The sequence below is a fragment of the Nocardioides sp. S5-5 genome (genome assembly GCF_054954065.1).
In genome coordinates, this window is the sequence record NZ_CP199913.1 from 1,405,758 (window position 1) to 1,634,534 (window position 228,777).

General features: G+C 72.4%; 206 protein-coding genes, 2 tRNA genes, 1 pseudogene and 1 riboswitch (2 of these 210 running past the window's edge). Of the genes and pseudogenes, 135 read left to right on the forward strand and 74 right to left on the reverse strand.

The genetic code is table 11. From position 1 onward, the window contains the following. The 3 genes in view from ACUP6Y_RS06680 to ACUP6Y_RS06690 are tightly spaced (each overlapping or abutting the next) and all read left to right on the forward strand, a layout consistent with a single transcriptional unit that may run on beyond the window. A protein-coding gene (locus tag ACUP6Y_RS06680; protein WP_462554956.1) for an AAA family ATPase crosses the window boundary here: on the forward strand, positions 1–288 show its final stretch. The gene continues 1,578 nt to the left of window position 1, outside the view; 288 of the gene's 1,866 nt are visible here — the last part of the coding sequence; its start codon lies off the left edge, out of view; it ends in the stop codon at positions 286–288. Next, positions 281–3,250 carry an eCIS core domain-containing protein gene (locus ACUP6Y_RS06685; RefSeq protein WP_462554960.1) on the forward strand — a complete coding sequence of 990 codons (2,970 nt, stop codon included), beginning with the start codon at positions 281–283 and terminating at the stop codon, positions 3,248–3,250. The genes ACUP6Y_RS06680 and ACUP6Y_RS06685 overlap by 8 nt, the downstream gene beginning before the upstream one ends. Continuing rightward, on the forward strand, positions 3,247–3,765 hold the full coding sequence (locus tag ACUP6Y_RS06690) for a YbjN domain-containing protein (RefSeq protein ID WP_462554964.1): 519 nt from the start codon (positions 3,247–3,249) through the stop codon (positions 3,763–3,765). The genes ACUP6Y_RS06685 and ACUP6Y_RS06690 overlap by 4 nt, the downstream gene beginning before the upstream one ends. A gap of 7 nt (positions 3,766–3,772) precedes the next feature. On the opposite strand, the gene ACUP6Y_RS06695 is transcribed toward ACUP6Y_RS06690, so the two are convergent. The 15 genes from ACUP6Y_RS06695 to ACUP6Y_RS06765 form a co-directional block, all read right to left on the reverse strand. Continuing rightward, a complete protein-coding gene (locus tag ACUP6Y_RS06695) occupies positions 3,773–4,237 on the reverse strand; it encodes a hypothetical protein (RefSeq protein ID WP_462554966.1) in 465 nt (154 codons plus the stop codon). After that, entirely contained in the window at positions 4,234–4,827 is a 594-nt protein-coding gene (locus ACUP6Y_RS06700) for a phage tail protein (RefSeq protein WP_462554967.1), read from the reverse strand. Before ACUP6Y_RS06700 ends, ACUP6Y_RS06695 begins: the two co-directional genes overlap by 4 nt. Next, positions 4,824–6,770, reverse strand: coding sequence for a putative baseplate assembly protein (locus ACUP6Y_RS06705; RefSeq protein WP_462554968.1), 1,947 nt, complete (start codon positions 6,768–6,770; stop codon positions 4,824–4,826). Before ACUP6Y_RS06705 ends, ACUP6Y_RS06700 begins: the two co-directional genes overlap by 4 nt. A 16-nt stretch (positions 6,771–6,786) precedes the next feature. After that, positions 6,787–7,224 carry a GPW/gp25 family protein gene (locus ACUP6Y_RS06710; RefSeq protein WP_462554970.1) on the reverse strand — a complete coding sequence of 146 codons (438 nt, stop codon included), beginning with the start codon at positions 7,222–7,224 and terminating at the stop codon, positions 6,787–6,789. After that, positions 7,224–9,026 (reverse strand): phage baseplate assembly protein V, encoded by a 1,803-nt coding sequence (locus tag ACUP6Y_RS06715; protein WP_462554973.1) that lies wholly within the window; start codon positions 9,024–9,026, stop codon positions 7,224–7,226. Before ACUP6Y_RS06715 ends, ACUP6Y_RS06710 begins: the two co-directional genes overlap by 1 nt. Further along, complete coding sequence (locus ACUP6Y_RS06720; RefSeq protein ID WP_462554974.1) at positions 9,026–9,679, reverse strand: CIS tube protein; 654 nt, start codon at positions 9,677–9,679, stop codon at positions 9,026–9,028. The genes ACUP6Y_RS06715 and ACUP6Y_RS06720 overlap by 1 nt, the downstream gene beginning before the upstream one ends. Position 9,680: 1 nt before the next feature. Further along, on the reverse strand, positions 9,681–12,293 hold the full coding sequence (locus ACUP6Y_RS06725; protein WP_462554975.1) for a hypothetical protein: 2,613 nt from the start codon (positions 12,291–12,293) through the stop codon (positions 9,681–9,683). Beyond that, positions 12,290–12,766, reverse strand: coding sequence for a phage tail protein (locus tag ACUP6Y_RS06730; protein WP_462554976.1), 477 nt, complete (start codon positions 12,764–12,766; stop codon positions 12,290–12,292). The genes ACUP6Y_RS06725 and ACUP6Y_RS06730 overlap by 4 nt, the downstream gene beginning before the upstream one ends. Next, positions 12,756–12,932, reverse strand: coding sequence for a DUF6760 family protein (locus ACUP6Y_RS06735; RefSeq protein ID WP_462554977.1), 177 nt, complete (start codon positions 12,930–12,932; stop codon positions 12,756–12,758). Before ACUP6Y_RS06735 ends, ACUP6Y_RS06730 begins: the two co-directional genes overlap by 11 nt. A gap of 10 nt (positions 12,933–12,942) precedes the next feature. Then, a complete protein-coding gene (locus tag ACUP6Y_RS06740; protein ID WP_462554979.1) occupies positions 12,943–13,455 on the reverse strand; it encodes a hypothetical protein in 513 nt (170 codons plus the stop codon). Further along, the gene (locus tag ACUP6Y_RS06745; protein ID WP_462554980.1) at positions 13,452–13,934 is read right to left on the reverse strand and encodes a phage tail protein; all 483 of its coding nucleotides are present in this window, start codon (positions 13,932–13,934) and stop codon (positions 13,452–13,454) included. Before ACUP6Y_RS06745 ends, ACUP6Y_RS06740 begins: the two co-directional genes overlap by 4 nt. A gap of 49 nt (positions 13,935–13,983) precedes the next feature. Further along, entirely contained in the window at positions 13,984–15,555 is a 1,572-nt protein-coding gene (locus tag ACUP6Y_RS06750) for a phage tail sheath family protein (RefSeq protein WP_462554981.1), read from the reverse strand. A 167-nt stretch (positions 15,556–15,722) separates the two neighbouring features. Then, on the reverse strand, positions 15,723–16,112 hold the full coding sequence (locus ACUP6Y_RS06755; protein WP_462554983.1) for a DUF4280 domain-containing protein: 390 nt from the start codon (positions 16,110–16,112) through the stop codon (positions 15,723–15,725). Between the two features lie 70 nt (positions 16,113–16,182). Beyond that, a complete protein-coding gene (locus ACUP6Y_RS06760; RefSeq protein ID WP_462554984.1) occupies positions 16,183–16,647 on the reverse strand; it encodes a septum formation family protein in 465 nt (154 codons plus the stop codon). Continuing rightward, complete coding sequence (locus tag ACUP6Y_RS06765; RefSeq protein ID WP_462554985.1) at positions 16,644–17,198, reverse strand: Pvc16 family protein; 555 nt, start codon at positions 17,196–17,198, stop codon at positions 16,644–16,646. The genes ACUP6Y_RS06760 and ACUP6Y_RS06765 overlap by 4 nt, the downstream gene beginning before the upstream one ends. A 250-nt stretch (positions 17,199–17,448) precedes the next feature. Between ACUP6Y_RS06765 and ACUP6Y_RS06770 the strand changes: the two genes are divergently transcribed. From ACUP6Y_RS06770 to ACUP6Y_RS06785, 4 genes are all read left to right on the forward strand, one after another. Continuing rightward, complete coding sequence (locus ACUP6Y_RS06770) at positions 17,449–19,788, forward strand: carboxypeptidase regulatory-like domain-containing protein (protein ID WP_462554987.1); 2,340 nt, start codon at positions 17,449–17,451, stop codon at positions 19,786–19,788. A gap of 1 nt (position 19,789) precedes the next feature. Then, entirely contained in the window at positions 19,790–22,351 is a 2,562-nt protein-coding gene (locus tag ACUP6Y_RS06775) for a carboxypeptidase regulatory-like domain-containing protein (protein ID WP_462554988.1), read from the forward strand. Beyond that, a complete protein-coding gene (locus tag ACUP6Y_RS06780) occupies positions 22,348–28,137 on the forward strand; it encodes a carboxypeptidase regulatory-like domain-containing protein (protein ID WP_462554989.1) in 5,790 nt (1,929 codons plus the stop codon). The genes ACUP6Y_RS06775 and ACUP6Y_RS06780 overlap by 4 nt, the downstream gene beginning before the upstream one ends. Before the next feature lie 236 nt (positions 28,138–28,373). Further along, a complete protein-coding gene (locus tag ACUP6Y_RS06785; RefSeq protein ID WP_462554990.1) occupies positions 28,374–30,479 on the forward strand; it encodes an N-acetylmuramoyl-L-alanine amidase in 2,106 nt (701 codons plus the stop codon). 69 nt (positions 30,480–30,548) lie between these two features. On the opposite strand, the gene ACUP6Y_RS06790 is transcribed toward ACUP6Y_RS06785, so the two are convergent. Beyond that, a complete protein-coding gene (locus tag ACUP6Y_RS06790; RefSeq protein WP_462554991.1) occupies positions 30,549–31,277 on the reverse strand; it encodes a TIGR03089 family protein in 729 nt (242 codons plus the stop codon). A gap of 51 nt (positions 31,278–31,328) precedes the next feature. Between ACUP6Y_RS06790 and ACUP6Y_RS06795 the strand changes: the two genes are divergently transcribed. Next, complete coding sequence (locus ACUP6Y_RS06795) at positions 31,329–32,408, forward strand: mannose-1-phosphate guanylyltransferase (RefSeq protein WP_462554992.1); 1,080 nt, start codon at positions 31,329–31,331, stop codon at positions 32,406–32,408. Between the two features lie 453 nt (positions 32,409–32,861). On the opposite strand, the gene ACUP6Y_RS06800 is transcribed toward ACUP6Y_RS06795, so the two are convergent. From ACUP6Y_RS06800 to cofD, 3 genes are all read right to left on the reverse strand, one after another. Then, complete coding sequence (locus ACUP6Y_RS06800; RefSeq protein ID WP_462554994.1) at positions 32,862–33,623, reverse strand: DUF3105 domain-containing protein; 762 nt, start codon at positions 33,621–33,623, stop codon at positions 32,862–32,864. Between the two features lie 70 nt (positions 33,624–33,693). Continuing rightward, positions 33,694–34,647, reverse strand: coding sequence for a coenzyme F420-0:L-glutamate ligase (locus tag ACUP6Y_RS06805; RefSeq protein ID WP_462554995.1), 954 nt, complete (start codon positions 34,645–34,647; stop codon positions 33,694–33,696). Continuing rightward, the gene (cofD, locus tag ACUP6Y_RS06810; RefSeq protein WP_462554996.1) at positions 34,647–35,705 is read right to left on the reverse strand and encodes a 2-phospho-L-lactate transferase; all 1,059 of its coding nucleotides are present in this window, start codon (positions 35,703–35,705) and stop codon (positions 34,647–34,649) included. The genes ACUP6Y_RS06805 and cofD overlap by 1 nt, the downstream gene beginning before the upstream one ends. 144 nt (positions 35,706–35,849) lie before the next feature. Here cofD and ACUP6Y_RS06815 point away from each other — a divergent pair, with 144 nt between their 5' ends. From ACUP6Y_RS06815 to ACUP6Y_RS06825, 3 genes are all read left to right on the forward strand, one after another. Then, positions 35,850–36,104 (forward strand): WhiB family transcriptional regulator, encoded by a 255-nt coding sequence (locus ACUP6Y_RS06815; RefSeq protein ID WP_282428505.1) that lies wholly within the window; start codon positions 35,850–35,852, stop codon positions 36,102–36,104. Between the two features lie 90 nt (positions 36,105–36,194). Continuing rightward, positions 36,195–39,038, forward strand: a complete 2,844-nt coding sequence (locus tag ACUP6Y_RS06820; protein WP_462554997.1) for a glycosyltransferase family 2 protein — start codon at positions 36,195–36,197, stop codon at positions 39,036–39,038. Further along, entirely contained in the window at positions 39,031–40,464 is a 1,434-nt protein-coding gene (locus tag ACUP6Y_RS06825) for a DUF5719 family protein (protein ID WP_462554998.1), read from the forward strand. The genes ACUP6Y_RS06820 and ACUP6Y_RS06825 overlap by 8 nt, the downstream gene beginning before the upstream one ends. 41 nt (positions 40,465–40,505) lie before the next feature. On the opposite strand, the gene ACUP6Y_RS06830 is transcribed toward ACUP6Y_RS06825, so the two are convergent. After that, complete coding sequence (locus ACUP6Y_RS06830) at positions 40,506–40,964, reverse strand: metallopeptidase family protein (protein ID WP_462555000.1); 459 nt, start codon at positions 40,962–40,964, stop codon at positions 40,506–40,508. A 49-nt stretch (positions 40,965–41,013) separates the two neighbouring features. Here ACUP6Y_RS06830 and ACUP6Y_RS06835 point away from each other — a divergent pair, with 49 nt between their 5' ends. From ACUP6Y_RS06835 to ACUP6Y_RS06860, 6 genes are all read left to right on the forward strand, one after another. Continuing rightward, complete coding sequence (locus tag ACUP6Y_RS06835) at positions 41,014–41,397, forward strand: DUF3499 domain-containing protein (RefSeq protein WP_462555002.1); 384 nt, start codon at positions 41,014–41,016, stop codon at positions 41,395–41,397. 26 nt (positions 41,398–41,423) lie between these two features. After that, positions 41,424–42,797 carry a phosphomannomutase/phosphoglucomutase gene (locus ACUP6Y_RS06840; protein ID WP_462555004.1) on the forward strand — a complete coding sequence of 458 codons (1,374 nt, stop codon included), beginning with the start codon at positions 41,424–41,426 and terminating at the stop codon, positions 42,795–42,797. Further along, positions 42,794–42,985 carry a Trm112 family protein gene (locus tag ACUP6Y_RS06845; RefSeq protein WP_462555006.1) on the forward strand — a complete coding sequence of 64 codons (192 nt, stop codon included), beginning with the start codon at positions 42,794–42,796 and terminating at the stop codon, positions 42,983–42,985. Before ACUP6Y_RS06840 ends, ACUP6Y_RS06845 begins: the two co-directional genes overlap by 4 nt. A 1-nt stretch (position 42,986) precedes the next feature. Continuing rightward, on the forward strand, positions 42,987–44,012 hold the full coding sequence (locus tag ACUP6Y_RS06850; RefSeq protein ID WP_462555007.1) for an SIS domain-containing protein: 1,026 nt from the start codon (positions 42,987–42,989) through the stop codon (positions 44,010–44,012). A 64-nt stretch (positions 44,013–44,076) separates the two neighbouring features. Beyond that, positions 44,077–45,156: an acyltransferase family protein gene (locus ACUP6Y_RS06855; protein WP_462555008.1), complete on the forward strand. Its 1,080-nt coding sequence runs from the start codon at positions 44,077–44,079 to the stop codon at positions 45,154–45,156. 36 nt (positions 45,157–45,192) lie between these two features. After that, the gene (locus ACUP6Y_RS06860; protein ID WP_462555009.1) at positions 45,193–46,173 is read left to right on the forward strand and encodes a DUF808 domain-containing protein; all 981 of its coding nucleotides are present in this window, start codon (positions 45,193–45,195) and stop codon (positions 46,171–46,173) included. Positions 46,174–46,194: 21 nt separating this feature from the next. On the opposite strand, the gene ACUP6Y_RS06865 is transcribed toward ACUP6Y_RS06860, so the two are convergent. Next, positions 46,195–46,644: a 6,7-dimethyl-8-ribityllumazine synthase gene (locus ACUP6Y_RS06865; RefSeq protein ID WP_462555010.1), complete on the reverse strand. Its 450-nt coding sequence runs from the start codon at positions 46,642–46,644 to the stop codon at positions 46,195–46,197. A gap of 282 nt (positions 46,645–46,926) precedes the next feature. On the opposite strand from ACUP6Y_RS06865, the gene ahcY reads away from it, so the two are divergent. From ahcY to ACUP6Y_RS06955, 18 genes are all read left to right on the forward strand, one after another. Continuing rightward, complete coding sequence (gene ahcY, locus ACUP6Y_RS06870; protein WP_462555011.1) at positions 46,927–48,378, forward strand: adenosylhomocysteinase; 1,452 nt, start codon at positions 46,927–46,929, stop codon at positions 48,376–48,378. Between the two features lie 138 nt (positions 48,379–48,516). Next, on the forward strand, positions 48,517–49,224 hold the full coding sequence (gene mtrA / locus ACUP6Y_RS06875; RefSeq protein ID WP_462555012.1) for an MtrAB system response regulator MtrA: 708 nt from the start codon (positions 48,517–48,519) through the stop codon (positions 49,222–49,224). A gap of 73 nt (positions 49,225–49,297) precedes the next feature. Next, the gene (gene mtrB, locus ACUP6Y_RS06880; protein WP_462555013.1) at positions 49,298–50,944 is read left to right on the forward strand and encodes an MtrAB system histidine kinase MtrB; all 1,647 of its coding nucleotides are present in this window, start codon (positions 49,298–49,300) and stop codon (positions 50,942–50,944) included. Further along, positions 50,941–52,680 (forward strand): LpqB family beta-propeller domain-containing protein, encoded by a 1,740-nt coding sequence (locus ACUP6Y_RS06885; RefSeq protein ID WP_462555014.1) that lies wholly within the window; start codon positions 50,941–50,943, stop codon positions 52,678–52,680. Before mtrB ends, ACUP6Y_RS06885 begins: the two co-directional genes overlap by 4 nt. A gap of 63 nt (positions 52,681–52,743) precedes the next feature. Then, positions 52,744–53,457: a ComF family protein gene (locus tag ACUP6Y_RS06890; RefSeq protein ID WP_462555015.1), complete on the forward strand. Its 714-nt coding sequence runs from the start codon at positions 52,744–52,746 to the stop codon at positions 53,455–53,457. A 570-nt stretch (positions 53,458–54,027) separates the two neighbouring features. Then, the gene (hpf, locus tag ACUP6Y_RS06895) at positions 54,028–54,651 is read left to right on the forward strand and encodes a ribosome hibernation-promoting factor, HPF/YfiA family (RefSeq protein WP_462555016.1); all 624 of its coding nucleotides are present in this window, start codon (positions 54,028–54,030) and stop codon (positions 54,649–54,651) included. A 98-nt stretch (positions 54,652–54,749) separates the two neighbouring features. Continuing rightward, complete coding sequence (locus ACUP6Y_RS06900; protein WP_462555017.1) at positions 54,750–55,409, forward strand: response regulator; 660 nt, start codon at positions 54,750–54,752, stop codon at positions 55,407–55,409. Between the two features lie 109 nt (positions 55,410–55,518). Further along, positions 55,519–56,718 (forward strand): winged helix-turn-helix domain-containing protein, encoded by a 1,200-nt coding sequence (locus ACUP6Y_RS06905; protein WP_462555018.1) that lies wholly within the window; start codon positions 55,519–55,521, stop codon positions 56,716–56,718. Positions 56,719–56,720: 2 nt separating this feature from the next. Beyond that, positions 56,721–56,867 carry a hypothetical protein gene (locus ACUP6Y_RS06910; protein WP_462555019.1) on the forward strand — a complete coding sequence of 49 codons (147 nt, stop codon included), beginning with the start codon at positions 56,721–56,723 and terminating at the stop codon, positions 56,865–56,867. Positions 56,868–56,877: 10 nt separating this feature from the next. After that, positions 56,878–57,288, forward strand: coding sequence for a nucleoside-diphosphate kinase (gene ndk / locus ACUP6Y_RS06915; protein WP_462555020.1), 411 nt, complete (start codon positions 56,878–56,880; stop codon positions 57,286–57,288). Positions 57,289–57,582: 294 nt separating this feature from the next. Beyond that, entirely contained in the window at positions 57,583–58,614 is a 1,032-nt protein-coding gene (locus ACUP6Y_RS06920) for a rod shape-determining protein (RefSeq protein WP_462555021.1), read from the forward strand. Further along, entirely contained in the window at positions 58,614–59,558 is a 945-nt protein-coding gene (gene mreC, locus ACUP6Y_RS06925) for a rod shape-determining protein MreC (RefSeq protein ID WP_462555022.1), read from the forward strand. The genes ACUP6Y_RS06920 and mreC overlap by 1 nt, the downstream gene beginning before the upstream one ends. After that, a complete protein-coding gene (gene mreD / locus ACUP6Y_RS06930) occupies positions 59,555–60,166 on the forward strand; it encodes a rod shape-determining protein MreD (RefSeq protein ID WP_462555023.1) in 612 nt (203 codons plus the stop codon). The genes mreC and mreD overlap by 4 nt, the downstream gene beginning before the upstream one ends. Continuing rightward, complete coding sequence (gene mrdA / locus ACUP6Y_RS06935) at positions 60,163–62,292, forward strand: penicillin-binding protein 2 (RefSeq protein WP_462555024.1); 2,130 nt, start codon at positions 60,163–60,165, stop codon at positions 62,290–62,292. The genes mreD and mrdA overlap by 4 nt, the downstream gene beginning before the upstream one ends. 4 nt (positions 62,293–62,296) lie before the next feature. Next, positions 62,297–63,514 (forward strand): rod shape-determining protein RodA, encoded by a 1,218-nt coding sequence (gene rodA / locus ACUP6Y_RS06940; RefSeq protein WP_462555025.1) that lies wholly within the window; start codon positions 62,297–62,299, stop codon positions 63,512–63,514. Positions 63,515–63,598: 84 nt separating this feature from the next. After that, the gene (locus ACUP6Y_RS06945) at positions 63,599–64,144 is read left to right on the forward strand and encodes a hypothetical protein (RefSeq protein WP_462555026.1); all 546 of its coding nucleotides are present in this window, start codon (positions 63,599–63,601) and stop codon (positions 64,142–64,144) included. A 67-nt stretch (positions 64,145–64,211) separates the two neighbouring features. Next, positions 64,212–64,952, forward strand: a complete 741-nt coding sequence (locus ACUP6Y_RS06950) for a YcnI family copper-binding membrane protein (RefSeq protein WP_462555027.1) — start codon at positions 64,212–64,214, stop codon at positions 64,950–64,952. Positions 64,953–64,959: 7 nt separating this feature from the next. Beyond that, on the forward strand, positions 64,960–66,606 hold the full coding sequence (locus ACUP6Y_RS06955; protein ID WP_462555028.1) for a copper resistance CopC/CopD family protein: 1,647 nt from the start codon (positions 64,960–64,962) through the stop codon (positions 66,604–66,606). 64 nt (positions 66,607–66,670) lie between these two features. Here the strand turns inward: ACUP6Y_RS06955 and ACUP6Y_RS06960 are convergent, their stop codons facing one another. Further along, positions 66,671–67,558, reverse strand: a complete 888-nt coding sequence (locus ACUP6Y_RS06960) for a hypothetical protein (RefSeq protein ID WP_462555029.1) — start codon at positions 67,556–67,558, stop codon at positions 66,671–66,673. Beyond that, the gene (locus tag ACUP6Y_RS06965; RefSeq protein ID WP_462555030.1) at positions 67,555–68,673 is read right to left on the reverse strand and encodes a calcium:cation antiporter; all 1,119 of its coding nucleotides are present in this window, start codon (positions 68,671–68,673) and stop codon (positions 67,555–67,557) included. Before ACUP6Y_RS06965 ends, ACUP6Y_RS06960 begins: the two co-directional genes overlap by 4 nt. 80 nt (positions 68,674–68,753) lie before the next feature. Here ACUP6Y_RS06965 and ACUP6Y_RS06970 point away from each other — a divergent pair, with 80 nt between their 5' ends. Further along, the gene (locus ACUP6Y_RS06970) at positions 68,754–70,694 is read left to right on the forward strand and encodes a TIGR03960 family B12-binding radical SAM protein (RefSeq protein ID WP_462555031.1); all 1,941 of its coding nucleotides are present in this window, start codon (positions 68,754–68,756) and stop codon (positions 70,692–70,694) included. Between the two features lie 12 nt (positions 70,695–70,706). Here ACUP6Y_RS06970 and ACUP6Y_RS06975 read toward each other — a convergent pair whose 3' ends face one another. Both ACUP6Y_RS06975 and ACUP6Y_RS06980 read right to left on the reverse strand, forming a co-directional pair. Then, positions 70,707–71,360 (reverse strand): hypothetical protein, encoded by a 654-nt coding sequence (locus ACUP6Y_RS06975; protein WP_462555032.1) that lies wholly within the window; start codon positions 71,358–71,360, stop codon positions 70,707–70,709. Between the two features lie 18 nt (positions 71,361–71,378). Next, entirely contained in the window at positions 71,379–72,083 is a 705-nt protein-coding gene (locus ACUP6Y_RS06980; protein ID WP_462555033.1) for a DUF4190 domain-containing protein, read from the reverse strand. 111 nt (positions 72,084–72,194) lie between these two features. Here ACUP6Y_RS06980 and ACUP6Y_RS06985 point away from each other — a divergent pair, with 111 nt between their 5' ends. The 5 genes from ACUP6Y_RS06985 (at position 72,195) to ACUP6Y_RS07005 (ending at position 78,757) form a co-directional block, all read left to right on the forward strand. Beyond that, a complete protein-coding gene (locus tag ACUP6Y_RS06985; protein WP_462555034.1) occupies positions 72,195–73,778 on the forward strand; it encodes a glycosyltransferase family 2 protein in 1,584 nt (527 codons plus the stop codon). 74 nt (positions 73,779–73,852) lie between these two features. Continuing rightward, entirely contained in the window at positions 73,853–74,848 is a 996-nt protein-coding gene (locus ACUP6Y_RS06990) for a methyltransferase domain-containing protein (RefSeq protein WP_462555035.1), read from the forward strand. After that, on the forward strand, positions 74,845–76,503 hold the full coding sequence (locus tag ACUP6Y_RS06995) for a glycosyltransferase family 2 protein (RefSeq protein ID WP_462555036.1): 1,659 nt from the start codon (positions 74,845–74,847) through the stop codon (positions 76,501–76,503). Before ACUP6Y_RS06990 ends, ACUP6Y_RS06995 begins: the two co-directional genes overlap by 4 nt. 7 nt (positions 76,504–76,510) lie before the next feature. After that, positions 76,511–77,713 carry an L-2-hydroxyglutarate oxidase gene (gene lhgO, locus ACUP6Y_RS07000; RefSeq protein WP_462555037.1) on the forward strand — a complete coding sequence of 401 codons (1,203 nt, stop codon included), beginning with the start codon at positions 76,511–76,513 and terminating at the stop codon, positions 77,711–77,713. Positions 77,714–77,797: 84 nt separating this feature from the next. Further along, positions 77,798–78,757, forward strand: coding sequence for a Gfo/Idh/MocA family protein (locus ACUP6Y_RS07005; RefSeq protein ID WP_462555038.1), 960 nt, complete (start codon positions 77,798–77,800; stop codon positions 78,755–78,757). Between the two features lie 6 nt (positions 78,758–78,763). Here the strand turns inward: ACUP6Y_RS07005 and ACUP6Y_RS07010 are convergent, their stop codons facing one another. The 3 genes from ACUP6Y_RS07010 to ACUP6Y_RS07020 form a co-directional block, all read right to left on the reverse strand. Continuing rightward, positions 78,764–79,195 carry an acyltransferase gene (locus ACUP6Y_RS07010; RefSeq protein WP_462555039.1) on the reverse strand — a complete coding sequence of 144 codons (432 nt, stop codon included), beginning with the start codon at positions 79,193–79,195 and terminating at the stop codon, positions 78,764–78,766. Positions 79,196–79,199: 4 nt separating this feature from the next. Further along, the gene (locus ACUP6Y_RS07015; protein ID WP_462555040.1) at positions 79,200–80,120 is read right to left on the reverse strand and encodes an NAD-dependent epimerase/dehydratase family protein; all 921 of its coding nucleotides are present in this window, start codon (positions 80,118–80,120) and stop codon (positions 79,200–79,202) included. Between the two features lie 77 nt (positions 80,121–80,197). Further along, the gene (locus ACUP6Y_RS07020; RefSeq protein WP_462555041.1) at positions 80,198–81,391 is read right to left on the reverse strand and encodes a glycosyltransferase family 4 protein; all 1,194 of its coding nucleotides are present in this window, start codon (positions 81,389–81,391) and stop codon (positions 80,198–80,200) included. Between the two features lie 179 nt (positions 81,392–81,570). On the opposite strand from ACUP6Y_RS07020, the gene ACUP6Y_RS07025 reads away from it, so the two are divergent. Next, positions 81,571–83,604: a DUF7657 domain-containing protein gene (locus ACUP6Y_RS07025; RefSeq protein WP_462555042.1), complete on the forward strand. Its 2,034-nt coding sequence runs from the start codon at positions 81,571–81,573 to the stop codon at positions 83,602–83,604. Between the two features lie 45 nt (positions 83,605–83,649). On the opposite strand, the gene ACUP6Y_RS07030 is transcribed toward ACUP6Y_RS07025, so the two are convergent. Genes ACUP6Y_RS07030 through ACUP6Y_RS07040 form a run of 3 tightly spaced genes read right to left on the reverse strand, consistent with a single transcriptional unit; the run spans position 83,650 to position 86,644 of the window. Further along, positions 83,650–84,753 carry a DegT/DnrJ/EryC1/StrS family aminotransferase gene (locus ACUP6Y_RS07030; protein WP_462555043.1) on the reverse strand — a complete coding sequence of 368 codons (1,104 nt, stop codon included), beginning with the start codon at positions 84,751–84,753 and terminating at the stop codon, positions 83,650–83,652. A 32-nt stretch (positions 84,754–84,785) separates the two neighbouring features. Further along, entirely contained in the window at positions 84,786–85,481 is a 696-nt protein-coding gene (locus ACUP6Y_RS07035) for a hypothetical protein (RefSeq protein WP_462555045.1), read from the reverse strand. 17 nt (positions 85,482–85,498) lie between these two features. Then, a complete protein-coding gene (locus ACUP6Y_RS07040; protein ID WP_462555046.1) occupies positions 85,499–86,644 on the reverse strand; it encodes a DegT/DnrJ/EryC1/StrS family aminotransferase in 1,146 nt (381 codons plus the stop codon). Positions 86,645–86,751: 107 nt separating this feature from the next. On the opposite strand from ACUP6Y_RS07040, the gene ACUP6Y_RS07045 reads away from it, so the two are divergent. The 8 genes from ACUP6Y_RS07045 to ACUP6Y_RS07080 all read left to right on the forward strand — a co-directional run bounded on the left by ACUP6Y_RS07045 (position 86,752) and on the right by ACUP6Y_RS07080 (position 95,565). Further along, entirely contained in the window at positions 86,752–87,834 is a 1,083-nt protein-coding gene (locus ACUP6Y_RS07045; protein WP_462555047.1) for a class I SAM-dependent methyltransferase, read from the forward strand. A 24-nt stretch (positions 87,835–87,858) separates the two neighbouring features. Further along, the gene (locus tag ACUP6Y_RS07050) at positions 87,859–88,578 is read left to right on the forward strand and encodes a TIGR03936 family radical SAM-associated protein (protein WP_462555048.1); all 720 of its coding nucleotides are present in this window, start codon (positions 87,859–87,861) and stop codon (positions 88,576–88,578) included. Positions 88,579–88,888: 310 nt separating this feature from the next. Further along, positions 88,889–91,726, forward strand: coding sequence for an Rne/Rng family ribonuclease (locus ACUP6Y_RS07055; RefSeq protein WP_462555049.1), 2,838 nt, complete (start codon positions 88,889–88,891; stop codon positions 91,724–91,726). Between the two features lie 187 nt (positions 91,727–91,913). Further along, positions 91,914–92,216 carry a 50S ribosomal protein L21 gene (gene rplU / locus ACUP6Y_RS07060; protein ID WP_141799750.1) on the forward strand — a complete coding sequence of 101 codons (303 nt, stop codon included), beginning with the start codon at positions 91,914–91,916 and terminating at the stop codon, positions 92,214–92,216. Positions 92,217–92,249: 33 nt separating this feature from the next. Next, complete coding sequence (rpmA, locus tag ACUP6Y_RS07065) at positions 92,250–92,504, forward strand: 50S ribosomal protein L27 (RefSeq protein ID WP_462555050.1); 255 nt, start codon at positions 92,250–92,252, stop codon at positions 92,502–92,504. A gap of 84 nt (positions 92,505–92,588) precedes the next feature. Continuing rightward, on the forward strand, positions 92,589–94,151 hold the full coding sequence (gene obgE, locus ACUP6Y_RS07070) for a GTPase ObgE (RefSeq protein WP_462555051.1): 1,563 nt from the start codon (positions 92,589–92,591) through the stop codon (positions 94,149–94,151). Beyond that, complete coding sequence (gene proB, locus ACUP6Y_RS07075) at positions 94,144–95,262, forward strand: glutamate 5-kinase (protein WP_462555053.1); 1,119 nt, start codon at positions 94,144–94,146, stop codon at positions 95,260–95,262. Before obgE ends, proB begins: the two co-directional genes overlap by 8 nt. 63 nt (positions 95,263–95,325) lie before the next feature. Continuing rightward, on the forward strand, positions 95,326–95,565 hold the full coding sequence (locus ACUP6Y_RS07080) for a hypothetical protein (protein ID WP_462555054.1): 240 nt from the start codon (positions 95,326–95,328) through the stop codon (positions 95,563–95,565). Positions 95,566–95,571: 6 nt separating this feature from the next. Here the strand turns inward: ACUP6Y_RS07080 and ACUP6Y_RS07085 are convergent, their stop codons facing one another. Both ACUP6Y_RS07085 and ppk2 read right to left on the reverse strand, forming a co-directional pair. Beyond that, positions 95,572–96,648 carry an FAD-dependent monooxygenase gene (locus ACUP6Y_RS07085; RefSeq protein WP_462555055.1) on the reverse strand — a complete coding sequence of 359 codons (1,077 nt, stop codon included), beginning with the start codon at positions 96,646–96,648 and terminating at the stop codon, positions 95,572–95,574. Between the two features lie 27 nt (positions 96,649–96,675). Beyond that, positions 96,676–97,566, reverse strand: a complete 891-nt coding sequence (gene ppk2 / locus ACUP6Y_RS07090; protein WP_462555056.1) for a polyphosphate kinase 2 — start codon at positions 97,564–97,566, stop codon at positions 96,676–96,678. Between the two features lie 98 nt (positions 97,567–97,664). On the opposite strand from ppk2, the gene ACUP6Y_RS07095 reads away from it, so the two are divergent. The 3 genes from ACUP6Y_RS07095 to ACUP6Y_RS07105 are packed head-to-tail and all read left to right on the forward strand — an operon-like array spanning position 97,665 to position 100,972. Next, positions 97,665–98,840, forward strand: coding sequence for a cysteine desulfurase family protein (locus ACUP6Y_RS07095; protein WP_462555058.1), 1,176 nt, complete (start codon positions 97,665–97,667; stop codon positions 98,838–98,840). Positions 98,841–98,855: 15 nt separating this feature from the next. Continuing rightward, positions 98,856–99,971 carry a tRNA 2-thiouridine(34) synthase MnmA gene (gene mnmA / locus ACUP6Y_RS07100; RefSeq protein ID WP_462555059.1) on the forward strand — a complete coding sequence of 372 codons (1,116 nt, stop codon included), beginning with the start codon at positions 98,856–98,858 and terminating at the stop codon, positions 99,969–99,971. Further along, positions 99,968–100,972, forward strand: a complete 1,005-nt coding sequence (locus tag ACUP6Y_RS07105; protein ID WP_462555060.1) for a uroporphyrinogen decarboxylase/cobalamine-independent methonine synthase family protein — start codon at positions 99,968–99,970, stop codon at positions 100,970–100,972. The genes mnmA and ACUP6Y_RS07105 overlap by 4 nt, the downstream gene beginning before the upstream one ends. Before the next feature lie 147 nt (positions 100,973–101,119). Here ACUP6Y_RS07105 and ACUP6Y_RS07110 read toward each other — a convergent pair whose 3' ends face one another. Both ACUP6Y_RS07110 and ACUP6Y_RS07115 read right to left on the reverse strand, forming a co-directional pair. After that, positions 101,120–102,667, reverse strand: coding sequence for an MFS transporter (locus tag ACUP6Y_RS07110; RefSeq protein ID WP_462556647.1), 1,548 nt, complete (start codon positions 102,665–102,667; stop codon positions 101,120–101,122). A gap of 48 nt (positions 102,668–102,715) precedes the next feature. After that, entirely contained in the window at positions 102,716–103,318 is a 603-nt protein-coding gene (locus ACUP6Y_RS07115; RefSeq protein WP_462555061.1) for a TetR/AcrR family transcriptional regulator, read from the reverse strand. A gap of 106 nt (positions 103,319–103,424) precedes the next feature. On the opposite strand from ACUP6Y_RS07115, the gene ligA reads away from it, so the two are divergent. Both ligA and ACUP6Y_RS07125 read left to right on the forward strand, forming a co-directional pair. Continuing rightward, positions 103,425–105,572, forward strand: a complete 2,148-nt coding sequence (ligA, locus tag ACUP6Y_RS07120) for an NAD-dependent DNA ligase LigA (protein WP_462555063.1) — start codon at positions 103,425–103,427, stop codon at positions 105,570–105,572. Positions 105,573–105,619: 47 nt separating this feature from the next. Beyond that, positions 105,620–106,654 carry an alpha/beta hydrolase family protein gene (locus ACUP6Y_RS07125; protein ID WP_462555065.1) on the forward strand — a complete coding sequence of 345 codons (1,035 nt, stop codon included), beginning with the start codon at positions 105,620–105,622 and terminating at the stop codon, positions 106,652–106,654. A gap of 3 nt (positions 106,655–106,657) precedes the next feature. Here ACUP6Y_RS07125 and ACUP6Y_RS07130 read toward each other — a convergent pair whose 3' ends face one another. Continuing rightward, on the reverse strand, positions 106,658–107,089 hold the full coding sequence (locus ACUP6Y_RS07130) for a hypothetical protein (protein WP_462555066.1): 432 nt from the start codon (positions 107,087–107,089) through the stop codon (positions 106,658–106,660). Between the two features lie 43 nt (positions 107,090–107,132). Here ACUP6Y_RS07130 and gatC point away from each other — a divergent pair, with 43 nt between their 5' ends. The 10 genes and pseudogenes from gatC to ACUP6Y_RS07180 all read left to right on the forward strand — a co-directional run. Beyond that, positions 107,133–107,432, forward strand: a complete 300-nt coding sequence (gene gatC, locus ACUP6Y_RS07135) for an Asp-tRNA(Asn)/Glu-tRNA(Gln) amidotransferase subunit GatC (protein ID WP_141799735.1) — start codon at positions 107,133–107,135, stop codon at positions 107,430–107,432. Continuing rightward, the gene (gene gatA / locus ACUP6Y_RS07140) at positions 107,429–108,964 is read left to right on the forward strand and encodes an Asp-tRNA(Asn)/Glu-tRNA(Gln) amidotransferase subunit GatA (protein WP_462555067.1); all 1,536 of its coding nucleotides are present in this window, start codon (positions 107,429–107,431) and stop codon (positions 108,962–108,964) included. Before gatC ends, gatA begins: the two co-directional genes overlap by 4 nt. Beyond that, a complete protein-coding gene (gene gatB / locus ACUP6Y_RS07145; protein ID WP_462556649.1) occupies positions 108,961–110,454 on the forward strand; it encodes an Asp-tRNA(Asn)/Glu-tRNA(Gln) amidotransferase subunit GatB in 1,494 nt (497 codons plus the stop codon). The genes gatA and gatB overlap by 4 nt, the downstream gene beginning before the upstream one ends. Positions 110,455–110,506: 52 nt before the next feature. Then, the gene (locus tag ACUP6Y_RS07150; protein ID WP_462555068.1) at positions 110,507–110,776 is read left to right on the forward strand and encodes a hypothetical protein; all 270 of its coding nucleotides are present in this window, start codon (positions 110,507–110,509) and stop codon (positions 110,774–110,776) included. Further along, positions 110,773–111,183, forward strand: coding sequence for a type II toxin-antitoxin system VapC family toxin (locus ACUP6Y_RS07155; RefSeq protein WP_462555069.1), 411 nt, complete (start codon positions 110,773–110,775; stop codon positions 111,181–111,183). Before ACUP6Y_RS07150 ends, ACUP6Y_RS07155 begins: the two co-directional genes overlap by 4 nt. Before the next feature lies 1 nt (position 111,184). Beyond that, positions 111,185–111,313: riboswitch (cobalamin riboswitch) on the forward strand. Between the two features lie 78 nt (positions 111,314–111,391). Beyond that, entirely contained in the window at positions 111,392–112,924 is a 1,533-nt protein-coding gene (locus ACUP6Y_RS07160) for a prenyltransferase/squalene oxidase repeat-containing protein (RefSeq protein ID WP_462555071.1), read from the forward strand. 28 nt (positions 112,925–112,952) lie between these two features. Next, entirely contained in the window at positions 112,953–113,798 is an 846-nt protein-coding gene (locus ACUP6Y_RS07165; protein WP_462555074.1) for a hypothetical protein, read from the forward strand. After that, positions 113,795–114,892 carry an energy-coupling factor transporter transmembrane component T gene (locus ACUP6Y_RS07170; protein WP_462555076.1) on the forward strand — a complete coding sequence of 366 codons (1,098 nt, stop codon included), beginning with the start codon at positions 113,795–113,797 and terminating at the stop codon, positions 114,890–114,892. Before ACUP6Y_RS07165 ends, ACUP6Y_RS07170 begins: the two co-directional genes overlap by 4 nt. Beyond that, complete coding sequence (locus ACUP6Y_RS07175; RefSeq protein WP_462555079.1) at positions 114,892–116,535, forward strand: ABC transporter ATP-binding protein; 1,644 nt, start codon at positions 114,892–114,894, stop codon at positions 116,533–116,535. Before ACUP6Y_RS07170 ends, ACUP6Y_RS07175 begins: the two co-directional genes overlap by 1 nt. Positions 116,536–116,549: 14 nt before the next feature. Further along, positions 116,550–117,341 (forward strand): annotated as a pseudogene (locus ACUP6Y_RS07180) (ECF transporter S component); the annotation flags it as partial. 16 nt (positions 117,342–117,357) lie between these two features. Here ACUP6Y_RS07180 and ACUP6Y_RS07185 read toward each other — a convergent pair. From ACUP6Y_RS07185 to ACUP6Y_RS07205, 5 genes are all read right to left on the reverse strand, one after another. After that, positions 117,358–118,524, reverse strand: a complete 1,167-nt coding sequence (locus tag ACUP6Y_RS07185; protein ID WP_462555082.1) for a PQQ-dependent sugar dehydrogenase — start codon at positions 118,522–118,524, stop codon at positions 117,358–117,360. Further along, positions 118,521–119,456, reverse strand: a complete 936-nt coding sequence (locus ACUP6Y_RS07190; RefSeq protein ID WP_462555086.1) for an alpha/beta fold hydrolase — start codon at positions 119,454–119,456, stop codon at positions 118,521–118,523. Before ACUP6Y_RS07190 ends, ACUP6Y_RS07185 begins: the two co-directional genes overlap by 4 nt. 41 nt (positions 119,457–119,497) lie before the next feature. Further along, positions 119,498–119,701, reverse strand: coding sequence for a hypothetical protein (locus ACUP6Y_RS07195; RefSeq protein WP_462555088.1), 204 nt, complete (start codon positions 119,699–119,701; stop codon positions 119,498–119,500). A gap of 84 nt (positions 119,702–119,785) precedes the next feature. Next, entirely contained in the window at positions 119,786–120,664 is an 879-nt protein-coding gene (locus tag ACUP6Y_RS07200; RefSeq protein WP_462555091.1) for an EamA family transporter, read from the reverse strand. An 85-nt stretch (positions 120,665–120,749) separates the two neighbouring features. Continuing rightward, the gene (locus ACUP6Y_RS07205) at positions 120,750–122,666 is read right to left on the reverse strand and encodes a hypothetical protein (RefSeq protein WP_462555093.1); all 1,917 of its coding nucleotides are present in this window, start codon (positions 122,664–122,666) and stop codon (positions 120,750–120,752) included. Between the two features lie 153 nt (positions 122,667–122,819). On the opposite strand from ACUP6Y_RS07205, the gene ACUP6Y_RS07210 reads away from it, so the two are divergent. From ACUP6Y_RS07210 to ilvC, 10 genes are all read left to right on the forward strand, one after another. Beyond that, complete coding sequence (locus ACUP6Y_RS07210) at positions 122,820–123,899, forward strand: WD40/YVTN/BNR-like repeat-containing protein (RefSeq protein ID WP_462555094.1); 1,080 nt, start codon at positions 122,820–122,822, stop codon at positions 123,897–123,899. A 9-nt stretch (positions 123,900–123,908) separates the two neighbouring features. Continuing rightward, the gene (locus tag ACUP6Y_RS07215) at positions 123,909–124,355 is read left to right on the forward strand and encodes an SRPBCC family protein (RefSeq protein WP_462555095.1); all 447 of its coding nucleotides are present in this window, start codon (positions 123,909–123,911) and stop codon (positions 124,353–124,355) included. Between the two features lie 80 nt (positions 124,356–124,435). Next, positions 124,436–126,283, forward strand: a complete 1,848-nt coding sequence (ilvD, locus tag ACUP6Y_RS07220; RefSeq protein ID WP_462555096.1) for a dihydroxy-acid dehydratase — start codon at positions 124,436–124,438, stop codon at positions 126,281–126,283. 14 nt (positions 126,284–126,297) lie between these two features. Then, positions 126,298–127,263, forward strand: coding sequence for a pyridoxamine 5'-phosphate oxidase family protein (locus tag ACUP6Y_RS07225; RefSeq protein WP_462555097.1), 966 nt, complete (start codon positions 126,298–126,300; stop codon positions 127,261–127,263). Beyond that, positions 127,260–128,231: a hypothetical protein gene (locus ACUP6Y_RS07230; RefSeq protein ID WP_462555100.1), complete on the forward strand. Its 972-nt coding sequence runs from the start codon at positions 127,260–127,262 to the stop codon at positions 128,229–128,231. The genes ACUP6Y_RS07225 and ACUP6Y_RS07230 overlap by 4 nt, the downstream gene beginning before the upstream one ends. Positions 128,232–128,245: 14 nt before the next feature. Next, entirely contained in the window at positions 128,246–128,944 is a 699-nt protein-coding gene (locus ACUP6Y_RS07235; protein WP_462555103.1) for a GNAT family N-acetyltransferase, read from the forward strand. Positions 128,945–129,004: 60 nt separating this feature from the next. Then, positions 129,005–129,421: a VOC family protein gene (locus tag ACUP6Y_RS07240; protein WP_462555106.1), complete on the forward strand. Its 417-nt coding sequence runs from the start codon at positions 129,005–129,007 to the stop codon at positions 129,419–129,421. Positions 129,422–129,894: 473 nt separating this feature from the next. Then, positions 129,895–131,679, forward strand: a complete 1,785-nt coding sequence (locus ACUP6Y_RS07245) for an acetolactate synthase large subunit (protein ID WP_462555109.1) — start codon at positions 129,895–129,897, stop codon at positions 131,677–131,679. Between the two features lie 108 nt (positions 131,680–131,787). Further along, entirely contained in the window at positions 131,788–132,327 is a 540-nt protein-coding gene (ilvN, locus tag ACUP6Y_RS07250; protein ID WP_462555111.1) for an acetolactate synthase small subunit, read from the forward strand. 37 nt (positions 132,328–132,364) lie between these two features. Further along, positions 132,365–133,390, forward strand: a complete 1,026-nt coding sequence (gene ilvC / locus ACUP6Y_RS07255) for a ketol-acid reductoisomerase (RefSeq protein ID WP_462555114.1) — start codon at positions 132,365–132,367, stop codon at positions 133,388–133,390. Positions 133,391–133,445: 55 nt separating this feature from the next. Here the strand turns inward: ilvC and ACUP6Y_RS07260 are convergent, their stop codons facing one another. The 4 genes from ACUP6Y_RS07260 to ACUP6Y_RS07275 all read right to left on the reverse strand — a co-directional run bounded on the left by ACUP6Y_RS07260 (position 133,446) and on the right by ACUP6Y_RS07275 (position 138,782). Then, positions 133,446–133,880, reverse strand: a complete 435-nt coding sequence (locus ACUP6Y_RS07260) for an EamA family transporter (RefSeq protein ID WP_462555116.1) — start codon at positions 133,878–133,880, stop codon at positions 133,446–133,448. A 71-nt stretch (positions 133,881–133,951) separates the two neighbouring features. Continuing rightward, the gene (locus ACUP6Y_RS07265; RefSeq protein ID WP_462555119.1) at positions 133,952–136,831 is read right to left on the reverse strand and encodes a PKD domain-containing protein; all 2,880 of its coding nucleotides are present in this window, start codon (positions 136,829–136,831) and stop codon (positions 133,952–133,954) included. 203 nt (positions 136,832–137,034) lie between these two features. Continuing rightward, complete coding sequence (locus ACUP6Y_RS07270) at positions 137,035–137,859, reverse strand: ABC-2 transporter permease (RefSeq protein ID WP_462555123.1); 825 nt, start codon at positions 137,857–137,859, stop codon at positions 137,035–137,037. After that, a complete protein-coding gene (locus tag ACUP6Y_RS07275) occupies positions 137,856–138,782 on the reverse strand; it encodes an ABC transporter ATP-binding protein (protein ID WP_462555125.1) in 927 nt (308 codons plus the stop codon). The genes ACUP6Y_RS07270 and ACUP6Y_RS07275 overlap by 4 nt, the downstream gene beginning before the upstream one ends. A 131-nt stretch (positions 138,783–138,913) precedes the next feature. Between ACUP6Y_RS07275 and ACUP6Y_RS07280 the strand changes: the two genes are divergently transcribed. Continuing rightward, entirely contained in the window at positions 138,914–139,552 is a 639-nt protein-coding gene (locus ACUP6Y_RS07280; RefSeq protein WP_462555127.1) for a DsbA family oxidoreductase, read from the forward strand. 93 nt (positions 139,553–139,645) lie between these two features. Here ACUP6Y_RS07280 and ACUP6Y_RS07285 read toward each other — a convergent pair whose 3' ends face one another. Then, positions 139,646–140,098 carry a MaoC family dehydratase gene (locus ACUP6Y_RS07285; protein ID WP_462555131.1) on the reverse strand — a complete coding sequence of 151 codons (453 nt, stop codon included), beginning with the start codon at positions 140,096–140,098 and terminating at the stop codon, positions 139,646–139,648. 153 nt (positions 140,099–140,251) lie between these two features. On the opposite strand from ACUP6Y_RS07285, the gene efeU reads away from it, so the two are divergent. The 4 genes from efeU to serA all read left to right on the forward strand — a co-directional run bounded on the left by efeU (position 140,252) and on the right by serA (position 145,283). Then, positions 140,252–141,106 (forward strand): iron uptake transporter permease EfeU, encoded by an 855-nt coding sequence (efeU, locus tag ACUP6Y_RS07290; RefSeq protein WP_462555132.1) that lies wholly within the window; start codon positions 140,252–140,254, stop codon positions 141,104–141,106. A 3-nt stretch (positions 141,107–141,109) separates the two neighbouring features. Next, positions 141,110–142,306, forward strand: a complete 1,197-nt coding sequence (gene efeO, locus ACUP6Y_RS07295) for an iron uptake system protein EfeO (protein ID WP_462555133.1) — start codon at positions 141,110–141,112, stop codon at positions 142,304–142,306. Next, positions 142,303–143,571 (forward strand): iron uptake transporter deferrochelatase/peroxidase subunit, encoded by a 1,269-nt coding sequence (gene efeB / locus ACUP6Y_RS07300; RefSeq protein WP_462556652.1) that lies wholly within the window; start codon positions 142,303–142,305, stop codon positions 143,569–143,571. Before efeO ends, efeB begins: the two co-directional genes overlap by 4 nt. Positions 143,572–143,684: 113 nt before the next feature. Continuing rightward, a complete protein-coding gene (serA, locus tag ACUP6Y_RS07305; protein WP_462555134.1) occupies positions 143,685–145,283 on the forward strand; it encodes a phosphoglycerate dehydrogenase in 1,599 nt (532 codons plus the stop codon). 34 nt (positions 145,284–145,317) lie between these two features. Here serA and ACUP6Y_RS07310 read toward each other — a convergent pair whose 3' ends face one another. Both ACUP6Y_RS07310 and yczR read right to left on the reverse strand, forming a co-directional pair. Beyond that, positions 145,318–146,934 carry a fibronectin type III domain-containing protein gene (locus ACUP6Y_RS07310; protein ID WP_462555135.1) on the reverse strand — a complete coding sequence of 539 codons (1,617 nt, stop codon included), beginning with the start codon at positions 146,932–146,934 and terminating at the stop codon, positions 145,318–145,320. Between the two features lie 53 nt (positions 146,935–146,987). Beyond that, positions 146,988–148,442: a MocR-like transcription factor YczR gene (gene yczR, locus ACUP6Y_RS07315; RefSeq protein ID WP_462555136.1), complete on the reverse strand. Its 1,455-nt coding sequence runs from the start codon at positions 148,440–148,442 to the stop codon at positions 146,988–146,990. A 61-nt stretch (positions 148,443–148,503) separates the two neighbouring features. Between yczR and yczE the strand changes: the two genes are divergently transcribed. The 12 genes from yczE to ACUP6Y_RS07375 all read left to right on the forward strand — a co-directional run bounded on the left by yczE (position 148,504) and on the right by ACUP6Y_RS07375 (position 162,504). Then, on the forward strand, positions 148,504–149,166 hold the full coding sequence (yczE, locus tag ACUP6Y_RS07320) for a membrane protein YczE (protein WP_462555137.1): 663 nt from the start codon (positions 148,504–148,506) through the stop codon (positions 149,164–149,166). 103 nt (positions 149,167–149,269) lie between these two features. Continuing rightward, positions 149,270–150,499, forward strand: a complete 1,230-nt coding sequence (locus ACUP6Y_RS07325; protein WP_462555138.1) for a toxic anion resistance protein — start codon at positions 149,270–149,272, stop codon at positions 150,497–150,499. A gap of 33 nt (positions 150,500–150,532) precedes the next feature. After that, positions 150,533–151,048, forward strand: coding sequence for a hypothetical protein (locus tag ACUP6Y_RS07330; RefSeq protein WP_462555139.1), 516 nt, complete (start codon positions 150,533–150,535; stop codon positions 151,046–151,048). Further along, positions 151,045–152,637, forward strand: coding sequence for an AAA family ATPase (locus ACUP6Y_RS07335; protein WP_462555140.1), 1,593 nt, complete (start codon positions 151,045–151,047; stop codon positions 152,635–152,637). Before ACUP6Y_RS07330 ends, ACUP6Y_RS07335 begins: the two co-directional genes overlap by 4 nt. Beyond that, entirely contained in the window at positions 152,634–153,896 is a 1,263-nt protein-coding gene (locus tag ACUP6Y_RS07340) for a hypothetical protein (protein ID WP_462555141.1), read from the forward strand. The genes ACUP6Y_RS07335 and ACUP6Y_RS07340 overlap by 4 nt, the downstream gene beginning before the upstream one ends. Beyond that, the gene (locus ACUP6Y_RS07345) at positions 153,893–154,816 is read left to right on the forward strand and encodes a glutamate ABC transporter substrate-binding protein (RefSeq protein WP_462555142.1); all 924 of its coding nucleotides are present in this window, start codon (positions 153,893–153,895) and stop codon (positions 154,814–154,816) included. Before ACUP6Y_RS07340 ends, ACUP6Y_RS07345 begins: the two co-directional genes overlap by 4 nt. Continuing rightward, the gene (locus ACUP6Y_RS07350; RefSeq protein WP_462555143.1) at positions 154,813–155,946 is read left to right on the forward strand and encodes a hypothetical protein; all 1,134 of its coding nucleotides are present in this window, start codon (positions 154,813–154,815) and stop codon (positions 155,944–155,946) included. The genes ACUP6Y_RS07345 and ACUP6Y_RS07350 overlap by 4 nt, the downstream gene beginning before the upstream one ends. Beyond that, complete coding sequence (locus tag ACUP6Y_RS07355) at positions 155,943–158,351, forward strand: serine/threonine-protein kinase (protein WP_462555144.1); 2,409 nt, start codon at positions 155,943–155,945, stop codon at positions 158,349–158,351. Before ACUP6Y_RS07350 ends, ACUP6Y_RS07355 begins: the two co-directional genes overlap by 4 nt. Next, a complete protein-coding gene (locus ACUP6Y_RS07360) occupies positions 158,348–159,478 on the forward strand; it encodes a protein phosphatase 2C domain-containing protein (protein WP_462555145.1) in 1,131 nt (376 codons plus the stop codon). Before ACUP6Y_RS07355 ends, ACUP6Y_RS07360 begins: the two co-directional genes overlap by 4 nt. Beyond that, on the forward strand, positions 159,471–160,760 hold the full coding sequence (locus ACUP6Y_RS07365; protein ID WP_462555146.1) for a vWA domain-containing protein: 1,290 nt from the start codon (positions 159,471–159,473) through the stop codon (positions 160,758–160,760). Before ACUP6Y_RS07360 ends, ACUP6Y_RS07365 begins: the two co-directional genes overlap by 8 nt. A 67-nt stretch (positions 160,761–160,827) precedes the next feature. After that, the gene (locus ACUP6Y_RS07370; RefSeq protein ID WP_462555147.1) at positions 160,828–161,595 is read left to right on the forward strand and encodes an FHA domain-containing protein; all 768 of its coding nucleotides are present in this window, start codon (positions 160,828–160,830) and stop codon (positions 161,593–161,595) included. Positions 161,596–161,607: 12 nt separating this feature from the next. Next, on the forward strand, positions 161,608–162,504 hold the full coding sequence (locus ACUP6Y_RS07375; RefSeq protein WP_462555148.1) for an SDR family oxidoreductase: 897 nt from the start codon (positions 161,608–161,610) through the stop codon (positions 162,502–162,504). A gap of 3 nt (positions 162,505–162,507) precedes the next feature. Here ACUP6Y_RS07375 and ACUP6Y_RS07380 read toward each other — a convergent pair whose 3' ends face one another. Then, on the reverse strand, positions 162,508–163,077 hold the full coding sequence (locus tag ACUP6Y_RS07380; RefSeq protein WP_462555149.1) for an O-methyltransferase: 570 nt from the start codon (positions 163,075–163,077) through the stop codon (positions 162,508–162,510). A 513-nt stretch (positions 163,078–163,590) separates the two neighbouring features. On the opposite strand from ACUP6Y_RS07380, the gene ACUP6Y_RS07385 reads away from it, so the two are divergent. The 7 genes from ACUP6Y_RS07385 to cimA all read left to right on the forward strand — a co-directional run bounded on the left by ACUP6Y_RS07385 (position 163,591) and on the right by cimA (position 170,787). Continuing rightward, positions 163,591–163,755 (forward strand): hypothetical protein, encoded by a 165-nt coding sequence (locus ACUP6Y_RS07385; protein WP_462555150.1) that lies wholly within the window; start codon positions 163,591–163,593, stop codon positions 163,753–163,755. Between the two features lie 10 nt (positions 163,756–163,765). Continuing rightward, complete coding sequence (locus ACUP6Y_RS07390; protein WP_462555151.1) at positions 163,766–164,863, forward strand: 3-isopropylmalate dehydrogenase; 1,098 nt, start codon at positions 163,766–163,768, stop codon at positions 164,861–164,863. 140 nt (positions 164,864–165,003) lie between these two features. After that, complete coding sequence (locus ACUP6Y_RS07395; RefSeq protein ID WP_462556654.1) at positions 165,004–166,083, forward strand: branched-chain amino acid aminotransferase; 1,080 nt, start codon at positions 165,004–165,006, stop codon at positions 166,081–166,083. 112 nt (positions 166,084–166,195) lie between these two features. Beyond that, the gene (locus ACUP6Y_RS07400; RefSeq protein WP_462555152.1) at positions 166,196–166,768 is read left to right on the forward strand and encodes a Uma2 family endonuclease; all 573 of its coding nucleotides are present in this window, start codon (positions 166,196–166,198) and stop codon (positions 166,766–166,768) included. A gap of 12 nt (positions 166,769–166,780) precedes the next feature. After that, the gene (locus ACUP6Y_RS07405; RefSeq protein ID WP_462555153.1) at positions 166,781–167,185 is read left to right on the forward strand and encodes an MmcQ/YjbR family DNA-binding protein; all 405 of its coding nucleotides are present in this window, start codon (positions 166,781–166,783) and stop codon (positions 167,183–167,185) included. Positions 167,186–167,273: 88 nt separating this feature from the next. Beyond that, positions 167,274–168,983: a protein kinase domain-containing protein gene (locus tag ACUP6Y_RS07410; protein ID WP_462555154.1), complete on the forward strand. Its 1,710-nt coding sequence runs from the start codon at positions 167,274–167,276 to the stop codon at positions 168,981–168,983. A gap of 196 nt (positions 168,984–169,179) precedes the next feature. Next, complete coding sequence (gene cimA / locus ACUP6Y_RS07415; protein ID WP_462555155.1) at positions 169,180–170,787, forward strand: citramalate synthase; 1,608 nt, start codon at positions 169,180–169,182, stop codon at positions 170,785–170,787. Here cimA and ACUP6Y_RS07420 read toward each other — a convergent pair. After that, on the reverse strand, positions 170,753–171,373 hold the full coding sequence (locus tag ACUP6Y_RS07420) for a TetR/AcrR family transcriptional regulator (protein ID WP_462555156.1): 621 nt from the start codon (positions 171,371–171,373) through the stop codon (positions 170,753–170,755). The two genes, cimA and ACUP6Y_RS07420, sit on opposite strands and share 35 nt — an antisense overlap. Positions 171,374–171,633: 260 nt before the next feature. Here ACUP6Y_RS07420 and ACUP6Y_RS07425 point away from each other — a divergent pair, with 260 nt between their 5' ends. Both ACUP6Y_RS07425 and ACUP6Y_RS07430 read left to right on the forward strand, forming a co-directional pair. Continuing rightward, positions 171,634–172,191 (forward strand): NAD(P)H-dependent oxidoreductase, encoded by a 558-nt coding sequence (locus tag ACUP6Y_RS07425; protein WP_462555157.1) that lies wholly within the window; start codon positions 171,634–171,636, stop codon positions 172,189–172,191. Between the two features lie 20 nt (positions 172,192–172,211). Beyond that, positions 172,212–173,636, forward strand: coding sequence for an amidase (locus tag ACUP6Y_RS07430; protein WP_462555158.1), 1,425 nt, complete (start codon positions 172,212–172,214; stop codon positions 173,634–173,636). Between the two features lie 3 nt (positions 173,637–173,639). Here the strand turns inward: ACUP6Y_RS07430 and bioD are convergent, their stop codons facing one another. From bioD to ACUP6Y_RS07465, 7 genes are all read right to left on the reverse strand, one after another. After that, entirely contained in the window at positions 173,640–174,338 is a 699-nt protein-coding gene (gene bioD / locus ACUP6Y_RS07435; protein WP_462555159.1) for a dethiobiotin synthase, read from the reverse strand. After that, positions 174,335–175,462 (reverse strand): 8-amino-7-oxononanoate synthase, encoded by a 1,128-nt coding sequence (locus ACUP6Y_RS07440; protein ID WP_462555160.1) that lies wholly within the window; start codon positions 175,460–175,462, stop codon positions 174,335–174,337. Before ACUP6Y_RS07440 ends, bioD begins: the two co-directional genes overlap by 4 nt. Then, positions 175,459–176,742 (reverse strand): adenosylmethionine--8-amino-7-oxononanoate transaminase, encoded by a 1,284-nt coding sequence (locus tag ACUP6Y_RS07445; protein WP_462555161.1) that lies wholly within the window; start codon positions 176,740–176,742, stop codon positions 175,459–175,461. Before ACUP6Y_RS07445 ends, ACUP6Y_RS07440 begins: the two co-directional genes overlap by 4 nt. Before the next feature lie 2 nt (positions 176,743–176,744). Continuing rightward, positions 176,745–177,881, reverse strand: coding sequence for a biotin synthase BioB (gene bioB / locus ACUP6Y_RS07450; RefSeq protein WP_462555162.1), 1,137 nt, complete (start codon positions 177,879–177,881; stop codon positions 176,745–176,747). A 174-nt stretch (positions 177,882–178,055) separates the two neighbouring features. Beyond that, positions 178,056–178,697, reverse strand: a complete 642-nt coding sequence (locus ACUP6Y_RS07455; RefSeq protein ID WP_462555163.1) for an energy-coupling factor transporter transmembrane component T family protein — start codon at positions 178,695–178,697, stop codon at positions 178,056–178,058. Continuing rightward, positions 178,694–179,395, reverse strand: coding sequence for an energy-coupling factor ABC transporter ATP-binding protein (locus tag ACUP6Y_RS07460; RefSeq protein ID WP_462555164.1), 702 nt, complete (start codon positions 179,393–179,395; stop codon positions 178,694–178,696). The genes ACUP6Y_RS07455 and ACUP6Y_RS07460 overlap by 4 nt, the downstream gene beginning before the upstream one ends. After that, positions 179,392–179,988: a biotin transporter BioY gene (locus ACUP6Y_RS07465; RefSeq protein WP_462555165.1), complete on the reverse strand. Its 597-nt coding sequence runs from the start codon at positions 179,986–179,988 to the stop codon at positions 179,392–179,394. Before ACUP6Y_RS07465 ends, ACUP6Y_RS07460 begins: the two co-directional genes overlap by 4 nt. A gap of 123 nt (positions 179,989–180,111) precedes the next feature. Between ACUP6Y_RS07465 and ACUP6Y_RS07470 the strand changes: the two genes are divergently transcribed. Together ACUP6Y_RS07470 and zwf are read left to right on the forward strand one after the other, a co-directional pair. Beyond that, positions 180,112–180,603: a TetR family transcriptional regulator gene (locus ACUP6Y_RS07470; RefSeq protein ID WP_462555166.1), complete on the forward strand. Its 492-nt coding sequence runs from the start codon at positions 180,112–180,114 to the stop codon at positions 180,601–180,603. A gap of 214 nt (positions 180,604–180,817) precedes the next feature. Further along, the gene (gene zwf / locus ACUP6Y_RS07475; protein ID WP_462555167.1) at positions 180,818–182,266 is read left to right on the forward strand and encodes a glucose-6-phosphate dehydrogenase; all 1,449 of its coding nucleotides are present in this window, start codon (positions 180,818–180,820) and stop codon (positions 182,264–182,266) included. A 5-nt stretch (positions 182,267–182,271) separates the two neighbouring features. Here the strand turns inward: zwf and ACUP6Y_RS07480 are convergent, their stop codons facing one another. From ACUP6Y_RS07480 to ACUP6Y_RS07495, 4 genes are read right to left on the reverse strand one after another with little or no spacing between them, the layout of a single operon-like run. After that, complete coding sequence (locus tag ACUP6Y_RS07480; RefSeq protein ID WP_462555168.1) at positions 182,272–183,123, reverse strand: helix-turn-helix transcriptional regulator; 852 nt, start codon at positions 183,121–183,123, stop codon at positions 182,272–182,274. A 24-nt stretch (positions 183,124–183,147) separates the two neighbouring features. Beyond that, entirely contained in the window at positions 183,148–184,671 is a 1,524-nt protein-coding gene (locus tag ACUP6Y_RS07485) for a flavin-containing monooxygenase (protein ID WP_462555169.1), read from the reverse strand. Further along, positions 184,668–185,516, reverse strand: coding sequence for an SDR family oxidoreductase (locus ACUP6Y_RS07490; RefSeq protein ID WP_462555170.1), 849 nt, complete (start codon positions 185,514–185,516; stop codon positions 184,668–184,670). The genes ACUP6Y_RS07485 and ACUP6Y_RS07490 overlap by 4 nt, the downstream gene beginning before the upstream one ends. Beyond that, entirely contained in the window at positions 185,513–186,442 is a 930-nt protein-coding gene (locus tag ACUP6Y_RS07495; protein WP_462555171.1) for a patatin-like phospholipase family protein, read from the reverse strand. Before ACUP6Y_RS07495 ends, ACUP6Y_RS07490 begins: the two co-directional genes overlap by 4 nt. An 82-nt stretch (positions 186,443–186,524) precedes the next feature. Here ACUP6Y_RS07495 and ACUP6Y_RS07500 point away from each other — a divergent pair, with 82 nt between their 5' ends. After that, positions 186,525–187,154, forward strand: a complete 630-nt coding sequence (locus tag ACUP6Y_RS07500) for a TetR/AcrR family transcriptional regulator (RefSeq protein ID WP_462555172.1) — start codon at positions 186,525–186,527, stop codon at positions 187,152–187,154. A 53-nt stretch (positions 187,155–187,207) separates the two neighbouring features. Here the strand turns inward: ACUP6Y_RS07500 and ACUP6Y_RS07505 are convergent, their stop codons facing one another. After that, entirely contained in the window at positions 187,208–188,044 is an 837-nt protein-coding gene (locus ACUP6Y_RS07505) for a 3-methyladenine DNA glycosylase (RefSeq protein ID WP_462555173.1), read from the reverse strand. Positions 188,045–188,076: 32 nt separating this feature from the next. On the opposite strand from ACUP6Y_RS07505, the gene ACUP6Y_RS07510 reads away from it, so the two are divergent. The 5 genes from ACUP6Y_RS07510 to ACUP6Y_RS07530 all read left to right on the forward strand — a co-directional run bounded on the left by ACUP6Y_RS07510 (position 188,077) and on the right by ACUP6Y_RS07530 (position 191,785). Next, positions 188,077–188,904 (forward strand): fumarylacetoacetate hydrolase family protein, encoded by an 828-nt coding sequence (locus ACUP6Y_RS07510; protein WP_462555174.1) that lies wholly within the window; start codon positions 188,077–188,079, stop codon positions 188,902–188,904. Further along, positions 188,901–190,364 carry a glutamate--tRNA ligase gene (gene gltX, locus ACUP6Y_RS07515; protein WP_462555175.1) on the forward strand — a complete coding sequence of 488 codons (1,464 nt, stop codon included), beginning with the start codon at positions 188,901–188,903 and terminating at the stop codon, positions 190,362–190,364. Before ACUP6Y_RS07510 ends, gltX begins: the two co-directional genes overlap by 4 nt. Positions 190,365–190,499: 135 nt before the next feature. Next, a complete protein-coding gene (locus ACUP6Y_RS07520; RefSeq protein WP_462555176.1) occupies positions 190,500–191,492 on the forward strand; it encodes a lysostaphin resistance A-like protein in 993 nt (330 codons plus the stop codon). Positions 191,493–191,536: 44 nt separating this feature from the next. Continuing rightward, positions 191,537–191,608, forward strand: a tRNA-Gln gene (locus ACUP6Y_RS07525). Between the two features lie 104 nt (positions 191,609–191,712). Further along, positions 191,713–191,785 (forward strand) — tRNA-Glu (locus ACUP6Y_RS07530). A gap of 51 nt (positions 191,786–191,836) precedes the next feature. On the opposite strand, the gene ACUP6Y_RS07535 is transcribed toward ACUP6Y_RS07530, so the two are convergent. Then, positions 191,837–192,292 carry a hypothetical protein gene (locus ACUP6Y_RS07535; RefSeq protein ID WP_462555177.1) on the reverse strand — a complete coding sequence of 152 codons (456 nt, stop codon included), beginning with the start codon at positions 192,290–192,292 and terminating at the stop codon, positions 191,837–191,839. Positions 192,293–192,383: 91 nt separating this feature from the next. Between ACUP6Y_RS07535 and ACUP6Y_RS07540 the strand changes: the two genes are divergently transcribed. Further along, positions 192,384–193,862, forward strand: coding sequence for an AlkA N-terminal domain-containing protein (locus tag ACUP6Y_RS07540; protein WP_462555178.1), 1,479 nt, complete (start codon positions 192,384–192,386; stop codon positions 193,860–193,862). Next, positions 193,859–194,353 carry a methylated-DNA--[protein]-cysteine S-methyltransferase gene (locus ACUP6Y_RS07545; protein ID WP_462555179.1) on the forward strand — a complete coding sequence of 165 codons (495 nt, stop codon included), beginning with the start codon at positions 193,859–193,861 and terminating at the stop codon, positions 194,351–194,353. Before ACUP6Y_RS07540 ends, ACUP6Y_RS07545 begins: the two co-directional genes overlap by 4 nt. A 66-nt stretch (positions 194,354–194,419) precedes the next feature. Here ACUP6Y_RS07545 and ACUP6Y_RS07550 read toward each other — a convergent pair whose 3' ends face one another. Together ACUP6Y_RS07550 and ACUP6Y_RS07555 are read right to left on the reverse strand one after the other, a co-directional pair. After that, complete coding sequence (locus ACUP6Y_RS07550; protein ID WP_462555180.1) at positions 194,420–195,295, reverse strand: hypothetical protein; 876 nt, start codon at positions 195,293–195,295, stop codon at positions 194,420–194,422. A gap of 72 nt (positions 195,296–195,367) precedes the next feature. After that, positions 195,368–196,090: an IclR family transcriptional regulator gene (locus ACUP6Y_RS07555; RefSeq protein WP_139622247.1), complete on the reverse strand. Its 723-nt coding sequence runs from the start codon at positions 196,088–196,090 to the stop codon at positions 195,368–195,370. A 100-nt stretch (positions 196,091–196,190) separates the two neighbouring features. Here ACUP6Y_RS07555 and leuC point away from each other — a divergent pair, with 100 nt between their 5' ends. The 3 genes from leuC to ACUP6Y_RS07570 all read left to right on the forward strand — a co-directional run bounded on the left by leuC (position 196,191) and on the right by ACUP6Y_RS07570 (position 199,059). After that, positions 196,191–197,603, forward strand: coding sequence for a 3-isopropylmalate dehydratase large subunit (gene leuC / locus ACUP6Y_RS07560; protein ID WP_462555181.1), 1,413 nt, complete (start codon positions 196,191–196,193; stop codon positions 197,601–197,603). A gap of 15 nt (positions 197,604–197,618) precedes the next feature. After that, the gene (gene leuD / locus ACUP6Y_RS07565; protein ID WP_462555182.1) at positions 197,619–198,212 is read left to right on the forward strand and encodes a 3-isopropylmalate dehydratase small subunit; all 594 of its coding nucleotides are present in this window, start codon (positions 197,619–197,621) and stop codon (positions 198,210–198,212) included. 286 nt (positions 198,213–198,498) lie between these two features. Continuing rightward, a complete protein-coding gene (locus tag ACUP6Y_RS07570) occupies positions 198,499–199,059 on the forward strand; it encodes an HU family DNA-binding protein (protein WP_462555183.1) in 561 nt (186 codons plus the stop codon). A gap of 65 nt (positions 199,060–199,124) precedes the next feature. On the opposite strand, the gene cofC is transcribed toward ACUP6Y_RS07570, so the two are convergent. Beyond that, positions 199,125–199,775, reverse strand: coding sequence for a 2-phospho-L-lactate guanylyltransferase (gene cofC / locus ACUP6Y_RS07575; protein WP_462555184.1), 651 nt, complete (start codon positions 199,773–199,775; stop codon positions 199,125–199,127). A gap of 72 nt (positions 199,776–199,847) precedes the next feature. Here cofC and ACUP6Y_RS07580 point away from each other — a divergent pair, with 72 nt between their 5' ends. From ACUP6Y_RS07580 to ACUP6Y_RS07590, 3 genes are all read left to right on the forward strand, one after another. Continuing rightward, positions 199,848–200,600, forward strand: coding sequence for a lysophospholipid acyltransferase family protein (locus ACUP6Y_RS07580; protein WP_462555185.1), 753 nt, complete (start codon positions 199,848–199,850; stop codon positions 200,598–200,600). Then, on the forward strand, positions 200,600–201,604 hold the full coding sequence (locus ACUP6Y_RS07585) for an NAD(P)H-dependent glycerol-3-phosphate dehydrogenase (RefSeq protein ID WP_462555186.1): 1,005 nt from the start codon (positions 200,600–200,602) through the stop codon (positions 201,602–201,604). The genes ACUP6Y_RS07580 and ACUP6Y_RS07585 overlap by 1 nt, the downstream gene beginning before the upstream one ends. Positions 201,605–201,707: 103 nt before the next feature. Continuing rightward, positions 201,708–202,790, forward strand: coding sequence for an IS630 family transposase (locus ACUP6Y_RS07590; RefSeq protein WP_462553247.1), 1,083 nt, complete (start codon positions 201,708–201,710; stop codon positions 202,788–202,790). A 24-nt stretch (positions 202,791–202,814) separates the two neighbouring features. Here ACUP6Y_RS07590 and ACUP6Y_RS07595 read toward each other — a convergent pair whose 3' ends face one another. Then, on the reverse strand, positions 202,815–203,918 hold the full coding sequence (locus ACUP6Y_RS07595) for a trans-sulfuration enzyme family protein (RefSeq protein WP_462555187.1): 1,104 nt from the start codon (positions 203,916–203,918) through the stop codon (positions 202,815–202,817). Positions 203,919–203,942: 24 nt separating this feature from the next. On the opposite strand from ACUP6Y_RS07595, the gene ACUP6Y_RS07600 reads away from it, so the two are divergent. Next, the gene (locus tag ACUP6Y_RS07600; protein ID WP_462555188.1) at positions 203,943–205,067 is read left to right on the forward strand and encodes a D-alanine--D-alanine ligase family protein; all 1,125 of its coding nucleotides are present in this window, start codon (positions 203,943–203,945) and stop codon (positions 205,065–205,067) included. Between the two features lie 9 nt (positions 205,068–205,076). Here the strand turns inward: ACUP6Y_RS07600 and ACUP6Y_RS07605 are convergent, their stop codons facing one another. Both ACUP6Y_RS07605 and ACUP6Y_RS07610 read right to left on the reverse strand, forming a co-directional pair. Beyond that, entirely contained in the window at positions 205,077–205,565 is a 489-nt protein-coding gene (locus tag ACUP6Y_RS07605; RefSeq protein WP_462555189.1) for a DUF3515 domain-containing protein, read from the reverse strand. Then, positions 205,544–205,780, reverse strand: coding sequence for an Lrp/AsnC family transcriptional regulator (locus ACUP6Y_RS07610; RefSeq protein ID WP_204839081.1), 237 nt, complete (start codon positions 205,778–205,780; stop codon positions 205,544–205,546). The genes ACUP6Y_RS07605 and ACUP6Y_RS07610 overlap by 22 nt, the downstream gene beginning before the upstream one ends. 132 nt (positions 205,781–205,912) lie before the next feature. Between ACUP6Y_RS07610 and ACUP6Y_RS07615 the strand changes: the two genes are divergently transcribed. After that, positions 205,913–206,872 carry a thiamine-phosphate kinase gene (locus tag ACUP6Y_RS07615; protein WP_462556657.1) on the forward strand — a complete coding sequence of 320 codons (960 nt, stop codon included), beginning with the start codon at positions 205,913–205,915 and terminating at the stop codon, positions 206,870–206,872. A 145-nt stretch (positions 206,873–207,017) separates the two neighbouring features. Here ACUP6Y_RS07615 and rpmB read toward each other — a convergent pair whose 3' ends face one another. After that, a complete protein-coding gene (rpmB, locus tag ACUP6Y_RS07620) occupies positions 207,018–207,203 on the reverse strand; it encodes a 50S ribosomal protein L28 (RefSeq protein WP_462555190.1) in 186 nt (61 codons plus the stop codon). 137 nt (positions 207,204–207,340) lie between these two features. On the opposite strand from rpmB, the gene ACUP6Y_RS07625 reads away from it, so the two are divergent. The 8 genes from ACUP6Y_RS07625 to mutM all read left to right on the forward strand — a co-directional run bounded on the left by ACUP6Y_RS07625 (position 207,341) and on the right by mutM (position 214,884). Then, the gene (locus tag ACUP6Y_RS07625; protein WP_462555191.1) at positions 207,341–209,047 is read left to right on the forward strand and encodes a DAK2 domain-containing protein; all 1,707 of its coding nucleotides are present in this window, start codon (positions 207,341–207,343) and stop codon (positions 209,045–209,047) included. Between the two features lie 10 nt (positions 209,048–209,057). Then, positions 209,058–211,301 (forward strand): ATP-dependent DNA helicase RecG, encoded by a 2,244-nt coding sequence (locus tag ACUP6Y_RS07630; RefSeq protein ID WP_462555192.1) that lies wholly within the window; start codon positions 209,058–209,060, stop codon positions 211,299–211,301. A gap of 10 nt (positions 211,302–211,311) precedes the next feature. Beyond that, complete coding sequence (gene rsmD / locus ACUP6Y_RS07635; protein ID WP_462555193.1) at positions 211,312–211,899, forward strand: 16S rRNA (guanine(966)-N(2))-methyltransferase RsmD; 588 nt, start codon at positions 211,312–211,314, stop codon at positions 211,897–211,899. Next, positions 211,896–212,381, forward strand: a complete 486-nt coding sequence (gene coaD, locus ACUP6Y_RS07640) for a pantetheine-phosphate adenylyltransferase (RefSeq protein WP_462555194.1) — start codon at positions 211,896–211,898, stop codon at positions 212,379–212,381. The genes rsmD and coaD overlap by 4 nt, the downstream gene beginning before the upstream one ends. A 99-nt stretch (positions 212,382–212,480) precedes the next feature. Then, on the forward strand, positions 212,481–213,017 hold the full coding sequence (locus tag ACUP6Y_RS07645; RefSeq protein WP_462555195.1) for a YceD family protein: 537 nt from the start codon (positions 212,481–212,483) through the stop codon (positions 213,015–213,017). Positions 213,018–213,060: 43 nt separating this feature from the next. Continuing rightward, positions 213,061–213,246 carry a 50S ribosomal protein L32 gene (rpmF, locus tag ACUP6Y_RS07650; RefSeq protein WP_038680298.1) on the forward strand — a complete coding sequence of 62 codons (186 nt, stop codon included), beginning with the start codon at positions 213,061–213,063 and terminating at the stop codon, positions 213,244–213,246. A gap of 113 nt (positions 213,247–213,359) precedes the next feature. Beyond that, on the forward strand, positions 213,360–214,007 hold the full coding sequence (gene rnc / locus ACUP6Y_RS07655; RefSeq protein WP_462555196.1) for a ribonuclease III: 648 nt from the start codon (positions 213,360–213,362) through the stop codon (positions 214,005–214,007). 10 nt (positions 214,008–214,017) lie between these two features. Beyond that, the gene (mutM, locus tag ACUP6Y_RS07660) at positions 214,018–214,884 is read left to right on the forward strand and encodes a bifunctional DNA-formamidopyrimidine glycosylase/DNA-(apurinic or apyrimidinic site) lyase (RefSeq protein ID WP_462555197.1); all 867 of its coding nucleotides are present in this window, start codon (positions 214,018–214,020) and stop codon (positions 214,882–214,884) included. Here mutM and ACUP6Y_RS07665 read toward each other — a convergent pair. Further along, positions 214,814–216,115 carry a hypothetical protein gene (locus ACUP6Y_RS07665; protein WP_462555198.1) on the reverse strand — a complete coding sequence of 434 codons (1,302 nt, stop codon included), beginning with the start codon at positions 216,113–216,115 and terminating at the stop codon, positions 214,814–214,816. The genes mutM and ACUP6Y_RS07665 overlap by 71 nt on opposite strands. Next, positions 216,112–216,678 carry an RNA polymerase sigma factor gene (locus tag ACUP6Y_RS07670; protein WP_462555199.1) on the reverse strand — a complete coding sequence of 189 codons (567 nt, stop codon included), beginning with the start codon at positions 216,676–216,678 and terminating at the stop codon, positions 216,112–216,114. Before ACUP6Y_RS07670 ends, ACUP6Y_RS07665 begins: the two co-directional genes overlap by 4 nt. 225 nt (positions 216,679–216,903) lie before the next feature. Between ACUP6Y_RS07670 and ACUP6Y_RS07675 the strand changes: the two genes are divergently transcribed. The 4 genes from ACUP6Y_RS07675 to ACUP6Y_RS07690 all read left to right on the forward strand — a co-directional run bounded on the left by ACUP6Y_RS07675 (position 216,904) and on the right by ACUP6Y_RS07690 (position 222,642). Further along, the gene (locus ACUP6Y_RS07675) at positions 216,904–217,971 is read left to right on the forward strand and encodes a calcium-binding protein (RefSeq protein ID WP_462555200.1); all 1,068 of its coding nucleotides are present in this window, start codon (positions 216,904–216,906) and stop codon (positions 217,969–217,971) included. Positions 217,972–218,180: 209 nt separating this feature from the next. Further along, positions 218,181–218,375, forward strand: a complete 195-nt coding sequence (locus ACUP6Y_RS07680; protein WP_141799620.1) for a hypothetical protein — start codon at positions 218,181–218,183, stop codon at positions 218,373–218,375. Between the two features lie 213 nt (positions 218,376–218,588). Then, positions 218,589–222,155 carry a chromosome segregation protein SMC gene (smc, locus tag ACUP6Y_RS07685; protein WP_462555201.1) on the forward strand — a complete coding sequence of 1,189 codons (3,567 nt, stop codon included), beginning with the start codon at positions 218,589–218,591 and terminating at the stop codon, positions 222,153–222,155. Positions 222,156–222,177: 22 nt separating this feature from the next. Beyond that, positions 222,178–222,642 carry an acyl-CoA thioesterase gene (locus ACUP6Y_RS07690; RefSeq protein WP_462555202.1) on the forward strand — a complete coding sequence of 155 codons (465 nt, stop codon included), beginning with the start codon at positions 222,178–222,180 and terminating at the stop codon, positions 222,640–222,642. On the opposite strand, the gene ACUP6Y_RS07695 is transcribed toward ACUP6Y_RS07690, so the two are convergent. Beyond that, complete coding sequence (locus ACUP6Y_RS07695) at positions 222,602–225,136, reverse strand: rhamnan synthesis F family protein (RefSeq protein ID WP_462555203.1); 2,535 nt, start codon at positions 225,134–225,136, stop codon at positions 222,602–222,604. The two genes, ACUP6Y_RS07690 and ACUP6Y_RS07695, sit on opposite strands and share 41 nt — an antisense overlap. After that, a complete protein-coding gene (locus tag ACUP6Y_RS07700; RefSeq protein WP_462555204.1) occupies positions 225,133–225,645 on the reverse strand; it encodes a hypothetical protein in 513 nt (170 codons plus the stop codon). Before ACUP6Y_RS07700 ends, ACUP6Y_RS07695 begins: the two co-directional genes overlap by 4 nt. Positions 225,646–225,814: 169 nt before the next feature. Between ACUP6Y_RS07700 and ACUP6Y_RS07705 the strand changes: the two genes are divergently transcribed. From ACUP6Y_RS07705 to ACUP6Y_RS07720, 4 genes are all read left to right on the forward strand, one after another. Continuing rightward, positions 225,815–226,003 carry a hypothetical protein gene (locus ACUP6Y_RS07705; RefSeq protein ID WP_462555205.1) on the forward strand — a complete coding sequence of 63 codons (189 nt, stop codon included), beginning with the start codon at positions 225,815–225,817 and terminating at the stop codon, positions 226,001–226,003. A 61-nt stretch (positions 226,004–226,064) separates the two neighbouring features. Further along, entirely contained in the window at positions 226,065–227,246 is a 1,182-nt protein-coding gene (ftsY, locus tag ACUP6Y_RS07710; RefSeq protein ID WP_462555206.1) for a signal recognition particle-docking protein FtsY, read from the forward strand. Positions 227,247–227,355: 109 nt separating this feature from the next. After that, positions 227,356–228,696 carry an ammonium transporter gene (locus tag ACUP6Y_RS07715; protein ID WP_462555207.1) on the forward strand — a complete coding sequence of 447 codons (1,341 nt, stop codon included), beginning with the start codon at positions 227,356–227,358 and terminating at the stop codon, positions 228,694–228,696. After that, on the forward strand, positions 228,693–228,777 hold the 5' portion of the coding sequence (locus ACUP6Y_RS07720; RefSeq protein ID WP_141799615.1) for a P-II family nitrogen regulator. The gene runs 254 nt beyond the window's last position; the window shows 85 of its 339 coding nt (coding positions 1–85); its start codon is at positions 228,693–228,695; its stop codon lies off the right edge, out of view. Before ACUP6Y_RS07715 ends, ACUP6Y_RS07720 begins: the two co-directional genes overlap by 4 nt.

Consider the following 228,777-nt stretch of genomic DNA (forward strand, 5'->3'; position numbering starts at 1 on the left):
CGGATCCACGAGGTCGTCCACTTCACCGAGCCGAGCGTCGACGAGCGGCGGGCCATCTGGCAGCGCCACCTCGCCGACGGTCGGATGCCGGTGGAGGAGCTCGACGTCGCGGCGCTCGCGGCGCGGTTCGACCTCACCGGCGGGCAGATCCGCAATATCGTCCTCGCGGCGGCGTTCCGGGCCGTCGAGGAGGGGACCGGTGTGTCCTTGACGCACGTCAACGCGGCGATCGCCGGCGAGCTGCGCAAGCTCGGCCGGATGGTGAAGACGGAGGATTTCGATGAGTGAGCACCACGACCGGACCCAGGCCGGCCACGAGCACGACGCTCCGGCGCCGCTGACCGAGCAGCCGATGCGGGTGGGCGCGGCCGACGACCATGCCGAGCACGAGGCGGAGTCGCGTGCCCAGGCGGCCCTGGCCCGGCTCGCGGCGCGCGGAGGGACACTGGCGCTGAGCGGTGCCCGCGCCGGTGGCGACGGCGCGGTCGGCGACGAGGGCCGGATCCGGCGCGCCCCGAGCGCGGCGGCGCCAGGGCGGATCGGGCTCGCCGGGGGCGACCTCGACCCCGGCGCCCGGCAGGAGATCCGCGCGCGCCGCGGCGGCGGGGAGCCGTTGCCCGACCCGGTCAGGTCGTCGATGGAGTCCGCCTTCGGCCAGTCCTTCGGGGACGTCCGGATCCACCGCGACGCCACCGCGGCCCGGTTGTCCCGCTCGATCTCGGCCGACGCCTTCACCACCGGCAAGGACATCTACTTCGGTGAGGGGATGTTCGACGCCGGCTCGGAGCATGGTCGGCACGTCTTGGCCCACGAGCTCGGTCACGTCGTGTCCGGCGAGTCCGGCGTCCACCGGTGGAACCCCTTCAAGAGGAAGGAGAAGTCGCCGGAGGAGCTGAAGAAGGCCGAGGACGCGAAGAAGCGCAAGGAGGAGCTGATCAAGGCTCGCGCCGAGCTCAAGGCCAAGGACAAGGCCACGCGGCACAAGGCCAAGGAGGTCAACGCCAAGAACAAGGAGGTCTCGGCGAAGATCAAGGGCGAGTACGCCGGCAGCACCGACCCGCGGTTCAAGCCGCAGGCGCTCAAGGACCTCGAGATGAAGCTCAAGGACCAGCTCGACCTGGAGCGCTACGTCCGCTCGAAGGCGCGCTACGAGGTGATCCAGGGACAGCCGGAGACCGAGGAGCTCCGGGCCCAGGCCGACCTCGCGGAGGAGCAGGCCGTCGACGAGCTGTGGGCCAAGGCGCCCGAGGACCTGCGGGCGTTCCGGCCGCTGCGCTACGACGAGTTCGACAAGGCGCTCAACGAGGTCCGCGAGGCGATCTCGGAGGCCCGGGCCCTGGAGCAGAGCGACATCTCCAAGAAGCTGGAGGACAACGAGGCGTCCTTCGGCGCCCCGATGTCCCCCAAGGGCGCCGCCAAGAAGGTCGCCGAGCAGCGCGAGCTCGAGCGTCGGCGGGCCCGCAACGTCCAGAGCAAGGGCGAGACCCTCGAGCAGCGCGGCCAGGAGGACGGGCAGCGCGCGCGCAAGAAGGGCATGGACAAGGTCGCCGAGATCGCCGAGGAGCGCCCCGTCAGCAAGGGCGAGGAGCAGCAGATCAAGAAGGACTCCGCGCGCAAGGGGTTCGAGGAGCGCTACGGGCACGACCAGGACCTGCTCGACGCCCAGGGCGGCATGAAGACCGCGAAGACGGTCACCGGCCTGGTAGGCAAGGGCGACAAGCAGCTCAACAAGCAGCTGATCAGCCGCGGCTACCTCGACAAGGAGGGCGTGCCGGGCGAGGCCAACGAGCTCGCCGCCAAGAGCGTCGGCGGCCTCGCCGAGATCTTCAACCTGCTCTCGCAGCTGCTCGGGCTGGCCGACCAGATCCGCGACATCAAGAAGGGGATGGCCGATCCGGGTGCCCGGCTGAAGGCCACCCAGACGGCCGTCGGCGCCTTCAGCTCGGGCGCGAAGATCACCAAGATCACGCTGCGCTCGGCGCGCGAGGGCGTGGAGAAGTTCGGCGGCTCGACGCAGGTGATCAGCGACGTGGGCACCGCCCTCCCGATCGTCGGGCTGATCACCGCCTCCCTCGGCACCATCGACAAGGCCATCGAGCTGGTTCCCCTGGGACAGCGGCTCGGCGAGGGCCTGGTCACCGTCGACGAGGCCGTCATCGCACGGAAGGGGCCACTGGCGGCCTCGCTGCAGCGGGTCAACTCCCGCAACGCGCAGCTGGTCGAGAAGGCCACCTTCGGGCTGGCCAAGAACATCACGATGCTCGGCCTCCACGTCGCCGAGATCGCGAGCGCGGGCGGGTTCGGCATCCCCGCGGCCGCGAAGCTCACGCTGACCATCACCGACTACGCCCACCAGCTCGGCCACAAGATCTACGACACCGTCAACGAGAGCCAGTCCTCCACCGCCAAGAAGGACTTCGGGGTCAAGCACAAGGAGGGCGCGTCCCGCGACGTCTTGAAGTACGACATCGGCACCTCGATCGACGTGATCATCGTCTCGGCGCAGAAGCACAAGCTGGACTACGCCCGCAAGCTGCTCAAGGGCTACGGCATCCGCGACAACGAGATCGACGGCATGCGTCACTACGAGATCCGGGACAAGGTGCTCGACGGTCTCGACGCCGAGGGCGACCCCAAGACGGTGACCGAGAAGATCGAGTCCGCCAAGAACGCGGTCAAGGAGAAGCTCGGCCTCGACGACGGGCCCGGCGGCGGCAAGAAGGAGGAGAAGGGCACCCTCGACAAGATCAAGGAGCTGCCCTCCAAGGTCGCCGGCGCCATCACGGGCCTGCCGGACAAGATCAGCAAGAAGATCGCCGAGCTCAAGACGAAGCACGCCGACGCGAAGGCGTTGGTCGACGAGAAGAACAAGCTCGGCTACCACGGCAAGAAGGACCGCGGCAAGGGATCGGTCCTGCTCAACTTCCTGCGCGGGGAGGACAAGACGGAGAAGTCCTTCGCCAAGGTCCGTGGCGAGCAGCACGCCAACGGCGTCGCCCCCGACCAGCTGTCCCGGACCAGCTCCGACCGCGACAAGCGGGCCAAGCTCGACGGGCAGAAGCAGGCCGCCAAGCAGGTCGCCCCGGTGCATCAGTTCGACCCGGCGTTCGCCGCCAAGGTCGCGAAGGCGAACATGGCCGAGCTCTACCAGCTCGTCGGCAGCCTGCCGAGGACCGACCCGTTCTACGAGGGCAACCTCGAGTACGTCGACTTCGAGGTGGCGCGCCGCGTCCAGGAGGGCATCGCGTGAGCACCGATCCGGCCGAGGCCGTGCGCCACGGACCCGTCCAGCGCGCGGCCGCCCGCGTCTACGACAAGGGCGGCTGGCCGGTGACCGCGCTCGAGGACGGCACCGGGTTCACGATGGAGGTGGAGGGCACCGACGGCGCCTGGTCGGCCCTCGCCATCACCGACGACGACGCGGACCGGTTCGTCTTCTACTCGCTCTCGCCGGTCGACCCGGCACCGGAGCGGTGGCCCGCGATGGCCGAGCTGCTGCACCGGATCAACCACGGCCTGGTGGCGGCGGCCTTCGAGTTCGACCACGACACGGGCGAGGCGCGGCTGCGCACCGGCATCGAGCTGATCACCCTGCCGCGGCAGATCCTCGAGGACGACGACCTGCTCGACGCGATCGTCAACGACCTCTCCGCCGCGAACGTGGAGATCTTCGACCGCTACCTGACGGGCCTGGTCGCGGTGTCCCTGGGCGCCGAGCCGGCGCAGGTCGTCGCGGAGATCGAGGCCGACCCCGACGCCGGCTGAGAGCCGGTCAGGACGCCAGCCACCACACGAGCAGGGCGACCAGCAGCAGCGTGGTCACGCCCAGCAGCGTCCACAGCCACCACAGCGAGCGCGGCTCGGGCGGCGGCGGGGCCGGCGGAGGTACGACGACCACGGGCTCCGGCTCCGGCTCGGGCTCCGGCAGGGGGGCGAGCACCATCGGCAGGCCGCACCGGGTGCAGGTCTGGGCCGCGAGTGGGTTGACCTCGCCGCAGTGCGGGCACGGCACCGACGCCACGGTGACCTGGCCCGCGGTGCCGGGCAGGCGGCGCAGCGTGGCTCCGTCGGTGTCCCGGTCGCCGAGCTGGATGTCCTGCGGCGTCCAGAACAGCGGGTAGTCGCAGCGGGCGCAGAAGTCCGCCGCGTCGCGCTGGCTCAGCGCGACGTTGGCCTGGGTGCCGCACTCGGGACAGGTCACGGGTGATCCGCTCAAGGTCTGCTCTCCGGCCGTCATCGGCCGGCCTCCTTCTCGTCGTCCGCCGAGGACCACAGCAGCCGGCCGGCCACGTGGAGCTCGCTGCGTGCATGGGCGGGGACCTCGTCGCGTACGACCTCGACCAGCTCCGCCTCGGACATCATGCCGGTCGACTCCAGCCGCAGGCGCACCCAGGCCGTGTCCGCCGGCGCCTCGCCGGCCGCCCAGATCCCGCCGCCCTCCTCGATGGTGACGGCGGCGCCGGTCACCAGCTCGAGATAGGTGCGCAGCCCGTGGCTGGTGCCGCGCCAGGCCAGGGTCTGGGCTGCGCTGGACACGATCCGGCGCTGCAGGCCCTCCGGCAGCGAGGCGTCGAGCGCGCCGAGCCCGATCCAGGAGCCCAGCCAGCGCACCATCTCCGGGGGCGCGACGCTGAGGTCGAGGAGGTGCTCGATGGTGTCGGCGTCCTCCAGCAGCGTGGTCCCGACGTGCTGGAAGATCGACACGAACCGGACGAAGAAGTCCTCGCCGGTCATCGACACCGGGAGCTGCTGCAGCATCCAGTCGGGGTCGCGGCGAGGCCGGACGCGGCCGGCCGGCACCCGGGTGACGATGGGGGACAGGGTCATCGCACGATCACCTGCGGGGCGGCGGCGAGGAACAGCGAGCGCCGGTCCAGCCGGATGACCTCCTTGGCCGCGCCGAGTCGGCGCCCGGTGCGCAGGTCGTACTCGTAGAGCAGGGTCTCCTCCACCCGGGCGATGCCCTCGACGGACTCGAGCAGCTGGGTCACCGCGGCGCCGTTGAGGTCGCTGTCGAAGGGCCAGCCCGCCCCGTCGGTGCCGCCGACGAGCGGGTTGACGAAGCGGCTGATCGCCTCCACGGCGCGCTGCTGGACCAGCGCGGGCGGCCGGCCGGGCTCACCATGCACGAGGGCGACCACGGAGACGCCCTGGTAGTAGGGGGTCCCGATCTCGACGGCGGTGCCGACGATCCGGTGCCGGTCCAGGTGCCGGGAGACGGTCTCGGTCAGGGTGGGCGTCAGCGCGTAGTCGTCGAGGGTGTGCTGGGCGACCTCCCCGCGGACGCGGGGCACGATGAGCAGCTGGACCGCGCCGTTGCCGCGCTGGGCGCTCTGGCAGCGGGCGCGGGCCACCTCGGTGGAGGACTCCAGGGTGAGCCGTTCGTAGTCGTCGACCGTGACCGCGCGCTGGCCGGTGCGCAGCGTCAGCGGGGCCCGCTCCTTGGCCTCGGCCACCGACTCGGCCTCGACTCCGCCCCGCGCGGGGGCGAGGTTCACGACGCCCGAGACGTAGGGCACCGAGGAGCGCATGACCGTGAGGGTGCGGACCCCGACGTTGGCGGCGCGGCCGCCGCCGGAGCGGTAGCCGGACACCCGGATCCACGTGCCGTCGCGCGGGATGGCGCCGTGCTGGCGGGTGGAGCCGTCGGGGTAGCGGATCCGGGGACCGAACCGCACCGTCCCGGTGCTGTCGTCCCACACCACGTGCCGGTCCTCGGGCCCGGACGCGGAGAAGTCGGGCACCTCCGTCCAGCGCACCGTCTCCTCGCCGTCGACCACCTCGACGACCTCGTCCGGGCGGCGCGGCAGCACCGGGGCGTGCCCGGCCGCGAACGCCTGGCCGGGTGAGCCGTCGCTGCGGCCCAACTGCTCGGCGGGGAAGCGCTCGGCGTGCTCTGCGGTCACCGTGCCGCCCATCGCCGCGGCGCTGACGGCGCGCACCCGGGGGGACGCGCGGTAGGTCGGCTCGCCGGCCGACGGGGCCAGGAGCCGGGCCCGCAGCCAGTACGCCGCGAGGTTGCCCACCGCATGGGGAGCGTGCTCGATCGGCACCAGGAGGGAGATCGCGCCGGCCCGGTTGAGGCCGCCGGTCGTGTCCTCGAAGACCCGGCAGCCGATCCACCCCTCGCCGTTCCAGATCTCCCAGGCCAGGGGCGGGTTGGTGGGGTCGACGCCGATGCCCTCCGCCTCGGCGTCGATGTCGAGGCGCAGCACGACCCCGGCCAGGCTGTCGCGGAAGCCGAGGCAGAAGGTGTCGCCCGGCGACAGGTCGGGGGAGGCGAAGCAGCGCACGCCGGCGGCGTCGAAGCGGACGTCGTCCCAGACGTCGACCACGCTCCGACCGCCGTCGCTGACCGTCATCGCGGCGTCCAGGCGCGGGGGAGCGATGCTCAGGTCCTGCAGGGTGCTGAACACGACCCGGTCCGCCTCGCCCGAGGCGAGGGTGGAGACCTCGGTGGCGGCGGGCACGACGACGGGGACGTCGAGGGCGGTCGAGAGCCAGAAGGTCAGGTCGGTGCGGGCGACCGACGGCGCGAACGGCTCGATGCCGACCAGGTTGAGGAAGTGGGAGTAGAGCCGGTCGGGGACCTGGTTGACCCGGTAGAGGATCATCTCGCTCATCCACGCGAACAGCTCGATGAGCGCGACCCCGGGGTCGGAGACGTTGTGGTTGGTCCACTCGGGGCAGTAGAGCGGGATCAGGCGCTTGGCCTCGTCGACGATGTCCTGGAAGGTCCGGTCGTCGAGGCTGGGGGTGGGCAGCGGCATGGGTCGGGTCCTCGGCTCACTCGGCGTCGTGCGGGATGACGTAGAACGGGTAGACCAGGTTGCGGCGGTCGTTGGTCGCCCGCACCCGGTAGCTGATGGCGACCCGGACCAGCGACGGCTGAGCCGGGTCGGGCGTGGCCACGACGTCCTCGACGTCGACCCGCGGCTCCCAGCGGGCCAGCGCCTCGCGGACGTACTGCGCGATCAGACCGAGCAGGTTGCCGGTCACCGGCTCGAAGAGCAGCTCGGCGATCCGGCAGCCGAACTCCGGTCGCATCAGCCGCTCGCCGGGCGCGGTCGTCAGCACCAGCGTGATCGCCCGGTCGAGCGAGGCCGGTCCGTCGGCGAGGCGGATGGTCCCGGTCTGGTCGACGCCGAGCGGCCAGCTGAATCCCCGCCCGACGAACGAGGAGTCGTCCTCGGCCGGGCGGCCGGTTCCAGGCACGATGCTCATCAGTTGATCAACACCGTCCCGCCCTTGATCGTCGTCATCCCGCCCTCGAAGGTGGCACTGCCCGTGCCCTTGACGGTGGTGCTGCTGCCCTCGATGTTGAGGGTCGCCGGGGTCTTCAGGCTGGTCGCGCCGGTGGCCTCCACGGACAGGTTGCCCTTGGCCTTGATCTTGACGGCGGTGCCGTCGATGGTGATGTCGCCGTTGCGGGCGAGGGTGACGGTGGCCTGCCCGTTGGTGAGCTTGAGGTCCCCGCCCTTGGCCTCGATGGTCAAGCTGTTGGAGGCCTCGTCGAGCTTGATCGACATCTCCTTGCGGCCGTGCTTGAGGAGCACGGCCTCCTTGCCCGCCTCGTCGACCATCTCGAGCGCGTGCCCGGTGCGTGAGGTGAGCCGCCGGGTGTTCACCTTGCCCTGCCCGAGCAGGCGTCCCAGCTCGGGCTGCTTGTTCTTGCCGCCGAAGACCGAGCCGAGCACCACCGGGCGGCGCAGACTGCCCTCCTCGAAGCCGACGAGCACCTCGTCGTCGACCTCCGGCAAGAAGGTGGCCCCGCGTCCGTTGCCGGCGTCGAAGGTCGACACCCGTGCCCATGCCGACTCGACGTCGTCGCCGAGCAGGGACGGGAGCTTGACCCGGACCCGGCCGAGGTTCTCGGGGTCGCTGATATTGGTCACGATGCCGACCTGGATCCCCTCGGCCCGTGCCTCGGCCCGGACCCCGCCGAGGGTGTCGACCAGGCCGCGCGGCCGGTGGCTGCCGGTGTGGAAGGTGGTGTGGAAGCCGCGCCGGTCGTATACGTGCTCGACCCGGGTCACCAGGTAGGTGCCCGACGAGGGCCCCACGTCGGTGATCTCGACCGCCACGCCCGGGCGGATCCGCGGGTCGGCGAGGGCGGTGCCCCGGCCGATCAGGGCGTCGGAGTCCATCGAGGTCTGGATCGACCTGGCAAGGGTCAGCGCCTCGGCCTGGATCTGGGGCGTCCCGGCGTTGGTGCGCAGAGCCCGGTCGCTGGGGCCGCCCACCGGGCGGCGGGTGAGCTGCGCGAAGTGATGCTGCTCGGCGGGCTCCGCCCGGGCGGTGCCCGCGATCGACTGCTTGGTCTTGGGGTCCCAGCCCGTCACCTCGGTCTCCCGCGGCGCACCCGCCGTGGCCTTGACCGAGAAGGTGAGCAGGCGCTGGTCGGGGGTCGCATTGCCGTCGTTGCGGGGGAAGCCGAGCCGCACCGAGGCCGGGACGACCGCGCCGACCGGGTCGACATGCACCTTGTCGGGTGCCTCGAACCACCACATCGCGTTGTGGGCGCGCACCGTCTCGTCGAGATGGGCGAGCGAGGACCCGATCTTCGCCGTGTACTCGGGCCGGTGGCTCGTGAGGGCGGGCGCCTTATTGGCCAGCCGGAGACCGGCCGCCCGGAGCAGGGCGTTGATCACGTCGGCGGCCGACATCTGCTCGTACGTCGCGATCGTCGTGTCCCGCGCGAGACGCCAGGTGGGCTCCTCGGCGACGACCACCAGCTCGGGCACCTGCCCGGCCGAGTGGTCGAGGGCGATGCTCCTCACGGTGCCGTGGAAGAGCACCTGCTGCGCGCCGGGCACGATCACCCGCAGCGCCGCGTCGATGCCGAAGACCTCGCCGGACGACAGCTGGTAGCCCACGTCGGCGAAGCGCAGGGTCAGCCGGCCGACCAGGTTGACCGCCGTCTCCACCCGCAGCGAGGTCAGCAGCTCCAGGCGCTGCGCGCTGAGCGGCGCCCCCGCGACCTCCAAGGCCGCGGGCACGGGCATCGCCGACGTCGAGGTGGGCATCAGCCCTCCCGCGGGATGTCGAGCAGGTCGCCGGGGCGCAGCGCGAGCGGGTCCTCGACGTTGTTGGCCCGCGCCAGCCGGCGCCACCGGGTCGCGTCGCCGTAGTAGCGCGCGCTGATCCGGTCCAGGGTCTCGCCGGGCTGGACCCGATGCACGCGACTCGGCTTCGGGGTCCCCGAGGTCGGGTTCTGGGGGCCGAGCGCGTCCGAGCTCTCGTACTGCCGCAGCTCGAGCTGGATCTCGGCGCGCAGCGGTACGCCGCCGGAGGAGAAGTAGGTGAAGCTGAGCCGGATGTCGGACACCACCGCTCGGAACGAGTGCAGGTCCCCCCAGTGGAAGGTCACGGTCGGCGGCCGGGCGTTGTTGCGCTCCAGGTCGGTGCCGGGGAGGTTCGGGTCCACCTCCATCAGCTTCAGGATCTTGCCGGTGTGCTTGGTGACCGGCGTGCCGTCGGCCGTCGTGTCGAAGCGCAGGTCCATCCGCATCCAGCCGCCGCCCGCGCCGGCGTACTGCAGGGTCGGCACGCCCTTGCCCGGCATCGGGTTGGACACCCAGTTGTTGCGGCGCCCGACGCTGAGCGTCTCGGGGTTGTAGAGGCAGGGCAGCCGCTCGCCGCCCTCGAGCTCCAGGAACGCCTTCTCCAGCTCCGGCATCTCAGACCACCCGCCACTCGTGGCGGCCGCGGCGCTCGAGCTCGTCGATCACGCGGTCCTCGATCCGCTCGACGACCGCATCCACGATCCGGTCGAGGGTGGCGCCGGTCGGCTCGGCCTCGTCGGGCGCCTCGGTCATCTCGGTCCAGGGGTCGGGTACGCCGCCCCGCCACGGGTCGGGACGGGAGGCCGACGCGTGGCTGTCGGTGCTGGTCGGATGGAACACGGCAGGACCTCCCGGGCTGCGGTCGGGCTCCCACCCGGGCGCTGGGCTCGATGCTGGGTGGGACGGGCTGACGGCGGATCCGGCGGCCGGCGTCGCGGCGAGGGGTGCCGCGGCGAGGGGTGCCGCGGCGAAGAGGTCGGCCGTGCGCTCCAGGAGCGAGCCGGCGCCGCTGCGGATCCGCTCGATGTCGGCAGCGGTGAACGTGGCCGGGACACCGGGTGCGCCGAGCGGCGCCGGGAGTGCGGGGCGCGCCGGGGATGCTGACGGGGGCGCTGTCGTGGCTGCCGGCGCCGTCGGGGTGCCGGCGGGGTCGCGGGTCACCGGCCCGGTCCGCGGCGGGGCGACCGGGAGGCTGCGCAGCAGGGCGGTCGAGGCGGGCCCGGCCGCGCCGGCGGGAGCCGGGTCGGGCTGGGCCGGGTCGGGCCGGGCCGGGCCGGCCGCCGAGAGAGCCGGCGCCATCGTGGGGAACGCCGGACCGCGCCGGCCGATGGCCATGCGGACCGGCGCCGCGAGCGCGGCGGTGCCCGTCTCCAGGATGCCTGCCTCGGCGCGCGGCTGGTCGCCCGGCGCGGGTGCCCAGGCCCCGCCGAACGCGGGTGCGGTTGCCGGTGCGGGCGTCGCGACCGGGCCGGCCGCTGCGGCCGTGTCGTCCGGTGCGGTCGCCACCTCGGGTGGGGCGGGCGAGGCCGGCTGGTCGGGAGCAGTGACGCCGGCCGGGCGCGATGCGGGGCTCCAGGGCGTCGGTGCCGGTGCCGGTGCCGGTGCGGCGGCTGGGGGAGCGGGAGCGGTCGTCGGCGGGGCTGGTCGCCGGCCGATCAGCGGCGCGCCGCCCGCCGTCTTCGGCGCGCGGGACGCCGCGGCGGCGACCCAGGGCGCGGTCGTGAAGGCGGCGGGCTGCGACGCCGGGCCACCGGCGGGTGCGGGAGGCGTCGCGGGCGCGGCGGCGGCGCCACCGGCGGGCGGCGCCGCGGTACGCAGGGCGCCGGCCGTCGCCGGACGGATCGGTGCGTCGGCGCCGAACCCGGTCGCCAGCGCGGTGTTCCTGCGGCCGTGCCGGGTCCAGCGGCGGATCACGAGCTGGTCCGGCATCGCCACGGCCGGCTCCGGTGCCGGCGAGCTCGGCACCGTGCCTCGGCGGGCGTGGCGGCGCACGGTCGGGCCGGCCGTGGGTCCCGAGGTGGTCGGCGTGGTCGGCGTGGTCGGCGTGGTCGGCGCGGTCGGCGGCGGCACGGTCGATGCCCCCGTGGCCGGCGCGGTCGCGGGGGGAGCGATTGTCGGGGGAGCTGCCGTGGGGGGAGCTGCCGCACCTCGCGTCGCGAGCAGCAGGGGACCGGGCAGGGCGGGCGCGCGATCGAGCAGCCCGACCGCGGCGGCGCGGATCGGGGTCGTCGGGGCCAGCGCCGTCGGAGTCGGGCCGGCGGCGGAGCCGGGCTGGGGCATCGCAGCCGTGGGGGCGCTCAGGGGCCGGGTGCGCAGCGGCCGGGACGCCAGGCTCCGGGAGAACCGCGTCGGCGTGGCCGCCAGGCTCCACGGCGCCCGCGGGCCCGGCGCGGCGGCCCGCTCAGCGGCGCCGGCAGGCACGGCCGCCGCGACGGAGGAGGGCACGGATGCGGCCGACGCGGGCGTGGCTGCGGCGGTCGGGGTCACCGGAGCCGTCGGGGTCGTGGCCGCCGAGGCACTCGGGGTGGCTGCCGGAGCGCTCGGGGTGGCTGCCGGAGCGCTCGGGGCGGCTGCCGGAGCACTCGGCGCGGCCGACGCGGACGCAGCCGGACGGCTGGGGGAGCGGCGGATCGTGGGTGCCGGGGCGGCGGGCCCCTCGACCGGGGGGCGCCGTACGGCGGTGAGCTTGTGGCGGTCGACCTGGGTGAGCATCGGCCCGGAGGCGGTGACCTCGGAGTGGCGGCGTACCCGGGCCTCGACCGAGGTGAGGTTGGTGAGCATGCCGCCGGGCGTGTAGCTCTGCTCGTCCTCGACCGTCCGCGCCGCGCGCGGCAGACCACGGCCGGGCAGGGTGCCGGCGCCCACCGACCGGGTGCCGCGCAGCCAGGGTGCGGGCCCGCCGGCCGGCGCACTTCCGGCGGGTCGGACGGCAGCCCCGTCCCCAGCCCGGTCTCCAGCCTGAGCCACCGGTCCGTCCGCCCCGTCCTGCGGCATCGGCGTCCACCAGCGCGGCGGGCGCATGTCGCCGGCCGAGAGCCCGGGGCCGCGCAGGGCGACGCGGACGTCGACGGGACGGGAGACGCCGTTGGCGAAGCGGCCGACCGAGCGGGCCAGGATGCCGACCTGGCGCTGGCCGGGGCGGACCGCCGCGCCGGGCAGCCGGAGCCGGCCGGCGGCGGCCCGGCCGAGCCGGGTCGCGTCGGTGGCCGGTGCGGCGTCCTCGGTCACGTCACGGTCCTGGCCCGGAACCCGTGGTGGGCGACCTCCAGCTCCTCCTCGAGCGGCGTCGGGCTGCCGATCGAGAAGTCCGGGCCGCGCCAGCGCACCGGGAAGACGTCGAGGAACTCCCACGAGCGCAGCCGGGCCCCGGTGGTGTCGATCGCGGTGACGGCGCCGGTGGACCGGGTCAGCTTGCTGCCCGCGGCGGCGAAGCCCTCGCCGGAGCTGCGCTCCAACCACTCGAACAGGGCGTTGCTGTCGGTCAGCCCCCGCTTGAAGAGCAGGTTCGGCCAGGTCATGCGCCCCGGCATCCGATGGGCGTAGGCGTTCTGCCCGCCCTCGGCGAACTCGTGGACCGCGACGGTCACCTGGAGGCCGTGGACCTCCCGGAAGACGCCGATCTCGGTGCCGTCGAGCTCGAAGACGAACCGGTTCGCCGCGGGGAGGTCGCCCCCCAGCGGGGTGACACTGCTACTGCCCATGCTCGCGCACCGCCTCCCAGGCTCGTTCGTTCAGGGCCACGACCGCCCGCACCATCCGGACCCGGTCCATGTGCTCGAGGTCCAGCAGCTCGCCCATCGACCAGTGCAGGTGGTAGGCCAGGTAGGCGATCTCCTGCCACAGGGCGTCGGTGGGGTAGCGCAACATGCCGTGGGCCTCAACCGTTCTTCCGCGGAAGCTCCTCGACGGCGTGCCGCAGGGTGGGACGGGACTCGGCGCCGACCTGGGCGGTGACCTGTGCGTCGGCGGACCGCTCAGCGGCGGGCTCGGCGGGCGCCGCCGGCTCCGGGGCGGCGGTCTGCCCCGGAACCGGCTGGTCGACCACCAGCTGGGTGCCCTGCTGGGCCTGCACGAGCGCGTCGAACTCGGCCTGGTTGCCGAAGTTGATCACGCCGTAGAAGTCCTGCAGGTAGGCCAGGTCCACCGCGAACAGACCCTCGATCTCGTGCATCGTCACCTGGGGCAGGCTGCCGAGCTCGCTGATCACGCGGGCGAGCACCAGCACGGTCAGCCGCGGGTCGTCCGGGCCGGTGACGCGCGGGTCCCGCAGCGGCTCCAACTCGTCGCGAGCCGTCGCCAGCCGCATGGTGCCGGTCCGATGCACCTGCCCGTCGTCGTCCACGTACCCCCGCGGGAGCGTGAACTCGTAGGTCGTCCGCAGGCCGCTCACTTGACGCGCGACAGGCTCTCGACGGTCAGCGTGATGGTCTCCTTGACCGGGTCGTTGGAGTCGATGCTGAGCTGGTCGGTCGAGATCTTGCTCGGCCACCCGTTGGTGAAGTTGAACCGGGCGATCTCCGCGTTGGTCGAGTCGTACATGACGATCGAGCCGTTCTTGCGGTTGTTGGACCGGTCGCTGAGCAGGATGCCCTTGTCCCGGATGTCGTTGAACCAGCCCCACATCTTGTCCTGGGTCGAGTCCGGGGGCGCCATCCGGACCAGGCTGATGTCGGGCGCCTTGGTGGCCTTGCCGAGCGTCTTGACCACCTGCACCTTCCCGTTCGGGCCGGCCTGCTCCATGCTCACGACGTCGACCTCGACGTCGAGGCCGGACACGCTGCTGAGGATGGAGACGACCGAGCCGTCGATCTCGAGGAAGAAGTTGCTGGAGACGATGGGGTCGTTGTTGATGAGTGCGTCGTTGGGCATGTCAGATCCTTGGTTCTCGTCTGCGCGTTGGGGTTAGGAGAGCGGCCGCTCAGGAGGCCGACTGCTTCTTCTGGCTGATCCGGAACACCACGAACTCCGCGGGCTTCACGGGCGCGATGCCGACCTCGACGACGAGCAGGCCGGCGTCGATCGACTCGGGCGGGTTCGTCTCGGCGTCGCACTTGACGTAGAACGCCTCGTCGGCGTTGGCGCCGAAGAGCGCGCCCGCCGACCACAGCCCGCGCAGGAAGGCGTTGAGGGTGCGCTTGACGCCCTCCCACAGGGTGATGTCGTTGGGCTCGAACACCGCCCACTGGGTGCCGGTCAGGATCGAGGCCTCGACCATGTTGAACAGCCGGCGCACGTTGATGTACTGCCAGTCGGTGTCGGAGGCCAGGGTCCGCGCACCCCAGACCCGGATGCCGCGGGTGCCGAACGGGCGGATGCAGTTGATGCCGATCGGGTTGAGCAGCGACTGCTCGTTCTGGGTGACATTGCGCTCGATGTCGAGGACGCCGCGCATGGTGTCGTTGGCGGGGGCCTTCCACACGCCGCGGGTCTCGTCGGTGCGGGCCCACACGCCGGCGATGTGGCCGGACGGCGGGATCAGCACCTCCCGGTCGCCGTTGACGCCGATCGGGTTGTCGACCTTGATCCAGGGGTAGTACAGCGCGGCGTACGCCGAGTCGTACATGGCGACGTCGCTGCGCCACTCCTTGATCTGCTGCGGGGTCATGCCCGGAGGCGCGTCCAGCACCGCCATCCGGTTGCCGTGCTGCTCGCAGTGGGAGATCAGCGCGGTCTGCACCGACTTCCACAGCGAGAGGTCGATCGTCCCGTCCTCCTGCGTGGCCGCGGTGACGAGGTCGGGCACCAGCACCATGGTGACGTCCTCGGCGACGGCGAGGCCGTTGATGCCGGCCCGCGCGGACTCGGAGCCGGCGAACTTGCGGCCGTTGACGGGCACCGGGACCGGGGCGGCCTTGACCAGGTCGTAGACGCCCGGGCGGATCAGCTCGAGCTGCCCGGAGAGGTCGACGTCCTTCTCGACCAGCAGGTCGACCTTGATCTTGGTCGAGGTGCCGTTGACCGCGGTCGCGACGCCGGTCGCGCCGCCGGAGAGGTCGAGGCCGGGGAAGGACTCGACAGGCTCGCCGCCCTCGAGGATGGTCATCGTGAACGTGGCGGCCGCGTCGTCGTCGGCGCCGGCGTCGTCGGTGCTGATCTGCACGGTGATGTCGGCGTCCGGCTCGAGGCTCTCGACCGCGACGGGCAGGCCGAGCGCCCGGTCGCTGGCGGGCAGCTCGACGCGGGAGGGCTCACCGGCCGGCTCGGCGTTGGGGACCCGGCAGATGTAGGCGATGCTGCCGCCGTTGGCGAAGTAGCCGTAGACCGACAGGGGGAGCATGCAGCCCGGGGTGAACCCGCCGTACAGCGCCTCGAACTGGTTCCAGCTGGTGACCAGGCGCGGGGCCAGGCCCTGGGGGTCGTTGGGGTCGTCGAGCGGCGCCCGCTCGGTGAACCCGACGAACGCGGCGACGGCTGTCGGTGCGGCCGAGAGCACCTTCTGTGACGAGACGACTTCTTCGACGTACACGCCGGGGGCGGTGTAGGTGGGCATGGCAACGGACTCGCTCTCGGGACGGTGGTGCTCGGGTGCTGGGGGGCCGAAAGAGCCGACCAGATCAATCGTGCTGCATGTCGAGGCGCGAAAAGTGCAAAACGACGAAACTGCTGCCGAGACACGCCGCGCTGTCGGTGATCTCGCACTCCCGAGCTGTGCGGGCGTCAGCCGGTCTGGGTGGTGAACTGCCCCGGTGCGATCACCTGGATCACGCCGCCCCAGGCGCAGTTGAGGGTGCAGCTGTTCTGCACGACCGGCAGCGAGCCGACCAGGGGCGACGGCGCGCCGCCCACCCAGGTGCCGACCGGCGCGGGCACGCACGGCATGGGCGTCAGGACGCCGAGTGCCGCGGAGGTCGCGGCCGCGACCTGAGGGTTGGCCAGCGAGCTGCACATCGCGAACGAGCCGATGTTGGCGAGGGGCAGGACGTCGGTGATGACGGCCACCGGCTGCTTGCCGATCATGGTCCGCTTCGTCGGCGGCACCGTCAGCGGTGCGGGGGAGACCCCGAAGCTGCACATCATCTGCGCGCCGTTCACGACGGGGAGGGGCATCGCGGGCTCCTGTCGGCATCGGTGGGGCGGGTCGGTGGGCGGGTCGGTGCTGTGGGTCGGTGGGGCGGGCTCAGCGCTCGCTGCCCTTGACGGAGGCGGTGAGCGGCTCGCCGGCGGTGGTGACGACGCAGAGCACGTCGCGGTCGTCCTCCTCCCAGCTGCGGGGCGAGGGCAGCAGGTAGGTGAAGAACAGGTCGGAGTCGAGGTAGTCCACCCCGACGTAGTCGCGGAACGCCTGGGCGCAGTGGCCGTCGGCGAAGGAGGTCAGGTCGTCCTCGCCCGGGAAGGTGCTGCCCTCCTTGTCGTAGGGCACCACGGCGTAGGCCTCGAGGGTGTGGGCGTCGGAGCAGGAGACCTGGTCGAGGTCGCCGACCTGGGCCTTGACCTGCTCCAGCGAGCGGAAGCACATCCCCGGCTCGACGTCGAACACCGAGGTGCCCTCGGTGTCGTCGTCGCCGAACCACCCGCAGCCCGCGAGCAGCAGGGCCGCCGCCGCGAGCAGCGCGGGTACGGCGGGCCTGGGACTCGACGTCATCGCCGGATCCGATCGGCCATGGCGGCGATCCGCTCGACGGCGGGCGCCTGGTCCTCCCACGAGAACGTGTCGGCCGCCACGGTGGCCCTGACCTGGACCGCCGGCCGCAGCGTCCCGCCCAGCGCCTGCCAGATCTCCCGTGGGGCGTGCCGGTCGTCGCCGAGGGAGATCCGCACCGTCGAGGACAGCCCCGGAGGGGTGATCGCGGCGGGGAGCATCTCGGTGCCGGCCAGCACGCTGACCAGGTCGCTGAGCAGCTGGTGCTCGTCACGGGGCCCGCCGGCCCAGGTGCTGATCAGGTAGCTGAGCTGGATCATCGGCTGCGGGCGGCGGAAGCGCCGGGCCTCGCCTTCCTCGGGCCGGGTCGCCGAGCGCGACGGGTCGGCGCTGCGCTGCACGTCGTACAGGAACAGGTTGACGGTGATCCGGGTCTGCTTGGCCGCCCACTCCCGGTCGGGGGTGGCGAAGGAGACCTCGCCGACGTCCTCGGTGAGGGAGAGCCGGTCGCGCACGAGCTGCTCGAGCGCGGCGTCGACGTTGCTGATGAACACGATGGGGGGAGGCCTCTGCTTCGACCGGTGCGAGGTCGTCCGACCTCTGGTGCCGGCCGCGGCCGGCATGGACGGCCAATGTAGTGCCGGGCCGCGACGATCCGCAGGCGGTCGGGCAGATCCGGGACGTTTTGACGATTCTCCTGCAGGATCGCGCCGTCGTTCCTAGGATGCGAGGCGCCCCCAACGCATGCTCACCGGCAGAGTCTCTCGCCGGGCCTCAAGCGTGCCTGAAATCAGGTGGAAGCCGATGCAGCTGTCGACCCCGCAGCGCGAGCTCGCCGCGGACCCCGGATCCGTCTCCCGGATCCAGGTGAAGGTCGTCAACACCGGCACCATCATCGACGGGCTGTCGGCCCGGCTGATCGGCGCGGACGGCGCGGAGGTGCATGCCGAGCCGGCCATGCTGCCGCTCTTCCCGGAGGCGGAGGGCGAGTTCGAGCTGACCGTGCGCCTGCCCGAGGCACAGCCGGCGGGCCGCCACCCGTTGACCGTGGAGGTGGTGTCCCACACCACCGGCGCCGTGCAGCACGCCGACGTCGACCTGGACGTGGCCGCGCGGCCGCTGCTCGGCGTGGTCCGGGAGCCGCGGATGGTGCGGGCACGCCGGTCCGGTCGCTTCGTGATCGCGCTGACCAACCACGGCAACGTCCCCCTGGACGTGGCCCTCTCCAGCACTCCCGGTGACGCCGGCACCAGCCTGCGCCTCTCGCCAGGGTCGCTGCGCCTGGAGGCGGGCACCACCACGTCGGTGATGGCAGTGGTCCGCGGGCCGCGGATGATCACCGGCTCGGAGATCGACCGGAGTGCCGGGATCGAGATCGTCGGCACCCCGGTCGGCGAGCACGTCGTGGAGGAGGACCCCTCCCTCAGTCACAGCACCACGGTGCAGCTGCGCCAACGACCGCTGATCAGCCGCGGCCTGCTCACCTTCTTGATCCTGGCGTCCGTGGTCGCGCTGTGGGCGGCGATCTTCCTCTTCGGTCTGATCAACGTCTTCGCGGGCGACCCGCTGACCAAGACGGCGCCGGCCTCCTTCTTCGCCGCGTCCGCACAGGGCGCCGAGGGGGCCGACGGGGCGGGCGGCGCGGGCGGCCCGGCCGACGCCCTGCCGAAGAGCGGCCTGCTGCCGCCGGGCGTCGGCGGTCAGATCGGCGGCACGGTCACCGCGCGCAGCGACGACAGCCCGGTCGGCCGGATCCTGGTGGAGGCCTACCGCACCGGCCGGGACGGCCGGATGGTCAAGGTCAGCTCGGGCGCGACCCAGAGCGACGGCAGCTACACGCTGGCCGGGCTCTTCCCGACGTCGTACCGGCTCAAGTTCTCGGCCAAGGGCTACGACACGGTCTGGTACGGCAGCCCGGCCGGTGGCCCGGCCGGTGGCCCGGTCGGCGGCCCGGTCGGCGGCGGGGGGCAGTCGGCGCCCGGCAGCGGCCGCGCCGAGGCGCAGGAGATCCTGGCCGCGGCGCAGGGCACCGTCGACGGCATCGACGTGGTCATCGGCGGCCGCGACGGCTCGATCTCGGGCAAGGTCGACCCCGGCGACTCGCTGGTCCCGGTCGCCACCACGGTGTCGGCCCGGCTGCTCAGCAGCGCCGCCGACGCTCCGCCGGCCGCGACCACGACGACCGACGGCGCGGGCGGCTACGTGCTGACCGGGCTGCAGGCGCCCGGCACCTACGAGCTCAGCTTCGTGGCGGCGGGCTATCGCCCCACGACGGTGACCCAGCGGCTCGCGGGCGGGGAGAACCGGATCCAGCCGACCGTGCTGCTCAGTGCCGGCGGCGGCCAGATCGCCGGCGTCGTCCGGGACGGAGCCGGACCGCTCGGCGGCGTCACCGTGACGACGACCGTCGACGGCGAGGCGGTCTCGGTGATGACTCCGACCGTGGGGGGCGTGGGCACCTATGCCCTCCAGAACCTGCCGACGCCCGGCACCTACGTCCTCACCTTCACCGCGGCGGGGCACGGCAGCCGCACCGAGACCGTCGCACTCGATCCGGGAGAGAGCCGCACCGGCTTCGACCAGGTGCTGACCGCCGGCACCGGGAGCGTGAGCGGCGTGGTCCGTGGCGCCTCCGGAGGCATCGGTGGCGTCACCGTCGTCGTCGGCGGCGCCGTGACCACCGACGGGAAGCCGCCGTCCACGACGACGCTGACCACGGGCAAGGTGGGCGGCTTCGCGTTCAGCGACCTGCCCGCGCCGGGTGACTACACGCTGACCGTCACCGCCCCGGGGTACGCCCCGGAGACCCGTCCGTTCAGCCTGTCGGCGGACGGCCCGGCCGCGACCGTGGACCTCCAGCTCACCACGCAGCTCGGCGACCTGCGGGGGAAGGTCACCCGCTCGGGCGGCGGGCTGCTCGACGGCGTCACGGTGACGGTGAGCAGCGGCACCGAGACCTTCCGGACCACGTCGAGCGGTCGCGGCGGCGCGCTGCCCAACGGCGGCTTCCTGGTCGCGGGACTCAAGCCCGGCTGGTACAGCGTCACCGCCACGATGCCGGGCTGGACCCAGCAGACCGGTCTGGTGCGGATCCGCGCCGGCAAGGACGCCGAGCTGGATCTCGTGCTCGAGGAGTCGAGCTGAGATGAGGGTCTCCGTCAGTCCGGCGCGGGTCGAGGTCTCGGCCGGGATCCCGCAGCCGCTCACGATCACGATCACCAACCCGGGCACCGTCATCGGCGGCTACTCCATCCGGCTGCTCGGCGCCGACCCGTCCTGGGTCGAGCTCGGCGAGGACCGGATCTCGCTGTTCCCCGACGAGACCCGGACCCTGGTCGCGACCGTGACCGTGCCGCCGGGTCTGGCGGCGGGCGAGCGCCGGATGGCCGTCCAGGTGCGGGAGCTGACCCCTCCCGAGCGCAGCACGGTCGAGGAGTTCGTGCTGCTCGTCCCGGAGGCGCCGAGCACCCAGGTCCGGATCGACCCGGTCACCCTGACGGCCGGCCGCACCGGCCGGTTCAGCCTGCTGATCGACAACAACGGCAACACGCCGGCGCGCGGCTGGCTGGCCGGGCTCGACGCCGAGAGCAAGATGCGCTACCGGTTCGACCCGCCGGTGGTCGACCTGGCGCCCGGCGAGCACGCCGTCGTCGACGTACGTGCGCGCGGCCGGCGTCCGCTGATCGGGCAGCCGGTGGTGCGCGTCCTCGACGTCCACCTGGTCGAGGGCACGCCACCTCCCGTCACCGGCCGCGGCCAGGACGCGCCCAAGCCGCCCGACCCCGAGCAGCGGCCCGCGACCACGGCCTCGATGGTGCAGACCGCGGTGCTGTCCCGCGGCCCGATCGGCCTGCTCGGCCTGCTCGCCGCGCTGACCGTGTTCGCGCTCGTGCTGACGATCGCGCTGTCCCGCCTGGTCGGCCAGTCGGCGGCCGACCGCAACCTGGCCCTCGAGATCGCCGCCGCCGACGGCTCCGGTACGTCGAGCGGCAACTCCGGCGTGGCCGGGACGGTGCGGCTGCTGACGACCGGGCTCCCCGTCTCCGGCGTCGCGGTCAACGTCTACAGCGCCGAGGACCTCGTGACGCCGCTGGCGTCCGACGCGACCGATGCCGAGGGCGGCTACCGGATCGACGGCCTGGCCGCCGGCGACTACAAGCTGGTCTTCCGCGGGGCCGGGTTCGAGCCGCTGTGGTACCCGCAGTCGCTGGGCGTCGAGAACGCCGAGACGATCACCGTCGAGGCCGACCACCGGATCGCGGGGCTCGACGTGGCGCTCGGCGGCACCCCCGCCACGATCAGCGGGACGGTGCTGGGCGAGGACGTCGCGGACGCGACGGTCTCGCTGCGCACTCCCGACACGACGACGAGCGTCACGTCCGGCGTCCCCGCGACGGGAGCACCGGCCGGCACCGGCGGCGCGACCGTCGACACCGTCCCGGTCGCCGGGGACGGCACCTTCACCTTCGCGAACGTGCCGTCGCCGAGCATCTACGACCTGGTGGTCACCAAGAAGGGGTACGCCACCTCGACCCAGCGCGTCGACGTCGCGGCCGGCGAGGCGCGCGACGGCGTCGAGATCAACCTGGTCCGCGGCAACGGGATCATCAGCGGCAGCGTCACCTCGAACGGCAAGCGGATCGACGGGGTGACGATCACGGCGACGTCGGGGGAGTCGTCCTCCTCGACGGTGTCGCTGAGCAGCGGCGACGTCGGCGGGTTCACGCTGCGCCGCCTGCCGACCCCGGGCGTCTACACGCTGGCCGCCAGCAAGGAGGGCTACGCGTCGCAGACGCTGAGCCTCACCCTCGCGGACGGCCAGGAGCTGACCGGCGTGGCGCTCAGTCTCGGCGCGTCGTCCGGCGCCCTGAGCGGGCGCGCCCTGCTCAGCGGCGGCGGCCCGGCCGCCGGGGTGACGGTGAGGGTCACCGACGGGGTGCGGAGCGTGGAGACCGCCACCCAGAGCTCGGGGCAGGTCGGCAGCTGGAAGGTGTCCGGTCTCGACCTGCCCGGCACCTACACCGTGACCTTCTCGCGCTCCGACCTGGCCGCGCAGACCGTGTCGGTCACCCTCGACCAGGTCGGCTCCATCACCCCGTCCTCGATCGGCGCCACGGTCACCTCCAACGGCATCGAGACGGTGATGAAGTCGTCCACGACGGTGCTCGAGGGCCGGGTCACCCAGCCGGGCAACGACGACGTCGTGCGGCCGGTGGGCGAGGTGACGGTCGAGCTGAGCTCCGGCTCCTCGACGTACCGAGTCACCACGGCGTCGGTCCCGTCCGACCAGCGCGGCCGCTACCGGGTGGAGGGCCTGCCGCCGGGCACCTACACCGTCAGCGTCAGCCGCGCCGGTGTACGCCCCACCTCGACGATCCTGCAGCTCGCCGCCGGCGACTCCCACGACTACAGTCCCGAGCTCGCCAAGGCGGCGTCGGTGCGGGGCGCGGTCACCCTCGCCGACTCCGGACTCCCGGTCGGCGGCGGCTATCTCGTCGAGCTCTATCGTGCCGGCAGCTACCCCGGTGCGGTCTACCGCACCACCCGCACCGCCGCCGACGGCAGCTATGTGTTCCCGGACGTCGACGCCCCCGAGGTGTACGTCGTCCAGGTCCGCCGGACCCAGGGCTCCGCACCGATCGGCTCGGGCAACGCGACCGTCGCCGCCAGCCAACAGGCCACCAGGAACGTGAGTGTGACGCCATGAGCATGCCGCCGACCGAGCCCGCGCCGCCGCCGGGGATCCGGGTCCCGCAGCTGGTCCGGACCGCTGCCGGCACTCCCGCCGTGCTCACGGCGGTCGTGACCAACACCGCCGCCGAGCCGCGCAGCTACACGCTGCTGACGGTGGGCGTGGACCCGTCCTGGCTGCCCGGGCCGATCCGCAGCGGCGTGGTGGCGCCAGGCGCCTCGGAGGAGATCGAGGTCCGGCTCACGCCGACGGCCGGCACGCTGCCGGCCCGCTACCCGGTCGCGGTGACCGTCCAGGCCCTCGTCCCCGGGACGAACCGGCCCGCCCCCGAGCCGACGGCGATCGGGGAGGCGACCCTCGTCGTCAACCCCCGGGCGCAGTTCCAGCTCGAGGTCACCCCCGAGCGCTCGTCGCTGATCCGCCGACGGCGACTCAGCGTGGTGCTCCGCAACGGCGGCTCCGTCGACACCACGACGGAGCTGCAGGGCAGCGCCACGCCGGGACTCGAGGTGCGCCTCAAGCGGCACAGCGTCACCATCGCCGCGGGCGCGGAGGTGCAGGTGCCGGGCCGGCTCGTCGTGACCCGGCCGCGACCGTTCGGCAGCACCAGCCAGCACTCGTGGACCGTCACGGCCACCACGGCCGAGGTGGTCCGCCGGGCCCGGGGCATCGCCCAGCAGCGGGCCATCGTCGGCACCGGCTGGCTGCGTGCCGCCGCGCTGCTGGCGGTCGTCGGCGTCTGGATCACCGCGGCGGTCGTGTTCATCCCGCCGCTCGCCGACCGCTTCGGCTCGGGAACCGACGACGGCGTCGTCGCCGGCTCCACGGGCGACGGCCACCACAGCGGCGGCTCCGGCAAGGACGGCGGCGACGCGGGCAGCGGCAAGGGCGGCGATGCCGGCGGCAAGGGCCGGGTCAAGGTGATCCGGGCGGAGTCGCCAGCCACGCCCAAGGGCCTGCAGCTCAACGGCACGGTCAGCGCCGAGGACCCGTCGGGAGTGACGGTCACCCTCGCGCCGACGTCGCTGGTCGACGAGGACGCCGTGGGCGCGTCCTCCGACGTGGTGCGGCCCGCCGCCTACGGCAAGACCCCGCAGTCGGCGGTGCTGCTGCGCCTGCCGGGCGAGGTGCCGCGCACCCGGACCGCCACGACGACCGCCGACGGCACCTGGTCGTTCCCCGACGTGACCGCGCCGGGCTACTACCTCGTCACCTTCGCCAAGCCGGGCTACGACCCGCAGAGCTTCGTCGTCGACGCGGCCACCGCTGACCCGACCAAGCCGATGGAGGTCGACCTCCAGCCCGGCAACGGCAGTCTGTCCGGCATGGTCCGCGGGCCGAGCGGCCCGGTCGGTGCCGCGACGGTCACCATCAGCGACGGCACCAGCACGCTGACCACGAGCAGCGCGTCGCGCAAGAAGGTCGGCAGCTGGTCGGTCTCCGGCCTGCACACCCCGGGCAGCTACCTCGTGCAGATCACCAGCTTCGGGCTGGGCACCGAGTCCCGGCTCGTGAGGCTGGACGCGGGCGGCACCGCCACGGCCGACGTACGCCTCGTCCCCGGCGTGGCCGCCCTGACCGGCACCGTCGAGGGCCTCGAGCCGGGCGGCGACTTCGGCGGGATCGGCGGCGTGAGCGTCACCGCGACCGACGAGAAGGGCGAGCAGCGGGTCGCCACCACGGTGACCACCAAGGAGCTGGCCGGCCGCTACCAGCTGCCCGACCTGCCCGCGCCGGGCACCTACATCGTCACGTTCTCCGCCGACGGCTACCAGGACCAGACCAGCCGGGTCGACCTGAAGCGGGGTCAGTCCCGCGCCAAGCTCGACGCGGAGCTGGTCGCCAGCAGCGGCGTGGTCGCCGGCGTCGTCAGCGAGAGTCCCGGCGGCGACCGGGTCGTGGGCGCCGGGATGACGCTGAGCAACGACGAGAACACCTACAAGACGACCACGACGGCCGACAACGCCGCACCCGGCCAGCAGGCCGGCGCCTTCCGCTTCAACGGCGTCGAGCCGGGCACCTACCAGCTGACCACCACGTACTTCGAGTTCGAGACCGACGTCCTGACGGTCCAGGTGGGCGCCGGCCAGGCGGTCACGGTGAACCCCGAGATCGAGCGTCTCGGCGGCGGCGTCCTGCCGGCGACGTCCACGATCCGCGGCGCGGCCGTCGACCTCTACAGCGGCGACCCGATCGACTGCACGGACGCCGACCCGTGCCATGCCACCACCACGGACCAGAACGGCGACGAGATCACCGTGCCCTTCGCGGGCGACGAGGAGTACATCCTCCCGGCCCCCGGAGGCACGGGCCTCGAGCCGGGCCTCTACTCGGTACTGGTCTCCGCGCCCGGGTACGAGAGCGCGATCGTCCGGGTCCAGCTGCCCCTGGGCACCACCGCGATCGCCCCGACGGCCGAGCTGACCAAGCTCCCCGTCATCTCCGGGACCCTGCGGGTGGCCAGCGGCGTGCCCGCGGACGACAACCGCACCTGCATCTGGGCGAGTCCCGACGGCGACCCGCAGCCGACCGCGAGCTGCGCGGCCGCGATCGCCGACGGCAGCTGCCTGGCCCCCGGCGAGCCCCGGGGGATCCTGGACCAGGCCACCACGGTCTGCGAGTGGGTCGAGGACCTCGATCCGTACGAGCTCGAGGTGCCCCGCGCGGGGCCGTGGGTGATGACCGCCCGGATGACCGACGGCACCTACGCCCCGCTGACCGGCGTACGCGTCAACCTCGCGCCCGGCTCGACCACGATCCAGAACCTGGAGTTCATCCGGCTGGCCGAGATCCAGGTGATCCCGCAGGCCCTCGACAGCACGGGGGCGATCCAGCCCTTCGCCGGCGCCGATGTCACGATCGCGCCGATCCTGACCGGCGGCGCCACCGGCACCGCCACCAGCGGGACCTACGGTGCCGACGGGCGGGTCCACTTCACCTCGCTGGCGCCGGGCGGCTACCGGCTCACCGCCTCCGCGGCGGGGCGGCGCACGGACACCGGCGACGTCTACGTCCTCGACAACCAGGTCGCGGTCGTCTACCTCACCTTGGGCCGCAGCCCGGGCCTGTTCACCGCGCAGGTGGTCTCGGACGGCAACCAGCAGGTGGGCGGCGCCCTCGTCGAGGTGACCGCGCCCGGCAGCTACGACGGCAGCACGCCCGAGCACATCACCGCGACGGCCACCAGCGACACCGGGGACGGGTGCGTCGCCTTCCGCGACTCGGCGACCGCGATCGTCGCGCAGGGCGACTGCGACGCGACCTACGGCAGCTCCGCGCAGAGCGTGGTCGACTTCGCCTCCGACTACGCCCAGCGGATCCGGGTCACCAAGCCCGGCTACGACGAGCTGGTGCTCACCGACAAGAAGATGCAGTCGGTGCTGACGTTGAACCTCGCCCCGTCCCCGGTCTCGTTCAGCTCCCGGATCACGACCGAGGGGACCGCGCCGTCGTACCCGGACGTGACCTTCGCGGTGACCTCGACCACGACGCCGGTCGGGACCGTGACGGTGACCGCCGACAGCGCCGGCGACCTGCAGTGGCAGGACTCCCGCTATGCCGCCGGCAGGATCCGCCCCGGCACCTACACGCTGACCGCGACCAAGGGCGAGTACGTCAGCGATCCGGTGACCTTCACCTGCCAGGTGGCGACGCCGTGCGCCCCCGACGGCCCGGTCCTGCGCCAGCTCGGCACGTTGCGGGTCGAGGCGCTGGGGCTCGACGACACGGGGAGCCCGGACCCGGTCGACAACGTCATCGTCACGCTGCTGCGCGGCACCCAGCCGGTGAGCACCCAGACCTCGGCCACCGACGGCAACGTGGTCACCTTCACCGGGCTGCGGCCCGGTCCCACCGACTACACCGTGCGGGTGCAGGCGGCGGGCTACGCCTTCGGGGCCGGGACCCTGAGCTGCACGGTCGGGACCGCGCCGGCGACCTCGGCGCAGATCTCGATCGTCCCCGGCGCGCAGACCACCTGTGACGCGACCCTCGACCCGATGGCCCGGATCGACGGCACGGTCCAGGGCGTCCTCGCCGCCGCCCCGGTGACGGACCCGGACGTCGACGTACGCAGCCTGGCCGGCGCGGGGATCACCGCGACCCGCTGCACCGCCTGGCTGCCGGCGGGTCCGGCCGCGCAGGCGGACTACTGCACCGAGCTCGGGTCGATCCGCTTCCCGGCGACGACCGGCCCCGACGGCCGGTTCGCCCTGTCCGGCACCAACCAGGTCGAGGGCATCGCCGACGGCGTCTGGCTGTTGACCGCGCAACAGCCCGGCTGGCGCACGGTCAAGCCGTCCGGCGCTCCGGCCACGGCGCTCGCCGGCACCGTGGTGCGGGTCGTCGACGGGAACGACGTGACGACGACCGTGCGGCTGCACGTGATCCCGGTCGACTTCACGGTCGACGTGAAGGACCAGAACCAGACGCCGCTGACCGGCGCCACCGTCCAGCTGCTGCGGGGGACGACCACCGTCGCCACGGCCGCCGCGGTCGGCGGCACCGCCGGCCGGTACCTGTTCGCCGACGCGATCCCCGGCAACTACACCCTCCAGGTCTCCGGCAGCGGCGTCGTGGTGTCGACGGCCCAGGTCGAGATCAAGACCGGCATCAGCGGCCAGGCCTTCGCCATGGCGGTGAGTCGCGCGACCAACAGCCTGAGCGGCACGGTGACCTCGGTGGACGCGCAGAGCGGCCTGTCCGGCGTCGCGGTGAGCCTGCACGCCTGCACCGACGGCGCCTGCGCGTCGGGGGTCGCGAACGGCACCGACGGCCAGCCGCTGGAGACGACGAGCGCGGCCAACGGCACCTTCGTGCTGAGGACCGTGCCCAACGGCAGCTACCAGGTCCGGTTCCAGAAGCGGACGTACGAGGACTCGGTCGGCGGCCCCTACTCCTTCGACCACACCGTCGGCGCCCTCCCGACGCTCCAGGTGACGATGGTCCGGATCCTGCGGGCGGCGCGCGTCGACCTCGTGACGTCCCCGGCCGGCACCGCCCTGACCGGCGCGACGGTGCTGCTGCGGTCGACGGAGTCCGGGGTGACGCCGCTGGGCCCCCAGACGGTCAGCGGGAGCTCGGTGTCCTTCGCCCAGGTGCCCTACGGCTGCTGGAACATCGAGGTGACCCTCCCGAGCGGTCACTTCGGACAGGTGAGCCTGCCGAGCAAGGGATCCCTGGCCGGCGAGTGCCAGGGCCACGTCGTGGTCGGCAGCAACGGCGCCGAGCTCGCCGCGTCGGTCACCGTGGTCGAGACGCCGGTGACCATCAAGGTGGCCGGCACCCCGATCAGCGGCCACAGTGCGCCGACCTCGGCGACCGTCGCGGTCTCGGGGATCACCCTTCCCGACGACCAGGTCGTGGTCGGCAGCACCGGGGGACTGGTGGTCTACCTGCCGCCCGGGACCCACACGGTCAGCGCCGCCGCGCAGCCGTCGACGTTCTGGCCCTCGGTCAGCCAGAGCGTGACCGTCACCGCCGGCGACGCCGCGAAGGCGGTCAACCTGACCCTGGCCGAGAGCACCGGCGCGCTCACCGTCCGCACCCGCCTGGTCGGCACGTCGACCGCCGTCGCGGGCACGGTCACGATCGCGCCCGGAACCGGACAGACCGCCGGCGTGCCCGCGGCGTACGCCACCGGGGTGGCCACGACGGGATCGGTCGACCTCGCCCTGCCGGCGGGCGCCTGGCACGTCACCGCCACCACGAGCGACGGCCGCACGGTGACCGAGCAGGACGTCGCCGTCTCCGCGGCGACCCAGAGCGTGACGCTCGACCTGCCCGCCCCGCCCACCCCCTGACCCGGCGCGAACGGGCACGGGATTCGCGTCGACCCGGCGCAGAAGAACCCCGTCGCGGGGCCGAGACGCCTCGGATACCCCTGCCCGGAGCCGATCTACAAATTTGCGCGCGCTCGGCGTGTCGAGTGGAAATTACACGTTTGTAGTTACTCACGATCTCTTCCCAGGCGCTGTGACGCATGTGAAAGTTGCTACTCGTGTGACACCTTCCCCGCACACACGTCTGGAGCAGAAGCATGTCGCCGTACCCCACGGAGATCCCTGAGCACACCCGGCGGAGCCGGTTCGTGACGCTGTGCCAGCAGGCCCTGGCCCTGGCCGTCGTCGTCGCCGTCCTCACGCCCGCTGCCCGCACCGTGACCATGGAGGTCCGCCCGGCCGAGCCGGGCGGCACGTCCGTTCCCGGCACGGTCAGCCTGCAGGCCGCGACCACCCCGGTGACGGTGCCGACCGGCGCCGTCGACCCGACCGTCACGTCGTACCCCCTGACCGCGTCGCCGCAGGGCGTCAGCGGCCGGGTCACGCTGCGCGGCAGCGTCAAGGAGCTGGCCGACGGCGGCGACAAGGTCACCAGCGACGCGCTGCCGGTCGAGGGCTACGGCACCGTCGGAGTGACCTGGGCGCACGGCAGCGACGTCCCCGAGGACGGCATCACCGTCGACGTCCGCACCCGCACCGGCGACACCTGGAGCGAGTGGACCGCCGCCGAGTACCACGACGAGCACGCCCCCGACCCCGACAGCGCCGAGGGCCAGCGCTCCCGCCCCGGCACCGAGGCGGTCCTCGTCGGCGACGTCGACCAGGTCCAGGTCAAGGTCGAGACGACCGACGCCGCGCCGGCCGACCTCCAGGTCGCCGTCATCGACCCGGGTACGCCGAGCGCCACCGCGCAGGAGCAGCCGTCGATCGACACGGCGGCCACCGCAGCCACGGCCCGGGGCACCACGGGGAGCACCGAGGGCACCGACGGCGCGATCGCGCTCCAGGCGGCCCCGACCGGGGTGGCGCAGCCGCAGATCTACTCGCGGGCCCAATGGGGCGCCGACGAGAAGCTGCGCGACAGGGGCTCGCTGCGCTACGGCACGATCAACGCCGGCTTCGTCCACCACACGGTGAACGCGAACGACTACCAGCCGGCCGACGTGCCGGGCATCATCCGCGGCATCTACGCCTACCACGTGAAGACGCGGGGCTGGAGCGACATCGGCTACAACTTCCTCGTCGACCGGTTCGGTCGGATCTGGGAGGGCCGGGCCGGTGGCGTCGACAAGCCCGTCGTCGGCGCCCACACCCTCGGCTACAACGACTACGCCTTCGCCATGTCGGCGATCGGCAACTACGAGACCGCGCAGCCCACGCCCGAGATGCTCAACGCGTACGGCGCCCTGTTCGCCTGGAAGCTCTCGCTGGCCGGCGTCGACGCCTCCTCGATGAGCCAGAAGGTCGGCAAGAGCACCTTCGCCGCGATCAGCGGGCACCGCGACGCCGGCAAGACGGCCTGCCCCGGCAAGTACCTGTACGCGCAGCTCCCGACGATCCGGGCGCTCGCCGCGCAGGTGCAGCAGGGCGCGTCGCTCGGCCAGCTCAACGGCAACTACATCGGCTCGGCCAACCCGGACATCGTCGTACGCAAGGCGGCGAGCGGGCGGCTGATCCTCCACGACCTCGACAAGTCCGGCGGCCGGTGGACGATCGCCGGCACGGTGAAGACCAACGTCTGGGCGCCGTGGGCCAAGCAGGTGCTGCGCGTCGGCGACTGGGACGGCGACGGGCTCAACGACCTGATCGCGATCCGCAAGAGCGACAAGGCCGCCGTGCTGTTCCGTGGCGCGGGGGGCGGGATGTTCCAACCGGAGCAGGTGCTGCCGAGCAGCTTCGCGGGCGTGAAGATGCTCGCCGCCGTCGGTGACGTGACCGGCGACCAGGTGCCGGACCTGATGGGCCAGCCGAAGGGCGGGCAGATGCAGGTCTACCCGGGCAACGGCGTCAACGGCTTCCTGCCGGCGGTCGCGGCCGCGGGCCAGGTGCCCGGGAAGCGATTCGTGCCGATGGGCCGCTGGAACAAGGACGGCGTCCCGGACGCGCTCGTCCGCGCCGGTGCGACGCTCTCGCTCTACCCCGGCATCCTGCCGGGCGGGTGGGCGCCGGCGAAGACGATGAAGACCGGCCTCAGCGGCTACGACTGGGTCATCGGCCTCGGCCCGATGGCCAGCGGTGGCAAGGTCGTCGTCGTCCGCAGCAAGGCCACCGGCTCGCTGTACGCCGTGGAGAAGGCGAAGGCCAAGAAGCTCGGTGCGCCGCTGTTCTTGAAGAAGCGCAAGAAGTTCGATCTCGCGGGCTAGACGGTATGACCTAACCCAAGTGGGTCACGTCATACCGTCTAGTCCCGCGGACCGATCCGTCCTGGTCGTTCAGGCGGGGAAGCGGGCCGTGGCGTGCTCGGCGACGTACGTCGCCTCGAGCCGCTCCGGCTCGGCCCGGGCGACCAGGACGAGCGAACCGCCCGCCAGGAGCGGTTCGCAGAGGATCGCCGGCTCCGCGACGGGGTCGGCGACCGCGAGCAGGCGGCCGTCGCCGACCAGACCGGCGACGGCCGCCTCGCTCCACAGCCCGGCCTGGCTCAGCGTCCGGCCGCCCGCGTCGAGGGCGAGGTCGTCGGCCTGCGGCGGGTCCCAGGCCTGGAAGGCGTCGGGCTGGGACCAGATGTCGACGCCGACGTCGCTCACGCCGGACGGGACCGGCTCCGCGAACCGGACGCCGAGCGGCAGCAGCGCACAGGCCAAGACAGCCAGCTCACTGCTCCGTTCGGCCCACGGGGCGAGCGTGTCCGGGCCGCACACGACCGCGGCAAGGGCGTCGGCGTCGGCGTCGGCGACGGTCAGGCCGCAGTTCCAGGCGGCGCCGAGGAAGACCGTGCCGAGCCAGTGCGGCGGCAGGTCGACGGCGATCCGGTCGCCCCGCTCCAGGCCCAGCTCGTCGATCAGCAGCGAGCTCGCCTTGGCCACCCAGTTCGCCCAGGTGGTGACCGACAGCTCGACCCGCTCACCGCTCGCGTGGTCGTAGAAGGTCACCAGCGGTTGACCGGGGTCGGTGCGTAGGCGGGCGGCCAGGACGGCAGGGAAGGTGGTCGGCGTCGTCACGGCCCGAGCCTAGGCGTGGGTGGCGTGACCGGGGGCCGTAGGGTTCGGCCCATGGTCCTCGACGAGATCCCCGGCTTCTGGGCCGTGGTCCCCGCCGGCGGCGCCGGGACGCGACTGTGGCCGCTGTCGCGCTCGCACGCGCCCAAGTTCCTCCACGATCTGACTGGCACCGGCCGCACGCTCCTCGAGCAGACCCACGACCGCCTCGCACCACTGGCCGGAGGGCGAGTGCTCGTCGTCACCGGCGACGCCCACCGCGCCGCGGTCCGCGACCAGCTCCCCCTGCTCCCCGACGACGCCGTCGTCGCCGAGCCCTCCGGACGCGACTCGATGGCGGCGATCGGCCTCGCCGCCGCCCTCCTCGAACAGCGCGGAGCCGAGGTGATGGGCTCCTTCGCAGCCGACCACGTGATCCCCGAGCCCGAGCGGTTCGGCGCCTCGGTCGCCGAGGCCGTCGCCGCCGCCCGCGAGGGCTGGCTGGTCACCATCGGCATCGAGCCGACCTTCGCCTCCTCCGCGTTCGGCTACATCCGCCAGGGCGAGCAGCTTCCCGGCCACCCGTCGGCGCGCCGCGTGGTCGAGTTCGTGGAGAAGCCGTCGGTGTCGGTGGCCGAGGAGTACCTCGCGACCGGTCGCTACCGGTGGAACGCCGGCATGTTCGTCGTACGGCCGACGGTGCTGCTCGACCTCCTCGCCGAGCAGGACCCCGGCTTCACCGCCACCCTGCGCACCATCGCCGCCTCGCCGGACCGCCTCGTCGAGCTCTGGGAGACCCTCCCGAAGGTCGCCATCGACCACGCCGTCGCCGAGCCCGCGGCTGCCGCCGGTCGGGTCGTCACCATCCCCGGCGGGTTCGCGTGGGACGACATCGGCGACTTCGACTCGCTCGCCACCCTGCTCGGCGACGACGACGCCTGCAGCGTCCTCGGCGACGCCGCACTCACCCGGCTGCTCGACGCCAGCGGCATCGTCGTACCCGGCTCGGGGCGGACCGTCGCGGTCATCGGACTCGACGACGTCGTCGTCGTCGACACGCCCGATGCGCTCCTCGTCACCACGCGGGCCCGGGCACAGGAGGTCAAGAGGGTGGTCGCTGCGCTGAGGGAGCAGGGCCGCACGGATCTGGTGTGAGGGGTGCGGTCACGCAGGGGTGACGCGCTGCGTGAACGACTCACGGTGTTGGTTTGGCTCGCTTCGCTCGCATGTCGGGCGCCCTTTGGCGCGTGATCTTCCCTCGCTGCGCTCGGTACGGATCTGGTGGGAGGGGTGCGGTCATGCAGGGGTGACGCGCTGCGTGAACGACTCACGGTGTTGGTTTGGCTCGCTTCGCTCGCATGTCGGGCGCGCTTGTGCGCGTTGCCTTCCTCCGCTGCGCTCGCTGGCGCTCGCTCCGCTCCGTCCAGGCAACGCGGCGCGCCCGACGACATCCAGCCGCACGTGATGCGTGCATGCATCACATGCGGCTGATTCTCGTCGCGCCGCCCGCCGTTTCTGGACGGAGGAGCGAGCGAGGAACGAGCGAGCGGGGGAGGAAGAAACGGCGTCAAAGGCGGCGCGACATGCCGGAGCGAAGCGAAGGCGAAATCAATACGCGTAGGGCTCGGGGGCGTCGGTGAACGGGTACTTGTCCATGAACTTCTTCAGCGCGGCGCCGCTGACCTCGGAGCAGTACTGCCAGGCGCCGTACTGCTTCTGGGTGTCGGGGTCGACGCGCCAGTGGGTGAAGGCGATGTGCTGGCCCTTCGGGAAGGACTTGCCGATCTCCTTCTCGTCCGCCTTGGTCCACGGGGCGACCTTGAACTTCAGCCGCTGGTTGGTGTCGTTGGCGTCCATGATCTTGGCGATGGCACGCATCGCGGAGACCTCGGCGGAGTCGTCGTTCGCGGTGGTGTCGTACCAGAGGATCGTGTAGCCGTGCTCGCTGTTGTGGATCAGCTGCTCGAGCTCGGGCCGGGAGTCCTCGGAGTAGAAGCGGTCGCCGATCGGGGTGGGGGCGACGCCGGCGACGTTCCAGTGCGCGCCGAAGGCGGGCGGGGCGTCGGTGTAGTCGACCTGCTGGCCCTCGGGGACGTGCTCGCCGCTGCCCGTGGCCTCCTTCTCGGTGATCTCGCCGCACACGCTGGCGGCGGCGCCGATCTCGGCGACGCTCTTGCCCTTCCACTTCTGGTCGTTGACCATGTCGCGGACCTTCGGGTAGAGCGCGGCGCCGACGATGACGAGTGCGACCACGACGCAGACGCCGACGATGGCCATGCCCTGGCGCTTGTCGGCACGCTTCTGCTTGCGCCGGATGTCGTCGATGACTTGGCGGCGCTCCGACTTCTCGGACTTGCTGGACTTGGCCACGTGCGGGGTACCTCGTCTTGGTCGTGATGGGCAGGCCGACAGGCGCGCCCGTGCGGCGAACGCGGTGAGTCTACGGAGTCACCGGTCGAAACCGCAGGTCGGTGTCGACATCGTCGGTCTCGGCGCGGTGCCAGCCGTGGGCGAAGGCGACGATGTCGGCGGCGGCGCGCCGCTCCCTCGTCACGAGTACGACGTCCGCCGCCGTCGCGCGGGCGGCGATCCCGGCGCGGGCGAGCGCCGAGACGAGCTCGTCGGCGTCGACCGGGCTGCCGAACGGGGTGCGCGCGGCGGGGTCGGCGGCGACCGCCTGGATGACGGCCTCGCGGGCGCCGTACCCGAACAGGTCGGCCCCGTCGGCCCGGATGAGGGCGCGGGCGCCGGGGCCGTCCTCGCCGGGGGCGAGGACCAGGTCGGCGCGCCCGCGCAGCACGGCGCAGGGCCGGGCACCGAGCTTGCCCTGGGCGAGCTCGACGGCGGAGGCGATCTCGTCGGCGACGGCGGGTGCGGTGACGGCGAGCTGGTTGCCGTGGGCGTCGACCCGGCCGGCGAACGACTCGAGCACGGCCAGGCCGGCGGCACCGATGGCGATGTCGGTCTGGCCCTCGCGCCAGGCGCGGCCGGCGGTGTCGGTGACGACGACGCCGACGTTGACGCCGCGGCGCTCGGCCACCGCGGCCCGCAGCCGCCGGGCGGAGGCGTCGGGGTCGAGCGGGAGGAGCACGACGGACCCGGCGGTGACATTGGACGCGTCGACGCCGGCCGCGGCCATGGTCAGGCCGAGACGGTTGCGCACGATGCGGGTCGGGCCGCGGCGGGCGACGAGGCGCTCGGTCTCGGCGTCGATCCACGCCTCGCGGTCGCCGTCCTCGATGCGGCCCTCGGCCTTGCTGACCACCTTGCTGGTCACGACGAGCACGTCGCCGTCGCGCAGGTCGTCGGGACCGAGCGCGGCGAGCAGCGCGGTGGCGAGGTCGTCGCCCGGACGGATCTCGGGTACGCCGTCGGGGGCGGTCACGCCCAGCATCAGCGCACCAGCCCGATCGCGGCCGCGGCCATCGCGGCGGTGGCGTCGTGGTCGGTCATCATCAGCGGTACGGCGGCCGCCCGGATCCCCGCCGCCTCGAGCCGCGCCACCTGGGCGGCGTCGCGCTCGTCGACCAGCCAGCCGTCGAGCACCCCGCCGGCCGCGCGGGCGCCGTAGTTGAGGCCGACGCCGGCCGCGCTGACCTCGACGCCGATGGAGGTGAGCATCTGCTCGGCCATGCCGCGCACGTGGCTGGAGCCGACGATGGGGGACAGGCCGACCACCTTCGCCTCGGTCGACCGCACGGCCTCGCGCAGGCCGGGGACGCCGAGGATGGTGCCGACCGACACGACCGGGTTCGACGGCGGCAGGACGACCAGGTCGGCGCCGGCGATGGCGTCGACCACGCCCGGCGCGGGCGTCGACTGGTCGAGGCCGACGAACACGACCTGCTCGGCGGGGACCTCGGCGCGCAGCCGGACCCAGTACTCCTGGAAGTGGACGACCCGCTTCCCGCTGGCGCTCTCGGCGTCGGCGACGGCGACGTGGGTCTCCACGCGGTCGTCGGTCATCGGCAGCAGGCTCAGTCGGTCGCCGTACGTCGGCGTCAGCCACCGACGGCACAGCGCCTCGGTCACCTGGGAGAGCGGGTAGCCGGCCTCGAGCATCTGGGTGCGCACCAGGTGCGTGGCGATGTCGCGGTCGCCGAGGCCGAACCAGGTCGGCTCGACGCCGTACGCCGCCAGCTCCTCCTTGGCGCTCCAGGTCTCGGCCCGGCGGCCCCAGCCGCGCTCGAGGTCGATGCCGTCGCCGAGGGTGTACATCACGGTGTCGAGGTCGGGGCAGACCTTGAGGCCGTGGATCCACCAGTCGTCGGCGTTGTTGGCGACCACCGTCACGTGGGCGTCCGGGGCGACACCGGGTAGGGTTCCGGCCGCGATGCCGTGGAGCAGGCCCTGCAGGAACCGGGCCCCGCCCATGCCGCCCGAGAGGACGGTCAGCCGCCGAGCAGGTCGGCCCGGGGATCCATTGGCTGTCGCGTGAGGTGTCGAGTCCACGGGGGACAACTGTGCCGTGCCCGGAAAAGGCTGCGAGCACGGGGCTCCCCATAGCAGACTCAACCTTGACTGTTTGGGTATGACACGTATGTAATTACAGAGATGTCGTTCGGGGCATCGGGTCGAGACGTAAGGGGCGAAATCGTGAGGGAACTGTTCCTGGTCGAAGCAGAAACCGATGAGCTGGGGTGGCAGGAGCGCGCGCTGTGCGCGCAGACCGACCCCGAGGCGTTCTTCCCGGAGAAGGGAGGATCGACGCGTGAGGCCAAGAAGGTCTGCCAGACCTGCGAGGTGCGCATCGAGTGCCTGGAAGCCGCGTTGGGCAACGACGAGCGCTTCGGGATCTGGGGTGGCATGTCGGAGCGTGAGCGCCGCAAGCTGAAGAAGCGCGCCGTCTGAGGCGTACGACGCGCGGTCGGTCCACCCTGACGGTTCGCCCCCTTCGGGCCGTCGGTCGTAGGGTCTGACCTCGTGTCGCAACAACCCGAGGTGGCTGTCCTCCTGGTCAGCCACGACGGCAGCTCCTGGCTGCCGGCGGTCCTCGACGGCCTGCTCGCGCAGACCGCGCCCCCCATGCGCGTGGTGGCCGTCGACACCGGCAGCAAGGACGGCAGTGCCGACCTGGTCCGGGCGGCACTGGCCGGCCGGCTGCCCCTCGAGCAGCGGTCCCTGGCCGGCGACACCGGGTTCCCCGATGCGGTCGCCGAGGGGCTCCTCGTGCTGGCCGAGACCGGCACCCGTCCCGCGTGGGTCTGGCTGCTCCACGACGACGCGAACCCCGCGCCCGACGCGCTGGCCGCGCTGCTCGCCGTCGCCGCGCAGCGTCCCGACGCGGACATCCTCGGCCCCAAGCTGCGGGAGTGGCCCTCGCTGCGCCGGCTCCTCGAGCTCGGCGTCACGATCAGCGGCACCGGCCGGCGCGAGACCGGCCTGGAGCGCGGCGAGTACGACCAGGGCCAGCACGACGAGGTCCGCGAGGTGCTCGCGGTCAACTCGGCCGGCATGCTGGTACGTCGCGAGGTGCTCGAGGAGCTCGGCGGCTTCGACAGCGCGCTGCCGATCTTCGGCAACGACATCGACCTGGGCTGGCGCGCGGCCGCGGCCGGGCGCACCACGCTGATCGTTCCCGACGCCGTGGTCTTCCATGCCGAGGCCGCGCACCGCGGGATCCGCCGTACGCCGCTGACCGGGCGGCACACCCACTTCCAGGAGCGTCGCGCCGCGCTCTTCACGCTGCTCGCCAACGGCCGCGGCGCGACGCTCCCGCTGCAGGTGCTGCGGCTGACCCTCGGCTCGCTGCTGCGCGTCCTCGGCCTGCTCGGCGTCCGGGCGGTCGGCGAGGCGCTCGACGAGCTCGCGGCCCTGCTCTCCGTGCTGCGCCACCCGGGGAGGATCCGGGCCGCGCGCCGGTCCCGGGCCGGCACCGACCGCGCGCGGGCACGCCGTCTGCTCGCCCCGTGGTGGCTGCCCTACCGCCACGGCCTCGACTTCGCCTCCGACCTCGTGGCCGCCGCGACCAACCAGGCCGCCGACGTCGCCGACCGCCGCCGGATCGCCGCCGCCGAGCGCGACGCCGCGGCCGGCCCGCCGCCGGCGCGTCACCGCGACGAGGACGAGGACTTCGCCGACACCGGCATCGTGGTCCGCTTCCTCACCAACCCGGTCGCCGTCGCGACCGCGATCACGGTGCTGGCGCTGTTGATCGGTGTGCGCGACGTGGTCGGCGGAGTGGCCGGCGGCGCGCTGTCGCCCGCACCCGACGGCGTCGGCGCGTGGTGGGCGCTGCACCTCGAGGGGTGGCATCCGATCGGCTTCGGCAGCAGCGTCCCGGCGCCGCCGTACGTCCTCCCGCTCGCCGTCCTCGGCCTCCCGTTCGGGCCGTCGCTGCTGATGTCCCTGCTGATGGCGCTGTCCGCGCCGATCGGACTGTGGGGCGCCTGGCGGTTCCTGCGGGTGGTGGGTCGCCTGGTCACGCCGTACGGCGCGCCGCGCTGGCTGCTGCTGTGGGGCTCGGTCACCTGGGCGCTGGTGCCGCTGGTCGCCGGCGCCTGGGGCGGCGGTCGCTGGGGAGTCGTCGTCGCATCGGCCGTGCTGCCGTGGATGGCGCATGCCGCGCTCGGCTTCGCCGACCCCGACGCCGGCCACCGCTGGCGGGCCGGCTGGCGCACCGGACTGGCCCTCGCCCTGCTCACCGCCGTCGCACCGCCGGCGTGGCTCGTGGTCGCGGTGCTCGTCGCCGTGCTGCTCGGCTGTGCGGTGCGGCTGCTGCCCAGCGAGCTCGGGGAGCGCTCGGTGTGGGGACCGCCGGTGCTGGCGCTCGCGGTCCCGCTGCTGGTGCTGCTGCCGTGGTGGCTGCCGGCCCTGCTCGAGGGTGGGCTCGCCGGCACCGTGCTCGACATCGGTCGCTGGCCGACCACCGCCACCTCGGGGTGGGACCTGTTCGCCGGCCGCCTCGGCGGTCTCGGTGCGCCGGCCGCGATCGGGCTCGTGCTGCCGGTGCTGGCGCTGCTCGCGCTGATCCCGCGGGCCACCCGGATCCCCGTGGTCGTGTGCTGGCTGGTCGCCGCCATCGCCGCCGTGGTCGCCGTCCCCTTGGCGATCACGACCGTCGACATCGCCGGTCCCGTCGGGCAGCAGCCCGGCCTCGGCGCCGTGCTGCTGGTGCTGCAGGGCGCCTGGATCACCGCGATCCTGCTCGGCGGCCTCTCCCTGCATCACCTCGGCGACCAGGCGAAGCCGGCCCAGGCGATCCTGGCGCTGGCCGGCGTCGCCGGGCTGGTCGCGCCGCTGGTCGGCCTGGTCTGGTTCGCGGGCTGGGGTGCCGAGGAGCTGCGCGACCCGCCGGCGTCCGACGTCCCCGTCTACATGGCCCAGCGCGCAGAGCAGGCCGAGCAGAACGGCGTGCTGGTGCTGCGGGGCAGCAAGGACACCGGCCTGAGGTACGACGTCCACCGCGGCGACGGCCCGACCGTCGGCGAGGACGAGATCGCCGCGCTGAGCCCCGAGGACGAGAAGGTCACCGCGACCATCCGCTCCCTGGTCACCTCACCCGATCCCGACGCCGTGGCCCGGCTCGCGGACCTCGGCATCCGCTATATCGTCCAGGCCGCGCCCGCCGACGGCTCGGTCGCCGCCGGCCTCGACGCCACCACGGGTCTCGTGCAGGCCAGCTCCGAGCGCGGCACCCGCGCCTGGCAGGTCAGCCCGGAGCCCGGCCCGCTGCCCGGCCACCACGCCTGGCTGCGCTGGCTCCTGCTGCTGGTCCAGGCGGTCGCGATCCCGGTGCTGATCGTGCTCGCCCTCCCGCCGCTGCGAAGGAACCGCGATGAGTGATCCCCGGCAGGACCCGCCGAGGTCGGGTGGCCGCCGCGCGGCCGTGGCCCGCCGCCGGCGAGTCGACATCCTCGTGGCGCTCGCCGTCGTGCTGCCCGTGGTCGTGACGCTCGCGCTGGCCGCGATCGGCCATGAGCAGAACCCGGTCGCCGGGCCGCAGCCGCCGAGCACCTCGGAGCTCACCTCCGCCACGGTGGTCTGCCCGAGCGGCACCCGCGCGACGAGCGCGACCCGGGTCGGTCGCACCCCCGGGGTCGCGGGCGGCGAGCTCTCGGTCCTGGTCGCCCCCCGAGACGGGGCCGAGGTGGTCGCCGGCGCGCCGGTCAGCGCCTCGGCGGGCGGCACGGGCGTCGTGGTGGACGGGTCCGGGTCGGTCGTCCTCGACGGCAGCGGCGCTGCCGCGCCCGGTCTCATCGCCGGCCGCGACGACCCGCTGGCCGTGCCGGAGTGCCGAGCCCCGGCGTACGACGAGTGGCTGGTCGGCCTCGGCGCCACGGCCCGCTACGCCACCACCCTCGAGCTGGTGAACCCCGACGACGGCGAGGCGGTCCTCGACGTGGCGCTGCTCGGTCCCGACGGACCGGTCGAGGAGCCCGCTCTGCGCGGGATCCAGGTGCCCGCGCACGGCGTCCAGCGCATCGACCTGGCCGCCTCGGCGCCGCGTCGCGAGCTCACCGCCGCCCACGTCACCGTGACCCGGGGCCGGGTCGCGGTGACCGCCCGGACCACGCGCGACCAGCTCGGCCGCGGCCGGGTGAGCACCGACTTCCTGCCGACCCAGGCCGCCCCCGACACCGACAACCTGATCCTCGGCATACCCGGGGGCGCGCGCGGCGCGACGCTGACGGTCGCCAACCCGGGGGAGAGCGAGGTCCGCGCGCAGGTCCGGCTGGTGACCGCCGACGCGACCTTCACGCCGACCGACGCACCCGAGGTCACGGTCGGACCGCACGCCCTGCGGGAGGTCGCTCTCGGCCCGCTGCTGTCCGGCGAGAGCGGGGCCGGCGTGGTCGGCGTCGTCGTCGAGTCCGCCGACCCGGTCGTCGCGTCGGTGCGCCTGGTCTCGCGCAGGGACCTGGTCCTGCTCGCCCCCGCGATCGAGGTGCGCGAGCCCACCGCCGCCGTCGTGCCCGCGGGCGAGAAGACCCTGCTGCTCGGGCACGCGATCCGCACGGGTGTCGTCCACGTGACGTCGTACGGCGCGGACGGGGCGGCGCTGCGCGAGGACCAGGTCGAGATCGCCCCCGGCCGGACCGCCTCGCTGGCGCTCCCGCCGGAGGCGGTACTGGTCGCCGTCGAGCCGCGCAACACCCGGATCGCGGGCGTGATCTCGCTGCCCACGACGAGCGGGCAGCGGGGGCTCGCGACGCTGCGGCTGCGGCCCGCCGAGACCCACGCCCGGATCCCGGTGGTCTCACCGGAGTAGCGCGGCGCGCGGCAGCGGGAGGTCGGTGCCTACAGGCCGGCTCAGTCGTCGTCGAGGTCGGACGGGTAGCGGGGGTCGACCTCGTGCGGCTCGATGCCGAGCAGCTCGGCCACCTGCTCGACCACGATCGCCAGCACGATCGCCTCGAGGTCGGCACGGTCGGCGGCCCGGTGCTCCAGCGGCCGGCGGAAGACGACCAGCCGGGTGGGTGTCGTACCCGACCCGCGCACCAGCGACGACAGCGGCACCCGCCCCGAGTCCCAGTCGTCGGGGAGCTGCGGCGCGTCCTCGACGGCGTACTCCACCAGGCCGAGGTGCTCCGACCAGCGCTGGTCGATGTCGGTGACCACGTCGAGCATGATCTTGTCGAACACCTCGCGGCGGCTGCGCGGCAGCGGTGGCCGGTGCCCGGTCGCCGTGAGCGGCTGCACGGCCGGTCCGCGCATCCCGCGCCCACGCCGGTCGCGGCGTCGGCGGGGGACCAGCTCGTCGTGCTCCATGCCGCGAGCCTATCCGCGGCTCGCCCGGGGGAGCGGTAGCGTCTGCGCCGTGAGTGTGACGGCCAACGCGGGACCGCGGAGCCTGCGAACCTGCTCGCGCACGGCCTGCGGCCGTCGCGCGGTCGCCACCTTGACCTATGTGTACGCCGACTCGACCGCTGTCCTCGGGCCGCTGGCGACCTACGCCGAGCCGCACGCCTACGACCTGTGCGACATCCACGGCGAGCGGCTCTCGGCGCCCCGCGGCTGGGAGGTGGTCCGGCTCGCGCTCGGCACCCAGCAGCCCGGCCCGAGCAACGACGACCTGCTCGCCCTCGCCGACGCGGTCCGCGAGGCGGCGCGTCCGGTGCGGCGCGAGCCGGTCGAGGCGCCGCGTGAGCCCGGTCGCGAGGTGGCCCGCAAGGGGCACCTGCGGATGCTCACCACCGACTGAGTGCGACGGGCTACTAAGGTCGGGGCATGGTCACGACCAGTCCTGACAACCTCGGCAAGGTCTTCAAGGCCTACGACGTGCGCGGCCTCGTGGGTGAGCAGCTCGACGAGGAGCTGGCCCGGGCGACCGGTGCGGCGTACGTCGAGGTGCTCGGTGTCGAGGCGATGGTGATCGGCTACGACATGCGGCCCAGCTCGCCCTCCCTCGCCGGGGCGTTCGCCGACGGCGCGACCGCGGCCGGAGCCGACGTGACGATGATCGGCCTGGCCTCGACCGACCAGCTCTACTTCGCCTCGGGCCACCTGAGCCTGCCGGGCGCCATGTTCACCGCGAGCCACAACCCCGCGGCCTACAACGGGATCAAGATGTGCCGCGCGCTGGCGCAGCCGGTCGGCATGGAGAGCGGCCTGGCCGAGATCCGCGACCGGGTCGCGGCCGGCGACCCGCCGGCCGCCGGGGGACGCACCGGCTCGATCAGCTCCCACGACGTGCTCCAGGCCTACGCCGCCCACCTGCTCGCCCTGGCCCCGGTCGCCGGTCGCCGGCTGAAGGTCGTCGTCGACGCCGGCAACGGCATGGCCGGCCACACCGCGCCGGCCGTCTTCGGCCGCCTCGCCGACCAGGTCGAGATGGTGCCGCTCTACTTCGAGCTCGACGGCACCTTCCCCCACCACGAGGCGAACCCGATCGAGCCGGCCAACCTGGTCGACCTGCAGAAGGCGGTCATCGCCGAGCGGGCCGACATCGGCCTGGCCTTCGACGGCGACGCCGACCGCTGCTTCCTCGTCGACGAGCGCGGCGCACTGGTCTCGCCGTCCACGCTGACCGCCCTGATCGCCGCGCGCGAGCTCGCCAAGGAGCCGGGCGCCACGGTGATCCACAACCTGATCACGTCGCGCGCGGTGCCCGAGATCGTCACCGAGCTGGGCGGCAAGCCGGTCCGCACCCGCGTCGGGCACTCCTACATCAAGGCCACGATGGCCGAGACCGAGGCGATCTTCGGTGGGGAGCACAGCGGACACTTCTACTTCCGCGACTTCTGGCGTGCCGACTCCGGCATGCTCGCCGCGCTGCACGCGATGGCCGCACTGGCCGAGGCCGACCGGCCGCTCTCCGAGCTGCTCGCCGGGTACGCCCGCTACCCGCTGAGCGGCGAGATCAACAGCACGGTCGCCGACCAGGGCGCGGTGCTCGCCGCGCTGGAGTCGGCGTACGGCGACCGGGACGGGGTCGCCGTCGACAGGCTCGACGGGCTGAGCGTGGCCCATGCCGACTGGGCGTTCAATGTGCGCGCCTCCAACACCGAGCCGCTGCTGCGGCTCAACGTCGAAGGGAAGGACGAGCCCACCATGGCCCGAGTGCGCGACGAGGTCCTCGCGATCATCCGGAGCGGCAAGTGAGCGCCGAGCAGGGCGGGATCGCGGCCGAGCTGCTGGCGATCATCGTCTGTCCCTCGTGCAAGGGCGAGCTCGCGGTGACGCCCGCGGGGGAGTCGGTGGAGCTGGTGTGCCAGGGCTGCGGCCTCGCCTACCCGGTGCGCGACGGCATCCCGGTCCTGCTGGTCGACGAGGCACGTAAGCCGGCCTGACATGGTCTGGTTCGACGAGTCCCGGCTGGACGACGAGGCGGCGCTCACCGCCGCCGACCTCCGGCTGCGCACGCTGGCCGAGTCCGGCTCCCGGGTACGCCGGGAGGTGGACGGGTGCGCCGAGGCGATCGCCGAGGCGGTGGCCCGCTCGATCGAGACCCGCCCACGGGCGGTGATCGCGGCGGGACCCGACTCCCGCCTGCTGCGGGCGGTCCTCGAGCCGTTCTGCCCGGTGCCCTTCGTCGCCTGGCCGTCGCCGGCGCTGCCCGGCTGGGCCGGCAGCCTCGACCTCGTCGTGGTGCTCGCCCCCGAGGGCGGGGACGCCGGCACCGCGCTGGCCGTCGCCGAGGCCGCGCGCCGCGGCTGCCAGCTCGTCGTGGCCGCGCCGCCCGGGTCGATGGTCGCCGAGCACGCGACCGGGCGCTGGACCACGCTGCTGCCGACCAGGACCGGCGACCAGCTCGCGACCGCCGTCGCGATGCTGTCCTTCCTGGACCAGGTCCACCTCGGTCCGAGCGCCGGGCCCGAGGCGGTCTCCGAGGCGCTCGACACGGTCGCCATCGCCTGCTCGCCGCACCGCGACATCTCGATCAACCCGGCCAAGATGCTGGCGATCTCCCTGGCCGACGCCGCTCCGCTGGTCTGGGGCGGCTCGGTGCTCGCCGCCCGGGCCGCGCGCCGGATCGCGGAGTCGATCCGCCGTACCTCCGGACGCACCGCCCTCGCCGGCGACGCCGAGCACCTGCTCCCCGTCGTCGAGGCCGCCCGGCCGCGCAACGTGTTCGCCGACCCGGTCGCCGACGGCACCGGCGATCGCCGTCCGGTGCTGGTCATGCTCGACGACGGCGTCGACGACCCGGTCGTCCGCGACCAGCGCCAGCGTCTCGAGGACGCCGCCCGCAGCCAGGACGTCCGGATCGAGCACGTCTCCTCCGAGGCGACCGGCGAGGTGGCCCGGTACGCCTCGCTGCTGCTCAGCGGCACCTATGCCGCGGAGTACCTGCGCCTCGGGCTCGTGGAGGACTGACCCGCCCGGACTCGGGTTGTCTGACACTTGGTCTCCCCACAGGGAGTTCGGGTACCAAGGAGAGATGGCCTCAACTCCTCGGGACCCGTGGCTCGACAACGCGAAGATGGGCCTGGTCACGCTCGTCGTGATCGGGCATCTGCTCGCTCTGCTGCCGGCCGACGGCCCGGGCGGGCGGCTGTACGACTTCGTCTACCTGTGGCACATGCCGGCGTTCGTGTTCCTCTCCGGCTACCTGTCGCGCGGCTTCCGGTACTCGCCGGCGCGGGTGTGGCAGCTGGTGACCACCCTGCTGGTGCCCTACGTCCTCTTCGAGGGCGCACTGGCCTGGTTCCGGACCAACGTCGGCGACGAGCGTCTCTCGGACCTGTGGACCGATCCGCACTTCCCGCTCTGGTACCTGCTCGCCATGGTCGTCTGGCGCCTCGCGACCCCGCTGTTCCGGCCGCTGCGGGGCGGCGTGCTGGTCGCGGTCGGCGTCAGCGTCGCCGGTGGTCTCCTTCTCGCGGGGGACTGGACCCGGTGGCTGGACGCGCCGCGGATCGTGGGCTTCCTGCCCTTCTTCGTGCTCGGCCTGAAGACCACTCCCGAGGCACTGGCGTGGCTGCGCGGCCGCTTCCCCGCCCTGCTCGGCGTCGCGACCTTCGTCGCGCTGTGGGTCGCCGCCGGCTCGCTCGACGCCTGGGCCGGCCGTGACTATCTCTACCAGCGCCCCGTCGCCCTGCTCGACGACCCGACGTCGACGGTGGTCCTCACCCGCCTGCTGATCCTGCTCGCCGGGGTGGCCGGCGCGCTCGCCTGGCTGAGCGTCGTACCTCGGATGGGGGGCTGGTTCAGCCGGATGGGCTCGGCGACGCTGGTCGTCTACCTCTGCCACGGGTTCGTGGTGAAGGAGCTGGAGTACCTCGGCTTCGTCGAGTGGGCCCACGATCGCACCTGGCTCGGCCTGCTCGCCGCCGTCGGCGTCGGCATCGCCGTCGCGCTCACCCTGGCCGCCCCGCCCGTACGCCGGGTGCTCGAGCGGGTCGTCGACCCCTTCGACGTCGCCCACCGCCGGGTGCGGGAGGCGGTCCAGCTGACCGGGGTCGTCCACGAGCAGGAGCGGGACGCCGCGGAGGCGGGGCTGGTCGCCACGGGCCGGTAATCTTCGGGCCATGTCTCTCCCCACGGACCGCGCCTGATGAGCGCCGGCCTGTTCGGTCTGCTCGACGACGTCGCCGCCATCGCCAAGATGGCTGCCGCGTCGATGGACGACGTGAGTGCCGCGGCCGGCAAGGCGACCGCCAAGGCCGCCGGGGTGGTCATCGACGACACGGCGGTGACGCCGCAGTACGTCCAGGGGGTGGCGGCCGCGCGCGAGCTGCCGATCGTGAAGAAGATCGCGATCGGCTCGATCCGCAACAAGCTGCTGATCATCCTCCCCGCGTCGCTGCTGCTCAGCGAGTTCCTGCCGGGTCTGCTGCCGATCATCTTGATGGTCGGCGGCACCTTCCTCGCCTACGAGGGCGCCCACAAGATCTGGCACCTGCTCGGCGGGCACGACGACCACGAGACCCCCGTCGCCGAGATCAGCCCCGAGGCCGAGAAGGAGCTGGTCTCGGGAGCGATCCGCACCGACCTGATCCTGTCGGCCGAGATCATGGTGATCGCGCTGGCCTCGGTCGAGGACGAGGGCTTCTGGACCAAGCTCGCCACGCTGCTCGTCGTCGCCGTGGTCATCACCATCGCCGTCTACGGCGTCGTCGCGCTGATCGTGAAGATGGACGACGCCGGCCTCAGCCTCGCCCAGCGCTCCTCGGCCCTCGCCCAGAAGGTCGGGCGCGGCCTGGTCGCCTCCATGCCGCGACTGCTGGCGATCATCTCGGTCGTCGGCACCGTCGCCATGCTCTGGGTCGGCGGCCACATCCTGCTGGTCAACGTCCACGAGGTGGGCTGGTGGGATGCGCCGTACACCTGGGTCCACGACCTCGAGCACGACATCGAGCACGCCGTCCACGGCTTCCTCGGCAGCGCCCTGGCCTGGCTGGCCAACACCGGCGTCTCCGCGGTGATCGGCCTGGTCGTCGGCTCGATCGTCGTCGGGATCGTGCGGGTGCTGCCGTTCTCCGGCGACAAGGACCCGATCGAGCGGTACGACGGCGGCGAGCCCGCCGCGCACTGACGCGGGCCCGCCGTCGGTCGCTCAGACCGCCGGCAGCTGGAGAGTCGCGTCGACCGCGGCCGCGAGCTCGCGGCCCTTGGTCTCGAAGTGGCGGCGGAAGTAGCCCGTGTGCTCGTCGTGCTCGTGGAAGTGGTGCGGCGTGAGCACCGCCGAGAACACCGGGACGTCGGTCTCGAGCTGGATCCGCATCAGCGCGTCGACCACGCTGGAGGCTACGAAGTCGTGGCGGTAGATGCCGCCGTCCACGACCAGGGCCGCCGCCGCGACCCCGGCGTACCGGCCGGACCGGGCCAGGCGGCGCACCTGCAGCGGGATCTCGAACGCGCCCGGCACGTGGACCACCTCCACGGCGTACCCGCGCGGCGCGAGCTCGGTGCGGAAGGTCTCGACGGCCACGTCGACGATGTCGGAGTGCCAGCGGGCCGCGACGATGGCGACGGTGCCGGTGCCGGTGGGAGCAGTGGGTGACATGGGTTCTCCTGTTCGCGTGTCACCCAGGGCGTGACGACGCGCGGTGGGGGGTTCCACCCCGCCCTGAGAACGTGTGGGAGCAGCGTACTGGTCGCCCGCAGGAGGCCGAGTCCGGGCCGGGCCGGAGCGGGCCCGTGGAGGGACGAGGGACCCGTCGATGATTGCCGGGGGCCGAGTGAGCGCTTGTAAGGTGTCTCACGTCATGCGCGGGAGATCCCGACGATGCGCAGATGCGCCGCAGGACCCAGCTGTCACACGACACTCGAACCTCGAGGATCACTCATGGACTACAAGGTTGCTGACCTGAGCCTGGCCGAGTTCGGCCGCAAGGAGATCGAGCTCGCCGAGCACGAGATGCCCGGCCTGATGGCGATGCGCGCCCGCTACGGCGTCGACCAGCCGCTCAAGGGCGCCCGGATCGCCGGCTCGCTGCACATGACCATCCAGACCGCCGTGCTGATCGAGACGCTCACCGCGCTCGGCGCCGACGTCCGCTGGGCCACCTGCAACATCTTCTCGACGCAGGACCACGCCGCCGCCGCGGTCGTCGTCGGCCCCAAGAGCACCGGCGGCACCGTCGACGATCCTCAAGGCACGCCCGTCTTCGCCTGGAAGGGCGAGACCCTGGCGGAGTACTGGGACGAGGCCGAGAAGGTCTTCGACTTCACCGACGCCGACGGCACCAAGGTCGGCCCCAACATGCTCCTCGACGACGGTGGTGACATCACCCTGCTCGTCCACAAGGGCGTGGAGTTCGAGAAGGCCGGCGCCGTGCCGGGCCAGGACTCGACCGACAACGAGGAGTTCAAGGAGGTCCTCCGGGTCCTCGCGCGCTCGCTCGACAACGACCCGCAGCGCTGGACCAACATCGCCAACGGCATCAAGGGCGTCACCGAGGAGACCACCACCGGTGTCCTGCGCCTCTACGACCGCTTCAAGGAGGGCTCGCTCCTCTTCCCGGCGATCAACGTCAACGACTCGGTCACCAAGTCCAAGTTCGACAACAAGTACGGCTGCCGCCACTCGCTGATCGACGGCATCAACCGCGGCACCGACGTGATGATCGCCGGCAAGACCGCGGTCGTCTGCGGCTACGGCGACGTGGGCAAGGGCTCCGCCGAGTCGCTGCGCGGCCAGGGCGCTCGCGTCATCATCACCGAGATCGACCCGATCTGCGCGCTGCAGGCGGCGATGGACGGCTACGAGGTCAAGCGCCTCGAGTCGGTCGTCGACTTCGCCGACATCTTCATCACCACGACGGGCAACTTCGACATCATCCGGGTCGAGCACTTCGAGCGGATGAAGAACCAGGCCATCGTCGGCAACATCGGCCACTTCGACAACGAGATCGACATGGCCGGTCTCGCGAAGATCCCCGGCATCGTCAAGGACGAGATCAAGCCCCAGGTCCACCAGTGGATCTTCCCCGATGGCAAGAAGGTCATCGTCCTCTCCGAGGGCCGCCTGCTGAACCTCGGCAACGCGACCGGCCACCCGTCGTTCGTCATGTCGAACTCGTTCACCAACCAGGTGCTCGCGCAGATCGAGATCTTCACCAAGACCGACGAGTACCCGATCGGCGTCTACGTGCTCCCCAAGCACCTCGACGAGGAGGTCGCCCGCCTCCACCTCGACGCCATCGGCGTCGAGCTCACCGAGCTCAACCAGGCGCAGGCCGACTACCTCGGCGTCCCCGTCGAGGGCCCGTACAAGTCGGAGCACTACCGCTACTGAGTCGTCTGGCGCGAGCGCGTCGCCGCCGGTCGGGGCTTCCGCTCCTGGCGGCGCCGCGCTGTCGCGCGCTGGTGTCGAGGAGGCCCGGCACCGTGGTGGTGCCGGGCCTTCGTCGCGCTCCCGCCTAATATTGCGGGCGTGACCCCGTCCACCAGCGCGCCGTACCCCACGAAGGGGCGTGTCCTCGTCGTCGACGACGACGCCCCGCTCGCGGAGATGCTCGGCATCGTGCTGGGGCAGGAGGGCTTCGAGAGCCGGGTCTGCCCGCGCGGGGACCTGGCGCTGGCGGCGTTCCGCGAGTACCGCCCCGACCTGGTGCTGCTCGACCTGATGCTGCCGGGCAAGGACGGCATCGACGTGTGCAAGGAGATCCGCGCCGAGTCCGGCGTGCCGATCGTGATGCTGACCGCCAAGGGCGACACCGTCGACGTCGTGGTCGGGCTGGAGTCGGGGGCCGACGACTACGTCGTCAAGCCGTTCAAGCCCAAGGAGCTGGTCGCGCGGATCCGGGCCCGGGTCCGACGTACCGACGCGGTCGCGCCGGAGACGCTCACCATCCGCGACGTCGAGATCGACGTGGCAGGACATGCCGTGACCCGGGGCGGTGTCGAGGTCTCGCTGACGCCGCTCGAGTTCGACCTGCTGCTGTGCCTGGCCCGCAAGCCGGGTCAGGTCTTCACCCGGCAGGTGCTGCTGGAGGAGGTCTGGGGCTACCAGCATGCCGCGGACACCCGCCTGGTCAACGTGCATGTGCAGCGGCTGCGCTCCAAGGTCGAGCACGATCCCGAGCACCCCGAGATCGTGCTGACGGTGCGTGGTGTCGGCTACAAGGCCGGCTCCGCGTAGGCCCGCGGCGGCCGGGCCGGGCCGCCGCGCGCTCGACGGACTGCGCCGGTGCTGGGGGTGGCTGGCGCCACGGTTGCGGCGGGCGCTGACCTTCTGGCGGCGCTCGATCCAGGCGCGAGTCGTGGCGAGCACGGTCGTGCTGTCCGCGGTCGTGGTCAGCGGCGTCGGCTGGCTCCTGCTCCAGCAGACCCGCGACGGGCTGCTGCGGCACCGGGCCGAGGTGGTGCTCGGCGAGGTGGACGCGGAGGTCGCCGACGCCCAGGACCGGCTGGAGGCGGCCTCGGGCCGCGAGGTCAACGCCAGTCAGCAGCAGCGCGACCTGGTCGACCCGATCATCGAGCGCGGCGACAGCCGTGGGTACGCCGTGGTGCTGGCCGGCCCCGAGGGGGAGGCGCCGGCCCTGCGGACCGGGGGCGGCGAGTACACCAGCGGCCTCGACCTGGTCAGCGTCCCGGCCGCGCTCGAGGAGCACTTCGACGGCCCGCGCCGCGCGACCGCCTGGACCTACACCGAGATCGTGCGCACGGCCGGCACCGGCTCCGACGCCCCGACCGCCCGCGTGCCCGGGATCGTGGTCGGCTCGCAGGTGCAGCTGCCGTCGGACGGCAAGACCTACACGCTCTACTTCCTGTTCCCGCTCACCGAGGAGCAGGAGACGCTGAACCTGGTGACCCGGGCTCTGCTGACCGCCGCCGGGCTGCTGCTGGCGCTCGTCGCGGGCCTGACCTGGCTGGTGACCCGGCAGGTGGTCACCCCGATCCGGCTGGCCCGCCGGGTCGCCGAGCGGCTCGCCGCCGGCCGGCTGCAGGAGCGGCTGCAGGTCACCGGCGAGGACGACATCGCCCGGCTGGCGTACTCCTTCAACCAGATGGCCACCAGCCTCCAGCGCCAGATCCGCCAGCTCGAGGAGCTCAGCTGGGTGCAGCGGCGGTTCGTCTCCGACGTCTCCCACGAGCTGCGCACCCCGCTGACGACCGTGCGGATGGCCTCCGACGTCCTCCACGACGCCCGCGAGAGCTTCGACCCGGCCACGGCCCGCTCCGCGGAGCTGATGCAGGCCGAGCTCGACCGCTTCGAGAACCTGCTCGTCGACCTGCTCGAGATCAGCCGCTTCGACGCCGGCGCCGCCGTCCTCGCGACCGAGAACGTCAACCTCGGCGACCTGGTCCGACGCGTGGTCGAGGCCGCGCAGCCGCTGGCCGACCAGCGGGGGATCCGGGTGGAGGTCAAGGAGCCGCCGCATCCGGTGCAGGCCGACGTCGACGTACGCCGGATCGAGCGGATCGTGCGCAACCTGGTCACCAATGCCATCGACCACGCCCTGGCCGACGACCCGACCGAGGCCGTGATCGTGCGGCTGGAGTCCGACGAGGAGTCGGCGGCGATCACGGTGCGCGACCACGGTGTCGGCCTGGCGCCCGGCGAGGCGTCGATGGTGTTCAACCGGTTCTGGCGCTCCGACCCGGCCCGGACCCGCACCAGCGGCGGCACCGGCCTCGGCCTGGCCATCGCGCAGGAGGACGCGCACCTGCACGGCGGCTGGCTGCAGGCATGGGGCAAGACCGGACAGGGCGCGCAGTTCCGGCTGACCGTGCCGCGGCACGCCGGAGGGACACTGCGGCACAGCCCGCTGCCCCTGGTGCCCGTGGACGCCATGTCGAGCGACGCCGCGGTCGTGGTCGGGCCTGCCGGCGTCGTACCGGAGGAGGGGGAGCGATGATCCGCTCACGAGCTCTCGCGGCGCTGGGCCTGGCCCTGACCGTGCTGGCGGGATGCAGCTCCCTCCCGACGTCGGGACCGGTCGTCCAGAGCCCCGGCACCGACCGCACCGACACCCGCCGCGCCAGCGACATCGATGCCCGGCCGCCGCTCGCCGGCGCGTCCCGCACCGAGGTCGTCACCGGGTTCCTCGACGCGATGACCGCGTGGCCGGTACAGACCAGCGTCGCGAAGCAGTACCTCACCGACGAGGCCGCCGCCGGATGGAACCCGGAGCAGGAGACGGTCATCTACAGCGACTCCCTGCCCGTGCGCGAGAGCGGCGGCACGGTGTCGGTGCAGCTGACCGGCGCCGACCGGCTCGACGCCGTCGGAGCCTGGCGCGGTGCCATGTCCGCCGACGAGCTGACCCTCGGCTTCCGGGTGGCGGTGCAGGACGGGGAGTACCGGATCACCGACCCACCGGACGCGCTCGTCGTACCCGCCTCCTGGTTCCGTCAGCGCTACCACCAGGTCTCGCTCTACTACTTCGACCCGGTCGCGAAGATCCTCGTGCCCGAGCCGGTGTTCGTCCCCGAGGGGGATCAGCTCGCCACCAGCCTCGTCTCGGGCCTGCTGGCCGGGCCGCCGCCGCTGGCACAGGGAGTGGTGCGCTCCTTCCTGCCGGCCGGGCTGAGCGTCGGGCTGTCCGTGCCGGTCAGCGACGCCGGCGTCGCCGACATCTCCCTGGTGGGGGAGGCACAGTCGGTCACCTCCGAGCAGGCCGAGCTGATGCTCGCCCAACTCGCCTGGACCCTGCGCCAGGACCCGTCGGTCACCGCGCTGCGAGTCAGCGTCGACGGCACGCCGCTGCCGCTGCCGGGCGGCGTCGCGCAGTACTCCGTCGACGCCGCCGCCGCCTTCGGCCCCGCCGGACCCGGCGGCGGCAAGACGCTCTACGGCATCAGCCAGGGCCGCCTCGTCTCCGGCGGCAAGGACACCGCGCTCGCCCCGGTGAGCGGCACGCTCGGCGACCAGGGAGCCGGCCTGATCGCGGTCGCCGTCAGCCCCGACAACGAGGAGGCCGCCGGGATCGACGCCGACGGGGGCCGGGTGCGGCTGGCCCACGTCCAGCAGTCGACGTCCGAGCCCGCGGCGCAGGTGCTGCTCGACGGCGGCACCTACGCCCGCCCGAGCTGGGACCACGCCGACCGGCTGTGGATGCTCGAGCGGCGCCCGAGCGGCGCGGTCGTGTGGCTCTACGACGGCGCCGAGGTGCGCACCGTCCGGGTCCCCGGCATCACCGGAACCCGCGCCCGTCGCCTCGTCGTCAGCCGCGACGGCACCCGTCTGGTCGCCGTCGTCCGGGTCCCCGGCGAGGGTGACCAGGTCGTCGGTGCCCGGGTGTTCCTCAACGGCCGCGGCCAGGTCGCCCGCGCGGGCCGGCCGTTCGTCGTCCGCCCTCCCGAGGGCAGCCCGATCACCGACCTCGCCTGGGCCGGCCCGATCCGGGTCGCGCTGCTCACCGCCACCGTCCCCGGCAGCCTCTACGAGGTCGACGTCGTCGCCGCCGACGGCGCCACGGTCGGCGTCGACGTCCTGTCCACCATCGTCACCGGCGAGGTCCTCGGCCTCGCCGCGTCGCCGGTCGAGGACGCGCCCATGTACGCCGTGTACGCCGACCGGTTCGTCGACCTGATCCGCCAGGAGAAGCACGCCGCACCCGACGGGCTCTCCCAGCTCGACTACGCCGGCTGACCCCTCTCCACAGCCCGGGCCGGACCGGTTGCCCGCGTGGGACGGGCCTGCTGGGGTGGTCCGATGGCCACGGCGCAGCTGCTCGTCGACGGATTCGTCGACCTGGTGCTCGGCTCACGGTGTGTCGGGTGCGACCGCCCGGGACGCCCGCTGTGCCCGCCCTGCCGCGCCGCCTGCCTGCTCCGGGCGCAGGACGCCGGCCCGCACTGGCCCACACCGAGCCCGGCGGGCCTGGTGCCGCCCCACGCCGTGGGCGAGTACGCCGGCGTGCTCCGGGCCCTCGTCCTGGCCCACAAGGAGCGCCGGGTCCACGCCCTCGCCCGGCCCCTCGGCGAGCTGCTCGCCGGCGCGGTCGCCGCGGCAGCGCCGCCCGGACCGCTGGTGCTGGTGCCGGTGCCCTCGCGCGCGGCGAGCGTGCGCCAGCGCGGCCACGACCCCACCCTGACCATGACCCGCGCGGCCGCGCGGTGCCTGGGGCCCCGGGCACACGTCGCCCGGCTGCTGCGCCTGCGACCCGGCGTCGTCGACCAGGCCGGGCTCGACGCCGCGGCCCGTGCCGCCAACCTCGCCGGCTCGATGACCGCGCCCACGGCCGCCGTACGACGGCTGGCCCGGCGCCGTCCCCGCGCCCACGTCGTGGTCTGCGACGACGTCCTCACCACCGGCGCCACCCTGCGCGAGGCACAGCGTGCCCTGGAGGCCGTCGGCGTACCCGTCCACGCCGCCGCCGTGGTCGCCGCGACCCGGCGCAGGACGAAGGGGCTGAACTTCGGATGAAGGCTTTCGTCGTCACCAGCGACGGACTAACGTCTGGTCATGGAGTCCGCCCGGGTCCGTGGTTGCGTCGCCCAGGCCGGGCGCGAGCCCAGCCAGGTGCGGCAAGCCGATGCCAGTCGCAGGCGAAACGGTCCACGTAAGCCGGCCCCCGGGCCGGTGATCACGGTGCGGCTTAGTCGTCAGTCCTGCCTCGGACCGGACGTCAGATGCGTCCGGACCCGGGAGAGGGCCGGTAGTGGCAACAAGCTGCGGAAGCCCCAGCAGGCGGGTGTGGGGACGAAGACCAGGTCGGCCGGGCGGACTCCACTGTCTGGCGCTCGCTTCGCTCGCGCATGTCGGGCGCGCTTGTGCGCGTTGCCTTCCTCCGCTCCGCTCGCTCGTTCCTCGCTCGCTGCGCTGCGTCCAGGCAACGCGGCGCGCCCGACGGTGGCGCCCCGCAGCTCGCTTCGCTCGCGCAGGGCGCCGCGTTCCCCCAGTTCTGGTGCCGGTCGAGCAACTGGCCAGCACCTCTCGCTTCCTGCCTGGGCGGCAGGAGAACCCATCACGCCGAAATCCCCTTGGAGGTAACTGATGGATGTTGTGGTCACCGGACGGCACTGCGAGATCTCGGACCGGTTCCGAGAGCATGCCGCGGAGAAGCTCACCAAGCTGGAGAAGCACGATCACCGGATCATCCGGGTGCATGTGGAGGTGGACTGCGAACCCAACCCGCGCCAGCACGACCAGGCGGTGCATGTCGAGCTCACGGCCTTCTCCAAGGGGCCCGTCATCCGGGCCGAGGCCGCCGCGGACGACAAGATGGGGGCGCTCGACCTGGCCCTCGACAAGATGGCCGCGCAGATGCGCAAGGCCGCTGACCGCCGGCGGGTCCACCGCGGGCGTCGTACGCCGGTCTCGGTCGGCAAGGCGCTGTCCGACGTACCCACCACCGTGGTCGAGGAGGACGACGAGGTCGCCATCGACCGGCAGGTCGGCCCGATCACGGTGACCGGCGACGGGCCGCTCGTGGTCCGCGAGAAGACCCACCCGGCGAGCCCGATGACGCTCGACCAGGCGCTCTACGAGATGGAGCTCGTGGGTCACGACTTCTACCTGTACGTCGACAAGGAGAGCGAGCGCCCCGCCGTGGTCTACCGTCGCCGCGGCTACGACTACGGAGTCATCTCGCTCGACGTCGGCACCGACGAGGGCTGACGCCTGGATCCGGACGGTACCGGCAGGCAAGCGGGAGGTCGTGTCATGATGCCGCTGTGGCGGATGGTACTTCGCCGGCCGCAGCACCGGGACAGCCCGTGAGCGAGCCGGTACGAGTCGTGGTGGTCGACGATCAGGAGCTGTTCCGACGTGGGCTGACCATGCTCTTGGGCATCGAGGACGGCATCGAGGTCGTCGGCGAGGCCAGCAACGGCATCGACGGCGTCAGCCTCGTGGTCGGCAGCGTGCCCGACGTGGTGCTGCTGGACGTCCGGATGCCCAAGCAGTCCGGCATCGAGGCATGCGTCGCGATCAAGGAGGCGGTCCCGATGACGAAGATCATCATGCTCACCGTCTCCGACGACGAGGCCGACCTCTACGAGGCCGTCAAGAGCGGTGCCTCGGGCTACCTCCTCAAGGACTCGTCCATCGAGGAGGTAGCCCAGGGCATCCGCGTCGTGGCCGACGGCCAGTCGCTGATCAGCCCGTCGATGGCCGCCAAGCTGATCGACGAGTTCAAGACGATGTCGAAGCCCGATCGCACCGCCGGCACCGCCCTCAAGCTCACCGAGCGGGAGCTCGAGGTGCTGCGGTTCGTCGCCCGGGGGCTGAGCAACCGGGATGTGGCCGCGCAGCTCGCGATCAGCGAGAACACGGTCAAGAACCACGTACGCAACATCCTCGAGAAGCTGCAGCTGCACTCACGGATGGAGGCGGTCATGTACGCCGTACGGGCCAAGCTGGTCGAGCTGGAGTAGGTCGGCGCCGGCCGTCCTCGCCTGCTGCATGAACCCCATCCCGGCTGTGACGGCAGAGGCAGGTGGGGCGCAACCACCAGCTGTCGGCGGCTGCTCCTAGGGTGGCCCCGTGCTCACCACGCAGTCGCTGTCGCTCGCGCAGGCCCGTCGGATCGCCCTGGCCGCGCAGGGCTTCCTCGACCCGGCCCACGCCACGCCGACGCTGCGCACCTTCGACCGCACCCTGACCCGCACCGGCGTGCTCCAGGTCGACAGCGTCAACGTGCTGCAGCGCGCCCACTTCATGCCGCTCTACTCCCGGATGGGCGGGTACGACGTCGGGCTGCTCCAGCGTGCGGCGAGCGGGCGTGACCGGCGGGTCGTGGAGTACTGGGCGCACGTGCAGGCGTTCATGCCGGTGGAGCTGTGGCCGGCGATGAGGCACCGGATGGACGACTACCGCGCGCGGCGCGGCAAGTGGTTCACCGTCGAGGAGGGCGACGACCTGGAGAGGGCGCTGCTCGCCGAGATCACCGATCGGGGCGCCAGCACGGCGCGAGAGCTCGACGACGGGCTGCCGCGCACGAAGGACCACTGGGGCTGGAACTGGTCGCGGACCCGCCGGATGCTCGACCACCTCTACATGACCGGCGAGCTGGCCATCGCCGGACGCAACAGTCAGTTCGAGATCCGCTACGACCTGCCCGAGCGGGTCCTGCCGGCCGCGGTCCTGGCCGCGCCGGCGATGACGGCCGCCGAGGCCCACCTCGAGCTCGTACGACGAGCGGCCCGGTCCCACGGTGTGGCCTCGGCCAACTGCCTGGCCGACTACTACCGGATCCGGGTCGGGGAGGCCCGGGTCGCCATCGACGAGCTCGTGGCGGCCGGCGAGCTGGAGCCGGTGGCGGTGCAGGGCTGGAAGCGTCCGGCCTACCTGCACCGGGAGGCGCGTGTGCCGCGCCGGATCGGGGCGCGGGCGCTGCTGAGCCCGTTCGACCCGGTGGTGTGGGAGCGGGACCGGGCCGAGGCGCTGTTCGACTTCCGCTACCGGATCGAGATCTACACGCCGGCCGCGCAGCGGGTGCATGGCTACTACGTGCTGCCCTTCCTGCTCGGCGAGCGGATCGTGGGGCGGGTCGACCTCAAGGCCGACCGGGTCACGGGGCGGCTGCTGGTGCAGTCGGCGTGGTCGGAGCCGCACGCCCCCGCCGAGACCGCGGGTGAGCTGGCCGCCGAGCTGGACCGGCTGGCCGGGTGGCTGGGCCTGGCCGGGATCGAGGCCGCCGCGAAGGGGGACCTGGCGCCCGCACTCGTCGCCGCGCTCGCCTGACCGTGCGGACCACCCGGTACTACGCCAGCGACCGCCACTCCCGCGAGGACGCCGAACAGCTCGAGGCCACCATCAGCACCCTGCGCCGGCTCACGCTCGACGCGTTCGTGCGCGGGTCCCACGCTCGGCCCACCGGGGCAACGTACTAAGGTCACCGCCGTGACCCAACGCACTCTCGTCCTGCTCAAGCCCGACACGGTCCGCCGCGGCCTGGTCGGCGACGTGCTGGCCCGGTTCGAGGCCAAGGGGCTGAGCATCGTCGCCATGGAGCACCGCCACATCGACGCGGCGATGGCCGACGCCCACTACGCCGAGCACGTCGAGCGCGACTTCTACCCGCCGCTGCGCACGTTCGTCACGAGCGGTCCGCTGGTGGCGCTGGTGCTCGAGGGCGACGAGGCGATCGAGGTGGTCCGCGCGCTCAACGGCGCCACCGACGGCCGCAAGGCCGCCCCCGGCACGATCAGGGGCGACCTGTCGCTGTCGAACCGGGAGAACCTGGTGCATGGCTCGGACTCGCCGGAGTCGGCCGCGCGTGAGATCGGGCTCTGGTTCCCGGGGTTGGGCTGAGCCGCGGCTGCAGGAATCACCGCTTCAGCGGGGATTCCCGCGCTCCCTGCCCGTTGCAACGGGCAAGAACCGCAAGAACACGTCAGTGGCTGTGACGGCTGTGACTCCTGAGACGCGGCGCGCCCGTACGGCGTGCCTGCGCGGCTGAGCCGTCGACGTTCCTTACGCTCGCAGGCGGAGGCCGCCGGATCGTGCGCTCGGCAGCCTCCCCGGCGCACGGCGGGCCGGCTTCCCCGACGCGCGCGGACGGATCTGCCCGACGAGGGCCGGTTCGGTGACGTCTTGCGAGGAAGCGTGAGGGCGAACTCCATCATCGGCCGCGACATGGCCGTGGACCTCGGTACCGCCAACACGCTCGTCTACGTCCGCGGCCGGGGCGTCCTGCTCGACGAGCCGAGCGTCGTGGCGCTCAACGACGGCACCGGCGAGGTGATCGCGGTGGGGCACCAGGCCAAGCAGATGCTGGGTCGTACGCCGGACAGCATCACCGCGCTGCGTCCGCTGCGCGACGGGGTGATCGCCGACTTCGAGGCGACCGAGCAGATGCTGCGCCACTTCATCGCGCGCGTCCACCGGCGCCGGTACTTCGCCAAGCCGCGCATGGTCATCTGCGTGCCGAGCTCGATCACGCCGGTCGAGCAGCGCGCGGTCAAGGAGGCCGGGTACCAGGCCGGTGCCCGCCGCGTGTACGTCGTCGAGGAGCCGATGGCCGCCGCGATCGGCGCCGGGCTGCCGGTGCACGAGGCGACGGGGAACATGATCGTCGACGTCGGCGGCGGTACGACGGAGGTCGCCGTCATCTCGCTCGGCGGCATCGTCACGTCGCTGTCGATCCGCACCGCCGGCGACGACCTCGACGCCGCGATCATCGCGTGGATGAAGAAGGAGCACGGCGTGATGCTCGGCGAGCGCACCGCTGAGGACGTCAAGATCACGCTCGGCTCGGCGTTCCCGCGCCCCGGCGAGCCGCGGGGCGAGGTCCGTGGCCGTGACCTGGTCACCGGCCTGCCGCGCACCGTGGAGGCGACCAGCGCCGACATCCGGCAGGCGCTCGAGGAGCCGCTGCACGCCATCGTCGACGCGGTCCGGGTCACCCTCGACCAGACGCCGCCCGAGCTCGCCGGCGACATCATGGACCGCGGCATCGTGCTCACGGGCGGGGGAGCGCTGCTGCGCGGCCTCGACGAGCGGATCCGCCACGAGACCGGCATGCCCGTCCACGTCGCCGAGGACCCGCTGGTCTCGGTCGCGATGGGCGCGGGCCGCTGCGTCGAGGAGTTCGAGGCCCTCCAACAGGTGCTGGTCACCAACCAGCGGCGGTTCTGATGGCGATCGACACCCGCCCACCCACCCCCACCCGAGCACCGGTACGCCGTACCGGCGCCTCCCGCGACCCCGAGCGCGACGCGGGGCGCCCGGCCCGCTCGCTGGTCGTCGCCCTGGTGCTGGCCTGCGCCGCCCTGATGGTGGTCGACAAGGCCGACAGCTCGCCGCTCGACGCGGTGCGCCGCGTGGTGGGGGAGGTCGTCGGCCCGGTCCAGGCCGGCGTCTCGACCGTGGTCCGACCGCTCGTCGACCTGCCCGGGGCGCTGCGGAGCAACGGGTCGCTGCGCGACGACGTGAGCAGGCTCGAGGCCGAGAACGCCGGCCTGCGCAACCAGCTCGTCAAGGCCGGGTACGACGACCAGCGGCTCGCCGACCTCGAGGGCCTGCGCGCCATCGCCCGTGACGTCGGCTACGCCCTCGTGCCGGCCCGGGTGATCGCGATCGGCTCCGCCCAGTCGTTCTCCAGCACGCTCACCCTCGACGCCGGGGCCGACGCGGGCCTGCATCCCGACATGACCGTGGTCGCGGCGCGGGGCCTGGTCGGCCGGATCACCTCGGTGACCGCCCACACCGCCACCGTGCTGCTCATCGTCGACGACAGCTCGCGGGTGGGCGGCCGGATCGGCGACAACGGCGAGCTCGGCTTCGTCAGCGGGCACGGCACGCTCGGCACCGACGACCGCCTGGAGCTGGAGCTCGCCGACCACAACGTGGTCCCGAAACTGGGCCAGCCGATCCTCACCTGGGGCAGCGAGGGCGGCTCGCCGTACGTCGCCGGCGTGCCGATCGGCACGGTCGGCAAGGTCTACGAGTCCCTGCGCGAGACGTCCTACCGCGCCGTCATCACCCCGGCCGTCGACTTCACCGCGCTCGACCTGGTCGGCGTCGTCGTGCCGTCCGGCACGTCCACCGCCACCATCGAGGCCGACGGGAGCCTCCGTTGAACCGCCGCGGCCGCCTGGCCGCCACCCTCCTCGCGGTGTTCGCCGCCCTGCTGCTGCAGGTGACGGTGCTCCCGCACTTCGCCTGGGACCTCGGCGGCCTCGGCGTCGTGCCCGACCTGGTGCTGCTCGTCGTGGTCGCGACCGCCATCGCCACCGACACCCGCTTCGCCACGCTGACCGGCTTCTGGGCCGGCCTGCTGCTCGACGTCGCACCGCCCGCCGACCACCTGGCCGGCCGCTGGGCGCTGGCCCTGATGGTCGTCGGGTACGTCGTGGGCCGGCTGGTCCACGACAACGCCGGCGATGCCCAGGACGCAGCGCTGGGGAGCCGCTTCGCCCCTTTCAGCACGCGCCGCCCGCCGCTGCCGCTCGCCCTGGCCGCCGCCGCGGGCGGATCCTTCGTCGGCACCTCGGTGTTCGCGCTCACCGGCCTCCTGCTGCGCGACTCGGCCGCCGCGATCGGCGACCTGCTGCCGGTCGCGCTGGTCGCGCTGCTGCTCGACGTCGTGGCCGCGCTGGTCGTCGTACCGGCCACGCGGTGGCTGCTGGACCGCGCCACCCGCGACGGCCTGCCGCGGGCCTCCCGGCGGATCCGGGTTCGAGCGTGAGCGCAGCCGCCTCCCACCGCAGCCGGCTGCGGCTGATCGTCATCCAGACGCTGGTCTTCTCGCTGCTCGCGACCCTCGGCGCGCGGCTCTACTACCTCCAGGTGATCTCGGGGGAGAGCTACCAGGGCAAGGCCGCCTCGCAGTCGGTCCGCGAGATCGTGGTGCAGCCGCAGCGCGGCCTGATCGTCGACGCGATGGGTCGCCCGCTCGTGACCAACCGGCTGATCTGGGCGGTGTCGATCGATCGGACCCTGATCGGCAAGATGTCGGCGGCCGACCGCGCCGAGCTGCTGGCCCGCACGTCCGAGGCGATCGGCATGAAGGTCGACAGGATCGAGGCCAAGCTGCTGCTCTGCGGCGACAGCGGGGCGGTGGCCGGTCAGTGCTGGAACGGCTCGCCGTACCAGCCGGTGCCCGTCGCCCAGGACGTCAAGGAGGGCGCGGCGCTGCGGATCCTCGAGCAGCCCGAGGACTTCCCGGGCGTGGTCGTCGACCGGCAGAGCGTGCGCGAGTACCCCTCGCCGTACGGCATCAACGCAGCCCACATGCTCGGCTACCTCAGCCCGATCACCAAGGACGAGCTCGAGTCCGCCGAGGACGCCGGCGACAGCTCGGTGAACGGCGCGTCGGTGGTGGGCCGGGCCGGCGTCGAGAAGGAGTACGACGAGTGGCTGCGCGGGCAGCCCGGCTATCAGCAGGTCGCGGTCGACTCCAGGGGCCGGGTCCGTCAGGACGTCTCGGACCTCGAGGCCCAGCCCGGCGACACCCTGGTCACCTCGATCGACGCGAAGGTGCAAAGCGTCGTCGAGGAGCAGCTCGCCGCGATGATCGCGAAGCAGCGCCAGACCCGCGACCCCGTCACCAAGCGCGACTTCGAGGCCGACTCGGGCGCCGCCGTGGTGCTGGAGGCGAAGACCGGCCGGATCGTGGCGATGGCCAGCCAGCCGACGTACGACCCCTCGGTGTGGGTCGGCGGCATCACCGACAAGCAGCTCAAGAAGCTCTACTCCGAGGCCGCCGGCACGCCGCTGCTGGCCCGCTCGTTCCAGGGCCAGTTCGCGCCCGGCTCGACGTGGAAGCCGTTCATGACCGTCGGCGCGCTCACCCACGGGTACTCGCCGTCCACCGTCTTGCCGTGCTCCTCGGCGGTGCAGATCGGCAACCGCGCCTTCCACAACCACGAGTCGGCGGCGTACGGCCCGATCACCTTCGCCCGCGCGCTCGAGGTCTCCTGCAACACCTTCTTCTTCCAGGTCGGCATGCACTTCTGGCAGACGCTCGGCTCCGACCCCGACGACGAGAACGCCAAGGACCCGTTGGTCGAGCAGGCCGAGAGGTTCGGCTTCGGCGAGCGCACCGGCGTCGACCTGCCGGGCGAGGCGTCCGGCCGGGTCGCGGACCGCAAGTGGAAGCGCAAGTACTACGAGTCGATGAAGGGCTACTACTGCGGCATCGCCGACAAGCCACAGGACGCGGGACCGAAGGGGACCTCCGACTTCGTCTACAAGTTCGCCCGCGAGTTCTGCGTGGAGGGCTGGAAGTACAAGATCTCCGACTCCGCGAACTTCGCGATCGGCCAGGGCGACACCATCGTGACGCCGCTGCAGCTGGCCCGGGGGTACGCCGCGATCGCCAACGGCGGCACGCTGTGGGAGCCGCGGGTCGGCAAGGCGATCGTGTCGCCGGATGGGAAGGTGATCCGCGAGATCGAGCCGGAGAAGGAGCGCAAGCTCAAGGTCCCGGCGTCGGTGCTGAGCTACCTCGACGAGGCACTGCAGGGCGTCGCCACCCGCGGCACGATGAGCTGGAAGCTGCAGGGCTTCCCGCTCGACCAGGTCGAGATCCGCGCCAAGACCGGCTCCGCCGAGGTCTACGGCAAGCAGTCGACAGGCTGGGTGGCGTCGTACACCAAGGACTATGTCGTCGTGATGATGATGAGCCAGGGCGGCACCGGCTCCGGGTCGACCGGTGAGGGCGTCCGCGCGATCTGGGAGGCGCTGTACGGCGTCGACGGCGACCAGGTGCGCCCCGATCAGGCGGCCATCGCGGGCGTCACCCCGCCGGCCCGGCTGCCGAGCTTCGGCGACGACGGGTCGATCCTGCCGCCGTCTCGGGACAAGGACTGACGCGATGGGCAACCGGATCCAGGCCAGCACCCGCCGTACGACGGCCTCCCGGCGGGTCGGGCGCCTCCAGTGGGCCGACCTCGACCTGGTTCTGCTCGGTGCCGTGCTGGTGCTCTCCCTGCTCGGCTGCCTGCTGATCTGGTCGGCCACGCTCGAGCGCGACGACCTCACCGGCGGCGACACGCGGGCGTTCCTGGTCAAGCAGGTCGTCAACGTCGTGATCGGGATCGGGCTGATGCTGCTGGTGGTCGTCACCGACCACCGGTGGGTGCGGATCCTCGCCCCGATCGGCTACCTGCTCGCCGTCGGGGGACTGCTGCTCGTGCTCGTGCTGGGCTCGACCATCAACGGCTCCCGCTCGTGGCTGATCCTGGGCGGGATGTCCTTCCAGCCCTCCGAGCTGGCCAAGCTGGCGGTCGTGGTCGGCATGGCGCTGGTGGTGGCCGAGCGCAGCGAGGGCCGTTGGCGTGACCGGGTCGGCACCTTCGACGTGCTGCTCATGCTGCTCGTCGCCGGCGTACCGGCCGCGCTGATCCTCGCGCAGCCGGACCTCGGCACCATGCTGGTGCTCACCGCCACCGTCTTCGGCGTGGTCGCCGCCTCCGGCGCCCACCGCCGCTGGCTGGCGCTGCTGGCCGGGGGCGGCGTGCTGGCGGCCGTCGTGGCCGTGTCGAGCGGGATGCTCAAGGAGTACCAGGTCGACCGGTTCCTGGCCTTCACCAACCCCGCCCTCGACCCCAAGGGCGCCGGCTACAACGTCGAGCAGGCCCGGATCGCGGTCGGCAACGGCGGCCTGCTCGGGCAGGGCCTGTTCCACGGCTCGCAGACCCAGTCCGGCTTCGTCCCCGAGCAGCACACCGACTTCGTCTTCACCGTCGCCGGCGAGGAGCTCGGCCTCCTCGGCGCCGCCGTGATCGTGGCCCTGCTCGGCGTCGTGCTGTGGCGCGCTCTGCGCATCGCCACCCGCACCGACGACGTCTTCGGCAGGATCGCCGCGGCCGGCATCGCCTGCTGGTTCGGCTTCCAGGCGTTCCAGAACATCGGCATGTGCCTCGGCATCATGCCCGTCACCGGCGTCCCGCTGCCGTTCGTGTCGTACGGCGGCTCCTCGATGTTCGCGGGCATGCTCGCCGTCGGGCTGCTCCAGAACATCCACCTGCGCACCCTCTCCGCCCCCGCCTCGCGACTCACGCCCCAGCAGCGGGTACACGTCCGGGGCTGAAGGTCGTCGACGTCCATCGGCACCAAGACGATCTCGACGTGGCTGGTCGCTGATCCCGACCACGCCTCCGGCACAATGGGGGCCGTGCTGACCGTCCGCCGTGCGCCGCGCTCCCGCGTGCGTCTCTCGGCGACGCTCGGCAGCGTCGAGAGCGTGACCGCGCTGGTGCTGGCCCACCTGGCGGCCGGGGGCGAGCTGCCGTCGGCCTGGTGGCTGGCGAGCTTCGCGGCTCTCGTGTACGCCGCCAGCGGCGTCGTGCTGCGTGAGCGAGCGCGGATCCGACTGGTCCTGCCCGCGCTCCTCGGCGCCCAGGTCCTCGGTCACGCGTGGCTGGTGGCCCTCGCCCCCCACGCTCATGGCGGTCACGGTCACGCGATGTCGGCCTTCCTCGGCCTGACCCCGGAGATGCTCGGCGCCCACCTGCTGGCGGCGGCGGTCACGGGAGCGATGTGGGTGCTGCGCCGCCGGGCGGTGGAGGTGCTGATGCGCTGGACCCGGCCGGGCGTCGTACCGCTGCCGAGGCTCCGGCGCCCGGCCGCGCCCGCCCCACGACGCGCCCGGACCGCGCGCTGCTACCGCGCGCTGGCGCCGACCCGCGGCCCTCCGGCACGCGCCGTCGCGATCGCCTGACTCCGCGTGTCGGGGCAGGCCGTTCGCCGCGCCCTCCGTACACCCGAGTCAACCGAAAGAGACATCCATGCAGATCCGACGCTTCACCCTGCCCACCCTCGGCGCCACCGGGGCGCTGGGGATCGTCGCGCTCACCGCCGCCGCGGCGAGCGCGCACGTCACCGTCACACCCGACACGACCGCCGCCGGCGCCTACTCCGTGCTGACCTTCAGCGTGCCTCACGGCTGCGAGGGCTCGGCCACGACCAAGGTCGCCATCCAGATGCCCGAGGACATCACCTCGGTCACGCCGACGGTCAACCCGAACTGGAACGTGGACAAGGTGATGGAGAAGCTGGCCACGCCGGTCACCGACGCCCACGGCAACGAGCTGACCGAGCGCGTGGGCCAGGTGGTCTACACGGCCAAGACGCCGCTGCCCGACGGCTACCGCGACACCATGGAGCTCTCGCTCCAGCTGCCGGAGAAGGAGGGCGAGACGCTGACCTTCCCCGTTGTCCAGACCTGCGAGAAGGGCGAGACCGCCTGGAACGAGATCCCGGCCGAGGGCCAAGACGAGGAGGAGCTGGCGAACCCGGCGCCCGCCGTGACCATCACCGAGGCCGGCGCCGCGGACCATCACGGTGGCGCTGCCGCGTCCGACGAGACCGGATCGGACGAGAAGGCCGCCACCGAGGCGGACACCAAGGCGGACACCAAGGACGACGACGGTGACGGCAACGGCCCCGCGATCGGTGGCCTGGTGGCCGGGATCGGCGGCCTGGCCCTCGGCGGCCTGGCGCTGGCGCGCTCGGGCAAGAAGGCCTGACACCGCCATGACACGGCGTGTGCCGGCGTACCTGCTCGCCGTCCTGGTCGCCGTCCTGACGGTGGTCGGGGCGGCCGGGCCGGCGTCGGCACACGCCACCCTCGTCTCCACCGACCCGGCCGAGGGCGCGGTGCTGCCCGAGGCGCCGAGCCAGGTCGGCTTCACCTTCGACGAGCCGGTCCAGCTGGTCCCCAACGGGCTGCTCGCCTTCGACGCGGAGGGCAAGCGGATCGACCTCGAGCCCTCCGCCAAGGGCGCCGAGGTCACCGGCCGGCTGCCGGGCGAGCTCGCCGACGGGACCTACGTGGTCACCTGGCGCGTGGTCTCCGCCGACGGCCACCCGATCGCGGGCTCGCTGACCTTCCACGTCGGCGCGCCCAGCCCGAAGGTGGTGGCGCCGCAGACCGGGCCGGTCGATCCCGGCGCGGTGCCGACGGTGCAGGCGATCGTGCATGGTCTCGACTACGCCGCGCTGCTGCTCGCGGGCGGGCTGGCGATCTTCCTGAGCTGGACGGCGCGCGGCGTCCGCCTGCCCGATGAGGTACGACGGCGCCTGGTGCGCGTCCTGCGGGGCAGCGCGCTCGTGGCGGTGGTCGCGGCCGCGGTCGCCGTGCCGCTCGCGGGCGCCTACCAGCTCGGCTCCGGGCTCGGCGGCGCCTTCGACCCGGCGTCGTTCGATCCCGGGCTGGTGCAGGACGACCTCCAGGTACTGGCCCTCCAGCTCGCCGGGCTCGGCGTCGCGGCCTGGGCCGCCGGTCAGGCGCGGTCCTCGCTGGTCGTCGACCTGGTCACCGCGCTGGCGGTCTGGTCACCCGCGCTCGTCGGGCATACCCGCGCCTACGAGCCCACACTGCTCCTCGTGCTCACCGACGCGCTGCACCTCAGCGCCGGCGCGGTCTGGCTCGGCGGGCTGGCCGGCCTCGCCCTCGCCCTGCCGGCCGTCGCCGGGCGGCCGAAGGACGCCGCCCGGCTGATCACCCGGTTCTCGACGGTCGCCGCGGGACTGCTCGCCGCACTCGCCGTGAGCGGCGTGCTGATGGGCTGGCGGATCGTCGGCGCCTGGGCGCCGCTGGTCGAGGAGACCTGGGGTCGGCTGCTGCTGGTGAAGGTCGCCCTGGTGCTGGTGGTCGTGGCGATCGCGGCACACAACCGGTTCCGCCTGGTGCCGCGGGTGGCGGGCGACGGCGGGCACGACCAGCGCCGGGTCGCCGCCGGCCTGGTGCGGCGTACCGTCCTCGCCGAGGCGGCCCTGCTCGTCGCGGTCCTCGGCGTGACCGGCTTCCTCACCCAGAAGCCACCGGGCGGGGAGGCACCGGCCCAGGCGCGGACGGCCGACACCGGCGTCGTGACCGGCGTCGCGAGCGACGACCTCAAGGTGCTCGCGGTCCTCGACCCCGGACCGGGCCTGCAGCGCACGCTGATGGTCCAGGTGCAGAACCTCGCCGGCGACCCGCTCGACCTGGCCGCGGCTCCGGCGGTGGCCCTGCGCTCCGACAGTGTCGACCTGGGCACCGTCCCGGTCGTGCCGAGCGGTGCCGGGACCTACACCGCCGACGTGGTCTTCCCGCACACCGGCACGTGGCAGCTGCAGGTCAGCATCCGGGTCGACACCTTCACCAGCCCGGTGACGACGATGGACCTCAGGGTGCGCTGAGGTCGTGGTCGAGGGGCCCGGGCGATCGGCGCGGTGTCGTTCGACGATGAGCTCGCGCGCCGGCTCACGACGCCTCCTCGGCGAGGGTGACGGGTGCGGTCACCGCGAGCTGGTGGAGCAGCCCGTCGACCCGCACCTGCAGGAACAGCCGGTAGTCGCCGGGCTGGGTGAAGACGGTGTGGAAGGTGAGCACGGTGCCGTCGTCAGTGACCTCGGGGGCGCCGTAGGGATGGACGTGGACGAACCCGCGCGAGTCGACCGCGAAGCCGGTCAGGTGGGCGCTGGTGCCGAGGTAGCTGCCGAGCGCGACCGGCTCGCCGTCGGCGTCGGTCACCCGCAGCCGCAGCCGCCCGTTGGGGCCGACCTCGCCGGCCGCCTGCAGCCTGGCCCTCAGCACGCCGTCGTCGCCGGTCTCGGCGGCCTCGCCGCGCGGGACGTCGACCGGCGTCCACTCGCCGGCGACCCGCAGCGTCGTACCGAGGACGATCGGGTTGGCCGCGCCCTGCGGGATGAACTCCGCCACCACGCGCCACCTGCCGGGTGAGCCGAGGTCGACTCGCGCCGTCCAGGTGCCGTCGTCGGCGAGGGTGGGGTGGAGGTGCCGGAACTCGGAGAGGTCGTCGCGCACGACGTACAGGTGGAGCAGCTTGGTCTGCTCCTCGGTGTAGGTCAGCAGGGGAGCGCCGGACGGGTCGAGGATCCTGAACGCGACGTCGCCCGTCCCGTCGGGGCCGGGCAACCGGACCTCGGTCATCCGGTAGCCCTCGACGTCGGCGCTGGTCCCGTCGCCGACCGGGTTGCCGACCGGCTGGACGCCGGAGCCGCCGTCCTTGGCGGGCGTGAGCACGATCCGGTCGGCGTCGCCCGACGGCTCGTCGGAGGAGCAGGCCGCCAGCCCGAGCGCGAGAAGGCTCGCCGCGGCGGCGAGCAGGGGCGTCGTACGGCGGCTCACGGCGCCACCGTCAGCAGCAGGAAGGCCGCGAGCAGCACCAGGTGGACGATGCCGTTGAGCGGCTTGGCCCGGCCCGGTACGACGGTGAGGATGCCCACCAGGGCCGAGAGGATCAGCAGGACCAGCTGCATCGGCTCGAGTCCGAGCGCGAGATCGCCCTCCAGCCAGATCGACGCGATGGCGATCGCCGGGATGGTCAGGCCGATCGACGCCATGGCCGAGCCGTAGGCGAGATTGAGGCTGATCTGCACCCGCTGGAGGAGCGCGGCGCGCACCGCGGCGATGGTCTCCGGAGCGAGCACCAGCATGGCGATCACGACGCCGACGACGGCGTGCGGGAAGCCGAACCAGGCCACCGCGTCCTCGATCGAGTACGACTCCACCTTCGCCAGGCCCACGACGGTGACCAGCGCGACGATGAGCAGGACCAGGCTCACCCGCGTCTCACGAGCGGTCGGCGGGTCGGCGTGGGTGTCGGCATCGCTGTCGTCCTGTGCCGTCCAGCCGCCTGGCACGGACGTCGTGCCGGGGAGGAAGAAGTCGCGGTGTCGCACCGTCTGGGTGAAGACGAACGACCCGTAGAGCATCAGCGACGCGAGCGCCGCGAAGGTCAGCTGCTCGCCGGTCAGCACCGGGCCGGACTCGCTGGTCGTGAAGGTCGGCACGACGAGGGTCAGACCGGCCAGCGTGATCACGGTCGCGAACGCGGACCCGGTGCCCTCCGGGTTGAACACGGCGAGGTGGTGGCGCAGCGCCCCGACCACGAGGGCGAGGCCGACGATCCCGTTGACCGTGATCATCACCGCCGCGAAGACGGTGTCTCGCGCGAGCGTGGAGGTCTCGCCGCTGCCGGAGACCATCAGCATCACGATCAGCCCGACCTCGATCACCGTGACCGCCACCGCCAGCAGCAGCGAGCCGAAGGGCTCGCCGACCTTGTGGGCGACGACCTCGGCGTGGTGGACGGCCGCGAGCACCGCGCCGATGAGGGCGACGCCGATGAGGCTGGCCGCGAGCGGACCGGGGTGCGTGCCCCAGCTCACGGCGAGCACGATGGCCGCGAGAGGCGGTGCGAGCACCGTCCACCCGAGTCGTCCGGAGGTGGAGGCACTCATGGTGCTCGATCCTACGGGTGCCTGCCTCGCCGCCCGCGACGATGCCGCTCGCGCTCCCGAGCACTCGTAGAATCGGGGTCATGTCCGTCGAGTCCGTCTTCCCCCGGCTGGAGCCCCACCTGCTCTCGGTCTCCAAGCCGATCCAGTACGTCGGCGGCGAGCTCAACATGGTCTCGAAGGACTGGGACGCCGCCGAGGTGCGCTGGGTGCTGATGTACCCCGACGCCTACGAGGTCGGTTTGCCCAACCAGGGCGTCCAGATCCTCTACGAGGTGCTCAACGAGCGGGAGTGGATCCTCGCCGAGCGCACCTACGCCGTGTGGCCCGACATGGAGAAGGTGCTGCGCGAGCAGCAGATCCCGCAGTTCACCGTCGACAGCCACCGTCCCGTCGGCGCCTTCGACCTGTTCGGCATCTCGTTCTCCACCGAGCTCGGCTACACCAACCTGCTCACGGCGCTCGACCTGGCCGGCATCCCGCTGCACGCCACCGACCGCACCGAGGCCCACCCGGTGGTGATCGCCGGCGGGCACGCCGCCTTCAACCCCGAGCCGATCGCCGACTTCGTCGACGCGGCGGTCCTCGGCGACGGCGAGGAGGTCGTGCTCAAGATCTCCGAGCTGGTGCGGGAGTTCAAGGCGGAGGGCGCCCCGGGCGGGCGCGAGGAGCTGCTGCGCCGGCTCGCCGTGTCCGGGACGGTCTACGTGCCGCGGCTCTACGACGTCACGTACGACGAGAGCGGCGCGATCGCGGCCGTCGTACCCAACCATCCGGAGGCCCCGGACAGGGTTCGCAAGCACACCTTGATGGACCTCGACCAGTGGCCCTACCCGCGCAACCCGCTGGTGCCGCTCGCCGAGACCGTGCATGAGCGGTTCTCGGTGGAGATCTTCCGTGGCTGCACCCGCGGCTGCCGGTTCTGCCAGGCCGGCATGATCACCCGCCCGGTGCGCGAGCGGTCGATCGAGACGATCGGCGCGATGGTCGACAACGGCATCAAGAAGACCGGCTTCGAGGAGGTCGGGCTGCTCTCCCTGTCGAGCGCCGACCACACCGAGATCGGTGAGGTCGCCACCGGCCTCGCCGACCGCTACGAGGGCTCGAACGTCTCGCTCTCGCTGCCCTCCACCCGCGTCGACGCGTTCAACATCACCCTCGCCAACGAGTTCTCCCGCAACGGCCGCCGCTCCGGCCTGACCTTCGCGCCCGAGGGTGGCAGCGAGCGGATGCGCAAGGTGATCAACAAGATGGTCACCGAGGACGACCTGATCCGCACCGTCGCCACGGCGTACTCCCACGGCTGGCGGCAGGTGAAGCTCTACTTCATGTGCGGCCTGCCCACCGAGACCGACGAGGACGTCCTCCAGATCGCCGAGCTCGCCAAGCGGGTGATCGCCACCGGCCGCGAGGTCTCCGGGCGCAACGACATCCGCTGCACCGTCTCCATCGGCGGCTTCGTGCCCAAGCCGCACACGCCCTTCCAGTGGGCCGCCCAGCTCGACGCCGAGACCACCGACCACCGGCTGCAGGTGCTGCGCGACACCGTCCGCGCCGACAAGCGCTTCGGCCGCGCCATCGGCTTCCGCTACCACGACGGGGAGCCCGGCCTGATCGAGGGACTGCTCTCCCGCGGCGACCGCCGTGTCGGCGCGATCATCGAGCAGGTCTGGCGCGACGGCGGCCGCTTCGACGGCTGGTCCGAGCACTTCTCCTTCGCCCGCTGGGCCGCTGCGGCGGAGATGGCGCTGTCCGGCACCGGTGTGGACCTCGACTGGTTCACCACCCGGGAGCGGGAGTACGACGAGGTGCTGCCCTGGGACCACCTCGACTCCGGCCTCGACAAGGACTGGCTGTGGGCCGACTGGGAGGACGCCCTCGCCGTCGGGTCGGGCGACTCCGACGTCGAGGTCGAGGACTGTCGATGGACGCCGTGCTACGACTGCGGCGTGTGCCCGGAGATGGGCACGGAGATCCAGATCGGGCCCACCGGGCAGAAGCTGCTGCCGCTCAGCGTCGTCTGATCCGGACGGGTCTCAGGCACCGACCCGCTGACCCTCGTCGCGCACCCGCCCGGTGATCTTCTCGCCGTCGCCGCGCTCGACGTAGCAGAAGAAGGCGTCCCCGCTCTCCGGCTCCTCGTCGTCGGCCTCCACCTCGACGCGCGGGACGTAGTCGCTCCTGAGCGCATCGAGGTAGGCCTGGTCCAGACCGGGTAGGTCGCCGCAGAACTCGTGCCACGACAGCTCGTCGTAGCGTGTGACCAGTGCGTCGTCGAACCGCCCGACCCAGATCACCTCACCGGCATGGGGCTCCGCGCAGGTGGCCTTGATCGGGTCGCCGACGAAGTCGAGGTCGATGCACTGGCCGACCCGGGCCTCGTCCGCCCAGACGGTGCGGCTCTCCACGATCGCGGCGAAGACGACGAACCCGATCCCCACGACGAGCGCGAGCGCGCCGACGATCACGCCGGTCAGCGCCGCCCAGCGCCCCGAGCGGCGGCCGCCGCGGGTGCGGACGAGACCCGCGATGCCGAGCCCGATCCCGACGGGTGCGGCGCAGCAGGTGAGCGAGCACACCAGCGCCGCGATCGACAGGCCGTCGTAGGGAGCCCGGGACCCGTACGCACGCCCGTCGTACGGGTTCGAGCCCGGCTCGTAGGACGGGTAGCCGCCGTACGGATCGGTCATCCGAGAGGATCGCTCAGGTCACAGGATTGGCTTGGTCAGCTCGTCGTCCGGCTCGACGTAGCAGACCAGGTGGTCGCCGACCGAGACGTCCTTCGGATCCTCGATGACCGCGTGGAGGTCCTGGAGGTACGGCGCCAGCTTGGCCAGGTCGTCGGAGTCGATCGCCGTGGCGCAGTAGCCGACCATCCCGTTCTCGACGTCGTCGAGGTTGTCGGAGGTGACCTTCGCGACGCCGACGATCTCGGCGTCGTGCTCCTCGGTGCACTTCTTCTCGCGCAGGAGGACGGTGCCGTCGTCCTCGTCGATGTCGACGCACTGCCCGACCTCGGCGTTGCCCGGGGTCACGATGGAGTCGGCGAAGATGAAGAGGGCGGCACCCGCGACGGCGGAGCCGATCGACATCAGCAGGCCGATCACGATGCCGGCGATGGCGAGCCCGCGGCCCTTGCGCTGGCCGCCCTTGGTCCGCGAGAGGCCCACGAACCCGAGGACCACGCCCACCGGCGCGAGGCAGCACAGCAGGCTGGTCACCAGCGCGGCGATGGAGATGCCGTCGGTCTTCGGCGGCATCTCCCCGGAGCCGCCGGGGAACGACCCGGGCGCGCCGTACCCACCACCTGACCCGGAGGCGTAGGGCGCGGGCGGCGGGGGCGGCGCCGGCTGGCCGTAGGGGTTCTGCGGCTGGTTCTGGCCGTAGGGGCTCTGGCCGTAGGGGTCGCTCACGGGCGACACCCTAGTGTCGGTTGCGGTCGAGTAGGGTCGATTCATGCCGAATGGCCGCGAGTGCAGCAACTCCACCCGGACGTCCACACGTCGGACGGTGGCGGTCTGACCGTGGGAGCCCGCCCCCTCTTCTCGATCGTCACGCCCGTCTACGCGCCGCCGCTCGACGTGCTGGAGGACACCCTCAAGTCCGTCCTGGCGCAGACCTTCGACGACTGGGAGCTCATCCTCGTCGACGACCTCTCACCCGACGAGGGGGTGCGCACGCTGCTCCGCCGCTACGCCGCGCTCGACGCGCGGATCCGGGTCATCGAGCGAGAGACCAACGGCCACATCGTGGCCGCCTCCAACGACGGCATCACCGCGGCGCGGGGCGAGTTCATCGCGCTCCTCGACCACGACGACCTGCTGGTTCCGCACGCCCTGCAGGCCAACGCCGACGTGCTGCGCGCGGACCCGCAGATCGACTACGTCTACTCCGACGAGGACAAGACCGAGGACGGCGTCGCCTACTACGACGCCTTCGCGAAGCCGGACTGGTCGCCGGAGCGGCTGCGTGCCCAGAACTACTGCTGCCACTTCTCGGTGCTGCGCACCAGTCTGGTGCGCGAGGTCGGTGGCTTCCGTGCGGGCTACGACGGCTCGCAGGACCACGACCTCATCCTCCGGGTCACCGAACGGGCCCGCGCCATCCACCACATCCGTGAGGTGCTCTACCACTGGCGGGTCGTGGCCGGGTCCGCGGCGGGGGAGTCCACGGCCAAGCCGTACGCCGTCGAGGCCGGCCGGCGGGCGGTCGCCGACCAGCTCGAGCGACTCGGCCTCGAGGCCAGGGTCGAGGCGATCTGGCCCGGGATGTACCGCGTCTCGCGCCCGCTCCCGGCGGAGGTCTCGGTGAGCGTCGTGATCACGACCAGCGGTACGGACGCGATGGTGCGGGGCCGGCGCCGGCTCCACGTCGTCGAGGCCGTGCGCAGCGCGCTGGCCCATACCGAGCACGAGAACGTCGAGATCGTCGTCGTCCACGACGCCGCGATGCGGGACTCGGTGGTGGCCCAGCTGCGCGAGCTCGTCGGCGACCGGCTGGTGCTGGTGCCGGTCGACGAGCCGCCGTACCCCAGCCGGTGGGTCAACCTCGGAGTGCTGGCATCGTCCGGCGACCGGATCGTGCTGCTCGACGAGTTGGTCGAGATGAGCGGCGAGAGGTGGCTCGAGGCACTCGTGGCGCCGTTGGCCGACCTGACGGTCGGCGTGACCGGTGCCAAGCTGCTCCACAGCGACGGAACCATCGCGCATGCCGGGATCACGGGCGCCAACCGCCGGTTCGCCCCGGCCTACCGGTTCGAGCCCGGCCCCTCCGCGGGGCCGTTCGGAGATCTGTGGGTCTCGCGCGAGGTGAGCGCGGTCGCGGGCGTGTGCCTGGCCGTGCGGCGCGATGCCTATCTCGCCGTCGGCGGCATGACCGAGACCATGCGCAACGAGCTCTACGACGTGGACCTCTGCTTGAAGGTTCGCGCGGCGGGACACTCCGTTCTCTGGGTGCCGGAGGCCGAGGGCCTGCACTTCCCGCCGCTCGACGAGGAGACGACCGGAGCCGCCGGCGAGCACGCCGTGCTGTGCGCGCGGTGGGGCGAGCCGAGGCGCGACGACTACACGGACGTGCCCGATGTCACGGCGGGCAAGGCGCGTCGCTGAGAGCCGGAGTCGGCAGGCTCATCAAGTAGGGTGCCAGGCGAACCAGCAACCCCGACGAAGACGGATCGACACCCATGACTTCCGACAGTGACCTGGCCACGAGTCTCTCGACGGGCTCCTCGGACTACGGCAGTGGCTACTACCGGGCACATCTCGGAGGTGAGGGGGACTACCGCTGGGAGAACGACGAGTGGCGCGCGTTCGTCACCGGGATCGCGCAGCGGGTCGTCGGTCTGGTCGAGCCCGCGACCAGCCTCGACGTCGGGTGCGCGCGGGGGCTGCTGGTCCAGGCGCTGGCCCAGGAGGGTGTCGACGCCCGGGGCTTCGACATCTCGGAGCACGCCGTCTCCACGGCCCACGAGGACGTGCGGGCACGACTCTCGGTGCAGTCGGCGGCCGAGCCGATCGAGGGCCGCTACGACCTGATCAGCTGCATCGAGTGCCTCGAGCACATGTCCCTCGACGAGGCCCAGAAGGCCATCGACAACATCTGCGCGGCGACGGACACGGTCCTGTTCAGCTCCAGCCCCGCTGACTTCTCCGAGGCGACCCACATCAACGTCCATCCGAGCTCGGAGTGGGCCGCCTGGTTCGCCGAGCGCGGCTTCTACCGCCGCCTCGACGCCGATGTCACCTTCGTGGCGCCCTGGGCGATGCTGTTCGAGCGCGCCGACCTCAGCAAGCGCAGCATCGTCGAGCGCTACGAGTCGCGTCTCGGAAGGGCCCTCGTCGAGGCCGCCGAGAAGAAGAGCGCCCTGCTCGCCGCGAGCCGGCGGCTGACGGAGGTCGAGAGCTCGATGAGTGCGCGCCGCGTCGCCGACGACGCCGAGGTCCTCGCGCTGCACTCCGACCTGACCGCCCTCGACCACGTGCTCGGGCTGGAGGCCACCGTGGCCCGCCAGCAGCGGGAGCTGAAGAACCTGCGCCGCCGGCTCAAGGCCAACCGAGAGAAGCTCGACGACGCTCGTACGGCGTCGGCGAAGTCCCGTGCCGAGGTCAAGGCGATGCACTCCTCGAGGACCTGGAGGGTCGGTCGCTTCCTGACCGGCCTGGGCGGCCTTCGTCGATGACCGGTGGCGCACCGCTCTTCTCGCTCGTCGTACCGCTCACCGACGCGCTGATCGGCCCTCTGGTCACGACGGTCGACGCGGTGCTCGCGCAGACCCTCGGCGACTGGGAGCTGCTTCTCGTGGACGACGGCTCGACTCCCGAGCTCACCGCCGTCCTGGACCGTCAGGCCGATCGGGATCGCCGGATCCGGGTCGTCGAGAGGACCGAGCGCGGCAACGTGGCCGAGGCGTCGAACGCCGGCATCGATGCGGCGAGTGGTGAGTTCCTCGTCTTTCTCGCTCCCGGCGGCGTCCTGGCACGCAAGGCGCTCGCCGCCAACGCGGAGGAGATCGAGGAGGCCGAGGACGTCGACTTCCTCTACTCCGACGAGTCGCGGCGCACCGCCGAGGACGACGGCGACGAGGACGTCATCAAGCCGGTGTGGTCCCCGGAGCGGCTGCGCGCCCAGAACTACTGCGGTCAGCTTGCCGTGCTGCGGACCGAGCTGGTACGCGCAGTGGGCCGGTTCCGGCCGGAGGTCGGCGCCGCCTACGACCACGACCTGGTGCTGCGGGTCACCGAGCAGGCGCGGAGCATCGTCCACCTGCCCGAGATCCTGTACCGCTCGCAGGACCCGCGGCCCCGGCCCGACACGTCGCCGGCCGTGCTCGCGACCGGCGCCCGCGTCGTCCAGGAGCACCTCGACCGCGTCGGCATCGTCGGTGTCGCGCAGGCGGTCGGGGCCGACCACGTCCGCATCGTCCGCGACTTCCCCGCGGAGCGCACCGTCAGCGTGGTCATCCCGACGCGCGGCTCGTCCGCGCAGGTCTGGGGCCGGCGCCGGGTGCTGGTCGTCGACGCGGTCCGGTCGGCGCTGGAGAACGCGCAGCACCCCCGGATGGAGATCGTCGTCGTCTACGACAGCGACACCCCCTCGGCGGTGCTCCGGGAACTGCGCGAGGTCGCGGGCGAGCGTCTGGTCCTGGTCCACTTCACGGAGTCGTTCAACTACAGCCGCAAGATCAACACCGGCGTTCTCGCGTCCACCGGTGAGCGGCTGATCCTGCTCAACGACGACATCCAGGTCCGCAGCCCGGGCTGGGTGGGTGAGCTGCTGGCGCCGTTGGAGGAGCCGGGTGTGGGCGCGACCGGCGCCAAGCTCTACTTCGAGGACACCAGCATCCAGCACGCCGGCCTGGCCTGGCTCAACGCGAACTGGGACCACCCCTACCGCCTCTTCCCGGGAGACACGCCAGGACGAGGCCGGATGAATGTCGTCAATCGCGAGGTCAGTGGTGTCACCGGCGCATGCACCGGCATCCGGCGCGACACCTACCTCGAGGTGGGCGGCCTCACCGAGCAGCTGCCGCTGAACTTCAACGACGTGGACTTCTGCTGCAAGATCACCGCCCTCGGCTACCGGATCCTCCTCATGGCGCACTGCGAGCTCTTCCACTTCGAGTCTCGCACCCGTGAGCCACGCGTCCACAGGTACGAGCGGGACTTCATCGTCTCGAGGTGGGGCACGCCGGAGCGGGATCCGTACTCACCCGACTACCCCGAGCAGCCGCTCAGCCCCGGCGAGCTCCGCCGACGCGCCAAAGAGCTCGAGTCGAAGGCGGCGCGGCGCCCGGCCGCGAGACGTCGCGACATCTCATCTCGCGGTGCGCGATGATCGCCGCATGAGTCGTCACGACTATGTGGTGGTCGGCGGAGGGATCGTCGGAGCCGCGACCGCACGGGCCCTGACCCTGCGCTTCCCCGGCAAGCGCGTGCTGCTCCTCGACAAGGAGCGGGAGTTCGGCCGGCACCAGACCGGCCACAACTCGGGCGTCATCCACTCCGGCATCTACTACGAGCCGGGCAGCCTGAAGGCCGAGCTATGCCGCGCGGGAGCGGCGGCGACCGAGCGCTTCGCCGACGAGCACGACGTGCCGTGGAGTCGCATCGGCAAGCTCCTGGTCGCGACCACACCGGCCGAGGTCGTCGGCATGCGGGCGCTCGCGGAGCGGGCAGAGGTCAACAAGATCCCGGCGACGCTCCTCGGCGCCGCAGAGCTGCGTGAGCGCGAGCCGCACATCGCCGGGCTCGGTGCGCTGCACCTGACCTCCACGGGAATCACCGACTACCGCCGGATCAACACGGTGCTCGCCGGGCTGGTGGAGCAGGCGGGCGGCACGTTGCTGACCCGGACCGCCCTCACCGGCGTGCGTGAGACCGCGTCGGAGGTCGTCCTCTCCACGACGTCCGGGGAGGTGGTGGCCGACTATGTCATCTACTGCGCGGGCATCCAGGCCGACCGGGTCGCCGCGATGGCGGGCATCGACGTCGACTTCGCCATGATCCCGTTCCGGGGCGAGTACTACGACGTCCGGCCCGAGCGTGCCGACCTCGCGCGGACCCTGATCTACCCGATCCCCGACCCGGAGCTGCCGTTCCTCGGCGTCCACCTGACACCGACCGTCGACGGTGGGCTCAACGTCGGTCCCAACGCGGTCCTCGGGCTCGCGCGCGAGGGCTATCCCAAGCTCTCCTTCGACCGGCGCGACGCCGCCGACATCGTGACGTTCCCCGGGATCTGGCACGTCGCGCGCAACAACGTCCGCACCGGCGCACGGGAGCTGTGGAACTCGGTGTCGAAGCGCGGCTATCTCAAGCTGTGCCAGAAGTACTGCCCCGACCTGCGGCTGGACGACCTCACTCCCCGCGAGGCCGGCATCCGCGCGCAGGCCGTGATGCGCGACGGCTCGTTCGTCCACGACTTCCTGCTGCGCCAGACCGCGCGCGGACTCCACGTCGTCAACGCGCCGTCGCCGGCCGCCACCTCGGCGCTGCCCATCGCCGACGAGATCGTCCGCCGGGTCGCGCAGGCCCAGGCAGCCTGAGCACCCGGGGTCCGTGGATCCCGGGCCCCCTCGGCGTCTCCGGTACAGTTCCCGCGTCCTGACGTCCAGTGCTAGGTCTCTTGCATGTCTGCACCGCTCCGTGTCGCTCTCGTCGGTTCCGGCTCGATGGGGCGCAACCACGCCCGGGTGATCGCCGCCAGCGAGCGGACCGACCTGGCCGTGGTGGTCGATCCCCACGAGGAGGCCGGGCGCGCTGTCGCCGAGCAGCACGGGTCCACCTGGGTGCCTTCCCTCGACGCCCTGGGCAACGTCGACGCCGCCGTGATCGCGGCACCCACCGAGCACCACTTCGACCTCGCCCGCGGTGTCATCGCCAGCGGGCTTCCCCTGCTCGTCGAGAAGCCGCTGTGCCCCTCGCTCGCCCAGACCCAGGAGCTCGTCGACGCCTCGACCGCGGCCGGCACGCCGCTCATGTGCGGTCTGCTCGAGCGGTTCAACCCGGCGGTGATGGTGGCCCTGCGCATGGTCGAGGAGCCGCTCTACGTCCGGGCGACGCGCCACTCGCCGTACGCACCCCGGATCAAGACGGGGGTGGCGTGGGACCTGCTCGTCCACGACATCGACCTGGTCGTGCGCGTCTTCGGCGGTGACCACCCGGACAAGTTCGACGTCGAGGTCGGGCAGTACCACCCGCAGTCGGTCCCGGGGGCCGAGGACATCGTCGAGGCCTCCCTGCGGTTCACGTCGGGCGGCATGGCCTCGGTGTCGGCCAGTCGGATGGGGCAGACCAAGGTGCGCACCATGGTGATCCAGGAGCTCGACCGGATGATCGAGGTCGACCTGCTGCGCCGCGGACTGACCAGCTACCGCCACGCGACGGTCGCCGAGGACGAGGGCCAGAGCGGGTTCCGCCAGTTCACCGAGATGGAGATCCCCGACATCGCCGGCGTCGAGCCGCTCGTCGGACAGCTCAACCACTTCGTCGATCTCGTCGCCGGCAAGGTCGACATCGACGAGGAGCGGGACTCGATCCTGCCGGCGCACCGGGTCGTCGACCAGGTGCTGGCGCTGCGCTCCGCCTGACTTGACCTACGCGGGTGGGAAGGACGGCCGGGTCGGGTCGCTGAGGTCGACGGTCGCCACGACCCGCGCCGGCACCCCGGCGACCACCGTGCGCGCCGGCACGTCCGCGGTGACCACGGCCCCGGCGCCCACGACGGCCTCGTCGCCGATCTCGACGCCCATGTTGACGACGGCGCCGGCGCCGATGAAGACGCGGTCGCCGATGCGCACCGGACGGCGCTCGACCTCGGGGAACTGACGGCCGCTGACGCAGCGCTTCGCCGACGAGTGCGTGTAGATGTGCACCCCCGAGGAGATGTCGCAGCCGGTGCCGATCACCAGTCCGCCGGATCCGTCGATGACGGTGAAGGCGCCGATCCAGGTGCCCTCGCCGATCTCCGGGTCACCGACGATCCAGGCGTGCTCGTTCCACGGGTTGGGGGGCAGCGAGGCGCCCATGGGCTCAGTCGGCCCGGATGAGATCGGTCATCCCCTTCACCACGTCGATCGTCGGCTCGAAGCCGAGGACCTCCTTGGCTCGGGTCACGTCGGCCGCACGGCGAGCGACGAGGACGTCGCGCGGGTTGAAGATCGGCTCGACCTCGGCACCCACGGCGTCGATCAGGATACGCGCGAGGTCGGCGATGGAGGTGTCGATGCCGGTGCCGACGTTGACGGGCACGTTCGCCTGCTCCGACTCCAGAGCCAAGACGACGGAGCGCGCGATGTCGTGGACGTGGATGAAGTCCATCGACTGCTCGCCCTTGCCGTCGATGACCGGCGGCTCGCCGTTGCGGATCCGGTTGACGAAGTGGTTGATCACCGAGGTGTAGTAGGCCGTGGTCTTCTGGCCCGGTCCGTAGACGTTGAAGAAGCGCAGCGCCACCCAGGACAGGTTGCTGCGGCGCTCGTAGAAGCCGAGCAGGTCCTCGCCAGCACGCTTGGCGATGCAGTACGGCGTCAGCGGGTTGAGTACGTCGTCCTCGTGCATCGGCAGCTTCTCGGGGTCGCCGTAGACCGACGCCGACGAGCAGTAGACCAGGCGCTCCACGCCGTGGTCGGCTGCGGCCGCGAACACGTTGTGGTTGCCGATCATGTTGATGTCCATGGACTCGTACGGGTCGGCCTGGCTCTTGTTGATCGACACCGCGGCGGCGTGGATGACCTTGGAGCATCCCTTCATCGCGGCATGCACGGCCCCGCCGTAGCGCACGTCCTGGTCGATCAGCTCGACATCGTCGCCAAAGGCGGCGATGGCGTCGCGGTCGCCGCGGAACATGTTGTCGAAGATCCGGACCTTGTAGTCCTTCTCCAGCAGCATCGGGACGACGTGCAGGCCGATGAAGCCCGCGCCTCCGGTGAAGAAGACGGTCTCGGAAGTCATGTTCGCTGGGGCTCCTCAAGCGCGGTTCGGATGGGTCGGGCGGGCAGCCGACATCGGGAAGGCTACCAACGGGGGAGTCAGACGGTGGTGCGGGACGAGACCAGCTCGCCGAGCACGTCGAGGTGCTGGTCGAGCACCCGCTCGAGGGCGAAGTGGCGGTCGACGACGGCGCGGGCCCGGGCGCCGACCTGGCGCGTCGTCTCCGGGTCGTCGAGGGCCCGGACGATGCGCTCGCCGAGGCCGCCCACGTCGCCGACCTCGCACATGAAGATCTCCTGGCCATCGACCATCGGGACGCCGGGGAAGTTGTCGATACGGCCCCACGCCACGACGGGGACGCCGGCGGCCATCGACTCGAGGGTCGCCGTACCGAGGCCGAGGCCCTGCTCGTGCGACTCGACGCGGGCTGCCGCCAGCAGGTGGGGGATGTCGGACTTGGGGACCGCGCCGAGCGCGCGCACCGCGTGGTCGACGTCGAGCTCCTTCGCGCGCTGCAGGAAGAGGTCGTAGTAGACCCGTCCGACGACGGCGAGGACGGCGTCCGGGTGCTTCTCGAGGATCGTCGGCATCGCCTCGACGAGACCGACCCGGTCGCGGAGGGGGATGACGTGGCCGACCGACAAGATCACGGGCGTGTCGGCGTCGACGCCGATCAGCTCGCGACCCCGTGCGGCGTCGCCGGCGCGGACCCAGTCCGGGTCGACGCCGACCGGGATGGCGACGAGCTCGCGATATCCGCCCCGGTATCGCTCCTCGATGTAGTCCTGCATGGAGCTGTCCATCACGACCAGCGCCGGCTTGTTGAGGCGCAGGCGGGGAGCCACGAGACTCGCGTCGAGGAAGCGAAATGCGTGCCGGTACCGGGCGACCGGGTTCTCCAGACGGGTGTGGATGCTGAGCAGTGTCGGGATTCCGCGGCGCCGGGCGTAGGCACCGGTCGACCAGGTCAGGTCCATGAACTGACCGTGCTGGTGGATCACGTCCGGGCGGAAGTCGTCGAGCAGGGCGGCCAGCCGGCGCCGGATGCTGGGCCGGGTGGCGAAGGAGAGGTCGAAGGAGACCGCGAGCCGGCTCTCGGGCAGGGTGACAGCGGGAAAGCGCACGATCCGGACGCCGTCGCGCACCTCTTCGGACGGGGCGTCCTGATAGGCGGCCGTCACGACGAGGACCTCGTGGCCGCGCCGGGCGTACCCCCGGGCGAGGGCGTCGCTGAGGTGGGCGCTGCCACCGACGCGGGGTGGGAAGAAGTTGTTGACGACGACGATGCGCACGCTGTGCTGCCTCCGATCCGGGCCGGGCGCTGGTCGGACCCTCCGGCTCACGCCCGCAGGCCAGCGCGCCATGGTAGTCGTCCGACGTGGTAGGCCAGCAATCGTCGTAGTGCGACCAGCGGGTACGGTTGCCTCCGTTTGGCCGCGCTCGACCGGCCAGGTCGAGGAGGGACCACCCGATGACGTTGTCGTCTGCCGAGGCTCCCGGGGACGTGCCCGAGCAGGCGCCGAGCCGTCGTACCGGGCTCCGGTCCTGGGGGTCGGGTTGGCGCATCCGCGGGACTCTGGCGGACCGGTTCGAGGTCGTGCTCGCATGGCTCGGCTACCTCGTCCTGGTCGTCTCGGGTGCGACGACGTCCTCCCTCGGCCTGCTGAACCGAGCGGGCGGCCAGGCGACGGCCGGCCAGTGGGGGGAGTCGCTGCCGGTGCGCAGCGACGAGTGGCTCACCGCGGCGCCGCTGGAGTTGGCGACGCTGGCGAACGGCTCGTCGATGCGGTCGCCGCTCTCGAACGGCCCCGATCTGATCTACCAGATGTCCTCGGGCAGCCCGTTCGAGACCTTGCTGTTCCTCGAGGGCAACATGCTGCGACTCGGGGCGTGGCTCCCGGACGGGATGCTCTTCGCCGCATTCCGGGGCTGGTCCTGGCTGCTGCTCGCGCTCACCCTGCCGCCGCTGCTGCGGCGTCTCGGCGCCAACCGGCCGATGTCGTGGCTCGCCGTCCCCCTGTCCATCGCGGCTCCGGCTGCTGTGTGGTGGTCCTTCATGCCGATCCGGGTGCTCGGGATCGCCGCCGCGGGCTGCTACCTGCTCGTGCTGGCCGTCGAGCGGGCCGAGCGTGGCCACTGGTGGCGCGGAATCGGCCTGGCCGCGGCCGCGGGCCTGTTCCTGCCGCGGTTGGTCACCTACTACGTCCCGTGGTCGCTGACGATCGGCGTCCCCCTCGTCCTCGCCACGGGGATCTACCTCATCTGGCGCCGGGAGCATCGCCGGACGGCGCTGCTGGTGATCGGCGCGGGTGCGGGCGTCGGCCTCGTCCTCCTCGTCGGCACGCTCTGGGAGAACTGGGCCGCCCTCCATGCTGAGCTGAACACGATCTATCCCGGCCTGCGCAGGAGCACCGGCACGGCATTGGAGCCGTTCCAGCTGTTCGGCGGACCCGGCCTCTTCGACCTCCAGAACCAGGTCGTGGGCGACACGTTCAACCAGAGCGAGATCAGCAGCGCGTTCCTGGTCTGCGCTCTGGTCGCGCTCCTCATCTGGCCGGTGGCCTGGACGCGCACGCAGAGTCGGGAGCGCGCGGCGCAGGTCGCGCTCGGCTCGTTCGTCCTGCTCGAGCTGTCCTGGATCACGCTGAGCTGGGGCAGCGTCGGGGAGCACGTTCCCGGTCTGAGCTCGGTCCCCCCGGCCAGGGTCGCGCAGACCATCGGGTTCCCGGCCAGCATGCTGATGTGCCTGGTCCTCTCGGGGTGGGCCCGGGGACGGGCCGAGGCCGGTCCGTCCCGGATGTCGCCCGAACTGCGTCGCACCCTCCTCGTCGGCGCTGTCGTCACGCTCGTGACCGGCTACGGTACGAGCCGCCTGCTGGGTGCGATGGAGGACATGCCGGTGTGGCAGGCGGCGGTCGCGGCCATCGTGACCGGGACTCTCGCGGGGCTGCTCACCTGGCGCCCTGCCAGCTGGTTGCCGGTCGCCGTGACCTCACTGGTCGTTGTCCTCGCCGGGATCGGCGCGAACCCGGTCACGTTCGGCCTCGGGGAGGTGCGCAGCGGTCCGGCGGCCGACCGGGCGAGGGCACTGCGCGTCCACAGCCTGGCCGAGCACAGCCGGGTCGTGTCGGACTCGATGGTGACCAACGCCCTCCTCGTCGCCAATGGCGTGCCGACCCTCGGCGGGTACCAGGTCACCGGGCCGGTCACCGAGGCCTGGGACGAGGTGGATCCGGCCGGACGCTACGAGGCGATCTGGAACCGGGGTGCCAGCTATGTGTTCTTCTCCTTCGACGGCAGCCCCGGAGCGGACCCGACGGTGGTCAAGGTGCAGAACGACGTGATCCAGGTGCGGACCGACGCCTGCTGGCTGGCGGACAGCTCGTTCGGCGTCGATCGCCTGGTCTCGCCCGTGCCGATCGACAGCCCCTGCGCCGAGCGGATCGGCCGTCCCCTGGTGTGGAGCGGGATGAAGCAGTTCGTCTACGTCGTCCGTCCGGGCTGATTCCGGGCTGATTCCGGCCCGTTCGGCGCGGAGACCGGGCCCGGCTCAGGCGCCGGCGCGGGCTGTCGCGTTGACCGCAGCGACGATCCGCTCGAGGTCGGCCTGGGACAGCGACGGGTGGACCGGGAGCGAGATGACCTCGCGAGCGGCGATCTCGGTCTCCGGCAGGTCCAGGCCGGCGGCGAACCGGCTCAGTGAGGCCAGCCGGTGGTTGGGGATCGGGTAGTAGACGCCGGTCCCGACCTGGTGCTCCTCGCGCAGGGCGGTGACGATCCGGTCGCGCTCGGCGCCGTCCACGCGGATCGTGTACTGGTGGTAGACGTGCGTGGCTCCCGGCGCCACGGGCGGGATCACGACGCCTTCGAGGTGCGCGTCGAAGAAGGCGGCATTGGCCTGACGGGTCGCCGTCCACGCCTCGATCCTGGTGAGCTGGACGCGGCCGATCGCGGCGTGCAGGTCGGTCATCCGGGCGTTGAAGCCGACGACCTCGTTGGCGTACTGCCGCTCCATGCCCTGGTTGCGCAGCAGGCGGACCTGGCGGGCCAGCTCGTCGTCGGCGACGGCGACCATGCCGCCCTCGCCGGAGGTCATGTTCTTGGTGGGGTACAGGCTGAACATGGCGAAGTCGCCGAACGTCCCCACCTGCCTGCCTTGCCAGGTGGCGAGGTGCGCCTGCGCCGCGTCCTCGAACATCCGCAGGCCGTGCTCCGCGGCCACCGCGCCCAGGCCGTCGACGTCGGCGGGGTGCCCGTAGAGATGTACCGGCATGATCGCCGCGGTGCGCTCGGTGATCGCCGCGCGCACCGCATCGGCAGCGAGACAGAAGTGGGCGGGCTCGATGTCGGCGAACACCGGGGTCGCGCCGGTGAGGGCGACCGAGTTGGCCGTGGCGGCGAACGTGAACGACGGCACGATGACCTCGTCACCCGGTCCGATGCCGGCCGCGAGCAGGCCCAGGTGGAGACCGGAGGTCCCCGAGTTGACGGCCACGCAGGTACGACGCCCCGCGACCGTCTCGGCGAACTCGGACTCGAAGGCCGCCACCTCCGGGCCCTGCGCGATCATGCCCGAGCGGAGCACCCGGTCCACGGCCGCGCGCTCCTCGTCGCCGATGATCGGCTTGGCGGGAGGGATGAACTCGTCGGACATCGTTGGCCTTTCGGTGGGTATCGACAGGGGGCTCAGGACCGGCCCACGCGCTCCTGCCACGCAGTGATCGACGGCAGGAGGAGGGCGGGGAGGCCGGCGAGATCGCGCGACCCGTTCAGCAGGACCGCCGCGAGCTGGTCGTGGCAGTCCTGGGACACCCCCAGCTTGTCGAGCCGGTGGGTGTTGAGGCGGTGGGAGCGGGCCGGGACGCCCATGCTGACGACGTACGGCGGCAGATCGGTGGTGACCGCGGCCTGCATGCCGATCATGCTGCCCGCGGCCACCACGCGACGCTGGTGGACGACGACGCCGAGGCCGAGGTTCGCGCCGTCCTCGACCACCACGTGGCCGGCGGCGGTCACCATCGCGGAGATGGTCACCTCGTCGCCGATGCGGCAGTCGTGGTTGACGTGCGCCTTCGTCATGAAGAAGCCGTCGTCGCCGATCGAGGTCTCGTGGGCCCAGCCACCGCTGACGGTCACGTGCTCCTTCAACACGTTGCGCGAGCCGATGCGCACCGCCTGGCCGCCGACCTCGTCGTCCCATGCGGCCTCGAAGTCGTAGCCGCGCACCTCGGGAAGCCCTCCGATGCACACGAAGGCGGCGACGTAGTTGTCGTCGCCGAGGACGACGGGGCCCTGGAGGACGGCGTACGGACCGATCACGTTGCGCGTGCCGAGTACGACCTGCGGGCCGACGATCGCCGTCGGGTGGATCCGGTTGGCCATGGCCGCTCTTGCCGCGCTCACCGGGCGACGGCGGCGCCGCCGACGACCTCGCGCACCACGGTCGCGACGTAGGCGACGTCGTCCTCGGTGAGGTTCGCATGCATGGGCAGCGCCAGCTGGGTGCGGAAGAGCCGAGCCGCGACCGGGCACGCGTCCCGGGCGTCGTAGACGGGCTGCACGTGACTGGAGTAGGTGCCGAAGTTGCTGCCCACCCCGCGCTCGCGCAGCGCCATCACGACGGCGTCACGGTCGATGTCATCGCCGACGGTCACCAGGTACGACTGCCACGGGTGGGTGCGGTCCTCGAGGACGACGGGCACGCTGAGCTGCTCGAGGTCGCCGAGCAGCGCGGTGTACTGGTCGGCGGCACGGCCGCGCGCCGCGACGAGATCGCCCATCCGCCGCAGCTGGACCCGCATGATCGCGGCCTGGACGTCGGACATCCGGTAGTTGTAGCCGGCCATGTCGAACGACGGCACGGCGAGCGTGTTGCTCCCCTCACGGCTGACCGCGGGCGCGATGCCGTAGGTGTGCAGCTTACGGGCGAGCCCCATCCTGGCAGCGTCGTCGCCGACGAGCGCGCCGCCCTCGCCGCTCGTGATGCCCTTGCGTCCGTGGAAGCTGAAGGCGGCGAGATCGGCGAGCGACCCGGCCGGACGGCCCTTGTAGGTGGCTCCGGCGCTGCACGCGGCGTCCTCGAGGAGCCACAGGCCGTGCTTGTCGGCGAGTGCTCGCAGCTCGTCGTAGTCCGCGGGCTGGCCGACGACGTCGACCGCGATGATGCCGACGGTCCGGTCGGTGATCAGGGCGGCGGCTGCCTCGGGATCGATGGTCCCGATGTCGGGCCGCACGTCGGCGAACACCGGAGTGGCGCCGGTCCACAGCACCGCGTGCCCGGTAGCGGGGAAGGTGTAGTCCGCCACGATGACCTCGTCACCCGGCCCGGCACCGAGGACCTGGAGCGCAAGGTGGAGCGCGGCGCCACAGTTCGAGGTCGCCAGCGCGTGTGCCGTGCCGGCCGCGACGGCGAACTCCTCCTCGAACGCCACGCAGGTCGGACCGGCGCCGGAGACCCAGCCGCTGGCGAAGACCTCACGAAGGGCATCGATCTCCTCCTCGCCGAGGGTGGGCGCGCCCAGCGCGACGCTCCGAGTGGGGATCATGGTGTTCGTCTGCCTTCCAGAGGGGGGCGGTCGGCGCACAATCTATATGGACCAGGGCACGGGATCGTCGTTGCCGGTGGGTCGCCGGGCTGGCCTATGCTCGCGACATGTCGATCGAGAGCCGTTCCCGACCGCAGACGAAGCGCGAAGCAGGTGTCGAAGCACAGCGCGACGTACTCGCGACCCGGCGCAGCCGCTTCCTCGAGTACTTCGACTTCTCGCAGGGCAAGGGCCTCGAGATCGGGCCGCTGGACTCGGGGATCGCGGATGCCGGGCTGCACGACGTCCGCTATGTCGACGTGTTCGACACGGCCGGCACGCGCAAGCACTACGCGGAGGATCCCAACGTGATCCTCGAGCTGATCCCCGAGGTCGACTTCCCGCTCCATGCCGACGGCCGGTTCCGCACCCTGGTCGAGGCGACCGCCCCCGGCGCGCCGTTCGACTGGGTGATCGCCTCTCATGTCATCGAGCACGTCCCGGACGTGATCGGCTGGCTGCAGCAGATCGGCGAGATCACCAACGACGACGGCCGGCTGATCCTGGCGGTACCCGACCGCCGCTACTCCTTCGACCGGCACCGGCCGCCCACCACCACCGGGCAGGCCCTGGAGGCGCACGAGCAGCAGGTCACCCGACCGGGGACCCGCGCGGTCTACGACTTCTTCCGCGCGGCCGTACACGTCGACAGCCGCGCGCTGTGGAAGGGCGCCCGTCCGCCGGGTCGCGACGCCCGGATGCACGACCTGCCGACGACGCTCGAGGTCCTCGAGCTCGCCCGCGCCGGCGAGTACGTCGACTGCCACGTGTGGACCTTCACGCCCCAGTCCTTCCTGGAGCAGGTGCAGGAGTGGCGCGAGCTCGGGCTGGCGCCCTGGTACGTCGAGCGCATCGACGAGGTGCGGGGCAGCGTCGAGTTCCACGCCGTCCTGCGCCGGGCGCCCCGCGGCCCGGACGGCACCGCGGTCGCGCCGTTCGACGAGCCGGAGCTGACCTCGGACCTGCCGGACTGGCTCGACGCCGAGCATCGGCTCCGGGCCGAGGCCAAGGCCCTGCGCGACGAGGTGCGACAGCTGCGTCGCGAGAACAAGCGGCTCACCGGCCGGCTGCGCGAGGCCGAGGTGTCCGTCCCGACCAGGATCCGTCGCGGCGCGCTCCGGCGGGTGCGCGCCCTGAGATCGTCGAGCTGAGCTCCTGATCGGTAGCCTCTCCCGGTGGCTCGACAGCTTCCCGAACAACAGGCACCGCCGGTCCAGCGGATCCGGATCCGGTACGCCAAGCGCGGCCGGCTGCGCTTCACCAGCCACCGCGACGTCAGCCGCGCCATCGAGCGCGCCGTCGTGCGGGCCGGCATCCCCATGGCGTACTCGTCGGGGTTCCACCCCCACCCGCGGATCTCGTACGCCGGCGCCTCGCCGACCGGCGCGGCCAGCGAGTCGGAGTACGTCGAGCTCGGGCTCGCCGAGGCCCGGGACCCGCGCGAGGTGGGGGAGGCGCTGGACGCCGTGCTGCCCGACGGGCTCGACGTCGTGGTGGCCGTCGACGCGGCCACGACGACGGCCGGGTCGCTCGCGGACCTGCTCAGTGCCAGCCACTGGCTGATCGACCTCGGAGGAGCGGCGCCGGAGCGCGCACAGGCCGCGGTCGACGCCTTCTTGGCGACCGAGTCGGTCATGGTCGAGCGGATGACCAAGAAGGGGTTGCGCTCCTTCGACTGCCGCGCGGCGGTCGTGCGGCTGCTGGTGACCCCCGAGGGTGACCTGGACCTGCTGCTCGAGCACGCCGTGCCCGCCGTACGCCCGGACGACGTGCTCACCGGGCTGCGCGAGGTCAGCGGCCTCGAGGTGGCCGCGACCGGGCTGCTCACCCGGGTCGCGCAGGGCGTGCTGGAGCGGGCCACGGAGTCGATCGGCGACCCGCTCGCGACCCGCTGAGGAACCAGTGATGCCGCCTGAGTGAGGGCCGTGTGCGATACTCGCCACAGATCTCCACCCGCGCGCGTCCCACAGGACAGCGAGCGGAGGGATCGACGACGTTCTCGCCGGACGGCAGGTGACTGACCGCCCGGCACGGTGGAGACGGACCACCGCCCGACGCGACGCATACGGCGACCGCGGCAGGCGAGCGGCCCGCTTCCGGCGACGCATGACCGCGGAGGGTGTCGTCCCACGCAGGCTTGTGGCGCCGCCCGTGCGAGCGCCGATGACACCCCGGGCGCGAGCGCCCGGGTGGAGGAGTAGCGCAATGACCGACGCGCCCACCGACACCCCGACCGAGACTCCCGCAGAGGCGCCCGCGCCCGTGGAGCAGGCGGACCGGACGGAGAAGCCGGAGAAGCCCGCCAAGAAGGCCGCGGCCAAGAAGACGGCCGCGAAGAAGACCGCGGCGAAGAAGACCGCGGCCAAGAAGACCGCCGCGAAGAAGACCTCGGCGAAGAAGACCGCGGCCAAGAAGACCGCCGCGAAGAAGACGGCGGCCAAGAAGGCCGCGGCCAAGGCCGCCCCCCCGCCGACCTCCGAGCAGCTCGAGCTCACCCCGGAGGTCGAGGAGGTCGAGGAGACCGCCACCGAGGCCGTGCTGGCCGCTCCCGAGGCCGAGGCTGCCGAGGCGCCCGCGACCGCCGTGCTGTTCCAGGCCCCGGTCGCACGCGCCGAGGAGCCGGTGGCCGAGGAGGAGCCGGCTGCCGAGGAGCCTGATGTCGAGGAGCCTGCGGCCGAGGAGGAGTCGGTCGTCGAGGAGCCTGCGGCCGAGGAGTCCGAGGACGCCGATGAGGACACCGACGAGGACGGCGAGGGCGCCGGCGGCGGTGCCGCGCGCCGCCGCCGCCGGCGGGGTGGCCGGCGCCGCCGCAAGCCGGCCGCGAGTGCCGAGAGCGAGGATGTCGAGGGCGACGACGCCGAGGGCGCCGAGCCCGACAAGGCCAAGGACGCCGAGTCGGCCGAGGGCGGCGAGAGCACGGCCGAGGGCGAGGAGTCCGAGGACGGGGAGGGCGCCACGTCCGGCGGCTCCCCCTCGTCGCGCCGGCGCCGCCGGCGCCGCCGGGCCGGTGAGGGCGGGGGTGACGACGGCGACGACCCGGAGAACACCGTCACCCGGGTCCGCAAGCCGCGCTCGTCCGAGGACGAGATCACCTCGATCTCCGGCTCGACCCGCCTCGAGGCCAAGAAGCAGCGCCGCCGCGAGGGCCGCGAGGCCGGCCGTCGCCGGGCTCCGATCGTGAGCGAGGCCGAGTTCCTGGCCCGTCGTGAGTCCGTCGAGCGCGTGATGGCGATCCGCCAGCGCAAGGACCTGACCCAGATCGCCGTACTCGAGGACAAGGTCCTCGTCGAGCACTACGTGGCGCGGGAGTCCCAGACCTCGCTGATCGGCAACGTCTACCTCGGCCGGGTCCAGAACGTGCTGCCCTCCATGGAGGCGGCGTTCATCGACATCGGCAAGGGCCGCAACGCCGTGCTGTACGCCGGCGAGGTCAACTGGAGCGCGCTGGGCCACAAGGACGGCGAGCCGCGCAAGATCGAGTCGGTCCTGCAGTCCGGCCAGACCGTGCTGGTCCAGGTCACCAAGGACCCGATCGGCCACAAGGGCGCCCGGCTCACCAGCCAGGTCAGCCTCGCCGGCCGGTTCCTGGTCTACGTCCCCGACGGCACCACCTCCGGCATCTCCCGCAAGCTGCCCGACACCGAGCGCTCGCGCCTGAAGACCCTCCTCAAGGAGATCGTCCCGGACACGGCCGGCGTGATCGTGCGCACCGCCGCCGAGGGCGCCTCGGAGGAGGAGCTGACCCACGACGTCGAGCGGCTCAAGGCGCGCTGGGAGGACATCGAGGGCAAGGTCGCGAAGGGCAGCGCCCCCCAGCTGCTGTACGGCGAGCCGGACCTCACCCTCAAGGTGGTCCGCGACCTGTTCACCGAGGACTTCGCCAAGCTCGTCGTCCAGGGCGACGAGGCCTGGACGACGGTCAAGGAGTACGTCGAGCAGGTCGCCCCCGACCTCGTCGAGCGGCTCGAGCACCACGAGTCGGGCGAGGGCGTGCCGGACCTGTTCTCGACGTACCGCATCGACGAGCAGATCGCCAAGGGCCTCGACCGCAAGGTCTGGCTGCCCTCCGGCGGCTCGCTGATCATCGACCGCACCGAGGCGATGACCGTCGTCGACGTCAACACCGGCAAGTTCACCGGCTCGGGCGGCAACCTCGAGGAGACGGTCACCAAGAACAACCTCGAGGCCGCCGAGGAGATCGTGCGCCAGCTCCGGCTGCGCGACATCGGTGGCATCATCGTCGTCGACTTCATCGACATGGTGCTCGAGTCCAACCGCGATCTCGTGCTGCGCCGCCTCGTCGAGTGCCTGGGGCGCGACCGGACCCGGCACCAGGTCGCCGAGGTCACCTCGCTCGGCCTGGTCCAGATGACCCGCAAGCGGATCGGCACCGGCTTGGTCGAGGCGTTCAGCGAGACCTGCACGCACTGCCAGGGCCGCGGCATCGTGGTCCACGACCTCCCGGTCGAGGCCAAGCGTGGGGGAGGCGAGCAGGAGGAGTCCCGCCGCGGCAGCCGCCGCCGCAAGGGCAAGGGCGGTACGCCGGCCGACACGCCCCCCGAGGCGCCCAAGGCGGTGCCGTCCCCGAAGGACATCGCCGCGATGGCCAAGCCGGCCGAGCACGAGCACCCCGAGGCGGAGCAGCCCGTTGCTGAGTCGCCCGTTGCGGAGTGGCCCGTCGCGGAGACGCTCGACGCGGAGGTGTCGGTCGTCGAAGTCGAGGCGCTCGTCGAGCCTGTGGTCGAGGTCCTCGAGCCGGAGCCTCAGCCCGAGCCGGAGCCTCAGCCCGAGCCCGAGCCGGAGCCGGAGCCGGAATCGGAGCCCGAGCCCGAGCCGGCCCCCGTGGCCACCACGACCGTGGTGACCCGGACCCGCCGGCGCGCGGCCACCCGTCCCGCGGGCCCGCCGGCCGAGACCGTCCCCGAGCCGGCCCCGGAGACCGTCCTGGAGACCGTCCTGGAGACTGCGGGCGAGCCGTCGGCGGAGGAGCCCCACGTCGAGCACGTCCCGATCAAGCGCAAGGGCGGCTCGCGCAAGCGCTAGGTGCGTGTGCGCGGCCGGGCCGTGATTTTGGCGGATCCGGCCCGGCTGCGTAACATTGTTCGTCGGTGCGCCGCCAAGGCGCTCCGTTCTGCTGGCACCCGGCATCTCGCGAGGCGTATCCGATCGCGACGCGGGAGGATCCGCAGTGTGCCGTAGACCCAGACGTTGAACCAGAAGGAGCCCGGTGGTGTACGCGATCGTGCGCGCAGGCGCGAAGCAGGAGAAGGTCGCTGTCGGCGACGTCATCGAGATCGACAAGGTCTCCACCCCGGTCGGCGACACCCTGACCCTGCCGGTCGTGCTCGCCGTCGACGGCGACAAGGTGACGGCCACCGGTCTCGACAAGGCGGCCGTGACGGTCGAGGTCCTCGGCGCCACCAAGGGCCCGAAGATCATCATCCAGAAGTACAAGAACAAGACCGGCTACAAGAAGCGCCAGGGCCACCGCCAGAAGTACACCCAGGTCAAGGTCACCGACATCAAGCTCTGACCCCGGTCAGCACGACACCCCAAGGACTGAAACATGGCACACAAGAAGGGCGCGGCGTCCACCAAGAACGGCCGCGACTCGAACGCCCAGCGCCTCGGCGTGAAGCGCTTCGGCGGCCAGGTCGTCAACGCCGGCGAGATCATCGTCCGCCAGCGCGGCACCCACTTCCACCCGGGCTCCGGCGTGGGCCGCGGCGGCGACGACACGCTGTTCGCGCTGATCCCCGGTGCGGTGGAGTTCGGCAAGAGGCGCGGCCGCAAGGTCGTCAACATCGTCCCGGGTGAGTGAGCGACGCTCACTCCGACCTGAGGCTTCGAAGGGCGTCCCGGTGAGGGGCGCCCTTCGTCCATTTCCTACTGAAAGACTGATCCCATGGCCGTGCCCACCTTCGTCGACCGCGTGGTCCTGTCCGTGTCCGCCGGTCGCGGCGGCAACGGCGTCGCGTCCGTGCATCGCGAGAAGTTCAAGCCGCTCGGCGGCCCCGACGGTGGCAACGGCGGTCCGGGCGGCTCGGTCATCCTGCGCGTCGACCCCGACGTCACCACGCTGCTCGACTACCACCACAGCCCGCGCCGCAAGGCCGAGCACGGTGGACACGGGGCGGGCGACCGTCGCAACGGCTCCCACGGCGCCGACCTGGTGCTCGCCGTACCCGCCGGCACGGTCGTCAAGCAGCGCAACGGCGAGATGGTCGCCGACCTGGTGACGCCCGGTGCCGAACTGGTGGTCGCCCAGGGCGGCCGCGGCGGCCTCGGCAACGCCGCGCTGGCCTCCAAGACCCGCAAGGCGCCCGGGTTCGCGCTGCTCGGCGAGCCGGGCGACGAGGTCGAGGTGGTGCTCGAGCTCAAGGTGGTGGCCGACGTCGGCCTGGTGGGCTACCCCAGCGCCGGGAAGTCCAGCCTGATCGCCGCGATCTCGCGGGCCCGGCCCAAGATCGCCGACTACCCGTTCACCACGCTGGTCCCCAACCTCGGCGTGGTCACCGCGGGCGAGACCGTGTTCACGGTCGCCGACGTGCCCGGCCTGATCGAGGGCGCGGCCGAGGGACGCGGCCTGGGCCACGACTTCCTGCGCCACATCGAGCGCTGCGCCGCGATAGTCCATGTCCTCGACACCGCCACCCTCGAGCCGGGCCGCAACCCGCTCGACGACCTCGACGTGATCGAGGACGAGCTGCGCCGGTACGGCGGGCTGGACGACCGCCCGCGCCTGGTCGCGCTCAACAAGGTCGACGTGCCCGACGGTCGCGGCATCGCCGAGCTGGTCGTCGAGGAGCTGCGCGAGCGCGGCCTGCGGGTCTTCGAGATCTCCGCGGTGTCGGGCGAGGGCACCCGGGAGCTGGTCTACGCGATGGCCGAGATCGTGCTCGAGGCCCGGCGGGCCAAGGCGACCGAGATCCCGGCGCGGATCGTCGTACGCCCCAAGGCGGTCGACGACGACGGCTTCACCGTCAAGCGGACCGGTGTCGGATGGCGGGTGCGCGGCGCGAAGCCCGAGCGCTGGGTGCGCCAGACCGACTTCAGCAACGACGAGGCGGTCGGCTACCTCGCCGACCGGCTCAACCGGCTGGGTGTCGAGACCAAGCTGGTCCAGCTCGGGGCCGAGGAGGGCGACGCCGTCCTCATCGGGCCCACCGACGACGCGGTGGTCTTCGACTTCAAGCCCGGCATCGACGCGGGCGCCGAGAACCTGTCTCGCCGCGGCGAGGACGACCGGTTCCACGCGGATCGGCCCGCCGCCGCCCGCCGCCGCGAGATCCAGGAGCAGATGGACGACCGGGCCGAGGGCGAGACCCGGGCCGACGTGGCGCGCCGCATCGACCAGCCCGATGTCTACGGGCCGAGCTCCTTCGAGATCGGCTCCGAGGACGACCCCGACGCGAAGCCGGCGCCGAGCTTCGACGACGACTGGCTCGAGGACGACCCCGGTGAGTGAGCGCGCCCTGGTGACCGGGGCGCGACGGATCGTGGTCAAGGTCGGCTCGTCCTCCCTGACGACCGCCGCCGGCGGCATCGCCCCGGAGCGGATGAGCGCCCTGGTCGACGTCCTCGCCGCCGCCCGCGCGCGGGGCGCCGAGGTGGTCCTGGTGTCCTCGGGCGCGATCGCGGCCGGGCTCGCGCCGCTCGGCCTGAAGCGGCGCCCGCGCGGCCTCGCGGCGCAGCAGGCTGCGGCCAGTGTCGGCCAGGGCCTGCTCGTCCACCGCTACACCGAGGAGCTGGCCCGCCACGGCCTGATCGCCGGGCAGGTGCTGCTCACTCTCGACGACGTCACCCGCCGCTCCCACTACCGCAACGCACACCAGACGTTCGCGCAGCTCCTCGAGCTCGGCGTGATCCCGATCGTCAACGAGAACGACACGGTCGCGACCACCGAGATCCGGTTCGGAGACAACGACCGGCTGGCGGCCCTGGTCGCCCACCTGGTCCACGCCGACCTGCTGGTGCTGCTCTCCGACGTCGACGGCCTGTACGACGGTCCGCCGTCGCGTCCCGGCGCACGGCTGATCTCCGACGTGCGTGGGGCGGGTGACCTCGCCGACGTGGTCGTCGGCTCGGTGGGCGCGGCCGGCGTCGGCACCGGCGGCATGGTGACCAAGGTCGACGCCGCCGCGATCGCCACCGGCTCCGGCATCCCGGTCGTGCTGACCTCGGCCGACTGCGCGGGGGAGGCGCTGGCGGGGAAGCAGGTCGGGACCTTGTTCCACCCCACCGGCAAGCGCCGGCCCACGCGGCTGCTGTGGCTGCGTCACGCCACCGAGGCCAAGGGCGCGCTGGTCCTCGACGCGGGCGCCGTGCGCGCGGTCGTCGAGCGCCGTGCGTCCCTCCTGGCGGCAGGCGTCACGGGAGCGCAGGGCGACTTCAGCGCCGGCGACCCGGTCGACCTGCTCGGACCCGACGGCGCCGTCGTGGCCCGCGGCCTGGTCAACTTCGACGCGGCCGAGGTCCCCCACCTGCTCGGTCGCTCGTCGAAGGAGCTCAAGCGCGAGCTGGGTGCGGCGTACGAGCGCGAGATCGTCCACCGCGACGACCTCGTCGTGCTCACATGAACACCGCGCGAACACTGCTCTGAGCGTCTTCCGCCCGGTGCCGGAGGGCTCCAGGGTTGCGGCGTGTCCCCTGAGTTCATCGTGCTCGCGCTGGTGGTGACCAACGCCGTCGTACGGATCCTCGGGGCCGGTCTGCCGGCGCTCTTCGCGGTCGGCATCCGCTCCCTCGCGTGGGGGACCGGCGGCGACGCGGAGGTCAGCCACGCCGCACCGCACCCGGTCGGCCGGGTGGTCGCGGGCCTGTGCTTCGCGATGGTGCTCGCCGCCGTGGCGCTGGGCATCACCGTCTCGACCGACATCTAGGTCGACCTAGCCCCCGATCGCCTTGAGTGCCCGCCGCACCACCGCGTCGGGCGCCAGCGCCGACAGCCGGTGGACCACGGCGGGGGCCTCGACCAGGAGAGCGGCCGAGCGGGAGGCGCGCACCACCCGCTCCGCGGTACGCCGGCGCCGGGCCGCGAAGGTCGCGAACGCGGTCGCCGCAGGCTCGGCGGCCAGCAGCGACGCGAGCAGCGCGGCGTCGACCAGCGCCTGGCCACCGCCCTGGCCGAGGTGCGGGCGCATCGGGTGCGCGGCATCGCCGAGGACGACGACCGGGCCGTCGGTCCAACGGCGGAGCCGGTCGCGGTCCAGGACGTCGGTGCGGCTGACCGTCACCGGGTCGGTGCCGGCCAGCACTCGGGCCACCGGGTCCGGCCAGCCGTGGAACGCACGGGCCAGGTGGGCGAGCTCGTCGACCGCCGTGCCGTCGGCGGGCTCGCGGACGGTGGCGAACCAGGAGGCCAGGCCGTCGCCCAGCGGCACCACGCCGAGCTCCTGGCGGTCACCCCACAGCTGCCCGGGCGCCAGCCCCGGCGCGGTGGTCAGGCCGCGCCAGGCCGGGTAGCCGGCGTACCGCTCGCGCAGGTCGGGCTGCAGGGTCCGCGCCACCCGCGACCGGAAGCCGTCGGCGCCGACCAGGGCGGTGGCGTCCAGCGGGCCCGCGGCCGTCTCGACCCGCACCCCCGAGCCGGTACGCCGATAGCCGGTGACCGCGCAGCCGAAGGTGACGCTGTCCGGTGCCAGGCCGGCGTACAGGATCTCGACCAGCACCCCACGGCGGATGGCGAGCAGCGGCAGGTCGAGTGAGCGGATGGTCCGCCCGGAACGGGTCCGGACCGTGCCGGGCCCGACGGGATGGCCGGCGGCGCGGACGGCGCCGCCGACGCCCACCCGGTCCAGCGCGGCCAGGGCGGCCGGCCAGAGGGTGATCGCGCCGCCGGCGCTGCCGAGGGCCGGGCGCTCGTCGAGCAGCCGGCACGACCAGGCCGACCCGGCGTGGCGCAGTCCGGCCGCGAGGGCGAGACCGGCGATGCCGGCTCCGGCGATCACCAGCTCGTCGCTCACGCGGCCACGGTAGCGACCGGACTGGGCTCAGTCGCCGACCGCGTCGATCCCGCGCCGCACGATCAGCGGGTCGGGTGCGCCGACGACGCCGGCGTCCTTGTCGTCGTACTCGAACTGGGAGAGGAAGTGGCGCATCGCGTTGATCCGGGCGCGCTTCTTGTCGTTGGACTTGACCGTCGTCCACGGCACCACCTCGGTGTCGGTGCGGCGGAACATCGCCTCCTTGGCCTCGGTGTAGGCCTGCCACCTGTCGAGGGACTCGAGGTCCATGGGGGAGAGCTTCCACTGCCGCACCGGGTCGACCTGGCGGATGATGAAGCGGGTGCGCTGCTCGGACCGGGTCACCGAGAACCAGTACTTGGTGAGGGTGATGCCGGACTCGACGAGCATCTCCTCGAAGGAGGGCACGTGCCTCATGAAGGTCTCGTACTCGTCGGCGGAGCAGAAGCCCATCACCCGCTCCACGACGGCGCGGTTGTACCAGCTGCGGTCGAACAGGGCCATCTCGCCGGCAGTCGGGAGGTGCTGCACGTAGCGCTGGAAATACCACTGCCCCGCCTCGCGGTCGCTGGGCTTGGTGAGCGCGACCACACGGGCGTAGCGCGGGTTGAGGTGCTCCATGAACCGCTTGATGGTGCCGCCCTTGCCGGCGGCGTCGCGGCCCTCGAAGACCAGCACGTGCTTGGACCCGTTGGCCTTGGCCCAGGCCTGGAACTTCAGCAGCTCGACCTGCAGGAGGTACTTCTGCTCGTCGTACTCCTCGCGGGGGAGACGCTCGTCGTAGGGGTAGTTCTCCCGCCAGGTGTCGACCGCCCGGCCGACGGGGTCGATGAGCACCGGGTCGTCGTCGTGGTCCTCCCCGATCCGGTGGCCGTCGATCCCCAGTCGGTCGATGTAAGCGCGTACGTCCTCGAGCACGGTGGCACGCTAGAGGGCATCCGTGAACGGGGGGTGACGACGAGGTGCCCTGCCGGGTTGCCCGCCCTTGTGGGGGGCGCCGTAACCTTGGAGACGCCATGAACGACGCCCGCACGGTCTACCTCGACCACGCCGCGACGACGCCGATGACCGACGTCGCGGTGGAGGCGATGACCGCCCACCTGCGCGAGGTCGGCAACGCCAGCTCGCTGCACGCGTCCGGGCGGCGGGCGCGCCGGGTCGTGGAGGAGTCGCGGGAGACCGTGGCACAGGCTCTCGGGTGTCGCCCGGGCGAGGTGGTCTTCACCTCCGGCGGCACCGAGGCCGACAACCTCGCGGTCAAGGGGCTCTACTGGTCGCGTCGCGACGCCGACCCCCGGCACACCCGGATCCTGGCGACCGCGGTCGAGCATCATGCCGTCCTCGACGCGCTGGCCTGGCTCGAGGAGCACGAGGGAGCCGTCGTCGAGCTGCTGCCCGTCGACGAGGCCGGCCGCCTCGACGTCGAGGCGCTGCGTGCGGCCGTCGAGCGCGAGCCGGAGTCGGTCGCCCTGGTCACGGTGATGTGGGCCAACAACGAGGTCGGCACCCTCCAGCCCATCGACGACGTCGTGGCCATCGCCCGGCCCCACGCCATCCCCGTCCACACCGACGCCGTGCAGGCGGTCGGCGCCGTCCCCGTCGACTTCGCCACCTCCGGCGTCGACGCGCTGTCGCTGTCGGGCCACAAGGTCGGCGGTCCGCAGGGCGTGGGCGCGCTGGTCGTGCGCCGCGAGGTCGAGCTGGCGGCGCTGGTCCACGGCGGCGGCCAGGAGCGCGACGTGCGCAGCGGCACGCTCGACGTCCCGGCGATCGCCGGGTTCGCCGCCGCCGTCGAGCTCGCGGTCAAGCAGCAGAGCGAGCACGCCGGCCGCCTCACCGGCCTGCGCGACGACCTCGTCGCCGCCGTACGACGGGCGGTGCCGGACGCCGTCCTCAACGGCGACCCGGTCGACCGGCTCCCCGGCAACGCCCACCTGAGCTTCCCCGGCTGCGAGGGCGACTCGCTGCTCATGCTGCTCGACGCCCGCGGCATCGAGTGCTCGACCGGCTCGGCCTGCTCGGCCGGCGTGCCGCAGCCCTCGCACGTGCTGCTGGCGATGGGCCGCAGCAGCGACGGCGCCCGCAGCTCGCTGCGGTTCAGCCTGGGCCACACCAGCACCGTCGCCGACGTCGAGGCCGTCGGCGACGCGATCGCGGCCTGCGTCGAGCGGGCCCGCGCGGCCCGAGCCTGAGCCGGGGACCGCGAGATGAGAGTCGTCGCCGCCATGTCGGGGGGAGTGGACTCCGCCGTGGCCGCCGCGCGCGCCGCGGAGGCGGGCCACGAGGTCACCGGGATCCACCTGGCGCTGTCGCGCAACCCGAGGTCGTACCGCACCGGCGCCCGCGGCTGCTGCACCATCGAGGACGCCAACGACGCCCGTCGCGCGGCCGACGTGATCGGCATCCCGTTCTACGTCTGGGACCTCTCCGACCGGTTCCACACCGACGTGGTCGAGGACTTCATGGACACCTATGCGGCGGGGCAGACCCCCAACCCGTGCCTGCGCTGCAACGAGAGGATCAAGTTCGCCGCGGTCCTCGACAAGGCGCTGGCGCTGGGCTTCGACGCCGTCGCGACCGGCCACTACGCCACCGTCCGGACGTCGTCCGACGGCGCGATCGAGCTGCACCGCGCGGTCGACGCCGCCAAGGACCAGTCGTACGTGCTCGGCGTGCTCGACGAGCAGCAGCTGCGGCACTCGCTGTTCCCCCTCGGCGACACCCCGAAGCCGCAGGTGCGGACCGAGGCGGCCGCACGCGGGCTGCTGGTCGCCGACAAGCCCGACAGCCACGACATCTGCTTCGTCGCCGACGGCGACAGCACCGGCTGGCTGCGCGAGAAGCTCGGCGACCGCGCGCCCAACCAGGGCGGCGAGATCGTCGACGAGGCGACGGGCGCGGTCCTCGGCGAGCACACCGGCACCTACGGGTTCACCATCGGCCAGCGCAAGGGGCTGCGGCTCGGGCATCCCGCGCCCGATGGGCGGCCGCGCTACGTCCTCGACATCGAGCCGATCTCCGGCACGGTCACGGTCGGCCCGCGCGAGCGGCTCGCCGTCGACCGGGTCGAGGGTGACCGGGTGCGCTGGTGCGGCCGGCCGCTGGAGATGGGCACCGTGCTCGACGGGCCGGGCGTGACCGTCCAGCTCCGCGCCCACGGCGCCGAGCACCGTGCCGTGGTCCGGGTCGGTGCGGACACGCTGGAGGTCGAGCTGATCGACCACGCGTCCGGCATCGCGCCCGGCCAGGCCGTGGTCGTGTACGACGGCACCCGCGTCGTCGGCTCGGCCACGATCACCCTCGCGGCGCGGGTGCCCGCGTGAGGGCCACCGGGATCGGCTCGTTCCCGGGGGACTCCCAGCGGGACTTCGACGAGGCGCTGGCGCTCGTTCTCGGTGAGCTCGGCCCCGACGGCGGCATCCCGTTCCTGCCGGAGGTGCCCGGTCGCGGGGCGATCGCCGAGATGACCGGCCGCACCCTCGGCCTCCTGGGCGAGCTCGATGCCGACCTGCAGCCGGCCGGCTGGCGGCTCACCGGGACCTCCGGGGCACCGTCGATCGACCAGCGCCGGGCCCGGAGCCTGCTCGCCCAGGACCTCGACACCTTCGAGGAGCGCTGCGCCGACCTCACCGGTCCGGTGAAGGTCCAGGTGACCGGGCCGTGGACCCTGGCCGCCACCGTCGAGCGCCCGCGTGGCGACCGGCTGCTCGCCGACCACGGCGCGCGCCGCGAGCTGGCGCAGGCGCTCGCCGTCGCCGTGGCCGACCACCTGGCCGACGTACGCCGCCGGCTGCCGGAGGCCGCCGAGCTGATCCTCCAGGTCGACGAGCCGGCGCTGCCGGTGGTGCTCGCGGGCGGCGTACCGACGGCGTCGGGGTTCGGCAGGCACCGCACCGTCCATCCGCCGGAGGCGAGCGAGGCGCTGGAGTGGGTGCTGGGCGCGGCGGTGACGGCCGGTGCGACCCCGTGGGTGCATTGCTGCGCGCCGGACGTGCCCATCGGGCTGCTCCGCGGTGCCGGCGCGCGCGGTGTGCTGGTCGATCTCGACCTGCTCGACGCCGACGCGCACGACGCGGCCGCCGAGGCGCTGGAGGCGGGCGACACCGTCGGGCTCGGCATCGTCCCGGCCACCGGCTCACCGCCCGGTGACAAGGTGCTCGTGGAGCGGGTGCTGCGCTGGCTCGACATGCTCGGTCTCGACCCGGAGCAGGTCGGTGGCGGGCTGGTGGCCTCGCCGACCTGTGGACTCGCCGCCAGCACCCCCGCGGGTGCTCGCCACGCGCTGGAGCTGGTCCGGGCGGTTGCGAGGTCCGTGTCAGGCTGAGCGGGTGATCAGCACGCGGGGCTTCCTGCTCAAGAGCCTGGCCGTCGCTCTGGTCTGACTCGCCGACCCGGCGCAAACCGGCTCCCGAAAACGCGCCGACCCGGCGCAAAAGTGACACTTTTGCGCCGGGTCGGCGAGATGCGAGAGTCAGCCGACGTGGACGCCCTCGGGCGCGTCGCCGGCGAGCTCGGTGTGCTTGACGTTGAGCAGCAGCCACACGATCAGCGAGGCGGTCCAGATCATGAACGCGCCGACGAAGAAGGCATGGGTGGCGCCGTCGGCGAAGGCCAATCCGCCGTTGCGCGGGTCGGCCGGGTTGGCCGCCATCAGGTCGCCCAGCTTCGAGGTGGTGAAGTGGGCCGCGACGGCAGACAGGGTGGCCAGGCCGAGCGCGCCGCCGACCTGCTGCATGGTGTTGAGGACACCCGAGCCGATGCCGGCGTCCTGGGTGCGTACGCCGTGGACGGCCACCAGCGTCATCGAGACGAAGGTGAGGCCCATGCCGAAGGACATCAGGACGACGAACGGCGCGATGTCGGTCCAGTAGCTCTCGGAGCCGAACTCGAGGCGGGAGAACCCGAAGAGCGCGGCGCCCGCGAACAGGGTGCCGGTGCCGGCGATGAAGCGCGGGTCCATCCTCGCGATCAGCTTGGAGGCCAGGGTCGCGCCGAACACCATGCCCACGCAGAACGGCAGGAACGCGAAGCCGGTCTTCAGCGGCGAGTAGCCCATGATGTTCTGGACGTACAGCGAGAGGAAGAAGAACATCGCGAACATCGCGGCCGGGGTGATCATCATCGACACGAAGGCGACGGCGCGGGTGCGGCTGGCGAAGATCGCCAGCGGCATCAGCGGGTGCTTCACCCGGGTCTCGGCGATGACGAAGGCGATCAGCGCGAGCACGCCGAGGGCCATCGCGGTGAGCGCGAGCGGGTCGCCCCAGCCATAGCTGGTGCCGTGGGGGTTGAGCGCCGAGACGGTGTCGGGGTCGACGTTGCTGGTGCGGGTGATGCCGAAGACCAGGGCGAGCAGGCCGCCGGTGCCGAGCACGGCGCCGGGCAGGTCGAGTGTGCCGGCGTGGTGGTCGGTGTCGGGCAGCAGCCTCGGGGCGAAGTACGCCGCGGCCAGGCCGATCGGGACGTTGATCAGGAAGGTCAGCCGCCAGCCCCAGTTCGGGTCGAGGTCGGTGAGCCAGCCACCGAGGATCAGGCCGATCGCGGCGCCGATGCCGGACATCATGGCGAACACGGAGAACGCCCGGTTGCGGGCGGGACCGGCCGGGAAGGTCGTGGTGATCAGCGCCAGCGCGGTCGGCGAGGCGAGCGCGGCGCCGAGGCCCTGGAGGCCTCGCGAGCCGAGCAGCATGGCCTCGTCCTGGGCGATGCCGCCGAGGGCGGAGGCGATCGCGAAGATCGTGACGCCGACCATGAAGATGCGACGCCGGCCGTACAGGTCGCCGAGGCGACCGCCGAGCAGCAGCAGGCCACCGAAGGCCAGGGCGTAGCCGGTCACGATCCACGACAGGTTGGAGGCGTCGATCTTGAGGTCGTCGCCGATGTAGGGCAGGGCGATGTTGGCGATGGTGCTGTCGAGCACCACCATCAGCTGCGCGATGCAGATGAGGACGAGTGCCCAGCCGAGATGCTTCCCGGCGGGGGCGACCTGCTCCTTCTCGGGCAGGTCGGAGGCGGTCATTTCGGCCACAGGGATTCCTTGGATGTGAGGAGTTGTGTGTGAGAGCGGTCAGCCGCGGGTGGAGGCCGGGAGGATGACCTGGTCGACGACGCGGGCGATCAGGTCGGGGGTCGGCGGGTCGCCGAGGAGGAAGCCGCGGTGCAGCACGATGCCGGGCAGCGCCGCGGTGAGGATGTCCAGGTCGATGTCGTCGCGGAGCTCGCCCCGGTGGCCGGCCCGCTCGTAGACCTCTCGGGCGACCGCGACCTTGGGGGCGATGAACCGCTCCCGGAACGCCGTGGCGAACTCCGGGTCACGGCCGATGGCGGTGACCACGCTGCCGAGGATCGCGGTCTGGTGCTCGTCGGTGAGCCCGCCGTGTCCGCAGAACATCGCGAGCAGGTCGCCGCGCAGGCTGCCGGTGTCCGCGGGGACCTCCGGCGCCGACTTCTGCGACATGAGGGCGTCGATGACCAGGGCGGCCTTGCCCTCCCAGCGACGGTAGAGCGTGGCCTTGGACGCCTTGGCCCGCGTGGCCACGGCGTCCATGGTGAGCCGGTCGTAGCCCACCTCGACGAGCACGGCCAGCGCGGCGTCGAGGATCTCCTGTTCGCGGTCCCCCTCGACCCGGGGTCGGGCCGGCGCCTCACGACGGCTGCGACGGGGGACCATGGATGAAACGGTACGGTTTCGTTTCAAGTCTGGCAACTGTGATGCCGCCCACGCTCGCCGGGGCGCCGACGCGCCTGCTGTCGGAGGGACGCGGAAGAATGCCCTCATGACCGACGCCGCCGACCTCCCCGTCGACCTCCCCGTCGTCCCCCCCGAGGCCCGCGAGGAGCACGCCCGGCTCGTCGAGGAGGTCGAGGAGGCGCGCTGGCGGTACTACGTCCTCGACCAACCGACCCTGTCCGACGCCGACTTCGACCAGCGGATGCGGCGCCTGGAGGAGCTCGAGGAGGAGTACGCCGAGCTGCGCACCCCGGACTCGCCGACCCAGAAGGTCGGCGGTGCCGTCGCGACCGACTTCACCGCCGTCGACCACCTGCAGCGCATGGAGAGCCTCGACAACGCCTTCTCGTTCGAGGAGCTCCGCGCCTGGCACGCCCGGCTCGGCCGTGACGGCGTCGAGGCACCCGCGCTGCTGTGCGAGCTCAAGGTCGACGGACTGGCGATCAACCTGCTCTACGAGCAGGGACGCCTGGTCCGGGCGCTGACCCGCGGCGACGGCCGTACCGGCGAGGACGTCACTCCCAACGTGAAGACCATCGCGGCCGTGCCCCACCGGCTCACCGGCACCGACGAGTTCCCGGTGCCCGCGCTGGTCGAGGTGCGCGGCGAGGTGTTCTTGCCCGTCGCGGCCTTCGACGCGCTCAACGTCTCGATGACCGAGGCCGGCAAGCCGGCCTTCGCCAACCCGCGCAATGCGGCGGCGGGCTCGCTGCGCCAGAAGGACCCGCGGGTCACCGCCTCCCGCGCGCTCGGCATGGTCTGCCACGGCATCGGCGCCCGCGACGGCTTCGAGCCCCGGGCCCAGTCGCAGGCCTACGAGGCGCTGGGCGCCTGGGGGCTGCCGGTCTCCGAGCAGGTGCGGGTGCTGCCCACGCTCGCCGACGTCCAGGGCTACGTCGAGAACGCCGGGGAGAACCGCCACACGATCGTGCCCTACGAGATCGACGGGGTCGTCGTGAAGGTCGACGACGTCACCCTGCAGCGCCGGCTGGGCTCCACGAGCCGCGCGCCGCGGTGGGCGATCGCCTACAAGTACCCACCCGAGGAGGTCAACACCAAGCTCCTCGACATCGCCGTGAACGTCGGCCGCACGGGCCGCGTGACGCCGTACGGAGTCATGGAGCCCACCAAGGTCGCCGGCTCCACGGTCGAGAACGCCACGCTGCACAACTTCCACGAGGTCGAGCGCAAGGACGTGCGCCCCGGCGACACCGTGATCCTGCGCAAGGCCGGCGACGTGATCCCCGAGATCCTCGGACCGGTGCTGCCGCTGCGGCCCGAGGGCCTGCCGTCGTGGGTCGCGCCGACGACCTGTCCCGCCTGCGGCACCGAGCTGGTCGAGCAGAAGGAGGGCGACAAGGACCGCCGCTGTCCGAACCATGAGAAGTGCCCGGGCCAGGTGCGCGAGCGGGTGTTCTTCGTGGCCGGCCGCAGCGCCTTCGACATCGAGGGCCTGGGCTACGAGGCCGCGGTGGCGCTGCTCGACGCGGGCGTGATCACCAACGAGGGCGACGTCTTCGACCTCAGCGCCGACCAGCTGCGAGCCACCGACCTGTTCACCCGTGCCCCCAAGAAGGACGAGGACGGACCCCAGCTCTCCGCCAACGGCGAGAAGCTGCTCGCCAACCTCGACGCCCGCAAGCAGGTCCCGCTCTGGCGGGTCATCGTCGCCCTCTCGATCCGGCACACCGGGCCCAGCGCCTCGCGCGCACTGGCCCAGGAGTTCGGCTCGATGGAGGCCATCCGCGCGGCTACCGAGGAGCAGCTCGCAGCGGCCGAGGGGGTCGGGCCGACCATCGCGGCTGCCGTGATCGAGTGGTTCCAGGTGCCGTGGCACGTCGAGATCGTCGAGAAGTGGAGCGCCGCCGGCGTCGCCATGGCCGACGAGCGCGACGAGTCCGTCGAGCGCACCCTCGAGGGCCTGACCGTGGTGGTCACCGGCTCGCTGGTCGACTTCTCGCGCGACTCGGCCAAGGAGGCGATCCTGTCCCGTGGCGGCAAGGCCGCGGGCTCGGTGTCGAAGAAGACCGACTTCGTGGTCATCGGCGAGAACGCCGGCTCCAAGGCGGAGAAGGCCGAGCAGCTCGGCGTACCCATCCTCGACGAGGAGGGATTCAAGAGGCTGTTGGCCGAGGGGCCGCACGAGACGGCGGCCGCGGATGACGGGGCGGAGGATGACGGGGCGGAGGACTGACGCACCGTCAGCACCCGCATCCGCCCCGGGCGGGGCACACTGGGCAGGTGAGGTGGCTGCGTCGGATCGCGCCGGTCGTCGTCCTGGCGTCGATGGCGGCCGGATGCTCCGGCGCGGGGCAGCCGGGTGCCGCTCCCACGACGACGCCGCCGGCCCCGTCCGCGCCGAGCGGCGCCGTCTCCCCGAGCGAGGAGCCGTCGGCCGCCGTACCCCACCCGGTGTCGCTGCCCGCGCTCGCGCAGCGGGCCTTCGACGGTCGGGGGCTGCGCCTGGGCGAGCAGGTCGCGCGGACGCCACGGCACCGGCAGTACGCCGTGACCTGGCGCAGCGGCGGCCTGACCGTGTCGGGTCGGCTGGCGGTGCCGGAGGGGCCCGGGCCGTTCCCGGCGGTGGTGCTCGCGCACGGCTACATCGATCCCGCGGTGTACGTGAACGGGCAGGGGATGACCCGGGAGCGGGCCTGGTTCGGCGACCACGGGTACGTCGCCCTGCACGTCGACTACCGCGGCCACGCCGGCTCCGACCCCGACCCGAGCGGCGGGCTCGACATGCGGCTGGGCTACACCGAGGACGTGATCAACGCGGTGCTGGCGCTGCGGGCCTGGGTCGGGCCGGTCGACGACGGGCGGGTCGCCCTGGTCGGCCGCTCGATGGGCGGTGGGGTGGTCTACAACGCGCTCGTCGCGCAGCCCGGCCTGGTCGATGCCGGGGTGGTGTTCGCGCCGGTGAGCTCGGACGCGGTCGACAACTTCGAGCGCTGGACCCGCCCCGACCCGGGCCGGGGGAGCCTCGCGCGCCGGATCCTGCGCCGGTACGGCGAGCCGTCGGCGCAGCCGGCGTTCTGGCAGGGGATCAGCGCCCGGACCTACTTCGCCGACATCACCGAGCCGGTGCTCATCCACCACGGCACCTCCGACGACTCCTGCCCGATCCAGTGGAGCCGGACCACGGCTCGACTGATGGCACGGGCCGGCGTCGACGTGACGCTGCGGACCTATCCGGGCGAGGAGCACGCGTTCGGGCCGCGCTTCGAGGCGTCCATGGCGCGCACCGACCGGTTCCTGCGCCGGCACCTCGCCTGAGTCTCAGCCGAGCGAGCGCAGCCAGCTCTCCGCGGTGGCCGGGTCCGTCAGTCGTACGACGGTCAGCCCGGGGTGGATGAGCGGTGCCCGGTCGACCCAGCCGTGGTCGGGCTCGCGGACCTCGGCGCGGATCCGGCGCAGCGTGCGGCGTACCCGTCCGGCGAAGGAGGCGGCCTCCAACTCGACCCGGACCAGAACGTCGGTGCGCTCGAGCAGTAGCGGGCGCGCCCAGGCCTCCTCGGCCGTCGTCACCCAGCCCTCGAACGCCGCCAGCCGGGCCACGTCGCTCGGTCCGGACAGGTCCGTGAGTGGGACGAGCGGGACGTCGAGGGTGGCCGCGAGGCGCTCCAGGAAGCTGGTCAGCGGGTCGCCCGGGGCGCCGGCCACGACCACGCGCTGCGGAAGGCGGCGCGGAGCGGGGGCAGGGGCGTACACCCGGCGGATTCTAGGGACCCTCGTCCTGCCTAGACTCAGGGGCATGTCTCAACTCACCCGCGACGAGGTGGCCCACCTGGCCGATCTCGCCCGGATCGACCTCGACGACGCCGAGCTGGACCACCTGGCGCCCCAGCTCAACGTGATCCTCGAGGCGGTCGCGTCCATCAGCGGAGTGGCCGGCGACGACGTGCCGCCGACCTCCCACCCGATCCCGCTCACCAACGTCTTCCGTGAGGACGTCGTCCGCCCGAGCCTGAGCGCCGAGCAGGCGCTGTCGGGCGCGCCGGCGGTCGAGGAGCAGCGGTTCCGGGTCCCGCGGATCCTGGGGGACGAGCAGTGAGCGAGCGAACCGAGGAGTCAGCCGAGCTGATCACCAAGACCGCCGCCGAGCTGGCCGATCTGCTGGCCGCCGGTGAGACCACCTCCGTCGAGGTCACCCGGGCGCACCTGGACCGGATCGCCGCCATTGACGGCTCGGCCGACTCCGGGGTCCATGCCTTCCTCCACGTCGACCCCGACGGCGCGCTGGCGCAGGCCGCCGCGTCCGACGCCCGCCGCGCCGCGGGCCAGACCCGCCACCTGCTCGACGGCGTCCCGATCGCCGTCAAGGACGTGCTGGCCACGCAGGGGCTGCCGACCACGTGCGGCTCGCGGATCCTCGAGGGCTGGGTGCCGCCGTACGACGCGACGGTGGTGCGGCGGATCAAGGACGCCGGCCTGCCGATCCTCGGCAAGACCAACATGGACGAGTTCGCGATGGGCTCCTCGACCGAGCACTCGGCGTACGGCCCGACCCGCAACCCGTGGGACCAGACCCGGATCCCGGGCGGCTCCGGCGGCGGCTCGGCCGCGGCCGTGGCGGCCTTCGAGGCGCCGCTGGCTCTCGGCACCGACACCGGCGGCTCGATCCGCCAGCCCGGCGCCGTGACCGGCACGGTCGGCGTGAAGCCGACGTACGGCGGCGTCTCGCGCTACGGCCTGGTCGCGCTCGCCAACAGCCTCGACCAGGTCGGCCCGGTCACCCGGACCGTGCTCGACGCAGGCCTGCTGCACGAGCTGATCGGCGGCCACGACCCGCTGGACTCGACCTCGGTCGACGCGCCGGTGGGCGCGTACGTCGAGGCGGCGCGCACCGGTGCCACGGGTGACCTCGCCGGCCTGAAGGTCGGCGTCATCAAGGAGCTCGCCGGCGACGGCTGGCAGCCCGGCGTGATGGCCCGCTTCGCCGAGACCGTCGACCTGCTGACGGAGCTGGGCGCGGAGGTGACCGAGGTGTCCTGCCCGACCTTCGTGCATGCGATGGCGACCTACTACCTCATCCTGCCGGCGGAGTGCTCCTCGAACCTCGCCAAGTTCGACGCCATGCGCTACGGCCTGCGCGTCGTCCCCGAGGGCGACCCGAGCGCCGAAGCGGTGATGAAGGCGACCCGCGACGCCGGCTTCGGCGACGAGGTGAAGCGCCGGATCATGATCGGCACCTACGCCCTGTCGAGCGGCTACTACGACGCCTACTACGGCCAGGCGCAGAAGGTCCGCACGCTCATCTCGCGCGACTTCGCCGCGGCCTTCGAGAACGTCGACGTCTTGGTCTCGCCGACGTCGCCGACCACGGCCTTCCCGCTGGGCGACAAGCTCGACGACCCGCTGGCGATGTACCTGCAGGACCTCGCCACCATCCCGGCCAACCTGGCCGGCGTCCCCGGCATCTCGGTGCCCGCAGGTCTCGCCGACGAGGACGGCCTGCCGGTCGGCTTCCAGGTGCTGGCCCCGGCCCTCGCCGACGACCGGCTCTACCGCGTCGGCGCCGCCGTCGAGGCGGCCCTGACCTCCCGCTGGGGCGGTCCGATCCTCGCGCAGAACGGAGCGATCTGATGGAGACCCTGGTCCCCTTCGACGAGGTCATCGCGAAGTACGACCCGGCCCTCGGCCTCGAGGTCCACGTCGAGCTCAACACGAACACGAAGATGTTCTGCGGCTGCCCGGCGGTCTTCGGCGGCGAGCCGAACACCCAGGTCTGCCCGACCTGCCTGGGCCTGCCGGGCGCGATGCCGGTCGTCAACGGCAAGGCCGTCGAGTCGGCCATCCGGATCGGCCTGGCGCTCAACTGCTCGATCGCCGAGTGGTGCCGGTTCGCGCGGAAGAACTACTTCTACCCGGACATGCCGAAGAACTTCCAGACCTCCCAGTACGACGAGCCGATCGCCTTCGACGGCTGGCTCGACGTGGAGGTCGAGGGCGAGACCTTCCGGGTCGAGATCGAGCGCGCCCACATGGAGGAGGACACCGGCAAGTCCACCCACGTCGGTGGCGCCACCGGCCGGATCCACGGCGCCGACTACTCGCTGGTCGACTACAACCGCGCCGGCATCCCGCTGATCGAGATCGTCACCCGCCCGATCCTGGTGCCGGCCGAGAAGGCGCCGGCCGTGGCCCGCGCGTACGTCGGCCAGCTCCGCGACCTGATCCTCGCCCTCGGCGTCTCCGACGCCCGGATGGACCAGGGCTCGATCCGCGCCGACGTGAACCTGTCGCTCGCGCTCAAGGGCGCGGACAAGCTGGGGACTCGCTCCGAGACGAAGAACGTCAACTCGCTGCGCTCGGTCGAGCGCGCGGTCCGCTTCGAGATGTCGCGGCACGCCGGGATCCTCGACGCTGGGGGCGCCGTACTGCAGGAGACGCGGCACTTCCACGAGGACACCGGCACCACGTCCTCGGGTCGCGAGAAGTCCGACGCCGAGGACTACCGCTACTTCCCCGAGCCCGACCTGGTGCCGGTGGCGCCCTCGCGCGAGTGGGTGGAGGAGCTGCGCGGCACGCTGCCCGAGAACCCGCTCCAGCGGCGCAACCGGCTCCAGGCCGAGTACGCCTTCTCCGACCTGGAGATGCGCGACGTGTGGGCGGCCGGTGCGCTGCCGCTGATCGAGGCGACCGTCGCCGAGGGCACGGCACCGCAGTCGGCGCGCAAGTGGTGGGTCGCCGAGCTGCTGCGCCGCGCCAACGACGCCGGCGTCGAGCTCGCCGAGGTCGGCGTCACGCCCCAGCAGGTCGCCGAGGTGCAGGCGCTGGTCGACGCCAAGACGATCAACGACAAGCTGGCGCGTCAGGTCTTCGACGGCCTGATCGCCGGCGAGGGCACCGCCGCCGAGGTCATCGAGAAGCGCGGCCTGGCCCTGGTCTCCGACGACGGTCCGCTGCTGGCCGCCATCGACGACGCGCTCGCCGCCCAGCCCGACATCGCCGAGAAGATCCGGGGCGGCAACCACGCCGCCGCCGGAGCGATCATCGGTGCGGTCATGAAGGCGACCCGCGGCCAGGCCGACGCCGCTCGCGTTCGGGAGCTGATCCTCGAGAAGCTGAGCTGAGGTTCGGATCGGGGCAGGTGCGACACCGCATTTGCGGTGTTACACTTGTCGCATGCCCACGACCCTGCGACGTCATGCGATCACCGAGACCGACGCGGTCGCGGCTGCCCTCGCGGCGGCGGCACGGAAGTGGCCCGAGGACCGCGACCGGCCCGCTCGGCTGTTGACTCATCTCGTCGAGATCGGTTTCCACACGATCGAGATCGAGATGGAGGACGAGGTGGAGAGGCGCCGGGCGGCGATCCGGAAGTTCGCCGGCTCCTTCACCGGACTCTTCGGCCCTGGCTACCTCGACGAGGTGCGCGAGGGCTGGCCCGAGTGATCGCACTCGATGCGAGCATCCTGATCGGCGCACTGGACGTCCGCGACGCGCACCACGAGGCGGCGACCACGCTGCTGGAGGTGCATGCCGCCAGATCGTTCGTGATCGGGCCTGTGAACCGCGCAGAGATCCTGATCGGTCCGACCGAAGCAGGGCAGGTCGAGGAGTTCCTGGGTGCGCTCTCGGCCATGGGCGTTGTGGAACTGCCGTTTCCGGCCGATGCATCGGTGCGATTGGCCGGCATCCGCGTGGCGACCGGGCTTCGGATCCCCGACTGCTGTGTCCTGTTGACCGCGCAGCAGTCAGGAGCGGCGGTCGCGACGTTCGACGACCGACTGCGCTCCGCCGCCCGTGCGCTGGGCCTCACGGTCCTTCCCGATGACGAGGAGCCGGATCCACGGAGTTAGACTCCGCGAGACACATCAAGATCACGCCCGTGGTGGGGGAAGCCGGTCGAATCCCGGCGCTGACCCGCAACCGTGGACCGCCCCTCGGGGAGCGGTGAGCCGGAGCACCCGTCATGGCGCGTCCTGACACAACGCTGTCGTGGAGAGCAGCGGGTCAGCGGCACAGACCATCTGGGCCCGCCCGCCGTCTGCAGCGGGAAGGCCCCACATGTCCACTTCCACGTTCGTACGCCGGGCGGTCGCCGCCGTCGCCGGAGGTGCTGTCGTCGCCGGCGGGCTGATGATGGCAGGCCCGGCCCCGGTCGCTCAGGCGGCCGGCCCGGTCAACCCCGAGGCGCAGGGCGCGGCGACCTGGCTCGCGGCTCAACTCGACTCTGACGGCCTGTTCACCTACGTCAATGTCTACGACCCGGCGCAGGCACTCACGACCGATATCGGCACCACTTTGGACTTCGGACTGAGCCTGGTCGAGACCGACTCGGACTCGGCGAGGCTCACCGCACTGCTCGACGACGTGTCCGAGGTGCTCGGCGACTACGTCACCGGCAACCCCGGCGGCCTCGCGAAGGCGGCCGCGCTCTACCAGGCGGCCGGGGAGGACATCACCGACGTCGGCGGGCTCGACCTCAAGCAGCTGCTCGAGGACGCCGTCGACGACACCACCGGTCAACTCGGCCCGTACGACGACACCTACGGCCAGGCGTGGGCCGTGCAGGTCCTGCATGCCGTCGGCAGCGCCGAGACCGAGCGTGCCACCGAGGAGCTGATCGGGCAGCAGTGCCCCGGTGCCGGATGGGGCTACGAGTACGACGGCTGCAACTCGGCCGTCGACGGAACCTCCTATGTCGTCTTGGCCCTGCTCCCGCAGCAGGACGACCCCGAGGTCGCCGCCGCCATCGATGCCGGCGTCGACTGGCTCGAGGACCAGCAGCGCGTCGACGGCGGCTTCGGCGACTGGGGTGTGAACACCAGCGGTGCCACCAGCGAGGCCAACGGCTCCGGACTCGCCGCCTGGGCGCTCGGAGACGCAGGTGAGGACGAGGTCGCGCAGGCGGCCGCGACCTGGGTGGCCGACCACCAGTTCGCGCCAGGTGCCTCCTGCGTCGAGTCCGGTGCCATCGGGTACGACGAGAAGAGCATCACCGACGCTGTGGCCAACGGGATCGCCGACCTTGACCAGCAGTCGTGGGTGATCGCCGGCGCCCAGGCGCTCGCGGGCCTGCAGTACCTGCCTGAGCGTCCCGCGTCCACCGCTACCGTCACGGCTCCGACCGGATTCGTGCGTGCGGGCACCACGGTGGACCTGAGTGTCGCCGGCCTCCGGGACGGCCAGACCGCCTGTGTCAGCGGTGTGGGAGCTGCTCAGTGGCTGGTCGGCAACGGCACTGCGAAGGTCGCTCTGCCCGCTGGCACCATCGACCGCACGGCCACCGTGGCCTGGGCCCGTGGCTCCGCCACAGTGACTCTCAAGGCGCTCGACGCCGCTCAGCTCACCGTCAAGGTGAAGGGCAAGGCCAAGGTCAAGAAGCAGGCCAAGGTCAAGGTCACCGGTCTGGCCGCGGGCGAGGCGGTCACCGTCACCGTCGGCAAGAAGTCGAAGGCCGCCGTCGCCGACGCCGTCGGCAAGGCCGTTGTCCACGTCAAGATCAAGAAGAACGCGGTCAAGAAGGGCAAGGTCAAGGCGAAGGCTGTCGGCCAGTTCCCGGACCGCACGGGGAAGGCCAAGAAGAAGGTCGGCTGAGTTGCTCCCGATCTCGTCACTGCGCGCGGTGGCTGCGGCGGTCCTCGTCGCAGCCACCGTCGTGCTGCTTCCGCAGGCACCGGCCACCGCCGCTGGCTGCAGCGGAACGTCGGGCATCACCGCGGTCGTCGATCCGAACGAGCTCGGTGGCGGGATCAGTGCCGGCTGTGACAGCAACGGGGGCAACCCTGCCACCAACAACTTCGCCGACGCGGGCTACACCCTGGAGTACAGCCAGGCGCCCGGCATGAGCGGCTTCGTCTGCAAGGTCAACGGTCGTCCCGCCGATGGCAGCTGCACCGAGACCGACGCCTACTGGAGCCTGTGGTGGTCCGACGGGCAGTCCGGCACCTGGGTCTATGCCAACCGCGGCGTCGGCGGACTCCGGGTCCCCGACGGCGGCTACGTCGCCTTCGCCTGGCACCAGGGCAGCGGCCGCGCCGCCCCGCCGGACGTCGCTCCGACGCCGCGGGTGGCAGAGGCCAAGCCGACGCCGACACCCAGCGCGAGCACGTCGGACAAGCCGAAACCGAAGCCGTCGGCCACCAAGAAGCCGAAGCCGAAGCCGACGCCGAACGCGACCTCCGCGACGCCGAGCGCGACCCCGACCGCCAGCACGTCACCGAGCGGAACCCCGACGGTCGAGCCGACCGAGACGCCGAGCGCGACGCCGACCGAGATCGCCCCGAGCCCCACCTCCACGACAGGCGTCCCGTCGATCGACGAGATCACCGACGGGCCCGAGGCGACGGCGGCGGCGACCGACGACGAGGGTGACGGCGGTGGCTTCCCGCCGTGGCTGGGCGTCGGCCTGGTCGTGGTGGTGCTGGGCGCGGCGGGCGCCGTACCGGTGCTGCGTCGGCGCGGACGATGAGGCTGGCGCGGGACCTCCACCCCGTGGCGTGGTGGGTCTGGGCGGTGGGGCTGGCCGTGGCCGCGTCCTGCACGACCAACCCGCTGCTGCTGCTCGTCCTGCTCGGCGTCATCACCCTCGTCGTCGTGACCTGTCGCTCCGACCAGCCGTGGGCGCGCTCGTTCCGGCTCTACGTCTGGCTCGGGGTGATCGTGATCGCGGTGCGGATCCTGTTCCGCGTGCTGCTCGGCGGTGACGCGCCGGGCCACGTCCTGTTCACGCTGCCCACCATCCCGCTGCCGGACTGGGCGGCGGGGATCTCGCTGCTCGGGCCGTTCACGCGCGAGGAGCTGCTCGCGGCGACCTACGAGGGCCTGCGCCTGGCGACGCTGCTGATCGCGGTCGGCGCGGCGAACGCGCTGGCCAACCCGAAGCGGCTGATGAAGTCGCTGCCGCCGGCTCTCTACGAGATCGGTACGGCGATGACGGTCGCGATCAGCGTCGTCCCGCAGCTCGCCGACAGCGCGCGCCGGGTGCGGGCGGCGCAGCAGCTGCGCGGGGGACCGGAGGGCCGGTTCCGCCGGATCCGTGGCGTACGACGGCTGCTGGTCCCGATCCTCGAGGATGCCTTCGACCGCTCGCTGGCCCTCGCCGCGGGGATGGACGCCCGCGGCTACGGCCGCACGGGCGAGCTCACCGCCCGGCAGCGGCGCAGCACGGGGGCCCTGATCATCGCCGGCCTGCTCGGCGTCTGCGTCGGTGTCTACGCCCTCCTCGACAGCACCGCGCCGCGCGTGCTGGCGCTGCCGATGCTGGTGCTCGGCATGCTTCTCGCGCTCGGCGGCTTCGCGCTCGCTGGCCGACGGGTGCAGCGCACCCGGTACCGTCCCGACCGCTGGCGGCTCCCCGAGATCGTGGTCGCGGTGTCCGGGATCGCCGCGGGCACGGGGATGTGGGCACTCCAGCGCTGGGAGACCCAGGTCGCGCATCCCGGCGTCCTGGTCCGCCCCGAGATCTCGCTGCTGGCCCTGGCCGCCGCGCTGGTCGCGGTGGTCCCGGTCTGGGCGGCCCCGCTGCCGGTCACCGCCCGGCGTCGCGAGGAGGCACTCGCCTGATGCTGGAGCTGCGCGCGATCACCCTCAGGTACGACGACCCGGAGACCGGCTCGACGGCCACCGTTCTGGACGGGATCGACCTCACCGTCGCCGACGGCGAGCTGGTCGTCCTCGCGGGTCCGACCGGCGTCGGCAAGTCGACGCTGCTCGGCGTGGTGGCAGGCCTGGTGCCGTCGTACTCCGGCGGCACGCTGTCCGGCGACGTCCTCCTCGACGGCGTCAGCATCGTCGACCAGCCGGCCCGGGAGCGCGCCCACGCCATCGGGTACGTCGGCCAGAACCCCGCCGCATGGTTCGTCACCGACACGGTGGAGGAGGAGCTGGCGTTCGGGATGGAGCAGCTGGGTCTGCCCGCGCCGACGATGCGCCGTCGGGTGGAGGAGACCCTCGACCTGCTCGGCATCGCCGACCTGCGCCACCGCGATCTGCGGACCCTGTCCGGCGGCCAGCAGCAGCGGGTCGCGATCGGCGCGGTGCTCACGACCCACCCGCGACTGCTGGTCCTCGACGAGCCCACCTCCGCGCTCGACCCCACCGCGGCCGAGGACGTGCTCGCGACGCTGACCCGGCTGGTCCATGACCTCGGGGTCTCGGTGCTGGTCGCCGAGCACCGCCTCGAGCGGGTGGTGCCCTTCGCCGACCGCCTCTGTCTCCTGGGTGGCGACCCGGCGCATCCTGGCACGCTCCTGGCCGGCGACCCGGCGGAGATTCTCCAGGACGCCCCGATCGCCCCGCCCCTGGTCGAGCTGGGCCGGCTCGCCGGCTGGCACCCGCTGCCGCTGACGGTCCGCGACGCCCGGCGCCGCGCGCCCGCGCTCAAGGAGCGCCTGGGAGAGCCGCCCCACCGCAAGCGGCCGGCCACCGGCACCGACCCTCTCGTCGACGTACGACGCCTGGTACACGCCCACGGCCGGACCCCCGTCCTGCGCGAGGTCGACCTGATCCTGCGTCCCGGCACCGTGACCGCACTGATGGGCCGCAACGGCGCCGGGAAGTCGACCCTGCTCTGGGTCCTCCAGGGCCGCTACGCCGCGGCCTCCGGCACCGTCCGCGTCACCGGTCAGGACCCGGCGGCCCTCAAGCCCGAGGAGCGGCGCGCCGCCACCGGCCTGGTGCCGCAGAGTCCCGCCGACCTGCTCTACCTCGAGACCGTCGCCGAGGAGTGCGCCGCCGCCGACCGCTCGGCCCGTGCCGACGCCGGCACCTGTCACGGACTGCTCGACCGACTCGCACCCGGCATCGACCCGGAGCGCCACCCCCGCGACCTCTCCGAGGGCCAGCGGCTCGCGCTGGCGGTGGCGATCGTGCTCACCGCCCGCCCGCCGGTGCTGCTGCTCGACGAGCCGACCCGCGGCCTCGACTACCCGGCCAAGCGCGCCCTCGCCGGCCTGCTCCGCGAGCTCGCCGCCGAGCGAGGAGCCCCGCGCGCGGTCCTCGTCGCCACCCACGACGTCGAGTTCGTCGCGCAGGTCGCCGACGACCTCGTGGTGCTCGCCGAGGGCGAGGTGGTCTCCGCCGGACCCGTGGTCCCCACCGTCTCCGAATCGCCCGCGTTCGCCCCCCAGGTCACCAAGGTGCTCGGTGCCGGCTGGCTGCGGGTCGACGACGTCGCTGCGAGCCTGGCGACCGAGGCCGCCCGGTGAGCGACACCCGCCCGGTGAGCGAGACCCGCGCGGCCGCCGTACCGCTGCGGCTGCGCTCGAGCGTGGTACTCGCCATCACCTCGGTGATCGGGCTGCTGATGCTGGCCTGGCCACTGCTGCTCGACGTGCCGGCCGACACCGAGCGGGTCGACCCGCCGTTCCTCTTCCTGCTCCTGCTGCCCGTGATCCTCGGCGTGGTGCTGGCCGAGATGAGCGAGGGCGGCATGGACGCGCGGGTGCTCGCCGTGCTCGGCGTCCTCAGCGCGGTCAACGCGGTGCTCCGCCTGGTCAGCGCCGGCACGGCCGGTCTGGAGCTGGTCTTCTTCCTGCTCATCCTCGGCGGGCGGGTGTTCGGAGCCGGGTTCGGCTTCGTGCTCGGCTGCACCTCGCTGTTCGCCTCGGCCCTGATGACCGCCGGCGTCGGCCCGTGGCTGCCGTTCCAGATGCTCGTCGCCGCCTGGGTCGGGATGGGCGCCGGGCTGCTCCCGCGCGGGGCTCGCGGGCGCGCCGAGATCGCCCTGCTCGCGGCGTACGGCGTCGTCTCGGCCTACCTCTACGGTCTGCTGATGAACCTGCAGGGCTGGCCGTTCATGGCCGGCATCCAGGTGCCGGGGCAGGACTCGACCGAGATCTCCTACGTCCCGGGCGCGGGCGTGCTCGAGAACCTGCACCACTTCGTGGTCTACACGCTGCTGACCTCGACCGGCGGCTGGGACACTGGTCGCGCGATCACCAACGCGCTGGCGATCGTGCTGCTGGGTCCGGCGGTGCTGGTCACCCTGCGCCGTGCGGCCCGCAAGGCCCGGATCGACCGCGAGCCGGCTACGGCTCGATCAGCAGGATCCGGTCGTCGTCGGGGCCCGGCGTGCCGCGACCGTCCTCGTTGCTGGTGGTCAGCCACAGCCGCCCGTCCGGCGACCGGACCACGGTCCGCAGCCGACCGTACTCGCCGGCCGCGCCCTTCTTCCCGGCGAAGTACGCCGTCGGGTCGCTCACCTGGCCGTCGGCGACCTTGATCCGCCACAGCCGCTCGCCGTTGAGCGCGGCCATCCAGAGGTACCCGCCGGCGTACGCGAGGCCGGAGGGGGAGGCCTCGTCGGGGGACCAGGTCAGTTCGGGCCGAGCGTACTTCGCGGGACCGCCCTTGCCTTCGACGACCGGCCAGCCGTAGTCCTCGCCGGGCAGGATCCGGTTGAGCTCGTCGGCCTCGGCGTCGCCGAACTCGGACGCCCAGAGCAGCCCCTTGTCGTCCCAGGCGAGGCCCTGGACGTTGCGGTGTCCCCACGACCACACGGCAGTGCCGAACGGGTTGCCGGGGGCGGGCTCGCCGTCGGCGGTGATCCGCAGGATCTTGCCGGCGTACGACTCCTTGTCGCGCGCGAGCTGGTCGTCGCCGGTCTCGCCGGTGGACACGTAGAGGAAGCCGTCGGGGCCGAACGCCAGCCGGCCGCCGTCGTGGATGCGCCCGTTGGGGATCCCGGTGAGGACCGGCTCGGTCGGGCCGAGGTCGTCACCGACGAGCTCGGCCCGCACGACCTGGTTGTCGTCGTCGGTGCAGACGTAGAAGTAGACCAGGCCGTCGGAGGCGAAGCCGGGGGAGACGGCCACACCGAGCAGGCCGGCCTCGCCGCCGGGAGCCGTCTCGGGGATGGTGCCGGCCTCGACGACCTCGCCCTCCTCCTTCGTGGTCGCGCCGTTGCCACCGACCTCCGGCGGGGTGACGAGGAGGACCCGGCCGCTGTCGCGCTCGGTGACCACGCCGCGGCCGTCGGGCAGGAAGTCGATGCCCCAGGGCGTCGCGAGGCCGCTGGCGACGGTCGCGACGACGTCGGGAACGCCGTCGATCGTGAAGATGACCTTGCCGTCGACCGCCGACCCGGTCGGCGCCGCGGTCGCGGTGCCCATCACGTCCACCTTGCTGACGTTGCCGCCCTGGCCGCAGCCGGCGGCGAACAGCGCCAGCACGGCCAGGCCGGCGAGCCGCCTCACGACAGCCGCTCCAAGAACTCCAGCAGCAGGCCGTGGACCCGCTCCGGCTGCTCCAGTTGGACGAAGTGGGAGCCGGACAGCTCGACGTACCAGCTCTGCCTGCCGTTCTCGCTCAGCCGCCGCGAGGCGCTGGCCATGTCGCGGGCGCCGGCGAGGACGTCCCAGGTCGCCGAGACGAACATGGTCGGCACGTCGATCTGGCTGAGCCGCACGCGGGGGTGCCGCGAGGTGCTGATCGCGAGGTGGGCGTACCAGTCGACCGGGGTGGTGGCGAACTCCTGCAGTCCGATCGCCGCCGCCTCGGGGTCGGCTACGGGGAACATGAACCCGGTCCGGCCCAGCAGCCGCACCGTGCTCGCGTTGATCGGCAGGCGCCGGACCAGGGGGTTGACCGCCCAGCCGGCACACTGCGCGATCCGGCAGGCGTTGACGGTCATCGCGCGGGCGAGCAGGCGCGGCAGGTGCAGCGGGCCGAGCATGGTGGCGAAGGTGTCGCCGGGCACGCCGCACATCGCGAAGATCCCGCGCACCCGCTCGGGGTGGCGGTAGGTCAGCTCGAAGGCGGTGTTGACGCCCATGGACCAGCCCATGAGCACCGCGCTGTCGATGCCGAAGTGGTCCATGACGGACAGTCCGTCCTGGACGAAGTGCTCGATCTCGACGTGCTTCGGGTCGGCGGGCCGCTCCGAGCCGCCGACGCCACGGTGGTTCCACGACACGACGCGCACTCCGCAGTCGGGCTCGAGCAGCCACGGCCACAGGTACGGGTTGGTGCCGAGGCCGTTGCAGAGCACGACGGTGGGTCCGTCGATCTCCCCGTCGGGGTCGTTGGTCCAGGTACGAACGTGGGTCCCGTCGTCGGACAGGATGTCGCGGAAGGCGATCGACGCGGTTCGAACACGCTGCTCGGGTCGGGGAGCGGAGGTCGACATGGCGCCGATTGTGCCGGACCCGGCTCGGAACGGGCGGCTCCTCAGGCGTGCAGCGAGACGGAGTCCTCGAGGACAGGGGCACGACGAGCGTCGGCGCGGGCGGCGAGGAAGGCCTCGACGTCCTCGCGCTCGGCACGACGCTGGGTACACGCGGTGAGCGCGACCATGGCGTTGCGGCGGGCCCGCCGCTGGAGGGCGACGGACCAGGTGTGGGCGAGACGGACCACGGGCTCAGGCAGTGACATGGGGGCGTCGACTCCGGGTGGGGGACGGGCGGTGTACCGAACCTACGTCGGGGGTGGGAGCCTCAGGTCACGTCGGAGTGACATTCAGGGAAACGCTGATCGATCCCGCCTGCTGCGCGTCGCGCGGGTCGCGCCCACGCTGGCGACCACCACGCACCCGATGGCCACCCACTGCACGGGTGCGAGCGACTCGCCGACCACCGCCAGCCCGGCCAGCGCCGCGGCCGCCGGCTCCAGGCTCATCAGCACGCCGAACGAAGCGGCGGGGAGGGTGCGCAGCGCGGTCAGCTCGGCGCTGTAGGGCACCACGGAGCTGAGCAGGCCGACGGCGGCGCCGAGGAGCAGCACCCGCTGGTCGGTCAGGTCGGCGGTGTCGACCGTGAGCAGCAGCGGGGTCAGCAGCAGCACGGCGACCAGGCTGGCCACGGCCAGCCCGTCGATGCCCTCCCAGCGCCGGCCGGTGGCCGCGCTGGACAGGATGTAGCCGGCCCAGGCCGCGCCCGCGAGGACGGCGTACATCACGCCGAGGGGGTCGAGGTGGCCCCGCTCGAAGCCGAGCAGGAGGACGCCGAGGGCGGCCAGCACGACCCAGCCCAGGTCTCGCGGTCGCCGGAACCCGATCGCGGCCAGGACGAGCGGGCCGATGAACTCGATGGTGACCGCGACGCCGATCGGGATCCGCGAGAACGACTGGTAGATGCCCCAGTTCATCGCGCCCAGGCAGGCGCCGTACCGGGCCACGATCAGCCAGTCCTCGCGGCTGCGGCCGCGCAGCCGAGGCCGGGCCCAGAGCAGCAGCACCAGCGAGCTGGTCGCCAGCCGCAGCCACACCACTCCGTTGGGGGCGATGTCGTCGAAGAGCAGCTTCGCGAAGCCCGCGCCGAGCTGCACCGAGCCGATCCCGAGCAGGACCAGCCCGATCGCCACGCCGAGGGGCGGACCGTGGCGGAGCGTCGACTGCACCTACTGAAGGTAGGACGTCTGCCCGCGAGGCGACGAACCGCCGGCCCCCACGGGCCGGCGGTTCGTCGCCCCACGGGCGTGCCGGCTACTTGGCGACGACGACGCCGTCGATGGTGACCTTGCGACCGGACGTGCTGACGACCTTCACCTTGAGGTTCCCGGTCTGGACGCTGCCGAGGTCGAGGACCGGGACGGTGACCCGGCCGGCCTTGCCCTTGAGGCCGATGGTCCGCACGACCTTGCCGTTCCAGTACACCTTGACCTTGCCGCCCTTCTTGGCCTTGACGACGATCAGGTCGAGGTGGCGGGCCTGGACGCCGGCGAGGGTGAGCTTGCGGCCCTTCTTCCTGGTGACGGTCGCGGTGTCGTTGAACGCGCCGGCCTTGGTGGTCCGCTGCCACTTCTTGCCGCTCAGCGCGGTGTCGTCGAGCGGGACTGTCGTGCAGCGCTCGGCGGAGCGGAAGCCGAGGTTGCCCGCCTTGTCGACGCCCTGGGCCTGGAAGCAGTAGGTGCTGCCGAAGGCGCCGGCGAAGGGCTGCGTCGAGGTGGTGACGTTGTTCCCGATCACCTGCTGCTGGCCGAAGCCGCCGTTCCAGGCCGCCGAGCGGACCATCACGTCGGTGCTCTTCACACCCGAGAGCGAGTCGGTGACCTGCCACGCGACGTCGAAGATGGGGGCGCCGACCTGGGCACCGGGTGCGGTGACGGTTGCGACCGGGCCGGTCAGGTCGAGGAAGTCGGCCTGGACGTAGGAGCTGAAGCCGTCCTCGACGACGCCGACAGCCACCGCGTTGCCCTCACGGTCCAGGTCGGCGGCGAAGGCGCCGTTGGCAGGACCGGCGTCGTACTGGCCCCAGGGGAGCACCGGGCTGGTGTGGTGGCGCAGCGTGAGCTGGTCGGCGTCGTCGTGGACGACGACCTGGTGGCCCCGGTCGGAGATCAGGCCCACGTGCGGCTGGCTGGTGATGGTCTTGGGCTCGGCGAGCGCGGCGGTCCCGAAGCCCTGGTTCGGCTTGGCGACGGCGGCGCGGATCACGTAGGTGTTGCCGTTCTCGAACGCCGTCCAGGTGGCCTGCATGGTGCCGTTCGGGCTGACCGAGAGATCGCGGTACGACGTGCCGACCCCGGTCGGCGAGACCAGCTCGACGTTGCCGAGGGAGCCGTCGGCGCCGACCCGGACGACGATCGCGCGGGTCTTGGCGTTCTCGACGCCGCCCATCAGCACCGCGCCACGGCCGTCGTCGGCCAGCTCGGCCCGGGTGGCCTTGGCGGTGTCGCCGAGCCACGGGATCGGCTTCGGGCCCAGCCAGCCCACCGAGGCGTTGCGCCGGGTGACCATGATCCGGTCCTGGCCGCTCTCGTTGTCGTCGTACGACATCAAGACGTCGCCGGCCGGGTTCACGTCGATCGACGGGGCGAAGGTGTGGAAGCCGAGGTTGAGGACGGTCGGGGCGCCGGTCTTCGGCCACGCCGCGGTCTGGACCCGGTCCGCGCCGCCGTGCTCGGTGTCGAAGGCCACGTGGACTCGGCCCTCGGCGTCGATGCCGGCGTCGATCGAGTCGATGGTCTCGATGTCTGTGCTGGCGCTGAGCAGGGTCGAGCCGTCCCAGCTGCCGTTGGCGAGGTAGCGGGAGCCACGGACCTTCTGCTCGCCGCCCTGGGTCTGGTTCCACACCACGGCGAGGTCGCCGCGGTCGTTGGCGACGGCCTGCACGTCGTGGGCGTCGGTGACGGCCGCGGCCGTCACCTGCTTCGGGGCGCCCCACACGCCGTCGGTGGCAATGGCGGCGTACACCTTGGTGCCGCCGACGACCGGCTTGGTCCAGGCGGCGAGCGCGTCGCCGGAGCCGAAGGCGGCGACGTCGACCGAGGTCGGTACGTCGCCGGAGCCGCTGACGTTGCCGCCGTCGAGGCCACCCACGGCCCGGGCCGGAGCGCTGCCGAGGGTGAGGGTGCCGACGGCGAGGGCGGCGGTGGTGAGTCCGAGGAGCTGGTTGCGCATGGTCGTGCCTTTCGCTGGGAGGTGATCCGATGTGGGGGTAGGAGCAGCGCGGAAGGCGGACCTTGCAGATTTTCTCGACGACTTTTGCGATGACTTCCGTCGGCGGTCGGGGTCACAGTGGGAGGAGCAGCCGATCGGGTGAGGAGGCGCGTGATGACCACGATCGTGATGGTGGGCACCCGCAAGGGGCTCTGGGTGGGTCGGTCCGATGACCGGGCCGACTGGGACTTCACCGGTCCCCACCACGACATGGAGGAGGTCTACTCCTGTCTGGTCGACACCCGTGGCGCGACCCCACGGCTGTTCGCCGGCGCCTCGTCGAGCTGGCTCGGCCCGCAGCTGCGCTGGTCCGACGACCTCGGGGCGAGCTGGCAGGAGACGCCGAACGGCGCGATCCGGTTCCCGGAGGGCGCCGGCGCGACCGTCGAGCGGATCTGGCAGGTGGTCCCCGGCGTCGGCGAGGGCGTCCTGCATGCCGGCACCGAGCCCGGCGCGGTCTTCACCTCACGCGACGGCGGTGCCAGCTTCGCGCTCGAGGAGGGCCTGTGGAACCACCCGCACCGCCCGCAGTGGGGTGAGGGCTTCGGCGGTCAGGCCTTCCACACGGTGCTCCCGCACCCCACCGACCCGGCCTCGATGACCGTCGCCATCTCCACCGGCGGCGTCTACCGGACCACCGACGGCGGCGCCTCTTGGGAGCCCCGCAACCAGGGCATCCGCGCCGACTTCCTGCCCGAGGACCAGCGCTATCCCGCGTTCGGCCAGTGCGTCCACAAGGTCACCCGCCATCCCTCGCGCCCCGAGCGGCTCTACGCCCAGAACCACGGCGGCGTCTACCGCTCCGACGACGAGGGCGGCGCCTGGACCTCGATCGGCGACGACCTGCCCAGCGACTTCGGGTTCCCGATCGTGGTCCACCCGCACCGGCCCGACACGATCTGGGTGTTCCCGCTCGGCGGCGGCGACCGGCGCTATCCGCCTGGCGCCGTGCCGCGGGTCTGGCGCTCCGACGACGCGGGCGAGTCCTGGGCGGCGTACGGCGCCGGTCTGCCCGACGCCTTCTACGTCGGTGTCATGCGCGACGCCCTCTGCGCCGACTCCCACGACCCGGCCGGCCTCTACCTCGGCGCCCGCAACGGCTCGGTCTGGGCGTCCACCGACGACGGCGAGTCCTGGCACCAGATCGCGGCCGACCTGCCCGATGTGATGTCGGTCAAGGTCGGGGTGGCCTAGGTTCCTGTCATGCCCGCCTTCTCCCAGACCCACGAGACGACGATCGCCGCGCCCGCGGCCACCGTCCACGCGTTGATCGACGACTTCCACGAGTGGATCACCTGGTCTCCCTGGGAGGGACTCGACCCCGACCTGCGCCGGACCTACGACGGCGCCGGGGTCGGGGCGTCGTACGCCTGGGCGGGGAACAGCAAGGCCGGCGAGGGCCGGATGACCTTCACCTCGATCACGCCGTCCCAGGTGGTCGTGGACCTCGAGTTCCTCAAGCCCTTCAAGGCCCAGAACGTCGTCACCTTCGACCTCACGCCTGTCGGCGACGCCACCCGGGTCGCCTGGACGATGAGCGGTCAGCGCAACCTGCTGTTCGCGGTGATGGGCAGGCTGTTCTTCGACAAGGCGATCGGCAGGGACTTCGACAAGGGGCTGGCCTCGCTCAAGGCGGCGGCGGAGGGGTGAGTTTTCTCGTCCGATCCCCGACCGTGTCACCGGCCGGCCGGTGACACGGTCGTCAGGCGAACAGGCGTAGCCTTGAGGGCATGCCCACCCTTCGTTCCGCGACGTCCACCTCGGGCCGCAACATGGCCGGCGCGCGTGCCCTGTGGCGCGCGACCGGCATGACCGACTCGGACTTCGGCAAGCCGATCATCGCCATCGCGAACTCGTTCACCGAGTTCGTCCCCGGTCACGTCCACCTGCGTGACCTCGGCAAGATCGTCGCGGAGTCGGTGGTAGCCGCCGGCGGTGTCGCGAAGGAGTTCAACACCATCGCGGTCGACGACGGCATCGCGATGGGCCACGGCGGCATGCTCTACTCCCTGCCGAGCCGCGAGCTGATCGCCGACGCGGTCGAGTACATGGTCCAGGCCCACTGCGCCGACGCCATCGTGTGCATCTCCAACTGCGACAAGATCACCCCCGGCATGCTGCTGGCCGCGCTGCGACTCAACATCCCGGTGGTGTTCGTGTCCGGCGGCCCGATGGAGGCCGGCAAGACGGTCGCCATCGAGGGCGTCGTCCACAGCAAGCTCGATCTGGTCGACGCGATGTCGGCCTCGGCCAACGACGCGGTGACCGACGAGCAGCTCGACGTGATCGAGCGCTCCGCCTGTCCGACCTGCGGCTCGTGCTCGGGCATGTTCACCGCCAACTCGATGAACTGCCTGACCGAGGCGATCGGCCTCTCGCTGCCCGGCAACGGCTCGACGCTGGCCACCCACGCCAAGCGCCGCGCGCTCTTCGAGGAGGCCGGCCGGGTCGTCATGGACCTGTGCCGCCGCTACTACGACGAGGACGACGAGTCGGTCCTGCCGCGCAACATCGCCACCCGCGAGGCGTTCGAGAACGCCGTCGCGCTCGACGTCGCCATGGGCGGCTCGACCAACACGGTGCTCCACCTGCTGGCCGCGGCCCGGGAGGCCGAGCTCGACTTCAACGTCCACGACATCGACGCGATCTCGCGCCGGGTGCCGTGCCTGTCCAAGGTGGCGCCGAACTCCCCGAAGTTCCACATGGAGGACGTCCACCGCGCGGGAGGCATCCCTGCCCTGCTGGGCGAGCTGCGCCGCGGCGGCGCCCTCCACGAGAACGTCCACTCGGTCCACTCCGCCGACCTCGACACCTGGCTCGGTCGCTGGGACATCCGCGCCGAGTCGCCGTCCGCCGAGGCCCTGGAGCTGTTCCAGGCTGCGCCCGGTGGCGTCCGCACGACCGAGCCGTTCTCGACCGAGAACCGCTGGGGAGAGCTCGACACCGACGCCGCCGAGGGCTGCATCCGCGACGTCGAGCACGCCTACTCCGCCGACGGCGGCCTGGCGATCCTCAGCGGCAACATCGCGGTCGACGGCTGCGTCGTCAAGACCGCCGGCGTGGCCGAGGACGCGCTGGTCTTCCACGGCACGGCGATCGTCTTCGAGTCCCAGGAGGCGGCCGTCGAGGGGATCCTCGGCAAGAAGGTCGAGGCCGGCCACGTCGTGGTCATCCGCTACGAGGGTCCCAAGGGCGGGCCCGGCATGCAGGAGATGCTCTACCCGACGGCGTTCCTCAAGGGCCGCGGCCTGGGGGCGACGTGCGCGCTCATCACCGACGGTCGGTTCTCCGGCGGTACGAGCGGACTCTCCATCGGCCACGTCTCACCCGAGGCGGCCGGTGGCGGCCTGATCGCGCTCGTCGAGGACGGCGACCCGATCTCGATCGACATCCCCAACCGGACCATCCACCTCGACGTCGACGAGCACGTGCTCGCCGAGCGCCGGGTGCTGCAGGACAAGCGCGACAAGCCCTACACGCCGCTCGACCGCGACCGCTACGTGTCGGCCGCGCTGCGGGCCTACGCCTCGATGGCCACCGCGGCCTCCGACGGTGCCTACCGACGCGTCCCGGAATGATCCCGGCCTGACCGATGGGCAAGGTCCACGCACGCCTCGAGGGACGCCTGCGCGCGTTCGTCGAGCGCCAGCACGTGTTCTTCGTCGGGACCGCGCCGCGTGCCGATGACGGGCACGTCAACGTCTCGCCGCGCGGCATCCCCGGCACCTTCGGGCTGATCGACGAAGAGACCTTCGCCTGGGTGGACACCTCCGGGAGCGGCAGCGAGATCATCGCCCACCTGCGCGAGAACGGCCGGATCGTGGTCATGTTCTGCGCCTTCGACGGTCCACCCCATGTCGTCCGCTTCCACGGCCGCGGCCGGGTGGTGAGCCGCTACGACGACGGGTACGCCGACCTGGTCGCGCGCTTCGACGAGGTCCCGGGCGCCCGCGCGGTGATCGTCGTCGACATCGAGCGGATCTCCGACGCCTGCGGCTACGGCGTCCCGCTCATGGACTATGTCGGCGAGCGCGACCTGCTGCCCCGCTACTTCGACCGCTTGGGCGTCGAGGGCTCCGCCGACTACCGCCGCCGCAAGAACCGCACCAGCATCGACGGCCTGCCTGCCTTCGACTTCGACCCGCTCGACGAGTGGGCGACGCTCGCCGGCCTGGGCCGGATCCGGGAGCGGCTGGCCGAGCAGATCGACGGCTGGCGGGCGCCCCACGCGTGGGCGGTGGCCCTCGACGGCCAGATCGCCCACGCGAACCTGCCCGGCGGCCAGCACGCCCTGGCGGCCGTCGTGCTCGCGACGGTGCTCAAGCACGACGGGGCCACCGCGACCCTCGAGGTGAGCCGTCAGCAGCTCGACGAGGCGATCACCGCCCTCGCCCCGGCGACCGCCTGCACCGAGGTCGAGCATCCCAACCTCGCCGCCTGGCGGGCGCTGCGCGACGCCCATGACGAGCGCGGCGGCGCGATCGCCGCCGTCTTCGTCCGCGACGCCGCCGACCCGGAGACGTCCGCCACCGACACGGCCCTGCGCGCCCGCTGGTGACCGGGCCGCACCGCCTCGCCGCCGTCCTCATCGTGGGGCTGGCGCTGCTGCTCGCCGCGTTCACCGACCCGGGGCACGGCACCCGCGACCGCACCCCGACGCCCCGGGCCGTCGTACCCCTCACGCAGGTGTCCCCGCCGTCCGTGGCCCCCGCCGCCCCCGTGCCGCCCGCGCTTCCGTCCAGCACGCCACGCTGGCAGACCGAGCGGGTGCTGCCGGACCGCGGGATGCTCGTCGCCTACTACGGCACGCCCGGCACCGGCTCCCTCGGCGTGCTGGGGGAGACCTCCCCGAAGAAGGCGTTCCGCCGGCTGCAGCGCGCCGCGGCGCCCTTCGAGCGCCCGGGCCGTCCGGTGCGCCCGGTGTTCGAGCTGATCGTCAGCGTCGCCGACGGCCACCCCGGCAAGGACCGAGACTTCAGCCACGACATCCGCAAGGCCGCCGTCCGCGAGTACGTCGACGCCGCCCGCGAGCTCGGCGCACTCCTCGTGCTCGACCTCCAGACCGGCCGCACCGACTTCCTCGAGGTCGCTCAGCGCTGGGAGTGGGCGCTCGAGCAGCCCCACGTCGGCCTGGCCATCGACCCCGAGTGGCGGGTGCGCCGCGGTCAGCGCCCGGCCCAGGTGATCGGGAGCGTCGGCGCCGGCGAGGTCAACCGCACCAGCGCCTGGCTCTCGCGGCTGGTCGTCGAGCACGACCTGCCGGAGAAGCTGTTCGTCGTCCACCAGTTCCGCACCTCGATGGTGCGCCACATCGGCCGGATCAAGGCCCGCGACGGCCTCCAGCTGCTCCAGCACGTCGACGGCTTCGGCAACCGTGCCCAGAAGCTCGCCACCTACCGCGCCGTCGCGCGGCCCGACATCTTCGCGATGGGCTTCAAGCTGTTCTACGACGAGGACTTCAACCGGATGGGCGCGAAGGCCGTCCACCGGATCCGCCCGCGCGTCCGCTTCGTGTCCTACCAGTGAGGGGGTCGCCACTCGTGGAGACCAACGTGTACGGCCAGAGGATCGGTGCTCCGGTCCCGTACTGGGAGCCGCGGCCCTGGCCTGAGCCGGTCCTGCTCGAGGGTCGGTACGTCGCCGTCGAGCCCCTCGGCTCGGCCCGCTACGCCGAGCTGTTCGCCGCGACCTGCGGTGAGGCCGACGCGGACCTGTGGACCTATCGGCCGATCGCGAAGCCGCGCACCCTGCCCGAGCTGTGGATGCATCTCGCCGCGCACCTCGACGACCCCGCGACGGTGACCTTGGCGCTGGTCCCGCTGGAGGGCGATGCGGCGGGCACGGCGGCCGGCATCGCGTCGTACCAGCGGATCGAGCCTGCCCACGGTCAGGTCGAGGTCGCCGGCGTCCTCCTCGGCCGCGCGCTGCAACACACCCGCGCCGCCACCGAGGCGACCCACCTGCTGATGCGGCATGCCTTCGGCCTCGGCTACCGCCGCTTCGAGTGGAAGTGCGACAGCCTCAACGAGCCGTCGCGGCGGGCCGCGCTGCGGCTCGGGTTCGTCGAGGAGGGCCGGTTCCGCAACCACATGGTCACCCAGGGGCGCAACCGCGACACCGACTGGTTCTCGGTCACCGACGCCGAGTGGCCCGTCGTACGCGCTCGTCACGAGCGGTGGCTGGACCCGGGGAACTTCGATGCCGCCGGGCGCCAGCTGACCTCGCTCTCAGCGTCCTAGTCCGAGAATGACGTCAGCCACACGCGCGGCAGCACCCGGGTGGGTGCTTGGGTGGACGACATGGACCAACGGATCAGCTTCATCACCCTCGCGGTCGACGACCTCGACGCCACCCGTCGCTTCTACCGCGACGGCCTGGGGTGGGTGCCCGAGCTCGACGTGCCCGGCGAGGTGCTCATGTTCAAGACGGGCCGGCTGCTCGTCTTGTCGCTGTGGGAGCGCTCCCACTTCGAGGCCGAGGTCGGCGCGACGATGCGAGGACCGGGCGTCGCGCCGATCACCATCGCCCACAACCTGCCCACGCCGGCGGGCGTCGACGAGGTGCTCGCGGCGGCGCGGGAGGCCGGCGCGCCCGTGGTCCACGACGCCGTGCAGCGTGACTGGGGCGGCTACTCCGGCTACTTCGCCGATCCCGACGGCTACCGCTGGGAAGTCGCCTACAACCCCGGCCCGGTCGGGAAGGTGGTGCTGCCCTGACCACGCGCCGACAACTCGACAGTGGAGCCGGCCGCCAGCCGCTCAGTCGCCTGCGGAGAGCCGTGTGCTGCGCCGGGAGGTGCGGCGGGTCTTGGATCGGGCGGCGGTGGGGGAGACCTCCCACGAGGTCCGCAAGGCCGCCCGCCGCCTGCGCCACGTCGCCGACGCGGTGGGCGACGCCGGCCTGGCCCGAGGCGGTGGCCGCACTCCCCGGGGTCGACGAATCCTGAGACCGCTGTCTTGCCATCTGAGACGTGTGCGACACTGGTTCGACGGCACGACGTGCGGCGGCTACGGTGATTCCATGCATGACCTGCTTCTCGTACGCACCGGGCGCGCCGGCTGATCCTGACCAGGACAATCCGTCAGTCAATCGCCAGCGCGTCCACCCCTCGTTGCCCAGCAACCGAGGGGTTTTTTGTTGAGTTACGACCAGCAGTTCAGCCCACCACAGCAGACAAGGAACGACTCGGATGAGTGAGCAGCAGGGCTCCGGCGCCGAATCCACGGCACAGGGCATCACCGGGGCGCAGAGCCTGGTCCGGTCCCTCGAGGCGGCCGGGGTCACCGACATCTTCGGCATCCCGGGGGGCGCGATCCTCCCGGCGTACGACCCGCTGATGGACAGCAGCATCCGCCACATCCTCGTGCGCCACGAGCAGGGTGCCGGTCACGCCGCCCAGGGGTACGCCGCGGCGTCCGGCCGGGTCGGCGTCTGCATGGCGACGTCGGGCCCGGGTGCGACCAACCTGGTCACGCCGCTCGCCGACGCCCACATGGACTCCCTCCCGATGGTCGCGATCACCGGCCAGGTCGGCGCCTCGCTGATCGGCACGGACGCCTTCCAGGAGGCCGACATCCGCGGCATCACGATGCCGATCACCAAGCACAGCTTCCTGGTGACCGACCCCGCGGAGATCCCGACCAAGATCGCCGAGGCCTTCCACATCGCCTCGACCGGCCGCCCGGGACCGGTGCTCGTCGACATCACCAAGTCGGCGCTGCAGTCCGGCACCATCTTCCGGTGGCCCGCCGAGCTGAACCTGCCCGGCTACCGCCCGGTCACCCGGCCGCACGCCAAGCAGATCCGCGAGGCCGCCCGGCTGATCCTGGAGTCGCGCAAGCCGGTGCTGTACGTCGGCGGCGGCACCATCCGCTCGGGTGCCGCGAAGGAGCTGCTGGCCCTCGCCGAGCTCACCGGCATCCCGGTGGTCACCACGCTGATGGCGCGCGGCGCGTTCCCCGACAGCCACCCGCAGCATCTCGGCATGCCCGGCATGCACGGCACGGTGGCCGCGGTCGCGGCGCTGCAGAAGAGCGACCTGATCATCAGCCTCGGCGCCCGCTTCGACGACCGGGTCACCGGCAACCTCGACTCGTTCGCGCCCGGCGCCAAGGTCATCCACGCCGACATCGACCCCGCCGAGATCGGCAAGAACCGGTACGCCGACGTCCCGATCGTGGGTGACGTCCGCGAGGTCCTGGTCGACCTGATCACCACCCTGCGCACCGAGCAGGACGCCGGCCGCTCCGGCGACTACGAGGGCTGGGTCGCGTTCTGCGCCGGCGTGAAGACGAAGTACCCGCTCGGCTACGACGCGCCGGCCGACGGCGGTCTCGCCCCGCAGTACGTCCTCGAGCGCCTCGGCGCGCTGTCCGGCCCCGACACGATCTACACCGCGGGCGTGGGCCAGCACCAGATGTGGGCCGCGCACTTCGTCGGCTACGAGCGTCCCAACACCTGGATCAACTCCGGCGGTCTCGGCACGATGGGCTTCTCCGTGCCGGCCGCGATGGGCGCGAAGGTCGCGATGCCGGACCAGACCGTGTGGTCGGTCGACGGCGACGGCTGCTTCCAGATGACCAACCAGGAGCTGGCCACCTGCGCGATCAACAACATCCCGATCAAGGTCGCGGTCATCAACAACGAGTCGCTCGGCATGGTGCGGCAGTGGCAGACGCTGTTCTACGGCCAACGCTATTCCAACACCGACCTGCACACGGGGCCGGACCGGCGGATCCCCGACTTCGTGAAGCTGGCTGACGCCTACGGCTGCGTGGGCCTGGCCTGCGAGTCGCCCGACGACGTCGACGCGACGATCCAGAAGGCGATGGAGATCAACGACGTGCCCGTGGTCGTCGACTTCCGGGTCCACCGCGACGCGATGGTGTGGCCGATGGTCGCCGCCGGCACCAGCAACGACGACATCAAGTACGCGCGCGACCTCGCGCCCCAGTTCGACGAGGACGATCTGTGAACACCCCACGAAGTTCTGCGACCGGGGCGCTGCGCGCCGAGCGGCACAACTCCGCGGGGACCCCGTTCGCGTCGTGCCTGATGATCTGCGACAGCGAAAGGAACTGAGGTGGCCAAGCACACCCTGTCCGTCCTGGTCGAGGACAAGCCCGGCGTCCTGGCCCGCATCTCCGCACTGTTCAGCCGCCGCGGCTTCAACATCGAGTCGCTCGCGGTCGGCCCGACCGAGCACGCCGAGATCTCGCGGATGACCATCGTGGTCAACGTCGACTCGTCGCCGCTCGAGCAGGTCACCAAGCAGCTCAACAAGCTGGTCGAGGTCATCAAGATCGTCGAGCTCGACGCCGGCGCCTCGGTCAACCGCGAGCTGGTGCTGGTCAAGGTCGCCGCCACCGCGGAGAACCGCGGCGAGGTCCTCGACGTCGTCCAGCTGTTCCGGGCGAAGGTCATCGACGTCGCCTCGGACGCGATCACCATGCAGATCGTCGGGAACGACGGCAAGATCGCCGACTTCCTGCGCGTGCTGGAGCCCTTCGGGATCCGCGAGCTCGTGCAGTCCGGCATGGTGGCCATCGGCCGCGGGCCGCGCTCCATCTCGGAGCGCAGCAAGCCCGTCGCCGTACCGGTGCCGCCTGCCGCCAACGCCTGAACCCACCCCACCACCAACCAGCAAGGAGAAGCCCGACGTGGCTGAGATCTACTACGACGACGACGCCGACCTGTCCCTCATCCAGGGCAAGCACGTCGCCGTCATCGGTTACGGCAGCCAGGGTCACGCCCACGCGCTGAACCTGCGCGACTCCGGCGTCGACGTTCGCGTCGGCCTCAAGGAGGGCTCGAAGAGTCGCGCCAAGGCGGAGGAGGAGGGCCTGCGCGTCCTCACCCCGCGCGAGGCCGCGGAGGAGGCCGACGTCATCGTCATCCTGGCCCCCGACCAGGTCCAGCGCCACCTGTACGCCGACGACATCGCCCCGGCGCTCGCCGAGGGCGACACCCTGGTCTTCGGCCACGGCTTCAACATCCGCTTCGGCTACATCAAGCCCCCGGCCGGCGTCGATGTCATCCTGGTCGCGCCGAAGGCTCCGGGCCACACCGTGCGCCGCGAGTACGTCGCCGGGCGCGGCATCCCGGACATCATCGCGGTCGAGCAGGACGCCTCGGGCAAGGCCTGGGACCTCGCGAAGTCTTACGCGAAGGGCATCGGCGGCACCCGCGCCGGCGTCATCAAGACCACCTTCACCGAGGAGACCGAGACCGACCTGTTCGGTGAGCAGTCGGTCCTGTGCGGTGGTGTCTCGCAGCTGGTCCAGTACGGCTACGAGACCCTCACCGAGGCCGGCTACCAGGGCGAGATCGCCTACTTCGAGGTCCTCCACGAGCTCAAGCTGATCGTGGACCTGATGTGGGAGGGCGGCATCGCCAAGCAGCGCTGGTCGGTCTCCGACACGGCCGAGTACGGCGACTACGTCTCGGGCCCGCGCGTCATCGACGCCCGCGTCAAGGAGAACATGCAGGCCGTCCTCGCCGACATCCAGAGCGGCGCGTTCGCCGAGCGCTTCATCGCCGACCAGGACGCCGGCGCGCCGGAGTTCATCGCGCTGCGCGAGAAGGGCGCCCAGCACCCGATCGAGGCGGTCGGCAAGACCCTGCGCTCGCACTTCTCGTGGGCCCAGAGCGACGACGACTACACCGAGGGCTCGGCCGCGCGCTGACCCGCGCACGAACGCCCCCGGATCCGCCACGCGGATCCGGGGGCGTCCTGCATCCTCACCCGCTGATCACCAGCAGCACGGCGCCCGCGCCGACGAGTGCGACGCCACCCCACTGCAGTGCCGAGAGCCGCTCGCCGAGCAGGGTCACGCCGAAGATCGCCACGAGCACGACGCTCAGCTTGTCGACGGGGGCGACCAGGGATGCGTCGCCGACCTTGAGCGCGCGGAAGTAGCAGATCCACGACGCGCCGGTGGCCAGTCCCGACAGCACGAGGAACACCCAGGTCCGGGTGCCGACGTCGCCGGGGGAGTGGAACTTGCCGAGGGCCAGCAGGATCAGGCCGAGCGTCACCAAGATGACCACGGTGCGCACGAAGGTCGCGACATCGGAGTCGATCTCCTTGACGCCCACTTTGGCGAAGATCGCGGTGAGCGCCGCGAACACCGCGGACAACAGCGCCCAGAACCACCAGGTCGAGGTCAGGTCCATGTGAGCTCCGTAACGTCATTCGTTCCGTGGGCTCGAGCCCACGGAACGAATGACGTTAGCGCAGGTCGACCTCAGTGGAGGGCGATGGTGACGCTCGTGCCCTTGGCCGCGGAGTCGGCGGTGGCGACCTGGTCGCCGTACTGGCCGGCCGCGACCGGACCGCCCGTGTCGACGACGAGCTGGTCGGCATGGGCGCCGCCGGTGCCGATCAGCTGCTGCCGGACGGTCGAGCCGGCGGGCTCGGCGAAGGCCGTGGTCGCCGAGGACCGGTCGGCCCACACGGTGACCACCCAGCCCCCGGGTGTGGTGACCGTCGGGCTGCGGTGTGCGGCGGTCGCGCTCGTCTCGCCGGCACCGGCCACGGACGCGACGGGTCCGCCGGGATCGGTGCCGGAGTAGGCCAGGACGGTCAGCGTCGCCTTCACGGCCGTCGTACCGAAGGACACCGTGACATTGCGGCCCGCGTCGTTGGCCGCCGCGACCTTCTGCCAGACCACCGTCGTCATCGCGTCCGTCGTCGCCGGCTGGCCCACCTGGGTCCACCCCGTGGGCGCGGCCGGTACGGCGGTCGTGGCCGCCGAGACCACCGCGACCAGTCCGTCGCCGGCCTGGGTGGTCGCGGGGATCGGGGTGACGATGCTGGTCGCGTTGGTGACCTTGCCCGTCGCGTCGCGGTACGCGACCGGGCTGCTCACGCCCTCGATCACGACCGGCTGGGTCGACGATCCGGTGCCGCCGTGCTCGTCGGTGACCGTCAGCGTGACCTGGTAGGTCCCGGGCGTGGCGTAGAGGTGGCTGGGCTGTGCGCCGGTGGCGGTGCCGCCGTCGCCGAAGTCCCACGACCAGCCGACGACGGTGCCGTCGGGGTCGCTCGACCCCCGGCCGTCGAAGCCGCAGGTCTGCCCCGAGCAGGACAGGGTGAACGACGAGGTCGGCGCCTGGTTGGCGAGCGGGCCGAGGAACATGGTGCCGCTCGACCACACCGGGCTGGTGTCGATGCCGGTCCCGGTCACCCGGGTCCACGACCCGCTGGTGACACCGTCCGTGACGGACAGGCGCCACAGCTGGTTGGTCGACATACCGGCCCACAGCTGCCCGTCGGCGTACACCAGATTGCGGACGTCTTGGAGCGCAGGGAAGGTCGACGACGCGACCGTGAACTCGGCGGCGCCCACGACGAGGCTGTCCGGGGAGAACCAGCGCCAGAAGACCCTGGTCTGGCCCGAACGGGTGTAGTAGATCCGGTTGTTGGCGTATGCCAAGCCGGTCAGGCCCGAGATCTGGGCATAGAGGTTCGGCACCCGGCCGCGATAGGTCTGCGAGCCGCCACTGGCCGTCACCGTGCTCCACGCGGGGTCGTTGTACGGGTCGATGACGGTGTCGGGGCCGAAGGCGGTGCCGTTGAAGGTCCGGTAGTGCAGCTTGTTGTCGGTCCAGCCGTACACCAGCTTGGTGCCGACCATGAAGGCGCCCTTCACGTTGCTCCAGCTCGCGCCGCCCGTCGTCGTCACGGTCGTCGGCGTGGTGATCGACGTGCCGAGGAACTGCCGGGTCGTGACGGTGGTGCCGGAGAGCCGGTAGAGGCTGCGCGGCAGGACCGGGTCGGCCTGGGCGACCGGGGCCGACCCGCCCTCCACAGGGAAGAAGGCGAGCCGGGCCCGGCGGTACTGGCGATCGCCGATGTACTCGGTGTCGCTGCCGACGTAGATGCCGTTGTCGGTGGCCAGCAGCTCCTCGGCGCCGACGCCGCGCGGGTGGCGGCCGGGGTTCCAGCTCAGCGGCAGGCCGTTCTGCGGGTCGAGCGCCGCGAGCCCGGGGCGGGGCACCTGGCCGGCCTGCTCGTCCGCGCCGCTCTGGATCGCGTTCATCCACTTCTGGTGGCCGCCGACGTACACCGCGTTGTCGGCGATCGAGACCGACAGCAGGGAGTCCTGGCCGGTGGCGGCCTGCCAGGTCGGCTGCACGTCCTGCCCGGTCACGGCCACGTCGAAGCGGGCCGCCGAGTCGCACAGGGTGCCGTTGTAGCCGGCGCCGCTGGAGGCGATCACGAAGTAGGAGCTGTCGGGCGAGAAGTCGACATCGCGCACATAGGAGTCGAAGGCGTTCTTCTGGCATGCCGGCGTGTAGCGCAGGGTCTTCCAGTCGGGGTCGACGTACGCGCTGTCGGCACCGAGGCGGATCAGGGCGACCTGGTCGCGGTCGAGGCCGTCGGCGTGCTTGAAGTTGCCGATCGCGACCAGCCGCGTGCCGTCGGGGCTGGCGGCCAGCTTGCCGACACCGATTGGCGCCTTCGCCGTACCGGAGGGCCAGTTGTGGTTGGTGTCGACGGTGACCTTGAGGTAGTCGTCGACCGTGCCCGTGGTCGCGTCGAGCGAGGCCAGGCCGGTGCGGGGCAGTGTGGCGATGGTGGTGAAGGTGCCGGCCACCAGCAGTCGATTGCCGACCAGCGCGAGGTCGAGGACGGCCCCGTTGGGGCTGGGGTTCTTGAACGCGGTGACCAGCGCGCCCGTCGTGGTGTCGATCTTGATGACGTTGCGGACCTTCGTGGTGCCCGCCAGCTTGAAGGTGCCTCCGACGTAGAGGGCGCTGCCGTCCGGCGACGCGACGATCGCGTTCACGCTGGCGTCCAGGCCCGGTGCGAAGACCGGGTCGATGACCCCGGTGGCCCGGTCGTAGGCGAAGAGGTACGGCGTCGGCAGCTGCGCGCTCGTCCCCGGGTTCTGCGCGAGGGTGAACGTGCCGCCCACGAACACCCGGCTCCCGACCTCCGCGATCGCCAGCGTCCTCCCGTCGAGGATGTTGGGCGTCGCCGCCGGCACCGTCGATGGGATCAGCCGCTGGTGTGCCGGCGCCGCCTGCGCCGGTGGGCCGGACGCCCCGGTGGTCAGCAGCGCGGCCACCAGCGCCAGCAGCAGGCCGACGAATCCGGTCTGAAGATGTCCACGACGCATGGTGCCCCCAGTTGACTCGACCGAGACGGCACGACGCTCGCACCTTTCCGGCCCCGGCGACTCACCCATCTTGGGCATCTGCATGCACGCCGACCCGGCGGAACCTAACGCGCGAATTGCGCTGACCCGGCGCAAAGTGACTACCTGGACGGTCACTTTGCGCCGGGTCGGCCGTGTTCAGCTGCTCGTCTGCGCCGGGTCGGCTACTTGACCTCGGAGCGGAGCACCAACCGGATGCCGATCAGGAGCGGCAGCGCGATCCAGAGCACGGAGGTGATGCCCAGCTGCGCCCAGTCGTGGCTGGTCAGGCCGCCGTCGAAGAGCAGGAAGCGGGTCTGGTTCAGGTCGAACCAGCCGGCGTTGTCGGCCCACCAGTCCTGGGCGGCGGCCAGCGCGCCGGACAGGCCGGGAAGCACCAGGTTGACCACGAAGTAGCCGACGATCGCGGCCGGCGAGCTGCGGAAGAGCAGGCCCAGCGCGAAGCCGAGCAGCATGCCGATCTCATTGGCGAGCACGATCTGGGAGAACCCCGAGACGGAGATGTCCCACACCGGGTCGACGCCGGTGATCATCGAGGTGACCAGGTTGCCGAGGGCGCCCACCCCGAGCGCGACCAGCATGCCGACGAACCCGATGGCCAGCGTGTTGAGCAACTTGGCGGCCAGCACCCGAGATCGTCCCGGCACCAGGGTGAAGGTGGTCAGTGTGGTGCGCTGGCTCCACTCACTGGTGACGGCGAGCACGCCGATCACCGGGAGGATGATCGACATCGGGCTGCCGATGGCGGCGGCGAAGGACTCGAAGGTCAGATCGTCGCGGTTGCCGACGAGCAGGGTGATCACGGTGGCGATCGCGGACGTGAGCACGATGCTGGCCATCAGCCAGAAGCCGGAGCGGGTGTCGAACATCTTGCGCAGCTCGACGCTCTGGATCCGGCGGAACGGCGTCCGCGCGGGCACCGGGCGGTTCCGCGCCGGGGCAGGGACGGCGGACGTGGTGTCCGGGCCGGTCACGGTCGTGGCGGTCATGCCGCTGCTCCTTGCGTGGGGGTGGTGTGGGTGACGCTCTCGCGCTGGCTCTCGGCCGTGAGCGCCAGGAACATCTCCTCGAGGCCGGCGCCGTCGGCGGCGCGCAGCTCGGTGACGGGGATGCCGGCGGCGAACGCGGCCTGGCCGACGCGGGTGAGGTCGGCCTCGGCGAGCACGGCGCCGCCCGAGGTCGGCCGCGCGACGATCCCGGCGGTGGTGAGGGCGGTGGCGAGCGCGGCGCCGTCGGCCGCGCGGACCAGGGTGCCGGCGCCGGCGAGCAGCTCGTCCTTGGTGCCCTGGGCGACGATGCGGCCGTTGCCGATGACGACGAGGTCGTCGGCGATGACCTCGATCTCGTGCAGCAGGTGGCTGGAGAGCAGCACGGTGCCGCCCTGGTCGGCGAAGCCGCGCAGCAGGTCGCGCATCCAGCGGATGCCGGCCGGGTCCAGTCCGTTGGCGGGCTCGTCGAGGATCAGCACCTCGGGGTCGCCGAGGAGTGCGGTGCCGATGCCGAGGCGCTGGCGCATGCCGAGGGAGTAGTTGCGGACCCGCCGGCTGGCCTCGTCGGGCGTCAGGCTGACCCGCTCGAGCATCTCGTCGACGCGGGTGCGCGGCAGGCCCATGGTGAGCGCGGCGATGGTGAGGATCTCGCGCCCGGTGCGACCGGCGTGCTGCGCCGACGCGTCCAGCAGTACGCCGACCTCGCGGCCCGGGTCGGGCAGGTCGGCGAACCGGCGGCCCAGGACGCGGACCTCGCCGCTTCCCGGCGCGGTCAGGCCGACCATGACCCGCATGGTGGTGGACTTGCCGGCTCCGTTGGGCCCGAGGAACCCGGTGACGCGGCCCGGCGCGGCGCTGAACGACACATCGTCGACGGCCGTGAAGCTGCCGTACGACTTGCTGAGGGACTCGACTGTGATCATGTCCCGAAGCCTGTCGCTCGCGGGCAGCTCGTCGCTTCGGGCAGATCCCTTGACCCATCCCTGACCTCACCCCCGAGGCCCCTAGGGGGCGGCGCGGGAAGCAATCAGGGGTACGTCGCGTTGCAGCCGTCGTGCGTATCGAGATCTGGGCCGACGTCGTGTGTCCGTGGTGCTACATCGGCAAGCGCCGCCTGGAGAGGGCGCTCGCCGACTTCGAGCATCGCGACGACGTCGAGGTCGTCTACCGCTCCTACGAGCTGGACCCGTTCGCGCCCGAGATCGGCACCGAGACCACCGTGCAGGTGCTGGGCCGCAAGTTCGGCGCCGACGAGGCCGGCACCCGGGAGATGATGGCCCGTGCCGACGAGGTCGCTGCCGGCGAGGGCCTGGAGTTCGCGCACGCCGACGCGCTGCACGCCCGCACCCTGACCGCCCATCGGCTGCTGCACCTGGCCGCCGCGGAGGGCCGGCAGCACGAGCTGATGGAGCAGGTCCTCGCGGCGTACTTCACCCGCGGCGAGTCGCTCGGCGATCACGACGTGCTGCGGCGCGCGGCGGCCTTCGCCGGGCTGGCCGCCGATCGGGTCGAGGAGGTGCTCGGCAGCGACGAGTTCCGCGACGAGGTGATAGCCGATGTCGCGCAGGCCCGGGCCTACGGCTCCAGCGGCGTACCGTTCTTCGTGCTCGACGGCCGCTTCGGCATCTCCGGCGCCCAGCCCACCGAGGTGTTCGAGCAGGCGCTCGCGCAGGCCTGGGGCAGCCGGGGTTGAGTCGGTGCGGGAATCCCCGCTTCAGCGGGGATTCCCACGCTTCTTGACGGTTGCAACGGTCAGGAAGCACCAGAGCAAGTCAAGAAGTGCCGCTCACGGCAGCAGCAGGACGACGGTCTCGGCGACGCACGCCGGCTTGGCCTCGTCCTCGATCTCGACGGTGTGCTGCACGGTCAGCTGCTTGCCGCTGGGGAGGTCGACGACCTCGCCGAGCTTGACGTGCAGCCGGACCCGCTTGCCGACGAGGAGGGGAGTGGGGAAGCGGACCTTGTTGACCCCGTAGTTGAGCTTGGCGCCCGGGGTGCGCAGGGTGAACACCTGGCTGCCGAGCCAGGGGACGAGCGACAGGGTGAGGTAGCCGTGCGCGATGGTGCCGCCGAAGGGCCCCTCCTTGGCGCGCTCCAGGTCGACGTGGATCCACTGGTGGTCGCCGGTCGCGTCGGCGAACTGGTTGACCCGGCGCTGGTCGATGGTGACCCAGTCGCTGGATCCGAGGTCGGTCCCGGCCGCCTCGGTGAGCTCCTCGAACGTCGTGAAAACGCGCATGGCCTGACTCCTTTGTCGACAGCGGACCTGATCTTCCCGACCTTAGGGCTGCGAGGCGGCGGTGGTCAGCCTTTGGCGCGCTCCCGGCTCGCCGAACGAGAGGCGAGACCCTCCATTAGGCAAGCCTAACCATCCGGAGTACGCTCGTCCTTTGTGCTCGCCAACTTCCTGATCGGACTGCGCGAAGGCCTCGAGGCCGCGCTGGTCGTCAGCATTCTGGTGGCCTATCTCGTCAAGTCGGACCGTCGCGAGCTGCTGCCGCGGATCTGGGCGGGCGTGGCGATCGCGGTCGCGGTCGCCCTGGCGTTCGGGGCCAGCTTGACGTTCGGGCCGCGCGGACTGACCTTCGAGGCCCAGGAGGCGATCGGCGGCACCCTGTCGATCGTCGCCGTCGCGTTCGTCACCTGGATGATCTTCTGGATGTCGACCGCGGCCCGTGGGCTCGGTACCGAGCTGCGCGGCCAGATCGACCGGGCAGCCGAGGGCGGGCGCTGGTCGCTGGTCGTGGTGGCGATGCTCGCCGTCGGCCGCGAGGGCCTCGAGACAGCGCTCTTCCTGTGGGCGGCCACCCAGGCCGGCACCCGCGACACGATCGGCTCGGTGACGCCGACCTGGGAGCCGCTGGTCGGCGCGCTGCTCGGGATCCTGGTCGCCGTGGCACTCGGCTACCTCATCTACCGAGGCGCGATCCGCCTCAACCTCACCGTCTTCTTCACCTGGACCGGCGCCTTCCTCATCCTGGTCGCCGGTGGCGTGCTCGCCTACGGCATCCACGACCTCCAGGAGGCGGGGATCCTCCCCGGTCTGCACAACCTGGCCTTCGACGTCTCCGGCGCGATCCCGCCGTCGTCCTGGTACGGCACCCTCCTCAAGGGCGTCTTCAACTTCTCGCCCGCCACGACCTGGCTCGAGGCCACCGCCTGGGTGCTGTACGTCGTCCCGGTCGGCGTGCTGTTCCTCTTCCGCACCCGCATCGTCCGTCCCACCCCTCAGCTTCAGGAGCAGTGATCCATGCGCAAGACCCTCCTCGTCTCGGTGGCCGTCCTGGCCGTCGCCCCTGCCCTCGCCGCCTGCACCGAGAACGCCTCCTCCGGCGGCGGTGACGGCAAGAAGGCCGATGCCCGGGCCCTGACGGTCGGCTCGAGTGCCGACGCGTGCGAGCTGTCGGCGACCGAGGCGCCGGCCGGCACGCTGAGCTTCGACGTCACCAACACCGGCTCCGACGTCACCGAGTTCTACCTGCTCGGCAGCGACGGGCTGCGCATCGTCGGGGAGGTCGAGAACATCGGCCCGAACCTGACCAAGAAGCTGACGGTGAACGCGCCCGAGGGCGACTACTTCACCGCCTGCAAGCCGGGCATGGTCGGCGAGGGCATCCGGGCCGCGTTCACCGTCACCCACTCCGACGACGAGCAGGAGGTCAGCGCGTCCGACCAGGAGCTGATCGACCAGGCGCAGAACAACTACCGTGCCTACGTGCAGGACCAGTCCGCCCAGCTGCTGGAGAAGACCAAGGAGTTCGTCCAGCTCTACGAGGACGGCAAGGACGACGAGGCCCGCACGCTCTACCCGACGGCACGCGAGCACTGGGAGCGGATCGAGACCGTGGCCGAGTCCTTCGGCGACCTCGACCCGAAGACCGACGCCCGCGAGGCCGACGTCGACTTCGCCGCGGGTGAGAAGTGGACCGGCTGGCACCGCATCGAGAAGGACCTGTGGCCGCAGGACGCGAAGGGCTACACGGCGCTCACGCCCGCCGAGCGCACGACCTACGCCGACGACCTGCTCGCCAACACCGAGGAGCTCGACAAGCGGATCCAGGCCACCGGTGCCGACGCGCTGACCTACCCGATCGACGCGATCGCCAACGGCTCGATCGGCCTGCTCGAAGAGGTCGCGAACGGCAAGATCACCGGTGAGGAGGAGGCCTGGTCGCACACCGACCTGTGGGACTTCCAGGCCAACGTCGACGGTGCCCGGATCGCCTACGAGGGCGTCCAGGGCCTGCTCGAGACCAAGGACGCTGCCCTCGCCGAGGAGCTCACCACCACGTTCGACGCCCTGCAGACGCTGCTCGACGAGTACCGCGACGGTGACGGCTTCGTGCTCTACACCGACCTGACCAAGGACGACACGAAGAAGATGACCGACGCGGTCAACGCGCTGTCCGAGCCGCTGTCGAAGCTCACCGCGGCGGTGACCTCCTGACCGGGAGCTCCCGCGTCAGCCGGCGCGGTCTCCTCGGTGGCGGCGCGGCCGCCGCCGGGGTGGCCGGCGCCTTCGCGGCCGGACGGCTCGCGGCTCCCGACACCGAGAAGGTGGCGGCGCCGGTGGCGTCGTACCCCTTCCACGGGGAGCATCAGGCGGGCATCGCCACGCCCGCCCAGGACCGGCTGCACTTCGTCGCTCTCGACGTGACGACCGACGACCGCGACGCGCTGGTCGCCTTGTTGAAGGCTTGGACCGAGGCCGCCGCACGGATGACCGTGGGCGAGTCGGCCGGCCCGTTGGGCGCCGTCGAGGGTCCCGGCAACGCCCCGCCGGACGACACCGGGGAGGCCCTCGACCTGCCACCCAGCAAGCTCACCATCACCTTCGGCTTCGGCCCGGGCCTGTTCGTCGATGCCGACGGCAAGGACCGGTTCGGCCTCGCCGAGCGCCGCCCCGAGGCGCTCGAGCAGCTGCCGCGGTTCTCCGCCGACGTGCTCGACCCGGCCCGCAGCGACGGCGACCTCTGCATCCAGGCCTGTGCCGACGACCCGCAGGTCGCCGTCCACGCGATCCGCAACCTGGTCCGGATCGGGTTCGGTACGACGGCCGTGCGCTGGTCCCAGCTCGGCTTCGGCCGGACGTCGACCACCTCGACCAGCCAGTCCACGCCTCGCAACCTGTTCGGCTTCAAGGACGGCACCGCCAACATCAAGGCGGAGGAGACCGAGGCTCTCGGACAGCATGTGTGGGTCGGGGCCGGCGACGATCCGAAGGCGGCCTGGCTCGCCGGCGGCTCCTATCTCGTCACCCGGCGGATCAACATGACGATCGAGGTCTGGGACCGTCAGTCGCTGGACTCCCAGGAGCAGTTCGTCGGCCGCACCAAGAGCACCGGCGCACCGCTGTCCGGCGGCGAGGAGATGACCGACCCGGACTTCGCGATGCAGGGCTCGACCGGCCCGATCATCCCGGTCGACGCCCACGTGCGCGTCGTCCATCCCGAGACCAACGACGGGGTGCGGATCCTGCGCCGCGGCTACAACTTCGTCGACGGCAGCAACGACGTCGGCGGCCTCGAGGCCGGCCTGTTCTTCATCGCCTACCTCCGCGACCCGCGCACCCACTTCATCCCGCTGCAGCGGGCGATGTCGAAGTCGGACGCGCTCATGGAGTACCTCCGCTTCACCGGCCAGGCGCTGTTCGCCGTCCCGCCCGGCGTCGACCGGGGCGAGTACGTCGGCCAGGCCCTGTTCGAGGTCTGAGCACGCCGCGCGGACTCGCCTGCGGGTACGCCCCGGGGGCGGGTAGGCTGGCGGCCGAGCCCGCACAGCGCCGTGCGCCCCTTCTCGAACCACTCCTGCGAAGGACCCCCGCTGTGACCGACCCGACCGCGCGCCCCGTCGTCCTCATCGCCGAAGAGCTGAGCCCTGCCACCGTCGAGGCGCTCGGCCCCGACTTCGAGATCCGGCACTGCAACGGTGCGGACCGCGCGGACCTGCTGGCGGCGATCGTGACGGCCGACGCGATCCTGGTCCGGTCCGCGACGAAGGTCGACGCCGAGGCACTGGCCGCCGCGACCCGGCTCAAGGTGGTCGCGCGGGCCGGGGTCGGCCTCGACAACGTCGACGTCAAGGCCGCCACCCAGTCCGGCGTGATGGTCGTCAACGCGCCGACGTCCAATATCGTCTCCGCCGCCGAGCTCGCCGTCGCGCTGATGCTCGCCGCGGCCCGCCACGTCTCGCCGGCCCACGCCGCGCTGCGCGGCGGCGAGTGGAAGCGGTCGAAGTACACCGGCATCGAGCTGTTCGAGAAGACCGTCGGCATCGTCGGCCTGGGCCGGATCGGCGTCCTCGTCGCGCAGCGCCTGGCCGCGTTCGGCATGAACGTGATCGCCTACGACCCCTACGTCCAGGCGGGGCGCGCCGCCCAGGTCGGCGTGCGCCTCGTCGACCTCGACACCTTGATGGCCGAGTCCGACTTCATGTCGGTCCACCTGCCCAAGACCGCCGAGACGGTCGGCCTGATCGACGCCGAGGCCTTGGCGAAGGCCAAGCCGTCGCTGGTCCTGGTCAACGCCGCGCGCGGCGGCATCGTCGACGAGGGGGCGCTGTACGACGCCCTCAAGACCGGCCGGATCGCGGCCGCCGGCCTCGACGTCTTCGCCCAGGAGCCCTGCACCGACAGCCCGCTCTTCGAGCTCGAGAACGTCGTCGCCACCCCTCATCTCGGCGCCTCCACCGACGAGGCCCAGGAGAAGGCCGGCATTGCGGTCGCCAAGTCGGTGCGCCTCGCGCTGTCCGGCGAGCTGGTCCCGGACGCCGTCAATGTGCAGGGCGGCGTCATCGCCGAGGACGTGCGCCCCGGCATCCCGCTGACGGAGAAGCTCGGCCAGATCTTCACCGCCGTCGCCGGCGAGGTCGCCCAGCAGCTCGACGTCGAGGTCCGCGGCGAGATCGCCGACCACGACGTGAAGGTGCTCGAGCTCGCCGCCCTCAAGGGCGTGTTCAGCGCGGTCGTCGAGGACCAGGTCTCCTACGTCAACGCCCCGCTGCTCGCGGCCGAGCGCGGCATCGTCGTACGCCTGGTCATGGACGGCGAGAGCGGCGACCACCGCAACCTGATCACCCTGCGCGGCACCCTCGCCGACGGAACCCAGGTCTCCGTCAGCGGCACCCTGGTCGGCATCGCCCAGAAGGAGCGACTGGTCGAGGTCAACGGCTACCTGGTCGACATCGAGCCCACCGAGCACCTCGCGTTCTTCACCTACGTCGACCGCCCCGGCATGGTCGGTACCGTCGGCCAGATCCTCGGCGACTCGCAGGTCAACATCGCCGGCATGCAGGTGTCCCGCGAGACCAAGGGCGGCGACGCGCTCGTCGCGCTCTCCGTCGACTCGGCCATCCCCGCCGACGCGCTCGCTCAGATCGAGGCGGCGATCGAGGCGACGTCGATCCGGGCAGTCGACCTGGTCTGACCGGGCTGCAGGAACTCCCTGACGAGTACGCCGCTCAGCGCACCCGGAACCGTGCCACGGGGCCTGCCACCGAGGTGCCGACGACGTTGGTGGCGCTCAGCGTCACCCGGTACTTGCCGGGCTTGAGCCGCTTGAGGACGGTACGCACGGCCGCGGCGTCGAGCCGGCGGAGGACGGTGCTCTTCTTGCCCGCGACCTTGGCCTTCACGACCAGGGTGTAGCCGGTGATCGCGGCGCCGCCGTCGAGGGGAGCGCTCCACGCCACGACCGCCTTGCGTCGCTTCACCTTCACGCTCAGCGCGGCCGGCTGCCCGGGAGCCGTCGCCGGCGGGGGATCGGTGCCGTTGGGCGTGAACGCGTAGCTCACGGCGAAGAAGGCCGGCGAGCTCCAGTCCGCGAGGATCCGGTACGTCGTGCCCTTGGCCACCGGCACCGTGCGGGCCGCACCGACGGGGAAGTAGGCGAGGGTGCCGAGACCGGTCGCGTCGAGCAGGTACGGGTAGGGGACGTCCGCCCATACCCGCGTCGACTGGAGGCTGTTGGGGACGGTCAGGGACAGGGAGCCGCTCGCGGGGGCGGTCCAGCGGAACCAGGCGGAGTGCGAGCCGACGGTCGAGCCGTACAGCGGGTACTCGAAGGGCTCGGTGGTCATCTGCCCGGCCTCGACGTCGAAGGAGCCGCTCGATCCGCTCAGCGTCGTGGGGGTGGCGAAGGAGTCGTTGGCGGGCTGGGCCGCCGCGGCCAGGGAGGCGGAGATGCTGGTGGCGGTGCTGGTGGCGGCCCCGCTGGGACGGCCGACCTGGAGGAGATAGCTGCGCCCGGGCCGTACGTACTGGTTGACATAGCCGATCTCGCCGGTGCTGCCGTCGTGATAGCTGTCGCACACGACCACCTCCGGCGTACCGGACGTGACGTCGAACAGCCGCATCCGAGCCGACCAGGTGTTGTGGTTGGTGATGAGCAGCCGGCCGGTCTGGCTGGGGGTGTACTTGAACCAGACGGTCTGCTGCATGCCGTACTCGCAGTCGGGCGGATCCGGCTCGCCCGGCTCGGTGTCGGCCATCAGCAAGGTGACGGGCTGGTGGTCGCTCAGGATCAGGCTCGAGGCGTTGGCACGGTCGTTGTTGGCCGGTGGGAGCGCCTGCAGGAGCACCGTGTAGGCACCCGAGGCGGCGCCCCATCCCGCCAGCCGGAGGTAGTACGTGGTGCCCGCCGTCAGCGCCCGCTCCACGCGGGACTTGCTGTCGTTGTCGGACTTGTCGTCGTTGCAGGCCAGGGTGCTGCCGGCCTGGTTCTCGATCGAGAGCACCGTGTCGAAGGTCGCGTAGCTGAGGTCGAAGACGTAGGTCGTGGACGCCGGTGGCGTGAAGCGGTACCACACGGAGTGGCCCGATCCCGGGACCGAGGAGTACGGGCCGGTGCATCCACTCAGAGCGCCCGTCTCGGCGGGCTCGGTGGTCGCGTCCGCGGTGGTGTTGCCGAAGACGTTGGTGGTGAAGTAGTTCCAGGTCGTCGCATCGGCCCGGTTGTCGTTGCTCGGCGCCGCCGCGCGCGCCGGACCACCGTGGACCAGCAGTCCGGCCACCAGGAGCAGGGCGAGGACGCCGGGCAGGCGGCGTACGGTCGAGGTGTTTCCCCAGGGCGTTCCCACGACGCTGATTGTCGGGCTCCGTGACCCGCGCCGTCGGTAGGGATCGGTCGTAATCAGGCGACCAGCACCGGCTCCGCTCCGGCCGGCGGGGCGGCCGCGCCGCCTCGTCCCGAGGTGACCACGGCCCAGGCCTCCGCGATCCGTCGTACCGCCTCGACCAGCTGGGGGGCGGCCATCGCGTAGGGCAGCCGGATGTAGCGGTCCAGCCCGCCCTCGGGCGCGAACGAGGGACCGGGCGCGAGCAGGACGCCGTGTCGCTCGGCCTCGGTCGACAGCGTGGTCGCGGCGGCGAGGGGCAGGCGGCACCACAGCGCCATCCCGCCGGCGGGGGGCCGGAACTCCCACCCGGGCAGGTGGACGGCGAGCGCGCCGGCCATCGCGTCGCGCTGCTCACGCAGCCGGGTGCGCTGCCCCCGCAGCAGGTCGCTCAGGTCGCCGGTCAGCAGCCGGGCCAGCACCAGCTGCTCGAGCACCGGGACGCCGAGGTCGAGCCCGACCCGGGCCCGGGTGAGCCGGTCGACCAGCGCGTGCGGCGCCCGGATCCAGCCCAGCCGCAGACCGCCCCAGATGCTCTTGCTGGCGCTGCCCACGCAGACCGCGTCCCTGGCGAGTGCCGCGAACGGCGTGCCCGCCGCGGTGTCGTCGTCGAGGGCGAGCAGGTGGTGCGCCTCGTCGACCACGGCGACGGCGTCGTGGCCGGCGAGCAGCCGGGCGTACCGCTCGCGGTCGGGCTCGGACATCACCAGCCCGGTCGGGTTGTGGAAGTCCGGCATCACATGCACCAGCCGTGGCCGGTGCCGGGCCACCGTCGCGGCGACGGCGTCGAGGTCCCAGCCGGACGGATCCAGCGCGACCGTGGTCAGTCGCCCGCCCCCGGTCCGCAGCGCCTGCACCGCGTTGGGGTAGGTCGGCGACTCCATCAGCACCCGGTCCCGGGGACCGGCCAGCGCGCTGCCCACGACCGCGGTCGCGGCCAGCGCGCCCGGGGTGACGATGATCTGCTCGGGCGCGGTCGGCAGTCCGCGGGCGTCGTACGTCGCCGCGATGGCGGCCTGCAGGTCCGGCATGCCGGCGGGGAAGTAGCCGTGGCCGCCGAGGTGGGCGGGCAGGTCGGCGGCCGCCTCGGCGTACACGGCCGCGATGCCGGGTGGAGCGGTCGCCGCTGCGCAGACCAGGTCGATCACGCCGTCGCCGACGTCGCTGGGCCACAGCGCCCGGTCGAGCGCGCGGGTGCGCCCGCCCGGAAGCCGGGTGAAGGTTCCCGCGCCCTGCCGGGCCTGCGCGTAGTGGGACTCGCGCAATACGGCGTAGGCCCGGGTCACGGTGGTGCGGGAGACGCCCAGCGCCTCGGTCAGGTCGCGCTCGCTGGGCAGGCGGGTGCCGTAGCCCACCCGGCCGTCGCCGATCAGCTCGCGCAGCGCGTCGGCCAGGCCGACGTACGCCGGCGAGCGGTCGAACCCGTCGACCAGCGTCGCCAGCCGCGCCGCGGTCAGAGTGGACTGCGTCATGCAGGCCACTGTCTCATGATTGGCTATTTCAGAACAGTCCAATCTTCGTCACGCTGGTGTCATGTCGATCGCCGCGTCCGCTCCCCGGGCCGCCGTCCAGCTCGCCGACCTCGGCCCCGTCGCCCAGCTCCGCGCCGGACGGTTGCCCCGCCGCCTCGTGCAGCTCTACGTCGGCCTGTGGCTCTACGGCGTCAGCCTGGCCCTGATGGTGCTCGGCGACATCGGCCTGGCCCCGTGGGACGTGCTCCACTCCGGATTCATCCGCCACGTCCCGATCACGCTCGGCCAGGCGGTCGTGCTGTTCAGCTTCGTGGTCCTCGTGCTGTGGATCCCGCTGCGCGAGAAGCCCGGCCTCGGCACCCTCTCCAACGCGATCGTCGTCGGCATGTCCGCCGACGTCACCCTCGGCATGTTCGACGCTCCGGACAGCATGGCCGTCCGGATCGCGCTCATGGTCGCCGGCATCGTCCTGTGCGGCCTCGCCACCGCCCTCTACATCGGCGCCCAGCTCGGCCGCGGCCCCCGCGACGGCCTGATGACCGGGCTCGCGCGTCGTACCGGACTCTCGATCCGGCTGGTCCGCACCGGCCTCGAGGTCGCCGTCGTCGCCATCGGCCTGGTCCTCGGCGGCACGCTCGGGCTCGGCACGGTCGCGTACGCGCTCACCATCGGGCCGATCGCTCAGTGGATGATGCCGTGGTTCCTGGTCGACCTGGAGTCCTGAGCCGGTCCGTTCGGTCCGCGGGATCGGTGGGATCCCTGAGCCGGACCCTGATTTGCCCACGTGAGCCTGCATGAGCAGAGGGTTCGCTGGATAGGCTCGGGCCATGACCACCGACGGTTCCCAGGCCGCTGCCCCCGAGCCGGCCCCGCTCGCCCCTCCCGAGCCCGCGATCACGCTGACGGCACCGGCGGCGCCGGCGCCGGTTGTGGAGACCCAGGCGCCCAAGATGGCGCCCCAGGTCGAGGCGGCGATGGTGCCCGAGCTCGACGCGAAGGTCGACAACTTCCTGGCCTCTCTCGCCGCGGCCAAGGCGGGCAGCCCGGAGTTCGCGGCGCAGGCCGAGAACGTGCGCACCATGGGTGACGCCGACATCCGCAAGGCGGCGGAGACGTCGAACCGGATGCTCGACAAGCCGGTGACCGCGCTCAAGTCCGGTGGCATCGCGCAGGGCTCCACCGTCGGCAAGACGCTGCTCGAGCTGCGTCGTACGGTCGAGGACCTGGATCCCGGCCAGGCGACCGGCGTCAAGAAGTGGTGGGACAAGCTCCCCTTCAACGACAAGATCGAGGACTACTTCCGCAAGTACCAGTCCTCGCAGAGCCAGCTCAACGGCATCCTCCACTCGCTGCGCAGCGGGCAGGACGAGCTGACCCGCGACAACGTGGCGCTCAACCTGGAGAAGACCAACCTCTGGGGCGTGATGGGGCGGCTCAACCAGTACATCTACGTCGCCGAGAAGCTCGACGCGAAGCTGTCGGCCAAGATCGCCGAGCTCGAGCTGAGCGACCCCGAGACGGCCAAGACGCTGTCCCAGGACGTGCTGTTCTACGTCCGGCAGAAGCACCAGGACCTGCTCACCCAGCTCGCGGTGTCGATCCAGGCGTACCTCGCCATCGACATCATCATCAAGAACAACATCGAGCTGATCAAGGGCGTCGACCGGGCGACGACGACGACCATCTCCGCGCTGCGGACCGCGGTCATCGTCGCGCAGGCGCTGAGCAACCAGAAGCTGGTGCTCGACCAGATCACGGCGCTCAACACGACGACGTCCGCGATGATCCAGCGCACCTCGGAGATGCTCAAGGAGAACTCCGCGGCGATCCAGGAGCAGGCGGCGTCCTCGACGATCGGCATCGAGCAGCTGCAGGCGGCGTTCGCCAACATCTACGCGACCATGGACTCGATCGACGAGTTCAAGCTCAAGGCGCTCGACAACATGTCGACCACGATCGGCGTCCTCGAGAACGAGGTGCAGAAGTCGAAGGCGTACCTCGACCGGGTGCAGCAGCACGACGCGCGCAACGCCGCCGGCACGCTGGACATCGGCTAGGTCGAGGAGCGCAGGGGACAGGGCAGATTCCGGGTGGGGCTGAAGTCGTGGTGGCGCAGGTCTCGGGGCGTCGCGCAGGAGCCGGCGTACGTCGTGCCGCCGGCGCCGACCGAGCAGGACATCCGGGCTGCCCTCAACCAGGTGGCCGCGATGCTCACCGACAACAACGCGCCGCCGGTCGTCGTGTCGCGGGTGCAGCGGATCGCGCGCACCATCAACCAGACGCTGCCGCGGCTGAGCCAGCTCGGGCTCGGCAGCGAGGAGAGCTACTCGGTGGTGGCGACGGCGACCGACTACCTCCCTGAGGCACTCCAGTCCTATCTCCGGCTGCCCCGCGACTGGGCCGACACCCGGCCGATCGACGGGCCGAAGACGGCGCTGCTGGTGCTCATCGAGGCGCTCGAGCTGCTCGGCGCGACGATGGACCAGATCCTCGACGCCGCCAACCGCGCCGACGCGCAGGCCCTGATCGCCCACAGCCGCTTCCTCGACGCCAAGTTCGGCCACTCCTCCTCGGGCGGCCCCGACCTCACGCTGGGAACCTCATGACGACGCTCACCGAAGCCCTCGACGCCCTCGTCGCGACGGCCCGCGCGGCCGGGCTCGACGAGGCCGCCGCCCGCGCCGAGGGCGAGGCGGTCGCCGCCACGGTGTCGGAGCGCTCCCGCAGCGCCTTCGTCGACTGGTGCGCGCAGACCGGGCGCGAGCGCTCCGCCGAGGTGTACATGCTCGCGGCCAAGCGCGGCAACCGGTTCCGCGCCGGCCCGACGCCGCTGATGGCGCAGCTGCTGCTGGCCAAGTCGGCCGCGTCGGCCGACTACGCCGGCGCGCTGGCCGACGTCGCGATCGCCGGCTCGGCGCTCGGCGAGCCCGGGCCCGACGCCGTCGGCGCCGCCACCACGGTCACCACCGCCCAGCTCGGCGGGGGAGCGGCCGGGCTCACCCCGTCGTCGAGCGCCCCCGGCGCCTTCGACCTGCCGGCGCGCCAGCCGGTGCCGGGCCTCGGGGACCAGATGCTCGACCAGGTCCGCCGCGTCGGGGAGCAGGTCCGCCGCCAGCTCGGCGCGCTCAACGAGGCAGGCGCTCCACCTATGGACTCCGCGCCGTCGGCTCCGCCGCAGTCGCTGGACGGAGCGGAGCGAGGAACGAGTGGAGCGGAGGAAGCGGCTGCGTTGGCAGCGGAGCCGACAGCTCCGGCGGAGCCGGAGCAATCAACACAGCCCACCAAGAGCGTCGAGGAGCTGCTCGCCGAGCTCGACGGGCTGATCGGCCTGGCCAACGTCAAGGGCGAGATCCACCGCCAGGCCGCGGTGCTGCGGGTCGAGGGGCTGCGCAAGCAGGCCGGCCTGGAGTCCCCGACGATCACCCGCCACCTCGTCTTCAACGGCAACCCCGGCACCGGCAAGACCACGGTGGCCCGCCTGGTCGCCGGGATCTACCGCGCGCTCGGGCTGCTCACCAAGGGCCAGCTGGTCGAGGTGGACCGCTCCGAGCTGGTCGCCGGGTACCTCGGCCAGACCGCCGCCAAGACCGCCGAGGTCGTGAAGTCGGCCGAGGGCGGCGTGCTGTTCATCGACGAGGCGTACTCCCTCTCCGGTGACCAGTACGGCAAGGAGGCCATCGACACCCTGGTCAAGGAGATGGAGGACAAGCGCGACGACCTCGTCGTCATCGTCGCCGGCTATCCGCTCCCCATGGCGATCTTCATCTCCGAGAACCCGGGCCTCGAGAGCCGGTTCCGCACCACCATCGACTTCGCCGACTACACCGACGACGAGCTCGCGGCGATCTTCGAGTCGATGGTCAAGGATGCCGACTACGACGCCGGCGAGCCGGTGTTGACCCGGCTGCGCGAGATCCTCGCCGACACCGAGCGTGGGCCGTCCTTCGGCAACGCCCGGTTCGTCCGCAACCTGATGGAGGCCGCGATCGGCCACCACGCCTGGCGGCTGCGCGACATCGCCGAGCCCACGCTCGAGCAGCTGCGCGCGCTCGAGCCCGACGATCTCGTCGTCGACCCGAACGGCGAGAGCGGGCCCGATGCCGTCGCAACCGACGGTGAGGTCACACCGCCCGACCACGTCGAGCCGGCCGAGCCGGTCGATCCCTTCACCGACGCCCCCGAGGAGGAGTCGTGAGCCAGACCGCCACCCCAGCGGCCGCCCCACCGCCCCCGGCCAACGCGCCCGCCGCCGCACCGGCACCCGCGGCCGCCCAACCCGCGCCGTCGTACGTCGACACGCCGGCGCTGCTCAACCGCTGGCAGCTGATCGGCATGAGCGTGGCGATCGTGTTCGGCATCGTCAGCGCGCTCGTGCAGTTCGTGGGCTGGCAGTCCGACGGGCGGGCGGCCGACGACACCGAGCAGCTGCTGCGGGTGCAGGAGATCAAGACCTCCCTGTTGCGTGCCGACGCCCTCGCGACCAATGCCTTCCTCAAAGGTGGCCTCGAGGACCCCGCCCAGCGCAAGGAGTACGACGCGGCGATCGACGGGGTGCTGAAGGAGATCGCCGACGCGGCCGAGGCGCAGCCCGCGGACCGCAAGGCCCTCGCGGCGCTGAACGTCGAGGTGACCGAGTACGCCACCGGCGTGGCCCAGGGACGCGACAACAACCGGCAGAACTTCCCGATCGGGGCGGAGTATCTGAGCACCGCCAGCGTCGAGCTGCGGGCGAGCGCGCTGCCGATCCTCGACGAGCTGATCAAGGCCAACCAGCAGCGGGCCGAGGACGCCATGAACGGACAGCACCCGATCTGGCTCTTCCTGTTCGGCGTCGTGATCCTCGCCGCCCTGGTGTGGCTCAACCGCGAGCTGGCCCGGCACTTCCGCAGGCGCATCAACAAGGGCATCGCGGTGGCGGCCGTCATCGTCCTCGTGGTCACGCTGATCACGGTGGCCGGCGCCTGGATCCGCGACAGCTCCAACGACAGCCTGCGCGACGGCGAGTTCGCGACCGCCGTCCACGAGGCCAACGCGCGCACCGCCGGCAACGACGCGAAGGCCAACGAGAGCCTGCGGCTGATCAAGCGCGGCTCCGGCGCCACCTATGAGGACAACTGGAAGACCTCGGCCGAGGCCGTCGTCGACTCGGACACCGGCGCGGCGAGCGACTGGCAGGCCTACACGAAGGTCCATGGCGAGATCGTGGCGCTCGACGACGCCGGCGAGTGGGAGCAGGCGCGGGCCAAGGCGATCGAGGAGAGCGGGAAGGCGTTCCAGCCCTTCGACGACGCCACCCGCGCAGCCGTCGACAAGAACGGCGCCGTGGCGACCGAGGACCTGCGCAGCGGGCGCTGGTTCGCCCTGCTGCTGAGCGGGCTGACCCTGCTCCTCGGGGTCGGGGCCGCGCTGTCCGTGGCCCGAGGTATCGGCGAACGGCGGAGGGAGTTCTCATGATCCGGGTCCGGTTCCTGGTCGCGACGGCGGCGATCGCGCTGCTCGCGGGGTGTGGGTACGACGCCACGCCGCTGCCGAAGGCCGACGAGAGCCCGGCGGCGTCGCCAGGCCCCGCGGCCACGCCCGTCGAGTGCGCCAACCCCACGCAGTCCTACGATCCCAGCGCCGACAAGGGGGCGGCGGTCAAGCAGCTCACCAACAAGGGCCGGCTGGTCGTCGGCGTGTCGGGCGACACCTACAAGATGGGCTTCACCGACCCGACGGACGGCAAGCTCAAGGGCTTCGACATCGCGTTCGCGCAGGAGATCGCCAAGGCGCTCGGCGTCACGCTCGACCTGCGGGTGATCTCTGCCGCGCAGCGGATCCCGATGCTCCAGAGCGGCGAGATCGACATGGTGGCCCGCAACATGACGGTCAACTGCGACCGCTGGACGAATGTCGCCTTCTCCGCGGTCTACTACAACGCCACCCAGAAGGTGCTGGTCGGCAGCGACGAGGCCGGCGGGTACAGCGGCCCGGCGAGCCTGGCGGGCAAGCGGGTCTGCGCGCCGACCGCGACGACGAGCGTCGCCAACATCAAGAAGATCGAGCCGGACGTGATCGCGGTCGAGGCCGCCAACCACACCGGGTGCCTGATCAAGTTCCAAAACAGCGAGGTCGACGCGATCACCGGCGACGACACGGTGCTTGCGGGTCTCGCGGCGCAGGACCCCTACACGGCGGTGCCACCGCAGGAGAAGCTCACCGACGAGCCGTACGGCCTGGCGTTCAACACGGACGACGTGGCGCTGGTCCGCTTCGCCAACTCGGTGCTCGACCAGATGCGCGCCGACGGTCGCTGGGCGCAGATCTACGACGAGTGGCTCAAGCCCACGCTCACGGTCGACGCCACGCCCCCTGCGCCCGTCTACGGCCGGTGAGCGTGGACCAGGCCACCATGACGACCACGGCGCCCACCGCCCCCGGCAAGCTCGGGGACGCGCTGGAGCCTGCCGTGATCCAGGTCTACCTGGGCGAGCTCGACACCTGGCTGCGGGTACGCCGCTCCGAGCTCGGCGAGCTCGACCAGGCCGCGCTGGCGGTGGGGCGTGGGGGCGAGCTGGCGGGCGACATGTCGCTGGCGCTGGCGTTGTGGAAGGCGATCTCGGACCGCTACCAGCTGGTCTTCGCGACCTGGGACGGCGGCCGGGTGCTCCAGCAGGAGCGGGAGCGGATCTCGGCGCTGATCTGGGGCCGGCTCGACGGGGCCACCGAGCTGCCCGGCGGGCTGGCGGTGTCGTTGCCCGAGGCGGGGCGGCTGTGCGACGCGCTGACGGGTCAGCTGCGCAGCCGGCTGGCTCTGGTGCCGGGCGCCGACGAGCAGGCGGCGCGGATCCGCGACCTGCGGGCGCAACTGGAGCGGATCCGCGACCAGGTGGGTCTCGAGCCGGCGCTGACCCGCGACGCGGCCGTCAACCGACTGGCCGAGCTGATGTCGCGGCTGGAGGGGATCACCGCCAAGGCCGAGCGTGGCGGCGACGCCGGCGGCATGCTCGGGCCGCTGGAGGTCGAGGCGACCACGTTCGAGCGCGACCTGATCGTCGGCAACGCCCGGCGCCGCGACGCCCGCGACCAGGTGATCTCGGCGCGTGAGCTGCGCAGCGACCTGGAGGCGCGGGCGGCGGCGCTGCGGAAGCTGGCCGAGACCTGCGTGGCGACGGTCGACCCCGCGCCGCGGTACGCCGTCCCCGACGTCGACGCCCTCGGCCCGGTGCCGGTCACGCCCGACGCCATCGGCCCCTATCTCGAGCGGCTCGACCGCGTCTCGCAGGCCCTCGAGGTCGCCCAGCACGCCTATGCCGCCGCGCTCGACGAGCACACCCAGCTCGTCGCGCTGCTCGACGCGTACGTCGCCAAGGCCAGCGCGTGCGCCGTGGCCGACCACCCCGACCTCGTGGCGAGCGAGCGGTCCGCCCGCGACCTGCTCGAGCGCCGACCGGCGCCGATGGCGGTCGCGAAGCAGCTCGTCACGACGTACCAGACCTGGCTAGTGAAGGAGACCAGCTCATGAGCGCAGGCGCCTGCACCCAACCCGGCTGCACGGGCAGCATCGTCGACGGCTACTGCGACGTGTGCGGCATGCCCGGCACCCCAGCGGTGCCGGCCGCCCCGGCCGCGGGGGAGGACGCCACGGTCAAGGCGCCGATCGCCGCCGCGGTGGCGTCCGGCAACCCGGCGAGCGTGGCGGCCTCGACCTGCCAGCAGCCCGGCTGCACCGGCACCATCCTCGACGGCTACTGCGACGTGTGCGGATCGCCTGCCGTCCCCGGGGCCAGGGTCGCCGAGGCGACCGCGTTGGCCGAGGCGCAGCCGCTCTCGGGACGCGAGGGCACGTCCGCCACCGCCGCGAGCCGGGTCCAGTCGGCCGCGATCGGGTCGAAGCGCGCCGGCGCCACCGGCAGCACCTCGACGCGGCGCACCCGCACCGGCTCGCAGCGGATGCGCGCGGCTCGGATCGGGGCCGGCCTGACCGTCGTACCTCCCGCGCCCCCGGTCGACGCCGCCAAGGCGATCATGGCCAACCCGCAGGTGCCCGAGGACAAGCGCGCCTGCGCCAAGTGCGGCAACGCCGTGGGCCGCAGCATCGACGGCCAGCCGGGGCGCAGCGAGGGCTTCTGCCCCAACTGCGGCCAGCAGTTCTCGTTCACCCCGAAGCTGCAGCAGGGGGACCTGGTCGCCGGCCAGTACGAGGTGGCGGGCGCGCTCGCCCACGGCGGCCTCGGCTGGATCTACCTGGCCCGCGACCGCAACGTCTCCAACCGCTGGGTCGTGCTCAAGGGCCTGCTCAACTCCGGCGATCCCGACGCGCTGGCCGCGGCGATCGCCGAGCAGCAGTTCCTCGCCCAGGTCGAGCACCCGCTGATCGTCGAGATCTACAACTTCGTCACGCACGAGGGCGCCGGCTACATCGTGATGGAGTACGTCGGCGGCAAGTCCCTCAAGCAGATCCTCAAGCAGCGGATGGTCGCCAACAACGGCGTCTACGACCCGCTGCCGGTGGACCAGGCGCTGGCCTACATCCTGGAGCTGCTGCCGGCGTTCCAATACCTCCACGACCTCGGCCTGGTCTACTGCGACTTCAAGCCCGACAACATGATCCAGGTCGGCGACGCCATGAAGCTGATCGACCTCGGCGGCGTACGACGCATCGACGACGAGGAGTCGGCGATCTACGGCACCGTCGGCTACCAGGCGCCCGAGGTGGCCGAGGTCGGCCCGTCGGTGGCCTCCGACATCTACACGATCGGCCGCACCCTGGTCGTGCTGTGCATGGAGTTCCGCGGCTACCAGGGCACCTACCTGCACAGCCTGCCGCCGGTCGACGCGACGCCGCTGTTCCAGCAGTACGACTCGCTCTACCAGCTGATCGCCAAGTGCTGCGCGCCCGACCCGGCCGACCGGTTCGCGTCCGTCGACGAGATGCGCACCCAGGTGCTGGGCGTGCTGCGCGAGGTGGTGGCCCGCAGGCGACAGGGTACGGCGACCACGTCGGCTGCCTCGGTCCTGTTCGAGTCGCCCGCGACCGCACGGCAGATCACCGAGTGGAGCCAGCTGCCGGACCTGCGCACCGACACCACGGACCCCCAGTACGGGTGGCTGAGCACGATCGGCGCCGACGACCCGAAGCAGCGGCTCAAGGACCTCGAGTCGGCGCCCGAGGACACCGCCGAGGTGTGGCTGGCCCGCGCCCACGCGGCGCTCGTGCTCGGCGACCCGGTGCTGGCCAAGGGCCACGCCCAGAAGCTGCTCACCGACGATCCTTGGGAGTGGCGGGCGCTGTGGATCGAGGGCCTCGCCGCGGTCCAGGCCGGCGACTGGGAGACCGCGAAGGCGTCGTTCAACGCGGTCTACCAGCAGGTGCCCGGTGAGCTGGCGCCCAAGCTCGCGCTCGCCTTCGCCTGCGAGCGCGGTGGTCTGCCGGAGGTGGCCGAGGGGCTCTATCTCGTGTGTGCCTCCACCGACGCCGCCTACGTCCCGCCGGCCGCCTTCGGCATGGCGCGGGTCCGCGCGGACCGCCACGACGTCCCTGGCGCCGTGGCGGCGCTCGACCTGGTGCCGACCACCAGCCGCGGCTACACCGAGAGCCGCCAGCAGCGGGCCGAGGTGCTGCTGTCCGGCAGCGCACAGGACATCACCGTGCTCGATCAGGCGATGCGCACCATCGACTCCTCGAGCGTCGACCAGGCGACCCGGCAGCGGTTCACGGTGCGGATCCTCAACGAGGCGCTGCCCGTCGTGTCCGCGGGCACGGTGCCGGCAGGCGCCCGGATCGGCGCCGTCGAGGCGACCGAGGCCGGCGTGCGCGACGGGATCGAGAACGCCCTGCGGCTGCTCGCGCGCGACGCCGTCGACCTCAAGGATCGGGTCACCCTGGTCAACCAGGCCAACGCCGTCCGGAACTGGAGCCTCACGTGAACTGCCCCTCCTGCCAGGCCGCGCTCGCCCCCGGTGCCCGGTTCTGCGAGAACTGCGGGGCGCAGCTCGGTACGACGCCCGCCCCCGCGCCCGCGGCGGCGGTCTCCGCCGACCACCCGCTCGGCGACGCGCCGATCAGCGCGCCCACCCGCAAGCCCGCGGCCGCGCTGCCCGACCCGCCGGCGCCGGCCGGCCGGCGCCCGTGCGCCGAGTGTGGGGGAGAGGTCGGCCCCGACCTTTACTGCCTCGAGTGCGGCACCAAGGCGCCCAGCGAGCGCGACCACTTCCAGGAGCAGCCGGCGTCCTGGGTCGCCGGCGTCTGCGACAAGGCGATCGCCAAGAGCCGCAACGAGGACGCGATGGCGCTGCTGGCCGGCGCCGAGCCGGGCTCGCGGGCGGTGCTGATCGTGATGGACGGCGTCTCCAACTCCATCGACTCCGACGTCGCGTCGCTCGCCGGGGCCCGCGCGGCCCGCGAGGTGCTGCGGATGCCACTGCCGGCGGGGATGGGCACGCCGGAGAGCCGCGACGCCGCCGTACGCAAGGTCTTCACGGACGCCGCGGCCGCCGCCAACACCGCGATCGTCGCGGTCACCGACCCCGACTCGCCGAACCCCGCCTCGGCGACCTTCACGGCCGCCGTGCTGGAGGGCCGGCGGATCACCTGGGCCAATATCGGCGACTCCCGTTCGTACTGGCTGCCCGACGACGGCACGCCCGTGCAGCTCACCGTCGACGACTCCGTCGCGCAGGCCCAGATCGCCTCCGGCGTGGCCCGCGAGATCGCCGAGACGGGGCCGCAGGCGCACGCGATCACCAAGTGGCTGGGCCGCGACTCCGAGGACCAGAAGCCCACCGTCGGCGCCCTCGAGGTGGACCGCAGCGGCTGGCTGCTGGCCTGCTCCGACGGGCTGTGGAACTACGCGTCCGAGCCCGAGGCGCTGGCCGCGCAGGTCCGCGCCGCCGCCACCAGCGACCCGCTCGCCCTCGTGCTCGAGCTGGTCGCGTTCGCGAACGGCTCGGGCGGGCACGACAACATCACCGCCGCCCTCGCTCGGGTCGAAGTTCCGGGCCTCGGGCACAATGACCAGACGCCGACCCCAGGAGGAGAGCCGAGCGATGGCTGAGTTCAGCGCCGCCGTCTACCAGAACGAGTTCCTGCCCGACGGCGGGACCGACGTCAACGCGATCGTCACGATCACCTGCCAGGGCGCCGGCACCGCCGGTCAGTCCGGAGCGGGCAGCGCGGGCGAGATCATCATCGTCGACACGTCCGGGTCGATGGGCCCGGCGACGATGGCCGCCGCCAAGGAGGGCGCCCAGGCTGCGCTCGCCGAGATCGTCGACGGCACCTACTTCGCCGTCATCGCCGGCGCCGATCGGGCGATGCTGGCCTACCCGCAGGTGTCCAGCGGACCCGGCATGGTGCAGATGGACGCCCGCACCCGCCACGAGGCCTCGGCGGCGATCGACCGCTTCGTCGGCAGCGGCGGTACGGCGATCAGCACCTGGCTCGACCTCGCCGGCCAGCTGTTCTCCTCGGTCAGCGCCGTCACCCAGCGCCACGTCCTGTTGCTCACCGACGGCGAGAACCGGGAGCGCCCGGGCCGTCTCGACGACGCGATCAACCGCGCCACCGGCTACTACCAGGCCGACTGCCGCGGCGCCGGCACCGACTGGCAGGTCGCCGAGATCCGCCGGATCGCGCAGGCCCTGCTCGGCACTGTCGACATCATCCCCAGCCCGGTGGAGATGAAGGCGCAGTTCCAGGAGATCATGCGCAACGCCATGGCCCGTGGTGTCGCCGACGCGTCGCTGCGGGTGTGGACGCCGCAGGGCGCCGAGGTGCTGTTCGTGCGCCAGGTGTCCCCGACCGTCGAGGACCTGACCAACCGTCGTACACCGGTCAACCCGCTCACCGGCGACTACCCCACCGGCGCCTGGTCCGACGAGTCGCGCGACTACCACGTCGCCGTCCGGGTGCCGGCCAAGGCGATCGGCCAGGAGCAGCTCGCCGCCCGGGTGCAGCTCGCGCTGGGCAGCGACGTCGTCGCGCAGGGCCTGGTGAAGGCGACCTGGTCCAACAACTCCGAGCTCACCACCCGGATCGACCAGCAGGTCGCCCACTACACCGGCCAGGCCGAGCTCGCCCAGGCGATCCAGGAGGGCCTGGCGGCCAAGGCGGCCGGCGACGAGGCGACCGCCACCACCAAGCTCGGTCGCGCCGTCCAGCTGGCCGCCGAGACCGGCAACGACGAGGCCACCTCCAAGCTGCGCAAGGTCGTCGACGTCGACAACGAGGAGACCGGCACCGTCCGGCTCAAGCGGGCGGTCGAGAAGGCCGACGAGATGGCCCTCGACACCGCGTCCACCAAGACCACGCGGATCCGCAAGGAGCCGACAGCATGAACCACCCCACGAAGTTCTGCGCTTCCCCCGCTGCGCTCCTCCAGCGCACAACGTCGCGGGGACCCCGGTGAGCACCTGCCCGTCCGGGCACGAGTCGGCCTCGGACGACTACTGCGACGTCTGCGGCCTGCCGATCCCGGCGGGTGGCGGTACGTCGGCCCCGGACGGGGCGGGGGCGGCTCCGGCGGCCCCTGCCGCTCCCGCTCCTCCCGCCGAGCCGGCCGCTCCCTCGACGGCCGAGTGCCCCAACTGCCAGGCCGCCAACCCGCCGAACGCACTGTTCTGCGAGGCCTGCGGCTATGACTTCACCACCGGCTCGATGCCCCGCCCGGTCACGCCGTCGGTCCTCGACCTCGGTACGCCGGCCGGCACCGACGACGCGGGCACCTCCGAGGCCGGGAAGGCCGCCGCGCCGATCGCGCCGCCGCTGGCCGAGGCATGGGTGGCCGAGGTGTGGATCGATCCGGACTGGTACGCCGATCAGGAGTCGACCGACCCGCTCCCGTCCGCGGGGGTGCCGACCGTCGTACCGCTGCGCGCCACGTCGATCCTGGTCGGCCGGACCTCCCGCAGCCGCGGCATCCACCCCGACATCGACCTCGCCGCCGACAACGGCATCAGCCGGCGCCACTGCCAGCTCACCACCGACGGCACCCGCTGGTGGGTCGAGGACCTCGGCTCCTCCAACGGCACCTATCTCGGCACGGCCGTCGGCGCGCTGCCCCAGGATCCGCTGCCGGCGGGGGAGAAGCGGGAGATCGCGCCCGACGCGCGGGTGTATCTCGGCGCCTGGACCCGGATCGTGATCCGGCGGGCGCAGCCCGGCGAGGTCTGACACGATCGCCCCATGGCGATCAAGGACCAGGTCATCCTCATCACCGGCGGCGCCCGCGGCATCGGGCTCGAGACCGCGAAGGCGCTGGCGGCGAAGGGGGCCCGGCTGGCCCTGACCGACCTCGATGCGCCGGCGCTCACCGAGGCGGTCGCGGCGATCGGCGCCGACCGGTGCGAGGGGATCGTGGCCGACGTGTGCGACCTGGCCGCGATGGAGGCGGCGGTAGCGACCACGGTGGACCGGTTCGGGCGGATCGACACGGTCCTGGCCAACGCCGGCATCGCCAGCTACGGCTCGGTGATGGCGATCGACCCGGCCGCCTTCCAGCGCACCGTCGACATCAACATCGTCGGCGTCTTCAACACCGCGCGGGCCTCGGTGCCGGCACTGGCGCAGAGCAGGGGCTACCTGCTGGTGGTGTCGTCGCTGGCCGCCTTCGCCGCGGCGCCCGGCCTGGCGGCGTACAACGCCAGCAAGGCCGGCGTCGAGCACTTCGCCAACGCGTTGCGCCTCGAGGTCGCCCACCAGGGGATCGCGGTCGGCTCGGCGCACATGTCGTGGATCGACACCCCGCTGGTGCAGGACGCGAAGAGCGACCTGCCGACGTTCCAGGAGCTGCTCAGCAAGCTGCCGCCGCCGCTCAACCGGACCACCGGCGTCGAGGCCTGCGTCAAGGCGTTCGTGAAGGGCGTCGACAAGCGCTCGCGCCACGTCTACTGCCCGGGCTGGGTGCGCGGTGCCGGCCTGAACCGCAACGTGATCAACTCCGCCGCCGGCAACCGGCCGATCCTCAAGCTGGTGCCCGACCTGCTGCCTCGGATGGACGCCGAGGTGCGTGCGCTGGGCCGTTCGACCAGCGCCCGCAACATCGCCAACGACGAGCGGGCGCAGGGTCGGGGCGAGTCCTGAGCGTCAGCGCCGGGTCGCGATCAGCGCGGAGGCGTCGGGGGCCACCATCACCTCGACCGTGGTGAACCGCTCGTCGGTCAGCCACTCCTCACGCAGCGTGTCGACCCGCCCACCGGTGATCGGCGGCCACATCTCGCACGGGAAGAAGTCGTCGAGCACCACGATGCCGCCCGGCTCGACCAGGTCGGCGATCTTGTCGACGCCCACCGCCGACGGGTCGCCCGAGTCGAGGAAGAGCAGCGAGAACGGGCCTTTGTCCAGGAGGGTGGACCAGTCCGCCTCGAGGACGTCGACCAGCGGGTCCTCGTCGAAGATCTCGGTCGCGGCCGCGGCCAGCTTGGGGTCGAGCTCGGCGGTGAGGATCCGGGCCTTGTCGTGGCGCACGCCCGAGCGCAGCCACGCCGTACCCACGCCGCAGCCGGTGCCGAACTCGGCCATGGTGCCCTCGCGGGTCGCCGCCAGCGCCGCCAGCAGCCGGCCGGTCTCGTTGCGGCAGAAGGACACGTAGCCCGCGCGCCGGGACACGTCGAACGCGCGGTGGACCACGTCGGGCAGCTCGGGAGGCGCGCTCATGTCTTGAGTCTCACTCGGCGGTCAAGAGTCGGGATGCAGGTCTCGGATCGTGGGCGTGGCGGGGTCGTCGGTCCCACACGCACCGTGGGTCACGCCGGTCCCCGGACATCCGGGGATTCATGCAGCCCCCGACTGCCCCCCGCCCCGACCGCCCGCATGCTGGACGAAACGCGGACAGAGCACCCCGCCCTGCCGTACAGTCGACCCATCATGCGGAGCGCCCTTCTCGTAATCGTGCGCCGCGGCGAGGCCTGAGAGAGGCCACCTCGCCGCGGTGACTGCGGCGTATCCCGAGACCGCGTCGGGCTTCTCGATCCAGCTGAAGTCCCGGCACGTCTCCGCAGATCACACCGCGGCGGGCCCACCGATCGGCGATCGCGCGATCCGCAGCCCCGTCGCAGTCGAGCTCACGTGAGATCCACGAGCTGACGCCCACCCGCCGCGGTGGGAGCGGCCAGGACTGACCAGCACCCGTCAGATCCCGCTCTCCACCGTTCCCGAAGGACGGCAGCCATGTTCAGCACGACCACCTCCCGTCCGACCCACTACCGCGATGCCCGCGAGTGGGGTCCGGCCAAGCACGACCCGGAGCACCCGTTCCACCTGGCCCAGCTCGACACCCCCGCGCTGGGGACTGACCTGCGAGACGGTGACGCGGGCCTCCCCGACGACAACTAGGTTCTCCTCCATGAGCGACTCCTCTGCTGCAGCCACCGTCACCACCGGCCAGGTCGCCCTCGGCGTCATCCCCGGCGACGGGATCGGCCCCGAGGTGACCGCCGAGGCCCTCAAGGTCCTCGAGGTGGCGGCGCCGGCCGACCTGAAGTTCGCGCAGACCACCTACGACCTCGGGGCCGAGCGCTACCTGCGCACCGGCGAGGTGCTGCCCGACAGCGTGCTCGAGGAGATCCGCGGCCAGGACGCCCTGCTGCTCGGCGCGGTGGGCGGCAAGCCCAACGACCCGAACCTGCCCCCGGGCATCCTCGAGCGCGGCCTGCTGCTCAAGCTGCGCTTCGAGCTCGACCACTACGTCAACCTGCGCCCCTCGCGGATCTATCCGGGCTCGGTCTCGCCGCTGTCCGACGCGGTCCTCGCCAGGGGCGACGTCGACTTCGTCGTGGTCCGCGAGGGCACCGAGGGCCCCTACACCGGCAACGGCGGCGCCCTGCGCGTCGGTACGCCGGCCGAGGTCGCCACCGAGGTCTCGGTCAACACGGCGTACGGCGTCGAGCGGGTCATCCGCGACGCCTTCGAGCGGGCCCGCAAGCGCCCCCGCAAGAAGCTCACCCTGGTCCACAAGACCAACGTGCTCGTCCACGCCGGCCAGGTGTGGTGGCGGCTGTTCCAGCAGGTCGCCGAGGAGTACCCCGACGTGACCACCGACTACAGCCACATCGACGCGGTGATGATCTACCTGACCACCGACCCGCAGCGCTTCGACGTCATCGTCACCGACAACCTGTTCGGCGACATCGTCACCGACCTCGCCGCCGCGATCAGCGGTGGCATCGGGCTGGCGGCCTCCGGCAACGTGAACCCGGACCGCACGGCGCCGTCCATGTTCGAGCCGGTCCACGGCTCGGCGCCCGACATCGCCGGCCAGCTCGTCGCCGACCCCACCGCCGCGATCCTCTCCGGCGCGTTGCTGCTCGACCACCTCGGCCACCCCGCGGCGGCGGCCCGGATCGAGACGGCGGTGCTCGCCGACCTCGAGGCGCGCGAGCCGGGCACCCAGCGTCGTACGCCCGAGGTGGGCGACGCGATCGCCGCTCGAGTAGCGGGCTGAGGGCGCGCAGGAATCGCCGCTGACGCGGTGAAACTTGCGCTTCACGCCCGTTGCAACGGCCAAGAAGCGCAGGAAACGCCGCTGAAGCGGCGATTCCTGCACCCTCCCGCCCCGCGTTAACGAGGACTAACCTGATGACCATGCAGATCACCACCACGCTCTCTGCGAACCCGACCGACGACGCCCGCCTGGCCGAGATCCTGGCGAACCCGGGTTTCGGGGTGCATTTCTCCGACCACATGCTCACCGTCGAGTGGACGCCGGAGCGCGGCTGGTACGACGCCCGGATCACGCCGTACGGCCCGGTCACCCTCGACCCCGCGGCAGCGGTCCTGCACTACGCGCAGGAGACCTTCGAGGGGATGAAGGCCTACCGCCACGACGACGACTCGCTGTGGCTGTTCCGGCCCGGCGCCAACGCGGAGCGGATGAAGCGCTCCAGCCACCGGCTCGCGCTGCCCGTGCTCGAGGTGCCCGACTTCCTCCAGGCCGTCGAGGAGCTGGTGAAGATCGACGAGCGCTGGGTGCCCGGCAACCCCGACGGCGGCGAGAAGAGCCTCTACCTGCGCCCGTTCATGTTCGCCTCCGAGAAGTTCCTCGGCGTGCGCCCGGCCCAGCACGTCACCTTCATGGTGATCGCGAGCCCGGCCGGTGCCTACTTCAAGGGCGGCATCAAGCCGGTCACGCTGTGGCTGACCGAGGAGTACACCCGTGCCGGCCGCGGCGGCATGGGCGCCGCCAAGACCGGCGGCAACTACGCCTCCTCGCTGGTCGCCCAGCAGGAGGCCTACGCCGAGGGCTGCGACCAGGTGGTCTTCCTCGACGCCCAGGAGGGCAGGTACGTCGAGGAGCTCGGCGGGATGAACATGTACTTCGTGTTCGACGACGGCTCGATCGTCACGCCCGAGACCGGCACCATCCTCGAGGGCATCACCCGCGCCTCGATCATCGAGCTCGCCGAGAAGATGGGCCACCAGGTCACCGAGCGGAGGTTCGGCATCGACGAGTGGCGTGAGGGCGTCGCCAGTGGCCGGATCACCGAGATCTTCGCCTGCGGCACGGCCGCCGTGGTCACCCCGGTCGGCTCGCTGAAGTACGCCGGCGGCGAGACCCCCGCACCCGCCGGCCAGGACCTCACCATGCGGATCCGTGACGCGCTGGTCGGCGTCCAGCTCGGCCGTGCCGAGGACACCTTCGGTTGGATGCACCGGATCTCCTGAGCCCGTCCCGGGCCCGGTCGGCACCTTCTGTGGAGAACTCGCCGGACTGACGGAGGGTGGTGCCACCATCGCTCCATGACAGCTCTCGGGAGGATGGGGCACGATGGTGGACATGACGCTGGAGGCAGACCTCGACTGGGCGCCGCGCGGGCCGGTGACGGTCGCGGACCTGCTCGACCTGCCCGACGATCCGGACGCGCGGGGGCCGATCCCGCGCTACGAGCTGATCGACGGGATGCTGATCGCGTTGGCGCCCCCTGACGTCCGGCACACCTACGTCGCCTCCGGGCTGCGTGAGGTCCTGCGCCGCGCCGCGCCGCCCGGCCTGATCGTGGTCCAGGCGCCGACAGGGGCGATCATCGACGACAACACCTGGGTCGAGTCCGACATCTTCGTGGCGCCACGTTCGGCCCTGGAGCAGCGCTACTACGAGGGCGTCCCGCTGCTCGCCGTGGAGGTGCTCTCGCCGTCCAACCGGCTCTACGACCTGACCACGAAGTTCAGCCGCTACGAGCGCGCCGGGGTGCCGTCGTACTGGATCGTCGATCCGGGCGAGCTGCGGCTGGTCGCCTGGGAGCTGCGCGAGGGGCGGTACGCCGAGGTCGCCGACGTGGCGGCCGACGAGACGTGGATGGCGATGGTGCCGTTCGAGGTCGCGATCCGTCCCGGCGTCCTGGTCGACTGAACGGGCGGACCGATGGCGCACCCGATCATGTTCCGCGACGACGACCCCGGTCTGGCCGAGCTGCGGGCGATCTGCCTGGCGCTGCCGGGGGCCGAGGAGCGGATCAGCCATGGCCGACCGACCTTCCGCGCCGGCAAGATCTTCGCGGTCTTCGGCGGCAGTGAGAAGATCCGGCCGGGGGAGCACCGGAGGGTGTCGAGCGCGTTCATCTTCACGCCGGACGCGGTCGACCTGCCGGCCCTCGACGAGGACCCGCGCTTCTTCGTGCCGGCCTACTACGGCCCCTACGGCGGCCGCGCGATCGACCTCGCCGACCCGGCCGTGGACTGGACGGAGGTCGCCGAGCTGGCCGACGCGTCGTACCGCCGGGTCGCGCCCAAGCGGCTCGTCGCGGAGCTCGACGCACGATCTGAGTAGCCGCACCCCCTTCCGTGGTTCGGTCACGCGCCCTCGCCCGGCCGCGCGGTTGAGGGGTCGGGGCGGCCCTCGCCGGTAGCCTCGGGGGGTGACCCTGCGCCCCGAGAGCAGCGCGCCCGCACAGGTGGGCCGCTATTCACTGCTCACCAAGCTCGGCGAGGGCGGGATGGGCATCGTCCACCTCGCTCAGGGACCCGACGGACAGCGGGTCGCGCTCAAGGTGCTGCGCCCGCAGGTCGTGGGCGACCAGGAGGCCCGCAACCGGCTGGCCCGCGAGGTCGGCTCGCTGACCCGGGTGCGCAGCCCGTGGGTGGCGGAGATGCTCGACGCCGACCCGTGGGCCGAGGTGCCCTACGTCGTCACCCGCTACGTCCCGGGCTTCTCGCTCCACGAGCACGTCGCGGCCGAAGGCCCGGTCACCGGGCGTGACCTGCTCTGGCTGGCCGGCTGCCTCGCCGAAGGGCTGGCCGCCGTCCACGCGGCGGGAGTGCTGCACCGCGACGTGAAGCCGGGCAACGTGCTGATGGAGGGCCGCACTCCGATCCTGATCGACTTCGGACTCGCGCGCGTCGCCGACGACGTCCGGCTCACCCAGACCGGCTGGCTGCTCGGGACGCCCGGCTACCTCGCCCCCGAGATCCTGTACGGCGACGAGGCGACCCCCGCCGCCGACGTGCATGCCTGGGCGGCGAGCGTCGCGTACGCCGCGAGCGGGCGGGCGCCGTACGGCCGCGGGCCGGCGATGGCCGTCATGGACCGCACCCGCCGCGGCCAGCACGACCTGGCCGGCATCGAGAGCCCGCTGGCCGAGGTGCTCGCCGCGGCGCTCGACCCGGAGCCGCTGGAGCGGCCGCTGCTCGAGGAGCTGCTGGCCTGGCTGCGCCCGCAGAGCACCCGGCCCGAGCTGTCGCCGGTGCCGCCGCCGGGTGCGCTCTTCACCGGGGCGACTCCGCTGGCCGACGACTTCACGCTGCCGCTGGCGCTCGCCGCGCAGGGGAGCGCGCCGGTCCCGCCCGGACCGATCACGCCGCCGACCGTGCCCGCGCCGCCGGAGTCGGCGGCGCCCGGCACCCAGGTCCTGCCGACCGCCGTCGAGCCGCCGCCTCCCGCGCCGCCGACCACGGCGGGTCTCGCGGCTCCGGCCCTGCCGCCGCCGCCGGACGCCGCGATGGCGCGCCTGGAGGAGCAGTTCGACCAGGCCTGGGATCTCGAGCAGGCGTTCGCCCCGCAGCCCACGGCGCCGCTGGGCGAGCGGATCCGCCGCTGGATCGCGGTCGGGCTCGGCGCGGTCGCGCTCGGCGCCGGCTTCGCGGCCGCCCCGTGGGTCGCCGCCGCGGTGGTGGTGCTGACGGTGTGGCTGCTGCGGGCCGGGTCGCTGGCGGCATCGGCGGTCGCGAGCCGTCGTACCGTCCGCGGCGCGAAGTGGTACGACGGGCTGCGCTGGGTCACGACCAGCCCGTGGCATCTGGTGCGTGCCGTGACCGGCACCGCCGTGCTGGTGTCGTGGAGCGCGGGGCTCGGCGTGGCGGCCGGTCTGCTCGGCTACGCGCTCGCGCTCGAAGTCCCGAGCACGCTGCTGGCCGGCGGCGCCACGCTCGGCGTCGCGCTGTGGTCGGGGCCGGGCAGCAGCCGGTTCCGCTCGCCGGTCGCGCGGGTGCTCGATCCGCTCGCGCGGCGCCCCGTGCCGTGGCTGCTCAGCTGCGCGCTGCTGCTCGCGGTCGCGGGTGGGCTCGGCGTGCTGGTCGCCGGGAACGGCGTCGCCTGGCTCCCCTGGACCAGCGGTCCCTTTGGACTCTGAGCCGGCCGACCGGGCATCCGTGGCACACTGACCTCGTGAGCATCATCACCGTCACGATCCTTGGATCAAAGAGGTCGCGCAGCGACCGTCGCGAGATCATTAGTTAGCGCGTCCGACGACCCTTGTCGGACGCGCCAGCCTCTCGTTCTCGGGAGGCTTTTGTTTTGCCCAGGTGACACCCAGCGAGAGATCCCCGATGACCCAGCAGCTCGACCTCCACGGCTCGTTCCACGTCTACGACACCACCCTGCGCGACGGCATGCAGCAGGAGGGCCTCAACCCCACGGTGGCCGACAAGCTCGCCATCGCGCGGCACCTGGACGGGCTCGGCGTGGGGTACATCGAGGGCGGCTGGCCGGGTGCGAACCCCAAGGACACCGAGTTCTTCCGGCGCGCGACGCTCGAGCTGGACCTGAGGCACGCCCGGCTCGCGGCCTTCGGCTCCACCCGCCGCGCGGGACTGCTCGCCGCCGACGACCCGCAGGTCGCCGCGCTGCGGGACAGCGGCGCCGGCGTCGTGACCCTGGTCGCGAAGTCGCACGTCGGCCACGTCGAGAAGGCGCTGCGGACCACGCTCGAGGAGAACCTCGCGATGATCCGCGACACCGTGGGCCACCTGCGCGCCGAGGGCCAGCAGGTGTTCCTCGACGCCGAGCACTTCTTCGACGGCTACCGGCTCGACCGGTCCTACGCGCTCGAGGTGCTGCGCACGGCCTACGACGCCGGCGCGGACGTCGTCGCGCTGTGCGACACCAACGGCGGGATGCTGCCGGGCTGGGTCTCCGACGTCGTCCACGACGTCCTCGAGACCACCCAGGTCCGGGTCGGCATCCACTGCCACAACGACACCGGCCTCGCCGTCGCCAACACCCTCGCCGCGGTCGAGGCGGGCGCGACCCACGTCCAGGGCTGCATCAACGGCTACGGCGAGCGCACCGGCAACGCCGACCTGGTCAACGTCGTCGCGAACCTGGAGCTGAAGCTCGACCAGCAGGTGCTGCCGCCGGGCCTGCTCACCGAGGCCACCCGGATCGCGCACGCCGTCGCCGAGGTCACCAACGTGCCGCCTGCCGCGCGGCAGCCGTACGTCGGCGCGTCGGCGTTCGCCCACAAGGCCGGGCTGCACGCCAGCGCGATCAAGATCGACCCCGACCTCTACCAGCACATGGACCCGGCCGGCGTCGGCAACGACATGCGCCTGCTCGTCTCCGACATGGCCGGGCGCGCGACCATCGAGCTCAAGGGCAAGGAGCTCGGCTTCGACCTCTCCGACAACCCCGAGCTGGTCACCCGGGTGACCAACCGGGTCAAGGAGCTCGAGCTGCGCGGCTACACCTTCGAGGCCGCGGACGCCTCCTTCGAGCTGCTCCTCGCCGAGGAGGCCGACGGTCGGCGGCCGTCGTACTTCGACGTCGAGAGCTGGCGGGTGATCACCGAGACGCTCACTCATGCCCGGCCGGAGGACGAGGCGGTCTCCGAGGCGACCGTGAAGCTGAGCGCCGCCGGGGTGCGCTACGTCGTGACCGGCGAGGGCAACGGCCCGGTCAACGCGCTGGACCAGGCGCTGCGCTCGGCGATCGAGCAGGCGTACCCGGAGATCGCGAAGTTCGAGCTGATCGACTTCAAGGTGCGCATCCTCGACCAGGGGCACGGCACCGACGCGATCACCCGGGTGCTGATCGAGACCACCGACGGTGCGTCCTCGTGGGTGACCGTCGGCGTCGGCGCGAACGTCATCGAGGCCTCGTGGGAGGCGCTCGCCGACAGCCTCACCTACGGACTGCTGCGCCACCACCAGGACTGATCCCGACGACCCGGGCGACCAGGTCGTTCCAGCCGGCGACGACCTGCGCCTCGCTCATCCCGCCGGCGTCCATCTGTTGGCGCAGCACGGGGACGGCGAGCGGGGCGACCAGCGCGGTCGAGAGGTAGCCGAGGTCGCCCTGCACCCCCAGCTGGGCGAGCAGCATCCGGACATGGAGCGAGACGAACCCGAGCACCGCGTAGTTCTCGCCCCAGGTCGAGCCGGCGGCCTCGATCAGCGCGGCCTGCTCGCGGTGGTGGCGCAGCCGAGAGACCCCGAACGCCAGCAGCCGCTCCATCGGCGGCGCGCCGGGACCGAGCGGAGGCGGCCCGCTGATCACGCTGGCCTGCCACTCCTCCTCGCGGTGGTTGAGCAGCGAGGCCATCAGACCCTCACGGCTCCCGAAGCGCCGGAACACCGTGCCCTTGCCGACGCCCGCCCGGGCCGCGACCGCCTCGGTGGTGAGGTCGTCGACCCCGCAGGTCTCGATCAGCTCGGCCGCCGCCTGCAACAGCGCCTCGCGGTTGCGGGCGGCGTCGCGGCGTACGACCGGCGCGGTGGTGAGCAGGGGGAGGTCCTTGGTCATGGCATGTCCACCCTAGTGTCGCGTCAGGTTGATTCGCCGCCATGTTCGGCGGCCCTGGCACGCACCTCGCGGCGTTGCCGACGCTTGACAGACAACCCGGTATGGCGGCGCGCCGGCGCGTTGCGATGCACGCACCAGGACCACCGGCCATGTCAGCGCTTCAACCTGACACGACACTAGGCGGCGGTGCCGACGGCGGTTGGTGAAAAAGACCCCGCGACTCCGGGAATGAAAGCGGACCACGGTCCGTTTTGACTCTCATGACTGACACCCAGAGCACCCGCGTCGCCGTTCTCGTCGGATCCCTGCGCGCCGACTCCCTCAACCGCAAGCTCGCCGAGATCCTGCGTGACGAGGCCCCGGCCGGCGTCACCCTGGACATCGTCGAGGGTCTCGACCAGGTCCCGTTCTACAACGAGGACCTCGACGGCGCCAACGCCCCGGCCGCTGCCGTCACGCTGCGCGAGCGGGTCGCCTCCGCCGACCGCGTGCTCGCGGTCACCCCCGAGTACAACGGCACCATGCCCGCCGTCCTCAACAACGCGATCGACTGGATCTCGCGGCCCTACGGCGCGGGCGCGATGGTCGGCAAGCCCTTTGGCGTCATCGGCGCCACCCCCACGCCGTACGGCGGCAAGTGGGCCCACGGCGACACCGCCCGCTCCGCCGGCATCGCCGGCGCGATCGTGGTCGAGGACGTCACCGTCTCGCAGCCGGCCGTCGACGTCGACCCGACCACCGACCCCGAGGTCCGCGCGAAGCTGCTCGCCGCGCTGGGCACCCTGGTCGGGTTCGCCCCCGAGGTGAGCGCGGCCTGACCCTGGCCTAGGGTCGGGTCGTGGCCGAACTCCACGACCTGACCGCCCTCGAGCAGGGGGCGCTGATCCGAACCGGTGAGATCAGCCCCGTCGAGCTCACCGAGCACTACCTCGAACGCGCCGCGCGTCTCCCGCAGGAGTACGTCGACGGCGCGTTCGTGCTCCGCGACCCGGACACGGCACGACGCCGGGCCCGGGAGGTCGCGGCCGTCGGGCCGGTGGGGGAGGGCGCGTCACCGCTGGCCGGTGTGCCGACGGCGATCAAGGACCTCAACCTGACCCGCGGTGTGCCCACGGCGTTCGGGTCCCCGGTGTTCGCCGACTACGTGCCCGACGTGTCCGACGGGGTGGCGCTGGCGATCGAGGACGCCGGGATGGTGAGCCTCGGGAAGACCAGCACGCCCGAGTTCGGCTCGCCCTGCTACACCGAGCCGGAGGGGCGTCCGCCGGCCGTCACGCCATGGGACACCACGCGGATGGCGGGCGGCTCCTCGGGCGGTGCCGCCTCCGCCGTCGCCGCCGGTCTGGTGCCGCTCGCGCAGGGCTCCGACGGCGGCGGGTCGATCCGGATCCCCGCGTCCTGTTGCGGCCTGGTCGGCCTCAAGCCGACCCGCGGCCGGATCAGCGGCTTCCCGATGTACGGCGACCCGATCGGCCTCGCCGTCGCCGGCCCGATCGCCCGCACCGTCGCCGACGCCGCGGCGCTGCTCGACGTCCTCGCCGGCCGCCGCGCGGGCGACCCCACCTGGGCCCCGGACCCGTCCGGCCCCTTCCTGTCCGCGGCGGGCCGCGAGCCCGGCCGGCTGCGGATCGCCCGGTTCGACCGGCCGGTCATCGCCGAGGCAGAGGTCCATCCCGACGTGCACCAGGCCTACGACGACGCCTCGCGCCTGCTCGCCGCGCTCGGCCACGTGATCGAGGACGTGCAGGTGCCGCTGCCGCCCGAGGCGGTCGGCGTCTTCGAGACCTGCTGGGCCGTGCTCACCGCGCTGTCGACGGTTCCCCTCGACCCGGCGCAGCGCCAGCAGCTCCGGCCGCTCACCCGCTGGCTCGGCGAGCGCGGCGAGGCGGTCTCGGGGCCGGAGTTCGGGCTGGCGATCGGGGCGATGCGCCGCCACGCCGCCGACGCCCTGGTGGCGCTGGCGCCGTACGACATCGTGCTCACGCCCACCCTCGCCACGCCACCGCTGCCCGTCGGCGCGATCCGCGACGACGCCGACCCGGCGGCCGACTTCGAGGCGCAGAAGAGGTTCACGCCGTGGACCTCCGCCTGGAACGTCACCGGGATGCCGGCCATCTCGCTGCCGCTCCACCAGACCCCCGACGGCCTCCCGGTCGGCGTGATGCTCGCCGCCCGCCCGGCCGAGGAGGAGCTGCTCATCTCGTTGGCCGCCCAGGTCGAGGCGGTCGCGCCGTGGAAGGAGCGCCGCCCGCCGCTGTGGTGAGGCTCAGCCGAACCAGGCCGGCGCGGCCGCCCGGAACTCCTCGGGGGTCAGGGAGCCGGCGCCGTCGGGGATGACGGCGAGGACCGGGACGCCGGTGAGCCGCGGGAGGTCGGTGCGGTTGCAGGTCTCGGCGACGCCGGGCTCGGCCGGCCAGGCACCGACGACCAGGCCCGCGGGCTCGACCTGGACCGCTCGCAGCGCGGTGGTGGTGAGCTCGGTGTGGTTGAGGGTGCCGAGGCCGGCGCGGCACACGACGACGACCTCGACCGGCGAGCCGTCGGCGCGCATCAGCGCGAAGGTCAGGTCGCGGGCGAGGTCGAGCAGGGTGCCGCCCTCGGTGTCGAGGCGCACCAGCAGGCCGCCGGCACCCTCCACGACCACGAGGTCGTACGACGGCAGCAGCTCCCGGATCCGGGCGACGTGCTCGCGCACGGTCGGGATCGCCACGCCCTGGCGGCGGGCGGCGGTGTCGGGGGCCAGCGGCTCGTCGAGGGCGACGAGCTGCACCGCGTCGGCACCCGCGAGGCGGGCGACCGTGTCGACGTCGGGGACGTCCGGCTCGGCGCCGCCGATCCCGGTCTGCACCGGCTTGACGACGAGCACCCGCTCCCCGGCGGCAGCAGCCCGGACGGCGATCGCCGCGGTCGCGACCGTCTTGCCGACCCCGGTGTCGGTGCCGGTCACCACGACGACTCGGGTCACTGGTGCTCCTTGACCAGGCCGACGAGCACCTCGACAGCGCCGGCCCAGTCGTCCTCGGCGACGCCGGCGGTGACGGTGATCCGCAGCCGCGAGATGCCGTCGGGGACCGACGGCGGGCGGAAGCAGCCGACCCGCAGCCCCGCCTCCAGGGCCGCCGCCTGGGCGGCGACCGCGGCCCGGGGTGACGACATCGGCACCGACAGCACGGCACCCGCGGGGACCACGACGCCGAGGGCGTCGGCCAGCGCGGCGACCCGGGCGCGCACGGTCGTGCCCAGCTCCGGGCGCTCGCGGATCGCCCGCAGCGCGGCCAGCGCGCCCGCGGCCGGCGCCGGCGCCAGGCCGGTGTCGAAGATGAACGGCCGCGCCCGGTTGACGAGGTGCTCGCGCAGCGCGGCCGAGCCGAGCACCGCGCCGCCCTGCGCGCCGAGTGACTTGGACAGCGTCGCCGTGACGACGACGTGAGGCAGGCCGGCGAGGCCCAGCGTCGCGACGAGTCCCGGGCCATGCACCCCGACGCCATGGGCCTCGTCGACGACCAGCAGGGTGTCGTACTCCTCGCACAGGGCGGCCAGCTCGACCAGCGGCGCCGCGTCGCCGAGCACCGAGTAGACCGACTCGACGAGCACCATCGCCCGTTCACCCGCCCCCGAGGCGGCGGCCAGGCCGGTGCGGACCGCGTCGACGTCGCTGTGGGGTACGACGCTCAGCCGGGCCCGCGAGAGCCGGACCCCGTCCACCAGCGAGGCGTGGATGTGGGCGTCGGAGAGGACCCGGGTGGTGCGGTCCGCGAGCGCCGCCACGATCGCCAGGTTGGCGTGGTAGCCGGTGGAGAGGACCAGCGCCGCGGGCTGCTCGAGGTAGTCGGCGAGCTCACGCTCCAGGTCCTCGTGCAGCGCGAAGGTGCCGGTGACCAGGCGCGAGGCGCTGGCGCCGGATCCCCACGTCCACGCGGCATCGGCGGCCGCCCGCCGGACCGAGGGGTCGCGGGCCAGCCCGAGGTAGTCGTTGCCGGCGAGGTCGATCGTCGCGTCGTCGGCGGGCCGCGCGCGCAGCCGGCGGGTCAGGCCCGCCTCCTCGCGCCTGCTCGCCTCGGCACCCAGCCACTCCTGCCACACGCTCATCCGGCCCCCACCGCCGCTCCGATCCCTGCGACGAGCCGGTCGAGCTCGTCGTCGCCGATGATGTACGGCGGCATCGCGTAGACCAGGTCGCGAAACGGCCGCAGCCACACGCCGGCCTCGAGGGCCGCGTCCGTCGCCGCGACCACGTCGACGTCGTGGTCGAGCTGGACGACGCCGACCGCGCCGATGGTCCGTACGTCGGCCACCCCGGGGGCCTCGCGCAGCGGTGCCAGGCCCGCGCGGAGCCGGTCGCCGATCGCGGTGACCGTACACTTCCAGTCGGAGTCCAGCAGCAGGTCGATGGACGCGCTCGCGACCGCGCAGGCCAGCGGGTTGGCCATGAAGGTCGGGCCGTGAATGACGACACCCGCCTCGCTGCCGGAGATCCCGCGCGCGACGGCGTCGGTGGTGAGCACCGCGGCCAGGGTCAGGTAGCCGCCCGTCAGCGCCTTGCCCACGCACAAGACGTCGGGGGTGACCAGCTCGCTGACGAACAGGTGGCCGGTGCGGCCGAAGCCGGTCGCGATCTCGTCGAAGACGAGCAGCAGGCCGTGCGCATCGGCGACCTCGCGGAGGATCCGCAGGCACTCGACGGGGTAGGGCCACATGCCGCCGGCGCCCTGCAGCAGCGGCTCGACGACGACGCCGGCGAGCTCGTGCGCGTGGCGGGCGGCGAGGTCTCGCACCTGATCGGCCCATGCGGCGATCGCGGCCGGGCTCGCGTCGTGTGCCGGGGGCCGGGGAGCGAAGAGCTGGTTCGGGAGCGTCCCGGTCCACATCGCGTGCATCCCGCCGTCGGGGTCGGTGACGCTCATCGGGTGGAAGGTGTCGCCGTGGTAGCCGCCACGGACGGTGAGCATCCGGGTGCGTTCGGGGTGGCTGACGCCGCGCTGGTACTGGAGCACCATCTTCAGCGCGACCTCGACGCTCACCGAGCCCGAGTCGGCGAGGAAGACCCGCTCCAGCGGCTCGGGGGTGATCGCGACCAGGCGCCGGCCCAGCTCGACCGCGGGCTCGTGGGTGAGCCCGCCGAACATGACGTGGCTGAACCGGCCCGCCTGCTCGGTGACGGCGGCGTCGAGTGTGGGGTGCCGGTAGCCGTGGATCGCCGACCACCACGACGCCATCGCGTCGACCACCCAGCGCCCGTCGGTCTCGAGCGCGCAGCCCCGGGCGGCGGTGACCAGCCGGACGGGGGTCGGCGCGGTCATCGACGTGTAGGGGTGCCAGAGGTGCTCCCGGTCGAACGCGAGCAGGTCGCCGGCCACGGTGACGGTCATGATCAGGCGTTCGCCGGGACCCCGGTGCCCGCCCCGCGGGTCCGGATCTGTGGTCCGCAGGTCCCGCCGGAGGCGCACCCGCCGCACGCGTCGCCGCAGCCGTGGGACGCCGCCGTGCGGTCGTGGGTCGCGATCAGCTCGTCGAACGCGGCGGCGTCGAGACCGAGGATCGTGAAGCCGTTGTCCCGGAGCATCTCCAGGTCGGCCTTGGCGTCTTGACCCTCGGAGGTGAGGTAGTCGCCGAGGAAGATCGAGTTCGCGACCTGCAGCGCGGTGGCCTGCAGCGTGCGCAGGTGCATCTCGCGGCCGCCGGCGATCCGGATCTCCTTGTCGGGGCACACGAAGCGCGCCATGGTCAGGATCTTCACGCAGCGGATGGGGGAGAGCTCCCAGGTGTTCTGGTAGGGCGTCCCGTCGAACGGCATCAGGAAGTTCACCGGGATCGAGTCGGCGTCGAGTGCCTTGAGGGCGAACAGCGCCTCGACCAGCTGCTCGTCGGTCTCGCCGAGGCCCGCGATCAGCCCCGAGCACGGCGACAGGCCGGCGTCCTTGGCCCTGCCGATGGTGTCCACGCGGTCGTCGTAGGTGTGGGTCTGGACGATGTTGTCGTGGTGGGACTCGGCGGTGTTGATGTTGTGGTTGTAGGCGTCGACCCCCGCCGCCTTGAGCCGCGCGGCCTGCCCGTCCTTGAGGAGCCCGAGGCAGGCGCAGACCTCGACGCCGTCGTACTCGTCCTTGAGTGCCTGGGTCATCTCCACGACCTTGTCGATGTCGCGCTCCGACGGACCGCGGCCCGACGACACCATGCACACCCGGGTCGCGCCACCGCGCAGCCCGGCGCCGGCCTGCTCGAGCGTCTCCTCCTTGGAGAGCCAGGAGTACTTGAGGATCGGCGCCTGCGAGCCCATCGCCTGCGAGCAGTAGTTGCAGTTCTCGGGGCACAGGCCGGACTTGAGGTTGACCAGGTAGTTGACCTTCACGGTGTTGCCGAAGTGCTGGCGCCGCAGCCGGCCACCGGCCGCTACGAGGCTCATCAGGTCGTCGTCGGGCGCCTGGAGGACGGCGAGCGCGTCGGCCTCGGTCGCCGCGCCCCCGGTGAGGATGCGGGTGGCCAGCGCGTCGAAGTCGGTGGTCGTCATGGTGCTCCTCGGGTGGTTCGTGCGGCGAACTGAACGGTGTTCAGGTCGCTCAGGATAGCCGGGATCGGCCCGGACGTCGAGGAGGTCGTGCAGGGCCCGGCCTGCTGTCGGAGCGGTGCCTGGTCGGGCTGGGTGCAGCACCTCACCCGGTCTCGTGACGCGTCCCTTCGGCCGTCATCCGCGGCCTCGTTCCTCGGCCCCGGCGGACTCGTCTCCCAGCCCCCGCGCGTGCAGCGCGTCGCCCGTCGCCCGGGCATGGGCGACGACCCGGATGACGAGCGGCGTGAGGTACGCGCGCGGGTTCCGCTCGAGGCCCCGGGCCCGGGCGGCGTCGCGGGTCTCGCCGGCGATGGCGAGCGTGAGCGGGATGCCGCGGATCATCAGCGAGAACGCGAGCGCGACCAGCTCGGGGTTGACGCCGAAGCGGCGGAACGGGCCGAGCCAGCGGGTGACGGCGTCGACCATCCGCTCGACCGAGGTGGTCGTGGTGAAGACGGTGGCGAGGAGCAGCAGCGCGACCAGCGCGCCGACGACGACGAAGGCGTGCTCGGCGCCCCGCTGCCAGGTCTGGTACGCCGCCAGCAGGGTCATTGCGATCACGACGCCGCGCAGCGCCCGCAACGCCCGGCCCAGGCGGACCCGGGCGACGGCGCAGCCCAGCACGGCCAGAGCCAGCAGGCCTCCGGTCGTCGGGACGCCGCGGAAGGCCACGGCGACGATGCTCAGCACCAGCAGCCCGAGCAGCTTGGCGCCGACGGGCAGCCGGTGGAAGACCGAGGTGCCGGGCTGGTAGTCGCCGAGTGGGCTGGCGGTCATCCGGCGCTCGCGCGGTAGTGGTCGACGACCTCGGTGGGCACGCCGTCGGCGACGACCGCGCCGTCCTCGACGAGCAGCACCCGGTCGCAGCGCAGGGCCAGGTCGAGGTCGTGGGTCGCGAGCACCAGCTGCTGGGGGAGGCCGAGGAGCAGGTCGCCGATCATCCGGGCGTTGCGCAGGTCGAGGAGTGTCGTCGGCTCGTCGGCGACCAGGATCGTGGGGTCGGTGGCGAGCACGCCGGCCAGGGCGAGCAGCTGGCGCTGGCCGCCGGAGAGGGTGTGGACGCTGCGGTCGGCCAGCTCCTCGAGTCCGTACGAGGCCAGCACCTCGCGTGCCGCCGAGGTCCGCTCCTCGCGTCCGCGTACCTGGTGGCGCAGTGAGAGTGCGACGTCCTCGACGACGGTGGGCATCACCAGCTGGGCGCTGGGGTCGGTGAACACGAAGCCGACCCGGCGGCGTACCTCGCGGCCCTTCCGTGCCACGTCGAGCCCGTCGACGACGACTCGCCCCGAGGTCGGCTCGACCAGGCCGTTGACCAGTCGGGCGAGGGTGGACTTGCCGGAGCCGTTGGGGCCGATCAGTGCGATCCGCCGCTCGGCGAGGTCGAGGGTCGTCTCGCGCAGGACCGTGACCTCGGGGACCGGCCCGCCCGGTGTCGCCGCCCGGACGACGACCCGGTCGAGCTCGATCCGGCTCACGCCGACTGGGTCGCCGGCTCGTCCGTGCTGGCCGGGCTGCGGCGGGCGACGAGGTCGGGGAAGGCCCGATGCACGGCGGTCGCGACCAGCGCCATCACGACGTTCTTGGCGATGTCGCCGGGGAAGTAGGCGGCGTCGAAGCTGAACGCCTCCTTGAGGCTGAGGTCCGCGCGCCAGGCGAGGTTGAGTGGCCCGAGCGTGTGGACGACGAGGAAGCTGCTGAGCAGGCCGCAGGTGAAGACGAAAGCGAACTGGGTCGCGTTCTGCCGGTTGCGGTAGACGAGGAAGCCGCACAGTGCGGCCGCGATCGGGAACGCGACCAGGTAGCCGGCGGTGACGCCGCTGTAGTGGGAGATGCCGGACGCGCCGCCGGAGTAGATCGGCAGCACCAGGCCGGCGACGAGGTAGAGCAGCACGCACAGGAACCCGCGCACGGGGCCGAGCACGGCGCCCGCGAGCAGCACGCCGAAGGTCTGCAGGGAGTAGGGCACGCCGATGCCGGTCTTGATGTCCGGCAGGATGGCGCACACCGCGATGAGCGCGGCGAAGCCGGCGATCAGGGCGACGTCGGTGGTGGGGGTACGGCGAGTCATCGGGTCACTCTCGGGTCCGGGGGAGCGCGGTGCGCGCAGTTGAACGGTGTTCAGGTTAGGCTGGCCATCGTGCCCGGGTCAACGTCGGCCCGGGAGACGAGACGACGTCGAGGAGGAGCAGCGGTGCGGTATCGGAGGGCTGACGTGGTCGCCCGGGCCATCGAGGTGCTCGACGCCCACGGCCTCGACGCACTGTCCATGCGCCGCCTCGCCGGCGACCTCGGTGTCCAGCCCGGCGCGCTCTACCACCACTTCACCAACAAGGACGCGCTGCTCGCGGCCATCGCCGACGAGATCCTGCGCCGTGGCCGCCGGCCCGCCGAGATCATGGCCTGGGACGCCGAGCTGCAGCTGCTGTGCCTCGGCCTGCGCGACGCGATGCGCCGCCACCGCGACGGTGCCGTCCTCATCGCCCAGGTCAACCGCGCCGACGCCGAGGCGCTCGAGCGCCCGCTGCGCGCGGCCCTGGAGCGGGCCGGCGCCGCCGACGACCTCGCCCGGGTGGGTGCGCGCACCCTGCTGCGCTACGTCCTCTCCCACGAGGACGCCGACGACCGGGACTTCGCGCTCGGGCTGGGCCTGCTCCTCGACGGGTTGCGCGCGCGGCTGGCCTGAGTCGCCTGAGTGGCCTGTGGACGGGGCTGCGAATGCCGGGGATCGAAACGACGGTCTGCGGCATGTTCATGGAAGCGGTGGTTCTGCCAGTGCATGCAGATGTGCATGCCCGGTGCCGGGGCCGACGTCCGGCTCGTCCCGAGCTGACGCACCGGCCATCTCGCGACGCCTCTCGTTATCGTGGCGGTAACGACGAGGAGGCACAGTGGACGAGATGGCACCGAAGACCCAGAAGCCCGTCACGGTCGTGCTCTTCGGCGCGACGGGAGACCTGGCCCGCCGCAAGCTGCTGCCGGGGATGCTGCACCTGTTCGAGACCGGCCTGCTGCCCCAGCTGCAGATCGTCGGCACGTCGCTCGACGAGTACACCACCGAGTCCTTCGTGCAGTTCGTGCATGAGGCGGTCCTGGAGTTCTCCGGCGACGACGGCGACATGGCGGCGTGGCCGGAGTTCGCCACGCTGCTGCACTGGGCGCCCGGCGCCGAAGGCCCCGCCGGGCTGAGGGCGGCGGTCGAGAAGGCCGAGTCGGAGTGGTCCGGCGACCGGGTGCGGCTGCACTACCTGAGCGTGCCGCCGAAGGCCGCGCTGTCGGTGGTCAAGACCCTCGACGACGCCGGGCTCGCCGAGGGCAGCCGGATCATCATGGAGAAGCCGTTCGGCGTCGACCTCGCCTCGGCCAAGGCGCTCAACGCCGAGCTGCACCAGACCTTCGACGAGTCGCAGATCTACCGGATCGACCACTTCCTCGGCAAGGAGGCCGCCCAGAACATCCTCGCCTTCCGCTTCGCCAACGGTCTGTTCGAGCCGATCTGGCACCGCAACAACATCGACCACGTGCAGATCGACGTGCCCGAGGAGCTCGGTCTCGAGCAGCGCGCCAACTTCTACGAGTCGACCGGCGCCTACAAGGACATGGTGGTCACCCACCTGTTCCAGGTCCTCGCGTTCACCGCGATGGAGCCGCCGACCTCGCTGCACCCCGAGGCCATCAACGAGGAGAAGAACAAGGTCTTCCGCTCGATGATGCCCATCGACCCGGCCAACGTGGTGCGTGGCCAATACCAGGGCTACCGCGACATCGAGGGCGTGGCGCCCGAGTCGGAGACCGAGACGTTCATCGCGCTCAAGTGCTTCATCGACAACTGGCGCTGGGCCGGCGTGCCGTTCTTCCTGCGCACCGGCAAGCGGATGGCCGAGGGGGCGCGGATCATCTCGATCGCGTTCAAGGAGCCGCCCCGCTCGATGTTCCCGAGCAACTCGGGTGTGGGCGACCACGGACCCGACCACCTCACCTTCGACCTCGCCGACAAGGCCAAGATGTCGCTGTCCTTCTACGGCAAGCGGCCCGGTCCCGGGATGAAGCTGGACAAGCTCTCCATGCAGTTCGCGATGGGCGACACCACGTGGGCGGGCTCCGTGCTCGAGGCCTACGAGCGGCTGATCTACGACGCCGCGCGCGGCGACCAGACCCTGTTCACCTCCGCCGAGGGCATCGAGCGGCTGTGGGAGGTCTCCGAGCCGCTGCTCGAGAGCCCGCCGGTGGTCCGGCCCTACCGTCAGGGCAGCTGGGGGCCCAACCAGATCCACCAGCTCGTGGCGCCGTACGCCTGGCGGCTGCCGTTCGAGCGGCAGTGGCGCAACCCGAACGCGATGGGCGGCTGAGGCGCTCAGTCGATGACGCCGGCCTCCCGGGCCAGCCGCACAGCATGCACCCGGTTGGTCGCGTGGAGCTTGCGCATCGCGTTCTTGAGGTACGACTTCACGGTGCTCTCGACCAGTCCGAGCGAGGCGGCGACCTCGCGATTGCTCTGGCCGAGGGCGACCTGCGCGAGGACGTCGACCTCACGGGCGGCGAGACCGGTCGGCACCACGGCCGTGGTACGACGGGCAGCCGGTGCCGCGGGGGAGTGGCCGTGCTCCACCCGGCTGCGGACCTCCTCGAGACGGGCGCGCAGGACGTCGTCTTGGACCAGCGCGGCGAGGTCGGCGAGCTCGTCGGAGATGTCGCGCAGGTCGGCCCGGGTGAGCGCGACCTCGGGCGGCGCGTGGCGGGTGACCGGCTCGAGGCCGGCGAGGCGGCGGCGGACCTCGTCGTCGACGGCGATCTCGCGCTCGACCCGCCGCACCAGGGGCACGAAGGCGTCGTACCAGACGTCGCCGAGATGAACCTGGGTGCGGTGGCCGATGTAGACGACCATCCGCGCCGTGCGGTCGACCATGATCGGCAGCGCGGTCACGGTCTCGAGCTCCTCGGCGCGCACCGGGACGTCGTACTGGTGGGTGATGCCGCGCGCGTCGTAGTAGTTCGTGACCGACGCCGGCCGGCCCAGGAGTAGCGCCTTGCCGCCCAGACCGTAGCCGGAGCGGACCCGCAGCCCGCGCAGCGCGCTGGTCTTGGCGCCATGCAGGGCGGTGACGTCGATGGCCGCGCCGCCGGTGGTGACCGGGCCGCCGAAGGCCATGTCGCCGCGCCCGGCGGCGTGGAACTCCGCGATCGTGCGCGCGAGGTCGAGGGCCATGCCCTCAACGGTAGGTGAGGGTGGTCACACCGGCAACGCCGCTACCTCCTTTGGGAGGTAGGTGTAGTCGTCGAGCGGGAACCTGGTCGCCTCGCGGAACGCCGAGACGGTCGAGGTGGGCCGGAGCAGGACCGCCTCGCCGTGCTGGTTGAAGTAGTAGCTGCGCGCGGTCGCGCAGCTCCCGGCGTTGAAGACGGAGTTGTCGAGCAGGCCGGTCATCCGGTCGAGGAAGGCGTCGTTGGCCTCCTCGGTCACCTCGAAGCCGGCAGCGTCGCGCTCGCGCATCGCCGTCAGGAGCCGCCCCATGTGGGCCATCTGGGACTCGATGGTCGTGAAGTAGGACAGGCCCGAGTAGGAGTAGGGGCTGTTGAGCGAGAAGAAGTTCGGGAACCTCGGGACGGTGATGCCCTCGTAGGCGCAGAACCGGTTGTCCCGCCACCAGGCGCCGAGGTCGCGGCCCTCCCGGCCGACGATCCGGATCGCCGGGAAGTTCGCGTCCCACAGGTTGAACCCGGTGGCGAGGACGAGCACGTCGAGATCGACCCGGTGGCCGTCGGAGGTGACGATGCCGGCGGCGTCGACGTGGTCGATCGATGTGGTCTCCAGGGCGACGTGCGGCTTGGTGAAGGTTGGGTAGTAGGTGTTGCTGAACGTCGGCCGCTTGCAGCCGAAGTCGTAGTCGGGGGTCAGCTTGGCCCGCAGCTCCGGGTCCTCGACCTGGCGCCTCAGGTGCGCCTCGCAGACCCGCTTGCCGGTGGCGTTGGCCCACGGCAGGTCGCGGAAGTGCAGCACGCCGGCGACCATCAGCACCTCCAGGATCGAGGTGCCGACCAGCCGCGTCACGCGCTGGGTCAGCGGCACCTTCGCGAACGCGCCGCGCACGATGCCCGGCACCGGTCCGTCCAGCTTCGGGCTCACGTAGATGGGCGTGCGCTGGTAGACGGTGAGGTGGCCGGCAACCTCGGCCAGCTCGGGGATCAGCTGGACGGCGGTCGCGCCGGTGCCGATGATGCCGATCCGCTTGCCCTCGAGCTCGATGTCGTCGTCCCAGCGGGTGGTGTGGACGACGGTGCCCTGGAAGTCCTCGATGCCGGAGATGTCGGGGAGCCTGGGCTGCGAGAGGAAGCCGGTCGCGGTCAGCAGGAACCGGCCACGGACCACCTCGCCGCCTTCGATGGAGACCTCCCAGACGGAGGACTCCTCGTCCCAGCGCGCGTTCTCGACGACCGTGCCGAAGCGCATGTGGCGGCGCAGGTCGTACTTGTCGGCGACGTGGACGGCGTAGCGCTTGAGCTCCGGCCCGGGCGCGAACAGCCGTGACCAGTGGGGATTCGGCTCGAAGGAGTAGGAGTAGGTCGAGCTCGGGATGTCGACGGCCAGGCCGGGGTAGCGGTTGATGTGCCAGGTGCCGCCGAGGTCGTCCTCGCGCTCGAGGATGACCAGGTCGTCGTACCCCTGGCGGTGGAGCTCGATCGCGGCGCCCATGCCGCCGAAGCCGGCGCCGACGATGACGGCGTCGTGACAGTGTCCGTTGCTGGGGTTGCTCATCGGGTGGTCCTCTCGGTGGCGGCGCTGTTGAGGCGATCGGTGTAGCCGGCGCGCTCGGTGGTGTCGGTGTGCAGGGCGCGGTCGTCGCCCACGACCCTGCGGACGCGGTCGAGCACGCCGGTGGGGATGAGCGTGGTCGTGGCGGCCAGCGCGCCGACGTACCGCGGCACGGCGATCTCGGCCTCGCGGCCGCGCACCGAGCCGACGACCGCGTCGGCGATCCGCTGCGGGCTGACCTTCGGGATCGGTCTCATGTCGAGGCCGGAGGCGAGGTCGGTGTCGACCGCGGAGGGGAGGACGGCGGTGAGCGTCACGCCGTGCGGCGCCATCTCGAGCCGGGTCGCGGCCGTCAGCCCTACCACCGCGAACTTGCTGGCGTTGTAGACCGCGAGCCCCGGGATCGGGAACTTGCCCGCGAGCGAGGCGACGTTGACGACGTGGCCGCGGCCGCGCTCGACCATGCCGGGCAGCACCCGGCGCATGCCGTGCAGCACGCCGTGGACGTTGACCTCCATCATCAGCCGGTCCAGCGCGGGATCCATGTCCAGGAAGGCGCCGTTGGGCATCACGCCGGCGTTGTTGACCAGGACGTCGACCGGGCCGTGTGTCTCCTCGGCGGCGGTCACGAAGGCGTCGTACGACGCGGCATCGGCCACGTCGAGGTGGTGGGCGCTCGCGCCGGTCTCCTGGGCGGTCGCTTGCGCCGTGGGGAGATCGAGGTCGCCGAACGAGACGCGCGCGCCGCGGGCGAGGAAGGCCTCGACGGTGGCGCGGCCGATGCCGCGGGCGCCGCCGGTGATCGCGACGTGCGCGCCGGCGAGGTCGATCGGGATGGGGCGGGTCATCGCAGGACCTCCAGCTGGTCGACGAGGGTGGGAGCGGAGCGGGCAGCCGTGTCGCGGACCCGTTGCACGCGGGAGCCGTCCATGAAGTTCGCGCCCATGGCGTCGAGGTCGGCGGCGGTCGGCTCGACCCGGACGACCCGGGCGCCTGCGGCGCGCAGCTGAGCGACCTCGCGGTCGACGCGGCGGGTCATCGCCCGGCGCAACAGCCGCTCGACCCGGGTGAGGCCACGCGCAGGAGCCCCGCCGTGGCTCGACATCGGGGCCACGACGACCACCTCGTCGATGCTGCCGTCCCGGACCTGGGGGAGCAGCAGGTCGGCGGAGGTGGGAGAGACGGCACCGCCGTCGAGGTACGTGCGCTCGCCGATCCGGACCGGCGGGAACCAGCCGGGGATCGCCCACGAGGCCGAGATCGCCTGTCCCAGCGCGGTCTTCGGCGCATCGACGTGGCCGAGCGGCACGCGCTCGCCGGTGCGGGCGTCGGCCGCGACCAGCCACGTGCGCGGGTGCGTCGTCCAGCCGGTCGCCGGGTCGGCGAGGGCCTCGCCGAGGTCGACCAGCCACTGCGCGTCCCCGCCGCCGCGGGGGAGCAGGCCGGCGAGCCCGGAGAGCAGGTCGCCGCGTCGGGTGAGGGCTGCGCGGGTGAGGCCGAGGCCGGGGAGGCTGGGTCGCGGTAGCCCCGGGAGAGCGCCCGGCGCACGCGGCGAGGACAGGTGGTCGGCGACGAGGTGGTCGCTGCCGTCGTGGATCGCGCTGCCCGGTACGCCGGAGCCGAGCAGGGACGCCAGCTCGGCACCGGCCGACGTACCGATGAGGACGTCGGCGGCCCGCGGGTCCCAGCCCTGCCGCTCCAGCTCGGCGAGCACGGCGGCGGTCCAGGCGAAGCCCAGCGTGCCGCCGCAGCCGATGACGAGTGCGCGCCCCATGCGGCCTCCAGACTGAACGGAATCAGATGTCAGTTCCGGAACGTATCGTCAGTTCCGCCGATCTGCAATAGGCTCCGGTGTCATGACGGCGACCACGGAGGGGCTCTCGCGGCTGGAGCGGCGCAAGGCCGAGACCCGGCGCGAGATCATCGAGGCCGCCTTCACCTGCTTCGCCGAGCAGGGCTATCACGCGACCGGGATCGCCGACATCGCCGCGCGCCTCGGCATCGGGCACGGCACCTTCTACCGCTACTTCGCCAACAAGCGGGACATCGTCGAGCACGTCATCGACGACCTGATCGGCCGCATCGTGGAGGCGCTCGGCGCCGAGAACGCGCCCGACGCGGTGAGCACGCTGGAGGAGTACCGCGCGCAGACCGCGCGGATCGGCACCGCGCTGGCACAGATCTTCAGCGAGGACCCGCGCGTCGCCCAGCTGCTGCTCTCGGCCGCCGGCATCGACGACGCCATGCGAGAGCGGATGCTCGACCTGTTCGCGATGACCACGCCGCTCACCGCGGCGTATCTCGAGCACGGCGTCCGGCTCGGCTACCTGCGCGCCGACCTCGACGTCGAGCCGACCGCCCAGGCGATCAACGGGATGATCCTCGGCTCCGTGCTGGCCGGCATGCGCGACCCCGCCCTCGCGCAGCAGGAGCGGTTGAGCGCCGCCATCCGCGCGGTGATGTACGACGGGATCGCGGCGCGCTGAGGGCGGGCGCGAGCCGGCCCGTGCAGCGCGCCATGCCCCGCGGCGGAGCCGACTCAGACCGACAGCAGTCGCTCGCACTCCTCGACCAACCGCGCCCGCAGCGGCGCACCCCGCTCGCTGAACCCCCGCTGCGCCTCGGCGTACGCCGCCTTGCCCTCGGCCGTCTCGATCCGCACCGGCTCGAATCCCAGGTCCGCGAGGTCGTACGGCGCCGCGCGCATGTCGAGCGTGCGGATGTCCCAGGCCAGCTCGAAGCAGTCGGCGACGAGATCGGAGCCGATCATGGGGGAGAGCCGGAAGGCGTGCTTGTAGAGGTCCATGCCGGCGTGCAGGCAGCCGGGCTGCTCGAACGCCGGGCGGTCGTCGCGGCCGGGGCTCAGCGTGTTCAGGCCGCGCGCCGGGGGCGTGAAGAAGCGGTAGGCGTCGAAGTGCGAGCACGCGATCCGGTGGCCCTCGACGACGTCGTCGGTGCCGGCGGGCCCCAGGCGCAGCGGCCAGTCGGCGTGCCGGGTCTGGTCTTCGGCGAGGCGGTAGACCATGGCCCACTCGTGCAGGCCGAAGCAGCCGAAGTGGGGGGTGCGCCCGGCGGTGGCCACGAGCAACGCATGCAGCGACGAGATGAGCGGGCGTTGCGAGGCGACGTACTCCTCGGTGACCCCGCCGTCGCCGTAGCCCTTGAGGCCGGCGTACTCCGCGGCATCCTCCAGGACGACGCCGAAGCCCGGGTGCCAGCGGCGCAGCTGGGCGGGGCGGAAGGAGTAGTAGGTGAACAGGAAGTCGAAGACCGGGTGCTTGACGGCGGCCTCGCGGCGGGCGAGGTGCGGGGCGACGTAGCGGTCGATGCGGGCGGCATGCTCAGCGGCCCGCTGACGCCATTCCTCCGCATTCACGACGAGCAAGCGTAGGTCGATAGGCTCACCGGGTGCGCATCGTCAGATTCACGACTAGTCAAGAGATCGGACAGGGTGAGCCGTCGTACGGCGTACTGGTAGGCGATCTCGACGAGTACGGCCAGCCCGGAGACGACGCCGTCATCGTCGGCCTCGTCGGCGACCCGCTGTACCAGGGGATCAAGCTGCTCGAGAGGGAGCATCGGCTCGAGGACGTGCGGCTGCTCGCGCCGGTCCTGCCGCGCAGCAAGGTGGTCGGCATCGGCCGCAACTACGCGGCCCACGCGGCCGAGCTCGGCAACGACGTGCCGTCGGAGCCGCTGATGTTCCTCAAGCCGAACACCAGTGTCATCGGGCCGGGCGACGCGATCCGCTACCCGCGACAGACCCAGGACCTGCAGTACGAGGGCGAGCTCGCCGTCGTCATCGGCCGGATCTGCCGCGACGTCCCGGCCGAGCAGGCGACCGACGTGATCCACGGCTACACCCTCGCCAACGACGTGACGGCCCGCGACCTCCAACGCTCCGACGGGCAGTTCACCCGGGCCAAGGGCTTCGACACGTTCTGCCCGCTGGGCCCGTGGATCGAGACCGACCTCGACCCCCACGACTTCACCAAGGGTCGCCGCGTGCAGACCTTCCTCAACGGCGATGTCGTCCAGGACGGTACGACGGCCGACATGGTCTTCGACGTCCCCGCCCTCATCGCCCACGTCTCCAGCGTGATGACGCTGCTGCCCGGCGACGTCATCCTCACCGGCACCCCCGAGGGTGTCGGCCCGATGCAGGTCGGCGACGAGGTGGAGATCTCGATCGACGGCCTGGGAACCCTCACGAACAAGGTGGAAGCACGCGCATGAGCAAGGTACGAGTCCGGATGGCGCCGTCCCCGACGGGCAGCCCGCACGTCGGCATGATCCGCACCGCCCTGTTCAACTGGGCGTTCGCCCGCCACCACGGCGGCACCTTCGTGTTCCGGATCGAGGACACCGACAAGGAGCGCAGCACCGACGAGTCGCTCGAGTCGATCCTCGACCTGATGCGCTGGCTCGGCCTCGACTGGGACGAGGGCCCGGGCGTGGGCGGCCCGTTCGCGCCGTACCAGCAGAGTGAGCGCGGCGACCTGTACGCCGACGCGCTGGCCAAGCTCAAGGACAGCAGCCACACCTACGACTGCTACTGCACCAACGAGGAGGCCGCCGCTCGCCGCAAGGCCGCCGGCTCCAAGGTGCAGGGATACGACGGCTTCTGCCGAGAGCTGAGCGCCGAGCAGGTCGCGACGTTCGAGGCCGAGGGACGCAGGCCGGTCGTGCGGTTCCGGATGCCCGACGGCTCGATCACCTGGCACGACCTGGTCCGCGGCGAGGTCACCTTCGAGACCGAGTTCGTGCCGGACTTCGCGCTGTGCCGGGCCAACGGGGACCCGCTGTACACGCTGGTCAACCCGGTCGACGACGCGCTGATGGAGATCACCCACGTGCTCCGCGGCGAGGACCTCCTGTCCAGCACTCCGCGCCAGATCGCGCTCTACGAGGCGCTGAAGGCCGTCGGCATCGCCAAGGCGACGCCGGAGTTCGGTCATCTGCCCTACGTCATGGGCGAGGGCAACAAGAAGCTGTCCAAGCGCGACCCCGAGGCGCACGCGCTGGCCTACCGCGACCAGGGCTACCTGCCCGAGGGCCTGCTCAACTACCTCGCCCTGCTGGGCTGGGCGATCGCCGCCGACCGCGACATCTTCAGCCTCGAGGAGATGGTCGAGGCGTTCGACATCGCCGACGTCGTCGCGAACCCGGCGCGCTTCGACCTCAAGAAGTGCGACGCCATCAACACCGCCCACATGCGGCTTCTGTCGACCGACGAGATCACCCATCGGGTGCTGCCGTTCCTCAAGCGCGACGGCGTTGTCAGCGACCCGGTCGGCGACGCCGACGCCCAGCTGCTCGAGCTCGCCATGCCGCTGGTCGCCGAGCGGATCAACAAGCTCGCCGAGGCCAGCAGCATGCTCGGCTTCCTGTTCGTGTCCGAGGACGACTTCGCGGTCGACCCCGACGACGCGGCCAAGCAGATCGGCGACTCCGGGATCCCCGTGCTGCAGGCGTCGTACGACGCACTCGCCGCGCTCCCGACCTGGTCGACCGACGCGATCCAGACCGCGCTGCAGGGCGCGCTCGTCGAGGGACTGGGCCTCAAGCCACGCAACGCCTTCGGCCCGGTCCGCGTCGCCGTCACCGGTCGCCGGATCTCGCCGCCGCTCTTCGAGTCGATGGAGCTCCTCGGGCGCGACCGCAGCCTCGGGCGGTTGCAGCGTGCCCTCGGCTGACCCAGCCGGACTCAGCCCGGCTCCGTGGAAGGCCGCCTACTGCGCGGCAACACAGCGGCGCGCTGGCTGCGTTGCCGACGCTCGGAAGACGCCCAGTCTGCCGTCGCGACGGTGCCTTGCCATCACACCACTGTGGTGCCGCTCGTGACGGCGCCCTTCCACGGAGCGGGGCTGAGGTACGACGAGCTCCACCGCCGCGGGCCGGCCGGCTCGTGGCCGCCGCTCGTCGGCATCCCGCTGCTGGTGGCGATCTTCTTCGCCTCCCAGCTGGTGCTCAGCATCGTGGTCACCTTGGTGCTCGTCGCCGGGGGTGACAGCTCCGGCGAGGCCGTCGACAAGCTGACCGGCGACGTCGCGACCCCGTCCTTCCTCGCCCTGGTCAACCTGGGCTGGGCGGCCGCGATCCCCGCGGTGTGGGCGGTGGCCCGGCTGCTGCACGGCCAACGGCCCGGTTGGGTCACGTCGGTGGCGGGCGTGCTGCGCTGGCGGTGGTTCGCGGTCTGCCTGGGGCTCGCCGTGGTCGCGCTCGGCCTCGCGCTCGTCGCGTCGGCCCTGCTGCCCGACCAGGGCGCGGGCTCGCTCGACACCGGCGGTGGCGCGAACCCGTGGACCTCCACCGTCCGCGACTTCCTGCTGGTGATCGTGCTGCTGACGCCGCTGCAGGCCGCGGGGGAGGAGTACGTGTTCCGCGGCTACCTCGCGCAGGCCTTCGGCGGGCTCGCCGCCCGCGCCGGGGCCCGCGTCGGCGCGGCGGTGGCGGTCGTCGTACCCGCGCTGCTGTTCGCTCTCGCCCACGGTCTCGGCCAGGACGTGCCGGTCTTCTTCGACAGGTTCGCCTTCGGCATCGTGGCCGGACTGCTCGTGATCCTCACTGGCGGCCTCGAGGCCGGCATCGCGATGCACGTGCTCAACAACTTCCTGGCCTTCGGCCTGGCCCTCGCGTTCAGTGACATGACCGACGCGCTCAACCCCACCGGCGGCAGCTGGTGGTCGATCCCGGTGACCCTCGTCCAGGAGGCCGGCTACCTGCTGCTCGCGCTCTGGGCGGCCCGCCGCCTGGGCATCCAGAACCGCTCCAGGACGCCCGGCGGCGGGGTCATTTTGGAGGCCGAGCCGGCCGACAGGTAAGGTGGGTCTCCGGTTCGCCGGCCTCGGCCGGGGGATCGAAACCATGGGATATGGTGTAATTGGCAACACAGCTGATTCTGGTTCAGTCGTTCTAGGTTCGAGTCCTAGTATCCCAGCGAGGCTCTCGCGAGAGGCAGGTCACGCCACCACGATTTGGCTGGTCAGACAGGGAATCGCTAGAGTTCACGCCGTTGTCGCGGAGAGATCCGGACAGCAAGATGCCCCCGTTGTGTAGCGGCCTAGCACGCCTGCCTCTCACGTAGGTAGCGCCGGTTCGAATCCGGTCGGGGGTACAGCTTCGGGCCCGGTCCACCTGGACCGGGCCCGACTGCGTTCTCCGCCGATCAGGATTCGTCGGTGGCCGGCCTCGCCGCCGAGCTCTTCTTCGCGGCCCGCGTCTTCGGCGGCGTCGGCTCGGTGCCGACGACGGCGAACACCGGCGCCGTGACCCTCTCCAGCGCGGCGACGGTGTCGGCGTGCCGCTCGGCGAGCTTGGCGACGACGCTCGCGAGCTCGGCCTGGGCCTCGGCGAGCGTGTGCATGGTGTCGGCGAGCTCGCGCTGGCGGACGATGAAGTCCTGCAGCGGTTGGGCGGTGGAGCTGGCGAGGCTGGTGACCGCGCCGGCCATCCCGGCGACGGCGCCGGCGAGGTCGCCGACCTGACGGGCGAGCTCGTCGGGCTGGGTGACCCCGGTGACCGCGGTGTCGCGCACGCCCTTGAGGACGTCGGTGGTGAGCTTGAGGGCGATCTGCTGGGACTTGATCAGCAGGTCGAGGGGATTGATCGGAGCGTCCGCCATGGGAGCAGCGTGGCAGAACCGGCCCCCTCGGGGTCATCGTCATGTCCGATTTCCGCGAGCCACGGTCGGTGGCGGGCGGCAGGATGGGGACATGGACAGCACAGTGACCACGCCGGAGCAGCTCGACTTCGAGCGCTGCTACACCGCCGTGCAGTCGCGCGACCGCCGCTTCGACGGCGTCTTCTACACCGCCGTGCGCTCGACGGGGATCTACTGCCGCCCGTCCTGCCCGGCCCGCACCCCCGCGTCCCGCAATGTCTCCTTCCACCGCACGGCTGCCGCGGCCCAGGCCGCCGGCTACCGCGCCTGCAAGCGCTGCCTGCCCGACGCGACGCCCGGCAGTCCGGACTGGAACGTCGCCGCCACCGTTGCCGGCCGGGCCATGCGGCTGATCGCCGACGGTGTCGTCGACCGCGAGGGGGTCGAGGGTCTCGCCGCCAGGCTCGGCTACACCTCACGCCATCTCTCGCGGCTGCTGACCAGCGAGCTCGGCGCCGGCCCGCTCGCGCTCGCCCGCACCCAGCGCGCCCAGACCGCCCGCGCGCTCGTCGAGAGCACGACCCTCAGCCTCGCCGACGTCGCGTTCGCCGCGGGCTTCTCCAGCGTGCGGCAGTTCAACGACACCATGCTCGAGGTGTACGACGCCACGCCGAGCCGTCTGCGCGGCCGGAAGTCGCCTGCCGGCAGTCAGGTACCGGGCGCGATCGACCTGCGGATCGCCGTACGTGTGCCCTTCCGCGGCTCCGCGCTGCTCCGCTTCCTCGCGGACCGCGCGGTGCCGGGCGTCGAGGTCGCCGAGGTGCGCGCCGACGGCAGCGGCGCCTATGCCCGTACGCTCGACCTGCCCCGCGGCCCGGGTGTCGCACGGATCGAGCTGGCCGACCTCGACGGCGTCGGGTCGTCGTACCTGCCGGTGCGGCTGATCCTCGACGACCTGCGCGACACGACGGCCGCGCTCGCGCGGATGCGCGCGCTGCTCGATGCCGATGCCGATCCGGTGGCCGTCGATGCCCACCTGGCCACCGATCCGCTGTTGGCGCCGCTCGTGGCCGCCCGGCCCGGACTCCGGGTGCCGGGCCACGTCGACGGCGCGGAGGTTGCGGTGCGCGCGGTCCTCGGCCAGCAGGTCACGGTCGTCGCGGCGCGCACCGCCGCGGCCCGCCTGGTCGCCGCGCACGGGCAACCCGTCGAGACCGGGATCCCCGGCCTGACGCACCTGTTCCCCGACGCGGCGACGGTCGCGACGCTCGCGCCCGAGGAGTTCCGGATGCCGCGCGCCCGCGGCCGGGCACTGGTCGGGCTGTGCGCGGCGATCGCGGCGGGCGACGTCGTGCTCGACCGCGGCCCGGACCGCGGCGACGTACGACGCGGCCTGCTCGCCCTGCCCGGCATCGGCCCCTGGACGGCCGACTACATCGCGCTGCGCGCGCTCGGCCACCCCGACGTGTGGCTGCCGACCGATGTCGGCGTACGCAACGCCCTGGCGCCGCACGGCGTCGTGGACCCCGAGGGATGGGCGCCCTGGCGCTCGTACGCCCTCCTGCACCTGTGGACCTCGCTGGAAGGATGAGCACTGTCATGTGGACCGTCATCGAATCGCCCATCGGGCCGTTGCGCCTCGTCGAGCAGGACGGCGCGATCACCGCGATCGAGTTCTCGCCGTTCCGTGACGGCGTCCGGCCGCTGGGCGTCCATGGCGCCGACCAGCCGGTGCTGGTCACGGCCGCGCGCCAGCTCGCCGAGTACTTCGCCGGCGAGCGCACGGAGTTCGACCTGCCGCTCGCGCCCGCCGGCAGCGCCTGGCAGCGCCAGGTCTGGGCCCAGCTGCTCGGCATCGGGTACGGCGAGACCGCGTCGTACGGCGAGATCGCGGCCCGTCTCGGCAAGACGAACGCCGCCTCGCGAGCCGTCGGCACCGCCAACGGTGCCAACCCGATCCCGATCGTGATCCCGTGCCATCGGGTGATCGGCGCCAACGGCACGCTCACCGGGTATGCCGGCGGATTAGAGCGCAAGCAACTGCTGCTCGACCTCGAGCGCGACGAGGACGCCCTGTTCTGAGCCTGCGGTCACGGATCCCAGCCGAGACGCTGCTAGGGGCTCGACACCCCCAGAGGAGCGTCCGAGTCAGGACGGGTCGTCGTAGGTCACCTTCAGCGCGCAGAGGCCGTTGTTGAAGCTCTTGAGGTTCGACATCGTGATCGCGAAGGAGTGCTGGTCGTCGACGATCTGGTCGACGGCCGTGGTGGTCGTGGTCACGACGATGTTCCCAGCGCCGCCGGAGGCGAGGGGGGTCGTGCCGTCGGAGCTCAGGCCGGTGGAGGTGGGTCGGTAGCGCACCAGGTTCAGGGTGTAGGCGTCGGCCCCGCCGCCGTCGTACACCGCGGCCGTGATCGAGGTGATCCGCGACCCCACCGGGAGGGTGAGCGGCACGCTGCCGCCGGCGGTCGAGGAGTCGAAGTTCGTGACGCAGCCGTTCGTGGTGCCGTAGCCGGCCGTCGTGGAGCCGGTCAGCACCATCGCCCACGGACTGATCGACAGCGTGTGACTCGTCGGGACCCGGCGGTAGTAGCCGACGACGTCGGCGTTCACCTTGGTCTTGCCCTTGGTGCCGGCGAGGGTGATCTGGCCGCCGCCCAGGCTGACGGCGGCCTGGGTCGCCACTGCCTTGCGGGCCGCGGACCAGGCCAGCACCGGGGTGCGGGGCGGGCCGCCCCCGGTCGCCCAGGTCCGCAGGGCGCCGGGCTTGGATCCCTTGGCCTGGAGGGCGAGCGTGACAGCGACGGCGTCCGGCGGGACCCCGCAGCGCTCGGCGACGGGCACGACGACCTGACGCTTCTTCTTGAGCTTGACGACCGGCAGCGCGCACGGGGCGACCGGCACGTAGACCGATCGGTCGCCGGCGGCCGCGGGGCGCGCGAGCGCTGGTCCGGTCGAGAGGACGGTGGTCGCGGCGGCCACCGCGAGACTGGCCGCGACGGCGGTGATGGTCGACCTGGACATGGGCGTCTCCCGAAGGCGTGGGTTGATGGAGAGTACTACTCCGGGCCCGCCCTTCGGAAGGCTGTCGGAGGGCTACTCGGCGGCAGCGCGCCGCAGCGACTCCGAGAGTCGCTCGGCGGCGGCGAGCACCGCGGGCGCATGCATCCGGCCGGGCTGGCGGGAGAGCCGCTCCAGCGGGCCGGAGACCGAGACCGCGGCGATCACCTTGCCGCCGGGGGAGCGGACGGGTGCGGACACCGAGGCGACGCCCTGCTCGCGCTCGCCGACCGACTGCGCCCAGCCCCGGCGCCGGATCGCGGACAGCTCGGCGGCGGAGAACGCGGAGTTCTGCAGGCCGCGGTGGATCCGCTCCGGGTCGTCCCAGGCGAGCAGTACCTGGGCGGCCGAGCCGGCGCGCATGGTCAGCTGGGAGCCGATCGGGATGGTGTCGCGCAGGCCCGAGGGGCGCTCGGCGGCGGCGACGCAGACGCGGTGGTCGCCCTGGCGGCGCCACAGCTGCGCGGACTCGCCGGTGATGTCGCGCAGCCGCGCGAGCACCGGACCGGCGGTGGCGAGCAGCCGGTCCTCGCCGGCCGCGGCGGAGAGCTCCGCGAGACGCGGCCCGAGCACGAAGCGGCCCTGCATGTCGCGGGCCACGAGGCGGTGGTGCTCGAGCGCGACCGCCAGCCGGTGGGCCGTCGGCCGGGCCAGGCCGGTGCCTGCCACGAGGCCCGCCAGGGTGGCCGGGCCGGACTCCAGTGCCGTGAGCACCAGGGCCGCCTTGTCGAGAACGCCGACGCCGCTCGAGTTGTCCATATGGCAATACTGCCGTCTCGGATCCTGGGATGCAAGAGTACGCTGGATCACGGTCGACGGCAGAGGTGCCGTCGACGACCCGAACGAGGAGGAGCGAGTCATGGGCAAGACCCTGGCGGAGAAGGTGTGGGACGAGCACGTCGTCCGATCGACCCCGGGGGAGCCGGACCTCCTCTACATCGACCTCCACCTCATCCACGAGGTCACCAGCCCCCAGGCCTTCGACGGCCTGCGCCTGACCGGCCGCAAGGTGCGTCGTCCCGACCTGACCCTGGCGACCGAGGACCACAACGTCCCGACGATCGACTGGGACCAGCCGATCGCCGACCCAGTGAGCAAGACCCAGGTCGACACCCTGCGCAAGAACGCCGAGGAGTTCGGCGTGCGGCTGCACCCGCTCGGCGACGTCGAGCAGGGCATCGTCCACGTCGTCGGCCCGCAGCTCGGCCTGACCCAGCCCGGGATGACCATCGTGTGCGGTGACTCGCACACCAGCACCCACGGCGCCTTCGGCGCGATCGCGTTCGGCATCGGCACGTCCGAGGTCGAGCACGTCCTCGCCACGCAGACCCTGCCGCAGGCCAAGCCGAAGACCATGGCCGTGACCGTCACCGGCAGCCTGGCCGAGGGGGTGACGGCCAAGGACCTGATCCTCTACCTGATCACGCAGACCGGCACCGGCGGCGGCCAGGGCTACATCGTCGAGTACCGCGGCGAGGCCATCGAGGCGCTCTCGATGGAGGGCCGGATGACGGTGTGCAACATGTCCATAGAGTGGGGCGCCAAGGCCGGTCTGATCGCGCCCGACCAGACCACCTTCGACTACATCGAGGGCAAGGCCGAGGCGCCCAAGGGCGCCGAGTGGGACGCCGCTGTCGCGCACTGGACGACCCTGGTCACCGACGCCGACGCGACCTTCGACAAGGAGATCGTGATCGACGCTGCCGACGTGACGCCGTTCGTCACGTGGGGCACGAACCCGGGCCAGGGCGCGCCGTTGGGCGCCAACGTCCCCTCGCCGGAGGACTTCGAGGACCCGTCCGACAAGGTCGCCGCCGAGAAGGCCCTGGAGTACATGGGTCTCGAGGCCGGCCAGCCGCTGCGCTCGGTCAAGGTCGACACCGTCTTCGTCGGCTCCTGCACCAACGGCCGGATCGAGGACCTGCGCCTCGCCGCCGACATCATCAAGGGCCACAAGGTCGCCGACGGCACCCGGCTGCTCGTCGTACCGGGCTCGGTGCGGGTGCGCAACCAGGCCATGGAGGAGGGCCTCGACCGGGTCTTCATCGAGGCCGGCGCCGAGTGGCGGGGCGCGGGTTGCTCGATGTGCCTGGGCATGAACCCCGACACGCTGCAGCCGCAGGAGCGCTCTGCCTCGACGTCCAACCGCAACTTCGAGGGTCGCCAGGGCAAGGGCGGACGCACGCACCTGGTGTCGGTTCCCGTCGCCGCGGCCACCGCCGTCAAGGGCACGCTGGCCTCTCCGGCCGACCTGTCCGCCGAGCTGGTCTGAGAAGGAGACAGCGTCATGGAGAAATTCACCTCCCACACCGGTACGGCGCTCCCGCTGCGCCGCAGCAACGTCGACACCGACCAGATCATCCCGGCGGTCTACCTCAAGCGCGTGACCCGCACCGGCTTCGAGGACGGCCTGTTCGCCGCGTGGCGCAACGACCCGGAGTTCGTGGCCAACAAGCCCGAGTACCAGGGCGTCTCGATCCTCGTCGCCGGTCCCGACTTCGGCACCGGGTCCTCACGCGAGCACGCCGTGTGGGCGTTGATGGACTACGGCTTCAAGGTCGTGCTCTCGAGCCGCTTCGGCGACATCTTCCGCGGCAACTCCGGCAAGGCCGGACTGCTCTCGGTCCCGGTCGAGCAGGACGTCATCGAGCAGCTGTGGGCGGCGATCGAGGCCGCGCCCACCACGCAGATCACCGTCGACCTCGAGTCGCGCACGGTCACCTGCGGCGACCTGGTCGCGCCGTTCGACATCGACGACTACACCCGCTACCGGCTGCTCAACGGGCTCGACGACATCGGCATCACGCTGGGCAACGAGGCCGACATCGCGGCGTACGAGAGCGGTCGTCCGAGCTGGAAGCCGGTCACCCAGCACGCATGAGAACGGGCTGAAACCGCTCTACGACGGGCCGATTCGCGACTTTCGCTGAATCGGCCCGTCGCCTTTCCGCATTCGCCCGGAGAGCGTCCGACGGCCGCCGAGAGCGAAAAAGGGTCCGAAACAGCCGAAATAGCGCCGAAATCGCGAAAAAAGACGCACCAACTTCGGCGTGGTGATTGTGACTGTGCCTGGTAGTGCCTAGCGTTCCCATGAAAGGACGGCTGGGCGAGGGCTCGGCCGCAACACCCAAAGGGACGCCCAGCGCGGCGTTTCGGAAGGACAGGTAGTGAACAAGTCTCAGTTGATCGACGCGCTGGCCGACCGGTTCGAGGGAAGCCGCAAGGACGCGGCGCACGCTCTCGACGCGGTTCTCGACACGATCACCCGTCAGGTCGCCAAGGGCGAGAAGGTCGCCATCACCGGCTTCGGCTCCTTCGAGAAGGCCGTCCGCAACGCCCGTTGGGTCCGCAACCCGCAGACCGGCGAGCGGGTGAAGACCAAGAAGAAGTCGGTCCCGAAGTTCAGCGCCGGCGCCGACCTGAAGAACGTCGTCTCCGGCGCCAAGAAGCTTCCGGCTCTGCCGAAGCCGGCCAAGAAGGCCGCTGCCCCGGCGAAGAAGGCCGCGACCGCGGTTGCCAAGAAGGCCGCTGCCCCGGCCAAGAAGGCCGCGACCGCCGCGAAGAAGGCGGCTCCGGCCAAGAAGGCGCCGGCCAAGAAGGCGCCTGCGAAGAAGGCTCCGGCCAAGAAGGCGGCTCCGGCCAAGAAGGCGCCCGCCGCGAAGAAGGCTCCGGCCAAGAAGGCCCCCGCCAAGAAGGCTCCGGCCAAGAAGACCGCGAAGAAGGCCTGACGCCTGCTTCGCCGATCACGCCGAACGGGCCGCACTCCTCACAGGAGTGCGGCCCGTTCGGCGTGTCAGGACCGTTGCGTGAGCGGCCCGATCGCCCGCAGTACGGCGCTCGAGGCCTCGCCGACGCCGAGCGCGATCGCTCCCGCCAGGCTGTCGACGTCGTCGACGTCGCGGCGCAGTGTCGCCAGCTCCCCGCCCAGGGGACGGGCGCCGGACCCGGCATGCGCGGCAGCCGATCCGGCACCGAAGCGCGGGGCGAAGTCGTCGTACGCCGCGGAGTAGAGGGTGGTTCCCGTCGTGTCGGCGTCGCGCACGAAGCACGGTCCGGGCCGGGACCCCGCGTCGGCGAGCGCGGCGGCGAGGTCGCCGGGCACGAGCGAGGGCAGGTCGGCGCACAGCGCGACCGGACGCAGGTCCGGCCTGCTCGCGCGCAGCCGAGCAGCCGCATGGCGCAGCGCCGGGTTGAGGCCGCCGCCCGGATCCGTGCAGGTGCGCGCCCCCCGGGCGGCCAGGGTGGCGGCGAAGTCGGCGTCGTCGCTGACGACCAGCACGCCCGCCACTGCGTCGGTTCGCAGGCACGCATCGACGACATCGGTGGCGAAGGCGGCGGCCAGTCGCGCCCGCTCGGCGTCCTTCAGCGTCGACAGCCGGGACTTGCCGGTGCCGGGTGACTTCACCGGGAGCAGCACGGCGAAGGAGCCGGGACGCGTGAACACCCCTGAATCCTGTCAGGCCCCGTCGACGTGCCCGGGAGTGGCCGGTGTCACTGGACGGTAACCTGCATTCTCGTGAGCGTGCGGAAGCTGCAGGAGAAGCGGGGCTGGGCCTTCAACATCGCCGTACCCATCATCAAGCCGACGCTCATCGCGACCACCCGACGCGAATGGATCGGCGGCGACAACATCCCGCGCACGGGCGGCTTCATCATCGCCCTCAACCACATCTCCCACGTCGACCCGCTCACCGCCGCGCACCTCGTGTACGACCACGGCTACAAGCCGCGCTATCTGGCCAAGTCCGGCCTCTTCGACAACAAGGCGCTCGGCTACTTCCTGCGCAGCGCGGGCCAGATTCCGGTGAAGCGGGAGACCAAGGACGCCGTCGGCGCGTACGCCGCCGCGGTCGACGCGGTGCATGAGGGCCAGTGCGTCGTGATCTATCCCGAGGCCACGATCACGCGCGACCCCGACATGTGGCCGATGAAGGGCAAGTCCGGCGCCGCCCGGATCGCCCTCGCGACCGGCTGCCCGGTGATCCCGGTCGGGCAGTGGGGCGCCCACGAGATCCTGCCGCCGTACACGAAGCGCCCGCACCTGATGCCTCGGCACAAGGTGGTGATGCGGGTCGGGCCGCCCGTCGAGCTCGATGACCTGCGGGCCAAGGAGCGCACGATCGCCGTCGTCAACGAGGCGACCGAGCGGATCATGACCGCGATCACCCACCAGCTGGAGCTGGTGCGGGGCGAGAGCGCGCCGGCCGAGCGCTACGACATGGCTGTGCGCGGCGACCGGTTCAAGAAGAGCAAGAAGGCGGGCAGCTGATGGGCAACAAGGTCGCGGTGCTCGGCGCCGGCTCCTGGGGGACGGCGTTCTCGATCGTGCTGGCCGACGCAGGCAACGACGTGAGCATGTGGGCTCGGCGGGAGGAGGTCGCGGCCGCCATCAACGAGCAGCACGAGAACGTCGACTACCTGTCCGGCATCGAGCTGCCCCGCCGGATCACCGCCACCCACGACCCCGAGCAGGCCCTGGCCGGCGCGGACGTCGTCGTGCTCGCCGTCCCCTCGCAGTCGCTGCGTGACAACCTGCCGACCTTCCTGCCCTACGTCGAGCCGGACGCCGTCCTCGTCTCGCTGATGAAGGGTGTCGAGCTCGGCACCCTCAAGCGGATGTCGGAGGTGATCGCCGAGGTCGGCGACGTCGGCGCCAGCCGGATCGCCGTCGTCAGCGGCCCCAACCTGGCCCGCGAGATCGCCCGCCGCGAGCCCGCCGCCTCGGTCGTCGCCTGCGCCGACGAGAACGTCGCCACCCTGCTCCAGAGCCGGCTCCACTCGCCGGCGTTCCGGCCCTACACCAGCATCGACGTCCTCGGCTGCGAGTTCGGCGGCGCCTACAAGAACGTCGTCGCCCTCTGCGTCGGCATGGCCGTCGGCCAGGGCTTCGGCGACAACACCACCGCCTCGCTGATCACGCGCGGCCTCGCCGAGACCGCGCGCCTGGCCATGAACCTCGGCGCCAACCCGCTCACCCTGATGGGCCTCGCCGGACTCGGCGACCTCGTCGCCACCTGCTCCTCGCCGCTCTCGCGCAATCGCACCTTCGGCGAGAAGCTCGGTCAGGGCATGACCGTCGAGGAGATCTACGCCTCCACCCGCCAGGTCGCCGAGGGCGCCAAGTCCTGCTCCTCGCTGCGCGCCCTCGCCGCCCGCACCGGGGTGGACGCGCCGATCGTGGATGCGGTCGACGAGGTGGTCCAGGGGCGGATGACGACCTCGCAGCTGATGGATGCGTTCATCTCGCGGGACACGAAGGCCGAGTTGAGCTAGTGTCCCGTCCGGTTGTTCCGCTAAGAAATATCGGGGATTCGGGAATTTCGTAGGCTGGGCCGGGTTCTGAAGAGGCAAGAGCCTCGACAGGATGGAGCCGGTGATGCGACGAGCAGGACGACCGACGGTCACGATCGAGTTGACCGACGACGAGCAGGAGACACTGCAACGGTGGGCTCGGCGCCACTCGTCGTCGCAGGCGTTGGCTCTGCGTTCGCGGATCGTGCTGGCCTGCGGCGAGGGAAAGACCAACACCGCGATCGCCGAAGAGTTGGGCTGCAACCAGGTCACGGTCGCCAAGTGGCGCCACCGGTTCGCCGCTGATCGCCTCGAAGGCCTCGGAGACGCGCCCCGTCCGGGTGCGCGACGCAGGGTCAGTGACGAGGTCGTCGAAGCGATCGTGGTCGACACGCTTGAGGAGACCCCGAAGGACGCCACTCACTGGTCGACCCGGGAGCTGGCCCAGCGGCACGGCATCGGCCGGCAGACCGTGTCGGAGATCTGGCGGGCGTTCGGGCTCAAGCCCTGGCGTCAAGACGAGTTCAAGGTCTCCCCGGACCCCGACCTGATCGAGAAGATCCGCGACCTCGTGGGCCTGTACATGTCTCCTCCCGTCGCGGCAGCCGTGTACGCCGTGGACGAGAAACCCCAGATCCAGGCCCTGGACCGCTCGGCCCCGATCCTGCCGATGCTGCCCACCACCCCGCAGAAGGCGACTCACGACTACCTCCGCAACGGCACCCTGGACCTGTTCGCCGCACTGAACATCGCGACCGGCACAGTGATCACCGACCTGCGCAAGTCCCACAAGGCCGCCGACTTCATCGCGTTCCTGGACAAGATCGACACCGAGGTCCCCGACGAGCTCGACGTCCACGTCATCCTCGACAACCTCTCCACCCACAAGACCCCAGCAGTCCACGACTGGCTGCTGCGCCACCCGAGGTTCCACTTCCACTTCACCCCGACCTACGGCTCCTGGATGAACCTCGTCGAGCGGTGGTTCTCCGCACTGACCACCAAGAAGCTCCAACGCTCGGCCCACCGCAGCATCAAGGCCCTCGCCGACGACATCACCGCCTGGGTCGAGGCCTGGAACGAGAACCCCAAACCCTTCGTATGGCACAAGACCGCCGACGAGATCCTCGAACGCCTCGCGGGCTACTGCCGCGCGATCAACAAATAGCTACCGGAACAACCGGACAGGACACTAGGCATCGATCCGGTCCAGCGCCTGCTCGAGGTCCGCCCACAGGTCCTCGACGTCCTCGATGCCGACGGACAGCCGGACCAGTCCCTCGGGGATGGTGGCCGGCTCGAGCTTCCACCGCCGCCGACGCTCGAAGGTCGACTCCACGCCGCCGAGAGAGGTGGTATGCACCCACAGCGAGGTCGCGCGGACCAGGAAGTCGCCGGCGTCGGCGCTGCCGGCCAGCACGGGCGCGACGATCGCGCCGAAGCCGGGGTAGCGGACCTCCGCGACGGCGGGGTGGTCGGCGAGGCGGCGGGCGAGCTCGGCTGCGTTGGCGGCGGCGCGCTCGAGGCGGACGTGGAGAGTGCGCAGGCCGCGCAGGGCCAGCCAGGCCTCGAACGGCCCCGGTACGGCGCCCGCGAGGTCGCGTCGGCCCTTGAGAGCGCCGTACACCTCGTCGTCGGCAACCACGATCGCGCCCATCAGGACGTCGCTGTGGCCGGCGATGTACTTGGTGGCGGAATGCACGACGATGTCCGCGCCGAGGGACAGCGGCTGCTGGAGCAGGGGAGTGGCGAAGGTGTTGTCGACGACGACGCGGATGCCGAGCTCGTGGGCGGCGGCGGTCAGGGCGGGGATGTCGGCGATCTCCAGCGCCGGGTTGGTCGGCGACTCGAGCCACAGCAGGCCGCAGTCCTCGTCGGCCTGCAGCGCGGCGATCACGGCGGCGGTGTCGGTGACGTCGACGAGCGTCGCCCTCAACCGGCCCCGGGACTCGGCGTCGGCGAGGGCGGTCACCGAGCCGTTGTAGGCGTGCCGCGGCGCGATCACGCTGCTGCCGATGCCGACCAGGTCGAGGACCGTGGTCACCGCGGCCATGCCCGAGGAGAACGCCAGTGCCCGGCCGCCCTCCAGCGCGCCGAGGGTCGCCTCGAACGCCGACCAGGTGGGGTTGCCGTAGCGGCCGTACTCCAGGTCACCCGTGGCGCCGTACGTCGATGTCATCGTGATCGGCACGTTCATCGGCTGGTCGGGCTCGTGCGGCGGCCGCCCGGCCGTGACGGCGACGGTCGCGGGGCGGAGTGGGCGGGGTGGGCGGGGTGCGGACTCGGATCCGGACATGTCCCAAAGGTAGGGTCTTCGCCGATGAGCTCTCCCACCGGCCGCCGTGTCCGCGTCGCTGTCGTCTTCGGCGGTCGCTCCAGTGAGCACGCCATCTCGTGCGTGACCGCCGGGAGCGTGCTGCAGGCCATCGATCGTGAGAAGTACGACGTCGTCCCTGTCGGCATCGCGACCGACGGGCGCTGGGTGCTGGAGGTCGACGACCCGCAGCGGCACCGGATCACCGGTGCCGGGCAGCTGCCGTCCGTCGACGCAGACCGAGCCACGGTCGCCCTGGCCCGGACGACCGCCGGCACCGACCTCGTCGTCAACGAGCCGGCGGAGACACCGCGGGCGCTCGGGGAGGTCGACGTCGTCTTCCCGCTGCTGCACGGCCCCTGGGGCGAGGACGGCACCATCCAGGGCCTGTTCGAGATGTCCGACGTGCGCTACGTCGGCTCGGGCGTCCTCGCGTCGGCGGTCAGCATGGACAAGGCGTTCATGAAGGTCGTCCTCCAAGACGCCGGCCTGCCCGTCATGGCGAGCGAGACCGTCACCGCCCGGCAGTGGAAGGCCGACGCGCAGGCCGTGCGCGCGCGCGTCGCCGCCCTCGGCTACCCGCTGTTCGTGAAGCCTGCCCGCGGCGGCTCCAGCATCGGCATCGCCAAGGCCCACACGCCCGACGAGCTCGACGACGCCATCCAGGGCGCGCTCGAGCACGATCCGAAGGTGCTCGTCGAGGTGTCCGCCGAGGGCGCCCGCGAAGTCGAGTGCGGCGTACTCGAGGCCCTCGACGGCGGCGTCGAGACCAGCCTGCCCGCCGAGATCCGGATCACCGGCGAGCACGAGTTCTACGACTTCGAGGCCAAGTACCTGCCCGAGGAGCACACCGAGCTCGACGTGCCCGCGATCCTGCCCGACGGCGTGGAGGAGCGGATGCGCGCGATGGCCGCGGCGGCGTTCACCGCGGTCGGCTGCGAGGGCCTCGCCCGCGTCGACTTCTTCCTCATGCCCGACGGCTCGCTGGTCGTCAACGAGCTCAACACGATGCCCGGCTTCACGCCGCTGTCGATGTTCCCGCAGATGTGGGCCGCCACCGGCGTCGGGTACGGCGAGCTGGTCGACCGGCTGCTCACGCTGGCGCTGCGGCGCGACACCGGCCTGCGCTGAGCACCGAGATCAGTCGCAGTCGTCGACGAGCGTGAGGTGCTCCTTGACCAGCGGCGCCAGCACCGCCATCGCGGCCGGCCCGGCGTTCGGCCGGTAGCGCGCGGGGATGCGTACCTCGATCCGCGGCCGGTAGCCGGCGGTGGTGAGCGTCAGGTCGAGGTCCTGGTCGGTGTACTGCTCGTCGGGAAGGTAGTAGCCCACCCCATTGGCCGACTCGCAGGACGCGGTCTCGTCGAAGCCCTTCGGCGTGCCGACGCCGCAGCGCACCACGATCGCCGGGTCGCCGTACGCCGCGGCAGGGGCGTCGGCCGGCTCGAGGGCGACCCGCTTCTCGTCGTACAGCGTCGCGGGCAGGTCGGCGGCGAAGGCGTCACAGGTGGCGCGGTCGGCGGCCGGCAGCTCGGGTACGTCGACCTGCACCGGCCCGCCGCACCCGGTCGCGACCAGGGCGAGCGGCAGAGCGAGGGCGGCGAGCGTCAGATGTGGACGACCGGGCACGTGAGCGTGCGGGTGATGCCCTCGAGGTTCTGCACCTTCGAGACCACGAGCTTGCCCAGCTCGTCGACGTTGCGGGCCTCGGCACGCACGATCACGTCGTAGGGTCCGGTGACGTCCTCGGCCAGCGTCACGCCGGCGATCGCGCCGACCTCGCGGGCGACCTCGGCCGCCTTGCCGACATCGGTCTGGATCAGGATGTAGGCCTGCACCGTCATGGGGTCACGCTCCCGCCGGATTGGTGTGGTGGAACTGCCTCAACCTACCGCGCGCCCCCGACGGAACAGAACTCGCGAGCCGGCGGATCTACTCGTGGGTACGTCTGGTGGGATGGGGGCATGGCTGACCCGATCGCCCCCGAAACGACGCTGGCGGACCTCGGCGAGTTCGGGCTGATCGCCCGGATAGCCGAGCTGGTCGCCACCACCGCGCCCGGGGAGGACGTGCTGGTGGGACCGGGCGACGACGCCGCGGTGCTCCGTGTCCGCAAGGGCCACGTCGTGGTGTCCACCGACGTGCTGGTCGAGGGCCGGCACTTCCGCCGCGACTGGGTCGACGCCTACGACGTCGGGCGCCGTGCCGCCGCCCAGAACCTGTCCGACATCAACGCCATGGGCGGACGGGCCCAGTGGCTCACCGTCGGGCTGGCCGCGCCCGCCGACCTGCCGGCCCAGTGGGCGCTCGACTTCACCCGCGGGTTCGCCGAGGAGTGCGCCTCGGTCGGCGCCGGGCTGGTCGGCGGCGACGTCACCCGGGCCGACCAGGTCGTCGTCTCGGTGACCGCGATCGGCGTCTGCACCGTCTCCCCGGTCCGCCGCTCCGGCGCCGCCCCCGGCGACGTGCTCGCCCTCTGCGGCCGCCAGGGCTGGTCCGCCGGCGGCCTCGCCGTCCTCGGCCGCGGCTTCCGCTCGCCGCGCGTGCTCGTCGAGGCCTACCGTCGCCCCGAGCCGCCGTACGCCGCCGGGCCGGTCGCCGCCGAGGCCGGCGCCACCGCCATGATCGACGTCTCTGACGGCCTGCTCGCCGACGCCGCCCACCTCGCCGAGGACTCCGGCGTCAGCATCGACGTCGAGACCGCCGCGTTCGACGTACCCGAGCCGCTCCTCGCCGTCGGCCAGGCCACCGGCGCCGACCCGCTCCAGTTCATCCTCGGAGGGGGAGAGGACCACCCGCTGCTCGCCACCTTCCCGCCCGACGTCGCCCTGCCCGACGGCTGGACCCGGATCGGCTCGGTCTCCGTCCGCGGCGACCTGTCTGTCACCGTCGATGGCGGCGCCTACGACGGTCCTGCCGGCTGGACCCACTTCTGACCGACCCGGCGCGAATGAACTCCCGATGCGGCCCGACCCGGCGCAAAACGAACCGCGAAAATGTGTTCGTTTTGCGCCGGGTCGGCGGAAAAACACCGACCCGCCACGACGAGCGCGGCGGGTCGGTGAGAGAAGGAGCGTCAGGTCAGCGGGTGACCTTGCCGGCCTTCAGGCAGCCGGTGCAGACGTTCATGCGCTTCGGGGTGCCGTTGACGACGGCGCGCACGCGCTGGATGTTGGGGTTGAAGCGGCGCTTCGTGATCTTGCGCGACCACGGCCGGTTGTTGCCGAACGTCGGCTTCTTGTCGCAGATGTCGCACACGGCGGCCATGGTTGTCACTCCTGGATCGCGGATCTAAGTTTCACGGGCGGCCCGCGCGCTCAAAGGGCGCTTCGGGCAACCGGATGAGAATAGCCGACCGGGTCGTACCCGCCGAAATCGGCGCGGTGTCCTCTAGGGTGACCCCGATGGACGAGCGGACGGTGCCCGGGGAGGGGCGGAGTGGGATCGCGCTCTCGTCGGTGGTCCGGTTCGTCGACATCGCGGTCGACGCCCTGGCGGGCGCGCGCGAGGAGATCGACGCCCTCAACGTCTACCCGGTGCCCGACGGCGACACCGGCACGAACATGTACCTGACCGTCGTCGCCGCCCGCGACGCCATCCGCAACGCCCTGGGCGAGGACGTCGAGCGCCCGGACGAGGTGGCCGACGTCGGGGTGCCCGTCGCCGCGCTGGCCCGCGGCGCGCTCCTCGGTGCGCGAGGCAACTCCGGTGTGATCCTCAGCGAGATGCTCGGCGCCGCCGCTCGCCGCATCGCCGGCGCGAGCGCCGCGGAGCGCAACGCGATCGTCATGGCCGAGGCGCTCCAGCAGGCGTCGAGCGCGAGCTACGCCGCCGTGGGAGAGCCGGTCGAGGGGACCATGCTGACCGTGATGCGCGCCGCCGCCGATGCCGGTACGACGGCCGCCGCCGAGCCCGGGGCGCGCAGCAGCGACGTGCTGACCGCCGCGGCCGCGGCCGCTCGGGAGGCACTGGGTCACACGCCCGAGCAGCTCGAGGTCCTCGCGCACGCGGGGGTGGTCGACGCCGGCGGCCGGGGTCTGTCGGTGATCCTCGACGCGGCCGAGACGGTGCTGACCGGGCGCCGCCCGATCCCGGTGACCGCGCCGCTCGGCAGCCACGTCATCCCGGTGCCCCACGTCGAGCCGGCGGCCGACGAGCTGAGCGCGGACGGCCCGGCGTACGAGGTGATGTACCTCCTCGACACCGACGACGACCAGGCGCCGCGGCTGCGCGAGCGGCTCGGCGAGCTGGGCGACTCGGTGGTCGTGGTGGGGCGCGACGGGCTGTGGAACGTGCATGTGCATACCGACGACGTCGGCGCCGCGATCGAGGTGGGCCTCGAGACGGGCCGTCCGCATCGGATCCGGGTCACCCACTTCGCCGAGCAGATCGCCGCCCAGGCCGTCGCTCAGACCACAGCGGAGATCCCGATCCCCCTCGCCGGGCGCCGCGTCGTGGCGGTCGCGGCCGGTCCGGGCCTGGCCGAGCTGTTCGAGGAGGCCGGCGCCGAGGTCGTCCGCGGTGGTCCCGGGCGGCGGCCGTCGACCGGGGAGCTGCTGGAGGCGATCACCAGGTGCGGCGCCAGCGAGGTCGTCGTGCTGCCCAACGACGAGCCGACGATCCGGGCGGCGCTGGCGGCGGCGAGCACCGCCGAGGTCGACCACGGCAGCCGGGGCCTGCGGGTCGCGGTGATCCCGACGTACACCCAGGTGCAGGGCCTGGCCGCGGTCGCGGTCCACGAGCCCGGCCGCGGGTTCGACCAGGACGTCACCGAGATGACGGCGACCGCCCGCCACGTGCGCCACGGCGCCGTGACCATCGCGGCCCGGCAGGCGATGACGATGGCTGGGCCCTGCGAGCCCGGCGACGCGCTCGGCGTCATCGCGGGCGACTTCGCCGTCGTCGGCGACGACCTCGGCTCGGTGGCGCTCGTCGTCCTCGACCGGCTGCTGGCCGCGGGCGGCGAGCTGGTCACCATCGTCAGCGGCGCCGACGCCGAGGGCCTGGCCGACCGGGCGAGTGCCTGGGTCGAGGAGTTCCACCCCCATGTCGACGTCGTGGTGTACGACGGTGGCCAGGAGCGCTACCCGCTCCTGATGTCCGTCGAATGAGAGAGCACCGGTGATCACCCTCGACTCCCCGCTGACCACGGTCCTCGGCGCGGCCACGCCGGCCAAGCGCAAGCGGTTCGCCGACGGCCTCGGCCTGCGGACCGTCGGCGACCTGCTGCGCCACTTCCCGCGCCGCTACCTCGAGACCGGCTCGCTGACCCGGATCGACAACCTGCGCATCGGGCAGCTGCTCTGCGTGGTCGGCGAGATCGACGAGTGCGAGATCAAGAACTACCGCGACCGCCGCACCGGCCGCACGGCGTACCGCGTCGAGGCGGTGCTGCGCACCGGCGGCCCGCGGCTGAAGATGACCTTCTTCGCCAAGAACCAGGGCACCGCCGGCTGGCACGCTCGCCGGGTCGCCGTCGGCAACCGCGGGGTCTTCCTCGGCAAGGCCGACCGGTTCCGCGACCAGTGGCAGCTGGTCAACCCGGCGATGACGATCTTCGGGATGAGCGACGAGGAGGAGGGCAGCGGCGTCGAGGACGTGCTCGACTTCGGTCCGCTGTTCCCGATCTACCCGCTCACCAAGGGCGTCGAGACCTGGGACATCGCCCGCGCGGTCACGTTCGCCCGCCAGGTGCTGGAGCCGGTCGCCGAGCTGCTCCCCGACGACCTGCGCGAGGAGTACGACGTCCTCGGGATCCGGCAGGCCTACGACTGGGTGCATCAGCCCGACGACCGCGACCAGGTCGCGCTGGCCCACCACCGCTTCCGCTTCGAGGAGGCGCTGGTCACCCAGCTGGTGCTCGGGCGCCGCCGGCGTGCCCGTCGCGCCGAGGGGGCGACCGCCCGCACCGGGGGAGTCGGCGAGGTGCTCGCCGCCTTCGACGCGCGGCTGCCGTTCGAGCTCACCGCCGGCCAGGCGTCGGTCGGCAGGGAGATCGAGCACGACCTCGCCCAGCCGCACCCGATGAACCGCCTCCTGCAGGGAGAGGTCGGCTCCGGCAAGACCCTGGTCGCGCTGCGGGCGATGCTCCGCGTGGTCGACTCCGGCGGCCAGGCGGCGCTGCTGGCGCCCACCGAGGTGCTCGCCCAGCAGCACTACCGCTCGATCGCGGCCATGCTCGGCGACCTCGGCGAGGGCGGCACCATCTTCGGCTCGGGCGACGGCACTCGCGTCGAGCTGCTCACCGGCTCGATGACCAAGACCCAGCGCACCGGCCCACTGTCCCGGATCGCCAGTGGCGAGGCCGGCATCGTGATCGGCACCCATGCCCTGCTCCAGGACCAGGTGATGTTCGCCGACCTGGGCCTGGTCGTGGTCGACGAGCAGCACCGCTTCGGCGTCGAGCAGCGCGCCGCGCTCACCGACAAGGCCGCCGCGCCGCCCCACCTGCTCGTCATGACCGCCACCCCCATCCCGCGCACCGTCGCGATGACCGTCTTCGGTGACCTCGAGACCTCGACCCTGACCGAGCTGCCCGCCGGCCGCGCGCCGATCCAGACCAATGTCGTCCCGCTCGCCGAGCAGCCCGGCTGGATCGGCCGGGTGTGGGAGCGGGTGCGCGAGGAGGTCGGCAAGGGCCACCAGGTGTACGTCGTGTGCCCCCGCATCTCCGGCGACGAGCCCGAGGCCGGGCAGGTCGACGCCGTCGACCTGCCCGACGAGGACGCACCCACCGAGGAGCAGCCCCGCCCGCCCGCGGCGGCCGTCGAGGAGGTTGTCGGCCGCCTCGCCCAGGGCCCGCTGGCCGGCCTCCGGGTCACCGGCATCCACGGCCGGCTGCCCGCCGACGAGAAGGACGCCACCATGCGGGCGTTCGCCGCGGGGGAGGTCGACGTCCTCGTCTCCACGACGGTGATCGAGGTCGGCGTCGACGTCGCCAACGCCACCACCATGGTGATCCTCGACGCCGACCGGTTCGGCATCTCCCAGCTCCACCAGCTGCGCGGCCGGGTCGGTCGCGGCGGCCTGCCGGGCCTGTGCCTGCTGGTCAGCCACATCGAGGCCGGCTCGCCGGCCCGCGCGCGGCTCGAGGCGGTCGCCTCGACCACCGACGGCTTCGTGCTCAGTCGGATCGACCTCGAGATGCGGCGCGAGGGCGACGTCCTCGGCGCCTCCCAGGCCGGTGGCCGCTCCAGCCTCGAGAACCTGCGCGTGCTGCGCGACGAGGACACCATCGTCGCCGCCCGCGCCGCCGCCGAGGGACTGCTCGACGCCGACCCGGGGCTCGGCCAGGCGCCGGAGCTGGCCGCCGCGGTCCGCGACCTCGAGCAGTCCCAGCTCGCCGAGTTCGTCGACAAGTCGTGAGGAGCCCGAGATGACCCGGATCATCGCCGGCCGCGCGGGCGGTCGGCGACTCCAGACCCCTCGGGGCGACCACACCCGGCCCACCAGCGACCGGGTGCGCGAGGCGCTGTTCTCTGCGCTCGAGGCCTGGGCCGGCTCGCTCCACGACCTGCGCCTCCTCGACCTGTACGCCGGCTCCGGCGCGATCGGGCTCGAGGCCTGGTCCCGTGGGGCGGGGGCCGTCACGCTCGTGGAGGCCGACCGGCGTACGGCGGACCTGATCCGCGCGAACGCCCGCTCGATCGGGTGCGACGCGGCGGACGTGGTGGCCCGCTCGGTCCACACGACGCTCGCCGAGCCTGCCCGGTCGGCGTACGACCTGGTCTTCAGCGACCCGCCCTACCCGCTGGCCGACGAGGCGGTCGCCACCGACCTGGCCCTCCTCGTCGAGCACGGCTGGCTCGCCGAGGGTGCGCTGGTGGTCGTCGAGCGCTCCCGCCGCAGCCCCGAGCCGGCCTGGCCCGCCGGTCTGGTGCCACTGCCCGGGAAGCGCCGTCAGAAGAAGTACGGGGAGACGGTGCTCTGGCTGGCGCAGCGCCCCGATAGCCTCGCCCCATGACTCGCGCGGTGTGCCCCGGCTCCTTCGATCCGGTCACCAACGGCCACGTCGACATCTTCCGCCGGACCGCCGGGCTCTTCGACGAGCTGGTCGTCGCGACCGGCACCAACATCTCCAAGTCGCGGCTGTTCGACCCCGAGGAGCGCCTGGAGATGCTCCGCGAGGCGTGCGCCGACCTCCCGAACGTGACCGTCATGGGCTTCACCGGGCTGATCGTCGACTTCTGCCGGGAGATCGACGCCCACGCCATCGTCAAGGGCCTGCGCGGGGGCAACGACTACGAGTACGAGCTGCCGATGGCCCAGATGAACGCCCACCTCACCGGAGTCGAGACCATCTTCGTGCCGACGACCGCGAGCCTCGGCTACGTGTCGTCCAGCCTGGTCAAGGAGGTGGCCGTCCTCGGCGGCGACGTCTCCGCGCTGGTGCCCCCGGCGGTGCATGAGCGACTGACCGCGAAGCTCGCCTCGCGCGAGGCTTGATTTGGCCGCGTTCGACACCGACCACTAGCATCGACGTGATCTGTTGTGCCCGGACCTGGAAGTGAACCCCTGAACACCCTGGACCCGAGAGCGCCGCTCGTGCTCGACACTCGCGAGCTCGGCCGCCGCCCGGGGTCCCAGCGTCAGGTGTCGCGGACGGTTCCGGCTCCAGCAGATCTGGGCATCGAAGTCCTCTCCGTCCCCGAGGGCGCGCCGGTCGAGCTCGACCTGCGCCTGGAGGCGGTCATGGAAGGCGTGCTCGTCACCGGGACGGCCTCGGCCGCCCTGGAGGGTGAGTGCGTGCGGTGCCTGGAGCCGATCCACGACGAGCTCGAGGTGACGTTCCAGGAGCTGTTCGTCTACGACGACATCCGTGACTCCGAGGGAGCAGAAGAGGACGACGAGGTCAGCATGCTCCAGGACGACCTGCTCGACCTGGAGACCGTGCTGCGGGACGCGGTGGTGCTCGCGCTACCGTTCCAGCCCGTGTGCCAGGACGACTGTCCCGGGTTGTGCCCCGAGTGCGGGGTGCGACTCATCGACGAGCCGGACCACACGCACGAGGCTGCGATCGACCCGCGCTGGAATGCACTGTCGGCGCTGACCGACGAAGCTCAGCAGGACCCCACGAGCTGAAAGCTGTGCTCGCCCCGAGCGCACCCGAACCAAGGAGAAGACAGTGGCTGTTCCGAAGCGGAAGATGTCGCGCAGCAACACGCGGCACCGTCGCTCGCAGTGGAAGGCTGTCGCCCCGTCGCTGGTGACCTGCGCCAACCCGGCCTGCGGCGCCAAGCACCTCCCGCACCGCGCGTGCGGCACCTGCGGCCAGTACGGCGCGCGCGCCGAGCGTCGCCAGGTGCTCTGACCCACCCGGTCGATCCAGGCCCGTCGAGTCAGGCCAGCGGCATCACCAACTACGTCGAGCTGCGTCGAGCGCTCGGGGATCCGACACTGGACCCCGAGCTGCTCGAGCGCGCGATGACGCACCGCTCCTACGCCTACGAGAACGGTGGTCTCCCCACCAACGAGAGGCTGGAGTTCCTCGGCGACTCGGTGCTCGGCGTCGTGGTGACCGAGACCCTCTACCTGGCCCACCCGGACCTCTCCGAGGGCCGGCTCGCCAAGCTGCGCGCGGCCGTGGTCAACGCCCGCGCGCTGGCCGGCGTCGCTCGCGACATCGGGCTCGGCGCCCACATCAAGCTCGGTCGCGGCGAGGAGGCGACCGGCGGTCGCGACAAGGCCTCGATCCTGTCCGACACGGTCGAGGCGGTCATCGGCGCGGTCCACCTCAGCGGCGGGATCGAGGTCTCCTCGACCCTCGTCCACCGTCTCTTCGACCCGCTCATCGAGGCGGCCTCCGCGCTCGGGGCGGGCCTGGACTGGAAGACCTCGCTGCAGGAGCTCGCGGCCGACCAGTCGCTCGGCGTGCCGGAGTACGTCATCGAGGACGACGGCCCCGACCACATGAAGACCTTCACCGCGCAGGTCCGGGTCGGCGACACGCTCTACGGCAACGGCACCGGCCGCTCCAAGAAGGAGGCCGAGCAGGGCGCCGCCGAGACGGCGTACGGCGAGATCGCCGCCACCCTCGGTCTCGACGCCGACGGCCGCGCCGCCGGCAGCTGACCTTCCTGCGATGCCCGAGCTCCCCGAGGTCGAGGTCGTCCGCGCCGGCCTCGAGCGCCACGTCACCGGCGCCACCATCGCCATGGTCGAGGTCCTCCACGACCGTCCCGTCCGACGCCACCCGAGCGGCGCGTCCGGCTTCGCGGCCGCGTTGGCCGGCCGCCGGATCGAAGGCGCGCGACGGCGCGGCAAGTACCTCTGGCTCCCGCTCGACGACGGCAACGCGATCCTCGGCCACCTCGGCATGAGCGGCCAGCTGCTGGTCCAGCCGGTCGACGCGCCCGCCGAGCGACACCTCCGGGTGCGCTTCGCGCTCACCGGCACCGACCACGGCCGCGAGCTGCGCTTCGTCGACCAGCGGATGTTCGGCGGCCTCTCCGTCTCGCTCGACGGCGCCGGCCTGCCGCCCGAGATCGCCCACATCGCCCGCGACCCGCTCGACCCGGAGTTCGACGACGATGCCTTCGTCGCGCGGCTGCGCAGGCGCACCTCCGGCGTGAAGCGCCTGCTGCTCGACCAGGGGCTGATCTCGGGCGTCGGCAACATCTACGCCGACGAGTCGCTGTGGCGGGCCCGCCTGCACGGCGAGCGCCCCGGCGACCGCCTCACCCGCGCCAAGGCCGTCGAGCTGCTCGGCCATGCCCGCGACGTGATGAACGAGGCCCTCGCCCAGGGCGGCACGTCCTTCGACGCGCTCTACGTCAACGTCAACGGTGAGTCGGGCTACTTCGACCGCTCACTGCACGCCTACGGACGCGAGGGCGAGCCCTGCGGCCGCTGCGGTACGCCGATCCGCCGGGTCGCCTTCATGAACCGGTCGTCGTACTACTGCCCGCGCTGTCAGACGGCTCCGCGCTCGGCGAGGACGAGGGCGTAGCCGTGGTGGGCGGGGCCTTGGGCTCCCTGGGCACCCGCACGGTGATCCAGCGCTTGACCGCCGTGTGGGTCGAGGTGCGCAGCACCCGGACCAGCACCCGCACCCGCCCGGTGTACGACGACAGGTCGTAGCTCGCGCCGCCCTGCTCGTCGAGCCGTCGGATCCCGATCCGCACCAGGCGGCCGTCGGCGGCGCGCCGGCTGATCGTGATGGCGTCCCCGGGCCCGGCGCCGACGGCGTGGGCGTCGACGACCGTGCCGTCGGCGCTCAGGGTGAGGATCGGCTGCACCCCGATCCGGCGCTTGCGGGAGAGCAGGGTCCGGTCCGGCTCGGTGTCGCCGTCGGTGTCGACCTCGACCCGGAACCGGTAGGTCGTGGTCTCGAGGAGCGGGCCGGTCGCGAAGATGGCGGTGCCGTCGTGGCCGGTCACGGCGGTGCCGGCGCGGGTCCAGCCGGTCGCGCCGCGGCGCTGGAGCAGGGTGATCTTGGCGCCCTCGACCACCTCGCCGTCGTCGCGCACCAGCCCGGTGACGCTGGCGCGGCCGCCGGTGACGACTCGCCGGGCGGACGTCGTGGCGCCGACGGAGGTCGCGGTCACCGGGGGAGTGGTGGATCCCGTGCTCGAGTCGCCGGTGCCGGGGCTGGTGGGGTCGGTCGAGCCGTCGCTCGACGGCGTGTCGGACCCGGAGAGAGGAGCCGTCGGTGTCGTGGCGGCGGGGTCGGTGGCACCGGCGTCGGGCACGGCCACCGACGCGTCGCCGGTGGCCGAGGAGGGCTCGTCGGGCCGGGCCGACGTGTGTGCGTCAGCTGTGGGCCGCTCGGCCTGTTCGCTCTGCGTGGCGCCGGCCGTGGGGGTGGGGGTGTGCGGGGGCGCCTTGGTCTGCGGCGTCACGGGACGGGCCGGCGGGACGCCGACGCCACCGAACGCGTCGTGGGCCATGGCCTGCACCGAGTGGGGCAGCCGCTGGGTGTAGGCGGCAGCGGCCATGCCGCCGGTGAGGGTGACCGTCGCGAGGAGCGCCGCGCCGCCGACGCCGATGCGCCCGACGATGCGGCTCCCGCGTCCGACCCGGCCACCACGACCGCCGTGGGCAGGGGGATGGCCGGCCGCCCGGAAGGCGGCGACGAACCGTGCCTCGTCGGCCAGCTCGGCCGGCGTACCGGGGGCGCGCAGCGCCCGGACCAGCGCGGAGTCCTCGAACTCCTCCAGGCCGTCGTGCTCCGTGCTCATCTGCTCACCCCCCTCGTGGTCCGGCTCTCATGTGTCTGGGCCAGCTTCTTCAACGCCCGGTGGACGTTGACCGCCACCGTGCCCGGCTTCTTGTCGACGATCGCTGCGACCTCGCTCACCGAGAGGCCGGCCACCACCCGCAGCATCACCATCTCGGCCTGGGCCGCGGGCAAGGTGGCCACCAGGCGGACGGCCGCCTCGGTGTCGACCCGCTCCAGGGCGGCGGCCTCCGCGCTCGGCGCGGTGCCGATGTCGATCACCTCGGCGGTCGGCACGCTCGGCCGCGCGGCGCGGGCCCGGCCGGCGTCGATCGCGCGATGTCGTCCGAGCGTGAAGAGCCAGGCCCGGAACTCCGCCGGTCCGCCGGAGAAGCGGTGCAGGTCGCGTACGACGTGCAGCCAGGTCTCGGCGGCGACGTCCTCGGCGGTGTCGCGCTCACGCACCCGCAGGTAGCGCAGCAGCGGCGGGTGCAGCAGGCGCCAGACCTCGCCGAACGCGCCCTCGTCGCCGTCGAGGGCCCGGGCCAGCGGCTCGCCGAGAGGATCGACGGTGCGCGGGGGCACAGGCGGGGTCAGGACGCCTCCTCGCTCGACGGTCAGGGCACGGACGGCAGCAAGTCTCGAAACGCCCCCGAGCTCGCCCACCGCCATCGATCCTGACACACCACCGTGAGCGGGACGGGCGGTCGATCCATTACATGCCGCGGCGCGTCCGGCCCGTGTAATGCTCCGGCGCCTCGCCCCGCTGTGCTGGGTGTCAGGTTCGACGACACCCAAGGAGTACGAATCATGCACACCAATCTTCGGCGTACGGCGGGCGCACTCGCCCTCGTGACGGGCGGCGCCCTGTGGGCAACGACCGTCGTCTCCGGGACGGCGTACGCCGACGACCCCGCGCAGTGCAACGGCAAGCCTGCGACCATCGTCGGCACGTCGGGCGACGACGTGATGACCGGCACGCCCGGCGACGACGTCGTCTTCCTCGACGCCGGCAACGACAGCTTCAACGGCATGGGCGGCAACGACACCGTCTGCGGCGGTGACGGCGACGACACCATCACCACGGGCGCCGGGAGCGACTGGGTCGACGGGGGCGCTGGGAACGACACCATCAGCGTGCTCGCCGGCAACGACACGGTCCTCGGCGGCGAGGGCAACGACACCATCGTCGGCGGCGACGGCAACGACACGATCGACGGCGGCGACGGCGACGACCGCGTCGACGCGGGCTCGGGCGACGACAAGGTGAGCGTGCTCGCCGGCAACGACGTCGTGTTCGGCGGCGACGGCGACGACACGATCACGGCACAGGTCCCGGTGGCCGACATCCACGCGGGCGCCGGCGACGACATCGTCTACGTCACCTACCTCACGACGACCCTGCGGATGAACGCCGGCGACGACACCGTCGTCTTCGACCGCACCTCGGGCGACCTCAAGGGTGGCAAGGGCGAGGACGCGTTCATCGTGGCCGCGCCGCAGCCCGCGACGGGTGAGCCCGCCGAGCCGGGCCTCAACACGGTCGCCACGTCGCTGGTCAAGGGCGGCTCGGGCGTCGACTCCTTCAGCCTCGCGCCGCTGACCACGCCGGTCCGCGTCGACGTGGCGCTGGGCCTGGCCACCTGGGAGGGCGGCAACAGCGTGCGCCTCAAGGGCCTGCAGTCCTACTCCGGCGGCGCCGGCAACGACACCCTGCTCGGCAGCGACAAGGGCGAGACCATCAAGGGCAAGGCCGGCGACGACGTCGTCCGCGGTCGCGGTGGCAACGACGTCCTCAAGGGCGGCAAGGGCGTGGACGTCGTCTACGGCGGCGCCGGGCGCGACAAGTGCACCGGCGAGGTCCAGCACGGCTGCTGACCCGGTGCTCGGCGCTGAGCACCCCTGAGCGTGCCGGGAGGGCCCGGGTCTCCGGGCCTTCCCCGTTGCGGTGACCCGCGGCCTTCCCGGCACTCGCCCTGGCTCCCTTCCGGGACGCACCCCCAGGTTTGACCGGGCCGTCTCGAAGTGGGACTCTTGGAGACGGCCCCCCACGGGCCGACACCCGTCGAACCGGAAGGCTCAACTTCATGGCCAAGGCGCTGATCGGCCACCTGAACAGCGACCTCCGCGACCCCCGTATCGCCCTCGAGAATGCTCGACTGCGCAACCGGGTCGCTGAGCTGGAGTCCCTCGTCCTCCGCCTCTCCGAGGAGAACGACAAGCTGATGTCGGCCCGCGCGGCCGAGATCCTGACCGGCGACGCGGAGATGCAGCCGGCCTGAGCAGGACTCCGACGACGGACTCCCGTCGTCGCCCCAGGTGCCACCAATCACGGACCACCCCACGCCGCACGCCGGCGCCGGGTGGTCCGAGTGTCTTTTCGCCGTCGGCCGCGCTCCGGGGTGCGGCGATCCGTCGAGCCCGCGGGGTAACGTGAGGCCTGCCGAGCTTCCCCCGCGTCGGAACGACCTTGCCCGACCCCGAAGGGAGACCGCGTGTACCTGAAGAGCCTGACCCTGAAGGGGTTCAAGTCCTTCGCCTCCGCGACCACCCTCCAGCTCGAGCCCGGCATCACCTGCATCGTCGGCCCCAACGGCTCCGGCAAGTCCAATGTCGTCGACGCCCTCGCCTGGGTGATGGGCGAGGCCAGCGCCAAGAGCCTGCGCGGCGGCAAGATGGACGACGTCATCTTCGCCGGCACCTCGGGCCGCCCGCCCCTGGGCCGGGCCGAGGTCGTGCTCACGATCGACAACTCCGACGGCGCGCTGCCGATCGACTACACCGAGGTCACCATCAGCCGGACCATGTTCCGCACCGGTGGCTCCGAGTACGCCATCAACGGCACGACCTGCCGCCTGCTCGACGTCCAGGACCTGCTCAGCGACTCCGGCATCGGCCGCGAGATGCACGTCATCGTCGGCCAGGGCCAGCTCGACCAGATCCTGCACGCCACCCCCGAGGACCGGCGCGGGTTCATCGAGGAGGCAGCGGGTGTCCTCAAGCACCGCAAGCGCAAGGAGAAGGCGCTGCGGAAGCTGGACTCCACCGAGGGCAACCTCAACCGGCTCAACGACCTGCTCAGCGAGATCCGGCGCCAGCTCAAGCCGCTGGGCCGCCAGGCCGAGGTCGCGCGGCGGGCGGCGACGGTGCAGGCCGACGTCCGCGATGCCCGGGCGCGGCTGCTCGCCGACGACCTGGTGACCGCCCGGACCTCTCTGGAGCAGGAGCTCGCCGACGAGAGCGTGCTGCTCGCTCGGCGCGAGGAGGTCGAGACCGGGATCGCGACGGCGCGTGAGCAGGAGGCGACGCTCGAGGCCGCGCTGCGCGAGGACCTGCCGGCCCTCTCGGCCGCGCAGGAGACCCTCGCGTCGCTGACCGCCCTGCGCGAGCGCTTCCGCGGCACCCAGAGCCTGGCCGCCGAGCGGGTGCGCAACGCCGCCGGTGCGCAGGCCGAGGGCGAGCAGGCCGGAGCCGGTCGCGACCCCGACGAGATCGAGGCCGAGGCCGGGCGGCTGGCCGCCCAGGAGGCCGAGATCGCCGCCCGGGTCACCGAGCAGCAGGCCGCGCTCGAGCAGGCCGTCGCCGCCCGGCGCGGCGCCGAGGACGCCGCGGCCAACGAGGAGCGCCGGGTCGCCGGCCTGCTCCGCGCCGCCGCCGACCGCCGCGAGGGCCTGGCCCGGCTGCACGGTCAGGTCAACACGCTGCGCTCGCGCGCCCACGCGGCCGAGGAGGAGATCGGCCGCCTCGAGGCCGCGCGTGCCGGCGCGCTGGCCCGCGCCGAGCGCTCCCAGCGCGACTTCACCGCGCTCGAGACCAAGGTCGCCGGCCTCGACGCCGGCGAGGAGGGCCTCGACGCCGAGCACGAGGCCGCCGTCGCCGCTCTCGACGACATCGAGGAGCGGCTGGTCAAGGTCCGCGAGGAGGCCCAGCAGGCCGACCGCGACAAGGCCGGCCTCAGCGCGCGCAAGGAGGCGCTCGAGCTCGGCCTGGCCCGCAAGGACGGCGCCGGCGCCCTGCTCGCCGCCTCCGACACCATCTCCGGCCTGCTCGGCTCGGTCGCCGCGCTGGTCGCCGTCCGCGGCGGCTACGAGGGCGCCGTCGCCGCCGCCCTCGGCGCGGCCGCCGACGCGGTCGCCGTCACCGACGCCGACACGGCCGTGGCCGCGATCGACCATCTCAAGAGCGACGACCTGGGCCGGGCCGGGATGCTGCTCGGCGGGGGAGCGGCCGAGACCACGGCCGCCTGGCCGGCGCTCCCGCCCGGGACGTCGTACGCCGTCGACGTGGTGGAGTGCCCCGCCCAGATCCGGCCCGCGCTCAACCGGCTGCTGCGCAAGGTCGCGGTCGTCGACGATCTCGACGCCGCCCGCACCCTGGTCGGCGCCCTTGCCGACGTGGTCGCGGTGACCCGCGCCGGCGACCTGCTCGGCGCCCACTTCGCCTCGGGCGGCTCCCACGCCACCCAGAGCCTGATCGAGATCCAGGCCGCCGTCGACGAGGCCGCCGAGGCGCTCACCGAGGCGGTCGCCGATGCCGAGCGGCTCGGCTTCGACCTCGCCCGCCTCGAGAACGAGCGGGTCGAGGGCCGCCAGCGCGTCGACGTGGCCCTCGCCCGGCTCCACGAGTCCGACGCCACCTTGGCCGCTGTGGCCGAGGAGCTCGGCCAGCACGGCTCGCTGGCCCGCGCCGCACGGGCCGAGGCCGAGCGGATGACCGAGGCCATCACCCAGGCCGAGACCTCCCGTGAGCAGGCCCTGGTCGGCCTCGCCGAGCTGGAGCAGCGCCTGGCCACCGCCGAGCAGGACAGCGACGAGGAGCCCGACACCACCGAGCAGGAGCGCCTGGTCGAGGCCACCCGTGCCGCCCGGCAGTCCGAGATGGAGGCCCGCCTGGCGCTGCGCACCTCCGAGGAGCGGGGGCGCGCGCTGCACGGTCGGGTCGACCAGATGCGCAAGGCCGCCGAGTCCGAGCGCCAGGCCCGCGCCCGTGCGGCGCAGCGGCGCACCCGGCTGCTGGCCGAGGGCCGCGCCGGTCAGGCCGTCGCCACCGCCGTCACCTTCGTGCTCGCCCGCCTCGAGGCCTCGATCGCGGAGGCCACCGCCCGCCGGCAGTCGGTCGAGGACTCCCGCCGTGGCCGCGAGCAGGAGCTGATGGTCGTGCGCCAGACCCTGCGCGACCTCGGCAAGGAGCACCAGGACCTGGTCAGCTCGGTCCATCGCGACGAGATGGCCCGCGCCCAGCAGCGGATGCGGATCGAGCAGATCGAGACCAAGGCGCTCGAGGAGCTCGGCCTCGAGCCCGACGGCCTGGTCGCCGACTACGGCCCCGACCAGCCGGTGCCCGTCCTCGAGCCGCCCGTCGAGGAGGAGGCAGACGACGCGGAGCCCCGCACCGTGCCCTACGTCCGCGAGGAGCAGGCCAAGCGCCTCAAGACCGCCCAGAAGGCGCTCGGCATGCTCGGCCGGGTCAACCCGCTCGCGCTGGAGGAGTTCAGCGCCATGGAGGAGCGTCACCAGTTCCTCTCCGAGCAGCTGGAGGACCTGCGCGCCACCCGCAAGGACCTGCTCGACATCGTCAAGGACGTCGACGTGAAGGTGGAGCAGGTCTTCACCGAGGCGTACGCCGACGTCACGAAGGCCTTCGACCACACCTTCGCCCGGCTCTTCCCCGGCGGCGAGGGCCGGCTGGTCCTCACCGACCCGGCCGACATGCTTGCCACCGGCGTCGAGGTCGAGGCCCGGCCCCCCGGCAAGAAGGTCAAGCGCCTCTCCCTGCTCTCCGGCGGCGAGCGCTCCCTGGTCGCCGTGGCCTTCCTGGTCGCCCTGTTCAAGGCCCGGCCCTCGCCGTTCTACATCCTCGACGAGGTCGAGGCCGCCCTCGACGACACCAACCTCGGTCGCCTCCTGGAGATCTACGAGGAGCTGCGCGAGAACTCCCAGCTGCTCGTCATCACCCACCAGAAGCGCACCATGGAGGTCGGCGACGCGCTCTACGGCGTGACGATGCGCGGCGACGGCGTGTCGGCGGTGATCAGCCAGCGGCTGCGGGACGAGTCCGCATGAACCACTCCACGGTGACCCCGGCATGAGCGAGCCCGACCGCGCCCGACCCGACCGGTCGGCGTACCGCGTCTGGCGCACGGCGACCACGCGCTGGTCCGACGACGACGTCTACGGCCACCTCAACAACGCGCGATACTTCGACCTGATCGACACCGCCGTCAACGCCCACCTGCACGACGCCACCGGCACCGACATCCGCCGGCTGCCGGCGATCGGCGTGGTCGCCGAGGTCACCTGCCGCTACTTCGCCGAGATGGGCTACCCCCGCCCGATCGACCTCGGACTGGCCGTGGAGCGGCTCGGGACGTCGTCGGTCGTCTACCGGGTCGGCCTCTTCCAGGGTGCCCCCGAGGGGGAGGGCGCGCTCGCCTGCGCGGAGGGCCGGTTCGTCCACGTGTACGTCGACGACACCGACCCCGCCCGGCCCACCACGCCGGTGCCCGACCTCATCCGCGAGGTGCTCGCGCCGCTGGTGCGGGAACGGTGAGGCTGCTGCGCCGGACCTGGTGGACCACGCGCCACGCCGCCTGGTCGTCGACCGGGCCGACGAGCCGGTCCCGGCAGCGCCGGTAGCGGTCGACGTCGTCGGCGGTGGGCGCGCCGAGCGCCCGGTCGAGGGCCTCGGGCAGGTCCGCACCGGAGCGCACCACCGGTCCGGGCGCCTCGTCACTCGCCCCGTCGCCGAGGGTGACGACGGGGTCGCCGGTGACGAGACGCTCGGCGAGGAGCTGGGCGTCGTCGGTCACGAGCAGGTCGGCAGCGCGCAGGAGCACCTCGATCGCCGGGTGGCGGCGCACCGTCAGCAGCAGGGGGTCGAGCTCGGCGAGACGATGTGCGTCGGCGTTGGTGCGCACCCCGAGCGCGACGTGGCAGCGCTCGGCCCACGCGCCCAGCGCCGCGATCTCGGCCGGACCGAGGCCGGCGGGCGCCGTACCGCTGGTCGTCAGCCACAGCACGAGGCGACGGCTGTCGAGCTCGGCGCGCACGGACGAGAGTGCCGCACGCAGGTCGTCGGGCAGGTCGGCCTCGGGACGCAGCAGGAAGGCGTGCCGAGGCTGCCCGGTCGGCCACACCTCGACCGGCATGCCGTCGTCCTCGCGGGTCGTCTCGTCGGCGCGGGTGTCACGTCCGCGGCCTGTGACGACGACGTGCCGTCGGGCGCGGGGTGCGCGCGGCGGGGGGAGGGGCGAGAGCAGATGCTTGGCCTCGCGGGCGGCGTCGGGGACGGGGAGCCCGTCGCCGACGTCGATCACCCGGTGCTGGTCCAGCACCAGCTGCCAGGGGAACGCCAGGTCCACGCTGTGGCGCACGAACACCTGGCCGCAGCGGACGAGATGCTCCTGGCCGGCCCGGCTGGCGAGCGGCAGCACGACGACGTTCTCGCCGGGCAGGTCCAGCTCGCGGGACCGCGTGAGCACGACCTTCCGGATCGACGGGTCGTATCGGACCTCCTCGAAGATGGCGCGCTCGTTGCCGGTCAGGGTCTGCTCGGTCGTCGAGACGGGAAATGCCCACCAGTGGTCGAACCGCGGCGTGACCCGGTCCTCGGCCGGCAGCTCGACCCGGTTGAGCAGCCACAGGTAGTCGACGAAGCCGTTGGGCAGCGTCCGGATCCGAGACGTCCGGGCGAGCTTGTCGGCGGGGGCGACCCGCAGCAGGTTGCGCTCGAACAGCGCGACCGGCGCGTCCGGGACGTGCTCGAGGATCCGCTCCTGCCAGCGCCCGAGGTCGGCGGTGAACGTGTTCTCGCCGATGAAGTTCCGCTTGAGGAGCGGGAACCCCTGGGCCACGAGGTCGAAGAAGTCGGCGGAGTAGAGCGGATGGAAGGGGTACAGCGCCGGGACCAGGGTGTCGTAGTCGAAGCCGGCGTTGATCAGGTAGTCGCTGATCCCGATCTCGTACTTGAGGATCACCAGGTCCTTGTGCCTCTGACGAACCACCGCGCCGAGCCGCCGGCGGAAGCCGGGGTCCATGAGCACGGGCCTCCGGAAGCCGACGAGGTAGGAGCTGAGGTGGGTCCGGTAGTGCGGGTTCCACCGGTCCCGCTCGGTCCGCAGGGTCTTGGCCTGCGCCAGCGGGATCGGCTCGGTGTGTCCCTCGGCGCGGGCGAAGTCGCGCTTGGTGACCTGCATGCCCCACCAGTCGGCGGAGCTGGCGTCCAGGTGGGCGAAGGTGTCGTCGAGGCTGCGCAGCAGGTAGCAGCTGTCGTTGGCGAACAGCATCTCGTCGTACTGCTCGATGGTCTCCCAGCCGACCAGCTCGGTCGCCAGCATCGCGTACGAGCCGAAGTCGTAGCGGCCATGGGGGATCGCCCAGGCACCCGCGGTGATCCCGGCCAGCCGGTCCAGCTCGGCACGGGCCATCGCGCCGTCGGCCAGGTAGTAGACGTCGGCGTGGCGGCTGAGCTCGCGCACGTACTCCACGACGTAGTCGTCGACGACGCCGTCGACGTCGAAGGCCGCGAAGAGGCAGACGCGTCGTGGCCGGTCCGACCTGTCCGGTCTGTCAGTCGACCGGCGCGGGGGCGCCGGTGCGGTGGCGAGCCCGGCCCGCTGCCCGACCAGCAGGTGGAACAACAGCGGGTTGATGTCGTCGCGGGTGGGATCGAGATGCTCGCACCAGTACCACCACACGTCGAAGTCGACGCGTGGGCTGAGCAGCCAGCGCCAGCCGATGCGGCAGAAGTGCTCGATCGGGCCCATCCGCTCGTCCCGGAGCACCTTCAGGTCGTGGTTGGCGCGCGCGTAGGCCTGCGGATCCATCGTGCCGGCGCGGCGGATCAGCTCGATCTCGCACGCGACGAGCGCCTCGGCACTCGGTGTGGCGTCCGTGTCGGAGGCAGGGGGCAGCCCGGAGTCGAGGACGCGGGCGAGCAGCGCGTCGGCGGCGTCCGCGTCCTGGCGCGCCTGGACCTCCCACGCGGCCACCAACGACCGCCAGGACTGCCTGAACTGCTCCAGCGTGAGGGTGGGTCGTGTCATGGGTGGTCGGCGGCGACCGAGCGCAGGTGGTGCAGCAGCGGGTTGTCCGTCGCGGACATCTCGCGGTGCTGACGTCGGTAGGAGCGGGTGTTGAAGGCGGGCCCGGGGTCCCGGTCGCTTCCGGCGCCGTGACGCAGGTAGTGCAGGGCCGGGCTGATCCCGCTGGCCGCGGCCCCGGGATAGCGACGCAGGTACCACGGGCCGTCGAAGAGCTCCGAGGCCTCGATCAGCGCCACATCGGCGCGCTCGGCCCTGGTCGGCGCATCGGGGAACACCCAGCGACGCAGTGAGCCCACCCACAGGCGGCTCCGCTCGCGCTTGCGCAACCCGTCCGCGGCCGCGACCGCCAGCCGGGTCAGCCGTTCCTCGGCCTGCCCGGCCGTGGCGAGCAGCTCGCGGTCGGCCTCCTGCTGCTGACGCAGGGCCGCCAGCTCGAGCCGGGACGTCGAGAGGTCCTCGCGGAGCCGGGCGAGCTCGCGCCCGCTGTCGGCAAGGATCTCCGGCTCCACCGTCTGCTGCCCTCTTCGTCGCCTCGCTGTCGGTCGCTCGACGCTAGCACCAGCGTGGCTCTCCGCGAGAACGGGCGCGCGCGGCCCGGACGGCGTCGCGGCTTGGGGGCGCCGCGTACGATCGGAGACACCGTTTGCCCGGAACGATCCCTGCTCGGAGGAGTCGAAGGTGCTGTTCGTTGCGCTTGGCGTTGTGCTGAGTCTTGCCGTGTCGGCGCTCGTCGCGGTCTATGTCGCCTATCCGCAGCGCGGGGAGCAGATGCCCGTCGTCCCGTGGCTGGGCGACGCCCTGGGCCGTGCCGTCGACTCGGCGCCCGTGCTGGCCGACGACGAGCGCGACCTGCAGCGCCTGGGCTGACCTGAGCGGGTTCCCCACCCGTCGTTTCGGCCCCGGCCGGGCGGCGTGATGGGATGAGCGCATGCAGGATTGGCTCTACCTCGTCATCGGGATCGCCGTCGTCGGCGTCCTCGCGATCCTCGGCTTCGTCGGGACCCGGGCGCGCCGCGCGCCGCGTGTGCCCGAGGCGACCACGGACGTCATCGTCCCGCCGGCCACCACCGTCGAGACGGCAGCGCCCGAGGCGCCTCCGATCGAGGACACCGCGGTCCAGGCGCCGGAGGTCGAGGAGCCGGAGGCCGAGACCCCGGGGGTCGAGGAGCCCGCCGCACCGACCCTGGAGACACCGGAGAAGCCGGCCTCGCGCCTGGTCCGGCTGCGCCAGCGGCTGGCGGGCTCCAACGCGCTGGGCCGCGGCCTGCTCGGCCTGCTCAGCCGCGAGAAGCTCGACGAGGACACCTGGGAGGCGATCGAGGACCTGCTCCTCGCCGCCGACATCGGGGTCGCGCCCACCCAGGAGCTCGTCGAGCGGCTCCGCACCCGCCTGCGGGTCGAGGGCGGCCAGGCGCCCGACGCACGCGCGGTGCTCCGTGAGGAGCTGATCAACCTGGTCGACCCGGCCATGGACCGCTCGCTGCGGGTCAGCGGCGAGGGCGAGGCCCCCGGCGTCGTCCTGGTCGTCGGCGTCAACGGAACCGGCAAGACCACCACCGTCGGCAAGCTGGCCCGGATCCTGGTCGCCGACGACCGCACGGCGCTCCTCGCCGCGGCCGACACCTTCCGCGCCGCCGCGACCGAGCAGCTGGCCACCTGGGGCGAGCGGGTCGGCGTCGAGGTGGTGCGCGGTCCCGAGGCCGGCGACCCGGCCAGCGTGGCGTTCGACGCTGTCAAGCAGGGCGTGGACCGCGGGGTGGACACCGTCGTGGTCGACACCGCGGGCCGGCTGCAGAACAAGCAGGGTCTGATGGACGAGCTCGGCAAGGTCAAGCGGGTCATCGAGAAGCAGGCGCCGGTCACCGAGGTGCTGCTCGTGCTCGACGCCACCACCGGCCAGAACGGCCTGATCCAGGCCAAGGTGTTCTCCGAGGTCGTCGACGTGACCGGCATCGTGCTCACCAAGCTCGACGGCTCCGCGAAGGGCGGCATCGTGGTCGCGGTGCAGCGCCAGCTCGGCGTACCGGTCAAGCTGGTCGGCCTCGGCGAGGGGCCCGACGACCTGGCGCCGTTCGACGCGGCCGCCTTCGTCGACGCGCTGCTGGGCTGAGTCCGGGCGCCGCGGGGTTCATCACGCCGTAACCGACCGGCCCGACCCGTAACCGGGCTGAAACATCGGGCGGCCGGCCCCGAAACGTCGGCCCCCGATCGTTCGGTTCATGGAAAACGGCTACTACACCTGGATGTTGGTGTCGGCCTCGCTCGTCCTCCTGATGACTGCCCCGGGCCTGGCGCTCTTCTACGGCGGCATGAGCCGGACCAAGTCGGTGCTCAACATGATGATGATGTCCTTCAGCGCCCTCGGCGTGGTGGGCATCGTGTACGCCCTGTGGGGCTGGTCGATGTCGTACAGCACGACCTTCGCCACCGCCGACGGCGCGACGGGCAAGGAGATCGGCAAGCTCTTCTCCAACCCGTTCACGCAGTTCGGGCTCGAGAGCACCGATCCCGCGAACTACGTCTTCGTCGCCTTCCAGCTGACCTTCGCGGTGATCACCGCGGCGCTGATCAGCGGTGCGGTGGCCGACCGGATGAAGTTCTCGGCGTGGCTGGTGTTCCTGCCGATCTGGGTGACGCTGTCGTACTTCCCGCTGGCGCACATGGTGTGGGGCGGCGGGTTCCTCAGCGGCGTGGAGGGCGGCCTGGCCGATCTGCTCTTCTCCGGCGACGGCGGCGCCGAGGTGGCGCCGATCGACTACGCCGGCGGCACCGTGGTCCACATCAACGCCGGTGTCGCGGGCCTGGTCCTCGCGCTGCTGCTCGGCCGCCGGCTCGGCTTCGGCAAGGAGCCGATGAAGCCGCACAACCTGACCCTGACCATGATCGGCGCCGGCCTGCTCTGGTTCGGCTGGTTCGGCTTCAACGTCGGCTCGATCGTCAACCTGGACGACTACACGACCGAGACCGGCCTGGTCTGGCTCAACACCACGCTCGCCACCTGCGCCGCGATGATGGGCTGGCTGCTCGTCGAGAAGCTCCGCGACGGGCACGCCACCTCCCTCGGCGCCGCCTCCGGCGTCGTGGCCGGCCTGGTCGCGATCACGCCGTCCTGCGGCAACCTGGTGCCGTGGAGCGCCATCGTGCTCGGCCTCGTCGCCGGCGGCATCTGCGCCCTCGCCGTCGGCCTCAAGTACCGGTTCGGGTACGACGACTCGCTCGACGTCGTCGGTGTCCACCTCGTCGGCGGCCTGGTCGGCACCATCGGCGTCGGCTTCCTCGCCTCCAACGACGGTGGCCTGCTCACCGGTGGCGGCGCCCAGCAGTTGGTCGTCCAGGTCGTGGTCGTGGTGTTCGCGATGGTCTGGTCCGCGATCGCCACCCTGGTCGTGGGTCTCGGGATCCGAGCCGCGATCGGCCTGCGGCTCCCGGAGGAGGACGAGGTCGACGGGATCGACTTCGCCGAGCACGGCGAGGCCGCCTACGATCTCACCACCGGCGGCGGTGCCGCTCGTCGTACCTCGCTCCTGAGCACGTCCACCCCTTCGGAGGTAAGCGCATGAAGCTGGTCACCGCGGTCATCAAGCCGCACAAGTGGGAGGACGTCCGTGAGGCGCTCGAGGCCTTCGGCGTCACGGGGATGA

Coding starts and splice junctions, on each gene's coding strand:
- ACUP6Y_RS06685 (WP_462554960.1), top strand. CDS start 281: ATGAGTGAGCACCACGACCGGACCCAGGCCGGCCACGAGCACGACGCT.
- ACUP6Y_RS06695 (WP_462554966.1), bottom strand. CDS start 4,237: ATGACGGCCGGAGAGCAGACCTTGAGCGGATCACCCGTGACCTGTCCC.
- ACUP6Y_RS06700 (WP_462554967.1), bottom strand. CDS start 4,827: ATGACCCTGTCCCCCATCGTCACCCGGGTGCCGGCCGGCCGCGTCCGG.
- ACUP6Y_RS06705 (WP_462554968.1), bottom strand. CDS start 6,770: ATGCCGCTGCCCACCCCCAGCCTCGACGACCGGACCTTCCAGGACATC.
- ACUP6Y_RS06710 (WP_462554970.1), bottom strand. CDS start 7,224: ATGAGCATCGTGCCTGGAACCGGCCGCCCGGCCGAGGACGACTCCTCG.
- ACUP6Y_RS06715 (WP_462554973.1), bottom strand. CDS start 9,026: ATGCCCACCTCGACGTCGGCGATGCCCGTGCCCGCGGCCTTGGAGGTC.
- ACUP6Y_RS06720 (WP_462554974.1), bottom strand. CDS start 9,679: ATGCCGGAGCTGGAGAAGGCGTTCCTGGAGCTCGAGGGCGGCGAGCGG.
- ACUP6Y_RS06730 (WP_462554976.1), bottom strand. CDS start 12,766: ATGGGCAGTAGCAGTGTCACCCCGCTGGGGGGCGACCTCCCCGCGGCG.
- ACUP6Y_RS06735 (WP_462554977.1), bottom strand. CDS start 12,932: ATGTTGCGCTACCCCACCGACGCCCTGTGGCAGGAGATCGCCTACCTG.
- ACUP6Y_RS06745 (WP_462554980.1), bottom strand. CDS start 13,934: ATGCCCAACGACGCACTCATCAACAACGACCCCATCGTCTCCAGCAAC.
- ACUP6Y_RS06750 (WP_462554981.1), bottom strand. CDS start 15,555: ATGCCCACCTACACCGCCCCCGGCGTGTACGTCGAAGAAGTCGTCTCG.
- ACUP6Y_RS06755 (WP_462554983.1), bottom strand. CDS start 16,112: ATGCCCCTCCCCGTCGTGAACGGCGCGCAGATGATGTGCAGCTTCGGG.
- ACUP6Y_RS06760 (WP_462554984.1), bottom strand. CDS start 16,647: ATGACGTCGAGTCCCAGGCCCGCCGTACCCGCGCTGCTCGCGGCGGCG.
- ACUP6Y_RS06770 (WP_462554987.1), top strand. CDS start 17,449: ATGCAGCTGTCGACCCCGCAGCGCGAGCTCGCCGCGGACCCCGGATCC.
- ACUP6Y_RS06775 (WP_462554988.1), top strand. CDS start 19,790: ATGAGGGTCTCCGTCAGTCCGGCGCGGGTCGAGGTCTCGGCCGGGATC.
- ACUP6Y_RS06780 (WP_462554989.1), top strand. CDS start 22,348: ATGAGCATGCCGCCGACCGAGCCCGCGCCGCCGCCGGGGATCCGGGTC.
- ACUP6Y_RS06785 (WP_462554990.1), top strand. CDS start 28,374: ATGTCGCCGTACCCCACGGAGATCCCTGAGCACACCCGGCGGAGCCGG.
- ACUP6Y_RS06795 (WP_462554992.1), top strand. CDS start 31,329: ATGGTCCTCGACGAGATCCCCGGCTTCTGGGCCGTGGTCCCCGCCGGC.
- ACUP6Y_RS06805 (WP_462554995.1), bottom strand. CDS start 34,647: ATGCTGGGCGTGACCGCCCCCGACGGCGTACCCGAGATCCGTCCGGGC.
- ACUP6Y_RS06825 (WP_462554998.1), top strand. CDS start 39,031: ATGAGTGATCCCCGGCAGGACCCGCCGAGGTCGGGTGGCCGCCGCGCG.
- ACUP6Y_RS06830 (WP_462555000.1), bottom strand. CDS start 40,964: ATGGAGCACGACGAGCTGGTCCCCCGCCGACGCCGCGACCGGCGTGGG.
- ACUP6Y_RS06840 (WP_462555004.1), top strand. CDS start 41,424: ATGGTCACGACCAGTCCTGACAACCTCGGCAAGGTCTTCAAGGCCTAC.
- ACUP6Y_RS06850 (WP_462555007.1), top strand. CDS start 42,987: ATGGTCTGGTTCGACGAGTCCCGGCTGGACGACGAGGCGGCGCTCACC.
- ACUP6Y_RS06855 (WP_462555008.1), top strand. CDS start 44,077: ATGGCCTCAACTCCTCGGGACCCGTGGCTCGACAACGCGAAGATGGGC.
- ACUP6Y_RS06860 (WP_462555009.1), top strand. CDS start 45,193: ATGAGCGCCGGCCTGTTCGGTCTGCTCGACGACGTCGCCGCCATCGCC.
- ACUP6Y_RS06865 (WP_462555010.1), bottom strand. CDS start 46,644: ATGTCACCCACTGCTCCCACCGGCACCGGCACCGTCGCCATCGTCGCG.
- ahcY (WP_462555011.1), top strand. CDS start 46,927: ATGGACTACAAGGTTGCTGACCTGAGCCTGGCCGAGTTCGGCCGCAAG.
- ACUP6Y_RS06885 (WP_462555014.1), top strand. CDS start 50,941: ATGATCCGCTCACGAGCTCTCGCGGCGCTGGGCCTGGCCCTGACCGTG.
- ACUP6Y_RS06890 (WP_462555015.1), top strand. CDS start 52,744: ATGGCCACGGCGCAGCTGCTCGTCGACGGATTCGTCGACCTGGTGCTC.
- hpf (WP_462555016.1), top strand. CDS start 54,028: ATGGATGTTGTGGTCACCGGACGGCACTGCGAGATCTCGGACCGGTTC.
- mreC (WP_462555022.1), top strand. CDS start 58,614: ATGGCGATCGACACCCGCCCACCCACCCCCACCCGAGCACCGGTACGC.
- rodA (WP_462555025.1), top strand. CDS start 62,297: ATGGGCAACCGGATCCAGGCCAGCACCCGCCGTACGACGGCCTCCCGG.
- ACUP6Y_RS06950 (WP_462555027.1), top strand. CDS start 64,212: ATGCAGATCCGACGCTTCACCCTGCCCACCCTCGGCGCCACCGGGGCG.
- ACUP6Y_RS06955 (WP_462555028.1), top strand. CDS start 64,960: ATGACACGGCGTGTGCCGGCGTACCTGCTCGCCGTCCTGGTCGCCGTC.
- ACUP6Y_RS06965 (WP_462555030.1), bottom strand. CDS start 68,673: ATGAGTGCCTCCACCTCCGGACGACTCGGGTGGACGGTGCTCGCACCG.
- ACUP6Y_RS06970 (WP_462555031.1), top strand. CDS start 68,754: ATGTCCGTCGAGTCCGTCTTCCCCCGGCTGGAGCCCCACCTGCTCTCG.
- ACUP6Y_RS06975 (WP_462555032.1), bottom strand. CDS start 71,360: ATGACCGATCCGTACGGCGGCTACCCGTCCTACGAGCCGGGCTCGAAC.
- ACUP6Y_RS06990 (WP_462555035.1), top strand. CDS start 73,853: ATGACTTCCGACAGTGACCTGGCCACGAGTCTCTCGACGGGCTCCTCG.
- ACUP6Y_RS06995 (WP_462555036.1), top strand. CDS start 74,845: ATGACCGGTGGCGCACCGCTCTTCTCGCTCGTCGTACCGCTCACCGAC.
- lhgO (WP_462555037.1), top strand. CDS start 76,511: ATGAGTCGTCACGACTATGTGGTGGTCGGCGGAGGGATCGTCGGAGCC.
- ACUP6Y_RS07005 (WP_462555038.1), top strand. CDS start 77,798: ATGTCTGCACCGCTCCGTGTCGCTCTCGTCGGTTCCGGCTCGATGGGG.
- ACUP6Y_RS07010 (WP_462555039.1), bottom strand. CDS start 79,195: ATGGGCGCCTCGCTGCCCCCCAACCCGTGGAACGAGCACGCCTGGATC.
- ACUP6Y_RS07015 (WP_462555040.1), bottom strand. CDS start 80,120: ATGACTTCCGAGACCGTCTTCTTCACCGGAGGCGCGGGCTTCATCGGC.
- ACUP6Y_RS07025 (WP_462555042.1), top strand. CDS start 81,571: ATGACGTTGTCGTCTGCCGAGGCTCCCGGGGACGTGCCCGAGCAGGCG.
- ACUP6Y_RS07030 (WP_462555043.1), bottom strand. CDS start 84,753: ATGTCCGACGAGTTCATCCCTCCCGCCAAGCCGATCATCGGCGACGAG.
- ACUP6Y_RS07035 (WP_462555045.1), bottom strand. CDS start 85,481: ATGGCCAACCGGATCCACCCGACGGCGATCGTCGGCCCGCAGGTCGTA.
- ACUP6Y_RS07040 (WP_462555046.1), bottom strand. CDS start 86,644: ATGATCCCCACTCGGAGCGTCGCGCTGGGCGCGCCCACCCTCGGCGAG.
- ACUP6Y_RS07045 (WP_462555047.1), top strand. CDS start 86,752: ATGTCGATCGAGAGCCGTTCCCGACCGCAGACGAAGCGCGAAGCAGGT.
- ACUP6Y_RS07055 (WP_462555049.1), top strand. CDS start 88,889: ATGACCGACGCGCCCACCGACACCCCGACCGAGACTCCCGCAGAGGCG.
- rpmA (WP_462555050.1), top strand. CDS start 92,250: ATGGCACACAAGAAGGGCGCGGCGTCCACCAAGAACGGCCGCGACTCG.
- obgE (WP_462555051.1), top strand. CDS start 92,589: ATGGCCGTGCCCACCTTCGTCGACCGCGTGGTCCTGTCCGTGTCCGCC.
- ACUP6Y_RS07095 (WP_462555058.1), top strand. CDS start 97,665: ATGAACGACGCCCGCACGGTCTACCTCGACCACGCCGCGACGACGCCG.
- mnmA (WP_462555059.1), top strand. CDS start 98,856: ATGAGAGTCGTCGCCGCCATGTCGGGGGGAGTGGACTCCGCCGTGGCC.
- ACUP6Y_RS07110 (WP_462556647.1), bottom strand. CDS start 102,667: ATGACCGCCTCCGACCTGCCCGAGAAGGAGCAGGTCGCCCCCGCCGGG.
- ACUP6Y_RS07115 (WP_462555061.1), bottom strand. CDS start 103,318: ATGGTCCCCCGTCGCAGCCGTCGTGAGGCGCCGGCCCGACCCCGGGTC.
- ligA (WP_462555063.1), top strand. CDS start 103,425: ATGACCGACGCCGCCGACCTCCCCGTCGACCTCCCCGTCGTCCCCCCC.
- gatC (WP_141799735.1), top strand. CDS start 107,133: ATGTCTCAACTCACCCGCGACGAGGTGGCCCACCTGGCCGATCTCGCC.
- ACUP6Y_RS07150 (WP_462555068.1), top strand. CDS start 110,507: ATGCCCACGACCCTGCGACGTCATGCGATCACCGAGACCGACGCGGTC.
- ACUP6Y_RS07160 (WP_462555071.1), top strand. CDS start 111,392: ATGTCCACTTCCACGTTCGTACGCCGGGCGGTCGCCGCCGTCGCCGGA.
- ACUP6Y_RS07170 (WP_462555076.1), top strand. CDS start 113,795: ATGAGGCTGGCGCGGGACCTCCACCCCGTGGCGTGGTGGGTCTGGGCG.
- ACUP6Y_RS07175 (WP_462555079.1), top strand. CDS start 114,892: ATGCTGGAGCTGCGCGCGATCACCCTCAGGTACGACGACCCGGAGACC.
- ACUP6Y_RS07190 (WP_462555086.1), bottom strand. CDS start 119,456: ATGTCGACCTCCGCTCCCCGACCCGAGCAGCGTGTTCGAACCGCGTCG.
- ACUP6Y_RS07195 (WP_462555088.1), bottom strand. CDS start 119,701: ATGTCACTGCCTGAGCCCGTGGTCCGTCTCGCCCACACCTGGTCCGTC.
- ACUP6Y_RS07205 (WP_462555093.1), bottom strand. CDS start 122,666: ATGCGCAACCAGCTCCTCGGACTCACCACCGCCGCCCTCGCCGTCGGC.
- ACUP6Y_RS07210 (WP_462555094.1), top strand. CDS start 122,820: ATGACCACGATCGTGATGGTGGGCACCCGCAAGGGGCTCTGGGTGGGT.
- ACUP6Y_RS07215 (WP_462555095.1), top strand. CDS start 123,909: ATGCCCGCCTTCTCCCAGACCCACGAGACGACGATCGCCGCGCCCGCG.
- ilvD (WP_462555096.1), top strand. CDS start 124,436: ATGCCCACCCTTCGTTCCGCGACGTCCACCTCGGGCCGCAACATGGCC.
- ACUP6Y_RS07225 (WP_462555097.1), top strand. CDS start 126,298: ATGGGCAAGGTCCACGCACGCCTCGAGGGACGCCTGCGCGCGTTCGTC.
- ACUP6Y_RS07240 (WP_462555106.1), top strand. CDS start 129,005: ATGGACCAACGGATCAGCTTCATCACCCTCGCGGTCGACGACCTCGAC.
- ACUP6Y_RS07245 (WP_462555109.1), top strand. CDS start 129,895: ATGAGTGAGCAGCAGGGCTCCGGCGCCGAATCCACGGCACAGGGCATC.
- ACUP6Y_RS07260 (WP_462555116.1), bottom strand. CDS start 133,880: ATGGACCTGACCTCGACCTGGTGGTTCTGGGCGCTGTTGTCCGCGGTG.
- ACUP6Y_RS07265 (WP_462555119.1), bottom strand. CDS start 136,831: ATGCGTCGTGGACATCTTCAGACCGGATTCGTCGGCCTGCTGCTGGCG.
- ACUP6Y_RS07270 (WP_462555123.1), bottom strand. CDS start 137,859: ATGACCGCCACGACCGTGACCGGCCCGGACACCACGTCCGCCGTCCCT.
- ACUP6Y_RS07275 (WP_462555125.1), bottom strand. CDS start 138,782: ATGATCACAGTCGAGTCCCTCAGCAAGTCGTACGGCAGCTTCACGGCC.
- ACUP6Y_RS07285 (WP_462555131.1), bottom strand. CDS start 140,098: ATGCGCGTTTTCACGACGTTCGAGGAGCTCACCGAGGCGGCCGGGACC.
- efeO (WP_462555133.1), top strand. CDS start 141,110: ATGCGCAAGACCCTCCTCGTCTCGGTGGCCGTCCTGGCCGTCGCCCCT.
- yczR (WP_462555136.1), bottom strand. CDS start 148,442: ATGACGCAGTCCACTCTGACCGCGGCGCGGCTGGCGACGCTGGTCGAC.
- yczE (WP_462555137.1), top strand. CDS start 148,504: ATGTCGATCGCCGCGTCCGCTCCCCGGGCCGCCGTCCAGCTCGCCGAC.
- ACUP6Y_RS07325 (WP_462555138.1), top strand. CDS start 149,270: ATGACCACCGACGGTTCCCAGGCCGCTGCCCCCGAGCCGGCCCCGCTC.
- ACUP6Y_RS07335 (WP_462555140.1), top strand. CDS start 151,045: ATGACGACGCTCACCGAAGCCCTCGACGCCCTCGTCGCGACGGCCCGC.
- ACUP6Y_RS07345 (WP_462555142.1), top strand. CDS start 153,893: ATGATCCGGGTCCGGTTCCTGGTCGCGACGGCGGCGATCGCGCTGCTC.
- ACUP6Y_RS07355 (WP_462555144.1), top strand. CDS start 155,943: ATGAGCGCAGGCGCCTGCACCCAACCCGGCTGCACGGGCAGCATCGTC.
- ACUP6Y_RS07365 (WP_462555146.1), top strand. CDS start 159,471: ATGGCTGAGTTCAGCGCCGCCGTCTACCAGAACGAGTTCCTGCCCGAC.
- ACUP6Y_RS07375 (WP_462555148.1), top strand. CDS start 161,608: ATGGCGATCAAGGACCAGGTCATCCTCATCACCGGCGGCGCCCGCGGC.
- ACUP6Y_RS07380 (WP_462555149.1), bottom strand. CDS start 163,077: ATGAGCGCGCCTCCCGAGCTGCCCGACGTGGTCCACCGCGCGTTCGAC.
- ACUP6Y_RS07385 (WP_462555150.1), top strand. CDS start 163,591: ATGTTCAGCACGACCACCTCCCGTCCGACCCACTACCGCGATGCCCGC.
- ACUP6Y_RS07390 (WP_462555151.1), top strand. CDS start 163,766: ATGAGCGACTCCTCTGCTGCAGCCACCGTCACCACCGGCCAGGTCGCC.
- ACUP6Y_RS07395 (WP_462556654.1), top strand. CDS start 165,004: ATGCAGATCACCACCACGCTCTCTGCGAACCCGACCGACGACGCCCGC.
- ACUP6Y_RS07400 (WP_462555152.1), top strand. CDS start 166,196: ATGACGCTGGAGGCAGACCTCGACTGGGCGCCGCGCGGGCCGGTGACG.
- ACUP6Y_RS07405 (WP_462555153.1), top strand. CDS start 166,781: ATGGCGCACCCGATCATGTTCCGCGACGACGACCCCGGTCTGGCCGAG.
- cimA (WP_462555155.1), top strand. CDS start 169,180: ATGACCCAGCAGCTCGACCTCCACGGCTCGTTCCACGTCTACGACACC.
- ACUP6Y_RS07420 (WP_462555156.1), bottom strand. CDS start 171,373: ATGACCAAGGACCTCCCCCTGCTCACCACCGCGCCGGTCGTACGCCGC.
- ACUP6Y_RS07425 (WP_462555157.1), top strand. CDS start 171,634: ATGACTGACACCCAGAGCACCCGCGTCGCCGTTCTCGTCGGATCCCTG.
- ACUP6Y_RS07440 (WP_462555160.1), bottom strand. CDS start 175,462: ATGAGCGTGTGGCAGGAGTGGCTGGGTGCCGAGGCGAGCAGGCGCGAG.
- ACUP6Y_RS07445 (WP_462555161.1), bottom strand. CDS start 176,742: ATGACCGTCACCGTGGCCGGCGACCTGCTCGCGTTCGACCGGGAGCAC.
- bioB (WP_462555162.1), bottom strand. CDS start 177,881: ATGACGACCACCGACTTCGACGCGCTGGCCACCCGCATCCTCACCGGG.
- ACUP6Y_RS07455 (WP_462555163.1), bottom strand. CDS start 178,697: ATGACCGCCAGCCCACTCGGCGACTACCAGCCCGGCACCTCGGTCTTC.
- ACUP6Y_RS07465 (WP_462555165.1), bottom strand. CDS start 179,988: ATGACTCGCCGTACCCCCACCACCGACGTCGCCCTGATCGCCGGCTTC.
- zwf (WP_462555167.1), top strand. CDS start 180,818: ATGGCACCGAAGACCCAGAAGCCCGTCACGGTCGTGCTCTTCGGCGCG.
- ACUP6Y_RS07480 (WP_462555168.1), bottom strand. CDS start 183,123: ATGGCCCTCGACCTCGCGCGCACGATCGCGGAGTTCCACGCCGCCGGG.
- ACUP6Y_RS07485 (WP_462555169.1), bottom strand. CDS start 184,671: ATGAGCAACCCCAGCAACGGACACTGTCACGACGCCGTCATCGTCGGC.
- ACUP6Y_RS07490 (WP_462555170.1), bottom strand. CDS start 185,516: ATGACCCGCCCCATCCCGATCGACCTCGCCGGCGCGCACGTCGCGATC.
- ACUP6Y_RS07495 (WP_462555171.1), bottom strand. CDS start 186,442: ATGGGGCGCGCACTCGTCATCGGCTGCGGCGGCACGCTGGGCTTCGCC.
- ACUP6Y_RS07500 (WP_462555172.1), top strand. CDS start 186,525: ATGACGGCGACCACGGAGGGGCTCTCGCGGCTGGAGCGGCGCAAGGCC.
- gltX (WP_462555175.1), top strand. CDS start 188,901: ATGAGCAAGGTACGAGTCCGGATGGCGCCGTCCCCGACGGGCAGCCCG.
- ACUP6Y_RS07535 (WP_462555177.1), bottom strand. CDS start 192,292: ATGGCGGACGCTCCGATCAATCCCCTCGACCTGCTGATCAAGTCCCAG.
- ACUP6Y_RS07540 (WP_462555178.1), top strand. CDS start 192,384: ATGGACAGCACAGTGACCACGCCGGAGCAGCTCGACTTCGAGCGCTGC.
- ACUP6Y_RS07545 (WP_462555179.1), top strand. CDS start 193,859: ATGAGCACTGTCATGTGGACCGTCATCGAATCGCCCATCGGGCCGTTG.
- ACUP6Y_RS07550 (WP_462555180.1), bottom strand. CDS start 195,295: ATGTCCAGGTCGACCATCACCGCCGTCGCGGCCAGTCTCGCGGTGGCC.
- ACUP6Y_RS07555 (WP_139622247.1), bottom strand. CDS start 196,090: ATGGACAACTCGAGCGGCGTCGGCGTTCTCGACAAGGCGGCCCTGGTG.
- leuC (WP_462555181.1), top strand. CDS start 196,191: ATGGGCAAGACCCTGGCGGAGAAGGTGTGGGACGAGCACGTCGTCCGA.
- leuD (WP_462555182.1), top strand. CDS start 197,619: ATGGAGAAATTCACCTCCCACACCGGTACGGCGCTCCCGCTGCGCCGC.
- ACUP6Y_RS07585 (WP_462555186.1), top strand. CDS start 200,600: ATGGGCAACAAGGTCGCGGTGCTCGGCGCCGGCTCCTGGGGGACGGCG.
- ACUP6Y_RS07590 (WP_462553247.1), top strand. CDS start 201,708: ATGCGACGAGCAGGACGACCGACGGTCACGATCGAGTTGACCGACGAC.
- ACUP6Y_RS07595 (WP_462555187.1), bottom strand. CDS start 203,918: ATGTCCGGATCCGAGTCCGCACCCCGCCCACCCCGCCCACTCCGCCCC.
- ACUP6Y_RS07600 (WP_462555188.1), top strand. CDS start 203,943: ATGAGCTCTCCCACCGGCCGCCGTGTCCGCGTCGCTGTCGTCTTCGGC.
- ACUP6Y_RS07610 (WP_204839081.1), bottom strand. CDS start 205,780: ATGACGGTGCAGGCCTACATCCTGATCCAGACCGATGTCGGCAAGGCG.
- rpmB (WP_462555190.1), bottom strand. CDS start 207,203: ATGGCCGCCGTGTGCGACATCTGCGACAAGAAGCCGACGTTCGGCAAC.
- ACUP6Y_RS07625 (WP_462555191.1), top strand. CDS start 207,341: ATGGACGAGCGGACGGTGCCCGGGGAGGGGCGGAGTGGGATCGCGCTC.
- rsmD (WP_462555193.1), top strand. CDS start 211,312: ATGACCCGGATCATCGCCGGCCGCGCGGGCGGTCGGCGACTCCAGACC.
- coaD (WP_462555194.1), top strand. CDS start 211,896: ATGACTCGCGCGGTGTGCCCCGGCTCCTTCGATCCGGTCACCAACGGC.
- rnc (WP_462555196.1), top strand. CDS start 213,360: ATGACGCACCGCTCCTACGCCTACGAGAACGGTGGTCTCCCCACCAAC.
- mutM (WP_462555197.1), top strand. CDS start 214,018: ATGCCCGAGCTCCCCGAGGTCGAGGTCGTCCGCGCCGGCCTCGAGCGC.
- ACUP6Y_RS07665 (WP_462555198.1), bottom strand. CDS start 216,115: ATGAGCACGGAGCACGACGGCCTGGAGGAGTTCGAGGACTCCGCGCTG.
- ACUP6Y_RS07675 (WP_462555200.1), top strand. CDS start 216,904: ATGCACACCAATCTTCGGCGTACGGCGGGCGCACTCGCCCTCGTGACG.
- ACUP6Y_RS07680 (WP_141799620.1), top strand. CDS start 218,181: ATGGCCAAGGCGCTGATCGGCCACCTGAACAGCGACCTCCGCGACCCC.
- ACUP6Y_RS07690 (WP_462555202.1), top strand. CDS start 222,178: ATGAGCGAGCCCGACCGCGCCCGACCCGACCGGTCGGCGTACCGCGTC.
- ACUP6Y_RS07695 (WP_462555203.1), bottom strand. CDS start 225,136: ATGACACGACCCACCCTCACGCTGGAGCAGTTCAGGCAGTCCTGGCGG.
- ftsY (WP_462555206.1), top strand. CDS start 226,065: ATGCAGGATTGGCTCTACCTCGTCATCGGGATCGCCGTCGTCGGCGTC.
- ACUP6Y_RS07715 (WP_462555207.1), top strand. CDS start 227,356: ATGGAAAACGGCTACTACACCTGGATGTTGGTGTCGGCCTCGCTCGTC.